187 protein-coding genes, 1 tRNA gene, 1 other RNA gene, 10 pseudogenes and 1 other annotated feature are annotated in these 230,686 nt (G+C 52.3%); of the genes and pseudogenes, 102 read left to right on the top strand and 97 right to left on the bottom strand.

The annotated features are described in order from the left end of the window. Nucleotides 1-41: 41 nt before the first annotated feature. Nucleotides 42-1,859: a maltodextrin glucosidase gene (gene malZ / locus C7B16_RS04110; RefSeq protein ID WP_000979379.1), complete on the top strand. Its 1,818-nt coding sequence runs from the start codon at nt 42-44 to the stop codon at nt 1,857-1,859. Nucleotides 1,860-1,863: 4 nt separating this feature from the next. Here malZ and acpH read toward each other — a convergent pair whose 3' ends face one another. Further along, nucleotides 1,864-2,445 carry an ACP phosphodiesterase gene (acpH, locus tag C7B16_RS04105; protein WP_001009874.1) on the bottom strand — a complete coding sequence of 194 codons (582 nt, stop codon included), beginning with the start codon at nt 2,443-2,445 and terminating at the stop codon, nt 1,864-1,866. A gap of 295 nt (nt 2,446-2,740) precedes the next feature. Between acpH and queA the strand changes: the two genes are divergently transcribed. From queA to yajD, 7 genes and pseudogenes are all read left to right on the top strand, one after another. Beyond that, nucleotides 2,741-3,811 (top strand): tRNA preQ1(34) S-adenosylmethionine ribosyltransferase-isomerase QueA, encoded by a 1,071-nt coding sequence (queA, locus tag C7B16_RS04100; protein ID WP_001266487.1) that lies wholly within the window; start codon nt 2,741-2,743, stop codon nt 3,809-3,811. A gap of 54 nt (nt 3,812-3,865) precedes the next feature. Further along, nucleotides 3,866-4,993: a tRNA guanosine(34) transglycosylase Tgt gene (gene tgt, locus C7B16_RS04095; protein ID WP_000667317.1), complete on the top strand. Its 1,128-nt coding sequence runs from the start codon at nt 3,866-3,868 to the stop codon at nt 4,991-4,993. Nucleotides 4,994-5,015: 22 nt separating this feature from the next. After that, entirely contained in the window at nt 5,016-5,348 is a 333-nt protein-coding gene (gene yajC, locus C7B16_RS04090; protein ID WP_000007629.1) for a preprotein translocase subunit YajC, read from the top strand. A gap of 27 nt (nt 5,349-5,375) precedes the next feature. After that, complete coding sequence (gene secD, locus C7B16_RS04085) at nt 5,376-7,223, top strand: protein translocase subunit SecD (protein WP_107179387.1); 1,848 nt, start codon at nt 5,376-5,378, stop codon at nt 7,221-7,223. A gap of 10 nt (nt 7,224-7,233) precedes the next feature. Continuing rightward, nucleotides 7,234-8,205, top strand: coding sequence for a protein translocase subunit SecF (gene secF, locus C7B16_RS04080; protein WP_000046634.1), 972 nt, complete (start codon nt 7,234-7,236; stop codon nt 8,203-8,205). Between the two features lie 192 nt (nt 8,206-8,397). Beyond that, nucleotides 8,398-8,550: pseudogene (locus C7B16_RS04075) on the top strand (type II toxin-antitoxin system RelE/ParE family toxin); the annotation flags it as partial. Nucleotides 8,551-8,637: 87 nt separating this feature from the next. Beyond that, nucleotides 8,638-8,985: an HNH nuclease YajD gene (gene yajD, locus C7B16_RS04070; RefSeq protein WP_001515882.1), complete on the top strand. Its 348-nt coding sequence runs from the start codon at nt 8,638-8,640 to the stop codon at nt 8,983-8,985. 38 nt (nt 8,986-9,023) lie between these two features. Here the strand turns inward: yajD and tsx are convergent, their stop codons facing one another. Together tsx and C7B16_RS04060 are read right to left on the bottom strand one after the other, a co-directional pair. Further along, complete coding sequence (gene tsx / locus C7B16_RS04065) at nt 9,024-9,908, bottom strand: nucleoside-specific channel-forming protein Tsx (protein ID WP_001515883.1); 885 nt, start codon at nt 9,906-9,908, stop codon at nt 9,024-9,026. A gap of 297 nt (nt 9,909-10,205) precedes the next feature. Then, a complete protein-coding gene (locus tag C7B16_RS04060) occupies nt 10,206-10,745 on the bottom strand; it encodes a DUF3251 domain-containing protein (RefSeq protein WP_107179386.1) in 540 nt (179 codons plus the stop codon). Nucleotides 10,746-10,894: 149 nt separating this feature from the next. Here C7B16_RS04060 and nrdR point away from each other — a divergent pair, with 149 nt between their 5' ends. The 6 genes from nrdR to pgpA all read left to right on the top strand — a co-directional run bounded on the left by nrdR (nt 10,895) and on the right by pgpA (nt 14,997). Beyond that, the gene (nrdR, locus tag C7B16_RS04055; protein WP_000543535.1) at nt 10,895-11,344 is read left to right on the top strand and encodes a transcriptional regulator NrdR; all 450 of its coding nucleotides are present in this window, start codon (nt 10,895-10,897) and stop codon (nt 11,342-11,344) included. Between the two features lie 3 nt (nt 11,345-11,347). Beyond that, nucleotides 11,348-12,451 (top strand): bifunctional diaminohydroxyphosphoribosylaminopyrimidine deaminase/5-amino-6-(5-phosphoribosylamino)uracil reductase RibD, encoded by a 1,104-nt coding sequence (ribD, locus tag C7B16_RS04050; protein ID WP_001150410.1) that lies wholly within the window; start codon nt 11,348-11,350, stop codon nt 12,449-12,451. Nucleotides 12,452-12,539: 88 nt separating this feature from the next. Beyond that, nucleotides 12,540-13,010, top strand: a complete 471-nt coding sequence (gene ribE / locus C7B16_RS04045; RefSeq protein ID WP_001021161.1) for a 6,7-dimethyl-8-ribityllumazine synthase — start codon at nt 12,540-12,542, stop codon at nt 13,008-13,010. A gap of 19 nt (nt 13,011-13,029) precedes the next feature. After that, on the top strand, nt 13,030-13,449 hold the full coding sequence (nusB, locus tag C7B16_RS04040; protein WP_000801121.1) for a transcription antitermination factor NusB: 420 nt from the start codon (nt 13,030-13,032) through the stop codon (nt 13,447-13,449). A 77-nt stretch (nt 13,450-13,526) separates the two neighbouring features. Next, nucleotides 13,527-14,504, top strand: a complete 978-nt coding sequence (gene thiL / locus C7B16_RS04035) for a thiamine-phosphate kinase (protein ID WP_001515885.1) — start codon at nt 13,527-13,529, stop codon at nt 14,502-14,504. Continuing rightward, complete coding sequence (pgpA, locus tag C7B16_RS04030; protein ID WP_001515886.1) at nt 14,482-14,997, top strand: phosphatidylglycerophosphatase A; 516 nt, start codon at nt 14,482-14,484, stop codon at nt 14,995-14,997. The genes thiL and pgpA overlap by 23 nt, the downstream gene beginning before the upstream one ends. A gap of 87 nt (nt 14,998-15,084) precedes the next feature. Here the strand turns inward: pgpA and yajO are convergent, their stop codons facing one another. The 4 genes from yajO to xseB all read right to left on the bottom strand — a co-directional run bounded on the left by yajO (nt 15,085) and on the right by xseB (nt 19,344). After that, nucleotides 15,085-16,059 (bottom strand): 1-deoxyxylulose-5-phosphate synthase YajO, encoded by a 975-nt coding sequence (gene yajO / locus C7B16_RS04025; RefSeq protein WP_107179385.1) that lies wholly within the window; start codon nt 16,057-16,059, stop codon nt 15,085-15,087. Between the two features lie 256 nt (nt 16,060-16,315). Next, nucleotides 16,316-18,178 carry a 1-deoxy-D-xylulose-5-phosphate synthase gene (gene dxs / locus C7B16_RS04020; RefSeq protein WP_107179384.1) on the bottom strand — a complete coding sequence of 621 codons (1,863 nt, stop codon included), beginning with the start codon at nt 18,176-18,178 and terminating at the stop codon, nt 16,316-16,318. Nucleotides 18,179-18,202: 24 nt separating this feature from the next. Then, complete coding sequence (gene ispA / locus C7B16_RS04015) at nt 18,203-19,102, bottom strand: (2E,6E)-farnesyl diphosphate synthase (RefSeq protein WP_000347244.1); 900 nt, start codon at nt 19,100-19,102, stop codon at nt 18,203-18,205. Then, a complete protein-coding gene (xseB, locus tag C7B16_RS04010) occupies nt 19,102-19,344 on the bottom strand; it encodes an exodeoxyribonuclease VII small subunit (RefSeq protein WP_001124936.1) in 243 nt (80 codons plus the stop codon). Before xseB ends, ispA begins: the two co-directional genes overlap by 1 nt. A 205-nt stretch (nt 19,345-19,549) precedes the next feature. Here xseB and thiI point away from each other — a divergent pair, with 205 nt between their 5' ends. Next, nucleotides 19,550-20,998, top strand: a complete 1,449-nt coding sequence (thiI, locus tag C7B16_RS04005) for a tRNA uracil 4-sulfurtransferase ThiI (protein WP_107179383.1) — start codon at nt 19,550-19,552, stop codon at nt 20,996-20,998. 52 nt (nt 20,999-21,050) lie between these two features. On the opposite strand, the gene yajL is transcribed toward thiI, so the two are convergent. Together yajL and panE are read right to left on the bottom strand one after the other, a co-directional pair. After that, nucleotides 21,051-21,641, bottom strand: coding sequence for a protein deglycase YajL (gene yajL, locus C7B16_RS04000; protein ID WP_001276331.1), 591 nt, complete (start codon nt 21,639-21,641; stop codon nt 21,051-21,053). Then, the gene (gene panE / locus C7B16_RS03995; protein WP_000705856.1) at nt 21,604-22,515 is read right to left on the bottom strand and encodes a 2-dehydropantoate 2-reductase; all 912 of its coding nucleotides are present in this window, start codon (nt 22,513-22,515) and stop codon (nt 21,604-21,606) included. Before panE ends, yajL begins: the two co-directional genes overlap by 38 nt. A gap of 167 nt (nt 22,516-22,682) precedes the next feature. Here panE and yajQ point away from each other — a divergent pair, with 167 nt between their 5' ends. Then, nucleotides 22,683-23,174 (top strand): nucleotide binding protein YajQ, encoded by a 492-nt coding sequence (yajQ, locus tag C7B16_RS03990; RefSeq protein ID WP_001138904.1) that lies wholly within the window; start codon nt 22,683-22,685, stop codon nt 23,172-23,174. 138 nt (nt 23,175-23,312) lie between these two features. On the opposite strand, the gene C7B16_RS03985 is transcribed toward yajQ, so the two are convergent. The 8 genes from C7B16_RS03985 to C7B16_RS03950 all read right to left on the bottom strand — a co-directional run bounded on the left by C7B16_RS03985 (nt 23,313) and on the right by C7B16_RS03950 (nt 32,178). Then, complete coding sequence (locus C7B16_RS03985; protein WP_016248417.1) at nt 23,313-24,677, bottom strand: MFS transporter; 1,365 nt, start codon at nt 24,675-24,677, stop codon at nt 23,313-23,315. Between the two features lie 149 nt (nt 24,678-24,826). Next, nucleotides 24,827-25,717 carry a heme o synthase gene (gene cyoE / locus C7B16_RS03980; protein ID WP_000971348.1) on the bottom strand — a complete coding sequence of 297 codons (891 nt, stop codon included), beginning with the start codon at nt 25,715-25,717 and terminating at the stop codon, nt 24,827-24,829. Between the two features lie 11 nt (nt 25,718-25,728). Beyond that, complete coding sequence (locus C7B16_RS03975) at nt 25,729-26,058, bottom strand: cytochrome o ubiquinol oxidase subunit IV (protein ID WP_000019804.1); 330 nt, start codon at nt 26,056-26,058, stop codon at nt 25,729-25,731. After that, the gene (locus C7B16_RS03970; protein ID WP_000179822.1) at nt 26,058-26,672 is read right to left on the bottom strand and encodes a cytochrome o ubiquinol oxidase subunit III; all 615 of its coding nucleotides are present in this window, start codon (nt 26,670-26,672) and stop codon (nt 26,058-26,060) included. Before C7B16_RS03970 ends, C7B16_RS03975 begins: the two co-directional genes overlap by 1 nt. Then, nucleotides 26,662-28,653 carry a cytochrome o ubiquinol oxidase subunit I gene (gene cyoB, locus C7B16_RS03965; protein WP_000467192.1) on the bottom strand — a complete coding sequence of 664 codons (1,992 nt, stop codon included), beginning with the start codon at nt 28,651-28,653 and terminating at the stop codon, nt 26,662-26,664. The genes C7B16_RS03970 and cyoB overlap by 11 nt, the downstream gene beginning before the upstream one ends. Nucleotides 28,654-28,674: 21 nt before the next feature. Continuing rightward, complete coding sequence (gene cyoA, locus C7B16_RS03960; RefSeq protein ID WP_001515888.1) at nt 28,675-29,622, bottom strand: cytochrome o ubiquinol oxidase subunit II; 948 nt, start codon at nt 29,620-29,622, stop codon at nt 28,675-28,677. 458 nt (nt 29,623-30,080) lie between these two features. Continuing rightward, nucleotides 30,081-31,556, bottom strand: coding sequence for a muropeptide MFS transporter AmpG (ampG, locus tag C7B16_RS03955; RefSeq protein ID WP_016248419.1), 1,476 nt, complete (start codon nt 31,554-31,556; stop codon nt 30,081-30,083). A gap of 43 nt (nt 31,557-31,599) precedes the next feature. Then, nucleotides 31,600-32,178, bottom strand: a complete 579-nt coding sequence (locus C7B16_RS03950) for a lipoprotein (RefSeq protein ID WP_107179382.1) — start codon at nt 32,176-32,178, stop codon at nt 31,600-31,602. 304 nt (nt 32,179-32,482) lie between these two features. Here C7B16_RS03950 and bolA point away from each other — a divergent pair, with 304 nt between their 5' ends. The 9 genes from bolA to fadM all read left to right on the top strand — a co-directional run bounded on the left by bolA (nt 32,483) and on the right by fadM (nt 42,823). Next, on the top strand, nt 32,483-32,800 hold the full coding sequence (bolA, locus tag C7B16_RS03940; RefSeq protein ID WP_032240659.1) for a transcriptional regulator BolA: 318 nt from the start codon (nt 32,483-32,485) through the stop codon (nt 32,798-32,800). Nucleotides 32,801-33,143: 343 nt separating this feature from the next. Continuing rightward, nucleotides 33,144-34,442, top strand: a complete 1,299-nt coding sequence (tig, locus tag C7B16_RS03930; RefSeq protein WP_001198397.1) for a trigger factor — start codon at nt 33,144-33,146, stop codon at nt 34,440-34,442. A 245-nt stretch (nt 34,443-34,687) separates the two neighbouring features. Continuing rightward, nucleotides 34,688-35,311: an ATP-dependent Clp endopeptidase proteolytic subunit ClpP gene (gene clpP / locus C7B16_RS03925; protein WP_000122253.1), complete on the top strand. Its 624-nt coding sequence runs from the start codon at nt 34,688-34,690 to the stop codon at nt 35,309-35,311. A gap of 125 nt (nt 35,312-35,436) precedes the next feature. Then, nucleotides 35,437-36,711 carry an ATP-dependent protease ATP-binding subunit ClpX gene (gene clpX, locus C7B16_RS03920; protein WP_000130317.1) on the top strand — a complete coding sequence of 425 codons (1,275 nt, stop codon included), beginning with the start codon at nt 35,437-35,439 and terminating at the stop codon, nt 36,709-36,711. 187 nt (nt 36,712-36,898) lie between these two features. Continuing rightward, nucleotides 36,899-39,253: an endopeptidase La gene (gene lon, locus C7B16_RS03915; protein WP_001295325.1), complete on the top strand. Its 2,355-nt coding sequence runs from the start codon at nt 36,899-36,901 to the stop codon at nt 39,251-39,253. 190 nt (nt 39,254-39,443) lie between these two features. After that, entirely contained in the window at nt 39,444-39,734 is a 291-nt protein-coding gene (hupB, locus tag C7B16_RS03910) for a nucleoid-associated protein HU-beta (RefSeq protein WP_254892905.1), read from the top strand. 191 nt (nt 39,735-39,925) lie between these two features. Next, on the top strand, nt 39,926-41,797 hold the full coding sequence (ppiD, locus tag C7B16_RS03905) for a peptidylprolyl isomerase (protein WP_107179381.1): 1,872 nt from the start codon (nt 39,926-39,928) through the stop codon (nt 41,795-41,797). A 150-nt stretch (nt 41,798-41,947) separates the two neighbouring features. Then, nucleotides 41,948-42,319: a helix-hairpin-helix domain-containing protein gene (locus C7B16_RS03900; RefSeq protein WP_000680305.1), complete on the top strand. Its 372-nt coding sequence runs from the start codon at nt 41,948-41,950 to the stop codon at nt 42,317-42,319. 105 nt (nt 42,320-42,424) lie between these two features. Further along, the gene (fadM, locus tag C7B16_RS03895; protein ID WP_001194535.1) at nt 42,425-42,823 is read left to right on the top strand and encodes a long-chain acyl-CoA thioesterase FadM; all 399 of its coding nucleotides are present in this window, start codon (nt 42,425-42,427) and stop codon (nt 42,821-42,823) included. Nucleotides 42,824-42,917: 94 nt separating this feature from the next. Here the strand turns inward: fadM and queC are convergent, their stop codons facing one another. Together queC and C7B16_RS03885 are read right to left on the bottom strand one after the other, a co-directional pair. Further along, nucleotides 42,918-43,613, bottom strand: a complete 696-nt coding sequence (queC, locus tag C7B16_RS03890; RefSeq protein ID WP_107179380.1) for a 7-cyano-7-deazaguanine synthase QueC — start codon at nt 43,611-43,613, stop codon at nt 42,918-42,920. 64 nt (nt 43,614-43,677) lie between these two features. Then, nucleotides 43,678-45,378 carry an SgrR family transcriptional regulator gene (locus C7B16_RS03885; protein ID WP_001238185.1) on the bottom strand — a complete coding sequence of 567 codons (1,701 nt, stop codon included), beginning with the start codon at nt 45,376-45,378 and terminating at the stop codon, nt 43,678-43,680. 99 nt (nt 45,379-45,477) lie between these two features. Here C7B16_RS03885 and cof point away from each other — a divergent pair, with 99 nt between their 5' ends. From cof to amtB, 6 genes are all read left to right on the top strand, one after another. Beyond that, nucleotides 45,478-46,296: an HMP-PP phosphatase gene (gene cof, locus C7B16_RS03880; RefSeq protein WP_001515892.1), complete on the top strand. Its 819-nt coding sequence runs from the start codon at nt 45,478-45,480 to the stop codon at nt 46,294-46,296. Nucleotides 46,297-46,449: 153 nt separating this feature from the next. Then, complete coding sequence (gene decR, locus C7B16_RS03875; protein ID WP_000884589.1) at nt 46,450-46,908, top strand: DNA-binding transcriptional regulator DecR; 459 nt, start codon at nt 46,450-46,452, stop codon at nt 46,906-46,908. Nucleotides 46,909-46,937: 29 nt separating this feature from the next. Then, a complete protein-coding gene (locus C7B16_RS03870) occupies nt 46,938-48,710 on the top strand; it encodes a SmdA family multidrug ABC transporter permease/ATP-binding protein (RefSeq protein ID WP_001515893.1) in 1,773 nt (590 codons plus the stop codon). Then, on the top strand, nt 48,703-50,484 hold the full coding sequence (locus C7B16_RS03865) for a SmdB family multidrug efflux ABC transporter permease/ATP-binding protein (RefSeq protein ID WP_107179379.1): 1,782 nt from the start codon (nt 48,703-48,705) through the stop codon (nt 50,482-50,484). Before C7B16_RS03870 ends, C7B16_RS03865 begins: the two co-directional genes overlap by 8 nt. 180 nt (nt 50,485-50,664) lie before the next feature. After that, nucleotides 50,665-51,003 (top strand): P-II family nitrogen regulator, encoded by a 339-nt coding sequence (glnK, locus tag C7B16_RS03860; protein ID WP_000780338.1) that lies wholly within the window; start codon nt 50,665-50,667, stop codon nt 51,001-51,003. Nucleotides 51,004-51,032: 29 nt separating this feature from the next. Beyond that, a complete protein-coding gene (gene amtB, locus C7B16_RS03855) occupies nt 51,033-52,319 on the top strand; it encodes an ammonium transporter AmtB (protein WP_000685045.1) in 1,287 nt (428 codons plus the stop codon). 181 nt (nt 52,320-52,500) lie between these two features. Here amtB and tesB read toward each other — a convergent pair whose 3' ends face one another. Further along, nucleotides 52,501-53,361, bottom strand: a complete 861-nt coding sequence (gene tesB / locus C7B16_RS03850) for an acyl-CoA thioesterase II (RefSeq protein WP_000075873.1) — start codon at nt 53,359-53,361, stop codon at nt 52,501-52,503. Nucleotides 53,362-53,579: 218 nt separating this feature from the next. On the opposite strand from tesB, the gene C7B16_RS03845 reads away from it, so the two are divergent. Continuing rightward, nucleotides 53,580-54,152 carry a YbaY family lipoprotein gene (locus C7B16_RS03845; protein WP_001515895.1) on the top strand — a complete coding sequence of 191 codons (573 nt, stop codon included), beginning with the start codon at nt 53,580-53,582 and terminating at the stop codon, nt 54,150-54,152. A 30-nt stretch (nt 54,153-54,182) separates the two neighbouring features. Here C7B16_RS03845 and C7B16_RS03840 read toward each other — a convergent pair whose 3' ends face one another. After that, on the bottom strand, nt 54,183-54,494 hold the full coding sequence (locus C7B16_RS03840; RefSeq protein ID WP_000409903.1) for an MGMT family protein: 312 nt from the start codon (nt 54,492-54,494) through the stop codon (nt 54,183-54,185). Nucleotides 54,495-54,656: 162 nt separating this feature from the next. Here C7B16_RS03840 and ffs point away from each other — a divergent pair. Together ffs and C7B16_RS03830 are read left to right on the top strand one after the other, a co-directional pair. Further along, nucleotides 54,657-54,753: signal recognition particle sRNA small type (gene ffs / locus C7B16_RS03835), an RNA gene on the top strand. Between the two features lie 120 nt (nt 54,754-54,873). Continuing rightward, nucleotides 54,874-55,227 (top strand): DUF1428 domain-containing protein, encoded by a 354-nt coding sequence (locus C7B16_RS03830; protein WP_000878149.1) that lies wholly within the window; start codon nt 54,874-54,876, stop codon nt 55,225-55,227. Nucleotides 55,228-55,263: 36 nt separating this feature from the next. On the opposite strand, the gene C7B16_RS03825 is transcribed toward C7B16_RS03830, so the two are convergent. The 7 genes and pseudogenes from C7B16_RS03825 to acrA form a co-directional block, all read right to left on the bottom strand. Beyond that, nucleotides 55,264-56,814, bottom strand: a complete 1,551-nt coding sequence (locus tag C7B16_RS03825; protein WP_107179396.1) for an EAL domain-containing protein — start codon at nt 56,812-56,814, stop codon at nt 55,264-55,266. 163 nt (nt 56,815-56,977) lie between these two features. Continuing rightward, nucleotides 56,978-57,448: a YlaC family protein gene (locus C7B16_RS03820; RefSeq protein WP_001515897.1), complete on the bottom strand. Its 471-nt coding sequence runs from the start codon at nt 57,446-57,448 to the stop codon at nt 56,978-56,980. A 114-nt stretch (nt 57,449-57,562) separates the two neighbouring features. Further along, nucleotides 57,563-58,114, bottom strand: a pseudogene (gene maa / locus C7B16_RS03815) (maltose O-acetyltransferase). 171 nt (nt 58,115-58,285) lie between these two features. Continuing rightward, the gene (locus tag C7B16_RS03810; protein WP_001280991.1) at nt 58,286-58,504 is read right to left on the bottom strand and encodes an HHA domain-containing protein; all 219 of its coding nucleotides are present in this window, start codon (nt 58,502-58,504) and stop codon (nt 58,286-58,288) included. A gap of 4 nt (nt 58,505-58,508) precedes the next feature. Further along, nucleotides 58,509-58,904: an Hha toxicity modulator TomB gene (gene tomB / locus C7B16_RS03805; protein WP_000344801.1), complete on the bottom strand. Its 396-nt coding sequence runs from the start codon at nt 58,902-58,904 to the stop codon at nt 58,509-58,511. 556 nt (nt 58,905-59,460) lie between these two features. Continuing rightward, entirely contained in the window at nt 59,461-62,610 is a 3,150-nt protein-coding gene (acrB, locus tag C7B16_RS03800) for an efflux RND transporter permease AcrB (RefSeq protein WP_001132495.1), read from the bottom strand. Between the two features lie 22 nt (nt 62,611-62,632). After that, the gene (gene acrA / locus C7B16_RS03795) at nt 62,633-63,826 is read right to left on the bottom strand and encodes a multidrug efflux RND transporter periplasmic adaptor subunit AcrA (RefSeq protein ID WP_001515899.1); all 1,194 of its coding nucleotides are present in this window, start codon (nt 63,824-63,826) and stop codon (nt 62,633-62,635) included. Between the two features lie 141 nt (nt 63,827-63,967). On the opposite strand from acrA, the gene acrR reads away from it, so the two are divergent. Together acrR and mscK are read left to right on the top strand one after the other, a co-directional pair. Further along, nucleotides 63,968-64,621: a multidrug efflux transporter transcriptional repressor AcrR gene (acrR, locus tag C7B16_RS03790; protein ID WP_000101742.1), complete on the top strand. Its 654-nt coding sequence runs from the start codon at nt 63,968-63,970 to the stop codon at nt 64,619-64,621. Between the two features lie 121 nt (nt 64,622-64,742). Continuing rightward, on the top strand, nt 64,743-68,105 hold the full coding sequence (gene mscK / locus C7B16_RS03780) for a mechanosensitive channel MscK (RefSeq protein WP_000177768.1): 3,363 nt from the start codon (nt 64,743-64,745) through the stop codon (nt 68,103-68,105). Between the two features lie 203 nt (nt 68,106-68,308). Here the strand turns inward: mscK and rsmS are convergent, their stop codons facing one another. Then, complete coding sequence (gene rsmS, locus C7B16_RS03775) at nt 68,309-68,476, bottom strand: pleiotropic regulatory protein RsmS (RefSeq protein ID WP_000051145.1); 168 nt, start codon at nt 68,474-68,476, stop codon at nt 68,309-68,311. 13 nt (nt 68,477-68,489) lie between these two features. Continuing rightward, nucleotides 68,490-69,017 carry a primosomal replication protein N'' gene (gene priC / locus C7B16_RS03770; RefSeq protein WP_000858960.1) on the bottom strand — a complete coding sequence of 176 codons (528 nt, stop codon included), beginning with the start codon at nt 69,015-69,017 and terminating at the stop codon, nt 68,490-68,492. 69 nt (nt 69,018-69,086) lie between these two features. On the opposite strand from priC, the gene C7B16_RS03765 reads away from it, so the two are divergent. From C7B16_RS03765 to hemH, 8 genes are all read left to right on the top strand, one after another. After that, a complete protein-coding gene (locus C7B16_RS03765) occupies nt 69,087-69,455 on the top strand; it encodes a DUF454 family protein (protein WP_001188908.1) in 369 nt (122 codons plus the stop codon). A gap of 161 nt (nt 69,456-69,616) precedes the next feature. Beyond that, nucleotides 69,617-70,168 carry an adenine phosphoribosyltransferase gene (gene apt / locus C7B16_RS03755; protein ID WP_001515901.1) on the top strand — a complete coding sequence of 184 codons (552 nt, stop codon included), beginning with the start codon at nt 69,617-69,619 and terminating at the stop codon, nt 70,166-70,168. A gap of 118 nt (nt 70,169-70,286) precedes the next feature. Next, nucleotides 70,287-72,200: a DNA polymerase III subunit gamma/tau gene (dnaX, locus tag C7B16_RS03750; RefSeq protein ID WP_107179378.1), complete on the top strand. Its 1,914-nt coding sequence runs from the start codon at nt 70,287-70,289 to the stop codon at nt 72,198-72,200. After that, nucleotides 71,533-71,597, top strand: a sequence feature (DnaX frameshifting element). Its footprint overlaps the gene before it by 65 nt. A gap of 52 nt (nt 72,201-72,252) precedes the next feature. After that, nucleotides 72,253-72,582, top strand: coding sequence for a YbaB/EbfC family nucleoid-associated protein (locus C7B16_RS03745; RefSeq protein WP_001515903.1), 330 nt, complete (start codon nt 72,253-72,255; stop codon nt 72,580-72,582). Then, on the top strand, nt 72,582-73,187 hold the full coding sequence (gene recR / locus C7B16_RS03740) for a recombination mediator RecR (RefSeq protein ID WP_001195021.1): 606 nt from the start codon (nt 72,582-72,584) through the stop codon (nt 73,185-73,187). The genes C7B16_RS03745 and recR overlap by 1 nt, the downstream gene beginning before the upstream one ends. A gap of 110 nt (nt 73,188-73,297) precedes the next feature. Continuing rightward, entirely contained in the window at nt 73,298-75,172 is a 1,875-nt protein-coding gene (gene htpG, locus C7B16_RS03735) for a molecular chaperone HtpG (protein ID WP_000678206.1), read from the top strand. Nucleotides 75,173-75,390: 218 nt separating this feature from the next. Next, nucleotides 75,391-76,035 carry an adenylate kinase gene (gene adk, locus C7B16_RS03725; RefSeq protein ID WP_001313630.1) on the top strand — a complete coding sequence of 215 codons (645 nt, stop codon included), beginning with the start codon at nt 75,391-75,393 and terminating at the stop codon, nt 76,033-76,035. 190 nt (nt 76,036-76,225) lie between these two features. After that, nucleotides 76,226-77,188, top strand: coding sequence for a ferrochelatase (gene hemH, locus C7B16_RS03720; protein WP_001250069.1), 963 nt, complete (start codon nt 76,226-76,228; stop codon nt 77,186-77,188). Here the strand turns inward: hemH and aes are convergent. Continuing rightward, complete coding sequence (aes, locus tag C7B16_RS03715; RefSeq protein WP_107179377.1) at nt 77,163-78,131, bottom strand: acetyl esterase; 969 nt, start codon at nt 78,129-78,131, stop codon at nt 77,163-77,165. The genes hemH and aes overlap by 26 nt on opposite strands. 151 nt (nt 78,132-78,282) lie before the next feature. Between aes and gsk the strand changes: the two genes are divergently transcribed. Further along, nucleotides 78,283-79,587: an inosine/guanosine kinase gene (gsk, locus tag C7B16_RS03710; protein WP_000671588.1), complete on the top strand. Its 1,305-nt coding sequence runs from the start codon at nt 78,283-78,285 to the stop codon at nt 79,585-79,587. Nucleotides 79,588-79,704: 117 nt separating this feature from the next. Here the strand turns inward: gsk and ybaL are convergent, their stop codons facing one another. Then, nucleotides 79,705-81,381: a YbaL family putative K(+) efflux transporter gene (ybaL, locus tag C7B16_RS03705; RefSeq protein WP_000546244.1), complete on the bottom strand. Its 1,677-nt coding sequence runs from the start codon at nt 81,379-81,381 to the stop codon at nt 79,705-79,707. A gap of 239 nt (nt 81,382-81,620) precedes the next feature. Beyond that, a complete protein-coding gene (gene fsr / locus C7B16_RS03700) occupies nt 81,621-82,841 on the bottom strand; it encodes a fosmidomycin MFS transporter (protein ID WP_107179376.1) in 1,221 nt (406 codons plus the stop codon). A gap of 220 nt (nt 82,842-83,061) precedes the next feature. Between fsr and ushA the strand changes: the two genes are divergently transcribed. Continuing rightward, nucleotides 83,062-84,714: a bifunctional UDP-sugar hydrolase/5'-nucleotidase gene (ushA, locus tag C7B16_RS03690; RefSeq protein ID WP_000670590.1), complete on the top strand. Its 1,653-nt coding sequence runs from the start codon at nt 83,062-83,064 to the stop codon at nt 84,712-84,714. A gap of 36 nt (nt 84,715-84,750) precedes the next feature. Here ushA and ybaK read toward each other — a convergent pair whose 3' ends face one another. The 3 genes from ybaK to copA all read right to left on the bottom strand — a co-directional run bounded on the left by ybaK (nt 84,751) and on the right by copA (nt 90,427). Continuing rightward, on the bottom strand, nt 84,751-85,230 hold the full coding sequence (ybaK, locus tag C7B16_RS03685; RefSeq protein ID WP_000186624.1) for a Cys-tRNA(Pro)/Cys-tRNA(Cys) deacylase YbaK: 480 nt from the start codon (nt 85,228-85,230) through the stop codon (nt 84,751-84,753). 202 nt (nt 85,231-85,432) lie between these two features. Next, nucleotides 85,433-86,227, bottom strand: coding sequence for a TraB/GumN family protein (locus C7B16_RS03675; protein ID WP_085448744.1), 795 nt, complete (start codon nt 86,225-86,227; stop codon nt 85,433-85,435). A 1,698-nt stretch (nt 86,228-87,925) separates the two neighbouring features. Further along, complete coding sequence (gene copA, locus C7B16_RS03670) at nt 87,926-90,427, bottom strand: copper-exporting P-type ATPase CopA (RefSeq protein ID WP_000083928.1); 2,502 nt, start codon at nt 90,425-90,427, stop codon at nt 87,926-87,928. 261 nt (nt 90,428-90,688) lie between these two features. Here copA and glsA point away from each other — a divergent pair, with 261 nt between their 5' ends. From glsA to cueR, 7 genes and pseudogenes are all read left to right on the top strand, one after another. Next, nucleotides 90,689-91,621, top strand: a complete 933-nt coding sequence (glsA, locus tag C7B16_RS03665; protein ID WP_107179375.1) for a glutaminase A — start codon at nt 90,689-90,691, stop codon at nt 91,619-91,621. 2 nt (nt 91,622-91,623) lie between these two features. Next, on the top strand, nt 91,624-92,916 hold the full coding sequence (locus C7B16_RS03660) for an APC family permease (RefSeq protein WP_000982141.1): 1,293 nt from the start codon (nt 91,624-91,626) through the stop codon (nt 92,914-92,916). A gap of 342 nt (nt 92,917-93,258) precedes the next feature. Continuing rightward, nucleotides 93,259-94,470: pseudogene (locus tag C7B16_RS03655) on the top strand (TolC family outer membrane protein); the annotation flags it as partial. Further along, nucleotides 94,466-115,227: pseudogene (gene siiEA, locus C7B16_RS03650) on the top strand (BapA-related adhesin SiiEA). The pseudogenes C7B16_RS03655 and siiEA, both read left to right, overlap by 5 nt. Nucleotides 115,228-115,230: 3 nt before the next feature. Continuing rightward, complete coding sequence (locus C7B16_RS03645; RefSeq protein WP_016248429.1) at nt 115,231-117,393, top strand: type I secretion system permease/ATPase; 2,163 nt, start codon at nt 115,231-115,233, stop codon at nt 117,391-117,393. Next, on the top strand, nt 117,390-118,565 hold the full coding sequence (locus tag C7B16_RS03640) for an HlyD family type I secretion periplasmic adaptor subunit (protein WP_001014334.1): 1,176 nt from the start codon (nt 117,390-117,392) through the stop codon (nt 118,563-118,565). Before C7B16_RS03645 ends, C7B16_RS03640 begins: the two co-directional genes overlap by 4 nt. Then, entirely contained in the window at nt 118,562-118,969 is a 408-nt protein-coding gene (cueR, locus tag C7B16_RS03635) for a Cu(I)-responsive transcriptional regulator (RefSeq protein WP_001026744.1), read from the top strand. The genes C7B16_RS03640 and cueR overlap by 4 nt, the downstream gene beginning before the upstream one ends. 4 nt (nt 118,970-118,973) lie before the next feature. Here cueR and C7B16_RS03630 read toward each other — a convergent pair whose 3' ends face one another. The 4 genes and pseudogenes from C7B16_RS03630 to C7B16_RS25195 form a co-directional block, all read right to left on the bottom strand. Next, nucleotides 118,974-119,177 carry a hypothetical protein gene (locus tag C7B16_RS03630; protein WP_000787079.1) on the bottom strand — a complete coding sequence of 68 codons (204 nt, stop codon included), beginning with the start codon at nt 119,175-119,177 and terminating at the stop codon, nt 118,974-118,976. Beyond that, on the bottom strand, nt 119,174-119,596 hold the full coding sequence (locus C7B16_RS03625) for a hypothetical protein (RefSeq protein WP_001515911.1): 423 nt from the start codon (nt 119,594-119,596) through the stop codon (nt 119,174-119,176). Before C7B16_RS03625 ends, C7B16_RS03630 begins: the two co-directional genes overlap by 4 nt. Nucleotides 119,597-119,648: 52 nt before the next feature. Continuing rightward, nucleotides 119,649-120,374, bottom strand: a pseudogene (locus C7B16_RS25200) (YadA-like family protein); the annotation flags it as partial. A gap of 58 nt (nt 120,375-120,432) precedes the next feature. After that, nucleotides 120,433-120,927, bottom strand: a complete 495-nt coding sequence (locus C7B16_RS25195; RefSeq protein WP_258182525.1) for a hypothetical protein — start codon at nt 120,925-120,927, stop codon at nt 120,433-120,435. 365 nt (nt 120,928-121,292) lie between these two features. Between C7B16_RS25195 and C7B16_RS03615 the strand changes: the two genes are divergently transcribed. Further along, on the top strand, nt 121,293-121,655 hold the full coding sequence (locus tag C7B16_RS03615) for a hypothetical protein (RefSeq protein ID WP_001001646.1): 363 nt from the start codon (nt 121,293-121,295) through the stop codon (nt 121,653-121,655). A gap of 204 nt (nt 121,656-121,859) precedes the next feature. Here the strand turns inward: C7B16_RS03615 and C7B16_RS03610 are convergent, their stop codons facing one another. Both C7B16_RS03610 and C7B16_RS03605 read right to left on the bottom strand, forming a co-directional pair. Then, entirely contained in the window at nt 121,860-122,318 is a 459-nt protein-coding gene (locus tag C7B16_RS03610; protein WP_016248431.1) for an NfeD family protein, read from the bottom strand. Further along, on the bottom strand, nt 122,315-123,232 hold the full coding sequence (locus tag C7B16_RS03605) for an SPFH domain-containing protein (RefSeq protein WP_107179374.1): 918 nt from the start codon (nt 123,230-123,232) through the stop codon (nt 122,315-122,317). The genes C7B16_RS03610 and C7B16_RS03605 overlap by 4 nt, the downstream gene beginning before the upstream one ends. Nucleotides 123,233-123,377: 145 nt before the next feature. On the opposite strand from C7B16_RS03605, the gene fetA reads away from it, so the two are divergent. Both fetA and fetB read left to right on the top strand, forming a co-directional pair. Beyond that, nucleotides 123,378-124,055 (top strand): iron efflux ABC transporter ATP-binding subunit FetA, encoded by a 678-nt coding sequence (gene fetA, locus C7B16_RS03600; protein WP_001114841.1) that lies wholly within the window; start codon nt 123,378-123,380, stop codon nt 124,053-124,055. Beyond that, the gene (gene fetB, locus C7B16_RS03595; RefSeq protein WP_107179373.1) at nt 124,042-124,815 is read left to right on the top strand and encodes an iron efflux ABC transporter permease subunit FetB; all 774 of its coding nucleotides are present in this window, start codon (nt 124,042-124,044) and stop codon (nt 124,813-124,815) included. Before fetA ends, fetB begins: the two co-directional genes overlap by 14 nt. A 75-nt stretch (nt 124,816-124,890) precedes the next feature. Here the strand turns inward: fetB and cnoX are convergent, their stop codons facing one another. The 3 genes from cnoX to tesA are packed head-to-tail and all read right to left on the bottom strand — an operon-like array spanning nt 124,891 to nt 127,228. After that, entirely contained in the window at nt 124,891-125,745 is an 855-nt protein-coding gene (gene cnoX / locus C7B16_RS03590) for a chaperedoxin (protein ID WP_001515914.1), read from the bottom strand. Nucleotides 125,746-125,805: 60 nt separating this feature from the next. Continuing rightward, a complete protein-coding gene (ybbO, locus tag C7B16_RS03585) occupies nt 125,806-126,615 on the bottom strand; it encodes an NADP(+)-dependent aldehyde reductase (RefSeq protein ID WP_072274887.1) in 810 nt (269 codons plus the stop codon). Further along, a complete protein-coding gene (gene tesA / locus C7B16_RS03580; RefSeq protein ID WP_024191847.1) occupies nt 126,605-127,228 on the bottom strand; it encodes a multifunctional acyl-CoA thioesterase I/protease I/lysophospholipase L1 in 624 nt (207 codons plus the stop codon). The genes ybbO and tesA overlap by 11 nt, the downstream gene beginning before the upstream one ends. On the opposite strand from tesA, the gene ybbA reads away from it, so the two are divergent. Both ybbA and ybbP read left to right on the top strand, forming a co-directional pair. Beyond that, on the top strand, nt 127,199-127,885 hold the full coding sequence (gene ybbA / locus C7B16_RS03575; RefSeq protein ID WP_001515917.1) for a putative ABC transporter ATP-binding protein YbbA: 687 nt from the start codon (nt 127,199-127,201) through the stop codon (nt 127,883-127,885). The two genes, tesA and ybbA, sit on opposite strands and share 30 nt — an antisense overlap. Then, complete coding sequence (ybbP, locus tag C7B16_RS03570; RefSeq protein ID WP_000561802.1) at nt 127,882-130,296, top strand: putative ABC transporter permease subunit YbbP; 2,415 nt, start codon at nt 127,882-127,884, stop codon at nt 130,294-130,296. The genes ybbA and ybbP overlap by 4 nt, the downstream gene beginning before the upstream one ends. A gap of 232 nt (nt 130,297-130,528) precedes the next feature. Here the strand turns inward: ybbP and mnmH are convergent, their stop codons facing one another. Next, a complete protein-coding gene (gene mnmH / locus C7B16_RS03560; protein WP_001158163.1) occupies nt 130,529-131,623 on the bottom strand; it encodes a tRNA 2-selenouridine(34) synthase MnmH in 1,095 nt (364 codons plus the stop codon). A gap of 68 nt (nt 131,624-131,691) precedes the next feature. After that, nucleotides 131,692-132,618 carry an HTH-type transcriptional activator AllS gene (allS, locus tag C7B16_RS03555; protein WP_107179372.1) on the bottom strand — a complete coding sequence of 309 codons (927 nt, stop codon included), beginning with the start codon at nt 132,616-132,618 and terminating at the stop codon, nt 131,692-131,694. A 229-nt stretch (nt 132,619-132,847) separates the two neighbouring features. On the opposite strand from allS, the gene allA reads away from it, so the two are divergent. The 9 genes from allA to glxK all read left to right on the top strand — a co-directional run bounded on the left by allA (nt 132,848) and on the right by glxK (nt 143,459). Further along, entirely contained in the window at nt 132,848-133,330 is a 483-nt protein-coding gene (allA, locus tag C7B16_RS03550) for an ureidoglycolate lyase (protein WP_000776381.1), read from the top strand. A gap of 77 nt (nt 133,331-133,407) precedes the next feature. Next, nucleotides 133,408-134,223 (top strand): HTH-type transcriptional repressor AllR, encoded by an 816-nt coding sequence (gene allR, locus C7B16_RS03545; protein ID WP_000141275.1) that lies wholly within the window; start codon nt 133,408-133,410, stop codon nt 134,221-134,223. A gap of 89 nt (nt 134,224-134,312) precedes the next feature. Continuing rightward, entirely contained in the window at nt 134,313-136,094 is a 1,782-nt protein-coding gene (gcl, locus tag C7B16_RS03540; RefSeq protein ID WP_001515920.1) for a glyoxylate carboligase, read from the top strand. Nucleotides 136,095-136,106: 12 nt separating this feature from the next. Further along, nucleotides 136,107-136,883: a hydroxypyruvate isomerase gene (hyi, locus tag C7B16_RS03535; RefSeq protein WP_107179371.1), complete on the top strand. Its 777-nt coding sequence runs from the start codon at nt 136,107-136,109 to the stop codon at nt 136,881-136,883. A gap of 99 nt (nt 136,884-136,982) precedes the next feature. Continuing rightward, the gene (gene glxR / locus C7B16_RS03530; RefSeq protein WP_016248432.1) at nt 136,983-137,861 is read left to right on the top strand and encodes a 2-hydroxy-3-oxopropionate reductase; all 879 of its coding nucleotides are present in this window, start codon (nt 136,983-136,985) and stop codon (nt 137,859-137,861) included. Between the two features lie 198 nt (nt 137,862-138,059). Continuing rightward, nucleotides 138,060-139,514, top strand: coding sequence for an allantoin transporter (locus C7B16_RS03525; RefSeq protein ID WP_000401079.1), 1,455 nt, complete (start codon nt 138,060-138,062; stop codon nt 139,512-139,514). Between the two features lie 60 nt (nt 139,515-139,574). After that, nucleotides 139,575-140,936, top strand: a complete 1,362-nt coding sequence (allB, locus tag C7B16_RS03520; protein ID WP_107179370.1) for an allantoinase AllB — start codon at nt 139,575-139,577, stop codon at nt 140,934-140,936. Between the two features lie 54 nt (nt 140,937-140,990). After that, nucleotides 140,991-142,292 carry a uracil/xanthine transporter gene (locus C7B16_RS03515; protein WP_105268134.1) on the top strand — a complete coding sequence of 434 codons (1,302 nt, stop codon included), beginning with the start codon at nt 140,991-140,993 and terminating at the stop codon, nt 142,290-142,292. Nucleotides 142,293-142,313: 21 nt separating this feature from the next. After that, the gene (gene glxK / locus C7B16_RS03510; protein WP_001515924.1) at nt 142,314-143,459 is read left to right on the top strand and encodes a glycerate 3-kinase; all 1,146 of its coding nucleotides are present in this window, start codon (nt 142,314-142,316) and stop codon (nt 143,457-143,459) included. Nucleotides 143,460-143,680: 221 nt separating this feature from the next. On the opposite strand, the gene allE is transcribed toward glxK, so the two are convergent. The 3 genes from allE to allD are packed head-to-tail and all read right to left on the bottom strand — an operon-like array spanning nt 143,681 to nt 146,783. Next, nucleotides 143,681-144,466, bottom strand: coding sequence for a (S)-ureidoglycine aminohydrolase (allE, locus tag C7B16_RS03505; RefSeq protein WP_107179369.1), 786 nt, complete (start codon nt 144,464-144,466; stop codon nt 143,681-143,683). 10 nt (nt 144,467-144,476) lie between these two features. Then, complete coding sequence (allC, locus tag C7B16_RS03500; protein WP_107179368.1) at nt 144,477-145,712, bottom strand: allantoate deiminase; 1,236 nt, start codon at nt 145,710-145,712, stop codon at nt 144,477-144,479. A gap of 21 nt (nt 145,713-145,733) precedes the next feature. Further along, entirely contained in the window at nt 145,734-146,783 is a 1,050-nt protein-coding gene (gene allD / locus C7B16_RS03495; protein ID WP_001515927.1) for an ureidoglycolate dehydrogenase, read from the bottom strand. Between the two features lie 316 nt (nt 146,784-147,099). Here allD and C7B16_RS03490 point away from each other — a divergent pair, with 316 nt between their 5' ends. Genes C7B16_RS03490 through C7B16_RS03475 form a run of 4 tightly spaced genes read left to right on the top strand, consistent with a single transcriptional unit; the run spans nt 147,100 to nt 151,758 of the window. Then, the gene (locus C7B16_RS03490) at nt 147,100-148,767 is read left to right on the top strand and encodes an acyl-CoA synthetase FdrA (protein ID WP_107179367.1); all 1,668 of its coding nucleotides are present in this window, start codon (nt 147,100-147,102) and stop codon (nt 148,765-148,767) included. A 9-nt stretch (nt 148,768-148,776) separates the two neighbouring features. Then, on the top strand, nt 148,777-150,036 hold the full coding sequence (locus C7B16_RS03485; RefSeq protein ID WP_107179366.1) for a DUF1116 domain-containing protein: 1,260 nt from the start codon (nt 148,777-148,779) through the stop codon (nt 150,034-150,036). Nucleotides 150,037-150,046: 10 nt separating this feature from the next. Beyond that, on the top strand, nt 150,047-150,862 hold the full coding sequence (locus tag C7B16_RS03480; protein ID WP_107179365.1) for a DUF2877 domain-containing protein: 816 nt from the start codon (nt 150,047-150,049) through the stop codon (nt 150,860-150,862). Then, the gene (locus C7B16_RS03475; RefSeq protein WP_000855393.1) at nt 150,859-151,758 is read left to right on the top strand and encodes a carbamate kinase; all 900 of its coding nucleotides are present in this window, start codon (nt 150,859-150,861) and stop codon (nt 151,756-151,758) included. The genes C7B16_RS03480 and C7B16_RS03475 overlap by 4 nt, the downstream gene beginning before the upstream one ends. Before the next feature lie 413 nt (nt 151,759-152,171). Here the strand turns inward: C7B16_RS03475 and purK are convergent, their stop codons facing one another. The 5 genes from purK to ppiB form a co-directional block, all read right to left on the bottom strand. After that, nucleotides 152,172-153,239: a 5-(carboxyamino)imidazole ribonucleotide synthase gene (purK, locus tag C7B16_RS03460; RefSeq protein WP_107179362.1), complete on the bottom strand. Its 1,068-nt coding sequence runs from the start codon at nt 153,237-153,239 to the stop codon at nt 152,172-152,174. Continuing rightward, nucleotides 153,236-153,745 carry a 5-(carboxyamino)imidazole ribonucleotide mutase gene (gene purE, locus C7B16_RS03455; protein WP_001295318.1) on the bottom strand — a complete coding sequence of 170 codons (510 nt, stop codon included), beginning with the start codon at nt 153,743-153,745 and terminating at the stop codon, nt 153,236-153,238. The genes purK and purE overlap by 4 nt, the downstream gene beginning before the upstream one ends. A gap of 95 nt (nt 153,746-153,840) precedes the next feature. Continuing rightward, on the bottom strand, nt 153,841-154,170 hold the full coding sequence (locus C7B16_RS03445) for a hypothetical protein (RefSeq protein ID WP_001250482.1): 330 nt from the start codon (nt 154,168-154,170) through the stop codon (nt 153,841-153,843). A 111-nt stretch (nt 154,171-154,281) separates the two neighbouring features. Further along, the gene (lpxH, locus tag C7B16_RS03440) at nt 154,282-155,004 is read right to left on the bottom strand and encodes a UDP-2,3-diacylglucosamine diphosphatase (protein ID WP_000212261.1); all 723 of its coding nucleotides are present in this window, start codon (nt 155,002-155,004) and stop codon (nt 154,282-154,284) included. Nucleotides 155,005-155,006: 2 nt separating this feature from the next. Continuing rightward, a complete protein-coding gene (ppiB, locus tag C7B16_RS03435) occupies nt 155,007-155,501 on the bottom strand; it encodes a peptidylprolyl isomerase B (protein ID WP_000256002.1) in 495 nt (164 codons plus the stop codon). A gap of 173 nt (nt 155,502-155,674) precedes the next feature. Here ppiB and cysS point away from each other — a divergent pair, with 173 nt between their 5' ends. Beyond that, entirely contained in the window at nt 155,675-157,060 is a 1,386-nt protein-coding gene (gene cysS / locus C7B16_RS03430; protein ID WP_000912352.1) for a cysteine--tRNA ligase, read from the top strand. A gap of 41 nt (nt 157,061-157,101) precedes the next feature. Here the strand turns inward: cysS and C7B16_RS03425 are convergent, their stop codons facing one another. The 4 genes from C7B16_RS03425 to C7B16_RS25190 form a co-directional block, all read right to left on the bottom strand. Continuing rightward, nucleotides 157,102-157,632: a metal-dependent hydrolase gene (locus C7B16_RS03425; protein WP_107179361.1), complete on the bottom strand. Its 531-nt coding sequence runs from the start codon at nt 157,630-157,632 to the stop codon at nt 157,102-157,104. 108 nt (nt 157,633-157,740) lie between these two features. After that, nucleotides 157,741-157,953, bottom strand: coding sequence for a ribosome-associated protein YbcJ (gene ybcJ / locus C7B16_RS03420; RefSeq protein ID WP_000190288.1), 213 nt, complete (start codon nt 157,951-157,953; stop codon nt 157,741-157,743). Nucleotide 157,954: 1 nt separating this feature from the next. Next, entirely contained in the window at nt 157,955-158,821 is an 867-nt protein-coding gene (folD, locus tag C7B16_RS03415) for a bifunctional methylenetetrahydrofolate dehydrogenase/methenyltetrahydrofolate cyclohydrolase FolD (RefSeq protein ID WP_000729173.1), read from the bottom strand. 52 nt (nt 158,822-158,873) lie between these two features. Next, nucleotides 158,874-158,996 (bottom strand): hypothetical protein, encoded by a 123-nt coding sequence (locus C7B16_RS25190; RefSeq protein ID WP_256734171.1) that lies wholly within the window; start codon nt 158,994-158,996, stop codon nt 158,874-158,876. 95 nt (nt 158,997-159,091) lie between these two features. On the opposite strand from C7B16_RS25190, the gene C7B16_RS03405 reads away from it, so the two are divergent. After that, a tRNA-Arg gene (locus tag C7B16_RS03405) sits at nt 159,092-159,168 on the top strand. Between the two features lie 15 nt (nt 159,169-159,183). Here C7B16_RS03405 and C7B16_RS03400 read toward each other — a convergent pair. Then, nucleotides 159,184-159,353, bottom strand: a pseudogene (locus C7B16_RS03400) (integrase); the annotation flags it as partial. 93 nt (nt 159,354-159,446) lie between these two features. Between C7B16_RS03400 and emrE the strand changes: the two are divergent. Further along, nucleotides 159,447-159,779 (top strand): multidrug efflux SMR transporter EmrE, encoded by a 333-nt coding sequence (emrE, locus tag C7B16_RS03395; RefSeq protein ID WP_001070455.1) that lies wholly within the window; start codon nt 159,447-159,449, stop codon nt 159,777-159,779. Nucleotides 159,780-160,132: 353 nt separating this feature from the next. Here emrE and C7B16_RS03390 read toward each other — a convergent pair whose 3' ends face one another. The 6 genes from C7B16_RS03390 to cusR form a co-directional block, all read right to left on the bottom strand. After that, nucleotides 160,133-160,810 (bottom strand): hypothetical protein, encoded by a 678-nt coding sequence (locus tag C7B16_RS03390; RefSeq protein ID WP_016248441.1) that lies wholly within the window; start codon nt 160,808-160,810, stop codon nt 160,133-160,135. 658 nt (nt 160,811-161,468) lie between these two features. Then, on the bottom strand, nt 161,469-162,359 hold the full coding sequence (locus C7B16_RS03385; protein ID WP_107179360.1) for a DUF4434 family protein: 891 nt from the start codon (nt 162,357-162,359) through the stop codon (nt 161,469-161,471). After that, entirely contained in the window at nt 162,360-165,332 is a 2,973-nt protein-coding gene (nfrA, locus tag C7B16_RS03380; RefSeq protein WP_001515934.1) for a bacteriophage adsorption protein NfrA, read from the bottom strand. It abuts the gene before it with no gap. Then, the gene (nrfB, locus tag C7B16_RS03375; RefSeq protein ID WP_000383933.1) at nt 165,319-167,556 is read right to left on the bottom strand and encodes a cyclic di-3',5'-guanylate-activated glycosyltransferase NrfB; all 2,238 of its coding nucleotides are present in this window, start codon (nt 167,554-167,556) and stop codon (nt 165,319-165,321) included. The genes nfrA and nrfB overlap by 14 nt, the downstream gene beginning before the upstream one ends. Nucleotides 167,557-167,705: 149 nt before the next feature. After that, nucleotides 167,706-169,148, bottom strand: a complete 1,443-nt coding sequence (gene cusS, locus C7B16_RS03370; protein WP_001284605.1) for a Cu(+)/Ag(+) sensor histidine kinase CusS — start codon at nt 169,146-169,148, stop codon at nt 167,706-167,708. Then, complete coding sequence (gene cusR, locus C7B16_RS03365; RefSeq protein ID WP_000770938.1) at nt 169,138-169,821, bottom strand: copper response regulator transcription factor CusR; 684 nt, start codon at nt 169,819-169,821, stop codon at nt 169,138-169,140. The genes cusS and cusR overlap by 11 nt, the downstream gene beginning before the upstream one ends. A gap of 156 nt (nt 169,822-169,977) precedes the next feature. On the opposite strand from cusR, the gene cusC reads away from it, so the two are divergent. The 5 genes from cusC (at nt 169,978) to pheP (ending at nt 177,732) form a co-directional block, all read left to right on the top strand. Further along, the gene (gene cusC, locus C7B16_RS03360; RefSeq protein ID WP_001515936.1) at nt 169,978-171,360 is read left to right on the top strand and encodes a Cu(+)/Ag(+) efflux RND transporter outer membrane channel CusC; all 1,383 of its coding nucleotides are present in this window, start codon (nt 169,978-169,980) and stop codon (nt 171,358-171,360) included. A 24-nt stretch (nt 171,361-171,384) separates the two neighbouring features. After that, nucleotides 171,385-171,717, top strand: a complete 333-nt coding sequence (cusF, locus tag C7B16_RS03355; RefSeq protein WP_000753226.1) for a Cu(+)/Ag(+) efflux RND transporter periplasmic metallochaperone CusF — start codon at nt 171,385-171,387, stop codon at nt 171,715-171,717. A 15-nt stretch (nt 171,718-171,732) separates the two neighbouring features. Then, entirely contained in the window at nt 171,733-172,956 is a 1,224-nt protein-coding gene (gene cusB, locus C7B16_RS03350) for a Cu(+)/Ag(+) efflux RND transporter periplasmic adaptor subunit CusB (RefSeq protein WP_016248445.1), read from the top strand. A gap of 11 nt (nt 172,957-172,967) precedes the next feature. Next, the gene (gene cusA, locus C7B16_RS03345) at nt 172,968-176,105 is read left to right on the top strand and encodes a Cu(+)/Ag(+) efflux RND transporter permease subunit CusA (protein WP_107179359.1); all 3,138 of its coding nucleotides are present in this window, start codon (nt 172,968-172,970) and stop codon (nt 176,103-176,105) included. Between the two features lie 244 nt (nt 176,106-176,349). After that, nucleotides 176,350-177,732: a phenylalanine transporter gene (gene pheP / locus C7B16_RS03340; protein ID WP_000786335.1), complete on the top strand. Its 1,383-nt coding sequence runs from the start codon at nt 176,350-176,352 to the stop codon at nt 177,730-177,732. A 96-nt stretch (nt 177,733-177,828) separates the two neighbouring features. Here the strand turns inward: pheP and ybdG are convergent, their stop codons facing one another. The 5 genes from ybdG to C7B16_RS03315 all read right to left on the bottom strand — a co-directional run bounded on the left by ybdG (nt 177,829) and on the right by C7B16_RS03315 (nt 181,795). After that, a complete protein-coding gene (gene ybdG, locus C7B16_RS03335) occupies nt 177,829-179,076 on the bottom strand; it encodes a mechanosensitive ion channel YbdG (RefSeq protein ID WP_001153127.1) in 1,248 nt (415 codons plus the stop codon). A 107-nt stretch (nt 179,077-179,183) separates the two neighbouring features. Continuing rightward, the gene (gene nfsB, locus C7B16_RS03330; RefSeq protein WP_001515940.1) at nt 179,184-179,837 is read right to left on the bottom strand and encodes an oxygen-insensitive NAD(P)H nitroreductase; all 654 of its coding nucleotides are present in this window, start codon (nt 179,835-179,837) and stop codon (nt 179,184-179,186) included. Between the two features lie 92 nt (nt 179,838-179,929). Next, nucleotides 179,930-180,298 (bottom strand): MmcQ/YjbR family DNA-binding protein, encoded by a 369-nt coding sequence (locus tag C7B16_RS03325; RefSeq protein ID WP_000360970.1) that lies wholly within the window; start codon nt 180,296-180,298, stop codon nt 179,930-179,932. Between the two features lie 64 nt (nt 180,299-180,362). Beyond that, on the bottom strand, nt 180,363-180,611 hold the full coding sequence (locus C7B16_RS03320; protein WP_000682506.1) for a DUF1158 domain-containing protein: 249 nt from the start codon (nt 180,609-180,611) through the stop codon (nt 180,363-180,365). Between the two features lie 65 nt (nt 180,612-180,676). Further along, the gene (locus C7B16_RS03315) at nt 180,677-181,795 is read right to left on the bottom strand and encodes a YbdK family carboxylate-amine ligase (RefSeq protein WP_000056358.1); all 1,119 of its coding nucleotides are present in this window, start codon (nt 181,793-181,795) and stop codon (nt 180,677-180,679) included. A 58-nt stretch (nt 181,796-181,853) separates the two neighbouring features. On the opposite strand from C7B16_RS03315, the gene C7B16_RS24765 reads away from it, so the two are divergent. Next, on the top strand, nt 181,854-182,015 hold the full coding sequence (locus C7B16_RS24765; protein ID WP_061090776.1) for a hypothetical protein: 162 nt from the start codon (nt 181,854-181,856) through the stop codon (nt 182,013-182,015). Here the strand turns inward: C7B16_RS24765 and C7B16_RS25590 are convergent. Further along, nucleotides 182,008-182,275: pseudogene (locus tag C7B16_RS25590) on the bottom strand (hypothetical protein). The gene C7B16_RS24765 and the pseudogene C7B16_RS25590 overlap by 8 nt on opposite strands. Between C7B16_RS25590 and C7B16_RS03305 the strand changes: the two are divergent. Continuing rightward, nucleotides 182,208-182,393 (top strand): annotated as a pseudogene (locus tag C7B16_RS03305) (Hok/Gef family protein); the annotation flags it as partial. The pseudogenes C7B16_RS25590 and C7B16_RS03305 overlap by 68 nt on opposite strands. A 125-nt stretch (nt 182,394-182,518) precedes the next feature. On the opposite strand, the gene entD reads toward C7B16_RS03305, so the two are convergent. Then, nucleotides 182,519-183,139, bottom strand: coding sequence for an enterobactin synthase subunit EntD (gene entD / locus C7B16_RS03300; protein ID WP_077633338.1), 621 nt, complete (start codon nt 183,137-183,139; stop codon nt 182,519-182,521). A gap of 174 nt (nt 183,140-183,313) precedes the next feature. Beyond that, nucleotides 183,314-185,554, bottom strand: a complete 2,241-nt coding sequence (gene fepA / locus C7B16_RS03295) for a siderophore enterobactin receptor FepA (protein ID WP_107179358.1) — start codon at nt 185,552-185,554, stop codon at nt 183,314-183,316. Between the two features lie 244 nt (nt 185,555-185,798). Here fepA and fes point away from each other — a divergent pair, with 244 nt between their 5' ends. The 4 genes from fes (at nt 185,799) to wzz(fepE) (ending at nt 192,449) form a co-directional block, all read left to right on the top strand. Continuing rightward, nucleotides 185,799-187,001 carry an enterochelin esterase gene (gene fes, locus C7B16_RS03290; RefSeq protein ID WP_107179357.1) on the top strand — a complete coding sequence of 401 codons (1,203 nt, stop codon included), beginning with the start codon at nt 185,799-185,801 and terminating at the stop codon, nt 186,999-187,001. A 2-nt stretch (nt 187,002-187,003) separates the two neighbouring features. Continuing rightward, complete coding sequence (locus C7B16_RS03285) at nt 187,004-187,222, top strand: MbtH family protein (RefSeq protein WP_000885802.1); 219 nt, start codon at nt 187,004-187,006, stop codon at nt 187,220-187,222. Next, a complete protein-coding gene (gene entF, locus C7B16_RS03280; RefSeq protein ID WP_107179356.1) occupies nt 187,219-191,100 on the top strand; it encodes an enterobactin non-ribosomal peptide synthetase EntF in 3,882 nt (1,293 codons plus the stop codon). The genes C7B16_RS03285 and entF overlap by 4 nt, the downstream gene beginning before the upstream one ends. Before the next feature lie 215 nt (nt 191,101-191,315). Then, the gene (gene wzz(fepE) / locus C7B16_RS03275) at nt 191,316-192,449 is read left to right on the top strand and encodes an LPS O-antigen length regulator Wzz(fepE) (protein ID WP_107179355.1); all 1,134 of its coding nucleotides are present in this window, start codon (nt 191,316-191,318) and stop codon (nt 192,447-192,449) included. Here the strand turns inward: wzz(fepE) and fepC are convergent. From fepC to fepD, 3 genes are read right to left on the bottom strand one after another with little or no spacing between them, the layout of a single operon-like run. Then, on the bottom strand, nt 192,446-193,261 hold the full coding sequence (fepC, locus tag C7B16_RS03270) for an iron-enterobactin ABC transporter ATP-binding protein (protein ID WP_000140656.1): 816 nt from the start codon (nt 193,259-193,261) through the stop codon (nt 192,446-192,448). The genes wzz(fepE) and fepC overlap by 4 nt on opposite strands. Continuing rightward, nucleotides 193,258-194,250, bottom strand: coding sequence for an iron-enterobactin ABC transporter permease (fepG, locus tag C7B16_RS03265; RefSeq protein WP_000640983.1), 993 nt, complete (start codon nt 194,248-194,250; stop codon nt 193,258-193,260). Before fepG ends, fepC begins: the two co-directional genes overlap by 4 nt. After that, on the bottom strand, nt 194,247-195,251 hold the full coding sequence (gene fepD, locus C7B16_RS03260; RefSeq protein ID WP_107179354.1) for a Fe(3+)-siderophore ABC transporter permease: 1,005 nt from the start codon (nt 195,249-195,251) through the stop codon (nt 194,247-194,249). Before fepD ends, fepG begins: the two co-directional genes overlap by 4 nt. Nucleotides 195,252-195,361: 110 nt before the next feature. Between fepD and entS the strand changes: the two genes are divergently transcribed. Next, the gene (gene entS / locus C7B16_RS03255) at nt 195,362-196,612 is read left to right on the top strand and encodes an enterobactin transporter EntS (RefSeq protein WP_107179353.1); all 1,251 of its coding nucleotides are present in this window, start codon (nt 195,362-195,364) and stop codon (nt 196,610-196,612) included. A 3-nt stretch (nt 196,613-196,615) separates the two neighbouring features. Here the strand turns inward: entS and fepB are convergent, their stop codons facing one another. Further along, the gene (gene fepB, locus C7B16_RS03250; RefSeq protein ID WP_061090780.1) at nt 196,616-197,572 is read right to left on the bottom strand and encodes a Fe2+-enterobactin ABC transporter substrate-binding protein; all 957 of its coding nucleotides are present in this window, start codon (nt 197,570-197,572) and stop codon (nt 196,616-196,618) included. Nucleotides 197,573-197,760: 188 nt separating this feature from the next. On the opposite strand from fepB, the gene entC reads away from it, so the two are divergent. The 7 genes from entC to C7B16_RS03215 all read left to right on the top strand — a co-directional run bounded on the left by entC (nt 197,761) and on the right by C7B16_RS03215 (nt 205,221). Then, nucleotides 197,761-198,936, top strand: coding sequence for an isochorismate synthase EntC (gene entC, locus C7B16_RS03245; RefSeq protein WP_016248453.1), 1,176 nt, complete (start codon nt 197,761-197,763; stop codon nt 198,934-198,936). Between the two features lie 9 nt (nt 198,937-198,945). After that, complete coding sequence (gene entE, locus C7B16_RS03240) at nt 198,946-200,556, top strand: (2,3-dihydroxybenzoyl)adenylate synthase EntE (RefSeq protein WP_061090781.1); 1,611 nt, start codon at nt 198,946-198,948, stop codon at nt 200,554-200,556. A 13-nt stretch (nt 200,557-200,569) separates the two neighbouring features. Then, nucleotides 200,570-201,427 carry an enterobactin biosynthesis bifunctional isochorismatase/aryl carrier protein EntB gene (entB, locus tag C7B16_RS03235; RefSeq protein ID WP_107179352.1) on the top strand — a complete coding sequence of 286 codons (858 nt, stop codon included), beginning with the start codon at nt 200,570-200,572 and terminating at the stop codon, nt 201,425-201,427. Continuing rightward, nucleotides 201,427-202,173: a 2,3-dihydro-2,3-dihydroxybenzoate dehydrogenase EntA gene (entA, locus tag C7B16_RS03230; protein ID WP_001011656.1), complete on the top strand. Its 747-nt coding sequence runs from the start codon at nt 201,427-201,429 to the stop codon at nt 202,171-202,173. Before entB ends, entA begins: the two co-directional genes overlap by 1 nt. Nucleotides 202,174-202,175: 2 nt before the next feature. Continuing rightward, nucleotides 202,176-202,589, top strand: a complete 414-nt coding sequence (entH, locus tag C7B16_RS03225; protein ID WP_000637956.1) for a proofreading thioesterase EntH — start codon at nt 202,176-202,178, stop codon at nt 202,587-202,589. Nucleotides 202,590-202,769: 180 nt separating this feature from the next. Continuing rightward, nucleotides 202,770-204,875 (top strand): pyruvate/proton symporter CstA, encoded by a 2,106-nt coding sequence (cstA, locus tag C7B16_RS03220; protein ID WP_001043117.1) that lies wholly within the window; start codon nt 202,770-202,772, stop codon nt 204,873-204,875. A 148-nt stretch (nt 204,876-205,023) separates the two neighbouring features. After that, complete coding sequence (locus tag C7B16_RS03215) at nt 205,024-205,221, top strand: YbdD/YjiX family protein (RefSeq protein ID WP_000460431.1); 198 nt, start codon at nt 205,024-205,026, stop codon at nt 205,219-205,221. A 9-nt stretch (nt 205,222-205,230) separates the two neighbouring features. Here C7B16_RS03215 and hcxA read toward each other — a convergent pair whose 3' ends face one another. Continuing rightward, entirely contained in the window at nt 205,231-206,319 is a 1,089-nt protein-coding gene (hcxA, locus tag C7B16_RS03210) for a hydroxycarboxylate dehydrogenase HcxA (RefSeq protein ID WP_107179351.1), read from the bottom strand. A 108-nt stretch (nt 206,320-206,427) separates the two neighbouring features. Here hcxA and ybdL point away from each other — a divergent pair, with 108 nt between their 5' ends. Next, nucleotides 206,428-207,588, top strand: a complete 1,161-nt coding sequence (gene ybdL / locus C7B16_RS03205; protein WP_000183958.1) for a methionine-oxo-acid transaminase — start codon at nt 206,428-206,430, stop codon at nt 207,586-207,588. On the opposite strand, the gene C7B16_RS03200 is transcribed toward ybdL, so the two are convergent. The 4 genes and pseudogenes from C7B16_RS03200 to dsbG all read right to left on the bottom strand — a co-directional run bounded on the left by C7B16_RS03200 (nt 207,589) and on the right by dsbG (nt 211,412). Further along, on the bottom strand, nt 207,589-208,218 hold the full coding sequence (locus C7B16_RS03200; RefSeq protein WP_000526876.1) for an IbrB-like domain-containing protein: 630 nt from the start codon (nt 208,216-208,218) through the stop codon (nt 207,589-207,591). Continuing rightward, nucleotides 208,191-209,411, bottom strand: a pseudogene (locus tag C7B16_RS03195) (phosphoadenosine phosphosulfate reductase). The gene C7B16_RS03200 and the pseudogene C7B16_RS03195 overlap by 28 nt, the downstream one beginning before the upstream one ends. A gap of 141 nt (nt 209,412-209,552) precedes the next feature. Beyond that, on the bottom strand, nt 209,553-210,458 hold the full coding sequence (gene citR / locus C7B16_RS03190) for a DNA-binding transcriptional repressor CitR (RefSeq protein WP_000002459.1): 906 nt from the start codon (nt 210,456-210,458) through the stop codon (nt 209,553-209,555). A gap of 207 nt (nt 210,459-210,665) precedes the next feature. Beyond that, nucleotides 210,666-211,412, bottom strand: coding sequence for a thiol:disulfide interchange protein DsbG (gene dsbG / locus C7B16_RS03185; RefSeq protein WP_000913734.1), 747 nt, complete (start codon nt 211,410-211,412; stop codon nt 210,666-210,668). Nucleotides 211,413-211,785: 373 nt separating this feature from the next. Between dsbG and ahpC the strand changes: the two genes are divergently transcribed. Next, a complete protein-coding gene (gene ahpC, locus C7B16_RS03180; protein ID WP_000052796.1) occupies nt 211,786-212,349 on the top strand; it encodes an alkyl hydroperoxide reductase subunit C in 564 nt (187 codons plus the stop codon). Between the two features lie 243 nt (nt 212,350-212,592). Next, nucleotides 212,593-214,158, top strand: coding sequence for an alkyl hydroperoxide reductase subunit F (gene ahpF / locus C7B16_RS03175; RefSeq protein WP_010380701.1), 1,566 nt, complete (start codon nt 212,593-212,595; stop codon nt 214,156-214,158). 120 nt (nt 214,159-214,278) lie between these two features. Here the strand turns inward: ahpF and uspG are convergent, their stop codons facing one another. From uspG to citC, 11 genes are all read right to left on the bottom strand, one after another. Then, complete coding sequence (gene uspG, locus C7B16_RS03170; RefSeq protein ID WP_001515959.1) at nt 214,279-214,707, bottom strand: universal stress protein UspG; 429 nt, start codon at nt 214,705-214,707, stop codon at nt 214,279-214,281. Between the two features lie 123 nt (nt 214,708-214,830). Next, nucleotides 214,831-214,920, bottom strand: coding sequence for a small membrane protein YldA (gene yldA, locus C7B16_RS25770; protein WP_353889723.1), 90 nt, complete (start codon nt 214,918-214,920; stop codon nt 214,831-214,833). A gap of 142 nt (nt 214,921-215,062) precedes the next feature. Beyond that, nucleotides 215,063-215,473, bottom strand: coding sequence for a nucleoside diphosphate kinase regulator (gene rnk, locus C7B16_RS03165; protein WP_000089740.1), 411 nt, complete (start codon nt 215,471-215,473; stop codon nt 215,063-215,065). Nucleotides 215,474-215,700: 227 nt separating this feature from the next. Continuing rightward, a complete protein-coding gene (rna, locus tag C7B16_RS03155; RefSeq protein ID WP_001515960.1) occupies nt 215,701-216,510 on the bottom strand; it encodes a ribonuclease I in 810 nt (269 codons plus the stop codon). 113 nt (nt 216,511-216,623) lie between these two features. Next, nucleotides 216,624-218,087: a citrate/succinate antiporter CitT gene (gene citT / locus C7B16_RS03150; RefSeq protein ID WP_000050312.1), complete on the bottom strand. Its 1,464-nt coding sequence runs from the start codon at nt 218,085-218,087 to the stop codon at nt 216,624-216,626. Between the two features lie 50 nt (nt 218,088-218,137). Then, nucleotides 218,138-219,016: a triphosphoribosyl-dephospho-CoA synthase CitG gene (citG, locus tag C7B16_RS03145; protein WP_000062439.1), complete on the bottom strand. Its 879-nt coding sequence runs from the start codon at nt 219,014-219,016 to the stop codon at nt 218,138-218,140. Continuing rightward, entirely contained in the window at nt 218,991-219,542 is a 552-nt protein-coding gene (gene citX, locus C7B16_RS03140) for a citrate lyase holo-[acyl-carrier protein] synthase (protein ID WP_107179350.1), read from the bottom strand. The genes citG and citX overlap by 26 nt, the downstream gene beginning before the upstream one ends. Nucleotides 219,543-219,545: 3 nt before the next feature. Beyond that, on the bottom strand, nt 219,546-221,078 hold the full coding sequence (citF, locus tag C7B16_RS03135) for a citrate lyase subunit alpha (RefSeq protein WP_000149038.1): 1,533 nt from the start codon (nt 221,076-221,078) through the stop codon (nt 219,546-219,548). Between the two features lie 10 nt (nt 221,079-221,088). Further along, complete coding sequence (gene citE, locus C7B16_RS03130) at nt 221,089-221,997, bottom strand: citrate (pro-3S)-lyase subunit beta (RefSeq protein WP_000622357.1); 909 nt, start codon at nt 221,995-221,997, stop codon at nt 221,089-221,091. Next, nucleotides 221,994-222,290 (bottom strand): citrate lyase acyl carrier protein, encoded by a 297-nt coding sequence (gene citD, locus C7B16_RS03125; protein WP_000700699.1) that lies wholly within the window; start codon nt 222,288-222,290, stop codon nt 221,994-221,996. The genes citE and citD overlap by 4 nt, the downstream gene beginning before the upstream one ends. A 14-nt stretch (nt 222,291-222,304) precedes the next feature. Beyond that, on the bottom strand, nt 222,305-223,363 hold the full coding sequence (citC, locus tag C7B16_RS03120; RefSeq protein WP_000467718.1) for a [citrate (pro-3S)-lyase] ligase: 1,059 nt from the start codon (nt 223,361-223,363) through the stop codon (nt 222,305-222,307). A gap of 367 nt (nt 223,364-223,730) precedes the next feature. Here citC and dpiB point away from each other — a divergent pair, with 367 nt between their 5' ends. Together dpiB and dpiA are read left to right on the top strand one after the other, a co-directional pair. Beyond that, nucleotides 223,731-225,389, top strand: a complete 1,659-nt coding sequence (gene dpiB, locus C7B16_RS03110) for a sensor histidine kinase DpiB (RefSeq protein ID WP_000938914.1) — start codon at nt 223,731-223,733, stop codon at nt 225,387-225,389. Next, entirely contained in the window at nt 225,358-226,038 is a 681-nt protein-coding gene (gene dpiA / locus C7B16_RS03105) for a two-component response regulator DpiA (RefSeq protein WP_000126491.1), read from the top strand. Before dpiB ends, dpiA begins: the two co-directional genes overlap by 32 nt. 37 nt (nt 226,039-226,075) lie before the next feature. On the opposite strand, the gene dcuC is transcribed toward dpiA, so the two are convergent. Further along, nucleotides 226,076-227,461, bottom strand: a complete 1,386-nt coding sequence (gene dcuC / locus C7B16_RS03100) for an anaerobic C4-dicarboxylate transporter DcuC (RefSeq protein ID WP_107179348.1) — start codon at nt 227,459-227,461, stop codon at nt 226,076-226,078. Between the two features lie 573 nt (nt 227,462-228,034). Between dcuC and pagP the strand changes: the two are divergent. Together pagP and cspE are read left to right on the top strand one after the other, a co-directional pair. Next, a pseudogene (gene pagP, locus C7B16_RS03090) lies at nt 228,035-228,465 on the top strand (lipid IV(A) palmitoyltransferase PagP). A 174-nt stretch (nt 228,466-228,639) separates the two neighbouring features. Beyond that, on the top strand, nt 228,640-228,849 hold the full coding sequence (cspE, locus tag C7B16_RS03085) for a transcription antiterminator/RNA stability regulator CspE (protein WP_000034825.1): 210 nt from the start codon (nt 228,640-228,642) through the stop codon (nt 228,847-228,849). A gap of 53 nt (nt 228,850-228,902) precedes the next feature. On the opposite strand, the gene crcB is transcribed toward cspE, so the two are convergent. Continuing rightward, complete coding sequence (gene crcB, locus C7B16_RS03080; protein ID WP_000939738.1) at nt 228,903-229,286, bottom strand: fluoride efflux transporter CrcB; 384 nt, start codon at nt 229,284-229,286, stop codon at nt 228,903-228,905. 92 nt (nt 229,287-229,378) lie between these two features. Here crcB and C7B16_RS03075 point away from each other — a divergent pair, with 92 nt between their 5' ends. Together C7B16_RS03075 and tatE are read left to right on the top strand one after the other, a co-directional pair. Next, nucleotides 229,379-230,167: a deaminated glutathione amidase gene (locus tag C7B16_RS03075; protein ID WP_000959110.1), complete on the top strand. Its 789-nt coding sequence runs from the start codon at nt 229,379-229,381 to the stop codon at nt 230,165-230,167. A gap of 128 nt (nt 230,168-230,295) precedes the next feature. Continuing rightward, nucleotides 230,296-230,499: a twin-arginine translocase subunit TatE gene (tatE, locus tag C7B16_RS03070; RefSeq protein WP_000503933.1), complete on the top strand. Its 204-nt coding sequence runs from the start codon at nt 230,296-230,298 to the stop codon at nt 230,497-230,499. Nucleotides 230,500-230,572: 73 nt separating this feature from the next. Here tatE and C7B16_RS25185 read toward each other — a convergent pair. After that, on the bottom strand, nt 230,573-230,686 hold a 114-nt coding region (locus C7B16_RS25185), incomplete at its 5' end, for a hypothetical protein (RefSeq protein WP_224481887.1).

Here is a 230,686-nt window from a genome sequence, read left to right as displayed (position 1 = left end):
AGGCTGTGGCAAGGTGATCATATTTTAATCACAGGGGAATTATGATGTTGAATGCATGGCACCTGCCGGTGTCCCCGTTTGTTAAGCAAAGCAAAGATCAACTGCTTATTACACTGTGGTTGACAGGCGAAGAGCCGCCACAGCGCATTATGCTGCGCATGGAAAACGATAACGAAGAAACATCAGTGCCGATGCATAAACAGCGCAGTCAGCCGCATCCAGGCGTAACAGCATGGCGGGCTGCGCTCTCTCTCTCCACCGGGCAGCCACGGCGGCGCTACAGTTTCAAATTGCTGTGGCACGATCGCCAGCGATGGTTTACGCCGCAAGGTTTTAGCCAAATACCGCCAGCACGGTTGGAGCAGTTTGCCGTCGATGTGCCGGATATCGGGCCACAATGGGCAGCGGATCAAATCTTTTATCAGATCTTCCCGGATCGTTTTGCCCGAAGTCAGTCACGTGAAGCAACGCAGGATCATGTCTATTATCATCACGCAGCCGGACGGGAGATCATACTGCGTGGCTGGGACGAACCCGTCACGGCACAAGCGGGCGGATCAACGTTCTATGGCGGTGATCTGGACGGGATAAGCGAAAAACTGCCGTACCTGAAAAAACTCGGCGTGACAGCGCTGTATCTCAATCCGGTATTCAAAGCTCCCAGCGTGCATAAGTACGATACCGAAGATTATCGCCACGTCGATCCGCAGTTTGGCGGCGACGGGGCGTTGCTGCGTTTGAGGCACAATACGCAGCAACAGGGAATGCGGCTGGTACTGGACGGTGTGTTTAACCACAGTGGTGACTCTCATGCCTGGTTTGACCGGCACAATCGTGGAACGGGCGGCGCTTGTCACAACCCCGAATCGCCCTGGCGTGACTGGTATTCATTTAGTGATGATGGCACGGCGCTCGACTGGCTGGGCTATGCCAGTTTGCCGAAACTGGACTATCAGTCGGAAAGTCTGGTGAATGAAATTTATCGCGGTGAAGACAGCATTGTCCGTCACTGGCTGAAAGCGCCGTGGAATATGGACGGCTGGCGGTTGGATGTGATGCATATGCTGGGAGAAGCGGGTGGTGCGCGCAATAATTTGCTGCATGTCGCCGGGATCACCAGGGCTGCGAAAGAAACCCAGCCGGAAGCGTACATTGTGGGTGAATATTTTGGTGATGCGCGGCAGTGGTTGCAGGCAGATGTGGAAGATGCCGCCATGAACTACCGTGGCTTTACATTCCCGTTGTGGGGATTTCTGGCCAACACCGATATCTCTTACGATCCCCAGCAGATTGACGCCCAAACCTGTATGACCTGGATGGATAATTATCGCGCCGGGCTTTCTCATCAACAGCAATTGCGTATGTTTAATCAGCTCGACAGCCACGATACTGCGCGATTTAAAACGCTGCTCGGACGAGACGTCGCGCGTCTGCCGTTGGCCGTTGTCTGGTTGTTTACCTGGCCAGGCGTGCCTTGTATTTATTACGGTGATGAAGTGGGGTTGGATGGTAACAATGATCCGTTTTGCCGTAAGCCATTTCCGTGGCAGGTGGAAAAACAAGATGCGGAGCTATTCTCGTTGTACCAGCGAATGATTGCGCTGCGTAAGAAGAGCCTGGCACTGCGTCGCGGTGGCTGTCAGGTGCTGTACGCGGAAGATAATGTGGTGGTGTTTGTGCGCTTGCTAAATCAGCAGCGTGTGCTGGTGGCGATTAACCGTGGCGAAGCGTGTGAAGTGGTGCTGCCCGCGTCACCGTTGCTCAATGTTACAGCGTGGCAACGCAAAGAAGGGCACGGGCAACTGGCGGACGGGATTCTGACATTGCCAGCGATATCGGCCACTGTGTGGATGAATTAACGCCTTACAACGCTTTGCGTGAAGCCTGCGCCATCATCCGCGGATAAAACTGCCAGAAGCGGCTTTCGAGCGCGTCGTAATGGGTGTCTAAATCGTACCAGGAGTCACGCAGGGCATCCAGGCGTGGGCGACGGCTTGCCATGCCGTTTAACACACTCTGGATGAAATCCATATCGCGATAACGTACCAGCCACTGCTCTGACCATAAGTAATTGTTCAAATTGATAAAGCGTGGTGGTGAATCCGGCAGAATAGTGATTACTTGCTCGCGGGCATAACAGACAAATTCCTCTAACGGAAAATCGGGCGATAGCTGCGACCAGTGGCGGGAAAGAAAGTGATCCCACATGACATCCAGCGTGATAGGCGCAACCCGGCGGGTTTCACGACGAAACCACTCACGTGCTTCGCGGACTTCCGGCAGATTGTCGGTCAAAACGTCGATACGCCGATGCATATGAATGCCAGCCACGACGTCGGGTGGAAAACTTTCTTCAGGGTTTCCACGAACAAAATCAGCCAGTAAGTTGCCAGAAAGTGAGCTTTCAGCGAGATGGGCTAAATGCAGGTGAGCTAAAAAATTCATATACACTTCATCCTTCAAACTGCCTCTTCGTTGGCTGCTAGTTACTCGGCTCATCCATGAGCCTCGCCCTTACGGGCCACCGTTACACGGTGTTCAAATCTGTTACGGACAGATTTGTCACTCACCCCAGTCACTTACTTAATGTAAGCTCCTGGGGACTCATTCAGTTGCCATCTCGATGCATCTTGAATGATTTTGTGTATAGATTATGTCATCCATCAAGGAGGGTAAAGGTTGCAGGGAGGACGCCCCGGCACTAGACTACCCGCCTCTTATTTTAGTCTGAGTCAGTGTCATGCGCGTTACCGATTTCTCTTTTGAATTGCCCGAATCCCTGATTGCCCACTATCCCATGCCTGAACGCAGTAGCTGTCGTTTACTGTCGCTGGACGGGCCGACGGGCGCGCTGACGCACGGTACTTTCACCGATTTACTCGATAAGCTCAACCCTGGCGATCTTCTGGTTTTTAATAATACCCGGGTGATCCCGGCGCGCCTGTTTGGTCGTAAAGCCAGCGGCGGCAAGATTGAAGTGCTGGTTGAGCGGATGCTCGATGACAAACGTATTCTCGCGCATATTCGTGCCTCAAAAGCACCAAAGCCGGGCGCTGAACTGCTGCTGGGTGATGACGAAAGCATTAAAGCAACGATGACTGCCCGCCACGGCGCGCTGTTTGAAGTCGAATTTAATGATCAACGTTCGGTGCTGGATATTCTCAACAGCATCGGTCATATGCCGCTGCCGCCGTACATCGACCGTCCGGATGAAGATGCAGACCGTGAACTTTATCAGACGGTATATAGCGAAAAACCGGGCGCAGTTGCGGCCCCGACCGCCGGACTGCATTTCGACGAACCGCTGTTGGAAAAATTACGCGCTAAAGGCGTTGAGATGGCGTTCGTGACTCTGCACGTTGGCGCGGGCACCTTCCAGCCGGTACGCGTCGACACGATTGAAGATCACATCATGCACTCGGAGTACGCCGAAGTGCCGCAGGATGTGGTAGACGCGGTGCTGGCAGCGAAAGCGCGCGGAAATCGGGTAATTGCGGTTGGCACCACCTCTGTGCGCTCGCTGGAAAGCGCGGCCCAGGCGGCGAAAAACGCTCTCATCGAACCGTTCTTTGACGATACCCAAATCTTTATCTATCCGGGCTTTCAGTACAAAGTGGTCGATGCGCTGGTGACTAACTTCCATTTGCCGGAGTCGACGCTGATTATGCTGGTTTCGGCATTTGCCGGTTATCAACACACCATGAACGCCTATAAAGCGGCGGTTGAAGAGAAATATCGCTTTTTTAGTTACGGTGATGCGATGTTTATCACGTACAATCCGCAGGCAATTAATGAGCGCGTCGGGGAGTAATTCCGCGGCGCTGGTTTAAACGTTGGACTGTTTTTCTGACGTAGTGGAGAAAAAATGAAATTTGAACTGGACACCACCGACGGTCGCGCACGCCGTGGCCGCCTGGTCTTTGATCGCGGCGTAGTGGAAACGCCTTGTTTTATGCCCGTGGGCACTTACGGCACCGTAAAAGGGATGACGCCGGAAGAAGTTGAAGCCACTGGCGCACAAATTATCCTCGGCAATACTTTCCACCTGTGGCTGCGCCCGGGCCAGGAAATCATGAAACTGCATGGCGATCTGCACGATTTTATGCAGTGGAAAGGCCCAATCCTCACCGATTCCGGTGGTTTCCAGGTCTTCAGCCTTGGCGATATCCGTAAAATCACCGAACAGGGCGTGCACTTCCGTAACCCTATCAACGGCGACCCGATTTTCCTCGATCCTGAAAAATCGATGGAGATTCAGTACGATCTTGGTTCAGATATTGTCATGATTTTTGACGAGTGTACGCCGTATCCCGCTGACTGGGATTACGCAAAACGTTCCATGGAGATGTCTCTGCGTTGGGCGAAGCGTAGCCGTGAGCGTTTTGACAGTCTCGGAAACAAAAATGCGCTGTTTGGCATCATTCAGGGCAGCGTTTACGAAGATTTACGTGATATCTCTGTTAAAGGTCTGGTAGATATCGGTTTTGATGGCTACGCTGTCGGCGGTCTGGCTGTGGGTGAGCCGAAAGCAGATATGCACCGTATTCTGGAGCATGTGTGCCCGCAAATTCCGGCAGACAAACCGCGTTACCTGATGGGCGTTGGTAAACCGGAAGACCTGGTTGAAGGCGTGCGCCGCGGTATCGATATGTTTGACTGCGTAATGCCAACACGTAATGCGCGTAACGGTCATCTGTTCGTGACCGATGGCGTGGTGAAAATTCGCAACGCGAAGTATAAGAGCGACACCGGGCCGCTCGATCCTGAGTGTGATTGCTACACCTGTCGCAATTATTCACGTGCCTACTTGCATCATCTCGACCGTTGCAACGAAATATTAGGCGCGCGACTCAACACCATTCATAACCTTCGTTACTACCAGCGTTTGATGGCGGGTTTACGCAAGGCTATTGAAGAGGGTAAATTAGAGAGCTTCGTAGCTGATTTTTACCAGCGTCAGGGGCGAGAAGTACCACCTTTGAACGTTGATTAATATTAATAATGAGGGAAATTTAATGAGCTTTTTTATTTCTGATGCGGTAGCGGCAACGGGTGCTCCGGCACAAGGTAGCCCGATGTCTTTGATTTTGATGCTGGTGGTATTCGGTCTGATTTTCTATTTCATGATCCTGCGCCCACAGCAGAAGCGCACCAAAGAACACAAAAAGCTGATGGACTCCATCGCCAAAGGTGATGAAGTGCTGACGAACGGTGGCCTGGTAGGTCGCGTAACCAAAGTAGCGGAAAACGGCTACATTGCTATCGCACTGAATGACACCACTGAAGTAGTTATTAAACGTGACTTCGTAGCCGCCGTTCTGCCGAAAGGCACCATGAAGGCGCTGTAATTAAAATTTTTCCCTAAGGGAATTGCCGTGTTAAACCGTTATCCTTTGTGGAAGTACGTCATGCTGATCGTGGTGATTGCCATCGGTCTGCTCTACGCGCTTCCCAACCTGTTTGGTGAGGATCCGGCTGTTCAGATCACTGGCGCGCGCGGAGTCGCCGCCAGTGAGCAAACGCTGATCCAGGTCCAGAAAACGTTACAAGAAGAAAAAATAACTGCTAAGTCTGTGGCACTGGAAGAGGGCGCTATTCTTGCGCGCTTCGACTCCACTGACACCCAACTGCGCGCTCGTGAAGCATTAATGGGCGTTATGGGTGACAAATACGTCGTGGCGCTTAACCTTGCCCCGGCAACGCCGCGCTGGCTGGCAGCTATTCACGCTGAGCCGATGAAGCTCGGTCTTGACCTGCGTGGTGGCGTTCACTTCCTGATGGAAGTGGATATGGACACTGCGCTGGGCAAACTCCAGGAACAAAATATCGACAGCCTGCGCAGCGACTTGCGCGAAAAAGGCATCCCGTATACCACTGTTCGTAAAGAAAATAATTACGGTCTGAGCATCACCTTCCGTGACTCTAATGCGCGTGATGAAGCCATTGCGTATCTGAGCAAACGCCATCCCGATCTGGTCATTAGCAGCCAGGGTAGCAACCAACTGCGTGCGGTGATGAGCGATGCGCGTCTCAGTGAAGCGCGTGAATATGCGGTGCAGCAGAATATCAACATCCTGCGTAACCGTGTAAACCAGCTTGGTGTCGCTGAGCCTGTGGTACAACGCCAGGGTGCAGATCGTATCGTTGTTGAATTGCCTGGTATTCAGGACACTGCGCGTGCGAAAGAGATTCTGGGGGCGACTGCAACGCTGGAATTCCGTCTGGTAAACACCAACGTTGACCAGGCTGCTGCCGCATCTGGCCGCGTACCGGGTGACTCTGAAGTGAAACAGACCCGCGAAGGTCAGCCGGTTGTGCTGTACAAACGCGTGATCCTGACCGGTGACCATATCACCGACTCCACTTCCAGCCAGGACGAATACAACCAGCCGCAGGTTAACATCTCGCTCGACAGCGCTGGTGGCAACATCATGTCTAACTTCACCAAGGACAACATCGGTAAACCGATGGCAACCCTGTTCGTGGAGTACAAAGACAGCGGTAAGAAAGATGCTAACGGTCGTGCGGTTCTGGTGAAACAGGAAGAGGTGATTAACATCGCGAATATCCAGTCTCGTCTGGGTAACAGCTTCCGTATCACCGGTATCAACAACCCGAACGAAGCGCGTCAGTTGTCGCTGCTGCTGCGTGCCGGTGCGTTGATTGCGCCGATTCAGATTGTTGAAGAACGTACCATTGGCCCGACTCTGGGTATGCAGAACATTGAGCAGGGGCTGGAAGCGTGTCTCGCCGGTCTGCTGGTTTCTATTCTGTTCATGATCCTCTTCTATAAGAAGTTTGGTCTGATTGCGACCAGTGCACTGATTGCCAACCTGATCTTGATCGTCGGCATTATGTCGCTGTTGCCAGGTGCAACGCTGAGTATGCCGGGTATTGCGGGTATCGTCTTAACCCTTGCGGTGGCGGTCGATGCGAACGTACTGATCAACGAACGTATTAAAGAAGAGTTGAGCAACGGACGTACCGTTCAGCAGGCGATTGACGAAGGTTATCGTGGCGCGTTCAGTTCTATCTTCGATGCGAACATCACCACGCTGATTAAAGTCATCATCCTGTATGCGGTTGGTACTGGGGCAATTAAAGGGTTCGCGATTACTACCGGTATCGGTGTGGCGACGTCGATGTTTACCGCGATTGTCGGTACGCGTGCCATCGTAAACCTGCTATATGGCGGCAAGCGCGTCAAGAAGCTGTCAATCTGAGGAGTGCGATGTGGCACAGGAATATACTGTTGAACAACTAAACCACGGTCGTAAAGTCTATGACTTTATGCGCTGGGACTACTGGGCCTTCGGCATCTCTGGTCTGCTGTTAATTGCTGCTATCGTCATTATGGGCGTGCGTGGCTTTAACTGGGGGCTGGATTTTACCGGTGGTACGGTTATCGAAATTACGCTCGAAAAACCGGCTGAAATTGACGTAATGCGTGATGCATTGCAGAAAGCGGGCTTTGAAGAGCCGATGCTGCAAAACTTCGGTAGCAGCCACGACATCATGGTCCGTATGCCGCCTGCTGAAGGCGAAATAGGCGGTCAGGTGCTGGGTAGTCAGGTTCTGAAAGTTATTAACGAATCTACCAACCAGAACGCGGCGGTGAAGCGTATTGAGTTCGTCGGCCCGAGCGTGGGGGCAGACCTTGCGCAAACCGGTGCGATGGCGTTGATGGCGGCGCTGCTGTCTATCCTTGTCTACGTGGGTTTCCGCTTTGAGTGGCGACTGGCGGCAGGGGTGGTTATCGCGCTGGCACACGACGTTATCATTACGCTGGGTATTTTGTCGTTATTCCATATCGAGATTGACCTGACCATTGTGGCATCGTTGATGTCGGTCATCGGTTACTCACTTAACGACAGTATCGTGGTATCGGACCGTATTCGTGAAAACTTCCGCAAAATCCGTCGCGGTACGCCTTACGAAATCTTTAACGTGTCCTTGACCCAGACGCTGCACCGTACTTTGATCACATCCGGTACTACTTTGATGGTTATCCTGATGCTGTATCTCTTCGGTGGCCCGGTGCTGGAAGGCTTCTCGCTGACCATGCTAATTGGTGTTTCCATCGGTACGGCATCTTCTATCTATGTAGCATCGGCACTGGCTCTGAAACTGGGCATGAAGCGTGAGCACATGCTGCAGCAGAAAGTGGAAAAAGAAGGGGCGGATCAACCGTCAATTCTGCCGTAAGGGTGTTTTAAAGCCGTTCAGTTAAAAAAAACCGTGGCGTTTTTGCGCTGCGGTTTTTTTTGGTTATTGCATATTGAACTGAATACAGCTTTGGTTGTAGAGATAGTTCTGACATATACTTTGTATTAATAGTTAATATGTGGAGATCGCTTATGCGCAAAATTACCTTAGTAAGCGTTGGCGAATAACTAGAAAATGCCCGGGATAGGGCAAGACTATGATGCGGTTCCAGAGGTAAAGAATATCGCATTTAGGTTTCATACTGTTTATTACGTTATAAGAGTAGATGACATTCTCATTGCGCGTATTCTTCATCAGCAGATGGAACCTCGCCGTCACTGGTAATGTGAGAATTTATTTACTCAGGATTGCGAAAATCCCTACATCTTGGGAAACTGCGCGTAACCCTACATTTCTTCCAGGTAATTTATTATGGCTGTCATCCCCAAAAACTATGCGCGGTTAGAAAGCGGTTATCGTGAAAAGGCGCTGAAACTCTATCCGTGGGTGTGTGGACGTTGTTCCCGCGAGTTTGTCTATTCCAACCTGCGTGAGCTAACTGTGCACCATATTGATCACGACCATACCAACAACCCGGAAGATGGTAGTAACTGGGAATTACTGTGTCTTTATTGCCACGATCATGAACATTCGAAATATACCGAGGCAGATCAGTATGGTACGACCGTTATTGCAGGGGAAGATGCGCAGAAAGATGTTGGCGAAGCGAAATACAATCCGTTCGCTGATTTAAAAGCGATGATGAACAAGAAGAAGTGATAAAAAAATGCCGGATACAAGATCCGGCATTTTCATAATCAGAAGTTGTAACCTACTACCAGGTAACCACCCCAACCGGTAGAGCGAACGTTGAAGTTGCCGTTACCGAAGTTCAGTTCTGCATCGTCGTTCCACTGACCACCGTCATGCCAGTAACGCGCGACGACAGAGTAGTGCCAGTGATCATAGTTCAGCGCCAGAATATGGCTGGAAGCGATAGAGTTATTGCTACGCGTTTTAATACCGTTGATTGCGTTACCGCTGTCATCACCCAGATCGGAACCCCAGTCGAAGTTGGTGAAACCGATGTAGCTCAACTGGCCGCCCCACAGATCGGTAATCGGTACAAAGTATTTCACTTTAAAACGGTAGCCGTCCCACTCGTTTTCGTTCGCTGCGCCGTAGTTCTGCCACTGGTATTTCGCATACACGTTCAGGGACAGGCTCATCGGCAGGCCAGTATCGATGTCCGTACCCAGACCCATATACCAGGTGCTCTGGCGACCATCTTTGTTACGGCCCATGTCGTAGATGTAGTTGTTCGCGAAGTACCACTCTTTGAACGGACCGAAGCTGAGATCGGTATTAGTCAGTTTGTCGATGGAGAAACGCGGTTCGATTTCCATAAACAGCGGAGAACCGTGGTTCCAGATACCTTTTGCATCGGAGTTACCGCCGAAGAATACCGGCGCATCCGCGTAACCATAGAAGTCGAACCAGTCTTTTTTAGCGAATGCTTCGTACTCCAGGTAGGTATCGTTGCGGATCTGCGGTCCGAAACGGGTGTGATAGCTTCCGACAACGTTAACGCTCTGGTGCCACCAGTCGGAAAGGTACTGCGGTTTGTCGTTTTCAGCTGCGTTGACAGTAAAAGACGAAGAGAGCGCCAGTACCGCACCGGCTGCCAGTAATGTTTTTTTCATATGTATGCCACTGTTTGAAAATCCCTTACGGGAGTGAAAAAGGCGCAAATTGCGTTTCTAAATATTTCGTATACAGAGGAGCCTATTATAAAAATCATTGCTCACAAAAATATGTTTCGTTTCACAGTTCTATCATTTACGTAATCGATTGCTTTCACGTTTACACACATTCGGGCGGGGATTGTACTGACTTTCACCTTTGTTGCAAACTTTTACTATCAATCCGGGTGATGTAAGCGGAATAACAAAATGATGGGGAAAGATGTTGCGGGACACACAAAATGCCCCGCGAAACGTTTACTGCATAACAGGTTGAATGTCGTGGATGCGTATAAAGCCTAACTGATCCACTGAAATGCCATTTAACTGTAACGGAATATCAACATCACTGAGCGCGAGGACACTGGCAGGGGCGTTAATCAATTGATTCTGCACATTGATCTCCTGAAAGTTGTCGATTGTTCCCTGAATTTTCCCATATTCAACGGTTCCGCTGAACGCGGGTAAGGGATCATTGGATTCGCCCTGAATACGCAGCGTCAGCGTAGTGCCATCTGCATTTGGCGTAATATTCACCAGCGACATACGTAAGGTGCCGATCTGGCTTTCCAGACGCGCTGGTGTCTTTGCTCCCGGCAGAAGGTAAACCCCACTGCTGGATTGTGCATTCAGCCTGTTTTGCTGAGTGATTTTGACGGTCTCTTTATTGAGTTGTGTCATCTCTTGATTCAGCGTGCTGACGCTTTGTTTCATCTGTCGTACTTCGCTTTGCTGTACACAGGCGCTTAAGCTGAACAGGCTTCCCAGCAAGAGCAGTCGAAAAACGTGAGTGTTCATGGTTGTCCCTTTCTCGTCGCAATTAGCCTAATGGTAGAGGGAAAAAGCAGCGAAAACATCGATCCTTTGTCTCAAAAGCGTTGCGCCTTTGTTGTATCGTCAGTTCAGGGTAAAATAGATTTCTGTTAACCACCTGGTCAGGATGCCGTATGCATTGCCCATTCTGTTTCGCCGTGGACACTAAGGTTATTGACTCTCGTCTCGTGGGCGAGGGTTCATCCGTACGCCGCCGTCGGCAGTGTCTGGTGTGTAATGAACGTTTCACCACGTTTGAAGTGGCGGAACTGGTTATGCCACGCGTTGTTAAAAGTAACGACGTGCGCGAACCGTTTAATGAAGAAAAATTGCGTAGCGGAATGCTGCGGGCGCTGGAAAAACGTCCGGTAAGTTCCGATGATGTCGAAATGGCGATTAACCATATAAAGTCACAGCTCCGCGCCACCGGTGAGCGCGAGGTGCCGAGCAAGATGATTGGCAATCTGGTGATGGAGCAATTGAAAAAACTCGATAAAGTCGCCTATATCCGTTTTGCCTCTGTCTATCGCAGTTTCGAAGATATCAAAGAATTTGGCGAAGAGATCGCGCGCCTGGAGGACTAAACCGTGCAGGATGAGTATTACATGGCGCGGGCGCTAAAGCTGGCGCAACGAGGACGTTTCACCACGCATCCCAATCCGAATGTCGGATGCGTCATTGTCAAAGATGGCGAAATTGTCGGTGAAGGTTATCATCACCGTGCGGGTGAACCACATGCCGAGGTACACGCGTTGCGCATGGCGGGTGAAAAAGCCAAAGGCGCAACTGCGTATGTGACACTCGAACCTTGTAGCCATCATGGTCGTACACCACCGTGCTGTGATGCGCTAATTGCTGCTGGCGTGGCGCGTGTGGTTGCCGCAATGCAGGATCCTAACCCGCAGGTCGCAGGGCGTGGACTTTATCGTCTGCAACAAGCAGGGATTGACGTCAGCCACGGCCTGATGATGAGCGAAGCCGAGCCGTTGAATAAAGGCTTTCTTAAGCGGATGCGCACTGGCTTTCCTTATATCCAACTGAAACTTGGCGCGTCGCTTGATGGCCGCACGGCGATGGCCAACGGCGAAAGCCAGTGGATCACTTCTCCCCAGGCGCGTCGCGATGTTCAGCGTTTGCGTGCGCAAAGTCATGCTATTTTAACCAGCAGCGCCACGGTGCTGGCGGACGATCCGGCTTTAACGGTGCGTTGGTCTGAACTGGATGAACAAACTCAGGCGCTTTATCCGCAACAAAATCTACGCCAGCCGGTACGCATTGTGATTGATAGCCAAAATCGCGTAACGCCGGAACATCGCATTGTGCAGCAGCCGGGTGAAACCTGGTTCGCGCGCACTCAGGATGATTCTCGTGAATGGCCGGAAACGGTGCGCACCTTGCTGATTCCAGAACATAAAGGTCATCTGGATCTGGTTGTGCTGATGATGCAACTGGGTAAACAGCAAATTAACAGCATCTGGGTGGAAGCGGGGCCAACGCTCGCTGGAGCACTGCTACAGGCGGGTTTAGTCGATGAACTGATTGTCTATATCGCACCTAAACTATTAGGCAGCGACGCCCGCGGATTATGTACGCTGCCGGGGCTTGAGAAATTAGCCGACGCGCCCCAATTTAAATTCAAAGAGATACGTCATGTAGGCCCGGATGTTTGCCTGCATTTAGTGGGCGCATGATCTCCCGGCTCGAAAGGGAAGCAGCGCACGAAATATTATGCTAAAATCCGCCCCCCTGCGGGGCCATACTCGAACCCGAAGGAAAAAAATGAACATTATTGAAGCTAACGTTGCTACCCCGGACGCTCGCGTCGCCATCACCATTGCGCGTTTCAACAACTTTATCAATGACAGCCTGCTGGAAGGTGCGATTGACGCACTGAAACGTATCGGTCAGGTAAAAGATGAAAACATTACCGTTGTTTGGGTGCCTGGTGCCTATGAGCTGCCGCTGGCGGCAGGCGCACTGGCAAAAACCGGTAAATACGACGCGGTGATTGCGTTGGGAACCGTTATTCGTGGTGGCACTGCCCACTTTGAATATGTCGCTGGCGGTGCAAGCAACGGCCTGGCGCATGTTGCCCAGGACAGCGAAATTCCGGTTGCTTTTGGTGTGTTGACCACCGAAAGCATTGAACAAGCGATCGAACGTGCTGGCACCAAAGCTGGTAACAAAGGTGCAGAAGCTGCACTGACCGCGCTTGAAATGATTAATGTATTGAAAGCCATCAAGGCCTGAAATTAGTAAGGGGAAATCCGTGAAACCTGCTGCTCGTCGCCGCGCTCGTGAGTGTGCCGTCCAGGCGCTCTACTCCTGGCAGTTGTCCCAGAACGACATCGCTGATGTTGAATACCAGTTCCTGGCTGAACAGGATGTAAAAGACGTTGACATCCTGTACTTCCGTGAGCTGCTGGCCGGGGTGGCGACTAACACCGCATACCTCGACGGACTGATGAAGCCATATCTGTCTCGCCTGCTGGAAGAGCTGGGCCAGGTAGAAAAAGCGGTACTGCGCATTGCACTGTACGAGCTGTCTAAACGTAGCGATGTGCCGTACAAAGTGGCTATTAACGAAGCGATCGAGCTGGCGAAATCGTTCGGCGCAGAAGACAGCCATAAGTTCGTCAACGGTGTACTCGATAAAGCAGCACCTGTGATTCGCCCTAACAAAAAGTGATATCCAGGCCGGTAGAGTAACGGAAAACAGTTCCGCACTCGCCGGCCTTTTCTTTTTTACCTGCTGAGGCGTAACGTATGGCATGTGGCGAGTTCTCCCTGATTGCCCGTTATTTTGACCGAGTAAGAAGCTCTCGTCTTGATGTCGAACTTGGCATCGGTGACGATTGTGCACTTCTCAATATCCCCGAGAAACAGACCCTGGCAATCAGCACTGATACGCTGGTGGCGGGTAACCATTTCCTCCCTGACATCGATCCTGCTGATCTGGCGTATAAAGCACTGGCGGTAAACTTAAGCGATCTGGCGGCGATGGGTGCCGATCCAGCCTGGCTGACGCTGGCATTGACTTTACCGAACGTGGACGAAGCGTGGCTTGAATCCTTCAGCGACAGTCTTTTCGAGCTCCTCAATTATTACGATATGCAGCTCATTGGCGGCGATACCACGCGTGGACCGCTATCAATGACGTTGGGTATCCACGGCTTTGTCCCGATGGGACGAGCTTTAACGCGCTCAGGTGCGAAACCGGGTGACTGGATCTATGTGACCGGTACGCCGGGCGATAGCGCCGCCGGGCTGGCGATTTTGCAAAACCGTTTGCAGGTTGCAGATGCTAAAGATGCGGAGTATTTAATAAAACGTCATCTCCGCCCATCGCCGCGTATTTTACAGGGGCAGGCACTGCGCGATCTGGCGAGTTCAGCCATCGATCTCTCTGACGGTCTGATCTCCGATCTCGGGCATATCGTGAAAGCCAGCGACTGCGGCGCACGAATTGATCTGACATTGTTGCCATTCTCTGACGCACTTTCACGTCATGTTGAACCGGAACAGGCGCTGCGTTGGGCGCTCTCTGGTGGCGAAGATTATGAGTTGTGCTTTACTGTGCCGGAGCTTAACCGTGGCGCGCTGGATGTTGCTCTGGGGCACCTGGGCGTACCGTTTACTTGTATCGGGCAAATGACCGCCGATATCGAAGGGCTTTGTTTTGTGCGTGACGGCGAACCTGTCACGGTTGACTGGAAAGGATATGACCATTTTGCCACGCCATAAAGATGTCGCGAAAAGTCGCCTGAAGATGAGTAACCCGTGGCACTTGTTGGCTACAGGGTTTGGGAGTGGGTTAAGCCCGATTGTTCCAGGTACGATGGGCTCGCTGGCGGCGATCCCCTTCTGGTATCTGATGACTTTTTTGCCCTGGCAACTCTACTCACTGGTGGTAATGCTGGGGATCTGCATCGGCGTCTATCTTTGCCACCAGACGGCGAAAGATATGGGTGTGCACGATCACGGCAGTATCGTCTGGGATGAGTTTATCGGCATGTGGATCACCCTGATGGCGCTGCCGACCAATGACTGGCAGTGGGTCGCTGCCGGGTTTGTCATTTTCCGGATTCTGGATATGTGGAAACCGTGGCCGATCCGCTGGTTTGATCGCAATGTGCATGGTGGCATGGGGATCATGATCGACGATATTGTCGCCGGAGTGATTTCCGCTGGAATACTCTATTTTATCGGCCATCACTGGCCGATGGGTATTCTGTAGCAGGCCGGGTAAGGCGTTCACGCTGCATCCGGCGGTTGTGCGCGATGTCTGATATGACGCTTGCCGCGTCTTATCAGACCTGCATACCTATTTAAATCCCACTATCGGATGCGGTTTATATGGCGTTTCCAGCTCGGCAATTTGTTCCGGCTTCAACGTGATATCCACCGCATTCAGTAACTCATCTAGCTGTTCTTCCCGCGAAGTTCCGATAATCGGTGCGGCAATGCCGGGTTTGCTCAATAGCCATGCCAGTGCAACTTGTGCCCGCGTAACGCCCAGTTCTTCACTTACACCGGCTAAACGGGCAGCTATTTGCGCGTCATTCTCATCGCTTTCTTTATAGAGATTTTTTCCCACTTCGTCAGAAACCAGTCGTGCAGTGGTTTCACCCCACGGACGCGTCAGACGGCCCCGTGCCAGCGGGCTCCACGGAATAACCGCCACGCCTTCCTGATAACACAGCGGCAGCATCTCGCGCTCTTCTTCACGATAAATCAGATTATAGTGATCCTGCATACTGACAAACTGCGCCCAGCCGTGCTGTTTTTGCAGTTCCAACGCCTGAGCAAACTGGGAGGCGTACATTGATGACGCGCCGATATAACGCGCTTTTCCGGCTTTTACGACGTCGTTCAGGGCTTCAAGCGTCTCTTCAATCGGCGTGTTGTAATCCCAGCGATGAATTTGCAGGATATCGACATAATCCATGCCGAGACGACGCAGGCTGTCGTCAATAGAGCGCAAAATTTGCGTGCGGGATAATCCTTCTGGTAAGTCACCGACACGATGGAAAACTTTTGTCGCGACGACCACGTCATCGCGACGGGCGAAATCCCGCAATGCGCGACCGACGATCTCTTCGCTGCTGCCATAGGAATAGCTATTCGCGGTATCAAAAAAGTTAATGCCGCCCTCAAGGGCGCGTTTGATTATTGGGCGACTGCTTTCTTCCGGCAGCGTCCATGCGTGATTACCGCGATCTGGCTCGCCAAAGGTCATACAGCCGAGGCAAAGTCGGGAAACGCGAAGGTCGGTTTTCCCTAAGAGGTTGTATTGCATGCTGCCACTCCCGTTATACTCGTCATACTTCAAGTTGCATGTGCTGCGGCTGCAAGTTATTCGGCCCATCCATGGCCTCACCCTTAACAGGGCCGCTGCAAACAGCGTTCAAATCCGCTCCATGCGGATTTGTCGTTCACCCCAGTCACTTACTTATGTAAGCTCCTGGGGCTTCACTCGTTTGCCGCCTTCCTGCAACTCGAATTATTTAGAGTCTATGAACAATCTTTTAAGCATAGCAGGAGTGGAGTAGGGATTATGCCAGCCAGGCTTTGATTTTGGCTTCCATTCCGGCGGCATCGAGGCCGAGTTCGGCGCGCATTTCTTCCTGCGTTCCTTGTGGAATAAAGAAGTCCGGTAGGCCAATATTCAGCACTGGCACCGGTTTACGATGTGCCATCAATACTTCGTTCACGCCGCTGCCTGCGCCGCCCATAATGGCGTTCTCTTCAACGGTGACCAGCGCCTCATGGCTGGCGGCCATTTCCAGAATTAACGCTTCATCAAGCGGCTTCACAAAACGCATATCGACCAGCGTAGCATTTAGCGATTCAGCGACTTTCACCGCTTCCTGCATCAAAGTACCAAAGTTGAGGATCGCCAGTTTTTCACCGCGACGCTTCACGATACCTTTACCAATCGGCATTTTTTCCAGCGGCGTCAGTTCCACGCCAACTGCATTGCCGCGCGGGTAACGCACCGCTGACGGGCCATCGTTGTAGTGGTAACCGGTGTAAAGCATTTGGCGACATTCGTTTTCATCGCTTGGGGTCATAATGACCATTTCCGGGATGCAGCGCAGGAAGGAGAGATCAAAAGCCCCCTGGTGGGTTTGACCATCAGCACCAACAATGCCCGCGCGGTCGATGGCGAACAGAACCGGTAGCTTTTGAATTGCGACGTCATGCAGCACCTGATCGTAGGCGCGTTGCAGGAAGGTGGAGTAAATAGCCACGATCGGTTTGTACCCGCCAATCGCCAGACCAGCGGCAAAAGTCACCGCGTGTTGCTCAGCGATTGCCACGTCAAAGTAGCGATCCGGGAATTTCCGTGAAAATTCGACCATGCCGGAACCTTCACGCATCGCCGGCGTAATCGCCATCAGCTTGTTGTCTTTCGCTGCCGTTTCGCACAACCAGTCGCCAAAGATTTTTGAATAGCTCGGCAGACCGCCGCTGCTTTTGGGCAGGCAACCGCTGGACGGGTCAAATTTAGGCACGGCGTGGAAAGTGATTGGGTCTTTTTCTGCTGGTTCATAACCACGACCTTTTTTGGTCATGATATGCAGGAACTGCGGGCCTTTCAGGTCGCGCATATTTTTTAGCGTGGTGATAAGCCCCAGCACGTCGTGACCGTCAACCGGGCCGATGTAGTTAAAGCCCAGCTCTTCAAACAGCGTGCCAGGCACTACCATGCCTTTAATATGTTCTTCAGTGCGTTTGAGCAGTTCTTTAATTGGCGGCACGCCAGAGAAGACTTTTTTACCGCCTTCGCGCAGTGATGAGTAAAGTTTACCGGAAAGTAGCTGTGCCAGATGGTTGTTGAGCGCGCCGACATTTTCGGAAATCGACATTTCGTTGTCGTTGAGGATCACCAGCATATCAGGACGAATATCGCCCGCATGGTTCATCGCTTCAAATGCCATGCCTGCGGTAATCGCGCCATCGCCAATTACGCAGACGGTGCGGCGATCCTTACCTTCTTTCTCGGCAGCCACCGCAATACCGATTCCGGCACTGATGGAGGTTGATGAATGCCCGACGCTTAACACGTCATATTCGCTTTCGCCGCGCCACGGGAACGGGTGTAGGCCGCCTTTCTGGCGGATAGTACCGATTTTGTCGCGGCGTCCGGTTAAAATTTTATGCGGATAAGCCTGATGCCCCACATCCCAGATTAACTGGTCAAATGGAGTGTTATAGACATAGTGCAGCGCCACGGTCAGTTCGACCGTGCCCAGCCCAGAGGCGAAGTGTCCGCTGGAACGGCTCACGCTGTCGAGTAAATAACGGCGCAGTTCGTCGCAGAGTTTCGGTAAACTCTCTTTTGGTAGCAGTCGCAACTCCTGGGTGGAGTCGACCAGTGCCAGGGTCGGGTATTTGGCAATATCAAAACTCATCAGAGGCCTATTAATACTTATTGTTTATTTATTACGCTGGATAATGTAGTCCGCTAGCGCTTCCAGTGCCGAGGTATCGAGCGACTGTTCAGCCAGTTGTTTCAGCGACTGGCGAGCATCGTCGATAAGATCTCTGGCTTTCTTCCGGGCTTGCTCAAGTCCCAGAAGTGCAGGGTAAGTACTTTTGCCAAGCTGCTGGTCGGCACCCTGACGTTTACCCAACGTTGCAGTATCTCCCACCACATCCAGGATGTCATCCTGAACCTGGAAGGCAAGACCGATGCTCTCTGCATACTTGTCGAGTATTGGCAGGGCATGACGTCCTTTATCTCCGGCGCTTAACGCACCAAGACGAACGGCGGCACGAATTAACGCACCTGTTTTATGACGATGAATACGTTCAAGTGCGTCCAGAGGTACGTGTTTGCCTTCCGCGTCTAAATCTAACGCCTGGCCGCCACACATTCCGGCAATACCGCTGGCATTTGCCAGTTCTGAAATCATCGCGATTCTGTCACGGTCTGAAACTTCTGGCATATCCGCATCGCTTAAAATCGAGAATGCTAACGTTTGTAAAGCATCCCCGGCGAGGATGGCGTTCGCTTCGCCAAACTTCACATGACAGGTGGGTAAACCACGACGTAAATCGTCATCATCCATTGCCGGTAGATCATCATGAATTAATGAGTAAGCGTGGATACACTCTACGGCTGCTGCTGGTGCGTCCAAAGTATTCAGACTTACGCCGAGCATTTGACCAGTAGCATAAACCAGGAAAGGTCGCAGGCGCTTACCACCTAATAATGCGCCATACTGCATGGTTTCTACCACGGGAGTGTTCTGAAAGGGCAGTGGGGCGATAAAACGGCTCAGCGCCTGGTTGGCCTGCTTAACGCAGGCTTCGAGTTGCTGCGGAAAGTCCATTACTCATTGTCCGGTGTAAAAGGTGTTGGAGAGGCGTCTTCGTTGTCAGACAGCAGGATCTGTACGCGCTGTTCGGCTTGTTGTAATTTGGCCTGCCCCTGACGTGCAAGCTGCACGCCACGTTCGAACTCATTCAGTGCCTCTTCCAGCGGCAGGTCGCCACTTTCCAGACGGGTCACAATCTGTTCCAGCTCGCTTAGCGCCTTTTCAAAGCTGGCGGGCGCCTCATTTTTCTTCGGCATAATGAATGTCTGACTCTCAATATTTTACGCCCCGTCATGGTAACGGACTCAGGGCAAATAGCAAATAACGCGCAATGGTAAGGTGATATGCGCAGCAAAGCGATGTTAGTGGTATACTTCCGCGCCTGGATGCAGCCGCAGGTGTGGGCTGCTGTATTTTTCCCCAAACAAGTCGCTTAAGACTTGCCAAAGAACCATTGCCGCCATGAAGTTTATCATTAAATTGTTCCCGGAAATCACCATCAAGAGCCAATCTGTGCGCTTGCGCTTTATAAAAATCCTTACCGGGAATATTCGTAACGTTTTAAAGCACTATGATGAGACGCTCGCAGTTGTCCGTCACTGGGATAACATCGAAGTTCGCGCGAAAGATGAAAACCAGCGTCTGGCAATTCGCGACGCTTTGACCCGCATTCCGGGTATCCACCATATTCTCGAAGTCGAAGACGTGCCGTTTACCGACATGCACGATATTTTCGAGAAAGCGTTGGTTCAGTACCGTGACCAACTGGAAGGTAAGACCTTCTGTGTACGCGTGAAGCGTCGCGGTAAGCACGATTTTAGCTCGATTGATGTGGAACGTTACGTCGGCGGTGGCTTGAATCAACATATTGAATCCGCTCGCGTGAAGCTGACTAACCCGGATGTGACTGTCCATCTGGAAGTGGAAGACGATCGTCTGCTGCTGATCAAAGGCCGCTACGAAGGTATTGGTGGTTTCCCGATAGGCACCCAGGAAGATGTGCTGTCGCTGATCTCTGGTGGTTTCGACTCTGGCGTTTCCAGTTATATGCTGATGCGCCGCGGTTGCCGTGTGCATTACTGCTTCTTTAACCTCGGCGGCGCGGCACACGAAATTGGTGTTCGTCAGGTGGCACATTATCTGTGGAATCGCTTTGGCAGCTCTCACCGCGTGCGTTTTGTCGCCATTAACTTCGAACCGGTAGTCGGTGAAATTCTTGAGAAAATCGACGACGGTCAGATGGGCGTCATTCTCAAACGTATGATGGTGCGAGCCGCATCTAAAGTGGCTGAGCGTTACGGCGTACAGGCGCTGGTGACCGGCGAGGCGTTGGGCCAGGTGTCCAGTCAGACGCTGACCAACCTGCGTCTGATTGATAACGTTTCTGACACGCTAATCCTGCGTCCGCTGATCTCTTACGACAAAGAGCACATCATTAACCTTGCTCGTCAGATTGGCACTGAAGACTTTGCCCGCACGATGCCGGAATATTGCGGCGTGATCTCCAAAAACCCGACGGTGAAAGCGGTTAAGTCGAAGATTGAAGCGGAAGAAGAGAAGTTCGACTTCAGCATTCTCGACAAAGTGGTTGAGGAAGCGAATAACGTTGATATTCGCGAAATCGCCCAGCAGACCGAGCAGGAAGTGGTGGAAGTGGAAACCGTCAATGGCTTCGGCCCGAATGACGTGATCCTCGATATTCGCTCTATCGATGAACAGGAAGATAAACCGCTGAAAGTCGAAGGGATCGATGTAGTGTCCCTGCCGTTCTACAAATTGAGCACTAAATTTGGCGATCTCGACCAGAGCAAAACCTGGCTGTTGTGGTGTGAGCGCGGGGTGATGAGCCGCTTGCAGGCGCTCTATCTGCGCGAGCAGGGCTTTAAGAATGTGAAAGTGTATCGCCCGTAATTATGGGTATTTACGTCGCATCTGGCCAGATGCGACGCTTACCGCATCGACATTACTCGTAATAATTATAAATCCCTGCCGCCATCACCAGTTGTGATGCGACTTCATGGGCTTTCTCGCGCCCAACCAGCAGGTCGATAATTTTCAGACCAAAATCAATAGCCGTGCCTGGCCCCTGGCTGGTCAGCAATTTTACGCGTGCGTCCCAGACGACGCGCTTGTCTTGCCATTGTTCTGCGGGAATTTTATCTTTCAGCGTCGGGAAGCCGGTCATATTGCCAATCGGGAAGATGTCGTGCGGCACCAACACCGTGGCTGGCACAGCACAAATCGCCGCAACGATACGCCCGGAACGGTGGAACTGTTTAACCGTTTCGACCAGTAGGGTGCTGTCACGAAAACACTCTGCACCTTTGATCCCACCAGGCAGTACAATCACGTCATATTCGCCATCGGCCACTTCGACCAGCGGCGCATCCGCCAGCAGTTTCACGCCGCGCGAGCAGGTAATTGCCAGGTTGCCATCGCTGGCGACGCTGGCAGTAGTGACATTAATGCCACCGCGAACCAACAGGTCGATAGTGGTGACCGCTTCAGTCTCTTCACTACCAGGGGCGAGGCAAACCAGTGCCGATGCGCTCATATTCACTCTCCTTTCTTTTTACCATTTCAAACAGGCGGGTGTTTTCCGGTACAGCAATCCCATGCGCGCGGGCACGACGTAGCAGAAAACCGTTGATATAGTCGATTTCTGTATGGCGCAACGCGCGAATATCCTGCAGCATTGACGAGATGTTTTCTGCCGTAGCATCAATCACCTGCATCACATAATCACGCAGATCTTCCGCAGAAGTATGATGCCCTTCGCGTTCAATCACCGCCGCAACTTCTTCGCATATCTGCATAATTTCTTGCGGATGATGACGTAATTCGCCATTCGGGCAATTCCAGATGGCAGTCAGCGGATTAATCACACAGTTAACCGCCAGTTTTCGCCACAGCTCGGCGCGAATATTGTTATGCCAGGCGACGTCAGGTAAAACGGTTTGCAAAATATCTGCCAGATAGCTGTAATCACCATCCTGTTGACGCGCCGGGCCTATATGAGTAATACCGCTTGCCACGTGAATGATGACGTTGCCGTCGCGGCGCGCTGCATGGGTGGTCGTGCCCATCAGTAAAGGTTGCTCAATGTTCTGTAACTCTTCAATGGTGCCCATGCCGTTGTGGATCAGCAAAATTGGCGTGGTTACAGGTAGTGTTGATGCCAGACTTTTGACGGCATCAGACACCTGCCAGGCTTTCAACGTCACCAGTAACAGATCGCTGGTGGCCAGAAAATCTGGATCATTGGCGGTCAGAGATTCGTTAAATATCGAACCGTCTGTTTCAACCAGATTCACGCTACAGTACGGTTGTGGCACCCGCAGCCAGCCCTGAACTTCGTGGCCCTGTTTGCAAAGTGCTGTAAGCCATAATTGCCCTAAGGCACCGCATCCCAATACGGTAATTTTCATTGTTCCTCCTCACCCGCAACCACACCGGGTGTTCAATAAGGCTATCCCTTAATTGTGCATGGTGTTGTGACCATGCACAATTAAGGGATGCGTCCTGGCGCAGGACTGTCTGTTATTTAACTTTGCAGGTATTATGCTTCGCATCAAAAATGAAGGGAGAGAAAAAGATGCCATCTTTCGATATTGTCTCTGAAGTTGATCTTCAGGAAGCGCGTAACGCGGTCGATAACGCGAGTCGCGAAGTAGAGTCTCGTTTTGACTTCCGTAACGTTGAAGCGTCGTTTGAGCTGAACGACGCCAGCAAAACCATTAAAGTGTTGAGCGAGTCCGATTTCCAGGTCAATCAGTTGCTGGACATTCTGCGTGCCAAATTGCTGAAACGCGGCATTGAAGGCAGCTCGCTGGATGTACCGGAAAATATCGTTCATAGCGGTAAGACCTGGTTTGTGGAAGCGAAACTGAAGCAGGGCATTGAGAGCGCGACCCAGAAGAAAATCGTCAAGATGATCAAAGACAGCAAACTGAAAGTGCAGGCGCAAATTCAGGGTGATGAGATCCGCGTAACGGGTAAATCTCGTGACGATTTGCAGGCAGTGATGGCGATGGTGCGTGGTGGCGATCTCGGCCAGCCATTCCAGTTCAAAAATTTCCGCGATTAATCGCGATAACATACGCTTTGTTCATGCCGGCTGCGGCATGAACGCCTTATTCGGCCTACAAAAGTTTGTGAATTCAAAAGATTGCTGCAACTTTGTAGGCCAGATAAGCATAGCGCATCAGGCAATTTCGCCTCGTTTTTATGCCTGACGAATTGCCTGTTCAACCTCAAAGCGATTCGTCACTTTGCTGTCGATTTTCACGTAAGCTGAATGTTCTTCTTCTGCAATCAACACTTCTTTGACGCCTGCAGTTTCCTGTAAACGCACTTTTAACGCCTCGTTTGCGGCAATATCCGCCGGGATTTCAATGCGCAAACTGCTGACATACGGCGGTTCTTTCATGGTACTGGCGACTGCCAGCCACACTGCTGCCAGCATTGCGCCCGCGAGAAATACGCCCTGGCCGTCAAACATGCCGTCAATCCAGCCGCCGAGCGAACCGCCAATCGCCACGCCAAGAAACTGGCTGGTGGAGTAAACGCCCATCGCCGTACCTTTGTAACCTGCTGGCGACTCTTTACTGATAAGCGAGGGCAGGAGGGCTTCCATCAGGTTAAACGCCACAAAGAAAAGCTGCACGCCGACCACCAGTTGCCAGAACTGCGTTTGCGCGTTCCACAGCACGATTTCCGCAACCACGATCAGCCCGACGCAGAAGACAAAGACTTGCTTCATCTTACGCTTAACTTCAGCGTAGATAATGAAAGGCACGACAGAGCCAAAGGCGATTAACATCGTTGCCAGATAGACTTTCCAATGTTCCGCTGCCGGAAAACCCGCGCCAGCAAGTTGCCCAGGAAGAGCGACAAACGTCGACATCAGTAGCATGTGCAGACACATAATGCCAATGTTGAGTTTCAGTAGTCGCGGTTCTGCCAGCACTTTGCTGAAACTGCCTTTCACCATCCCGGACTCACGATTAAGTACGTGCGTGCTGCTGTTGGGTACAACCCAAATGGTCAACGCAATGCCGGTCGTTGCCAGAATAGCGATCATCCAGAACAGCGCATGTAGCCCAAGTTTGTGAGTGATAATTGGGCCAAGCACCATCGCAATGGCGAAGGTAATGCCAAAGCTAACGCCGATAAACGCCATCGCTTTGGTACGGTTTTGTTCGCGGGTGAGATCGGACAGCAACGCCATAACGGCAGCAGCAATTGCACCGGAACCTTGTAACGCCCGGCCCAGAATAATTCCCCAGATGGAGTCAGAGAGCGCGGCGATAACGCTACCGGCGACAAATACGGCTAACCCGCCGACAATTAATGGCTTGCGACCAATGCGGTCAGAAAGCAGGCCAAACGGAATCTGAAAAACGGCCTGAGTCAGACCGTAAATGCCAATCGCAATACCGATCAACGCTTCGCTGGCGCCTTGCAGGGCCATACCATACGTGGTCAGAACCGGCAGAACCATAAACATGCCCAGCATGCGCAATGAAAATACGATCCCTAAACCCCAGGTCGCGCGCCGCTCACCTGGCGTCATTTTATAATCGTTCATTACCACCTCTATTTTAAATTCGCGACTAGTGTAAAGCGGTAAACGAATGGGGTAAACAAGCGGATTTTTTAGTAAATATTTCGTGGGGGATATGTTTCTAATGCTAAGAAAAAAGGTGCCGTAGCACCTTTTTTAACAGGGATGTTGCGTTACCAGACGGCAGCCAGCAGCGTATGTGAGTCCGGCACCATAAAATCAATGGACATCATTACCGAGAGAGCAGTGATGGCGATGATCGAGAAGCCGAACAGTTTACGCGCCCAGACTCTGTCATCAGCGACTTTATAACCGCGCAGGGCCATACCTAACCACCAGACGCTAACTGCCGCGGCGACCACCAGATATTTATACCCTGCGTAACCGCCGAGAGAGAGCATCAGTGTGGCAACGGCAAAGGCGATGATGTACAGCGTGATGTGATTCTTCGCCACGGAAATGCCTTTCACTACCGGCAGTACCGGAATGTTTGCCGCCTGATAATCTTTAAAGCGGAAAATGGCGATGGCATAAGAGTGAGGCATTTGCCACAGGCTGAAGATAGCCAGCAGAATCGCTGCGCCACTATCGAAATCACCGGTCACTGCACAATAGCCAATCACCGGCGGCGCAGCGCCGGAGAGAGAACCAATCAACGTGCCGTAGACCGAGTGGCGTTTCATGTACAGGCTATAAACGCCGACATAAACCACAAAGCCCATTACCCCCAGCCAGCAGGCCAGCGGATTCGCGCCAAACCACAGCAGCATAAAGCCAGCAATACCCAGCACGGTGGCGTACACCAGCGAGACAGCAGGAGAGATCAGGCCTTTAACCAGCACCCGGTTCTTCGTCCTTTCCATCTTTCTGTCGATATCCCTGTCGATGTAGTTGTTAAACACACAACCCGACGCCACAACCAGTGACACCCCAACCAACGTGTAGATAAACAGGGGATAATCAATGCTGCCCTTTGAGGCCAGCAGGAATCCCCCAATCACCGAGATCAGGTTGCCAAAGATGATGCCTGGTTTCGTTACTTGCAGGTATTGCTTAAACATCATAACCGCCGCTCTTAGTGCATCATCATGTTGTAGTTGAGGTTCCACATAATCCAGATGGAGCCTACAACCAGAATAGCGATGATTAGCACGGTGAAGACAAACGCCGTCATGTTCCAGCCTTCATCTGATTTGGTATTCATGTGCAGGAAGCACACCAGATGCACCAGAACCTGTACCACTGCCATTGCCAGGATCGTTCCCAGAATTACGGCCGGGGAGGCAGTTCCTGTCATTACCATCCAGAATGGGATCACCGTCAGGATTATCGACAGGATAAAGCCTGTCATGTAGGTTTTTACGCTGCCATGGGACGCGCCGCCGCTCACGTTAGAATGACTCATTACATCGCCCCCATCAGATAAACAACAGTGAACACACAGATCCACACCACATCGAGGAAGTGCCAGAACAGACTCAGACACATGATGCGGGTACGGTTAGTGCTGGTCAGGCCGCGACGCGCGATTTGCACCATCAGCACCGCCATCCAGATAAGACCGGAAGTGACGTGCAGACCGTGCGTACCCACTAGCGCAAAGAACGCTGACAGGAAGCCGCTGCGATCCGGGCCCATGTCGTTAACAATCAGGTGATGGAATTCATAGAGTTCCATCCCGATAAATCCAGCACCAAACAACCAGGTCAACGCCAGCCAGGAGATAACCTGGCTTTTGTTGTTTTTGTACATGGCGATAGCCGCCATGCCGTAGGTGATGGAGCTGAACAACAGCAAGAAAGTTTCAACCAGAACGAACGGCAGTTCGAAAATGTCCTTACCTGTCGGGCCGCCTGCGGTGCCGTTCACCAGAACGGCATAGGTAGCAAACAAGATAGAAAACAGAATGCAGTCGCTCATCAGGTAGATCCAAAATCCGAAGATTTTGGTTCCGCCTGCATCGTGGTGCCCGTGTTCGTGCGCGTGGGCAGTCGCGTGCGTCAAAGTATCAGTTGCCATTTTTCAGCCCTGCCTTAGTAATCTCATCGAAATGCTGATTTTCCAGTTTTTCGATTTCTGCCACCGGCACGTAGTAATCCACGTCCTCGTCGAAGCTTTTCACGATCCAGGTGATGATCATGCCTGCGAAGCCAACAATCGCCAGCCACCAGATATGCCAGATCATGGCGAAACCGAAGATGGTGGAGAAAGCAGCGATGACGATACCGGCGCCGCTGTTTTTCGGCATATGAATTTCTTCATAGTGGTCAGGCTTTTTGTACGCTTCGCCTTTCTCTTTCATTTCCCAGAATGCATCACGCTCGTGAACGTGCGGCACAACGGCAAAGTTATAGAACGGAGGCGGGGAAGAGGTTGCCCACTCCAGCGTGCGGCCACCCCACGGGTCGCCAGTCAGATCACGGTTCTGATCGCGGTCGCGAATAGAGACGTACATCTGAATCACGAGGCAGAGAATACCCAGCGCAATCAGTACCGCACCGCTGGCTGCAATCATCAGCATCGTGTGGAACTGCGGGTCAATCTGCTGGCTCAAACGACGGGTCATGCCCATGAAGCCCAGCGCGTACAGCGGCATAAAGGCAACGAAGAAGCCGATAATCCAGAACCAGAACGCGCGTTTACCCCAGGTCTCGTTCAGTTTGAAACCGAACGCTTTAGGCCACCAGTAGGTCATCCCTGCGAAGCAGCCGAAGACCACGCCGCCGATGATAACGTTATGGAAGTGTGCAATCAGGAACAGGCTGTTATGCAGAACGAAGTCTGCGCCCGGTACTGCCAGCAGCACGCCAGTCATACCGCCCACTGAGAAGGTGACGATAAAACCGATGGTCCACAGCATCGCAGAATGGAACACGATGCGACCCTGATACATGGTGAACAGCCAGTTGAAGATCTTCACCCCGGTCGGAATGGCGATAATCATCGTGGTGATACCGAAGAAGGCATTTACGTTCGCGCCCGCACCCATCGTAAAGAAGTGGTGCAGCCAGACGATGAACGACAGCACGGTAATACAGACAGTCGCCCATACCAGCGAGGTATAACCAAACAGACGTTTACGCGAGAAGGTCGCTGCAATTTCGGAGAACACACCGAAAACAGGCAGGATCAGGATGTAAACTTCCGGGTGTCCCCATGCCCAAATCAGGTTGATGTACATCATCATGTTGCCACCCATATCGTTGGTAAAGAAATGGGTGCCCAGATAGCGATCCAGGGTTAGCAACGCGACGGTAACCGTCAGAATTGGGAAGGAGGCGATAATCAGAATGTTTGCGCACAGTGATGCCCAGGTAAATACCGGCATCTTGAACATGGTCATGCCCGGTGCACGCATCTTCAGAATGGTAACGAAGAAGTTAATACCGGTTAGCGTCGTACCTATACCGGATAGCTGGAGACTCCATATCCAGTAATCGACACCGACTCCCGGACTGTACTCTATTCCCGATAGCGGTGGATAGGCCAGCCAGCCAGTCTGCGCGAATTCGCCCACGCCGAGAGAAACGTTAACCAGAATCACACCAACAACGGTAAACCAGAAGCTTAAGTTGTTGAGGAACGGGAACGCAACGTCACGCGCGCCAATTTGCAGCGGAACCACCAGGTTCATCAGACCGATAACGAAAGGCATCGCCACGAAGAAGATCATAATCACACCGTGAGCGGTGAAAACTTGATCATAGTGGTGTGGCGGCAGGAAGCCTGCTTCGCCAGCCGAGGCCAGTGCCTGTTGACTACGCATCATAATGGCATCTGCAAAACCACGCAGCAGCATCACAATCGCTACGATGATATACATGATACCAAGGCGTTTATGGTCGACAGAGGTCAGCCACTCTTTCCACAGGTAGGTCCACTTACCGAAGTAAGTGATCAGGCCAACGAGCGCCAGACCTCCCAAAATAATGCCAGCGATCGTAACCATGATGATAGGTTCATGGAACGGGACTGCATCAAGTGTTAATTTTCCGAACATCTTTATTCTTCCTCAACCCCTTTAATGGGCGGATTCCGCGTGGCTCATGTCCATGCCTTCCATACCTTCGTGTGCGCTGTGCTCACCTTCGGGCTGAGTCATGTCCATGCTCTTACCGTGAGCCATAAACTTGTTAATCACATCGGCAAACAAGTCGGGTTTCACGTTGGAGAAATATTCCACCTGGTTGTATTCGCTAGGCGCAGCCAGTTTTTCGAAGGTGGCCATGTCAGACATGGTTTTCGTCGACTGTTTTGCTTTTGCGACCCATTGGTCGAATGCGGCACGATCCGGTGTGGCGATAGCGTTGAACTTCATGCCGGAGAAGCCCTGACCGCTATAGCTGGCGGAAATACCGTCATAAGTACCGGGTTCGTTGGCGATCAGATGCAAGCGAGTCTGCATACCGGCCATGGCATAAATCTGGCTACCCAGACGCGGAATAAAGAAGGAGTTCATCACGGAGTTGGAGGTCACTTTGAAGTACACCGGAGTGTTCGCCGGGAAAGCGATTTCATTCACGGTAGCAATGCCCTGTTCCGGGTAGATGAAGAACCATTTCCAGTCCATGGAAACCACTTCGATGGTAATGGGCTTCTCGTCGTGTGCCAGCGGCTTGCTAGGCTCAAGAGCGTGAGTGGTTTTCCAGGTCAATACCGCAAGGAAGATGATGATTAAGATTGGCACCGTCCAGACCACAGCTTCCACTTTATTGGAGTGTGACCAGTTCGGGCTGTACTTAGCATCTTTATTGCTCGCACGGTACTTCCAGGCGAAACCAACAGCCATCAAGATTGCGGGAATAACGACAATCAACATCAGGCCAAATGCCGTCAGTATCAGCGAACGTTGCTCCAGACCAATCTGTCCTTTGGGATCTAACAGCGCAGAATTACAGCCACTGAGCAATACAGAGCCTGCAAATAATGACAACCATCCCAAACTTTTATTGTATTTCCTGAGTCTCATTTAACGACCTCAATTCCACGGGATCTGGTGGCGTTTAAAGTGTGTGGGCATTTTACGGGAAGGTTACATTACTGTAAACATGATTAAATTACTGTTACTTGAATTTGGCTTGCGGGTCACATATGTTGCAAAACATATCGGATTGATTTTAAGAAGCTGTTGCAAAAGGGCGTTATAACGAAAGGGGACTGAAGGAGGGGGTGGGGATGGCAATTGGTATAACCAATCTCAAAATAAAACAATTATTTAACAAATAATTATCATCAAGATGACAAAACGGGCGTGGGGAAATAAAGAGTCATTAGCTGAATCGTGTAAAAAATAAAATATATAGATGGGGTCAATAATTTCCGAAAGCTAAGCCGCACAAAAGAACAAATATTATTAAGCGCTGCTGATGTTTATTTAGCCGTAATAATTACGCCGGGTGATTACTACAGCTAAATAATATTCACTGATTACGTCAAATGCGTTTTTCGTAGTGCCAGATAGTCCAATAAACCACCAAGTATGACACCACCCAGAGCGACTAAAACGCCGATTTCCAGCAGTGCAGGCAGGAAAGAGAAGTGAGTCAAATCCAGCGCATTCATCGTTAACAGCAGTAACCACACGGCCAACAGACTGACGCCTGCTGCCAGTGTCCACATGGCAAAGGTATAACCAGATGGATACTCGGTACGTGGGATAAAGTTGTCGTTGACCCGCGTGTACTCCAGCGTCTGGCGGCAAACCAGCAGCAAAATAAGTCCAGGTACAGCGGCCGCAACAGAGAACAGATAGAATGTCGACCAGCCGTGAGCTTCAACAAACCAGCCCGCTACGGGGCCTACATAAACCCGTCCTACAGCAGAAAGCGCTGAGAGCAGGGCGAACTGAGTAGCGGAAAATGACTTATTACACAGGGTCATTAACAGCGCCACAAATGCCGATGTGCCCATCCCGCCACACAGGTTTTCGAAAAAGACTGCCGCGCCCATGCTGTAGAGATGCTTATCAGTCACAGAAAGCAGCCAGTAACCGGCGTTGGACGCACCTTGTAAAAGGCCGAAAATCAGCAGCGCACGGAACAGTGAAAGACGCTGCATCAAAATACCGCCGTACAATGCGCCGACGATGGTCGCCAGCAAGCCGAGCGTTTTGTTAACCACGCCCACTTCGCCGGCATCAAATCCGACACCGCGAATCAAAAAGGTGGTTGTCAGGCTCATGGCGAAAGCATCGCCCAGCTTATACAGCACAATTAAAAGCAGAATTAACCATGCGTTATTGCGACCAAAGAAATCACGTAGTGGCGCAACAACAGCTTGCTCCAGCGTTTTGGGTACAGGAATGGTGTCGGTTGGTTCTGGCGCAAGCAAAGTCGCAATGATGCACGGGATTAACAGAGCTGCCATTAGCCAGTACATGCCTTGCCAGCCCAACCATTTATCCGCCAGCCATAAGGCTAAACCGCCGGAAACCAGCATCCCTAAACGGTAACCCAGCACGCTGATTGCCGCACCTGCGCCGCGTTCTTCCGCGGGAAGCACATCCGTTTTCCACGCATCAAAGACGATATCCTGGGAGGCCGAGCAAAAAGCGATAACGACTGCCAGTGCCGCCATCCAGCGAAGTTGCGTACCAGGTTCGAGAAAACCCATCGCCGCAATCGCCAGCAACAATAACGCTTGCGTGGCGAGCAGCCAGCCGCGCCGTCGCCCGAGAAACGGCGGAGTATAGCGGTCCATCAGCGGCGACCAGAGAAATTTAAATACGTAAGCCTGACCCACCAACGAGAAGAAACCAATGGTTTTAAGATCGATATTCTCGACTGTCATCCACGCCTGTAACGTGCCGGATGTCAGGGCGAGCGGCAGCCCGGAAGCAAAACCCAGAATCAACAAAATAGCTGAACGAGGCTGTTGGAAAATACGTAAATATTGACTGGACATGGGCGTCTACAGGCCCGACTTGCACCGGGCCAGAGGGCAGAAATTAACGTGCGTTCTGCTTAATGAATTCGTGGATGCTGGTGTCCTGAGACATGTCAGCGATGGTGTCGGTCAGCACGCTGTTAACCGCGTCAGCGATGTTTTTGTTAGAGGCCTGAAAAGCGCCCTCAACGTTGTAGCTGGCACGATAGTTTTTGGTCATTTTGTTGCCATTCTGCGCGGTGGCGATGATGGCGATATCCGCTTTGGTAGCAATGTTGTAGCGCACATTGCCCTGGGACACGTTGGCATACAACTGGCTAACGATGATTTGCAGATTAACCGGGCCATTCGGGCCAACCATATAACCGCGAGCGGTCATTTGTTTTTCCAGCACTTCTTGCAGCAGGAAACGCAGATCGCGGGACGCGGTCAGGGTAACAATTTGGTTGTCACGGGTGACTTTTGCTAACGCCTGATCGGTACGCTGATCGGCACCATTAATGCTAACGGTGACGCCCATCAGACTTGGATCTTGCTGTGGCAGTGTCATCGTCGGAGAAACTTCAATGGTTGTTGGCGGTTTCGCGCATCCTGCAAGCATAAACAGAGCAACTAACGGGAAGAGGATTTTTTTGAACATGTTCTGGCTCTCAGAGACTTTTAAGCGTGTTTGGTAAAGATTCCCGCCATCATAACATCGCCAACGACGAGGGGAAGTGGGTAAGACATGTAAATTCATTATGTTGACGAAATAATCGCCTTAGGTAAAAGAAACACCGATGTGAAGCCGGTGAATCAATCTTTAAATCAGTAAACTTCATACGCTTGACAGAAAAAACAGGATGAAAGCTAATTATTTGTTGTTAAGCTGTAATGGAAACGGTTAAAGCGGCTAGTATTTAAAGGGATGGGTGACATCTCAGCGTTGTCGGAGGAGATATTTCATGATGATACGTGAGCGGATAGAAGAAAAATTAAGGACTGTGTTCCAACCCGTATTCCTCGAAGTTGTGGATGAAAGCTATCGTCACAATGTCCCAGCCGGCTCTGAAAGCCATTTTAAAGTTGTGCTGGTCAGCGATCGTTTTATGGGTGAACGTTTTCTGAATCGTCATCGAATGATTTACAGTACTTTAGCGGAGGAACTCTCTACTACCGTTCATGCGCTGGCTCTGCATACTTATACCATTAAGGAGTGGGAAGGATTGCAGGATACCATCTTTGCTTCTCCTCCTTGTCGTGGAGCGGGAAGCATCGCCTAAAAACGCATTTGCAACAGTTAGCGTTTTTCCAGTATGTTGCTAAAGATTTTATGAAAAACGGCCTGCGGGCCGTTTTGTTTTGTCTGGATTTTGCGCTTTTTGCCCAGCATTCAGACGAAAATTGCCCGGGAATTGTGAAAAAATACGCGGCAGCGCGCAATAACCGTTCTCGACTCATAAAAGTGATGCCGCTATAATGCCGCGTCCTATTTGAATGCTTTCGGGATGATTCTGGTAACAGGGAATGTGATTGATTATAAGAACATCCCGGTTCCGCGAAGCCAACAACCTGTGCTTGCGGGGTAAGAGTTGACCGAGCACTGTGATTTTTTGAGGTAACAAGATGCAAGTTTCAGTTGAAACCACTCAAGGCCTTGGCCGCCGTGTAACGATTACTATCGCTGCTGACAGCATCGAGACCGCTGTTAAAAGCGAGCTGGTCAACGTTGCGAAAAAAGTACGTATTGACGGCTTCCGCAAAGGCAAAGTGCCAATGAATATCGTTGCTCAGCGTTATGGCGCGTCTGTACGCCAGGACGTTCTGGGTGACCTGATGAGCCGTAACTTCATTGACGCCATCATTAAAGAAAAAATCAATCCGGCTGGCGCACCGACCTACGTTCCGGGCGAATACAAGCCGGGTGAAGACTTCACCTACTCTGTAGAGTTTGAAGTTTATCCGGAAGTTGAACTGCAGGGTCTGGAAGCGATCGAAGTTGAAAAACCGATCGTGGAAGTGACCGACGCTGACGTTGACGGCATGCTGGATACTCTGCGTAAACAGCAGGCGACCTGGAAAGAAAAAGACGGCGCTGTTGAAGCTGAAGACCGCGTGACCATCGACTTCACCGGTTCTGTAGACGGCGAAGAGTTCGAAGGTGGAAAAGCGTCTGATTTCGTACTGGCGATGGGCCAGGGTCGTATGATCCCGGGCTTTGAAGACGGTATCAAAGGCCACAAAGCAGGCGAAGAGTTCACCATCGACGTGACCTTCCCGGAAGAATACCACGCAGAAAACCTGAAAGGTAAAGCAGCGAAATTCGCTATCAACCTGAAGAAAGTTGAAGAGCGTGAACTGCCGGAACTGACTGCTGAATTCATCAAACGTTTCGGCGTTGAAGATGGTTCCGTAGAAGGTCTGCGCGCTGAAGTGCGTAAAAACATGGAGCGCGAGCTGAAGAGCGCCATTCGTAACCGCGTTAAGTCTCAGGCGATCGAAGGTCTGGTAAAAGCTAACGACATCGACGTTCCGGCTGCGCTGATCGACAGCGAAATCGACGTTCTGCGTCGCCAGGCTGCACAGCGTTTCGGTGGCAACGAAAAACAAGCTCTGGAACTGCCGCGTGAACTGTTCGAAGAACAGGCTAAACGCCGCGTAGTTGTTGGCCTGCTGCTGGGCGAAGTTATTCGCGCTAACGAGCTGAAAGCTGACGAAGAGCGTGTTAAAGGCCTGATCGAAGAGATGGCTTCTGCGTACGAAGATCCGAAAGAAGTTATCGAGTTCTACAGCAAAAACAAAGAGCTGATGGACAACATGCGTAACGTGGCTCTGGAAGAACAGGCTGTTGAAGCCGTTCTGGCGAAAGCGAAAGTGACTGAAAAAGAAACCACTTTCAACGAGCTGATGAACCAGCAGGCGTAATTTGCGCAGCCTAACGCGCTAAATTCGCACAAAGGCCCGTCACCGCCAGGTGGTGGGCTTTTTTTTGTCATGAATTTTGCATGGAACCGTGCGAAAACCCTCTTTCGGTGTTAGCGTAACAACAAAAGATTGTTATGCTTGAAATAGGATGATGCCGTACCCATAACACAGGGACTAGCTGATAATCCGTCCATAAGGTTACAATCGGTACAGCAGGTTTTTTCAATTTTATCCAGGAGACGGAAATGTCATACAGCGGCGAACGAGATAACTTTGCACCCCATATGGCGCTGGTGCCGATGGTCATTGAACAGACCTCACGCGGTGAGCGCTCTTTTGATATCTATTCTCGTCTACTTAAGGAACGCGTTATTTTTCTGACTGGCCAGGTTGAAGACCATATGGCTAACCTGATTGTGGCGCAGATGCTGTTCCTGGAAGCAGAAAACCCGGAAAAAGATATCTATCTGTACATTAACTCCCCAGGTGGGGTGATCACTGCCGGGATGTCTATCTATGACACCATGCAGTTTATCAAGCCTGATGTCAGCACCATTTGTATGGGCCAGGCGGCCTCAATGGGGGCATTCCTGCTGACCGCAGGGGCAAAAGGTAAACGTTTCTGCCTGCCGAATTCGCGCGTGATGATTCACCAGCCGTTGGGCGGCTATCAGGGCCAGGCGACTGATATCGAAATTCATGCCCGTGAAATTCTGAAAGTTAAAGGGCGGATGAATGAACTTATGGCGCTTCATACGGGTCAATCATTAGAACAGATTGAACGTGACACTGAGCGCGATCGCTTCCTTTCCGCGCCTGAAGCGGTGGAATACGGTCTGGTCGATTCGATTCTGACCCATCGTAATTGATGCCAGAGGCGCAACTGTGCCGCTATACTTATTCAGGTTGGCACAACGCTGTAAGCGGCTTGCGCCTGAGAATGGCATTTGCGTCGTCGTGTGCGGCACAAAGAACAAAGAAGAGGTTTTGACCCATGACAGATAAACGCAAAGATGGCTCAGGCAAGTTGCTGTATTGCTCTTTTTGCGGCAAAAGCCAGCATGAAGTGCGTAAGCTGATTGCCGGTCCATCCGTGTATATCTGCGACGAATGTGTTGATTTATGTAACGACATCATTCGCGAAGAGATTAAAGAAGTAGCACCGCATCGTGAACGCAGTTCGCTACCGACGCCGCATGAAATTCGCAACCACCTGGACGATTACGTCATCGGTCAGGAACAGGCGAAAAAAGTGCTGGCGGTCGCGGTGTACAACCACTACAAACGTCTGCGCAACGGCGATACCAGCAATGGCGTCGAGTTGGGCAAAAGTAACATTCTGCTGATTGGTCCGACTGGCTCTGGTAAAACGTTGCTGGCGGAAACGTTGGCGCGTCTGCTGGACGTTCCGTTCACTATGGCTGATGCCACCACCCTGACCGAAGCGGGTTATGTGGGTGAAGATGTTGAAAACATCATTCAGAAGCTGTTGCAGAAGTGCGACTACGACGTACAGAAAGCGCAGCGCGGGATTGTCTACATCGATGAAATCGACAAGATTTCGCGTAAGTCTGACAACCCGTCCATTACCCGTGACGTTTCCGGTGAAGGCGTACAGCAGGCACTGTTGAAACTGATCGAAGGTACGGTTGCCGCCGTTCCACCGCAGGGCGGACGTAAGCATCCGCAGCAGGAATTCTTGCAGGTTGATACCTCCAAGATCCTGTTTATCTGTGGCGGTGCATTTGCCGGTCTGGATAAAGTGATTTCCCATCGTGTCGAAACTGGCTCCGGCATTGGTTTTGGTGCGACGGTAAAAGCGAAATCTGACAAAGCAAGCGAAGGTGAGTTGCTGGCGCAGGTTGAACCGGAAGATTTGATCAAATTTGGTCTGATCCCTGAGTTCATCGGTCGTCTGCCAGTTGTGGCAACGCTGAATGAACTGAGCGAAGAAGCTTTGATTCAGATCCTCAAAGAGCCGAAAAACGCCCTGACCAAGCAGTATCAGGCGTTGTTTAACCTTGAGGGCGTGGATCTGGAATTCCGTGACGAAGCGCTGGATGCTATCGCCAAGAAAGCGATGGCGCGTAAAACCGGTGCCCGTGGTCTGCGTTCCATCGTAGAAGCTGCGCTGCTTGATACCATGTATGATCTGCCTTCTATGGAAGATGTGGAAAAAGTGGTTATTGACGAGTCGGTTATTGAAGGGCAAAGCAAGCCACTGCTGATTTATGGCAAGCCGGAAGCGCAACAGGCGTCTGGTGAATAATTAACCATTCCCATACAATTAGTTAACCAAAAAGGGGGGGTTTTATCTCCCCTTTCATTTTTCCTCTATTCCCGACGTTGAATGTGGGAGAAACATCCCCATATACTGACGTACATGTTAATAGATGGCGTGAAGCACAGTCATGTCATCTGATTACCTGGCGGACATTAAACTAAGAGAGAGCTCTATGAATCCTGAGCGTTCTGAACGCATTGAAATCCCCGTATTGCCGCTGCGCGATGTGGTGGTTTATCCGCACATGGTCATCCCCTTATTTGTCGGACGGGAAAAATCTATCCGTTGTCTGGAAGCGGCGATGGATCATGATAAAAAAATTATGCTGGTCGCGCAGAAAGAAGCTTCAACGGATGAGCCGGGTGTAAACGATCTTTTCACCGTCGGGACCGTGGCCTCTATATTGCAGATGCTGAAACTGCCTGACGGCACCGTCAAAGTGCTGGTCGAGGGGTTACAGCGCGCGCGTATTTCTGCGCTCTCTGACAATGGCGAACACTTTTCTGCGAAGGCGGAGTATCTGGAGTCCCCGACTATTGATGAGCGCGAACAGGAAGTGCTGGTGCGTACCGCAATCAGCCAGTTCGAAGGCTACATCAAGCTGAATAAGAAAATCCCACCAGAAGTGCTGACGTCGCTGAACAGCATCGACGATCCGGCGCGTCTGGCGGACACCATTGCCGCACATATGCCGCTAAAACTGGCTGACAAACAGTCCGTTCTTGAGATGTCCGACGTTAACGAACGTCTGGAATATCTGATGGCTATGATGGAGTCGGAAATCGATCTGCTGCAGGTTGAGAAACGTATTCGCAACCGCGTCAAAAAGCAGATGGAGAAATCCCAGCGTGAGTACTATCTGAACGAGCAAATGAAAGCTATTCAGAAAGAACTCGGTGAAATGGACGACGCGCCAGACGAAAATGAAGCGTTGAAGCGCAAAATCGACGCGGCGAAAATGCCAAAAGAGGCAAAAGAGAAAGCGGAAGCAGAATTGCAGAAGCTGAAAATGATGTCTCCAATGTCGGCAGAAGCGACCGTGGTGCGAGGTTATATCGACTGGATGGTGCAGGTGCCGTGGAATGCACGTAGCAAGGTCAAAAAAGACCTGCGTCAGGCGCAAGAAATCCTCGATACCGACCATTATGGTCTGGAACGTGTGAAAGATCGCATCCTTGAGTATCTCGCGGTTCAAAGCCGCGTAAATAAAATCAAGGGGCCGATCCTCTGCCTGGTTGGACCGCCGGGGGTAGGTAAAACTTCTCTGGGGCAGTCCATCGCTAAAGCTACCGGACGTAAATATGTCCGTATGGCGCTGGGCGGTGTGCGTGACGAAGCGGAAATCCGTGGTCACCGCCGTACTTACATCGGTTCTATGCCGGGTAAATTGATCCAGAAAATGGCGAAAGTGGGCGTGAAAAACCCGCTGTTCCTGCTCGATGAGATCGACAAAATGTCTTCTGACATGCGTGGCGATCCAGCTTCCGCACTGCTTGAAGTGCTGGATCCAGAGCAGAACGTGGCGTTCAGCGACCACTATCTGGAAGTGGATTACGACCTTAGCGACGTGATGTTTGTTGCGACGTCGAACTCCATGAATATTCCGGCGCCACTGCTGGATCGTATGGAAGTTATTCGTCTCTCTGGTTATACCGAAGATGAAAAACTGAACATCGCCAAACGTCACCTGCTGCCGAAGCAGATTGAACGTAATGCACTGAAAAAAGGTGAGCTGACCGTCGACGATAGCGCCATTATTGGCATTATTCGTTACTACACCCGTGAGGCGGGCGTGCGTGGTCTGGAGCGTGAAATCTCCAAACTATGCCGTAAAGCGGTTAAGCAGTTGTTGCTCGATAAGTCATTAAAACATATCGAAATTAACGGCGATAACCTGCATGACTACCTCGGTGTTCAGCGTTTCGACTATGGTCGCGCGGATAACGAAAACCGCGTTGGTCAGGTAACTGGTCTGGCGTGGACGGAAGTCGGCGGCGACTTGCTGACCATCGAGACAGCGTGTGTTCCAGGCAAAGGTAAACTCACTTACACTGGTTCGCTGGGCGAAGTGATGCAAGAGTCCATTCAGGCGGCGTTAACTGTGGTTCGCGCGCGTGCGGAAAAACTGGGGATCAATCCAGATTTTTACGAAAAACGCGACATCCACGTGCACGTACCGGAAGGTGCGACGCCGAAAGATGGTCCGAGCGCCGGTATTGCCATGTGCACCGCACTGGTTTCTTGCCTGACCGGTAACCCGGTTCGCGCCGATGTGGCGATGACTGGTGAGATTACTCTGCGTGGTCAGGTGTTGCCAATCGGCGGTTTGAAAGAAAAACTGCTGGCAGCGCACCGCGGCGGGATTAAAACAGTGTTAATTCCGTTTGAGAACAAACGCGACCTGGAAGAGATTCCGGACAACGTGATTGCCGATCTGGACATTCATCCTGTGAAGCGCATTGAGGAAGTTCTGACTCTGGCGCTGCAAAATGAACCGTCTGGAATGCAGGTTGTAACTGCAAAATAGTGACTTCGCGCAAATTGCACTAATAAAAAAAGGGCTGGTGGGTCAATTCGGGCTTGCCAGCCTTTTTTTGTCTCGTTAAGTTAGAGGGCGGATTAGGCTTGCCCTTATTAAGGGGTGTTGTAAGGGGATGGCTGGCCTGATATAACTGCTGCGCGTTCGCACCTTGAAGGATTCAAGTGCGGGATAAATTATAAAGAGGAAGAGAAGAGTGAATAAATCTCAATTGATTGACAAGATTGCTGCAGGGGCTGATATCTCTAAAGCTGCGGCTGGCCGTGCGTTAGATGCTATTATTGCTTCCGTAACTGAATCCCTGAAAGAAGGGGATGATGTAGCACTGGTTGGTTTTGGTACTTTTGCCGTTAAAGAGCGTGCTGCCCGTACTGGTCGCAACCCGCAGACCGGTAAAGAGATCACCATCGCTGCAGCTAAAGTACCGAGCTTCCGTGCAGGTAAAGCGCTGAAAGACGCGGTAAACTAAGTATTGTCCCCATTGGGGATGTGACGAAGTTCAAGGGCGCATCTACTGATGTGCCTTTTTTATTTGTATTCCGTGACTTTCTGCAAGTTGTGGGCTGACAATTGCCCCCGTTTCTTGTCACAATAGGCCTTTGCACGCAGCGATATGTTGCGTGAGGTATACAGTCACCTACAGCGGAGTGTTGTTACACCATGATGGACAGCTTACGCACGGCTGCAAACAGTCTCGTGCTCAAGATTATTTTCGGTATCATTATCGTGTCGTTCATATTGACCGGCGTGAGTGGTTACCTGATTGGCGGAGGCAATAACTACGCCGCAAAAGTGAATGACCTGGAAATCAGCCGCGGGCAGTTTGAGAACGCTTTCAACAGCGAGCGTAATCGGATGCAGCAACAGCTTGGCGATCAATACTCTGAGCTGGCTGCGAACGAAGGCTACATGAAAACCCTGCGTCAACAGGTGCTGAATCGTCTGATCGACGAGGCGCTGCTGGATCAGTACGCCCGCGAACTAAAACTGGGTGTCAGCGATGAGCAGGTTAAACAGGCTATTTTCGCAACCCCAGCCTTTCAGGTTGACGGCAAGTTTGATAACAGCCGCTATAACGGTATCCTCAACCAGATGGGGATGAGTGCCGATCAGTACGCACAGGCGCTGCGTAACCAGCTTATGACCCAACAACTGATTAACGGCGTTGCGGGCACTGACTTTATGCTAAAAGGTGAAACCGACGAGCTGGCAGCGCTGGTTGCTCAACAACGTGTAGTGCGTGAAGCGACTATCGACGTTAACGCTCTGGCGGCTAAGCAGGCAGTGACCGAACAGGAAATCGCCAGCTACTACGAGCAAAACAAAAACAGCTTCATGACTCCGGAACAATTCCGCGTGAGCTACATCAAACTGGATGCCGCAACGATGCAGCAACCGGTTAGTGATGCGGATATCCAGAGTTACTACGATCAGCATCAGGATCAATTCACCCAGCCGCAGCGTACCCGTTACAGCATCATCCAGACCAAAACTGAAGATGAAGCGAAAGCGGTACTTGATGAGCTGAACAAAGGTGGTGATTTTGCTGCGTTAGCAAAAGAAAAATCTGCCGATATTATCTCTGCCCGTAACGGCGGCGATATGGGTTGGTTAGAAGATGCCACTATCCCGGATGAACTGAAAAATGCTGGTCTGAAAGAAAAAGGCCAACTGTCCGGCGTCATCAAATCTTCTGTGGGTTTCTTGATCGTGCGTCTGGACGATATTCAGCCTGCGAAAGTGAAGTCGTTAGACGAAGTCCGTGACGACATCACGGCGAAAGTGAAACACGAAAAAGCCCTGGATGCGTACTACGCGCTGCAGCAGAAAGTGAGCGATGCGGCAAGCAACGACACCGAATCTCTGGCCGGTGCAGAGCAGGCTGCGGGTGTTAAAGCCACCCAGACTGGCTGGTTTAGTAAAGATAAACTGCCGGAAGAGTTAAACTTTAAGCCGGTTGCGGACGCTATCTTCAACGGCGGTCTGGTTGGTGAAAACGGTGCGCCGGGCATCAACTCTGACATCATCACCGTAGACGGCGATCGCGCATTCGTGCTGCGCATCAGCGAGCATAAACCAGAAGCGGTTAAACCATTGGCAGATGTTCAGGAACAGGTTAAAGCGCTGGTTCAGCACAACAAAGCTGAACAGCAGGCGAAAATCGATGCTGAAAAACTGCTGGTTGATCTGAAAGCGGGCAAGGGTGCGGAAGCTATGCAAGCTGCCGGTTTGAAATTTGGCGAGCCGAAAACCTTAAGTCGTTCCGGCCGTGACCCAATTAGCCAGGCCGCGTTTGCACTGCCTCTGCCAGCGAAAGACAAACCGAGCTACGGTATGGCGACCGATATGCAAGGTAATGTGGTTCTTCTGGCGCTGGACGAAGTGAAACAAGGCTCAATGCCGGAAGAACAGAAAAAAGCGATGGTGCAGGGTATCACCCAGAACAACGCACAAATCGTCTTTGAAGCGCTGATGAGTAACCTGCGTAAAGAGGCGAAAATCAAAATTGGCGACGCGCTGGAACAGCAATAATCCTGAAGCCGCTTCGCAAAAAAATGCTTTGTAGCTGTAACAAGAAAAGGTCGCTTTCGCGGCCTTTTCCATTTCTGAATATTGCCATTTGTTTACTGTTTTCACTGCCGTTAAGGTGATTCCACTGTTAACAAACAAGGAGAAAACAGTATGAAACACGGAATCAAAGCACTTCTCATTACTCTGTCTCTGGCTTGTGCCGGAATGTCTCATAGCGCGCTGGCGGCTGCCCCTACGGCGAAACCGGCAGCGGTAGAAACCAAAGCGGAGGCACCCGCAGCACAAAGCAAAGCGGCAATACCGGCGAAAGCCAGTGACGAAGAAGGCACCAGAGTCAGTATTAACAATGCCAGTGCGGAAGAGTTAGCCCGCGTTATGAATGGTGTTGGCCTGAAGAAAGCGCAGGCGATTGTCAGTTATCGGGAAGAGTACGGTCCGTTTAAAACGGTGGAAGATTTAAAACAGGTGCCGGGGATGGGCAATTCGCTGGTGGAACGTAACCTTGCGGTATTAAGTCTGTAATTAATTTGCATAGTGGCAATTTTTTGCCAGACTGAAGAGGTCATACCAGTTATGACCTCTGTGCTTATAACTGTTCTTATAACAACAACGTAAGGCTATTGCGCTATGCAAACACAAATCAAAGTTCGTGGATACCATCTCGATGTTTACCAGCACGTTAACAACGCCCGCTACCTTGAGTTTCTCGAAGAAGCCCGCTGGGATGGACTGGAAAATAGCGACAGCTTTCAATGGATGACCGCCCATAACATCGCTTTTGTGGTAGTCAATATCAATATTAACTATCGTCGCCCGGCGGTGTTGAGCGACCTGCTGACCATTACCAGTCAGTTGCAGCAATTAAACGGTAAAAGCGGCATTTTAAGTCAAGTAATCACCCTTGAGCCGGAAGGACAGGTGGTGGCGGATGCGCTCATCACCTTTGTTTGTATTGATCTCAAAACGCAGAAAGCATTAGCCCTGGAAGGGGAACTGCGCGAAAAGCTGGAGCAGATGGTTCAGTAAACGTTTTGTTGTGCCGGATGCGACGCGGGGTGCGTCTTATCCGGCCTCCAGGCGTGATACAATCGTAGATCGGATCAGGCGACACCCCGAATAATTACTTCAATCCGGTCTTCTGTTTCATCGCCGTCATCACCGCCGATTTATCGGCCAGATAATGATTCAACCCGTTGGCACGCAGATTACACGCAGCACAATGACCGCAACCGTCGCCTTTAATGCCGTTATAGCAGGTCAACGTTTCGTTACGGACTAAATCCAGCTTGCCGTAATAATCCGCCAGCGCCCAGGTTTCCGCTTTATCAATCCACATCAACGGTGTTTCAAAGCGAATATCTTTCGCCATGCCCAGACTGACGGCATGGTTCAGTGCTTTCACAAACTCATCGCGGCAATCCGGGTAACCGGAGAAATCCGTTTCGCAGACGCCGGTAATTACTGCTTCTGCTTTTACCTGATACGCATATATTGCCGCCAGCGTCAGGAACAAAATATTACGCCCTGGGACAAACGTATTCGGGATACCATCGGCTTCAGGTTCATAATCTGGCACTGGAATGCTGTCACGCGTCAGGCTGCTAACCGCTAGCTCGTTGAGCAGCGTCACATCCAGCACCTTATGCGCGCGTGCCCCTAGTTTTAGCGCCAGTTCGCGGGCCACGTCGATCTCTGCGCGATGGCGCTGGCCGTAATCAAATGTCACGCAATGGACTTCATCATATTGCTGCAATGCCTGTACCAGACAGGTGGTGGAATCCTGGTCTCCACTGAACACAACGACAGCACGTTTCATAAATCATCCTGCTAAATCGGTAAAAACCTTATGGTAACGCCTGTGGTTAACCCCGACCAGTGCTTCATTGCGACGGTGCGGGAAGCCAGGCTTCGGTAAATTCAAACCAGCCGCGCGGCGTCAGACGGACACCGTTAACACCGGGCGGCGCGCTAATGCGATAGTGATAGTTAAACAGTGGTGTCAGCGTGGCGTTATCCATTAATTGTGTGAAGACCGCTTTCAGGGCGTTATGTCGGTTTTCCTCATCAGGCATCAATTGCACGGCATCCAGTGTTGAGTGCAGATGTGCATATGTGCTGGCAGTGAAAACATGTGGCCAGAGCGGATCGCAACGCAGCCATTGCTCAAGGGTATATTCCGGTGCTTCGCCAATTAATCTATCGCCCATCATCAAATCTGCCTGAGCTAGTGGGGTTGTGTCATCCCAGTTTTTCGCATGATGAAAAATAATCTTTAATTCGCAACCTTCTGCTGCCAGCGTCGTCCGTAGCTGTTCTGCCATAGCATGAAGTTCCACTGGCAGGTGATAAGCCAGCGTCAATGTTTCCGGTAGTTTGACCTCATCTGGCACTTCCCATTGCGGAATAGTCCAGCCAGGCAGCAATGCATTACTGGCGGTGATCAGGTTTTCTCCGACTTCTAACGTTTGCAGTAAACCAGATTGATGAATAATGGTGATCACTTTTCGCGCCTGCCAGAGGGTTAGTCGGGAGCTTTTGCGCAACGTTAAATAGCAAAAACCTAAACTGATGCCGCTACTGACCTGGCTGACCAGAGGCAGATCCTCGGGTTTACCGATAGTGATTTGCACTGGATGCTGGCAACTGGTTCCCAAATCTTTTTCAAAAAGCGGTGGAGTTATCCAGTATTCAACCGCTTTTAGCAGTGGATGACGTAAATGGTAATAATCGTGACTTTCCAGACGCACCAGTTCCGCTGTGAATTGTGTTAAGCGAAAAGGACCGGTTCCCACCTGCGGGAATTGTGGATGCGCGAGATGACTGCAATAGCTTGCCAGCCGGTGGGCAAGCCAGTAATCGGGGCGATGTAAAAAGAAGGTCAGGCACTGCGGATGGGGGACTTCAATACGCTTCACGCTAATAAATAATTTACCCAATGCAGGTAGCTGGAGCAGCATCAACAACCGCTGATGCAGTTGCGTTGCTTTTACAGCATCGCCGTTATGCCAGTGCAGTGTTGAACGAAGATAAAAATCCCAGCGTAGCCCGTCAGTAGACGTTTCCCAGTGGTGCGCTAAATCGCCAATTGGGCGTTGCGTATTATTGTCGAAGCGGGTCAGGCCGGAAAAAACTTGCCCGGCGAGATGCTGCTCGGCACGGCCGGGCAAAAAGCCCGGTTGTAGCGGTTCGAGTGGGCGATAATAGGGGATACGCAACGTCGGTGTATCGTTATGCCATTGCCCGCCCATAAACGGTTGTAACAGGGTACGCAGCTCGCCAGGAGCCAGTTGCGCCAGCTCCAGCACATCCTGCTGTTTCCCGGTTTCCAGCGCCTGTTCCATCATCGTATTGCGCAGGAATTGCGGCGTCACCAGAAAGCGTAGTTGCCCGCGCTTTCCGCGTCCTGATTGCGCCTGCCACTCCAACCATCCAGCCTCCTGTGCCTGACGTAACAGTGTGCGCACATGCCGTTCGCTGCAAAAACAGCGTTCGGCCAGTTCGCTGACGGTCACGGACTGCGTCTCTCCCGCGGAAGGTTGCCACAGACGTTGATACTGGTTAAGACGGTTAAGCAGTCGCATATAAACCCGGAACAATATTATTTAACTATTCACTATTACTTCCGTATATATCAGGTGATACTCAATCACCATTAACCCTGTCACAGAGTGGAGAAAGAAATGGCTCGTCTGGCAGCATTTGATATGGACGGCACTTTATTGATGCCTGACCACCACTTAGGTGAGAAAACCCTCTCTACTCTGGCGCGCCTGCGTGAACGCGATATCACCCTTACTTTTGCTACGGGTCGCCATGCGTTGGAGATGCAGCACATTCTCGGGGCGCTATCGCTGGATGCGTATTTGATTACCGGCAACGGTACGCGCGTGCATTCTCTGGAAGGTGAATTGTTACATCGTGATGATTTACCTGCAGATGTGGCGGAACGGGTGCTCTATCAGAAGTGGGATACCCAGGCCAGCATGCATATCTTCAATGATGATGGCTGGTTTACCGAACGCGAAATTCCGGCGTTGTTGCAGGCATTTGTCTATAGCAAGTTTCGTTATCAGATTATCAATGTCAAAAAAATGCCTCTCGACCGCGTCACCAAGGTCTGTTTCTGTGGCGATCATGACGATCTTACGCGCTTGCAGATCCAACTACAGGAAGCATTAGGCGAGCGAGCACATTTGTGTTTTTCCGCGATTAATTGCCTGGAAGTACTGCCGGTGGGGTGCAATAAAGGCGCAGCGTTGGTGGTGCTGACCCAATATTTAGGTTTTTCGCTGCGCGACTGCATGGCCTTTGGCGATGCGATGAACGATCGTGAAATGTTAGGCAGCGTCGGCAGCGGCTTTATTATGGGCAATGCGATGCCGCAACTTCGCGCGGAACTCCCTCATTTACCGGTGATTGGACACTGCCGAAATCAGGCTGTCTCTCACTATTTGACGCACTGGCTGGACAATCCACATCTACCTTATTCCCCCGAATAACGAGATCCCTTCCAGCACCGGGCAATAGCCCGGTTTTTTTTTGCTTTGAATTTGTCATTTTGTGCAGTGGCGTTTAAACCGCACAGAATAAATTGTCGGTATTTGACCTTTAAAATAGAATGAAAAGAGAAAATAATTCTCTGTGGGTGGGCTATGTTAGATAAAATTGATCGTAAGCTGCTGGCCTTGCTACAGCAGGATTGTACCCTCTCTTTGCAGGCTCTGGCAGAAGCCGTTAATCTGACAACCACGCCTTGCTGGAAGCGTCTGAAACGGCTGGAGGATGACGGTATCCTTATCGGCAAAGTTGCCTTACTGGACCCGGAAAAAATTGGCCTCGGGCTGACCGCTTTTGTACTGATTAAAACGCAACATCACAGCAGCGAATGGTATTGCCGCTTTGTCACGGTGGTAACGGAAATGCCAGAAGTGCTGGGGTTCTGGCGCATGGCCGGTGAATACGATTATCTGATGCGTGTCCAGGTTGCCGACATGAAACGCTACGACGAGTTTTATAAGCGTCTGGTAAACAGCGTGCCAGGGCTGTCGGACGTTACTTCCAGTTTCGCGATGGAACAGATTAAATACACCACTTCTTTACCCATCGAATAAATATCCAAAATCAGGTCAGGACACAACGCGTGCGATTATTTGCTCAACTAAGCTGGTATTTCCGTCGGGAATGGCGTCGCTATCTCGGGGCTGTGGCCTTGCTTGTCATTATCGCGATGCTGCAACTGGTTCCGCCGAAAGTAGTCGGGATTGTGGTCGATGGCGTGACGGAACAACACTTTACGACCGGACAGATCCTGATGTGGATCGCCACTATGGTGCTGATTGCAGTCGTGGTTTATCTACTGCGTTATGTCTGGCGTGTACTGTTGTTCGGTGCGTCTTATCAACTGGCTGTTGAACTGCGTGAAGATTATTACCGCCAGTTAAGCCGCCAGCATCCAGAATTTTACCTGCGTCACCGGACGGGGGACTTAATGGCCCGCGCGACGAATGACGTTGATCGCGTGGTATTTGCCGCCGGGGAAGGGGTGCTGACGCTGGTGGATTCGCTGGTGATGGGCTGCGCGGTGCTGATTATGATGTCAACGCAAATTAGCTGGCAGTTGACCTTAATAGCGCTGCTGCCGATGCCGGTGATGGCGATCATGATCAAACGTAATGGCGACGCTTTACATGAGCGTTTTAAGCTGGCGCAGGCGGCGTTTTCCAGCCTCAACGACCGCACCCAGGAGAGCCTCACCAGTATCCGTATGATTAAAGCCTTTGGTCTGGAAGATCGCCAGTCGGCGCTATTTGCCGCAGATGCCGAGGACACTGGCAAGAAAAACATGCGTGTGGCACGTATTGATGCCCGTTTCGATCCGACCATCTATATCGCTATTGGGATGGCGAATTTACTGGCGATTGGTGGGGGAAGCTGGATGGTTGTGCAGGGCAGTTTAACGCTGGGACAGCTCACCAGTTTTATGATGTATCTTGGCCTGATGATCTGGCCGATGCTGGCGCTGGCATGGATGTTTAACATTGTGGAACGCGGCAGCGCGGCGTACAGCCGTATTCGAACGATGCTGGCGGAAGCGCCGGTCGTCAAAGATGGTAGCGAAAGTGTGCCGGAAGGACGCGGTAAACTGGATGTGAATATTCGCCAGTTTACCTATCCGCAAACTCACCATCCTGCGCTGGAAAACGTCAGTTTCGTATTGAAGCCCGGTCAGATGCTGGGCATTTGCGGGCCGACCGGTTCCGGCAAAAGTACCGTGCTGTCACTCATTCAGCGTCATTTCGACGTCAGCGAGGGGGATATTCGCTTTCATGATATTCCTCTGACGCAGCTACAACTCGACAGTTGGCGTAGCCGCCTGGCAGTCGTCAGTCAGACGCCGTTCCTTTTTTCCGACACCGTGGCGAATAACATTGCGCTGGGTTGCCCGAATGCTACCCAGCAAGAGATTGAGCACGTAGCGCGTTTGGCCAGTGTGCATGACGATATTCTTCGTCTGCCGCAAGGTTACGACACAGAAGTGGGCGAACGTGGCGTGATGCTTTCCGGTGGCCAAAAACAGCGTATCTCCATTGCCCGGGCGTTACTGGTGAATGCGGAAATCCTCATTCTGGATGATGCGCTTTCTGCGGTGGACGGACGCACAGAGCACCAGATCCTGCATAACCTGCGCCAGTGGGGACAGGGGCGAACGGTCATCATCAGCGCCCATCGTCTTTCTGCACTGACAGAAGCCAGTGAAATAATTGTGATGCAGCACGGGCATATCGCTCAACGCGGCGATCATGATGTGCTGGCGCAACAAAGCGGCTGGTATCGCGATATGTATCGCTATCAACAACTGGAGGCGGCGCTTGACGATGCCCCTGAAATTCACGAGGAGGCCGTTGATGCGTAGTTTTAGCCAACTGTGGCCGACTCTGAAGCGCCTGTTAGCATACGGTTCGCCGTGGCGTAAGCCGCTGGGTATTGCGGTTCTGATGATGTGGGTTGCAGCAGCGGCAGAAGTGAGTGGGCCGCTGCTCATCAGCTATTTTATCGACAATATGGTGGCGAAAAATAATCTGCCGTTGAAGATGGTTGTTGGTCTGGCGGTGGCGTATGTTGGGCTGCAACTGCTTGCCGCCGGACTGCACTACGCGCAGTCGTTGTTATTTAACCGGGCGGCGGTTGGCGTTGTACAACAGTTGCGTACCGACGTGATGGATGCTGCGCTACGCCAGCCATTAAGTGAGTTTGATACCCAGCCGGTCGGGCAGGTCATTTCCCGCGTCACCAATGACACAGAAGTGATCCGCGATCTCTACGTTACCGTGGTCGCAACCGTTTTGCGTAGCGCCGCACTTGTGGGTGCGATGCTGGTGGCGATGTTCAGTCTCGACTGGCGAATGGCGCTGGTGGCAATAATGATCTTCCCGGTCGTGCTGGTGGTGATGGTGATATACCAGCGTTACAGTACGCCGATTGTCCGCCGCGTGCGCGCCTATCTGGCGGATATCAACGACGGTTTTAACGAAATCATCAATGGCATGAGCGTTATCCAGCAGTTCCGTCAGCAGGCGCGATTTGGTGAACGTATGGGGGAGGCCAGCCGTTCGCACTATATGGCGCGAATGCAAACCCTGCGGCTCGACGGCTTTTTACTGCGACCACTGCTTAGTCTGTTTTCATCGCTCATTCTTTGCGGTTTGTTGATGCTGTTTGGTTTCTCTGCCAGTGGCACTATTGAAGTGGGCGTGTTGTATGCGTTTATCAGCTATCTGGGGCGACTTAACGAACCATTAATCGAACTGACCACGCAACAGGCAATGCTGCAACAGGCTGTTGTCGCAGGTGAGCGTGTATTTGAACTGATGGACGGGCCGCGCCAGCAATATGGCAATGATGATCGCCCGTTACAGAGCGGCACCATTGACGTCGATAATGTGTCGTTTGCCTATCGTGATGACAATCTGGTACTGAAAAACATTAATCTGTCTGTGCCTTCGCGCAACTTTGTGGCGCTGGTCGGGCATACCGGCAGTGGCAAAAGCACTTTGGCAAGTTTGCTGATGGGCTATTACCCGCTAACGGAAGGCGAGATTCGTCTCGACGGACGTCCGTTAAGTTCGCTAAGTCACAGCGCGCTGCGCCAGGGCGTGGCAATGGTGCAGCAAGATCCGGTTGTGCTGGCGGATTCCTTCCTGGCGAACGTTACGCTGGGGCGTGATATCTCCGAAGAACGCATCTGGCAAGCGCTGGAAACGGTGCAACTGGCAGAGCTGGCGCGCAGCATGAGCGACGGCATTTATACGCCGTTGGGCGAGCAGGGGAATAATCTCTCAGTCGGGCAAAAACAGTTGCTGGCGCTGGCGCGCGTGCTGGTAGAAACACCGCAAATCCTGATCCTTGATGAAGCAACCGCCAGTATTGATTCCGGTACTGAACAGGCGATTCAGCACGCCCTGGCGGCGGTGCGCGAACATACTACGCTGGTGGTGATCGCTCACCGCTTATCGACCATTGTTGATGCCGACACCATTCTGGTGCTTCATCGTGGACAAGCCGTGGAGCAGGGGACGCACCAGCAACTGCTTGCGGCTCAGGGACGTTACTGGCAGATGTACCAACTGCAACTTGCAGGAGAAGAACTGGCTGCCAGCGTACGTGAAGAGGAATCGTTGAGCGCCTGATTAGCGCAAAATTTCATCGTTGGTGCAAAAATGCAACGCACTGTGCACTGTCATAGTGCGTTTTTGTTTTCAATCACCTTTGCGTCCTGCTTTCCCTCTCGTTTTTCATTTCTGGCACACCGCTTGCAATACCTTCTTCGTGTAGCAGAACCATTACCGAATTCTGACCGGAGGGGATCTATGAAGCTGGTGACCGTGATAATCAAACCATTCAAGCTGGAAGACGTTCGTGAAGCGTTATCTTCCATTGGCATCCAGGGCCTGACCGTCACTGAAGTGAAAGGTTTCGGGCGTCAGAAAGGGCATGCTGAGCTGTACCGTGGCGCGGAATACAGCGTCAATTTCCTGCCAAAAGTAAAAATCGATGTGGCGATTGCCGATGATCAACTCGATGAAGTGATCGATATCGTCAGCAAGGCGGCTTACACCGGAAAAATTGGCGACGGCAAAATCTTTGTCGCTGAATTGCAACGCGTCATTCGTATCCGTACCGGCGAAGCCGACGAAGCGGCGCTGTAATCTCTGGCACACAGCAACAGGACTGAAAAATGAAGATAGCGACGATAAAAACTGGGCTTGCTTCACTGGCGATGCTGCCAGGACTGGTAATGGCTGCTCCTGCGGTGGCAGATAAAGCCGACAATGCGTTTATGATGATTTGTACTGCGCTGGTGCTGTTTATGACTGTTCCGGGTATCGCGCTGTTTTATGGTGGCCTGATTCGCGGTAAAAACGTGCTGTCGATGCTGACACAGGTGACCGTGACCTTTGCATTGGTTTGTATTCTCTGGGTGGTTTACGGCTACTCACTGGCGTTTGGCGAGGGCAACAACTTCTTTGGCAACATTAACTGGTTAATGTTGAAAAATATCGAATTGACCGCGGTAATGGGCAGTATCTATCAGTATATCCACGTGGCGTTTCAGGGATCGTTTGCCTGTATTACCGTTGGCTTGATCGTCGGGGCGCTGGCGGAGAGGATTCGCTTCTCGGCAGTGTTAATCTTCGTGGTGGTGTGGTTGACGCTCTCTTACATTCCGATTGCGCATATGGTCTGGGGAGGCGGTTTGCTGGCTTCCCACGGTGCGCTGGATTTTGCCGGTGGCACAGTGGTGCACATTAACGCCGCAATCGCCGGTCTGGTAGGCGCGTATCTGGTCGGTAAACGCGTGGGCTTTGGCAAAGAGGCGTTTAAACCGCACAACCTGCCGATGGTCTTTACCGGAACTGCCATTCTTTATATCGGGTGGTTTGGTTTTAACGCCGGGTCTGCGGGCACGGCAAACGAAATTGCGGCACTGGCGTTTGTTAACACCGTGGTAGCAACGGCGGCGGCAATTCTTGGCTGGATCTTCGGTGAATGGGCACTGCGCGGTAAACCTTCTCTGCTGGGGGCTTGCTCTGGTGCGATTGCCGGTCTGGTCGGCGTGACGCCTGCCTGTGGTTACATTGGTGTTGGCGGCGCGTTGATTATCGGCGTGGTAGCTGGTCTGGCAGGCTTGTGGGGCGTTACTATGTTGAAACGTCTGCTGCGGGTGGATGATCCCTGCGATGTCTTCGGTGTACACGGCGTTTGCGGTATTGTCGGCTGTATCATGACCGGAATTTTTGCCGCCAGTTCGCTGGGCGGTGTGGGCTTCGCGGAAGGTGTGACGATGGGCCATCAGGTGTTGGTACAACTGGAAAGTATCGCCATTACGATCGTCTGGTCTGGTGTGGTGGCGTTTATCGGCTACAAACTGGCGGATTTGACGGTTGGCCTGCGTGTACCGGAAGAACAGGAACGTGAAGGGCTGGACGTCAACAGCCACGGCGAAAATGCCTATAACGCGTAACCTGCAATCAAATACAAATTTGCCTGATGCGCTGTGCTTATCAGGCCGACAATAAAAATCACAATTTATTGAATTTACAAGAATTGGTAGGCCGGATAAGGCGTTTACGCCGCCACCGGCATCAACAAAAGCACGTTACCAACAATCTGACAGCCGGACGGTTTTCACCTCCGGCTGTTTTTTAATTGTGATTACGCATTACCCCTTCCTGAACGGTCGAGGCAATCAGCATGCCGTCCTGGGTATAAAACTCACCACGCACAAATCCGCGGGCACTGGACGCTGACGTGCTCTCCACGCTATACAGCAGCCATTCGTTTAAATTAAACGGTCGATGGAACCACATGGAATGGTCGATGGTAGCAATTTGAATCCCCGGTTCGAGAAAACCGATGCCGTGCGGCTGTAAAGCTACTGGCAAGAAATTGAGGTCAGAGGCATAACCGAGCAGGTATTGATGAACGCGCAGATCATCCGGCACGCTGCCGTTCGCGCGGATCCACACCTGACGATGGGGGGCTGCGACGTGGCCTTTCAGTGGGTTATGAAACTCCACCGGACGGACTTCCAGCGGACGATCACAGATAAATTTATCTTTCAGCACTGGCGGTAACAAGTGGGCCAGCGACTGGGCGATTTGCGTTTCCGAAGGCAGACCATCAGGCGCAGGGGCTGGAGGCATCTCTTTTTGGTGTTCGAAACCCGCTTCCGGTGCCTGGAAAGAGGCCGTCATATAAAAGATCGGTTTGCCGTTTTGAATAGCAGCCACACGACGGGCGCTGAAACTGTTGCCGTCGCGCAGCGTTTCGACATCGTAAATAATCGGCTTTTTACTGTCGCCAGGGCGAAGAAAGTAGCTGTGGAACGAATGCACCAGACGCTCTTCGGGAACAGTCTCTTTTGCAGCATACAGCGCCTGACCCACGACCTGGCCACCAAACACCTGGCGTAAACCTAAATCTTCACTCTGGCCGCGAAAGAGTCCTTCCTCAATTTTTTCCAGATTCAACAATGTCAGTAAATTTTTTAAGGCCTGACTCATATTAACTCTCCAGTAACAAAGCTGCCGCAGCAAGCCAAAGTGAGTTGAGTATAACGCAATTTTGTTACTGGTCCGATGGGTGCAATGGTCTGAATTACTGGCTAAATGCAGGCGTTAATACGTGACATGTGCCACACTTATTGACGTTACTATTTTGTTAACCACTCTTCCGGCGAGGAAAGTTAGCCCGCTGGTGCATTGATAATAAGGAGAAGTGAATGAAACTCGTGCACATGGCCAGTGGTTTAGCGGTTGCGATTGCGTTGGCGGCTTGCGCGGATAAAAGCGCGGATATCCAGACGCCAGCACCGGCTGCAAATACGTCTATTGCAGCGACACAGCAACCTGCTATACAACAACCGAATGTTTCCGGTACGGTCTGGATCCGTCAGAAAGTCGCACTGCCGCCTGACGCCGTGCTGACCGTGACACTTTCTGACGCGTCGTTAGCGGATGCGCCTTCTAAAGTTCTGGCGCAGAAAGCAGTACGTACCGAAGGTAAACAGTCACCGTTCAGTTTTGTTCTGCCATTTAACCCGGCAGACGTTCAGCCGAATGCGCGTATCCTGTTGAGTGCGGCGGTTACCGTCAACGACAAACTGGTGTTTATCACCGATACCGTTCAACCGGTGATCAATCAGGGCGGAACCAAAGCTGACCTGATATTAGTGCCGGTTCAGCAAACCGCCGTGCCGGTTCAGGCCAGCGGTGGCGCAACAACCACTGTACCGTCGACTTCCCCGACACAAGTGAATCCGTCTTCGGCAGTTCCAGCACCTACGCAATACTAAGCGCCATTAACCCTCTCCGTCCGGAGAGGGTTAATAAATCCAGCGATAACGCTGCAAGTCGATTTGCCCGCTTCCCGATACCATCACACCTTCTGCCAGCAACGCCTGCCGCTGACGCTGTAAATCTGGGCCGGTTAACGAAATTGTGCCATGGCGATTAACCACCCGGTGCCAGGGCAAGGTGCTGCCTTCGGGTAGGCGCTTTAACACAGCGCCTACCTGGCGCGCGGCGCGGGGTGATCCTGCCAGTTTTGCGACATCACCGTAGGTGGTGACATAGCCTTCGGGAATAGCGGCTACGATTTGCCAGACGCGTTGGGGAAATGAATCTTCTTTTTCCATCTTTTCTTCCTGAGGTAATTTTTCAGCATAATCTGGAAAAACGCCTGAGTGAAGCCGCATTGCGCAAGAAAGCAGCATCTGGCACGCAATGGGTTGCAATTAGCAGGGGCAGCAGTGATAATGCGCCTGCGCGTTGGTTCTCAACGCTCTCAATGGGGGCTCTGTTGGTTCTCCCGCAACGCTACTCTGTTTACCAGGTCAGGTCCGGAAGGAAGCAGCCAAGGCAGATGACGCGTGTGCCGGGATGTAGCTGGCAGAGCCCCCACCCATTTCTGTTTCCCCGCCGTTTCGTCAAAAAATCTCAATGTGGCTAAACTTTAATCACGACTGACGCTGCAGGAATTGCCTGACTGCGCAGTACGCTTCGGAGGAGTTTCTGATGAAGTATGTTGATGGGTTTGTTGTTGCTGTTCCTGCCGAAAATAAGGATGCCTACCGGGAAATGGCCGCAAAGGCCGCGCCACTGTTTAAAGAGTTTGGCGCGCTTCGCATTGTCGAATGTTGGGCCAGCGATGTGCCAAACGGCAAAGTGACCGATTTTCGCATGGCAGTGAAAGCGGAAGAGAATGAGGAAGTGGTGTTTAGCTGGATTGAATATCCTTCAAAAGAGGTCCGCGACGCTGCCAATCAAAAAATGATGTCTGACCCACGGATGAAAGAGTTCGGTGAATCAATGCCGTTTGATGGCAAACGGATGATTTACGGTGGGTTCGAGTCAATCATCGACGAGTAGCGTGACGGGCTGTGCGGCGTGCCGCCAGCCCCTAATTCAGAGATGCTGTTTTGCCCAGATAATGAAATCTTCTTTTGGCAAAGCTTTGCTGTACAACCAGCCCTGACCGTAGTGCACACCATGCTGGCGTAGCCACTCTTCCTGTTTGCTGGTTTCGATGCCTTCCGCCACCATTTTCAGCTTCAGCGTTTTTGCCATTTCGATGATATGCGGGGTGACATTTTTATATTCCAGTGCGTCAACGAAGGATTTATCTATTTTCAGAATATCGACATCCAGATCCTGCAAATAACTTAAGCTCGAATAACCAGTACCGAAATCATCCAGATAAATATCATGACCGGCTTCCCGGTAGCGAGAAATGATCGGAGCGCTGGTTTTCGGATCGGCAAACTCGCGCTCTGTGAGTTCAAGCGCGATCTGTTTAGGGTTAACCTGGTAGTGGTTGATCATTTTCCCCAGGAGTTGCGGAATTTTTTCCGATGTGAGCACAGTAGATTCCAGATTGATTGAAATATGCTGGTTCGGGTGTTGTCGCAGCCAGTCGCCCATATCTTCAAATACGTTTCTTATAATCAGCAGCGTCAGTGGTTCAGAAAGACCCGTTTGCTGTGCCAGCGGGATGAAACTATCCGGTGACAACCAGCTACCGTCCGTCTGTGGCCAACGTGCCAGTGCTTCGGCACCGACAATTTTGCCATTGGCTAAGGAGACAATCGGCTGATAATGTACGCAAATATCACGGTTTTCGATGGCATCTTGCAGTCGGTGATGCGGTGACTGGAGGCGGCGCAAAATACGAAGCACAAATATCGCTGCCAGCAGACCAATTAATAACCCAACAGGTAACCAAATAAAGACCTGCCGATACCAGCTTGTTTGCAACATTTTCGTTGGAGCCCAGGTGATGATGGAAATATTCATCTCCGGGAGGGGCTGGATGTCGTAAATAATTCCATTATTTTCGATATGCTCACCGGGCGTTTTTTGTAGTTGGGTAATAATGCCCCGGGCAATTTCATCGCTGCTGGTTATGACAGTATTATGGGCATTGCCAATAATGGCGGCATCAATTTGCCATGAGCTATAAGGAATTACGTCGATAAAGGAGGCAGGATCGATCATTACTACGTAATGTGCGGTTCCCATAGCAACCATGTAACGGGTGATACCTAAGTCGTTGTGCGAGGTTAACCAGACACGATAACCCTCTTTTGAAATCCTCCCCGGCTCCGGGAAGGTATCCGGTGGGCTTTCGTGTTCCAGAGAAGAGCACTGGGGAATGTTGTTATTGATATAGACCACTTCCTGAATATAGCGATAGCTGTATGAAACCCGGCGCATTTCCATGAGATGTTCTTCACTACAGGCTCCACCTTGCCATCTTTCCAGCTCTTGCAGCGCATCTTTTCCTTGCATCGCCACTTTATTGGCCCGAATAGCGACACGGGAAGAATAGGTATTCAACTCCTCAATAAATGACGCTTCTACCTGCTGATGGGCCAACCAGACGCTTAAGCCGACAGGCAGCAGTACTGAAAGTATAAGTACACCTGAAATCAGGCTGACCAGATGTCGTGTTCTCACCAGCATGTCCTTATTAACACAGTGTAGGGAAAGTATATCTGATCGTGAAAAAAGGCTGGCAAGAGATCAGTGGTTAGGACGGGGATTTCATGCAGTGACAGGTGGCAACGATCGTTGTCAATTGACCAGGCGTAGAGGTTTACACCTGGTGGGAAAACCTAACTTAAGATGTTACTTCGGTGCGGGTGAGGGTGAATATATCGTAAAAAGACAGTTCACCTTTACGGGCGATCATTTTTTGCAGTTGTTCTTTGTGGATATTCGCGACACGCGGCGAGTTCAGTATGGCTTCAACCAGCGCAGCAGGGACAAATCGCGTGTTATACCATTCGCCGTTATAGCAAACCCGAAAATCGAGCACGTCGATATCTTCATAGCGGTAGCGTGGGTAGACATCGAAAAAGAAGAAACCGTTAAGCAGGATGAATAACACAACCAGTAGCCAGACTGAATCTGACAGCGTTTGGGACTGCAACATTACCGCCAGTGTGGCAAAAAAAGCAACATACATGCCGATAAACAGCCCCGGATGTTTGCGGATAAAACTGATACTAAAGCGGGGTTTGTTGTCGCGTTTTTCGCGCGTATTCAGAGAATCAATCGTTTCGGTTAGCAGGCGTTGTATTTCAGTCATCTTTTGCCTTCGTGGTATCTGCAACTTTCCAGTGAACACCCTATTTTAACGTGGGAATGATATGAAGAAAGTAACAGATTTGCCACAATTTTGCATAACAGTTGCAAATTGTAGTTACAACTTTTTAATGATTCTGGCTGGGTTGCCGCCCACGACGACGTTGTCCGGGATATCTTTTGTGACGACCGCACCTGATGCCACTACGACGTTATCGCCAATGGTAACGCCCGGGTTAATGATGGCACGCCCCCCAATCCAGACGTTATTACCGATAGTCACCGGTTTCCCCAGTTCACCACCAGCATTACGTTCTACAGGATCGACAGGGTGTGTAGCGGTATAAATATGAACGCCCGGAGCCAGAATGCAATTATCGCCAATACGAATAGGGCAGACATCAAGCATTACGCAATCGAAATTTGCGTAAAACCCTTTACCGAGGAAAATGTTATAGCCATAGTCGCAACGAAAGGAAGGCTCAATATACGCATCCGCAACCTAGCCGAGTAAATCGGTGAGAATTTGTTGGCGTAGTGATTGATCTTCCGGCGCGGAATGGTTGTATTGGTGAATAAGCTGACGAGCGCGCAGGCGATCGCGAGATAAAGTCTCATCTGCCGAGCAATACAACTCACCAGCAATCATCTTTTCTTTTTCTGTGCTCATTACAAACATCCTGGTTGCTGAAAATGCGGCAACACAGTAATGCAAAAAGCCAATGAAGAGAACGTTCCCGTTACTTCTGTGTGATGGAGATCACATGAGGAATGTCTTCATGGAAAAAATAGAATATACTTAATAAACAGACTGTTATAGCCTGATTTTATACTAATTGAGTTATCGAATAAATTTCCACACCGAGGAAGGGATCTTGTCGTAAAGCTTATTCATGGTCAATTCTGCAAGGCGGTGATCTGCGGCTGAGTAAAATACCGCCAGTTCATTATCTGATAGTTCGTATTTATTTTTCTCGATAACACGTTCCAGCGTGTCAATTGTCTGACAACGACGCAAACGCATCAAATAATCGGTTTTTGTTAAAGGTTTATCGGACATACTTCTACCCATGGTTGTAATAATTCGAACAAGATAAACTTGCAGGATTCTCTTTCGTGGCATTCACGAAACAACGGAACAGTCGGTTACCTGACTTCCGCCATTTCTGGAGATCCTGCATATTAATACCATAACTACTGAACAACATAAAGGTGTCGTCCAGATATTCATCTATCTGCTCAATGAGCTTATTGTCTTCATTATACTTAATTTTGTAATTAAGCGCGAAGGTTGCAATATGCTCAATGAGTTCATTAAGTTGCAGATTGATAGCCGAGGTAGGGTCGTTAACCCAACCATGATTGCTTTCTTCAAGGTTTGCAAGACAGTCATGATACAGGGTTTCGCAAAGAAACTTAAGCTGTGCAATATCATGTCTTTTTGGTGAGTATTCATCCATAACGCGTCCCCTTCTTAGCGATTGAACTAACGGACACCTTTCGGGATGGGAAAACTTACTGACCTGGACTTGCCCTCACATTTGTTAGATTAACTATAATCCACTCTTTGAAGGTTTTCATCGCATTATTACGAAAAATTACAATTAGGAGGAGGAGAGGGAAAAGGCTTACTTCTTCATCCTGGCACCAACCACGTAAAGCCTAAAGCAGTTAGTTTGATGCTATTCATAACGTAATCAGGATTCTCGCATCGCGGCTGATAAAATGGTATGGGAATTTGTCACACTAATACCTAGGATTGCTCTGATTATGATGTAATTGACATGAATAAATAAAGAATTGCCGCAAATAATTAAGAATAGCCTCTAGATGTCTATGGGTTATTATACCTATTAGCGCGACTTAATATAAATTAACTAACAATAGGCATTTTTTATGAATTTTATGCCGCGTTAAAACTACCCTCCGTTTGAAACCTTAGCTGTAAACATTGTGACTTTAAGATTATACGTATTAAAAAGGCCGCTTGCGCGGCCTTAGTGATTACGAGTTTTATCAATGATGATCGACAGTATGGTTGTGTTCGATATCTTCATTCTTGCGGCTAAAGCGGCGGCGAACCACCACAAAGAACACCGGAACGAAGAAGATCGCCAGTACCGTTGCGGTCACCATGCCGCCCATTACACCAGTACCAACTGCGTTCTGTGCGCCGGAACCAGCACCAGTACTGATAACCAGCGGCATAACACCGAGGATAAACGCCAGTGAAGTCATCAGGATCGGACGTAAACGCATTCGCACCGCATCCAGAGTAGCTTCAATCAGACCTTTACCTTCTTTATCCATCAAGTCTTTGGCGAATTCGACGATAAGTATCGCGTTCTTCGCTGACAACCCAATGGTTGTGAGCAGGCCCACCTGGAAGTAAACGTCGTTGGTTAAGCCACGGAAGGTGGCTGCCAGCAATGCACCGATAACCCCCAGCGGAACAACCAGCATAACGGAGAACGGAATTGACCAGCTCTCATACAGTGCCGCCAGACACAGGAACACGACAATCAACGAAATCGCGTACAGCGAAGGTGCCTGGTTACCGGAGAGGCGTTCCTGATAGGACATCCCCGTCCAGTCGTAGCCAACCCCCGTAGGCAGCTTACTCGCCAGTTGTTCCATCAGCGCCATCGCTTCACCGGTACTCTTACCCGGTGCCGCCTGACCTAAGATCTCCATGGATGGCAGACCGTTGTAACGTTCCAGACGCGGCGAACCGTATTCCCAATGTGAAGAGGAGAACGCTGAGAATGGCACCATCTGACCATCAGCAGCACGAACATACCAGTTACCGATATCTTCCGGCAGCATGCGGTATTTCGCTTCTGACATTACGTAAACTTTCTTCACACGACCGCGGTCGATAAAGTCGTTCACGTAGCTGCCGCCCCATGCAGCCCCCAGGGTGGTGTTAATGTCGTTAATAGAAACACCCAGTGCCTGAGCTTTTTCCTGGTCGATATCAATCTTAAACTGCGGCGTATCTTCCAGGCCGTTCGGACGCACGCTGGTCAGCAGATCAGGGTGCTTCGCTGCTTCGCCCAGCAACTGGTTACGTGCCTGGGTCAGTTTTTCGTGGCCGAGGCCCGCCTGGTCAATCAGCTCAAAGTCAAAGCCGGTTGCCGTACCCAGTTCCACAATCGCTGGCAGGTTAAAGGCGAACACCATCGCATCTTTAATTTGCGAGAAGGCACGCGTTGCACGCGTGGTAATCGCTTCAACTTTGTTCTCATCACCCGGACGGTCAGCCCAGTCCTTCAACGAAACGAACGCAATACCCGTGTTCTGACCACGTCCCGCAAAGCCGAAGCCGTTAACGGCGAACACCGATTCAACGTTGTTCTTTTCTTTGGTCAGATAGTAATTCGTCACCTCGTTGAGCACTTTTTGCGTGCGTTCTTGTGTTGCACCTGCAGGCAGTTGGACCATGGTCATAAACACGCCCTGGTCTTCATCTGGCAAGAAGGAGCTTGGCAGACGCACGAACAGATAGGCCATGCCGACAACAATGATCAGATACAGCACCAGATAACGCCCCGTACTGCGCAGAATACCGCCTACGCTGTCGGTATAGTGGTGCGTGCTCTTTTCGAACATGCGGTTAAACCAGCCGAAGAAGCCTTTTTTACCTTCCCCATGATCGCCTTTAGCGATAGGTTTTAGCATGGTCGCACAAAGCGCCGGAGTCAGGATCAACGCCACCAGTACTGACAATGCCATTGCGGAAACAATGGTAATGGAGAACTGACGATAGATTGCACCAGTTGAGCCGCCAAAGAAGGCCATCGGTATAAATACAGCCGACAGCACCATCGCGATACCAACCAGTGCGCCCTGAATCTGCCCCATTGACTTACGAGTGGCTTCTTTCGGCGGCAGACCTTCTTCTGCCATCACACGTTCAACGTTTTCTACCACAACGATGGCGTCATCCACCAACAGGCCGATAGCGAGCACCATCCCGAACATTGTTAGCGTGTTTATCGAGAAACCAAAGGCAGCAAGGACGGCAAATGTTCCCAGCAATACCACCGGTACAGCAATGGTCGGAATCAACGTCGCGCGGAAGTTCTGCAAGAACAGATACATTACCAGGAACACGAGGATGATTGCTTCGACCAGGGTTTTCACTACTTCGTGAATGGAGATTTTCACGAACGGCGTAGTGTCGTATGGATAAACGATTTTCAGACCCGACGGGAAAAACGGCTCCATCTTCGCCAGTTCAGCCCGGATTGCTGAGGCGGTATCCAGCGCGTTTGCACCGGTCGCCAGCTTGATACCCAGACCAGAAGCCGGTTGTCCGTTAAATTCCGCGATGATGTCGTAGTTTTCACCACCCAGCTCAATTTTCGCCACATCACGCAGCAGTACGCGGGAACCATCCTGATTCACTTTCAGCAGAATTTTGCCGAACTCTTCAGTGGAGGTCAGACGCGTCTGAGCAATAATAGAGGCGTTAAGCTGCTGGCCTTTAACCGGCGGCGTACCACCGAGCTGACCGGCAGCTACCTGGGCGTTCTGTGCTTTGATTGCGGTAATAACATCAACCGGCGTTAACTGGTATTTGTTCAGTTCATTCGGGTTCATCCAGATACGCATCGCGTACTGGGAACCGAACAACTGAACGTCACCGACGCCCGATGTACGGCTGATGGCATCTTTCATATTTGCCGCTACGTAGTCAGAGATATCCTCCTGCGTCATGGTGCCGTCGGTGTTGATAACGCCGACAACCATCAGGAAGCTACTGGAAGATTTCTCAACACTCACCCCTTGCTGCTGTACTTCCTGCGGCAGTAACGGCATTGCCAGTTGCAGTTTGTTCTGCACCTGAACCTGCGCGATATCCGCATCAGTACCAGACTCAAAGGTCAGAGTGATCTGCACAGTACCCGTGGAGTCACTATTGGATGACATGTACATCAGGTTATCGATACCGTTCATATTCTGTTCGATAACCTGTGTAACAGTATCCTGCACTGTTTTTGCATCAGCGCCAGGATAGGAAGCGGAGATCGTTACTGCCGGCGGTGCAATCGTAGGATATTGCGCCACCGGCAGTTTGAGGATCGCCAGCCCCCCTGCCAACATGATGATGATGGCGATCACCCACGCAAAAATCGGGCGATCAATAAAGAAATTAGGCATGTCTTAACGGCTCCTGTTTAAGTTAAGACTTGGACTGTTCAGGCTGAGCACCGCTTGCGTCTTGCTGGTTGTTATCAGCGGTTATCTCTTGTGCTTTCACCTGGACACCAGGACGCACTTTCTGCAGCCCACTTACTACTACGCGTTCGCCTGCTTTCAGACCCTCAGTCACCAGCCACTTATCGCCAATGGCCTGGCTGGCGACGATCGGACGAGTTTCCACTTTGTCATCCGCGCCAACCACCAGTACGGTAGCTTCGCCGCGTGGTGTACGAGTTACCCCTTGTTGCGGAACTAAAATGGCGTTTGGATTAAGCCCTTCTTCCAGACGTGCACGCACGAACATACCCGGCAGCAGGGTGTGATCCGGGTTCGGGAAAATGGCGCGTAACGTGATAGATCCGGTGGTCTGATCGACGGTAACGTCAGAGAACTCCAGCGTACCATCCTGCGGGAACTTAATACCGTCACTGGTGATCAGCGACACTTTAGCTTTGCCGTTCTCTTGCTTCAGTGTGCCGTTAGCGAGTTCCTGTTTCAGACGCAGGAAGTCGTTACTGGACTGAGTCACATCAACGTAGATCGGATCAAGTTGTTGCACGGTTGCCAGCGCAGTCGCCTGACCGTTTTGCACCAATGCGCCTTCCGTCACGTTCGATTTACCAATACGGCCGGTAATCGGAGAGGTGACTTTGGTATAAGCCAGATTGATTCGTGCGGTTTCAACCGCCGCTTTCGCCGCAGTGACAGCAGCATTTGCCTGTTGTGCATCTGCCAGTGCCTGATCGTACTCCTGCTTACTGATGTACTGAGTACCCAGCAGCTTCTGGTAACGATTAACAGTCAACTGCGCGATATTGGCTGCTGCTTGCGCTTTAGCCAGATCGCCTTTTGCACTATCGTAAGCTGCCTGGTAGGTAGCAGGATCAATCTGATAGAGAGATACCCCCGCTTCGATGTCGCTACCTTCTTTGAAATTACGCTTCAGGATGATCCCGCTAACTTGAGGACGAACTTCTGCGATCCGGAAAGCACTGGTGCGGCCCGGAAGCTCGGTTGTGATCTGCAGAGGTTCAGTTTTGACTGTTACTACCCCAACGGCGGGCATCTGCTGGCCACCTTGTTGGGCCTGTTTGTCGTCACATCCTGTAAGCGCTAAGCTGCCTGAGAGCATCAGAACGATCGCCAGAGGCGTAAACCCTCTGTTTTTGTTCATATGTAAACCTCGAGTGTCCGATTTCAAATTGGTCAATGGTCAAAAGTCGATAAACCCATTGCTGCGTTTATATTATCGTCGTGCTATGGTACATACATTCATAAATGTATGTAAATCTAACGCCTGTAAATTCACTAACATATGGCACGAAAAACCAAACAAGAAGCGCAAGAAACACGCCAACACATCCTCGATGTGGCTCTACGTCTTTTCTCACAGCAGGGGGTATCATCCACCTCACTGGGAGAGATTGCAAAAGCAGCAGGCGTTACGCGTGGTGCAATCTACTGGCATTTTAAAGATAAGTCGGATTTATTCAGTGAGATCTGGGAGCTGTCAGAATCCAATATTGGTGAACTAGAGCTTGAGTATCAGGCAAAATTCCCTGGCGATCCACTCTCTGTGTTAAGAGAAATACTAATTCATGTTCTTGAATCGACGGTGACAGAAGAGCGGCGGCGCTTATTGATGGAGATTATATTCCATAAATGCGAATTTGTCGGAGAAATGGCAGTCGTTCAGCAGGCACAACGTAATCTCTGTCTTGAAAGTTATGACCGTATAGAACAAACGTTAAGACATTGTATTGAAGCGAAAATGCTGCCCGCGGATTTAATGACGCGTCGCGCAGCAATTATTATGCGCGGCTATATTTCCGGTTTAATGGAAAATTGGCTGTTTGCCCCGCAATCTTTTGATCTCAAAAAAGAAGCCCGCGATTACGTTGCTATATTGCTGGAAATGTATCTCCTTTGTCCCACGCTTCGTGCACCTGCCGCCAACGAAAAATCCTGAATCAGACTCCAGGATTTATCCTGGACATTTTCGCTGTTGCTATTCTGGTTCTCCACGCCGTGCTATTCTAGCCGCTTGACTATTTCAGGTCGTTCTTCAGGTTCAGAAACCTTCACTCATCATGACTATGTTCCAGTATTACAAACGATCACGACATTTTGTTTTTTCAGCATTTATTGCTTTTGTTTTGGTCTTGTTATGCCAGAACACGGCCTTTGCGCGGGCGTCATCGAATGGTGATCTACCGACGAAAGCGGATCTACAGGCACAACTTGACTCGCTTAATAAACAAAAAGATCTTTCTGCCCAGGATAAGCTGGTACAGCAAGATGTTACTGACACATTAGCCACTCTTGAGAAAATCGAGCGTGTAAAAGAAGAAACGGTGCAATTACGGCAAAAAGTTGCCGAAGCACCAGAGAAAATGCGCCAGGCGACTGCTGCGTTAACTGCGCTTGGCGATGTGGATAACGACGAAGAAACCCGTAAGACGTTGAGTACGCTGTCGTTACGTCAGTTGGAGTCTCGCGTTTCGCAGGCGCTGGACGAGTTGCAAAACGCACAAAACGATCTGGCTTCTTATAACAGCCAGTTGGTTTCATTACAGACGCAGCCCGAACGCGTGCAAAATGCGATGTATACCGCCTCGCAGCAGTTGCAACAAATTCGCAGCCGTCTGGATGGCACTGAGGTTGGTGAGGCGGCTTTACGTCCCAGCCAGAAAGTGTTGATGCAGGCGCAGCAGGTTTTGCTGAATGCCGAGATTGACCAGCAACGTAAAAGCCTGGAAGGGAACACCGTCTTACAGGATACCCTACAAAAGCAACGCGATTACGTGACGGCGAACAGCACGCGTCTGGAACATCAACTGCAACTGTTGCAGGAGGCGGTGAACAGCAAGCGCCTGACATTAACTGAAAAAACAGCGCAGGAAGCGGCAACGCCGGACGAAGCTGCGCGTATTCAGGCTAACCCGCTGGTGAAGCAGGAACTGGAAATTAACCAGCAATTAAGTCAGCGTCTGATTAGCGCCACAGAAAACGGCAATCAGTTGATGCAGCAAAACATCAAAGTTAAAAACTGGCTGGAGCGGGCGCTGCAATCGGAACGCAATATTAAAGAGCAGATTTCTGTCCTGAAGGGCAGCCTGCTGTTGTCCCGTATTCTTTACCAACAACAACAAACGCTGCCGTCGGCGGATGAACTGGAAAACATGACCAACCGCATCGCGGATTTGCGTCTCGAACAGTTCGAAGTCAACCAGCAACGTGATGCACTGTTCCAGAGCGATGCTTATGTGGCCAAACTGGAAGAGGGCCATGCTAACGAAGTCAACGATGAAGTCCGTGACGCACTGTTGCAAGTGGTAGATATGCGTCGTGAACTGCTGGATCAGCTAAACAAACAGTTGGGTAACCAACTGATGATGGCCATTAACCTGCAAATCAACCAGCAGCAGTTAATGAGCGTGTCGAAAAACCTGAAATCTATCCTGACCCAGCAAATTTTCTGGGTGAACAGTAACCGTCCGATGGACTGGGACTGGATTAAGGCGTTCCCGCAAACGCTGCAGGATGAATTCAAGTCGATGAAAATTACGGTGAACTGGGAAAAAGCCTGGCCCGCCGTATTTATCGCTTTCCTTGCCGGTTTACCGCTGCTGTTAATTGCCGGGCTGATCCACTGGCGTCTGGGTTGGCTGAAAGCGTATCAGCAAAAACTGGCTTCCGCCGTAGGTTCCCTGCGTAACGATAGCCAGCTCAACACACCAAAAGCGATTCTTATCGACCTGATTCGCGCGCTGCCGGTGTGTCTGATTATTCTCGCCGTTGGTCTGATTCTGCTGACCATGCAGCTCAACATCAGTGAATTACTGTGGGCGTTCAGCAAAAAACTGGCGATTTTCTGGCTGGTGTTTGGCCTGTGCTGGAAAGTGCTGGAGAAAAACGGCGTTGCGGTTCGTCACTTTGGTATGCCAGAGCAACAGACCAGCCACTGGCGTCGGCAGATTGTTCGCATCAGCCTCGCGTTGTTGCCAATCCATTTCTGGTCTGTGGTAGCAGAACTCTCCCCGCTGCATTTGATGGATGATGTGCTGGGGCAGGCGATGATTTTCTTTAACCTGCTGCTGATCGCCTTCCTGGTATGGCCAATGTGCCGTGAAAGCTGGCGTGATAAAGAATCCCACACCATGCGTCTGGTCACCATTACCGTGCTGTCGATCATCCCGATTGCGCTGATGGTGCTGACTGCAACAGGCTATTTCTACACTACGCTGCGCCTCTCCGGGCGTTGGATTGAAACGGTGTATCTGGTAATCGTCTGGAACTTGCTGTACCAGACAGTGCTGCGTGGGTTAAGCGTGGCGGCACGGCGTATCGCCTGGCGTCGTGCGCTGGCGCGTCGGCAGAATCTGGTGAAAGAAGGGGCCGAAGGTGCCGAGCCGCCGGAAGAGCCAACCATCGCGCTGGAGCAAGTCAACCAGCAGACGTTGCGTATTACGATGTTGCTGATGTTTGCGCTGTTTGGTTTGATGTTCTGGGCGATTTGGTCCGATTTAATCACCGTATTCAGCTATCTCGACAGCATCACCCTGTGGCATTACAACGGCACTGAAGCCGGGGCTGCGGTGGTGAAAAATGTGACGATGGGCAGCCTGCTGTTTGCGATTATCGCCTCAATGGTGGCCTGGGCGCTGATCCGCAACCTGCCAGGTTTGCTGGAAGTGCTGGTGCTGTCGCGGCTGAATATGCGTCAGGGCGCGTCGTATGCCATTACGACCATCCTTAACTACATCATCATAGCCGTTGGCGCGATGACCGTGTTTGGGTCGCTTGGCGTATCGTGGGATAAACTCCAGTGGCTGGCGGCGGCATTATCTGTAGGTCTGGGTTTTGGTTTACAAGAGATCTTCGGTAACTTTGTCTCGGGTTTGATCATCCTGTTCGAACGTCCGGTGCGCATTGGCGATACAGTAACCATCGGCACTTTCTCCGGGACGGTCAGTAAGATCCGTATTCGTGCTACCACCATTACAGATTTCGATCGCAAAGAAGTGATTATCCCGAACAAAGCGTTTGTTACCGAGCGTCTGATCAACTGGTCGTTAACCGACACCACCACCCGTCTGGTGATCCGCCTCGGTGTGGCTTACGGTTCTGATCTGGAAAAAGTACGCAGAGTACTGCTTCAGGCGGCGGCGGAGCATCCAAGGGTGATGCACGAACCCATGCCGGAAGTCTTCTTCACTGCGTTTGGTGCCAGCACGCTGGATCATGAGCTGCGTTTGTATGTTCGTGAACTGCGTGACCGCAGCCGCACTGTCGATGAACTGAACCGCACCATTGATCAGTTGTGCCGCGAAAACGACATCAACATTGCCTTTAACCAGCTTGAAGTGCATCTGCACAACGAGAAGGGCGATGAAGTGACTGAAGTGAAGCGCGACTACAAAGGCGATGATCCGACGCCTGCGGTAGGGTAATAACAAAAGGGGCAGCATTGAGTTGCCCCGAGATTACTGACAAAGTGCGCGTTGTTCATGCCGGATGCGGAGTGACCGCCTTATCCGGCCTACAAAACCGCGAAAATTCATTATATTGCAGGAGCGGTGTAGGCCTGATAAGCGTAGCGCATCAGGCAGTTTTGCGTTTACCAGCAATCTGCGGGGACATTTAGCGGCTCCATTTATTTATCACTTTTCGCCTCATCATCGTGCGTTAATTTCTTTTCATAATCGCGTTTTACAATATCCAGTGCGCGCAGCACGGTGCGGGCTGGGATCTGATTTTCTTCCAACAGCACAATCAAATCGACGGCCAGTTTCACATCGTCAGGGGCATTTTCCAGTGACATATTTTCTCCATTGTTAGCGAGTTAAACGCGCTAACCTGTTTTCGATTTTTTCCAGCGCATGGCGGCACCGAACCAGGCGTGCTTCATAGGCTTCAACCTCACGATGCAGCGTCTGCTGTTCGACTAAATCGGTCGCCTGTGCCAGACGTGCTTTACGCTCGGCAACCATCTCACGTAGCCGCCGCTCAAACTCCTGATGCTGAATGCGTTTACGCTGCCAGCGGGCGATTTTCGGCGGCGCGCTGTCCCATTCGCGCAGCGACCAGGACGCCGCTTCACGGGCAATTGCTTCCAGTTGAGCTGCCAGATGTTCCGCCAGCCAGGCCACTTGTGGCAGTTGTTGCCGTTCGACCGCGTGATGAAGCGCGGTCAGGTTGTCCCCAGCCTCAGCCAGACACGCCTGTAACGTCGTCGCGCGAGTCTGAAAAAGATGCCGGTCGAAACGGGCGCTTAGCGTGCCAAACTGCGCCACCGGGGCACAACGCTGGCGCAGCATGGCGAGCTGACCTTCCAGTTTTTCCAGCAGCAAGGTAGTTTTCACGATAAGACCTCAATGAAAATGATAATTGTTATGCTAAAGTAGCCACTCTGTAAGCTGACAACACTTAATATGCAACGAATCATTTTAATCATCATTGGCTGGCTGGCGGTAGTGCTGGGTACGCTGGGCGTGGTATTACCGGTATTACCGACGACGCCGTTTATCCTGCTGGCTGCCTGGTGTTTTGCTCGTTCTTCCCCGCGCTTTCACGCCTGGTTGCTGTACCGCTCATGGTTTGGTAGCTATTTACGCTTCTGGCAGAAATATCATGCAATGCCACGCGGTGCAAAGCCCAGAGCGATTTTACTGATCCTCGTAACCTTTGCGATTTCGTTGTGGTTTGTACATATGATGTGGGTACGCATCCTGCTATTGATCATCCTCGGTTGTTTGTTGATTTTTATGTGGCGAATCCCGGTGATTGATGAAAAGCAATAAAAACGGCGAAGCACAACAATCGCTGTTGCAATTATCGCCCACAGCCAGTACATTCTGGCGTTTTCGAGCACAGGCGCAGGCGGTCAAAGGTTAAACAAAAGTTACTTTTGATACGTTTAAAACGCGCCGTGAGTACCACCGTAACAAGCAGGCATACACTTATGACCGCGACTGCACAGCAGCTTGAGTATCTCAAAAATAGCATCAAAAGCATTCAGGACTACCCAAAACCCGGCATTCTGTTCCGTGATGTCACCAGCTTACTGGAAGACCCGAAAGCTTACGCTCTCAGCATCGACCTGCTGGTTGAGCGTTACAAAAATGCGGGTATTACCAAAGTTGTGGGCACCGAAGCACGTGGCTTCTTGTTTGGTGCTCCGGTAGCATTGGGCCTGGGCGTAGGTTTTGTACCGGTACGTAAACCGGGCAAATTGCCGCGCGAAACCATCAGTGAAACTTACGAACTGGAATATGGCACCGATAAACTGGAAATCCATGTTGATGCCATTAAACCAGGCGACAAAGTGTTGGTCGTAGACGATTTGCTGGCAACTGGCGGCACCATTGAGGCGACCGTGAAGCTGATCCGTCGTCTGGGTGGCGAAGTCACCGACGCAGCGTTCATCATTAATCTGTTCGATCTCGGCGGTGAACAGCGTCTCGAAAATCAAGGCATCACCTGTTATAGCCTTGTCCCGTTCCCGGGCCACTAATTTTTGCCAGCCCGCGTCGTGGGCAGTACAAGATGTACATTCAGCCTCGCCGTTCTGACGGGGCTGTGTTAGCATTACCCCTTCGTGAATCCACCTTCCAGCGTTTCAGAGCCTGCCAATGAGTTATCAGGTCTTAGCCCGAAAATGGCGCCCACAAACCTTTGCTGACGTCGTCGGCCAGGAACATGTGCTGACCGCACTGGCGAACGGCTTGTCGTTAGGGCGTATTCATCATGCTTATCTTTTTTCCGGCACCCGTGGCGTCGGAAAAACCTCTATCGCCCGACTGCTGGCGAAGGGGCTAAACTGTGAAACCGGCATTACCGCAACGCCGTGCGGCGTATGCGATAACTGCCGTGAAATCGAGCAGGGGCGCTTTGTCGATCTGATTGAGATCGATGCCGCCTCGCGCACCAAAGTCGAAGATACCCGCGACCTGCTGGATAACGTCCAGTACGCGCCAGCGCGTGGTCGTTTTAAAGTTTATCTGATCGACGAAGTGCATATGCTGTCGCGCCACAGCTTTAACGCACTGCTAAAAACCCTTGAAGAGCCACCGGAGCACGTCAAGTTCCTGCTGGCAACGACCGATCCGCAGAAATTGCCGGTGACGATTTTGTCACGCTGTCTGCAATTTCATCTCAAGGCGCTGGATGTCGAGCAAATTCGCCATCAGCTTGAGCACATCCTCAACGAAGAACATATCGCTTACGAGCCGCGGGCGTTGCAATTGCTGGCGCGCGCCGCTGAAGGCAGCTTGCGAGATGCCTTAAGTCTGACCGACCAGGCGATTGCCAGCGGTGACGGTCAGGTTTCAACCCAGGCGGTCAGTGCGATGCTGGGTACGCTTGACGACGATCAGGCGCTGTCGTTGGTTGAAGCGATGGTTGGGGCCAACGGCGAGCGTGTAATGACGCTGATTAACGATGCCGCAGCCCGTGGTATCGAGTGGGAAGCGTTGCTGGTGGAAATGCTCGGCCTGCTGCACCGCATTGCGATGGTCCAGCTTTCGCCTGCCGCGCTGGGTAACGACATGGCGGCCATCGAACTGCGGATGCGTGAACTGGCGCGCACCATACCGCCGACGGATATTCAGCTTTACTATCAGACGCTGTTGATTGGTCGCAAAGAATTACCGTATGCGCCGGACCGCCGCATGGGCGTTGAGATGACGTTGTTGCGCGCGCTGGCATTCCATCCGCGTATGCCGCTACCCGAACCGGAAGCGCCGCGCCAGTCCTTTGCGCCCGTCGCGCCAACGGCGGTAATGACGCCATCGCAAGTGCCGCCGCAGCAGGCACCGACCGTACCGCTCTCAGAAACCACCAGCCAGGTGCTGGCGGCGCGTCAGCAACTGCAGCGCGCACAGGGAGCGACCAAAGCAAAAAAGAGTGAACCGGCAGCCGCTACCCGCGCGCGGCCGGTGAATAACGCTGCGCTGGAAAGACTGGCTTCGGTCACCGATCGCGTTCAGGCGCGTCCGGTGCCATCGGCGCTGGAAAAAGCGCCAGTCAAAAAAGAAGCGTATCGCTGGAAGGCTACCACCCCGGTGATGCAGCAAAAAGAAGTGGTCGCCACACCGAAGGCGCTGAAAAAGGCGCTGGAGCATGAAAAAACGCCGGAACTGGCGGCAAAGCTGGCGGCAGAAGCCATTGAACGCGATCCGTGGGCCGCTCAGGTGAGCCAACTTTCGCTACCAAAACTGGTCGAACAGGTGGCATTAAATGCCTGGAAAGAGGAGAACGGCAACGCGGTATGTCTGCATTTGCGTTCCTCCCAGCGGCATCTGAATAACAACGGTGCACAGCAAAAACTGGCTGAAGCGTTGAGCACATTAAAGGGTTCAACGGTTGAACTGACTATCGTTGAAGATGATAATCCCGCGGTGCGCACGCCGCTGGAGTGGCGTCAGGCGATATACGAAGAAAAACTTGCGCAGGCGCGCGAGTCCATTATTGCGGATAATAATATTCAGACCCTGCGTCGATTCTTCGATGCGGAGCTGGATGAAGAAAGTATCCGCCCCATTTGATCGTAAGCACAGCTTATGATCGTCATCCTTAACGTGATTGAGAGAGAAACCTATGTTTGGTAAAGGCGGTCTGGGCAACCTGATGAAGCAGGCCCAGCAGATGCAAGAAAAAATGCAGCAGATGCAGGAAGAAATCGCGAAGCTGGAAGTGACCGGTGAATCCGGCGCAGGTCTGGTGAAAGTGACCATCAACGGCGCGCACAACTGCCGTCGTGTTGAGATCGATCCAAGCTTGCTGGAAGATGACAAAGAGATGTTGGAAGATCTGGTAGCTGCGGCATTCAACGACGCAGCACGTCGCATCGAAGAAACTCAGAAAGAAAAAATGGCCTCTGTTTCCTCCGGAATGCAGTTGCCACCAGGCTTTAAGATGCCGTTCTGATGCAAACCAGCCCGCTGTTAACACAGCTTATGGAAGCACTGCGCTGTCTGCCGGGCGTTGGCCCGAAGTCGGCGCAGCGTATGGCGTTCACGCTGCTTCAGCGCGATCGTAGCGGCGGGATGCGTCTGGCGCAGGCGCTCACCCGGGCGATGTCGGAAATCGGTCACTGCGCCGATTGTCGCACCTTTACCGAACAGGACGTGTGTAACATCTGTTCAAATCCGCGTCGTCAGGAAAATGGCCAAATCTGCGTGGTGGAGAGTCCGGCGGACATCTACGCCATTGAGCAGACCGGGCAGTTTTCAGGCCGCTATTTTGTGTTGATGGGGCACTTGTCACCGCTGGATGGCATTGGCCCGGACGATATCGGTCTCGATCGCCTGGAACAGCGTCTGGCAGAGGAAAAAATCACTGAAGTGATCCTCGCAACTAACCCGACGGTCGAAGGTGAAGCTACTGCTAACTATATTGCCGAGCTTTGCGCGCAATATGACGTTGAAGCCAGTCGAATTGCGCATGGCGTACCGGTTGGCGGCGAACTGGAAATGGTTGATGGCACCACGCTGTCACACTCCCTTGCCGGACGCCATAAGATTCGTTTTTAAGCAAACGAGAGCAGGATCACCTGCTCTCGCTTGAAATTATTCCCCCTTGTCCCCATCTCTCCCTCATCCCGTTTTTAACCTTAAAAATGGCATTATTGAGGTAGACCTACATGAAAGGACAAGAAACTCGTGGTTTTCAGTCAGAAGTGAAGCAGCTTCTGCATCTGATGATCCATTCTCTCTATTCCAATAAAGAAATTTTCCTGCGTGAGCTTATCTCTAACGCCTCCGATGCGGCGGACAAGTTGCGTTTCCGTGCGCTCTCTAATCCGGATCTGTACGAAGGTGATGGCGAACTGCGCGTTCGTGTCTCTTTCGATAAAGACAAGCGCACGCTGACCATCTCTGATAACGGCGTGGGGATGACCCGTGATGAAGTGATCGATCATCTGGGTACTATCGCTAAATCCGGCACCAAATCATTCCTCGAATCGCTGGGTTCCGACCAGGCAAAAGATAGCCAGTTGATCGGCCAGTTTGGTGTTGGTTTCTACTCTGCGTTTATCGTTGCCGATAAAGTGACCGTGCGCACCCGTGCGGCAGGCGAAAAACCAGAAAACGGCGTGTTCTGGGAATCTGCGGGCGAAGGTGAATACACCGTTGCCGACATCACCAAAGAAGATCGCGGTACTGAAATCACCCTGCATCTGCGTGAAGGTGAAGATGAGTTCCTTGATGACTGGCGCGTACGCTCCATTATCAGCAAATACTCTGACCATATCGCGCTGCCGGTAGAGATCGAAAAACGCGAAGAGAAAGACGGCGAAACCGTTATTTCCTGGGAGAAAATCAACAAAGCGCAGGCGCTGTGGACGCGTAACAAGTCGGAAATCACTGACGAAGAGTACAAAGAGTTCTACAAACATATCGCCCACGACTTTAACGATCCGCTGACCTGGAGCCACAACCGCGTCGAAGGTAAGCAGGAGTACACCAGCCTGCTGTACATCCCGTCGCAGGCACCGTGGGATATGTGGAACCGCGATCACAAACATGGCCTGAAACTGTACGTACAACGCGTGTTCATCATGGACGACGCAGAACAGTTTATGCCGAACTATCTGCGCTTCGTGCGTGGTCTGATTGACTCCAGCGATCTGCCGCTGAACGTTTCCCGTGAAATCCTTCAGGACAGCACGGTAACGCGTAACCTGCGCAATGCGCTGACCAAACGCGTTCTGCAAATGCTGGAAAAACTGGCGAAAGACGATGCGGAAAAATACCAGACCTTCTGGCAGCAGTTTGGCCTGGTGCTGAAAGAAGGTCCGGCAGAAGATTTCGCCAACCAGGAAGCGATTGCCAAACTGCTGCGTTTTGCTTCTACCCATACCGACTCTTCTGCGCAGACCGTGTCTCTGGAAGACTATGTTTCCCGCATGAAAGAAGGGCAGGAGAAAATCTACTACATCACCGCAGACAGCTATGCGGCAGCGAAAAGCAGCCCGCATCTGGAATTGCTGCGTAAGAAAGGCATCGAAGTCCTGCTGCTTTCCGACCGCATCGATGAGTGGATGATGAACTATCTGACTGAGTTCGACGGTAAACCGTTCCAGTCTGTGTCTAAAGTTGATGAGTCGCTGGAAAAATTGGCTGACGAAGTCGATGAAAGCACGAAAGAAGCAGAAAAAGCGCTGACGCCGTTTATCGATCGTGTGAAAGCACTGCTGGGCGATCGTGTGAAAGATGTGCGTCTGACTCACCGTCTGACCGATACGCCAGCGATCGTTTCGACCGACGCCGACGAAATGAGCACCCAGATGGCGAAACTGTTCGCCGCGGCGGGTCAGAAAGTGCCGGAGGTGAAATATATCTTCGAACTGAACCCGGATCACGTGCTGGTGAAACGTGCGGCAGATACTGAAGATGACGCGAAGTTCAGCGAATGGGTAGAACTGCTGCTGGATCAGGCGCTGCTGGCAGAACGTGGTACGCTGGAAGATCCGAACCTGTTTATTCGTCGTATGAACCAGCTTCTGGTTTCCTGATGTAATACCGGATGTAACGCGATTGCGTTTCTCCGGCCTGAACGTTGAATACGATGCCGGATGACCTTAGCGTCATCCGGCATTTTTTATCACCTTTCCTTAAATTATCCCCCCTTAACCGTTTCAGCCCAAGGTGCCTTTCTTGAGGCAATCGCCTGTTGGTGGTATCGTTTATCGCTTTTTCAAAAAATTCGACACATTTTAAGGGGATTTTCGCAATGCGTATCATTCTGCTTGGCGCTCCGGGCGCGGGGAAAGGGACTCAGGCTCAGTTCATCATGGAGAAATATGGTATTCCGCAAATCTCCACTGGCGATATGCTGCGTGCCGCGGTCAAATCTGGCTCCGAGCTGGGTAAACAAGCAAAAGACATTATGGACGCTGGCAAACTGGTCACCGACGAACTGGTGATCGCGCTGGTTAAAGAGCGCATTGCTCAGGAAGACTGCCGTAACGGTTTCCTGTTGGACGGCTTCCCGCGTACCATTCCGCAGGCAGATGCGATGAAAGAAGCGGGTATCAATGTTGATTACGTTCTGGAATTTGACGTACCGGACGAACTGATCGTTGATCGTATCGTAGGTCGCCGCGTTCACGCGCCGTCTGGCCGTGTTTATCACGTTAAATTCAATCCGCCGAAAGTAGAAGGCAAAGACGACGTTACCGGTGAAGAGCTGACCACCCGTAAAGACGATCAGGAAGAAACCGTGCGTAAACGTCTGGTTGAATACCATCAGATGACTGCACCGCTGATCGGCTACTACTCCAAAGAAGCAGAAGCGGGCAACACCAAATACGCGAAAGTTGACGGCACCAAACCGGTTGCTGAAGTTCGCGCGGCTCTGGAAAAAATCCTCGGCTAATCTAAGTCACCATTGATTTGCACTCTGCCTGATAAGGCGTTCACGCCGCATCAGGCATGGTACATGTCAGCAGATCTACTTTCGGGCAGGTCTGCTTATCCTCCTCAGGCAATACCTCTCACAGCAATTAGTTCTTATTCCTCACTTTTCCGCTACAATTATCAACAAGTTGAATCGATAAGAGGCGGTAATGCGTCAGACAAAAACCGGTATCCTGCTGGCAAACCTGGGGACACCCGATGCCCCCACTCCTGAAGCGGTAAAACGTTACCTGAAACAATTTTTAAGCGACAAACGCGTAGTTGATACCTCACGGCTGTTGTGGTGGCCATTGTTGCGCGGCGTGATATTACCGCTGCGTTCGCCGCGCGTGGCGAAACTGTACGCTTCTGTCTGGATGGAAGGTGGCTCGCCGCTAATGGTTTACAGCCGTCAGCAACAGCAGGCACTGGCACAACGCTTACCGGAAATACCGGTGGCACTGGGAATGAGCTATGGTTCGCCATCACTGGAAAGCGCGGTGGATGAACTGCTGGCGGAGCATGTCGATCATATCGTGGTGCTACCGCTCTACCCGCAATACTCCTGTTCTACGGTCGGCGCGGTATGGGATGAACTGGCGCGCATTCTGGCGCGTAAACGCAGTATTCCCGGCATTTCGTTTATTCGCGATTATGCCGACGACCCCTATTATATTAATGCTTTAGCGAATAGCGTTCGTGCATCATTCGCGCAACATGGCGAGCCGGATCTGCTATTGCTCTCCTATCACGGCATTCCGCAGCGTTATGCGGATGAAGGTGATGACTACCCGCAACGTTGCCGGACAACGACCCGTGAACTGGCTTCAGCACTGGGAATGGCACCGGAAAAAGTGATGATGACCTTTCAGTCACGCTTTGGTCGCGAACCCTGGCTAATGCCTTATACCGATGAAACGCTGAAAATGCTCGGAGAAAAAGGTGTAGGTCATATTCAGGTGATGTGTCCGGGCTTTGCTGCGGATTGTCTGGAGACGCTGGAAGAGATTGCTGAGCAAAACCGTGAAGTCTTCCTCGGTGCGGGCGGTAAAAAATATGAATATATTCCGGCGCTTAATGCTACACCGGAACATATCGAAATGATGGCTAATCTGGTTGCAACCTATTGCTAAAGAATCGAGCGCCGTCGCGTAGAGCATCGTCGGCGGTTTTCATCATCCGTGAATAATGCAAAAAGGCGTGTAGCGTACCGGAGTAGAGTTTGAACTCACAAGGTTGCTGGTGTGCCGCTAACGTCTGGTAAAGCAGGCGACTGTCATCCAGCAGCGGATCAAACTCTGCGCCCGCGATAAAGCAGGGCGGCATATCGCGAGTGAGATCATTATTAAACAGGCAGTAATATGGCGACTCGCGGTCTGCTTTGTTACCTAAATAGGCCTCTTCATACATCAGCAAATCCTGTTGCGTTAAACCATCCCAGTCACCGCCCAACAGGCGGCGAGTTACGGAATCTCGTAATCCGTAAAGCCCATACCACAGCAAAACCCCAACAACGTTACCGCAATCAATCTGCTTATCTCGTAGCCATAAAGCACTGGCGAGCGCCAGCATCGCGCCCGCGGAATCACCGGCAAAGCCTATGCGTGACATATTGATTTGATAATCGCTTGCCTGTCGGTGGAAGTGACAACAGGACGCCACGATTTCCTCTATTGCTTGCGGAAAACACGCTTCTGGTGAAAGGGTGTAATTGATACCAACCACCGTACACTGAGTGTAGTTCGCCAGCAGCCGCATAATGCGATCGTGGGTATCGAGATTGCCGAGAATAAAACCGCCGCCATGCAGATAAAACAGCGTCGCGGTGCTGTCTGCGTCCGGCGAGTAGAGCCGTGTTTCCACCTGGCCATAAGGCGTAGGGACTGCGTAAGCTCTGGTTGCCATTTCTGGAGCGTCAGCATTCCAGAATCGACGCTCAAGTGTGTAATGCTGCCGTTGCTCAGTAATCGTTCCCGCTGCGGGCCAGGGCGGTAAATCGGGCTGAAGAGTATTAACAACGGCCTTCATTTCAGGAGAAATAAGTTCCAGCACGGATAATTTGTTTTCCGTCTTCATTAAAAAACTCCTTTCAAATAACGCCATTGTAAGGAACCACTGCCATGAAAATGCGATCTCACCTGCTGATATTGAAACTGCCTGCGTCTCGCGCGTTCAGGCATGATTGTGTTAACATTCGCCGCTCAGTTAACCACCCGTAAAAACAACCATGAAATTTCCCGGTAAACGTAAATCCAAACATTACTTCCCTGTAAACGCACGCGATCCGCTGTTGCAGCAAATCCAACCAGAAAACGAAACCAGCGCCGCCTGGGTGGTGGGTATCGACCAGACGCTGGTGGATATTGAAGCGAAAGTGGATGATGAGTTCATTGAGCGTTATGGATTAAGCGCCGGGCATTCACTGGTGATTGAAGATGATGTTGCCGAAGTACTTTATCAGGAACTGAAACAGAACAACCTGATAACCCATCAGTTCGCGGGTGGCACCATTGGTAACACCATGCACAATTACTCCGTGCTGGCGGATGACCGTTCGGTGCTGCTGGGCGTAATGTGCAGCAATATTGAAATTGGCAGCTACGCCTACCGTTACTTGTGTAACACCTCCAGTCGAACCGATCTTAACTATCTGCAAGGGGTGGACGGCCCGATTGGTCGTTGCTTTACGCTGATTGGTGAGTCTGGCGAACGTACCTTTGCTATCAGCCCGGGTCATATGAACCAGCTACGTGCGGAAAGTATTCCGGAAGATGTCATTGCCGGAGCGTCGGCGCTGGTATTAACGTCCTATCTGGTGCGTTGCAAGCCGGGTGAACCGATGCCGGAAGCGACCATGAAAGCCATTGAATATGCCAAAAAATACAACGTGCCGGTGGTGCTGACGCTGGGAACCAAATTTGTTATTGCGGAGAACCCACAGTGGTGGCAGGCGTTCCTCAAAGAACACGTTTCTATTCTGGCGATGAACGAAGAGGAAGCGGAAGCGTTGACCGGAGAGAGCGATCCGCTGCTGGCATCTGATAAGGCACTGGACTGGGTAGATCTGGTGCTGTGCACCGCGGGGCCAATTGGTTTATATATGGCGGGCTTTACTGAAGACGAAGCGAAACGCAAAACCCAGCATCCGCTATTGCCGGGGGCCATACCCGAATTTAACCAGTATGAGTTTAGCCGCGCCATGCGGCACAAAGATTGCCAGAATCCGTTGCGTGTCTATTCGCACATTGCACCATATATGGGCGGGCCGGAAAAAATCATGAACACCAACGGAGCCGGAGATGGGGCGCTGGCAGCGTTGTTGCATGACATTACCGCCAATAGTTATCACCGCACCAACGTGCCAAATTCCAGTAAGCATAAATTCACCTGGTTAACCTATTCGTCGTTAGCGCAGGTGTGTAAATACGCTAACCGCGTCAGTTATCAGGTTTTGAACCAGCATTCACCACGCTTAACACGCGGGCTGCCGGAGCGTGAAGACAGTCTGGAAGAGTCTTACTGGGATCGTTAAACCAGCGAACTGATGACTGTCGGATGCGGCGTAAACGCCTTATCCAACCTACGGAAGATGGCACGCGTAGGCCGGATAAGATGCGTTAGCATCGCATCCGGCAATGATGTCAATATATTACCCCGTCACCACCTCACCAGCCGGTGGCGCTTCCAGCAGTTCCAGCATAGTACGGGCAATTTCGCGTTCACCCATCACCACCTGATTTGCTCCACGTTCGGAGATATACGCCACCTCATCGTCATAATGGGCACGGGCGATAATCTCAATATCCGGGTTTTGGGTGCGAGCAGAGGCCACAATCTCACCGGCTTCGTAACCGTTGGGAATGGTCAGAATCAGCCATTTCGCGCATTTCAGATGCGCCAGGTGCATTATCTCTTCGTTAGCAGCGTTGCCTAATACTGCGCGAACCCCGCGTTCACGCAACTCATCAACACGGGTTCGTGATGTTTCAATCACCACTAACGGAATATCAGACGCGAGCAATTTTTCCCCCAGCAGGCTGCCCACGCGACCATAGCCCACCAGTATCGCGTGGTTGCAAATATCCACCGGGATCTGTTTCTCTTCTTCGATAGCCTCTTCCAGCGTCTGCTCTTCCAGTGTTTCGGTCTTCGCCAGATATTTCTCCAGCAGCGCGAACAGCACCGGGTTGAGCATAATCGACAGGATCGCGCCTGCCAGCACCAGGTTTTGCCCTGCCTGCGGCAGCAGATTCAGCGCCATCCCCAGACCTGCCAGGATAAAGGCGAACTCACCAATCTGCGCCAGGCTGGCGGCAATGGTTAACGCTGTACGCTGGGAGTGACCAAACAGACGAACCAGGAAAAGCGCTGCCACTGATTTACCAAACAGAATAATCGCCAGCGTAGCCAGCACCGCCAGCGGTTGCTGAATCAGGATCAGTGGATCAAACAACATGCCTACAGAGACAAAGAACAGCACCGCAAACGCATCGCGCAACGGCAGCGTATCATGCGCTGCGCGGTGACTAAGTTCGGATTCGTTAAGCACCATTCCGGCAAAGAATGCGCCCAGCGCGAAGGAGACGTCAAACAGTTCTACTGCACCAAAAGCAATGCCTAATGCCAGCGCCAGCACCGATAAGGTAAACAATTCACGCGAACCGGTTGCAGCGCTCCGCGCCATAATCCACGGCACCAGACGGCGGCCCACCAGCATCATAATGGCGATAAATGCGACCACCTTGCCGATGGTGATCCCCATATCAACCGCCAGCGTGGCAAAGCCAACATCGCCTTGTTCCATCATCCCCGCTACCGCCGGCAACAATACCAGCGTAAGAACCATCACCAAATCTTCCACAATCAGCCAGCCAATGGCGATTTGCCCGCGCTGACTGTCTATCAATTGCCGTTCTTCAAGCGCGCGTAGCAGTACCACGGTACTGGCGGTGGAAAGGCACAGGCCGAACACGATGCCGGTCATCAACGACCAGCCGATCACGGCAGAGAGAGCCATGCCCAGCAACGTCGCCACGGCTATCTGGGCAATCGCGCCGGGAATGGCGATCGACTTTACCGCCATTAAATCCTTTAGCGAAAAATGCAGGCCGACGCCGAACATCAGCAGAATAACGCCCAGCTCCGCCAGTTCCGGTGCCAGTTTAGTATCAGCAACAAAACCTGGGGTAAAGGGGCCAGCCAGCACACCCGCTAACAGATATCCCACCAGAGGAGAAATACGCAGTTTATTGGCCAGCATGCCGAGGATAAAGGCAAGCACAAGGCCGCCAACAATTGTGGTGATAAGCGGGGTGGCGTGATGCATTCCGTCTCCTTTTCCTGGTGGTAGTTGTCCATATTTTGGCCGGGAAAACCAAAATTACAGGTAATAGTTTATGACAATTTCATTGATGATGTTTATGAATAATTGTTGAATTTTGCAGAAAAATGGAATTAGCCGCAAAAAAAAGCACGGATCGGAAAAGTAATGAGGTGTATGAAGAGGAAAGGCTTATGGCTACTGCAAAATGAAGCAGCCAAAGTTTACCTTTGGCTGCCGGGAATTCAGGATTTATGCCGATTATCAGGTAAGAATATGGTCAACATTCCCAGAAGCGGCAGGAAAGCACAGATTTTATAAACTAACTCGATGCTGGTATGGTCAGCGAGAAGCCCCAGAACCGCTGCGCCAAGGCCTCCCATCCCGAAAGCAAAACCGAAAAAGAGTCCAGAAACCATGCCGATACGCCCCGGAAGTAGCTCCTGGGCGTAGACCAGAATGGCGGAAAACGCCGAGGCGAGGATAAATCCAATAATCACCGTTAAAATACCCGTCCAGTACAGGCTGGCGTAAGGTAAAATCAAGGTAAACGGCGCAACGCCGAGGATAGAACCCCAAATTACATATTTTCTACCAATTCTGTCCCCCACAGGCCCGCCAATGACGGTTCCCGCCGCGACGGCAAACAGGAAGGCAAACAGATGAAGTTGGGCATTCTGGATAGATAAACCGAACTTTTGCATCAAATAAAAGGTGTAATAGCTGCTGATGCTCGCCATATAGAAATATTTCGAGAAAATCAGGATTAACAAGATGCTGACTGCCAGTACCACTTTGTCGCGTGGCAGCGGGTTAACAATCACTTCTTCCGGTTTGCTTTTACTCATTTGGTGTTGCGCGGCGTACCAGCGGCTGATTTGCGCCAGTACTACGATAGCCAGCAGTGCTGCCAGTACAAACCATGCGACGTTGCCTTTGCCGTAAGGTGCGATGATCACCGCCGCCAGCAATGGCCCCAACGAACTACCAAAGTTACCGCCTACCTGGAAGATAGATTGTGCCAGGCCATGACGCCCCCCAGACGCCATACGCGCCACGCGGGAAGATTCCGGGTGAAAGACCGATGAACCTGTACCGACCAGCGCCGCCGCCAGCAGAACCGCACCAAAACTGTCCGCCAGCGCCAGAAGCACCAGGCCGCTCAGGGTAAAGCACATGCCAATCGGCAGCGACCACGGCATCGGGTATTTATCGGTCCAGTAGCCGACCACCGGTTGCAGCAGGGAGGAAGCGAGCTGGAACGTCAGGGTAATCATGCCAATCTGCATAAATGTCAGAGAAAATTCAGACTGAAGCAGAGGATAAATCGCCAGAATTAGCGATTGGATCATGTCGTTCAGCAGATGCGAGAGGCTGATTGCGCCTAAAATACCAAACGATGTGCGTGCCTTAGTGGTTGACGCAGCCGCGCCCGCCACAGGCTGGGTTTGTTCACTCATTGCCATAGGAAAGTCACTTTTTCAGGGTTGCGATGTAAAGAATTATCTTATTTGTGATTATTACCTGACTAACATACCTGCATGCGCTGTCTTAAGGAAGTCTCAATGCTTAATACAGAATTTCCATTTTTGTATGTAGATTTACCATCACCACACACAGATTTGTCTATTATGTCGCGTCATACTAATTTTCAACACGTTGATATCTGGTCAGGGAGAGAGAAATATGAAGTTTTTGCAGCGGGGTGTGGCATTAGCATTATTAGCCGCATTTACACTGGCGAGTGAAACCGCCCAGGCTTATGAGCAGGATAAAACCTACAAAATTACGGTGCTTCATACCAACGATCACCACGGTCATTTCTGGCGTAATGAATATGGCGAATATGGTCTGGCGGCGCAAAAAACGCTGGTGGATGGTATCCGCAAAGAAGTCGCTGCTGAAGGTGGTAGCGTGCTGTTACTTTCTGGTGGCGACATTAACACCGGTGTACCGGAATCCGACTTACAGGATGCTGAACCTGATTTTCGCGGCATGAATCTGGTGGGTTATGACGCGATGGCGATCGGTAATCATGAATTTGATAACCCGCTCGCCGTATTACGTCAGCAGGAAAAGTGGGCTAAGTTCCCGTTGCTGTCCGCCAATATCTATCAAAAAAGTACCGGCGAGCGCCTGTTTAAACCCTGGGCGTTGTTTAAGCGTCAGGATCTGAAAATCGCGGTTATTGGTCTGACGACCGATGACACGGCGAAAATTGGTAACCCGGAATATTTCACTGACATTGAGTTTCGTAAACCTGCCGACGAAGCGAAGCTGGTGATTCAGGAACTGCAACAGACAGAGAAGCCGGACATTATTATCGCCGCCACGCATATGGGGCATTACGACAATGGTGAGCACGGTTCAAATGCTCCGGGCGATGTAGAGATGGCGCGCAGCCTGCCTGCCGGATCGCTGGCGATGATCGTCGGTGGTCACTCGCAAGATCCGGTCTGTATGGCGGCGGAAAATAAAAAACAGGTCGATTATGTTCCTGGTACGCCTTGTAAACCGGATCAACAAAACGGCATCTGGATTGTGCAGGCGCATGAGTGGGGGAAATACGTGGGGCGGGCTGATTTTGAGTTCCGCAATGGCGAAATGAAAATGGTCAACTACCAGTTGATTCCGGTGAATCTGAAGAAGAAAGTGACCTGGGAAGACGGGAAAAGTGAACGTGTGCTTTACACCCCGGAAATCGCTGAGAACCAGCAAATGATCTCGCTGTTATCGCCGTTCCAGAACAAAGGCAAAGCGCAACTGGAAGTGAAAATTGGCGAAACCAATGGTCGCCTGGAAGGTGACCGCAGCAAAGTCCGTTTTGTGCAGACCAATATGGGACGATTAATTCTGGCGGCACAAATGGATCGCACAGGCGCTGACTTCGCGGTGATGAGCGGCGGCGGGGTTCGCGACTCCATTGAGGCTGGTAATATCAGCTACAAAAACGTGCTGAAAGTGCAGCCGTTCGGCAATGTGGTGGTGTATGTGGATATGACGGGTAAAGAGGTGATTGATTACCTGACCGCCGTCGCGCAAATGAAGCCGGATTCCGGTGCCTATCCGCAATTTGCCAACGTCAGCTTTGTGGCGAAAGACGGCAAACTGAACGACCTGAAAATCAAAGGCGAAGCAATCGATCCGGCGAAAACTTACCGCATGGCGACATTAAACTTCAATGCCACCGGTGGTGATGGTTATCCGCGCCTTGATAACAAACCGGGTTATGTGAATACCGGCTTTATTGATGCTGAAGTGCTGAAAGGCTATATCCAGAAAAACTCGCCGCTGGATGCGAGCGCATATGAGCCGAAAGGTGAGGTAAGCTGGCAGTAATCTGAAAGTGCCGGATGTGCGCATCCGGCACAATGCTTAATCGCGGCGAGCAATATCGGCAAATTTCGCATCGAGGATCTTCGCCAGATCGCCTGCTGCCAGTTCGATATCTAACCCGCGTTTACCACCAGAAACATAAATGGTGGCAAATTCTTGCGCGGGGGCGTCGATGATCGTCGGCAGACGTTTTTTCTGCCCCAGTGGGCTAATTCCCCCAACCAGATACCCCGTGGTGCGTTGTGCCACCATCGGATCGGCCATCTCTACTTTCTTGGCACCCAGCGCCTTTGCCACCTTTTTAAGATCCAGTTGACCTGCGACTGGCGTAACGGCTACCGCCAGATGTTTCATATCGCCGTTCACTGCGACAAGCAGCGTTTTGTAGACCTGATCCGCATTCAAACCTAATTTTTTGACCACTTCATCGCCAAAATTAGTTTCAGCCGGATCGTGATCGTAGGTATGAATCTGGAAAGAAATCTTGTTTTTTTCGAGTAATTTAACTGCGGGTGTCATCGTAATTTTCCTGCCTCAAACAAAAAACGGAGAAAGCATACGCCTGATGGCGGCCCAAAAAAAAGAGTCATCTTGCCTAAGAGTATTGGCAGGATGGTGAGATTGAGCGACAATCGACTTACACCGTCGCTTAAAGTGACGGCATAATAATAAAAATATGAAATTCCTCTTTGACGGGCCAATAGCGATATTGGCCATTTTTTTAGCGCAGCATCTGCGGCAAATTCCCTTCTCCATATAAGTGCAGTGCGCCAACCGCGACCACATAGCGCCCCGGCGGCATAGCGCGTAATTTATCCCGCCAGGCAAGATTGCGCTGGTGCATCAGCACATCGTACAGCGACTGACTGAATGTATTGGGCAGCGTTATTTCATTATCTTGCGGTGGCGCATTCAGCCACCAGCTCATCATTTGTTGCAACAACCGGGCGTTGGTATGCCAGTGGGTCAGAGTATCGTCCAGCAGTGCCAGTCCGTTGTCGGAAAGCTGGAGCAACATGGCAATCTGATTTTCTGCCCCTTCCAGTTCAATCACGGGCTTATGTTGTTGCTTCGCTACCTGCAATAACTGGTAATCGATACCATATTCTGCCCGCAGCCCCAGTTTTTGCGCCTGTGTCGCCTGAAGAACCATCGCGATTTGCCACAGCGGTTGAGTAGAAAACAGCGAGGGAGAAATGCCCATCTCCTGGCTAATATGTTGCAGGTTTTGCATCTGTTCTTCGCTGATACGCTCTTCCAGCGCCTCGCAGGAAGGGAGATTGGCAAATGGGGTATCGCTGGTGGAAACATCCGCCTCGACGATAAGCGCATCGGCTTGTTTGAGTTTTTTGAGCAGCCGGGCGGGCAGGGGAGCCATATCGTGGCTACCCATATGAATACTGCCAATGAGATGAAAATGACGATTACCGGAAAGAGAGATATCGATGGCAGGCCAGGTGTAATGATTACCGCGCAGCGCAGCCCAAAGTGTTTTTACCCGGTACAACAGATCCATACGACCTCCCTTTGTGAAATATCATGCTAGCGCGCGGGGAGGAATGGCGCAAATGGAGTTGATTGTTGCACTTGTGCACAGTGCTTTGTCCAGTAAACCGGATAAGGCGTTCATGCCGCATCCGGCACCTGAGCGTCATTGCCTGATGCAACGCTGACGCGTCTTATCAGGCCTACAAACTTGTGCCGAACCGTAGGCCGGATAAGGCGTTCACGCCGCATCCGGCACCTGAGCACCATTGCCTGATGCGACGCTGTCGCGTCTTATCAGGCCTACAAACTTGTGCCCGAACCGTAGGCCGGATAAGGCGTTCATGCCGCATCCGGCACCTGAGCACTATTGCCTGATGCGACGCTGTCGCGTCTTATCAGGCCTACAGACTTGTACCCGAACCGTAGGCCGGATAAGGCGTTCACGCCGCATCCGGCACCTGAGCACTATTGCCTGATGCGACGCTGACGCGTCTTATCAGGCCTACAAACTTGTGCCCGAACCGTAGGCCGGATAAGGCGTTCACGCCGCATCCGGCACCTGAGCACTATTGCCTGATGCGACGCTGTCGCGTCTTATCAGGCCTACAAACTTGTGCCTGAACCGTAGGCCGGATAAGGCGTTCACGCCGCATCCGGCACCTGAGCGCCATTGCCTGATGCGACGCTGACGCGTCTTATCAGGCCTACAGACTTGTGCCCGAACCGTAGGCCGGATAAGGCGTTCATGCCGCATCCGGCACCTGAGCACTATTGCCTGATGCGACGCTGTCGCGTCTTATCAGGCCTACAAACTTGTGCCCGAACCGTAGGCCGGATAAGGCGTTCACGCCGCATCCGGCACCTGAGCACTATTGTCTGATGCGACGCTGACGCGTCTTATCAGGCCTACAAACTTGTGCCCGAACCGTAGGCCGGATAAGGCGTTCATGCCGCATCCGGCACCTGAGCGCCATTGCCTGATGCGACGCTGTCGCGTCTTATCAGGCCTACAGACTTGTGCCCGAACCGTAGGCCGGATAAGGCGTTCATGCCGCATCCGGCACCTGAGCGCCATTGCCTGATGCGACGCTGATGCGTCTTATCAGGCCTACAAACTTGTGCCCGAACCGTAGGCCGGACAAGGCATTCACGCCGCATCCGGCACCTGAGCACTATTGCCTGATGCGACGCTGTCGCGTCTTATCAGGCCTACAAACTTGTGCCCGAACCGTAGGCCGGATAAGGCGTTCATGCCGCATCCGGCACCTGAGCGTCATTGCCTGATGCGACGCTGTCGCGTCTTATCAGGCCTACAAACTTGTGCCCGAACCGTAGGCCGGATAAGGCGTTCATGCCGCATCCGGCACCTGAGCGCCATTGCCTGATGCGACGCTGACGCGTCTTATCAGGCCTACAAACTAGTGCCCGAACCGTAGGCCGGATAAGGCGTTCATGCCGCATCCGGCACCTGAGCACTATTGCCTGATGCGACGCTGACGCGTCTTATCAGGCCTACAGACTTGTGCCCGAACCGTAGGCCGGATAAGGCGTTCACGCCGCATCCGGCACCTGAGCACTATTGCCTGATGCGACGCTGTCGCGTCTTATCAGGCCTACAGACTTGTGCCCGAACCGTAGGCCGGATAAGGCGTTCACGCCGCATCCGGCAGTCGTGCGTTAATGCCAAATGCGCCGCCCTGAAGCAGCGCATCCGGCAATGACGTACTTACTCTTTCGGTTTAAACCGCAGCAACCGGTTGGCGTTGCTCACCACGGTAATCGACGAGAGTGCCATGGCTGCCCCGGCAACCACCGGGTTAAGCAAGGTTCCGGTGAACGGCCATAAAATACCGGCGGCGACGGGGATCCCAATGCTGTTATAGATAAACGCACCAAGCAGATTCTGCTTCATATTACGCAGCGTTGCGCGGGAGATGGCGAGCGCATCGGCAACGCCCATCAGACTATGGCGCATCAGAGTAATCGCTGCGGTTTCAATCGCAACATCACTCCCACCGCCCATTGCAATACCGACATCCGCCTGGGCCAGTGCTGGCGCGTCGTTAATACCGTCACCCACCATTGCGACCTGACGCCCCTCGCTTTGCAGACGTTTAATCGCTTCGGCTTTACCATCCGGCAATACACCCGCAATCACTTCATCAATCCCCGCTTCTTTGGCGATCGCATTGGCGGTCGTTGGGTTATCCCCGGTCAACATCACCAGACGATATCCCGCTTTATGCAGCCGTTGCAGCGCCGCCACGCTATCACTACGTAATGGATCGCGTACTGCCAGCAGGGCTACCGCTTTACCGTCAACCGCCAGCAGCACTGGCGTTGATCCTTGCGATGCCTGGGCGGTAATCTCCGCTTCGATAGCTTTCGTATCTACTTGCTGATCATTTAACAGCGCCTGATTCCCCAACAGCAGCGCATGGCCTTCTGCTTCACCGCTCACGCCCAGCCCGCGCAATGTGCGGAAGCCGTTGACTTGTGGCAGTTGCATATCGCCTGCTTTATCGAGGATTGCCCGCGCCAGTGGGTGGCTGGAACCTTGTTCCAGTGCCGCCGCCAGACGCAGCGCCTGCGCTTCGTCAACATCAGCAAAGGTTTTCACAGTGACAACCTGCGGCTTCCCTTCGGTCAGCGTCCCGGTTTTATCGAAAACTACGGTATCCAGCGTACTGGCACGTTGCAGTGCGTCGGCGTCACGCACCAGCACACCGAACTCTGCCGCGCGGCCGACACCAGAAATAATCGACATCGGCGTTGCCAGCCCCAGCGCACACGGGCAGGCGATAATCAGCACCGTGGTGGCAATCACCAGGGTATAAACAATTTGCGGTGCCGGACCAAAGAAATACCAGATTGCCGCACTGATCAGCGCAATCACCACCACTACCGGCACAAACACGGCAGAGATTTTATCCGCCAGTTGGCCGATTTCCGGCTTACTGCTCTGGGCCTGGCGCACCATGCGAATAATCCGCGACAAGGTAGTATGGCTGCCAACCGCACTGGCGCGAAACAGCACGCTGCCGTCCTGCACCACCGTCCCGGCATGGACACTATCGCCTTCGCCTTTTTGCTGCGGAATAGGTTCACCCGTCAGCATTGCTTCATCCAGCCACGCTTCGCCCTGGGTAATCTCACCATCTACCGGCACACGATCACCGGTCGTCAGGCGCAGCAACATACCTGGCTGCACTTCAGCCAGCGGCACACTTTTTTCACCATCTTCGGTGACCAGTCGTGCCGTGGGCGGGGTTAAATCGAGTAATTTCTCCAGCGCTTTAGAAGAGCGCTGACGTGCGCGCGCTTCCAGCATATGGCCGAGATTAATCAGACCGATAATCATCGCGCTGGCTTCGTAATAAAGATGTCGCGCTTCCATCGGGAACCACTGCGGCCACAGGTTGACGCTCATCGAATAGAGCCACGCCACGCCTGTACCCAGCGCTACCAGCGTATCCATCGTCGCCGCGCCGTTCAGCAGGCTTTTCCATGCGCTGCGGTAAAAATGCCCACCCGCGAAAACCATCACCGCCAGCGTAATCAGGCCGATAACCAACCACAGGTTGCGGTTGTCGGCAGTGACCATCATGTTCTCGCCAATCATCCCCCAGACCATCACCGGGATACCCACCGCCAGGGCGACAATCGCCTGCCAGCGGAAGCGTTTCATAGTCGCGACGGCGGTTTCCTGCTGGCGCTCGCGGCGTTTAGCATCATCTTCAATCGCCTCTGCGCCGTAGCCCGCTTTTTCCACCGCCTGCACTAAATCTTGTGGGGAGGCACTGCCCATCACCAGCGCAGTGCGCTCCGCCAGGTTTACCCGTGCCTGGGTGACGCCCGGTACGCTTTGCAGCGCGTTCTGCACCCGGGTGACACAACTGGCGCAGCTCATGCCGCTCAGCAGCAACTGCTGACTATCGTCTTCGGCGGTCGCTGCCGGAAGCTCATCAGGAACCGCTGTCAGTGCTTCCGACGGGATTGATGACTCCGCCAGCGGTTTAGCCTTTGGGTGGCTTACTGATGCGTCATAACCCGCTTGCTTGATAGTTTCGATAAGCTGTTCTGCGCTGGCAGTACCGGTAACGTGCGCTTCAGTGATAGACACGTCCGCCTGCTCAACGTCCGGGCGCTGCTCAAGACTCTCTTTTACGCGTTTAACGCAGTGACCGCAGGACAAGCCGTCCAGGGTCAGGTCGATTGTTTGAGACATAATTCACTCCTTTAAGACAGTGTTGACTGACTGAGATAAAGGGTAAACCTTCCAGCAAGGGGAAGGTCAAGAAATTAATTAATCACCAGGATAAAAGTCAGTGAAGATTAAAAAATTGGCTCAATTTCCATCAGAATCAGACAATTATCTCTTTGTTTTCCTGTAGTTAATTTGCGGGTGCTAAGTTAAATCAGGATGCCTGAAAATTGGCATCGGGGTGAGGAATAACCTCCCGCATCTATAAAAAGGAGTTAACAAAAGATGTCAGATGCAAAAAATTTACAGCAGGCAGTGGACCAGGCATATACCCAATATCATTCACTGAGCGGCGGACAAAATGCCGATTACATTCCCTTTCTGGCGAATGTCCCCAGCCAACTGGCGGCAGTGGCTATTGTGACTTGCGATGGTAGCGTCTATCGCGCGGGTGACAGTGATTACCGCTTTGCGCTGGAATCCATCTCGAAAGTCTGTACGTTAGCCCTCGCGCTGGAAGATGTCGGCTCGCAGGCGGTTCAGGACAAAATTGGCGCTGACCCGACCGGATTGCCTTTTAATTCAGTCATCGCCTTAGAACTTCATGGCGGCAAACCGTTGTCGCCACTGGTGAATGCAGGTGCTATCGCCACTACCAGTCTGATCAAAGCCGACAATGCCGAGCAACGCTGGCAGCGGATTTTACTCATCCAACAACAACTGGCTGGGGAGCAGGTGGCGCTCTCTGATGAAGTGAATCAGTCAGAGCAGACCACCAACTTCCACAATCGCGCAATTGCCTGGCTACTGTATTCCTCCGGATACCTCTATTGCGATGCGATGGAAGCCTGCGACGTGTACACCCGTCAGTGCTCCACGCTTATCAATACCGTTGAACTGGCGACGCTTGGCGCGACGCTGGCGGCGGGCGGTGTTAATCCGCTAAGCCAAAAACGTATTCTTCAGGCCGATAATGTACCGTACATCCTGGCCGAAATGATGATGGAAGGACTGTATGGTCGCTCCGGTGACTGGGCGTATCGCGTGGGGTTGCCCGGAAAAAGCGGCGTTGGCGGCGGTATTCTGGCGGTCGTACCTGGCGTGATGGGTATTGCCGCGTTCTCGCCACCGCTGGATGAAGAAGGCAACAGTGTTCGCGGACAAAAAATGGTGGCATCGGTCGCTAAACAACTCGGCTATAACGTGTTTAAGGGCTGATCATGATGAACACGGAAGGTGATAACGATAACAAACCCCTCGGGCTATGGAATGTCGTTTCCATCGGCATTGGGGCGATGGTGGGGGCGGGGATCTTTGCCCTGCTGGGGCAGGCCGCGTTGTTAATGGAAGCCTCGACCTGGGTCGCCTTTGCCTTTGGCGGTATTGTGGCGATGTTTTCCGGTTATGCCTACGCGCGGCTTGGGGCGAGTTACCCCAGTAACGGCGGGATTATTGACTTCTTTCGTCGGGGATTAGGTAATGGCGTCTTTTCGCTGGCTCTATCGTTACTGTACCTGATGACGCTGGCGGTGAGTATCGCGATGGTGGCTCGTGCCTTTGGCGCTTATGCCGTGCAGTTTTTGCATGAAGGCAGCCAGGATGAGCATCTTATTTTGCTGTACGCACTGGCGATCATTGCGCTGATGACACTATTTAACTCCTTAAGCAATCATGCGGTAGGGCGGCTGGAAGTGATCCTCGTCGGCATCAAAATGATGATCCTGTTGTTGTTGATCGTCGCAGGCGTCTGGTCGCTACAACCAGCGCACATTTCTGTCTCTGCACCACCCAGCTCCGGCGCGTTCTTCTCCTGTATTGGGATAACCTTCCTTGCTTATGCGGGCTTTGGCATGATGGCAAACGCAGCGGATAAAGTGAAAGATCCGGCGGTCATTATGCCACGGGCGTTTCTGGTGGCGATTGGCGTTACCACGCTACTCTACATTGCGCTGGCGCTGGTGCTACTTAGCGATGTTTCGGCATTAGAGTTAGAAAAATATGCCGATACCGCCGTAGCGCAAGCCGCTTCTCCGTTGCTCGGACATGTGGGTTATGTGATTGTGGTCATCGGCGCTTTACTGGCGACGGCCTCAGCCATCAACGCCAACCTGTTTGCCGTGTTTAACATCATGGACAATATGGGCAGCGAGCGCGAACTGCCGAAATTAATGAATAAATCCCTGTGGCGGCAGAGTACCTGGGGAAACATCATCGTAGTGGTGTTGATTATGCTGATGACGGCGGCGCTGAATTTAGGCTCGCTCGCCAGCGTCGCCAGTGCCACTTTTTTGATCTGCTACCTGGCGGTGTTTATGGTCGCTATCCGCCTGCGTCATGATATTCACGCCTCGTTACCGATCCTTGTTGTTGGCACGCTGGTTATGTTGTTGGTGATCATCGGGTTTATTTACAGTCTGTGGTCACAGGGCAGCAGTGCGCTGATGTGGATTATTGGCGCACTATTACTAAGCCTTATTGTGGCAATGGTAATGAAACGGAATAAAACGGTATAAACTTTTCTGTGCGCGGTGCTTTCTGTACTGCGCTTTTATTTTTATCCTTAAATTAATCTCCTTTCTTATGCCTTTAATAAATAATTCACAAAAAAAAGATATATAGACGATAAAACTGTGATTTCTATCACTTCCTGGTATGGATTATTCTTAACAAGGATGATGGTAATCTAAAAGTCGTAGTGTATTCTTAATAAATGACGTATAAGCTTTTCAACTGCATTTCTTTTAAAGGGGGAAGTAAAAACGAAAGAGATGCGCAAGTTATTACCCTTCTTAAATAAAATGATGCTGGTTATAAAGATCAGTTAAAATAACGACCTGGAAGGAAGTGACTTACCTATGGCGCGATTACAATTAAAAAACCGTAAAAATAAAGGTCTGATATTTTTAATAAGTTTTATTGTGATGGGAGGAGACGCGCTTGCTGCACCGTTACCACAATGGGCTAATGCCCCTGCGGTTACGCCGGTTGCCAGTTTATCCTTACAGGAAAGTATATTACGCGCATTTGCCCGCAACCCTGACGTCACCCAACAGGCGGCGCAGATAGGTATTGGCGAAGCGCAAATCGATGAAGCCAAAAGTGCCTGGTATCCGCACGTGGGTTTAACCGGCAACGCAGGCCCGTCGCGACAAACTGACTCCAGCGGCAGGCTGGATAACAACGTTTCTTATGGCATAACCCTGACGCAACTGGTGTATGACTTTGGTAAAACTAACAACAATATCAAACTGCAAACTGCCGCTCGTGATAGCTACCGCTTTAAATTAATGGCCACCCTGACCGATGTCGCAGAGAAAACGGCGACCGCCTATATGGAAGTTAGCCGTTATCAGGCTTTGTGTGACGCGGCGCAACGCAATATTCACTCGCTGGAAAATGTCTATAACATGGCGGCACTGCGCGCCAATGCCGGGCTGAACTCATCTTCTGATGAATTACAGGCCCAGACGCGTATTGCCGGAATGCGCTCGACGCTGGAGCAATATCAGGCACAGATGGCCAGCGCCAAAGCACAACTGGCGGTGCTGACCGGCGTACAGCCGGAGGCGATAGCCGCGCCGCCAGGCGAATTAGCCGAACAGCCAGTATCGCTAAAAAATATCGATTATCAGTCCATCCCACTGGTGCTGGCGGCAGAAAACTTACGCCAGTCGGCTCAGTACGGGGTAGAAAAAACCAAAGCGCAATACTGGCCCACGCTCAGTATTCAGGGGGGCAAAACGCGCTATCAGACCAGTGACCGTTCGTACTGGGACGACCAGTTACAGTTGAACGTCAATGCGCCGCTGTATCAGGGGGGCGCGGTTTCTGCTCAGGTGCAACAAGCCGAAGGGCAACAAAAAATCTCTGCCTCGCAGGTCGAACAGGCAAAACTGGATGTGCTGCAACGGGCGTCGGTGGCGTATGCCAACTGGACCGGTGCACGGGGTCGTGAAGAAGCAGGTTTAGCGCAATCCGAAAGCGCGCACAAAACGCGAGATGTGTACCAAAATGAATATAAATTAGGCAAACGCAGTCTGAATGATCTATTAACCGTCGAGCCTGATTATTGATGTTATTTCGCGTAAAACATCCGTCAAACAAACGCTGATTAATCCGGGCGACGTCACGGTTGTTATTTATGAGCCATCTGTGGTGCAGGTTCATGCTCAGGCATCTGCCGTCGCACGTTATGTTCGCGAAGGAAATGACCTGCTGATTTATATGCAGGATGGTACGGTTGTCCGTTGCAATGGCTATTTTTTGCAAGCGGCTAATTCAACTGAACAATCGGAGCTGGTCTTTGCCGATGGACAACAGCTTACACATGTCACTTTTGCTGATACTGCTGCGGGTGGTTTAGCCCCTGTGGAGCTGGTAGCCCATACTGCAGCCATTGAAAGTATTGCACCATTTCTTGATACCGTTGCTCAGACGAGCACCTTCCCGTGGGGATGGTTAGCGGGTGCAGCGGTAGGTGGCGGCGCGCTTGGCGCTTTGCTGGCAAGTGGTGGTGGTGATGATTCGAAAACTGAAGTGGTTAATAACCCACCGCCAGCCGAACCAGGCAATGCTACCCCGTCATTTTTAGTGACCGATAATCAGGGCGACCAGCGCGGCATTCTCGCTACCAATGACATCACCGATGACACCACGCCAACCTTTAGCGGCAGCGGACAGGCGGGGGCGACCATCCAGATCAAAGACAGCAACGGCAACACCATCGCCAGTACACAGGTAGACAGCAACGGGCACTGGAGCGTTTCTTTACCTACACAAAGTGCCGGTGAACATACCTGGTCAGTCGTGCAAATTGTCGGCAACACCATCACCGATGCCGGTTCGATAACGTTAACTATCGACAACAGTCAGGCCGCCGTACAGGTTGCCACCACCGCAGGCGATAACATTATTAACGCCAGCGAGCAGGCTGGCGGATTTACACTTTCTGGCAGCAGTAGCCATCTGGCACAGGGAACAGAACTCACCGTCACGCTTAACGGCAAAACTTACACGACTACCGTCGGGGCTAACGGCGCGTGGAGCGTGCAGGTGCCGACTGCCGATGCGCAGGCGTTAGCTGAAGGGAACCAGGCAGTACTGGTTAGTGGTAAAGATGCCACGGGCAATACGGTCACTGGTGCGCAACTATTAACAGTCGATACCCAGCCGCCGACGCTTGCCATCAATGCTATCGCTCAGGACAACATTGTCAGCGCCGCGGAACATAACGCCGCGCTGGTGTTAAGTGGTACATCGAATGCTGAAGCGGGACAAACCGTTACCCTGACAGTAAACGGTAAAAGCCATACAGCAATCGTCGGTAGCGACGGCACATGGCAGGTGACGCTGCCTGCCGCAGAAGTGCAGGCACTGACGGAGGGTAACTACGCCGTAAATGCCAGCGTCAGCGACCGGGCAGGAAACGCCACCAGCAACAGCGCAAATTTCACGGTAGACACCAGTGCGCCTGTGGTCAGCGTTAACACCGTTGCGGGTGACGATGTTCTTAACACCGCTGAACAGATTGTGGCACAGATTATTTCCGGGCGGGTCAGTGGGGCTTCACCTGGCGACACGGTCACCGTCAAATTAGGTGCCACGGTTCTGACCGGTGTGGTGCTGGCAGACGGCACTTGGAATGTCGCTCTGGATCCAGCGGTAACCCGCACGCTGGCGCGTGGGCCTAACGACCTTATTGTCACGGTTACCGATGCTGCCGGAAATACCGGTACAGCGACTCATAACATCATCCTGGCGGGCGTCGCGCCGCAGGTGGCGATAGATCCCATCAGCGGTGATAACGTACTGAATGCGCTGGAGTCTCAGCAGCCGCTAACGTTAAGCGGCACCAGCAATTTGCCCGATGGCGGCACGGTTAACGTGACGCTGAATAATGTCACTTATAGTGCGCAGGTTAACGGCGGCGTGTGGTCATTGAGCGTGCCAGTAAGCGATGTCCTGAACCTGGCAAACACCAACTATATTGTTACCGCCAGCGCCACGGATGTGACCGGCAATACGGGAACCGCGCAAAGCAACTTACTGGTCGATACGGTGCTGCCGCAGGTGATTATCAACACCTTTGCGGGCGACAACGTGGTGAACAATGCCGAAGCGGCGGCAGATCAAACCCTGAGCGGGCGCGTAGTGGGCGCAGTGCAGGGCGATACTGTAACCATTGAGCTGGGTGGCAATACGTACACGGCGACGGTGGGGAGCAACCTCACCTGGAGTGTGAACGTTCCGGCGGCTGATTTACAGGCGCTGGGCGATGGCGCATTAACAATCAACGCCTCTGTGACGAACGGACACGGCAACACCGGTAATGGTGAACGTGATATCACCATCAGCGCCACGCTGCCGGGTCTGCGTATTAATACTATTTCCGGCGATGACGTTATTAACGCCCTCGAACAGCAACAAGATCTGGTTATTTCTGGTAGCAGTAGCCATCTTCCCGCGGGCACCACCGTGACGGTAACGCTCGGCAACGAAACGTATCAAGGCGTGACCGACAGCAACGGCAACTGGCAGGTGGGCGTTCCGGCTGCGGACTTGCAGGCGCTCAGTGCAGGCACGGTCGTCGTGACGGCCAGTGCAACAGACCCGGCAGGTAACCCGGTCTCTATCGACCACAACGTGCTTGTTGATGCGGGTGAAGTGGCGATCGCTATCAACATCGTTTCCGGCGATGACATTATCAACGCCGCAGAAAAAGGCTCGCCGCTGACGCTGACTGGCACCACCCAGGGCGTCGAGGCCGGGCAAACTGTGGTGGTGAAATTCGCCGGGCAAACCCTGACGACCACAGTACAGAACGACGGTTCCTGGAGTCTGACCGTACCCGCCAGTACAGTCAGTAGCCTGTCAGATGGCGCAACGGAAATCACCGCAACTGTCACTAATACCAGCGGTAACACCGGCGACACCTCCCGCACGATTACCGTCGATAGCCAGGCTCCGGCCTTAAGCATCGATTCGCTGACCGCCGATAACATCATTAATGCCACTGAAAGCGGACAAGATTTGTCTATCACCGGCACCACCGACGCCCAGCCAGGGCAGACGGTAACGGTCACGCTGAATGGGCAGACCTATCAGGGCACCGTGCAGTCAGACGGCACCTGGAGTGTGACCGTTCCCGCCGCCAACGTTGACGCGCTGGCTGACGGCAACGCCACGGTCACTGCCAGCGTGAACGATGTCGCCGGTAACCCGACCAGCGTTTCACGCGTGGCACTGGTGGATGCCACGCCGCCGGTGGTGACCATTAATCCGGTGGTGACCGATAACGTCATCAACACGCCGGAACATGCTCAGGCGCAAATCATCAGCGGCACGGTCACTGGCGCACAGGCGGGCGATATCGTCACCGTGACGCTGAATAATGAGAATTACACCACGGTGGTGGATGCTTCCGGCAACTGGAGTCTGGGCGTTCCGGCCTCGGTGGTCAGTGGGCTGGCGGACGGCAGTTATCCTGTCAGCGTCTCGGTAACCGACAAAGCCGGAAACACGGGCAGCCAGTCACTGACCGTCACGGTCGATACCGCCGCGCCGGTGATTGGTATTAACACCATTGCTGGCGACGATGTGATTAACGCCAGCGAAAAAGGAGCCGATGTTCAAATTACCGGCACCAGCGATCAGCCTGTTAATACCGCCATCACCGTGACATTGAACGGGCAAAATTATACGGCGACGACCGACGCCTCCGGCAACTGGAGCGTGACGGTTCCGGCATCGGCGGTAACCGCATTAGGCCAGGCCAACTATACGGTGACAGCAGCGGTGACCAGCGGTATCGGCAATAGCGCCACCGCCAGCCATAACCTCCTGGTCGACAGCGCGCTGCCCGGCGTGACCATTAATCCGGTAGCAACCGACGATATCATTAACGCCGCCGAAGCGGGCGTAGCGCAAACCATCAGCGGGCAGGTGACTGGAGCCGCCGTTGGCGACACGGTAACCGTTACGCTGGGTGGCAATACCTACACCACCACCGTACAGCCTGGATTAAGCTGGAGCGTGAGCGTTCCGGCGGCGGATATCCAGGCGCTGGGTAATGGTGATTTGACGGTGAGCGCCTCAGTCACCAATGAAAACGGCAACACCGGCAGCGGTACGCGGGATATCACCGTTGACGCCAATCTGCCTGGTTTACGGGTCGATACGGTGGCGGGTGATGATGTGGTCAATATCATCGAACACGGGCAGGCGCTGGTCATCACCGGCAGCAGCTCGGGGCTGGCAGAAGGCACGCCGCTTACCGTCACGATTAATAATGTGGAATACACCACTGCGGTGCAGGCCGATGGTAGCTGGAGCGTGGGCGTCACGGCGGCGCAGGTTAGCGCCTGGCCTGCGGGGACGGTGACGGTTGCCGTGTCCGGGGAAAGTAGTGCCGGAAATCCGGTGAGCATCACTCATCCAGTGACGGTCGATCTCACTCCGGCGGCTATTTCTATCAACACCATCGCCACGGACGACGTGATTAATGCCGCAGAAAAAGGCGCTGATTTAACCCTTTCCGGCACCACCACTAACGTAGAAGCCGGACAAACGGTCACCGTGACCTTTGGCGGGAAAAATTACACTGCCAGCGTGGCGAGCGATGGTAGCTGGACTGCCACCGTACCCGCCGCTGATTTAGCGTCATTAACTGATGGTGCCGCCACCGCGCAGGCCAGCGTCAGCAACGTCAACGGCAATAGCGCCTCGGCGGTGCATAACTACAGCGTCGACAGCAGTGCGCCAACCATCATTATTAATACCGTTGCCAGCGACAATATCGTCAATGGCAGCGAAGCCGATGCGGGCGTGACGGTGAGCGGTAGCACCACCGCCGAAGCGGGGCAGATTGTTACGGTAACGCTCAATAGCCCAACCGTGCAGACGTATCAGGCAACGGTACAGGCCGATGGCACCTGGAGCATCAATATTCCGGCGGCAGATCTCGCAGCGTTGACGGATGGCAGCCATACCCTGACGGCGACGGTCAATGACAAAGCGGGCAACCCGGCGAGCACCACGCATAATCTGGCGGTGGATCTCACCGTTCCGGTACTCACCATCAACACCATTGCCGGCGATGACATTATTAACGCCGCCGAACACGGGCAGGCGCTGGTGATTTCTGGTTCCAGCACCGGTGGAGAAGCGGGGGATGTCGTCACCGTTACGCTAAACAGTAAAACCTACACCACGACGCTTGATGCCTCCGGCAACTGGAGCGTCGGCGTTCCGGCGGCGGACGTCACCGCGCTTGGCAGTGGCCCGCAGACCGTAACGGCGAGCGTTACCGATGCGGCAGGCAACAGCGACAGCGAGACGCACACGGTTACCGTTAACCTTACCGCGCCGACTATTGGCATTAACACCATCGCCACCGATGACGTCATTAACGCCAGCGAAAAAGGCGCGGATCTGCAAATATCTGGCACCAGTAATCAGCCCGCAGGCACCACAATTACGCTGACGCTTAACGGGCAAAATTACACCGCGACGACAGACGCCGCAGGCAACTGGAGTACCACAGTGCCAGCCTCTGCTGTCGGCGCGCTGGGCGAAGCCAGCTACACGGTGACGGCGAACGTCACCGACAGCGCGGGTAACAGCAATTCCGCCAGTCATAATGTGCAGGTCAATACCGCGCTGCCTGGCGTCACCCTTAATCCGGTGGCGACCGACGATATTATTAACGCGACGGAATCGGGTTCCGCCCAGACTATCAGCGGCCAGGTGACGGGCGCAGCGGCGGGCGATACCGTCACCGTAACGCTTGGCGGGAAAACCTATACCGCCACCGTGCAGGGCAATTTAAGCTGGAGCGTGGACGTTCCGGCAGCGGATATTCAGGCCATCGGTAATGGCGACCTGACGGTTAACGCCTCGGTGACCAACAGCGTGGGCAATACCGGCAGCGGTTCGCGAGATATTACTATCGACGCCAATTTGCCTGGTCTGCGCGTCGATACCGTGGCGGGCGATGATGTGGTCAATAGCATCGAGCACACTCAGGCGCTGGTGATAACCGGTAGCAGCAGCGGGCTGGCTGCGGGCGCGGCGCTGACGGTGGTGATTAACACGGTCACTTACGCTGCGACAGTATTAGCCGATGGCACGTGGAGCGTCGGTGTTCCGGCGGCAGATGTGGGCAACTGGCCTGCGGGGACGGTGAATATTACGGTTTCAGGCGCCAGTAGTGCCGGAAACCCGGTCACCATCACCCATCCGGTCACCGTCGATCTGGCGGCGGTGGCGATTTCCATTAACACCGTTTCCGGCGACGATGTGATTAACGCTGCTGAAAAAGGGGCAGATTTAACCCTTTCTGGCAGCACCTCCGGCGTGGAAGCGGGGCAAACCGTCACCGTCACCTTTGGCGGCAAAACTTATACCGCCACTGTAGCGGGCGATGGTAGCTGGACAACCAGCGTACCCGCCGCCGATCTCAACGCGTTACGCGACGGTGACGCTACGGTGCAGGCCAGCGTCAGCAACGTTAACGGCAACACGGCTTCGGCAACCCACGCCTACAGCGTCGATGCCACGGCACCCACGCTTTCCATCAATACCATTCCGACGATATTCTTAACGCCGCTGAGGCGGGCAATCCGTTAACCATCAACGGCACCAGTAGCGCCGAAGCGGGTCAGACGGTAACCGTCACGCTTAATGGCGTCAGCTATACCGGCACCGTTCAGGCGGACGGAAGCTGGAGCGTCAGCGTACCGACAACAGATCTCAGCAATCTGACCGCCAGCCCGTACACTGTCAGCGCCTCGGTAAACGACAAGGCGGGTAACCCGGCGACCGCAATTCACGGTCTGGCGGTGGATCTCACTGTTCCGGTATTAACGATCAACACCGTCTCCGGCGATGACATTATTAACGCCTCCGAACACGGACAGGCGCTGGTGATCTCCGGTTCCAGCACCGGCGGGGAAGCGGGCGATGTCATCACCGTCACGTTAAACAGTAAAACCTACACCACGACGCTGGACGCTTCCGGCAACTGGAGCGTCGGCGTTCCGGCGGCAGATGTCACTGCGCTGGGCAGCGGTGCGCAAACCATCACCGCGACCATTACCGACGCGGCAGGCAACATCGATGACGCCAGCCGCACGGTTACCGTGAATCTGACCTCGCCAACCATTGGCATCAACACCATTGCTACGGATGACGTGATTAACGCCACGGAAAAAGGCGCGGATCTGCAAATCACCGGCACCAGTAATCAGCCAGCGGGCACTACGGTTACAGTGACGCTGAACGGGCAAAATTACACCGCCACCACAGATGCTTCCGGCAACTGGAGCGCCACGGTGCCAGCTTCGGCGGTTAGCGCGCTGGGTGAAGCTAACTACACAGTAACCGCGAACGTCACAGACAGCGCGGGCAACAGCAACTCCGCCAGCCATAGCGTGCTGGTCAACAGCGCCTTGCCTGCTGTCACCATTAACGCGGTGGCGACCGACGATATTATTAACGCTGCTGAATCCGGTAACGCGCAAACCATCAGCGGTCAGGTGACGGGCGCAGCGGCGGGCAATACGGTCACCGTGACGCTGGGCGGCAACACCTACACCGCCACGGTGCAGGCTAACTTAAGCTGGAGCGTCAGCGTTCCGGCGGCGGATATTCAGGCCATCGGCAACGGCTCTCTCACCGTAAACGCCTCGGTGACTAACGGCGTCGGCAACACCGGCAGCGGTACGCGCGATATCACAATCGACGCCAATCTGCCTGGCTTACGGGTCGATACTGTGGCGGGCGACGATGTCATTAACAGCATTGAGCACAATCAGGCACTGGTGGTAACCGGTAGCAGCACCGGGTTAACGGCAGGAACGGCGTTAACGGTTGTTATCAACAACGTCACTTATGGCGCGACGGTGTTAGCCGACGGCACATGGAACCTCGGTGTTCCGGCGGCGGATGTCAGCAACTGGCCTGCGGGTACGGTGGATATTACGGTAAGCGGCACCAACAGCGCCGGAACAACCTCCACCATTACCCATCCGGTCACCGTCGATCTGGCGGCGGTTGCCATCACCATTAACACCCTTTCCGGCGATGATGTGATCAACGCCGTCGAGAAAGGCGAAACGCTGGTGGTGAGCGGCAGCACCAGCGGCGTGGAAGCCGGGCAAACGGTGACCGTCACCTTTGGCGGCAAAAATTACACCACTACCGTGGAAGCCAACGGTAGCTGGACGGTGAACGTGTTACCTGCCGATCTCGCTGCGTTGCCGGACGGCGCGGGCAACGTGCAGGTGAGCGTCAGCAACATTAACGGCAACAGCGCCCAGGCGGATCGCGCGTACAGCGTCGATGCCACCGCGCCGCTTGTGACCATCAACACCATCGCTGGCGACGATATTCTCAACGTAAGCGAAGCTGGCGCGGGGATAACCATCAGCGGCACCACCACGGCGCAGGCCGGACAGACGCTGACCGTTACGCTCAATAACAACACTTACCAGACCACCGTTCAGGCGGATGGCACCTGGAGCGTGAACGTTCCGGCAACGGATTTAAGCGGATTAACCGCCAGCAGCTATACCGTGACTGCGACGGTGAGCGACAAAGCGGGTAACCCGGCAAGTGCCGACCATGCGCTGGCGGTGGACGTTACCGCACCTGATCTCACCATTAACACCGTTGCGGGCGATGACATCATCAACGCTATCGAACACGGGCAGGCGCTGGTCGTCAGCGGAACCAGCACGGGCGCGGCGGCGGGCGATGTGGTCACGGTTAACCTGAACGGTAAAAACTACACCACCACGCTGAACGCCTCCGGTAACTGGAGCGTCGGCATTCCGGCGGCGGATGTTACGGCGCTGGCCACCGGCAGCCAGACTATCACCGCCAGCCTGAGCGATCGCGCGGGCAACAGCGACAGCACGACCCACGATGTGACCGTTGATCTCAGTGGCCCGACGCTGACCATCAACACCGTCTCCGGCGATGACATCATTAACAATACGGAGAAAACCCAGGATCTGACCATCAGCGGCGGCTCCAGCGGTCTGGCGACCGGCACCACGGTCACTGTGATGTTGAACGGCCTGGCGTACAGCGCCACCACCGATGGTTCCGGTAACTGGAGCGTTACCGTGCCAGCTTCGGCGGTCGGTGCGCTGGGCGAGGCGGTTTATTCGATTAGCGCCACCGCTACCGACAGCGCGGGCAACAGCGGCAGCACAACGCATACGGTGAATGTCGAATCGCTGCTGCCTGGGGTGATCATTAATACCGTAGCAGGCGATGACATTATCAACGCCGCTGAAATCGCCGTTAACCAGACCATCAGCGGGCAGGTAACGGGAACGGCAGAAGCGGGGAATACGGTGACGGTCACGCTTGGTGGCAACCAATACACTGCCACCGTGCAGCCAGATTTAAGCTGGAGCGTCAGCGTACCGACTGGCGATTTAGTTAACCTCACCGCTAATTCGTATACGGTCAGTGCATCGGTCAGCGACAAAGCAGGCAACCCGGCCTCGGCAACGCATAACCTGACGGTGGATCTTGCCGCTCCGGTTGTCACCATCAACACGGTGGCGGGCGATGACGTGATTAATGCCACAGAACACGCCCAGGCACAGGTTATCAGCGGCTCGGCAACGGGCGCGACCACCGGTAACACGGTTTCCGTTACCATTGGCACGACCACCTATACCACCGTGCTGGACGCCAACGGCAACTGGAGCATCGGCGTGCCTGCCAGCGTAATTTCCGCACTGGCGCAGGGCGATGTAACCATTACCGCCACGGTCACCGACTCCGCAGGCAACAGCGGCACGGCCTCGCACGTCGTTAGCGTGGCGCTCGGCACGCCGGTGCTCGGCATTAACACGATTGCCGTCGACGACATTATCAACGCCACGGAGAAAGGCGCGGATCTGGCGATTTCCGGCACCAGCAACCAGCCTGCGGGCACGCAGGTAACCGTCACGTTCAATGGGCAAAATTACACCACCACAGCCGATTCTTCCGGGAACTGGAGCGTGACCGTTCCGGCGTCTGCGGTGGGTTCGCTTGGTGAAGCGACTTATACGGTGACCGCCACCGCAACCGATGTTGATGGCAACAGCGGTTCCGCCAGCCATAACGTACAGGTCAATACCGCGCTGCCAGGCGTCACCATTAACGTTGTGGCAACGGACGATATTATTAACGCCGCCGAAGCCGGGGCAGATCAAACCATCAGCGGTCAGGTGACGGGCGCGGCGGCGGGCGACACGGTGACCGTCACGCTCGGCGGAGCGACTTACACCGCCACGGTGCAGGCGAATTTAAGCTGGAGTATTAATATTCCGGCAGCCGCTTTACAGGCATTGGGCAACGGCGAGCTGACCATTTCAGCCACGGTGACGAACAGCGTAGGCAATACCGGTAACGGCACGCGTGAAATCACCATAGATGCGAATCTCCCCGGTCTGCGGGTCGATACTGTCGCGGGCGATGATGTGGTTAATATCATCGAGCACGGGCAGGCGCTGGTGATTACCGGCAGCAGTTCCGGTCTGGCTGCGGGTGCGGTACTCACGGTTTCGATTAATAACCAGACCTATAGCGCAACGGTTTTAGCCGATGGTTCATGGAGCGTCGGTGTTCCGGCGGCGGATGTCAGCGCCTGGCCTGCGGGGACGGTCACGATTACGGCGAGCGGTAGCACCACTGCCGGAAATCCGGTCAGCGTCACGCATCCGGTCACCGTCGATCTCACGGCGATTGCCGTCAGCATCAACGCCATTACCGCCGATGATGTGATTAACGCCGCCGAAAAAGGCGCGGCGTTAACGCTCTCCGGCAGCACGTCCGGCGTGGAAGCCGGGCAAACGGTCACCGTCACCTTTGGCGGCAAAACCTACAGCGCCACGGTGGCTGCGAATGGTTCGTGGAGTACCACGGTTCCGGCGGCGGATATGGCCGCCCTGCGTGATGGCGATGCCAGCGCGCAGGCCAGCGTCAGCAACGTTAACGGCAACAGCGCCACCACGACCCACGCTTACAGCGTCGATGCCAGCGCGCCAACGGTGACCATCAACACTATTGCGGGCGACGATATTCTTAATGCCGTCGAAGCCGGTACGGCGCTGACCATCACCGGCAGCAGTACGGCGGAAGTGGGGCAAACGGTGACCGTCACGCTCAATGGCGCAAATTATACCGGCACGGTACAAACGGACGGTAGCTGGAGCGTCAGCGTGCCGCCAGCAGCGTTAAGCGCCCTGACCGCCAGTAACTACACCGTCAGCGCGGCGGTGAGCGACAAAGCCGGAAACCCGGCCTCCGTTAACCACAATCTGACCGTTGATACTTCCGTTCCGCTCGTCACCATCAACACGGTAGCGGGCGATGATGTCATCAATGCCACAGAACACGCCCAGGCGCAGATTATCAGCGGCTCCGCCACTGGCGCGGCAACCGGTAGCACCGTCACGGTGACTATCGGCACAAATACCTTTACCACCGTGCTGGATGCCAGCGGTAACTGGAGTGTCGGCGTACCGGCAAGCGTCGTCTCGGCGCTGGCGAACGGTACGGTCACCATTAACGCCAGTGTCACCGATGCCGCCGGAAACAGCGGCAGCGCCACCCATCAGGTGACGGTCAATACCGGTCTGCCATCAATTACCTTTAACGCCATCAGCGGCGATAACGTTTTGAACGCCGATGAAAAAGGCCAGCCGTTGACCATCAGCGGCAGCAGCTCCGGGCTGGCGACCGGCGCACAGGTGACCGTCACGCTTAACGGTCATAACTACAGTGCCACCACCGACGCAGCAGGCAACTGGACGTTAACCGTACCGGCGAGCGATCTGGCAGCCTTAGGTCAGGCCAACTATACCGTCAGCGCCAGCGCCACCAGTGCAGTGGGCAACACGGTCAGCAGCCAGGCAAATTTACTGGTCGACAGCGGCCTGCCGGGCGTCACCATCAACACCGTGGCGGGCGACGATATTATCAACGCCGCTGAAGCGGGCGCCGATCAAACCATCAGTGGGGCGGTGACCCGCGCCGCCGCAGGCGATACGGTTACTGTCACGCTGGGTGGCAATACTTATACTGCACAAGTTCAGGCCGATTTAAGCTGGAGCGTCAGCGTTCCGGCAGCCGATCTCCAGGCACTGGGCAATGGCGATTTGACCATTAACGCTTCGGTCACCAACGCCAGTGGCAACACCGGCAGCGGCACGCGGGATATCAACATTGATGCCAATCTGCCGGGGCTGCGCGTCGATACCGTGGCGGGCGATGATATCGTCAACAGCATCGAACACGGGCAGGCGCTGGTGATCACCGGCGGCAGTAGCGGCCTGAATACCGGCGCAGCGCTGACGGTCACCATCAACGGCGTGGCCTATGCCGCCACGGTACAGGCGGACGGTAGCTGGAGCGTAGGCATTCCGGCGGCGAACGTCAGCACCTGGCCTGCGGGGCCGTTAACCGTTGAAGTCGTCGGCCAGAGCAGCGCCGGAAATCCGGTCAACGTCAGCCATCCGTTCACCGTCGATTTAACGGCGGTAGCTATCAGCATCAACACCGTTGCCAGCGATGATGTGATTAACGCCGCCGAAAAAGGCACCGACCTGACCCTTTCCGGCAGCACCAGCGGGATTGCAAGCGGGCAAACCGTTACCGTCACCTTTGGCGGCAAAACTTACACCGCAAGCGTCGCCGCTAACGGGAGCTGGAGCGTAACTGTTCCGGCGGCGGATCTGGCAACTCTGCCAGACGGCGCGGCGAACGTGCAGGCCAGCGTGAGCAGCGCGAGCGGCAATAACGCCTCGGCAACCCATGCGTACAGTGTTGATGCCAGCGCGCCGACGCTCACCATTAACACCATCGCCAGCGACGATATCCTTAACGCCACGGAGGCGGGAAGCCCGCTCACCCTCAGCGGCACCAGCACCGCCGAAACCGGGCAGACGGTCACCGTCACCCTCAACGGCGCAACCTACACCGGGAATGTACAGGCGGACGGTAGCTGGAGCGTCAGCGTCCCTACTTCAGCCTTAGGCGCGCTGACCGCAAGCAATTACACCGTCAGCGTCACGGTCAACGACAAAGCGGGCAACCCCGGTAACGCCAGCCATAATCTGGCGGTAGACACCACCGCGCCGGTTCTCACCATTAACACCGTGGCGGGCGATGACATCATCAACGATGCTGAACACGCGCAGGCGCTGGTGATTTCCGGCACCAGCACTGGCGGAGAAGCGGGCGACGTGGTGAGCGTTGTGCTCAACGGCAAAACCTACACCACCACGCTGGACGCCTCCGGTAACTGGAGCGTCGGTGTACCGGCGGCGGATGTGACGGCGCTGGGTAGCGGTGCACAGACCATCACCGCCAGCGTCAGCGATCGGGCGGGTAACAGCGACGACGCCAGCCGCACCGTGACCGTCAGCCTCAGCGCGCCAGTGATTGGCATCAACACCATCGCGGGCGATGACGTGATCAACGCCACTGAAAAAGGATCGAATCTGGCGCTTTCCGGCACCAGCGATCAACCTGCGGGCACGGCGATCACCGTTACGCTGAATGGACAAAACTACAGCGCCACCACCGATGCCTCCGGCAATTGGAGCGTTACCGTGCCCGCCTCGGCGGTCAGTGCGCTGGGCGAAGCCACCTACAGCGTGACGGCGAGCGTCACCAACGCCCAGGGCAACAGCAGCACCGCCAGCCATAACGTGCAGGTCAATACCGCGCTGCCGGGCGTAACCATTAATCCGGTGGCAACGGACGACATTATCAACGTCGCTGAAGCAGGCAGTGCACAAACTATCAGCGGCCAGGTAACCGGTGCGGCGGCGGGCAGCACCGTCACCGTTACGCTGGGCGGCAAAACCTACAGCGTCACCGTCCAGCCAGATTTAAGCTGGAACGTGAGCGTGCCTGCCGCCGACTGGCAGGCGCTGGGTAACGGTGAGTTAACCGTTAACGCCTCGGTCACCAACGCTGTTGGCAACACCGGCAGCGGCACGCGCGATATCACCATTGACGCCAGTCTGCCAGGTCTGCGAGTCGACACCGTTGCAGGCGATGATGTGGTCAATATCATCGAACATGGTCAGGCGCAGGTGATTTCCGGCAGCAGCTCCGGCTTTGCCGCAGGCACGGCGCTGACGGTGGTGATTAATAATCAAACTTACGCTGCAACGGTGCTGGCGAACGGCAACTGGAGCGTCGGCGTTCCGGCGGCGGATGTCAGCAACTGGCCTGCGGGAGCGCTGAACATTAGCGTTAGCGGCGCGAACAGTGCCGGAACCCAGACCAGCATTACCCATCCGGTCACCGTTGATCTCACCGCCGTTGCCATCAGCATTAACGCCATCAGCAGCGATGATGTGATTAACGCCGCCGAAAAAGGCGCGGCGTTAACGCTCTCCGGCAGCACCTCCGGCGTCGAAGCGGGGCAAATCGTTACCGTTACCTTTGGCGGCAAAACTTACAGCGCCACGGTGGCGGCAAACGGTAGCTGGAGCACCACCGTTCCGGCCGCGGATATGGCGGCTCTGCGTGATGGCGATGCCAGCGCCCTGGTGCGGGTGACTAACGTCAACGGCAACAGCGCCACGGCAACGCATGAATACAGCGTCGATAGCGCCGTGCCAATGGTGACCATCAACACCATTGCCAGCGATAACATCATCAATGCCAGCGAAGCGGCGGCGGGCGTAACGGTTTCCGGCACCAGTACGGCGGAAGCGGGGCAAACGTTGACCGTCACGCTTAACGGCACTACCTACCAGACCACGGTGCAGGCGGATGGTAGCTGGAGCTTAACGCTGCCTGCCAGCGCCTTAACCACGCTTGCTAATAATGGTTACACCCTGACTGCCACGGTCAGCGATCTGGCGGGTAATCCTGGCAGCGCCAGCAAAGGCGTAACCGTCGATACCACCGCGCCGGTGATTAGCTTTAATACCGTGGCGGGCGATGATGTGATTAACAACGTCGAACACACTCAGGCGCAGATTATCAGCGGCACCGCCACGGGCGCAGTCGCGGGCGACCGCCTGGTGGTGACTATCGCCGGGCAGCAGTATGTCACCAGCACCGATGCCAGCGGCAACTGGAGCGTTGGCGTGCCAGCCAGTGTGATTTCCGGCCTTGCGGACGGTACGGTGACCATCAGCGCCACCATCACCGACAGCGCAGGCAACAGCAGCACCCAGACGCACAACGTGCAGGTGAATACGGCGGCGGTGTCACTTTCGGTCAGTACCATCAGCGGCGATAACCTCATTAACGCCGCCGAAGCAGGCAGTGCGCTGACCCTGAGTGGCACCGGAACGAACTTTGCCACTGGCACCGTAGTCACCGTGTTGCTTAACGGCAAAGGTTATAGCGCCACCATTCAAAGCAACGGGAGCTGGAGCGTGAATGTGCCTGCGGCAGACGTCGCCGCACTAGCCGATGGCACCAGCTACACGGTCAGTGCCTCCGCCCAGGACAGCGCCGGAAACAGCGCTACGGCTTCGCGCAGCGTGGCGGTAGATCTCACCGCGCCGGTGATCAGCATTAATACCGTTTCGACGGACGACCGACTCAACGCCGCTGAACAGCAGCAGCCGTTAACCCTTAACGGCTCGACCAGCGCGGAAGTGGGACAGACGGTCACCGTGACCTTTGGCGGTAAAACCTACACCGCCACGGTTGCCGCCAATGGTACCTGGGCGCTGAACGTGCCAGCGGCAGATCTGGCAACACTTGGGCAGGGCGCACAGACCATTACCGCCAGCGTGAACGACCACGCCGGTAACCCCGGACAGACCACGCACGCACTGACTGTCGACACCGTTGCGCCGACGATCACCATCGCCACGGTGGCGGGCGACGATATTATCAACAACGCCGAGCAGCTTGCAGGACAAACCATCAGCGGCACCACCACCGCCGAAGTCGGTCAGACGGTGACTGTCACTTTTAACGGGCAAACCTGGACTGCAACGGTTGGTAGCGGAGGAAGCTGGTCGGTATTTATTCCGGCTCAGCAGTTTGTCGGATTAAGCGACGGCAGCTACACCGTCAGCGCGACGGTCAGCGATCAGGCCGGAAACTCCGGCAGCGCCAGCCGTGGCGTCACGTTGAACGGCGACGTCCCCACGGTCACCATCAACACCTTCGCGGGTGATGATGTGGTGAATGCGGCGGAACACGGCTCATCGCTGGTGATCAGCGGCACCACCACCGCGCCGGTCGGTCAGACGCTGACCCTGACTTTAAACGGCAAAACCTACACCACCACGGTGCAGACCGGTGGTAGCTGGAGCTACACCCTCGGCAGCGCCGATGTCACCGCGCTGGCAGATGGCAACGCCTACGTGATTAACGCCTCGGTGAGCAACGCCATTGGCAACACTGGCAGCAACAATCACACCATTACCGTTGATCTCAGCGCTCCGGCGATGGCCATTAATATCGATTCCCTGCAAGCCGACACCGGCCTTAGCGCCAGCGACTTTATCACCAGCGTCAGCCCGGTGGTGGTCAACGGCTCGCTGACCGCTGCGCTTGCCAGTAACGAGACGGCGCAAATCAGTATCGACGGCGGGGTAACCTGGAGCACGCTCACTGTGACCGGCACGACCTGGCGCTACAACGACAGCCGCACGCTGACCGATGGTAACTATCTCTATCAGGTGCGGGTCATTGATGCGGCGGGCAATGTCGGCGCGACCGACAGCCAGAACGTGGTGATCGATACCATCGCCCCAGATCCAGCGGTGAAAACCATCGCCATTAGCGCGATCACCACCGATACCGGCTTGATCACTAACGATTTTGTCACCAGCGACACGACGCTTGCGGTGAGCGGCACGCTGGGGGCGACGCTTTCTGCCGGTGAGTTCGCACAAATCAGCATCGACGGCGGCACCACCTGGCAGAACCTGTCGGTAAGCGGTTTGACCTGGACGTACCTTGACGGGCGCACGCTGACCGACGGCAACTACAACTACCAGGTGCGGGTTATCGACACCGCCGGAAATATCGGCGCGACCGCCAGCCAGATAGTCACCGTGGACACCAGCGCGCCGCTGGCGAGCAAAACCATCACCATTGCGGGCATTAGCGATGACACCGGTTTAAGCAGCAGCGATTTTGTTACCCGCGACACCACACTGACCGTGCGTGGGACGCTCGGCGCAACGCTTGCCGCCGATGAACGGGCGCAAATCAGCCTCGACGGCGGCGTTACCTGGGCCACTTTAACCGTTATCGGCACCAACTGGAGCTATGCCGATGGTCGCACACTGACCGACGGCACCTGGAACTACACGGTGCGGGTGGTGGATCTGGCGGGGAACGTCGGGCAGACCGCGACGCAAAACGTGGTGGTTGACACCACCAGCCCGGAAGCGGCAAAAAGCATCACCATTACCGGCATCAGCGATGACACCGGAGCCAGCAGCAGCGATTTTATTACCAGCGACACCACGCTTACCGTGCGCGGCGTACTGGGCGCGGCGCTCGGTGCTAACGAGTTCGCGCAAATCAGTACCGACAACGGCGCAACCTGGGTGAACGTGACGCTGGCGGCAGACGGCCTGAACTGGACATACGCTGACGGGCGCACGTTGACTAACGGCACGACAACCTGGCAGGTGCGGGTGGTCGATCTGGCAGGCAACATTGGCGCAACGGGCAGCCAGTCGGCGCAGATCGACACCGTTAATCCGGCGCAGGTGTTGACCATCGCCAGCATCAGCACCGACACGGGGAGTTCGGCCACCGACTTTATCACCAGTGATACCACGCTCACGCTGACCGGTTCGCTGGGGGCGGGGCTTGCCAGCGGCGAAGTGGCGCAGATTAGCCTCGACGGCGGCGCGACCTGGACCACGCTCACCACCAACGGCACGCAGTGGACTTACACCGACAGCCGCACGCTGACCGATGGCAGCTACGTTTATCAGGTGCGGGTGCTGGATCTGGCGGGGAATACCGGCCCGGTGGTGTCGAAAACGGTGGTGGTCGATACGATTAACCCCACCGCCACGCCGACTATTGTGTCGTATACCGATGATGTCGGGCAGCGTCAGGGGACGTTAAGCAGTTCGCAGGCCACCGACGACACCACGCCGCTGCTGAACGGCGTGCTCTCCGGCCCGCTGGCCAGCGGCGAAGTGGTTTATCTCTACCGCAATGGCCTGCTGTTAGGCGCGGTGACGATGGTCGGCGCACTGAACTGGACTTACAGCGACAGCGGTCTGGTCAGTGGCGCGTACACCTACAGTGCGCGAGTGGTGGATCTGGCAGGGAATATCACCTCCTCCAGTGATTTTGTTCTGATGGTGGATACCTCTATTCCGACCACGCTGGCGCAAATCACCAACCAAACCACGCGTGACACCACGCCGATTATCAGCGGCGTAATCACCGCTGCGCTTGCCAGTGGGCAGTACGTCGAAGTGGTGATCAACGGCAAAACCTACACCTCGCAGCCGGGCGGCGCGGTGGTAGTCGACCCGGCACACAATACCTGGTATGTGCAACTGCCGGATACCGATGCACTGGCAGCGTCCGCAACCGCTTATAACGTCACCGCGCAGGTGAAAAGCTCGGCGGGCAACGGCAACACCGCTAACGTCAGCAACGGCACGGTGACGGTCAACGCGGCGATTGATTACACGCCTGCCTGGACGACCGCCAATAAAACGACCGCTTGGGGGCTGACCTACGGCCTCGACAACCACGGGATGTGGACGGTGCTGGCGAACCAGCAAATTATGCAATCAACCGATCCGCTCACTTGGTCGAAGACCGCACTGACGCTGGTGCAAAGCGGCAACAACTACGCCACCAGTTCCATTGCCGATTACGACCGCAACGGCACGGGCGATCTGTTTATTACCCGCGATGACTACGGTACGGGCTATATCAACGGCTTTACCAATAACGGCGACGGCACCTTTTCCAGCGCGATTCAGGTGAACGTTGGCACGCTGACGTGGTATGGCTCGATTGTGGCGTTTGATAAAGAGGGTGACGGCTATCTCGATTTCTGGATTGGCGACGCAGGCGGGCCGGACTCTAATACCTTCCTGTGGAATAACGCAGGCACTCTGGTAGGGAACTCCACCACCGCCAACAACGGCGGGAGCGCCACGGTCGGCGGGGTAGTAAACGGCTATCTTTCCCTTAACGAAGGTTCCGGCGTCGATCTTAATAATGACGGCAGGATTGACCTCGTTCAGCATACCTTCAACCTGAATAACTACTACACGTTGTCCTCACTCATCAGCCAGGGCAACGGCACGTTTGTCTGGGGGCAGAACACCATCAACACCTTCCTCAGCGTTGCAGGCAGCGGCGGCAACTCGACGTCTGTCTCCATGACCTGGGCAGATTTCGATGGTGACGGCGATATGGATCTCTTCCTGCCTGCCAGTCAGGGGAGGGCAAACTTCGGCTCGCTGTTATTCAACACCAACGGCGTACTGGGGAGTCCGGTTGCGGTGGGCGCAACGGGCACAACCTATGCCAGCCAGTTCAGCGTAGCGGTGGACTGGGATCATGACGGGTTAATGGATATCGCCCGTATTGCCCAGACCGGACAGTCGTATCTTTACACCAACGTTGGCGGTGCCAGCAACTGGACACAGTCGGTACTCGGCGGCAGCCAGAGTGGCACCACCAGCGGCGTGGCGGCAATGGACTACGACTGGGATGGCGCGGTGGATGTACTGGTGACCAAACAGTCGGGCAGCGTGTTCCTGATCCGTAACACCAACACGGTGAGCTACGGCACTTCGCTGCACCTGCGCATTACCGATCCCAACGGTATTAACGTCTATTACGGTAACACCGTGAAGCTGTACAACTCAGCGGGAGTGCTGGTCGCCACGCAAATCATCAACCCGCAGTCGGGGATGGGGGTTAACGACACCTCGGCGCTGGTCAATTTCTACGGGCTGAATGCCGGAGAAACCTACAACGCGGTGTTGATCAAATCCACCGGTGCCACCGCCAGCAATATCGACCAGACGGTAAACACCACCTGGGGCGGTTTACATGCCACTGATGCTACCCATGCTTACGATCTCAGCGCCGAAGCAGGCACCGCGAGCAACAACGGCAAATTTGTCGGCACCGGCTATAACGACACCTTCTTCGCCACCGCAGGCACCGACACTTACGACGGCTCCGGCGGCTGGGTGTACAGCTCCGGCACCGGAACCTGGCTGGCGAACGGCGGGATGGACGTGGTTGATTTCCGGCTTTCGACGGTGGGCGTGACCGCTAACTTAAGCAGCACCGCCGCGCAGGCCACCGGTTTTAACACCTCGACATTTACCAATATCGAAGGCATTTCCGGATCGAATTTTAACGACACCCTGACCGGCAGCACAGGCGATAACCAACTGGAAGGGCGCGGCGGTAACGACACGCTCAATATCGGCAACGGCGGTCACGACACCTTGCTCTATAAACTGCTCAACGCCAGCGACGCCACCGGCGGCAACGGTTCGGACGTGGTGAATGGCTTTACGGTAGGGACATGGGAAGGCACCGCCGACACCGATCGCATTGATATTCGTGAACTGTTACAGGGTAGCGGCTACACCGGAAACGGCAAAGCCAGCTACGTCAACGGTGTGGCGACGCTGGATGCACAGGCCGGAAACATCGGTGATTTTGTCAAAGTTACCCAGAGCGGCAGCGACACCATCGTGCAGATCGACCGCGACGGCACGGGCGGCGGCTTTGCGACAGCTAACGTGGTCACGCTGACGGGCGTGCATACCGACCTTGCCACTTTGCTGGCGAATCATCAATTGATGGTGGTGTAGATAATGAAAAAAAATGCCCAGTCCGTGGAAGCCTGGCTGGAGGCGATGATCGCCGTGGCGCGCTATTATCGACTTGATTTTTCTCAGGAGAACGTGCGCGCGACCGTCAACTGGGAGCGCGACAGTAAACGGGAGGAGTTACTCACCGACATGGCGCGGCAGTTGGGGATGGGGCTGCGGCTGGTCGAGTTTTCCGCCGATTCGCTTAACCCCTGGCGGCTGCCGTTGATTGCAGTGTTTGATAATCAGCAGGTCGGCGTGATCACCCGGCGCGACAACCACGACAATATCAGCATTCAGTTCAGCGGTGACGAAGGGCTGGAAACTACGCTTAACGTCGCGGATGTTGAAGACAAAATCGTCGAACTGGCGCTGCTGCGACCACTCAGCGCCATCCCTGATGCGCGGGTAGATGACTATATTCGCCCGTATCAGGCGAACTGGTTCTGGAATCTGTCGCTGAAAGACTGGCGGCGCTACGGCGATATTATGCTGGCGTCACTGGTGGCGAACGTGCTGGCGCTGGCGGCGATGATTTTCTCGATGCAGGTTTACGACCGCGTGGTTCCGGCGCAGTCGTACCCGACGCTATGGGTGCTGTTCGCCGGGGTGATGATGGCGATCCTGTTTGAGTTTTGTATGCGCATGGTGCGCACACATCTTTCCGATGTGATTGGCAAGCGGGCGGATCTGCGTATTTCGGATCGCGTTTTTGGCCACGCATTACGGCTGAAAAATAACGTGCGTTCGAAATCCACTGGATCGTTTATCTCGCAGATCCGTGAACTGGAATCGGTGCGGGAGCTTATTACTTCCACCACCATCGGCGCGGTGGCAGACCTGCCGTTCTTCCTGCTGTTTGTCTTTATTCTGTGGATGATTGGCGGCTGGCTGGTGCTGGTGGTTTTGTTGGCGCTGCCGTTGCTGGTGATCCCCGGCCTGCTGGTACAACGCCCGTTAGCGCGGCTGGCGAACGAAGGGATGCGCGAATCGGCGGTACGCAACGCGACGCTGGTGGAAGCCGTGCAGTCGATTGAAGACATTAAACTGTTGCGCGCCGAACAGCGTTTCCAGAATCAGTGGAACCACACCAACGACGTGGCCTCGTCCATCAGCATGAAGCAACGCTTTCTCACCGGGTTGCTGCTTACCTGGACTCAGGAAGTGCAGTCCATCGTTTACGTGGTGGTGCTGTTGGTGGGCTGCTTTATGGTGATGAACGGTGACATGACCACCGGCGCGCTGGTCGGGACGACGATCCTGGCTTCGCGCACCATCGCGCCGCTGTCGCAGATATCCGGCGTGCTCTCGCGCTGGCAGCAGGCGAAAGTGGCGCGTAATGGCCTCGATGAACTGATGAAGCGCCCGGTGGATCAGCCGGAACACGGCAAACTGGTGCATAAAGCGGTGCTGCACGGTAATTATCAGTTCAGCAACGCGGTGTTTTATTACGACGAAGAAGAGAAGATTGCCGATGTGGCAATCGGCAAACTCAACATTCAGGCCGGAGAGAAAATCGCCATTCTCGGGCGCAACGGCGCGGGTAAATCGACGCTGCTGCAAATGCTCGCCGGAATGCGTATCGCCCAGCAAGGGCAGGTGCTGCTGGATAACATCAGCATCGGGCAGCTTGATCCGGCGGATTTGCGTCGCGACATGGGGCTACTCAGCCAGACCGGGCGACTGTTCTTCGGCTCGCTGCGGGAAAACCTCACCATGGGGATGCCAGAGGCCAGCGATGAAGATATCGAACGCGCGTTAATCCTCAGCGGGGCGCTGCCTTTTGTGCAGAAGCAGAAAAACGGACTCAACTACATGATTCAGGAAGGGGGATTTGGCCTTTCTGGCGGTCAGCGGCAAACGCTGCTGCTGGCGCGGCTCCTCATCTCTCAACCCAATATTGTCCTGCTCGACGAACCCAGCGCCTCGCTGGATGAAATGGCGGAAGCGCACTTAATCGAACAACTGAAACAGTGGATTGGCCATCGCACGCTGGTCATCGCCACTCACCGCACGGCGATGCTGCAACTGGTGGACAGGATAATCGTGATGGATCAGGGGCGGATTGTCATGGACGGTGCGAAAGAGGCCATTTTGCGTGAGCAGGGCGAACCCACGGCGCGACGCGTGGTGTTACAGGAGAAGAATAAGGGGTCTGCCGCATGAACGGACAAATGCAATACAACCGTGGCCTTAATGAACCGCATCTGCCGCGATCGGCGCTGGCAGTTCGCGTTACCGCAGTGATGCTGCTCTGTTTTCTCGGCTGGGCGTGGTATTTCCAGCTTGATGAAGTGACTACCGGCAGCGGCACCGTAGAACCTTCCGGGCGCGAACAGGTGGTGCAGTCGCTGGAAGGCGGCATTTTGTATCATCTCGACGTGAAGGTGGGCGATATTGTCGAACAGGGTCAGCCACTGGCGCAGCTTAACCGCACCAAAACTGAATCCGACGTACAGGAAGCGATGTCGCGGCTGTACGCAGCGCTGGCAACCTCGGCGCGGTTGCGGGCGGAAGTCAGCAATAAACCGCTGGTGTTCCCTGACGAACTGAATAAATTTCCCGAACTTATCGAATCCGAAACGGCGTTATACAACACCCGCCGTGAAGGGTTAAGCAAAGCCACCACCGGACTGACGCAAGGGATTAGTCTGGTCAATCGTGAACTGGCAATGACCCAGCCGCTGGTGAAACAAGGGGCGGCGAGCAACGTGGAAGTGCTGCGTTTACAGCGCCAGGCTAATGAACTGGAAAACAAACTTAACGACGTGCGTACACAGTATTACGTTCAGGCGCGGGAAGAGTTAGCAAAAGCCAATGCGGAAGTGGAAACCCAGCGCTCGGTGATCCGTGGGCGGGAAGATTCTCTCACCAGGCTCAACTTTACCGCGCCGGTACGTGGCATTGTCCAGGACATTGACGTTACCACAGTTGGCGGCGTCATCGCCCCCGGTGGTAAACTGATGACTATCGTGCCGCTGGATGAGCAACTGCTGATTGAGGCAAAAATCTCCCCGCGCGATGTGGCATTTATCCATCCGGGGCAAAAATCGCTGGTGAAAATAACCGCTTACGATTACTCCATCTACGGCGGCTTGCCAGGAGAAGTGGCGGTGATCTCACCGGACACCATTCAGGATGAAGTGCGGCGCGATGTTTATTACTATCGGGTGTACATTCGCACCTTCAGCAACCATCTGGAAAATAAACATAAACAACAGTTTCCGATATTCCCAGGTATGGTCGCGACAGTAGATATCCGCACGGGCAAAAAGAGCGTGCTGGATTATCTGTTGAAACCCTTTAACAAAGCACAGGAGGCGTTGCGTGAACGATGAACATTAGCGATGTGGCAAAAATTACCGGCCTGACCAGCAAAGCCATCCGCTTCTATGAAGAGAAGGGATTGGTGACACCGCCAATGCGCAGCGAAAACGGCTATCGCACCTACACGCAGCAACATCTCAACGAACTGACGTTACTGCGCCAGGCGCGCCAGGTGGGCTTTAACCTGGAAGAGAGCGGAGAGCTGGTGAACCTGTTTAACGATCCGCAGCGACACAGCGCCGACGTAAAACGGCGCACGCTGGAGAAAGTGGCGGAGATCGAACGGCATATTGAGGAATTGCAAGCCATGCGCGACCAGTTGCTGGCGCTGGCAAACGCCTGCCCCGGCGATGACAGCGCCGACTGCCCGATTATCGAAAATCTCTCCGGCTGCTGCCATCATCGGGCGGGGTGAAAAATCAGTTAATCCCCGTTTGCACAGAAAGAATATGCTGCAAACTTTCTACCATAATGCGTCCCGACTGAAATAAACCTTCCTGGATTGCGTTGCTGGCATTAACAGCGTGAACCAGGGAGGCTAATAAAACAACTTGTAAGAACGCAAAGATAAATGCACCAATAATCATAATATGCATCAGAGTTGGTTTTTTTTCATTCTTCATTTTAAATAGCCCACAAACTGGCCTTCCTTCATTAATGCGACTTTCCCTGTATGGTGATAAACAATCACGTTATAAAGACCAGACTGGTATACGGTGGCATCTTTATTATCTTCATCAATCGCGCATAATGAATCATTGAGATAAGCAAAGTTTTTACTGCTCATTCTAAAGGTGAGACCAAAACCTTTATAAATGGATTTTTTAGCGGCCTGGGCGTGTTGTGCGGCTTCTGCGTTCTTATAAGCCTGCGCCTCGGATGCACTTAAAATAGCCGCCTGGCGCTGCTGTTCTGCAAGATAACAGGTGTCATGGCTGACGCCCTGCGCCTGGCAATCTGCGATACGGGAAGTGGGGGAGCTACAGCCAGCCAGTAAGATAATAGTCAGCAGGGAAAACGATTTAATGGTGCTATTCATCATTATTAACCTTAAAGAATTGAGAAATATTGCGAATAAGAAATCGCTATAAAATTTAGAAAGAATATCCCACGCCGACACCCGCGCCGAAATCAGATTGTGTGTCTGCAGAGACACCCGCTTTAATTACTGTATGAATTCCAGCGTTAAACGAAGCACCGACAGATACCGCAGATTCATTATTAAATGTACCCGCTCCGGCAGACACCATCATAAAATCACCTGTCTTAACCTGAGGCTGTGAAGCAATAGCGACGGCTGACGCGATACCTGCATTAGCTTCTTTACGGTTATCTTCCACCTCATGTTTCAACGAACTGAAATTGTTATTGAGTGAATTGATTTGTTGGCTGTTATCTGCGACACGTTTTTGGGTATTTGTTAACTGCTGATGCGTTTGGGTTACGTCTTGTGTCAGGCTGTCAATTTGTTCATGTGTTTGGGTTGAGTCTTGTGCCAGACGCTGAATTTGCTCCCCGTATTGCACGCTGTCGATATGCTGCTGCGTTGCCTGGTTGGTTGTGAGGGTATCTATTCTTTGTTTTTGTTCTGCTGTGGTACGTGTATTAGCGTCATTTTGTGCGGCCAGCCTGGCGTTAACCATCTCCTGATAATGTGCGCTGGTGCGGGCATCGCCAAGTGCGGAAACCGTTTTTTGTGTAGTGTCGAGTTGTTGCTGCTGTGCATCGGTAGCGGCTGTCTGTCTGGCGTCGATCATGCTCTGATAACGGGCGGCAGTCTGTACATCGCCAGTGGCGGCAACGGTTTTCTGGGTTTCGTCGAGTTGTTGCTGCTGAACGGCAATATCGTTACGGTTCTGCTCAATATTGTTTTTGTTTTCAGTCACGGCACCAGAAAGTTTGACGCCGTTCATCAGTGCGGGTGTCAGCAATGGCGACTTTATTAGCATCAATATCCGTCTGCGCCACCATAATGGCATGATGTGCGTCATCGGCTTTCAGCGATGTCCAGTTGGCTGTGTGCTGCGCGTTCTGAATGGCGGTATCCTGCCCGTTGTCGCGGTCGAGCTGCGCTTGATTGGTTATCGGGTTCAGCGTACTGGTGGGCTGTACGGGAGAGGCGGCTGTATCATCGGCTTTCTGAGGCGTTGTAGTTTTGTAATTATGTGCAATTAGATAATTTTGTGTAGCAGCACTGTTCCCTGTCCTTTCTAAAAATCGACCAATTTTCTGATCAATTTCCATTTGCGACATTCCTGGCTGGATTGCCGCTAATTCTGTCGCTGCTGCTTCAACAGTATCACCCGCAAACGCAGATGGACTTACCGCGGTAGCAACAACAACAGCCAGTAAAGACAACTTTACAGATTTCATGCATTTTTTCTCTATCAAAGTAAGTCACGTTTATTGTTCTAAAGAAAACAAATATTGTTTCTATAAGAAATAATATGCGTTGCAGTTTGAACGAAATCTACGCCGCCATTTGTATGATGTAAAGCGCATTTTTATGCGATGTAAGCGTAAACACTAGCCAAAAGAAACATTGGTTGTTTCTTATATAAATAATTATGAAGTTCATTTCGTGCTATTTCCTTGTAAAAAAGAGTAACGACTTGTTTTTATAAGCGAAATAAATTCCGTTTCTGGGCTAAACGTGAAGAGGTTCCTGATGTGTGCTAGAATGCGTTTCTTTGATAAATCTCAATTTTTAAGAGGTTTACGCCAGGCAGGGAAATTAAATGAATGAATTTGAGAAGATTTTTAATGAAATGAATCTGGACAGGGCGCTACTCCCCATCCTTTTTCGTTCGAATCGTTCCACGGTGTGGAAGTATTTAAGCGGCGATAGTACGGCTCCTGCCTCTGCTATGTCGCTGATCATGCTGTTGCAGTTGATCCAGAAGAGAAACCCCGATCTGTTAGCCGAATGGTTAACGCTTTCTGATTTTACCATTCCGCCAGAAGTGTACCTGGACCAGCCTGATTACTGGAAAGGGTGGGTGTATACCCAACATAAGGTCAATAAAAACGTCCTGGAATATCTAAAAAAACACTATCCGGATGAAGACCAAAAAAGTATGAGTAAAGGCCGGGAAGAGTAATTTTGCCTCTACTCGGCTATATGCCGGATGCGGCGTAAACGCCTTATCAGGCCTACGATTCGGGCATATTTTTGTAGGCCTGATAAGACGCGTCAGCGTCGCATCAGGCGTCGGTGCACGACTGCCGGATGCGGCGAAAGCGCCTTATCCGGCCTACGGTTCGGGCACAAGTTTGTAGGCCTGATAAGACGCGTCAGCGTCGCATCAGGCGATGACCGCACGGATGATCAATGTTATCCCTTCAATCGCAATCACCTCAACATGCGTGCCTGCACCTAAATCTTCGCTGGCGCTGACCGGCCATGAACTGTCGCCAACGCGCATATGGCCACGCCCGTTGACCAGCGGCGTTTCCAGCACAAAACGACGACCAATTAACTGTTGTCCGCGTTGGTTTAGATGACTATCGCTGTGCTTTTGTTCGCGTACCCGCTGCGACAGCCATTTCCACCACAGCCAGGCGGCGAGTAACGTCAGAACAGCAAACATCACCCCTTGCCATTCCCAACCCAGCGGCAGTAGCCAGACCACCAGACCAGTAATCACCGCCGCGACACCGCTCCACAGCAGATAACCATTGCCGCCCAGCATCTCGGCCGCCAGCAGCAAACCACCGAGACTCAGCCAGAAAATATGCGGGTGGACTACCAGCAACGCGATCATGATTTAGCCCGCTCGCTGGCGCTGTCTTTCACCAGTTCGGCAATCCCGGCAATCGACCCCATCAGACTACTGGCGTCTAATGGCATCATTACCACTTTGCTGTTACTGGACGACCCGATCTGCTGTAACGCTTCGGTGTATTTCTGCGCCACGAAGTAGTTCACCGCCTGAATATCGCCAGAGGCAATGGCTTCAGACACCATTTGGGTGGCGCGGGCTTCCGCTTCGGCGGAACGTTCACGCGCTTCGGCCTGTAAAAAAGCCGACTGACGTTCGCCTTCCGCTTTCAGGATTTGCGATTGTTTTTCACCTTCCGCTTTGAGAATTTCCGCCTGGCGTATCCCTTCCGCTTCAAGGATGTAAGCGCGTTTGGTACGTTCCGCTTTCATCTGCGCGTTCATCGAAGAGATCAGCTCTGCCGGTGGGCGTACATCACGAATTTCGATGCGGGTGACTTTTATCCCCCACGGGTTAGTGGCTTCATCGACAATATGCAGCAGGCGCGAGTTAATGCTATCGCGCTGGGAGAGCATTTCATCCAGTTCCATCGAACCCAGTACGGTACGGATGTTGGTCATGGTCAGGTTAATGATTGCCAGCTCCAGATTGCTGACCTCATAAGCTGCGCGTGGGGCATCAATCACCTGAATAAAACAGACTGCGTCGATAGTCACGTTGGCGTTATCTTTCGAGATAACTTCCTGGGAAGGAATGTCGAGCACTTGTTCCATCATATTGATCTTGCGACCAATGCGATCCATAAACGGCACCACCAGGCTTAGCCCCGGTTGCAATGTTTTGGTATAGCGGCCAAAACGTACCACCGTCCACTGATAGCCCTGCGGCACGATTTTGACGCCTGCGCCAACAATCACCAGCGCGACAAAAATAAGAATCGGGATAAAGATAAGCATCGGAAAAACCTCCTGTTGTACCGTCCATAATGAGCAAAGTTGCTGCTTGATTAAACAAATTATACCTGATTACTGAAAGGGAGTTCCCCCTTATTACTGTGGAGGATAAACTGTTTTTAGTAAAAATCAGAAAAAGGGATGGGTAATGCCGGAAAATAGTCTTTTGCTTCAGTTACACAACGTCGGATATCTGGCTGGTGATACGAAGATTCTTAATAACATTAATTTTTCGCTGCGAGCTGGCGAATTTAAGTTAATTACCGGCCCTTCCGGTTGCGGCAAAAGTACGCTGCTAAAAATAGTTGCTTCATTAATCAGTCCGACCAGCGGAACGTTACTGTTTGAAGGCGAGGATGTCAGCACACTAAAGCCGGAAATCTACCGCCAACAAGTTTCTTACTGTGCCCAGACGCCAACTCTGTTTGGCGACACAGTATACGATAACCTGATTTTTCCCTGGCAGATCCGTAACCAGCAGCCTGATCCGGCCATTTTTCTCGATTTTTTCGAACGCTTTGCTTTGCCGGATACCATCCTGACTAAAAATGTCTCCGAGCTTTCCGGTGGTGAAAAACAGCGCATCTCGTTGATTCGCAATCTGCAATTTATGCCGAAGGTATTATTACTCGACGAAATTACCAGCGCGCTGGACGAAAGCAACAAACGTAACGTCAATGAGATGATCCACCGTTATGTACGCGAGCAAAATATTGCTGTGCTGTGGGTGACACACGACAAAGATGAAATTAATCATGCGGATAAGGTAATTATGCTGCAACCGAATGCCGGAGAAATGCAGGAAGAACGCTATGAACACGCATAATATTACTAACGAGTCGTTGGCGCTGGCATTAATGCTGGTGGCAATCTTAATTAGCCATAAAGAAAAACTGGCGCTGGAGAAAGATATTCTCTGGAGTGTCGGGCGGGCGATAATCCAACTGTTCATCGTTGGCTATGTACTGAAATATATATTCAGTGTTGATGATGCCAGCCTGACATTATTGATGGTGTTATTTATCTGCTTTAATGCGGCGTGGAATGCGCAAAAACGGAGCAAATATATTACTAAAGCCTTTGTTTCGTCGTTTATTGCCATTACGGTGGGGGCGGGAATTACTCTGGCGGTGCTGATTTTATCGGGTTCGATTGAGTTTATCCCGATGCAGGTGATCCCTATCGCCGGGATGATTGCTGGTAATGCGATGGTTGCTGTGGGGCTGTGTTATAACAATCTCGGGCAGCGGTTTATCAGCGAACAGCAGCAAATCCAGGAAAAATTGAGTCTTGGTGCGACGCCGAAGCAGGCGTCTGCAATATTAATACGCGACAGTATTCGCGCGGCTTTAATTCCGACGGTCGATTCAGCAAAAACGGTTGGCTTAGTGAGTTTGCCGGGAATGATGTCCGGGTTGATATTTGCCGGGATTGATCCGGTGAAGGCGATTAAATATCAGATTATGGTGACTTTTATGTTGCTCTCGACCGCCAGTCTGTCGACCATTATTGCCTGCTATTTAACTTATCGTAAGTTTTATAATTCGCGCCACCAGTTGGTGGTGGCGCAATTGAAGAATAAATAATGCGATGCCTGATGCGACGCTGGCGCGTCTTATCGTGCCTACAAATCCGGGCAAGCGTCGCATCTCAACGAAATATCAATACAACAACGCATACAACTGACGGCGATATTTCGACGCCAGCGCATCACCTGTACCCAGTGCGGCGAGGATCTCCTGGAACGTCTTACGTGTCTGACCGTCTGCGGCGGTTAAATCTTTACGCAGATGCCCAAACAGTAACTCCAGCGCCTCTTCATTGCGCCCAACCTGATGCAGTTGCAGCGCCAGTTGCGTCGCCAGTGCAGCATCTTCTGGATTCTCTGCCACCTGTTGTTGCAACTGTTGAATTTCCGGCGTATCAGCCGCCTGCTTCAGCAGTTCGATTTGCGCCACCAGCCCCTGGTAGCGGGTGTCCTGATCCTGCAACGGGATGGTTTTCAGCACCGCTTCTGCATCTTCTGAACGGTTCAGTGCAATCAGCGTTTCTGCCAGTAGCAGACCGATTTCCCCGTTCTGATTCGACAACTGCCAGGCGTCTTTCAGCAGCGGCAGTGCGTCGGTGTAATTTCCTTCCTGCATCAGTTGCATCGCCTGCTGCGCTTTCAGTTCTTCTTCGCGCGGCAGCACTTTATCCAGCAGGGCGCGGATCGCTTCTTCCGGCTGCGGCCCCTGGAAGCCGTCTACCGGCTGACCGTTCTGGAACAGATACACGGTCGGAATAGCGCGCAGACCAAACTGGGAAGCAATCATCTGCTCCGCGTCACAATCCAGCTTCGCCAGAATAAATTGCCCGTTGTACTGCGCCGCGAGGCTTTCCAGAATCGGGGTTAACTGCAAACAGTGCTGGCTACGTTCAGACCAAAAATAGAACAGTACCGGCGTGGTCATCGACTGTTCAAGAACCTGTTGCAGGTTAGATTCGTTAATGTTGACAATATTTTGTACGGACATGGAGTCACTCTCTGTTGTCGATATTTTCTTTGACATGGGGGCTTAAGCGCGCGCTTCAACTCACCCCTGCAATATTTTGTCCATCACGCGCCCCGGCAGCAGGCGTTTAAGCACCATTACCGCCCAGGTAACCAGCGTCACCGGATAGCGCATTTTGGGCTTCTCGCTGATAAAAGCATGGCGCACTTTAGCCACAACTGCTTCCGGCCCCAATGTAAAACGGGCGGCAATGCCGGGGTTTTCGACCGGTTGATCGCTTTGCGTCTGGTTGACGTTGTCGGTGAAACGAGTACGAATAGGGCCTGGCTCAATCAGGCTGACCTTGATTCCGCTGTGGCGCAGTTCCATGCGCAGCGCGTCTGACCACGCCTCCAGCGCATATTTGCTGGCCGCATAAGCGCCGCGACCCGGCGTGGAGATTAATCCCATCACCGATGAGGTCATGACAATACGCCCTTCTCCATGCGGCAACATGGCGGGTAACAGACGCATGGTGAGCTGATGTGCGCCGAAAAAGTTGGCGGAAAACTGCTGTTCCATCTGCGTGCGGCTGATGGTGGAAAGGGGGCCATACACGCCGAATCCGGCATTGTTAAAGATCCCATACAGACAATTATCGGTCAGGGCGATCACTTCGTCGGCTGCGCGATCAACACTTTCCGGTGAATCCAGATCGATCAACACGCCGGTTAATCCCATATTGTTCATGCGCTCAACATCATCCGGTTTCCGGCAACCTGCCAGTACATGAAAACCCTGGCGTTTTAATTCGAGCGCGCTTTCCAGGCCAATTCCACTGGAACATCCGGTAATTAAGACCGATTTTTGCATAACTTTACCTGTCAGGATCTCCGTTGCGTTATGAGTCATGATTTACTAAAGGCTGCAACTGCTTCGCCATCCAGTCGGCAATAAACGGCTGGGCGTCGCGGTTGGGATGAATACCGTCATCCTGCATCCATTGTGGTTTGAGGTAGACCTCTTCCATAAAAAAGGGCAGCAGCGGGACATCGAACTCTTTGGCGAGTTTGGGATAAATGGCGCTAAAGGCTTCATTATAACGGCGACCATAGTTTGCAGGCAGACGTATTTGCATTAACAATGGTTCAGCGTTGGCGGTTTTGACATCCTGCAAAATCTGGCGCAGCGTCTGCTCCGTTTGCTGCGGCTGAAAACCACGCAAACCGTCATTGCCGCCCAGTTCAACCAGCACCCAGCGCGGCTGATGCTGTTTCAGCAGAGCCGGAAGGCGCGCCAGCCCTTGTTGCGAGGTGTCGCCGCTGATGCTGGCGTTGACTACCGACGTTTTACTCTGCCACTTATCATTCAACAAGGCAGGCCAGGCCGCGCTGGCAGACATTCGATACCCGGCGCTCAGGCTATCACCCAGAATTAATAACGTGTCCGCTGCGGCGGCACGGAAAGTTAACAGGACCAGGAACAGGAAGGGCAAATGCCAGCGGAAAACATTGTTGAAGTTCATCATCTTAAGAAGTCCGTCGGTCAGGGGGAGCATGAACTCTCCATCCTCACCGGAGTTGAGCTGGTTGTCAAACGCGGCGAAACCATCGCGCTGGTGGGCGAGTCAGGGTCGGGTAAGTCAACCTTACTGGCGATCCTCGCCGGGCTGGATGACGGTAGTAGTGGTGAAGTGAATCTGGTGGGGCAACCGCTACATACTATGGATGAAGAAGCGCGGGCAACGTTACGCGCGAAGCATGTCGGCTTTGTTTTTCAGTCATTTATGTTAATTCCTACCCTTAATGCACTGGAAAATGTCGAACTTCCGGCGCTGCTGCGCGGTGAGAGTAGCGCGGAAAGTCGTAACGGTGCGAAAGCGTTGCTCGAACAGTTGGGGCTGGGTAAACGTCTTGATCATCTTCCGGCACAGCTTTCCGGTGGAGAACAGCAACGAGTGGCGCTGGCGCGAGCTTTTAACGGTCGGCCTGATGTGCTGTTTGCCGATGAACCCACCGGCAACCTTGACCGCCAGACGGGCGATAAAATTGCCGACCTGCTGTTTTCCCTCAACCGTGAGCATGGCACCACCCTGATTATGGTGACCCACGACCTGCAACTGGCGGCACGCTGCGACCGCTGCTTACGGCTGGTGAACGGACAGTTGCAGGAGGAAGCATGATTGCACGTTGGTTCTGGCGCGAATGGCGCTCGCCGTCGCTGTTGATTGTCTGGCTGGCGTTAAGCCTGGCGGTGGCCTGCGTGCTGGCGTTGGGCAATATCAGCGATCGGATGGAGAAAGGTTTAAGCCAGCAAAGCCGTGAGTTTATGGCGGGCGATCGGGCGTTGCGCAGTTCGCGCGAAGTACCGCCAGCGTGGCTGGAAGAGGCGCAAAAGCGCGGCCTGAAAGTCGGCAAGCAGCTTACCTTTGCCACCATGACCTTTGCGGGCGACACGCCGCAACTGGCGAACGTCAAAGCGGTTGATGATATCTACCCGATGTATGGCGAGCTACAGACCAATCCTTCTGGACTAAAACCGCAACCGGGCAGCGTATTGCTGGCTCCACGGCTGATGGCGCTCCTGAATTTGAAAACGGGCGATACCATCGACGTGGGCGATGCCACGTTGCGCATTGCCGGAGAAGTGATTCAGGAGCCGGATTCCGGTTTTAATCCCTTCCAGATAGCCCCACGCCTGATGATGAATCTGGCAGATGTCGATAAAACAGGAGCCATACAGCCGGGAAGTCGGGTCACCTGGCGTTATAAATTCGGCGGCAACGAGAACCAGCTTGACGGCTATGAGAAATGGTTGTTACCACAGCTTAAACCCGAACAACGCTGGTACGGTCTGGAACAAGACGAAGGTGCGCTGGGGCGTTCGATGGAACGCTCGCAACAGTTCCTGCTGCTTTCGGCGTTGCTGACCTTGCTGCTGGCGGTGGCGGCGGTCGCGGTGGCGATGAATCATTATTGCCGCAGCCGCTACGATCTGGTGGCGATCCTCAAAACGCTGGGGGCTGGGCGGGCGCAACTGCGTAAGTTAATCGTCGGTCAGTGGCTGATGGTACTGATACTTTCAGCCGTTACCGGCGGAGCGATTGGCCTGTTGTTCGAAAGCGTGTTGATGGTTTTGCTCAAGCCTGTTCTGCCCGCCGCGCTGCCGCCTGCCAGCTTCTGGCCGTGGTTGTGGGCGCTCGGCACCATGACGGTTATCTCGTTGCTGGTGGGGCTGCGACCGTACCGACTGTTGCTGGCAACGCAGCCTTTACGCGTATTACGTAATGATGTGGTCGCCAACGTCTGGCCGCTGAAGTTTTATCTGCCGATTGTCAGTGTGGTGGTTGTGCTGCTGCTCGCCGGATTAATGGGTGGCAGTATGCTGCTGTGGGCGGTGCTGGCGGGCGCGATAGTGCTGGCTTTGCTGTGCGGTGTGCTGGGCTGGATGCTGCTCAATGTATTACGCAGTATGACGCTGAAATCGCTGCCTCTGCGCCTGGCGGTTAGCCGCCTGTTACGTCAGCCGTGGTCAACGTTAAGCCAGCTTTCGGCATTTTCGCTCTCCTTTATGCTGCTGGCACTGCTGCTGGTGTTGCGTGGCGATCTGCTTGACCGCTGGCAGCAGCAGTTGCCGCCAGAAAGCCCGAACTACTTTTTAATCAACATCGCCACGGAACAGGTAACGCCGCTAAAAGCGTTCCTCGCGGAATATCAGATAGTCCCGGAATCGTTTTATCCGGTGGTGCGGGCGCGGCTGACGGCAATCAATGGCAAAGCGACAGAAGGCAATGAGGATGAAGCGCTTAATCGCGAGCTGAATCTCACCTGGCAAAATACGCGGCCGGATCATAACCCGATTGTCGCCGGTAGCTGGCCGCCAAAAGCCGATGAAGTGTCGATGGAAGAGGGGCTGGCAAAACGCCTGAACGTTGGTCTGGGCGATACCGTCACCTTTATGGGTGACACCCAGGAGTTTCGCGCCAAAGTCACCAGCCTGCGCAAAGTGGACTGGGAAAGTCTGCGTCCGAATTTCTATTTTATTTTCCCTGAAGGGGCACTGGACGGGCAACCGCAGAGCTGGCTCACCAGTTTCCGTTGGGAGAACGGCAACGGCATGTTGACGCAACTCAACCGCCAGTTCCCGACCATTAGCCTGTTGGACATTGGTGCGATCTTAAAACAGGTCGGCCAGGTGCTGGAGCAGGTAAGTCGGGCGCTGGAAGTGATGGTGGTGCTGGTCACTGCCTGCGGTATGTTGCTGTTGCTGGCACAGGTGCAGGTGGGAATGCGTCAGCGGCATCAGGAATTGGTGGTGTGGCGCACACTCGGCGCGGGCAAAAAGCTGCTGCGCACAACATTGTGGTGTGAGTTTGCCATGCTCGGGTTTGTTTCCGGCCTGGTAGCCGCAATCGGCGCGGAAACGGCGCTGGCGGTGTTGCAGGCGAAAGTGTTTGATTTCCCGTGGGAGCCAGACTGGCGATTGTGGATTGTGCTGCCGTGCAGCGGTGCGTTGCTTCTTTCCCTGTGCGGCGGCTGGCTGGGTGCGCGACTGGTTAAGGGGAAGGCACTGTTCAGGCAGTTTACGGGGTGATGAGAGGCGTTAGATTGCCTGATGCGACGCTTTGCGCGTCTTATCAGCCCTACGGTCTACGGGCAAAATGTAGGCCGGGTGAGGCACTTGTGGCGCATCCGGTAGCCGTGCGCTGATGCCCGATGCGACGCTTTGCGCGTCTTATCAGGCCTACGGTCTACGGGCAAAATGTAGGCCGGATAAGGCGTTTACGCCGCATCCGGCATGAACAACGCGCACAGAATGCCGCCCATCACTGCGCCTTCACCCACTCCATCACTTCCGCCCACTCACCGCGAAAGACAACTTTTTCCGCTTTTTTCTCAAGCTGATAGCGATACATCGGGTCGTAATACTCTTCAAGCAGCGGCACCAGCCAGGCCATATGACCGTCGGTGCTGCCGGTTGCGAGTTGCGTTGTCAGCGCCGCATCCAGCCGTGCCGCCAGTTCGTTATAGCGCTGTAATCCCAGCCGACGCTTAATTGCTGAAAGCCCATGATGCAGGTACTCGCAATACTCTTGCCAGCCCTGTTCTTCACCATATGCATGGGTAAAATCATGATGCATACGCAGGAAATACTCTTCGTTCAGGCGTTCAAGACGGATCTCAAACGGGTCTTCCACCACCGCAATCGCCGCCTGGGTCATTCGCTCGCGCAGACATTCCGGAAGGTGATTTGAACCAATCATCCGGCTTTCATCTTCCAGCACCCACAGGTGCAGATCCTGACGGGCGTCGGTTTTTAGCATTTCGGCGGCCAGCAGGTTTTCAAAACTCGCCTGGCTAAGTTGTGGTTGTAACGTGCGACCAAAAGCAGAACCACGATGGCGCGCCAGCCCTTCCAGATCAACACCGTTCGGTTGCTGTTGCACTAACAGCGTTTTGCCGCTGCCGGTACAACCGCCAATCAGCACTATCGGTTTTTTTGACAGTTCAATGGTCGCCTGAATCGCGGTCTGGCGCAGTGCCTTATAACCGCCTTCCACCAGCGGATAATCAATCCCTGCGTCATGCAGCCAGCGTTGCACAATATGTGAACGTTGACCGCCGCGGGCACAGCAGAGAATACCTTGTGGATTTTGCAGGCACGCTGCCCGCCAGGCGTCCATGCGATGCTGACGAATTTCACCCGCCACCAGTTTATGCCCCAACGCCAGCGCCGCCTCTGATCCTTGCTGTTTATAGCAGGTGCCAACGGCGGCGCGTTCATCGTTATTCATTAACGGCAGGTTGATAGCGGCGGGCATTGCGCCTTGCTCAAACTCGATGGGGGCACGAACATCAATAATGGGCGTATCAGCAATCAGCAGGGCACGATAGTCCTGTTCCGTGTATCTCTCTTGCATAGTAAAAAGTGAACCTCAAATCAGCTTGCGCGCTATTTTACGCGCCAACGCGCAAGGAAACTTGATTTTTAACTACGAGGGTTGCCGAAAATTTCTAAAAAACCGCTGATTTCCGGCCTGCGCTGGGTAAACAAGGTCACAATATCTTCCACCGCTTTGCCGCTGCCAAACTTGCGCCATGCCAGACTTAATGGCGAAGGAGGGCGCATCGTCGGGATGACCCGGCTGACCAGTTGTTGATTATCAATCATCGACTGGCAAAGTGATTTTGGCAAAAAACCAATGCCAACGCCCGCCAGATGGGCGGCGATTTTCGTTTCCATATCAGGAACAATAATTTCCTTTTGTCCCGGCAAACGCCAGGCGACGCGTTTGGTTAAGGTTCGGGCGCTGTCTTCAATATTGACCGCCGGAAAGCGCCGTAACTGCGCTTCTGTTAGCGGCTCTTCAACGTTCGCCAGCGGATGATCCGCCGCGATAATAAAGCGCCATTGCACCGAACCTAAAGGATCAAGGCTAAAAGTATTTGCCAGTGCTTCGGTCCCCGTGACGCCGATAGCCAGGGAAAAGCCTTCGTACAATAGCGAATCCCAGACACCCATATAGATTTGTCGGGAGATGTGAAACTGGGTAAAGGGATAACGTTCATTCAGCCACGCCAGCAGTTGGGCGACGGCCTGGGGGTTGTAGAGCAGGTTGTTGATGACGATATTCACCTGGCGTTCCACGCCATCATTCACCTGTTGCAGCTCGCTGGGCATACTTTCCAGCCAGCTCAGCCAGTCTCTGGCCTGACAAAGCAGATGCTCGCCTGCCGCTGTCAACGTCACGCTGCGAGTCGTGCGGAAAAACAACGCCACCCCGGTATTCTCTTCCAGAAGTTTAATGCGATAACTGATAGTCGCCGTGGTTTTACATAATCGTTCAGCCGCTTTTGAAAAACTTCCTGTTTCAGCAACAGCAATAAAAGTTCGCAAGGTTTCTGGATCAAACATCTTCAGGTATCCCATTTTAAATCAGCAAGTTGCATGATTTTCTTGTCCTTTGATTTACCTGTATTTTCACATGATAACCCTGCATGATTTGTGGACTAAATCTGGTTTTGGAAAAATATTCCAACTTTTGTATTGATGTTGTTCTCTTAAGGTTTTAGATTGCCTGTTATTGAAACCTGGCTGACCGGTCGGCGGTGGTTGAACGGAATTATGTTACAAGGACAAAAAGATGAAACTTCAGGTATTACCGTTAAGTCAGGAAGCCTTCAGTGCTTATGGCGACGTTATCGAAACGCAGCAACGGGATTTTTTCCATATAAACAATGGACTGGTGGAGCGTTATCACGATTTGGCGCTCGTTGAGATTCTTGAGCAAGACCGGACGCTTATCAGCATTAACCGCGCGCAACCGGCGAATCTGCCGCTGACCATCCACGAACTCGAACGCCATCCGTTGGGCACCCAGGCATTTATTCCGTTGAAAGGGGAAGCGTTTGTGGTGGTCGTGGCGTCAGGTGATGAAACCCCAGATCTGTCAACGCTGCGGGCGTTTATCACCAACGGTGAGCAGGGGGTGAATTACCATCGTAATGTCTGGCACCATCCGCTTTTCGCCTGGCAGCAGGTTACCGATTTTCTGACCATCGATCGCGGCGGCAGTGACAACTGTGATGTCGAAAGTATTCCTGAACAGGAACTCTGTTTTGCGTGACGCCTGGAACCGACTTGCATAAGATAAACTAATTGTTCATTGTTTATGCTCACTTGTAGGTCGGAGTTAACGTAGGTATGACGGAAGTTAGACGGCGCGGCAGGCCAGGACAGGCAGAGCCTGTGGCACAGAAGGGCGCACAGGCGTTAGAACGGGGAATTGCGATCCTGCAATATCTGGAAAAAAGTGGGGGAAGTTCATCGGTTAGCGATATTTCTCTCAATCTGGATTTGCCGCTCTCAACGACCTTTCGCTTGCTGAAGGTTTTACAGGCAGCGGATTTTGTCTATCAGGACAGTCAGTTAGGCTGGTGGCATATAGGATTAGGTGTCTTTAACGTCGGCGCGGCGTATATCCATAACCGCGATGTCCTCTCCGTTGCCGGGCCGTTTATGCGCCGCCTGATGTTGCTTTCCGGCGAGACGGTCAATGTCGCAATTCGTAACGGCAATGAAGCGGTTTTAATTGGTCAGTTAGAGTGTAAATCGATGGTCAGGATGTGCGCGCCGCTGGGCAGTCGTCTGCCGTTACATGCTTCCGGCGCAGGCAAGGCGCTGCTTTATCCGCTGGCGGAAGAGGAGCTGATGAGCATCATCCTGCAAACCGGTTTGCAGCAGTTTACGCCAACGACGCTTGTGGATATGCCCACCTTGCTGAAGGACCTGGAACAAGCGCGTGAACTGGGCTATACCGTAGATAAAGAAGAGCATGTTGTAGGCCTGAATTGCATAGCTTCAGCAATTTACGACGATGTAGGTAGTGTTGTTGCCGCTATCTCTATCTCCGGGCCTTCATCACGACTGACAGAAGATCGTTTTGTCAGCCAGGGTGAGCTGGTCAGAGACACCGCCCGCGATATTAGTACGGCGTTGGGACTGAAAGCACATCCATAGTGTCTGTCGCATCCCGCTCTGCGGAGCGGGTTTTTTTGACAAAAAATGAAAGTTGGAAAATTTTTCCAATTAATAGAGGTAGGAATAAAATGGCAAAAATGAGAGCCGTTGACGCGGCAATGTATGTGCTGGAGAAAGAAGGTATCACCACCGCCTTCGGCGTTCCGGGAGCAGCAATCAACCCTTTCTATTCAGCGATGCGTAAGCACGGCGGTATTCGTCACATCCTGGCGCGTCACGTAGAAGGTGCGTCGCACATGGCGGAAGGCTATACCCGCGCAACGGCAGGGAATATCGGCGTTTGTTTGGGGACTTCCGGGCCTGCGGGCACTGATATGATCACCGCGCTCTATTCTGCTTCTGCTGATTCCATTCCTATTTTGTGCATTACCGGTCAGGCTCCGCGCGCTCGTCTGCATAAAGAAGATTTCCAGGCGGTGGATATCGAAGCTATCGCCAAACCGGTCAGTAAAATGGCGGTTACTGTACGTGAAGCGGCGCTGGTGCCTCGTGTGCTGCAACAGGCATTTCACCTGATGCGTTCTGGTCGTCCGGGGCCGGTACTGGTGGATTTACCGTTCGACGTTCAGGTTGCGGAAATCGAGTTTGATCCTGACATGTACGAACCGCTGCCGGCCTACAAACCTGCTGCCAGCCGTATGCAGATCGAAAAAGCGGTAGAAATGTTAATTCAGGCCGAACGTCCGGTGATTGTTGCCGGGGGCGGGGTAATCAACGCCGATGCCGCGGCGCTGTTACAACAGTTTGCTGAACTGACCAGTGTTCCGGTGATCCCAACGCTGATGGGCTGGGGCTGTATTCCGGACGATCACGAACTGATGGCCGGGATGGTGGGGCTGCAAACCGCGCATCGCTACGGTAACGCAACGTTGCTGGCGTCCGACATGGTGTTTGGTATTGGTAACCGTTTTGCCAACCGTCATACCGGTTCGGTAGAGAAATACACCGAAGGGCGCAAAATCGTCCACATCGATATTGAGCCGACACAAATTGGCCGCGTGCTGTGTCCGGATCTGGGTATTGTCTCTGACGCTAAAGCGGCGCTGATGCTGCTGGTTGAAGTGGCGCAGGAGATGCAAAAAGCCGGGCGTCTGCCTTGTCGTAAAGAGTGGGTTGCAGAGTGCCAGCAGCGCAAACGCACTCTGCTGCGCAAAACCCACTTCGACAACGTGCCGGTGAAACCGCAGCGCGTGTATGAAGAGATGAACAAAGCCTTTGGACGCGATGTTTGCTATGTCACCACTATTGGTCTGTCGCAAATTGCCGCTGCACAAATGCTGCATGTCTTTAAAGACCGTCACTGGATCAACTGTGGTCAGGCAGGCCCGCTGGGCTGGACCATTCCGGCGGCGCTGGGCGTGTGTGCGGCTGATCCAGAGCGTAATGTGGTGGCGATTTCCGGTGACTTCGACTTCCAGTTCCTGATTGAAGAGTTAGCCGTTGGCGCGCAGTTCAACATTCCGTACATCCATGTGCTGGTCAATAACGCCTATCTCGGCCTGATTCGCCAGTCGCAGCGTGCATTTGATATGGATTACTGCGTACAACTCGCGTTCGAAAATATTAACTCCAGTGATGTGAACGGTTACGGCGTTGACCACGTAAAAGTGGCGGAAGGTTTGGGTTGTAAAGCCATTCGCGTCTTCAAACCGGAAGATATTGCTCCGGCCTTTGAACAGGCGAAAGCTTTAATGAATCAGTACCGTGTTCCGGTGGTAGTGGAAATTATGCTGGAGCGTGTGACTAATATTTCGATGGGCAGTGAACTGGATAACGTCATGGAATTTGAAGATATTGCGGATAACGCAGTGGACGCGCCGACGGAAACCTGTTTCATGCACTATGAATAAGGGAGATAAATAATGTTACGTTTCTCTGCTAATTTATCGATGTTATTTGGCGAATATGATTTTCTCAGCCGTTTTGAGAAAGCCGCTCAGTGTGGTTTTCGCGGTGTTGAATTTATGTTTCCTTATGACTACGACATTGAAGAATTAAAACAGGTACTGGCGAGTAATAAACTTGAACATACGCTGCATAATTTACCGGCGGGTGACTGGGCGGCAGGCGAGCGGGGTATTGCCTGTATTCCAGGGCGTGAAGAAGAGTTTCGTGATGGCGTAGCAGCAGCGATTCGTTATGCCCTTGCGCTGGGTAATAAAAAAGTTAACTGTCTGGTCGGGAAAACACCAGCAGACTTCAGCAGTGAACAGATTCACGCAACGCTTGTGGAAAATCTGCGTTATGCCGCGAATATGCTGATGAAAGAAGATATTTTATTATTGATTGAGCCAATCAACCATTTCGATATTCCTGGTTTTCATCTCACCGGAACTCAGCAGGCACTGAAACTGATTGAAGATGTTGGCTGCTGCAATGTAAAAATCCAGTATGACATTTATCATATGCAACGGATGGAAGGTGAATTAACCAATACCATAACCCAATGGGCCGATAAAATTGGTCATCTGCAAATCGCTGATAATCCACATCGCGGCGAACCAGGAACCGGAGAAATTAATTACGATTATCTCTTTACGGTAATTGAAAATTCTGACTACAACGGTTGGGTTGGGTGTGAATATAAACCCCAAACCACTACGGAAGCCGGTTTACGCTGGATGGAACCGTACCGTTAAAACGTAACGCTGTTCAGACAATGCTTTTTTAGGCCGCAACATCGGCAGGGGATCGTGTTGTCTGAATTCAGGAATGGCGACATTTAAAAGAGGTTAATTATGAAACTGGGATTTATTGGCTTAGGCATTATGGGCACCCCGATGGCCATTAATCTGGCGCGTGCCGGTCATCAATTACATGTCACAACCATTGGACCGGTTGCTGATGAATTACTGTCACTCGGTGCCGTTAATGTCGAAACCGCGCGCCAGGTAACGGACGCTGCCGACATCATTTTTATTATGGTGCCGGATACGCCGCACGTTGAAGAGGTTCTGTTTGGTGACAATGGCTGTACTAAAGCTGCGCTGAAGGGCAAAACCATTGTTGATATGAGTTCTATTTCACCGATTGAAACTAAACGTTTTGCTCGTCAGGTAAATGAACTGGGTGGTGATTATCTCGATGCGCCCGTTTCCGGCGGTGAAATTGGCGCGCGTGAAGGGACGTTGTCGATTATGGTTGGCGGTGACGAAGCGGTATTTGAACGCGTGAAACCGCTGTTTGAACTGCTCGGTAAAAATATCACCCTCGTGGGCGGTAACGGCGACGGTCAAACCTGCAAAGTGGCGAACCAGATTATCGTGGCGCTCAATATTGAAGCGGTTTCTGAAGCCCTGTTGTTTGCTTCGAAAGCCGGTGCTGATCCTGTGCGTGTGCGTCAGGCGTTGATGGGCGGCTTTGCCTCCTCGCGCATTCTGGAAGTTCACGGAGAGCGTATGATTAAACGCACCTTTAATCCGGGCTTCAAAATCGCTCTGCACCAGAAAGATCTCAACCTGGCGCTACAAAGTGCGAAAGCGCTGGCGCTGAATCTGCCAAACACCGCGACCTGCCAGGAATTATTTAATACCTGTGCAGCAAACGGCGGCAGCCAGTTGGATCACTCTGCGTTAGTGCAGGCGCTGGAATTAATGGCGAATCATAAACTGGCCTGATAAATGAGCATCATGGCTGATGAAGCTACGATGCCCGCAATAAATAATGGCCGATATCAAATAATTGATTCGGCCTGCAGTAAAAAAGAAAGCAGCCAACGATGTTGCTTCAGTATTAAATCTATTTTTTTTATTTTATTAGTTCCTCATAGCTAGATTAAAACAGCGTTATTCAATACGTGAAATTAAGAGGGATTTATGGAACATCAGAGAAAACTATTCCAGCAACGTGGCTATAGCGAAGATCTATTACCGAAAACGCAAAACCAGCGGACCTGGAAAACATTTAACTATTTTACCTTATGGATGGGGTCGGTACATAACGTTCCCAACTACGTAATGGTAGGTGGCTTTTTTATTCTCGGCTTGTCTACCTTTAGTATTATGCTGGCAATTATCCTTAGTGCCTTTTTTATTGCAGCGGTAATGGTATTAAACGGTGCGGCGGGCAGTAAATACGGCGTACCATTTGCCATGATCCTGCGTGCTTCTTACGGTGTACGTGGCGCACTGTTTCCCGGATTATTAAGAGGTGGTATTGCCGCTATCATGTGGTTTGGCCTGCAATGCTACGCGGGGTCACTGGCCTGCTTGATCCTGATTGGCAAAATCTGGCCGGGGTTTTTAACTCTCGGTGGTGATTTCACTCTGTTAGGACTTTCTCTACCCGGCCTGATTACCTTCTTGTTTTTTTGGCTGGTTAACGTTGGAATTGGCTTCGGTGGCGGCAAAGTTTTAAATAAATTCACCGCCATTCTTAACCCGTGCATCTATATCGTTTTCGGTGGCATGGCGATTTGGGCGATTTCGTTGGTTGGGATCGGTCCAATCCTCGACTACATCCCCAGTGGTGTACAGAAAGCAGAAAACAGTGGTTTCCTGTTCCTGGTGGTGATAAACGCGGTGGTTGCGGTCTGGGCAGCACCGGCGGTAAGCGCATCTGACTTTACGCAAAACGCCCACTCGTTTCGTGAGCAGGCGCTGGGGCAAACGCTGGGTCTGGTCGTGGCCTATATTCTGTTTGCGGTTGCTGGGGTAAGTATTATTGCCGGAGCCAGTATTCATTACGGCGCTGATACCTGGAACGTGCTGGATATTGTTCAACGTTGGGACAGCCTGTTCGCCTCATTCTTTGCGGTACTGGTTATTCTGATGACGACCATTTCGACTAACGCCACCGGTAATATTATTCCGGCCGGTTATCAGATTGCTGCTATTGCACCGACGAAACTGACCTATAAAAACGGCGTACTGATTGCCAGTATTATCAGCCTGCTGATCTGCCCGTGGAAATTAATGGAAAATCAGGACAGTATTTATCTGTTCCTCGATATTATCGGTGGAATGCTGGGGCCGGTAATTGGTGTGATGATGGCTCACTATTTCGTGGTCATGCGTGGGCAAATTAATCTTGATGAATTGTATACCGCATCCGGTGATTTTAAATACTACGATAACGGCTTTAACCTTACCGCGTTCTCAGTAACTCTGGTGGCGGTTATTTTATCTCTCGGCGGTAAATTTATTCCGCTCATGGAACCATTATCTCGAATTTCATGGTTTGTCGGCGTTATCGTCGCCTTTGCGGCTTACGCTTTATTAAAAAAACGCACAGCAATAGAAAAAACAGGAGAACAAAAAGTCACAGGTTAATTAATCCCGATATTGAACATTGAGTTAAAAAACCAATCTGTATTTTACAAGGAGTTTGTTATGTCTTTTGATTTCATTATTAAAAACGGCACTGTCATTTTAGAAAATGAAGCTCGCGTTGTAGATATCGCCGTTAAAGGCGGAAAAATTGCCGCTATCGGTCAGGAGCTGGGCGATGCAAAAGAAATTATGGATGCGTCTGGTCTGGTGGTCTCTCCGGGCATGGTTGATGCGCACACCCATATTTCTGAGCCAGGTCGCAGCCACTGGGAAGGTTATGAAACCGGCACTCGCGCAGCGGCAAAAGGCGGTATTACCACCATGATCGAAATGCCGCTCAACCAGTTGCCAGCTACCGTTGACCGCGCTTCTATTGAACTGAAGTTTGATGCCGCTAAAGGCAAGCTGACTATCGATGCGGCACAACTCGGTGGCCTGGTGTCTTACAACATCGACCGTCTGCATGAGCTGGATGAAGTGGGCGTTGTCGGCTTCAAATGCTTCGTCGCAACCTGTGGCGATCGCGGTATCGACAATGACTTCCGTGACGTCAATGACTGGCAGTTCTTCAAAGGCGCGCAGAAGCTGGGCGAGCTGGGTCAGCCGGTGCTGGTGCACTGCGAAAACGCGCTGATCTGTGACGAACTGGGCGAAGAAGCGAAGCGTGAAGGCCGCGTAACCGCGCATGACTATGTCGCTTCGCGCCCGGTATTTACGGAAGTGGAAGCGATTCGCCGCGTACTGTATCTGGCAAAAGTTGCCGGTTGCCGTCTGCACGTTTGCCACATCAGCAGCCCGGAAGGTGTTGAAGAAGTGACTCGTGCGCGTCAGGAAGGTCAGGACGTTACCTGTGAATCCTGCCCGCATTACTTTGTGCTGGATACCGATCAGTTTGAAGAAATAGGCACTCTGGCGAAGTGTTCACCGCCGATCCGCGATTTGGAAAACCAGAACGGCATGTGGGAAAAACTGTTCAACGGTGAAATCGACTGCCTGGTTTCTGACCACTCTCCATGCCCTCCTGAAATGAAAGCCGGTAACATCATGAAAGCATGGGGCGGTATCGCTGGTCTGCAAAGCTGCATGGACGTGATGTTCGATGAAGCGGTACAGAAACGTGGTATGTCTCTGGCCATGTTCGGCAAATTAATGGCCACCAATGCGGCGGATATTTTCGGTTTGCAGCAAAAAGGTCGTATCGCCCCAGGAAAAGATGCCGACTTCGTCTTCATTCAGCCGAATAGCAGCTATGTTCTTACCAATGACGATTTGGAATATCGCCACAAAGTCAGCCCGTATGTTGGCCGTACCATTGGCGCGCGTATCACGAAAACTATCTTACGTGGTGATGTGATTTACGACATCGAACAGGGCTTCCCTGTTGCGCCTAAAGGTCAATTTATCCTTAAACATCAGCAGTAATCTGGCCCCTGCAATGCCCGCCGCGTGCGGGCATTCTCCGGTTAAGGTGTGTTTATGTTCAATTTTGTAGTCAGCCGCGAAAGCCTGTTATCAGGGTTTCAGTGGTTTTTCTTTATTTTTTGCAACACCGTTGTGGTTCCTCCTACGTTGCTTTCGGCTTTTCAGTTGCCGCAAAGTAGCCTGCTTACGCTCACCCAATATGCTTTTCTCTCTACCGCGCTGGCCTGTTTTGCTCAGGCATTCTGCGGTCATCGTCGCGCAATTATGGAAGGGCCGGGGGGCCTGTGGTGGGGAACCATCCTCACCATCACCCTCGGAGAAGCGTCGCGCGGTACACCGATCAACGATATCGCCACCAGTCTGGCGGTGGGAATTGCGCTCTCCGGCGTACTGACAATAATGATTGGTGTTAGTGGCTTAGGTCATCGCCTGGCGCGGTTATTTACCCCGACGGTGATGGTGCTGTTTATGCTGATGCTTGGCGCACAACTGACCAGCATCTTTTTTAAAGGTATGCTCGGGCTGCCGTTTGGCATAGCCGATCCTGATTTTAAAATTCAGTTACCGCCGTTCGCGCTCTCGGTGGCGGTAATGTGCCTGGTGCTGGCGATGATTATCTTTCTGCCGCAACGTTTTGCCCGTTACGGCTTGCTGGTCGGCACGATAACCGGGTGGTTGTTATGGCATTTTTGCTTTTCGTCCTCGCATTCGCTTTCCGGTGAGTTGCACTGGCAGTGGTTCCCGCTCGGCAGTGGTGGCACGTTGTCACCGGGAATTATTCTGACGGCGGTGATTACCGGTCTGGTTAATATCAGTAATACCTACGGTGCGATTCGCGGTACAGATGTTTTTTATCCGCAACAGGGCGCGGGGAATGCGCGTTATCGTCGCAGCTTTGTGGTGACCGGATTTATGACCTTGATAACCGTACCGTTGTCGGTAATTCCATTCTCGCCGTTTGTTTCATCAATTGGTTTATTAACCCAGACCGGCGATTACTCGCGACGCTCGTTTATTTATGGCAGCGTTATTTGTTTGCTGGTGGCGCTGATTCCTGCACTTACACGACTGTTCTGTAGTATTCCATTACCGGTGAGTAGCGCGGTTATGCTGGTTTCTTATCTACCGCTGCTCTTTTCTGCTCTGGTATTTAGCCAGCAAATAACTTTTACCGCTCGCAATATTTATCGCCTCGCATTGCCGTTATTTATCGGCATATTTTTAATGGCATTACCGCCTGTGTATCTGCAAGATCTTCCATTAACGCTTCGTCCTCTACTCAGTAACGGCCTACTGGTCGGAATTTTACTGGCTGTTCTTATGGATAATCTAATTCCGTGGGAACGCATCGAATAATTTGTTGAAAAAGGATTAATAATGAAAATTGTCATTGCGCCAGACTCTTTTAAAGAGAGCTTAAGTGCAGAAAAATGTTGTCAGGCAATTAAAGCTGGATTTTCGACCCTCTTTCCCGATGCGCACTATATCTGTTTGCCGATAGCGGATGGTGGAGAGGGGACGGTTGATGCGATGGTTGCTGCGACGGGCGGCAAAATCGTGACGCATGAAGTCTGTGGACCGATGGGCGAAAAAGTGAATGCTTTTTATGGCATTACTGGGGATGGGAAAACGGCGGTGATCGAGATGGCGGCGGCAAGTGGCCTGATGCTGGTCGCACCTGAAAAGCGTAATCCGCTACTGGCGTCAAGTTATGGCACCGGTGAGTTAATTCGCCATGCGCTTGATAACAGCATTCGTCATATTATTCTCGGCATTGGCGGCAGCGCGACGGTAGACGGCGGCATGGGCATGGCGCAGGCACTCGGTGTGCGTTTTCTCGATGCTGATGGTCTGGTGCTGGCGGCAAATGGCGGTAATTTAGCCCGTGTGGCAAGCATTGAGATAGAGGAGCGCGATCCGCGTCTGGTGAGCTGCCATATCGAAGTCGCGTGCGATGTCGATAACCCGCTGGTAGGGGCACGCGGTGCGGCTACGGTGTTTGGCCCACAAAAGGGGGCAACGCCGGAAATGGTCGAAGAGCTGGAGCAGGGGCTGCAAAATTACGCCCGTGTTTTACAACAGCAAACTGAAATTAACGTCTGCCAGATGGCAGGTGGCGGCGCAGCGGGCGGAATGGGCATTGCGGCGGCAGTGTTTCTCAATGCGGATATCAAACCGGGTATTGATATTGTGTTAAATGCGGTCAATCTTGCGCAGGCGGTGCAAGGTGCGGCGCTGGTGATCACCGGTGAGGGGCGCATTGACTCACAAACGGCAGGCGGTAAAGCGCCGCTGGGTGTGGCGTCAGTGGCGAAGAAATTAAATGTCCCGGTGATTGGGATTGCTGGCGTATTGGGTGATGGCGTGGAAGTGGTGCATCAATATGGTATCGACGCTGTTTTCAGTATACTGCCGCGGCTGGCACCTTTAGCCGAAGTGCTTGCCAGTGGTGAAACCAATCTCTTTAACAGCGCGCGGAATATTGCCTGTGCCATTAAAATAGGTCAGGGAATTAAACTCTGATTCTTACCTTAATAAAGTGGATGCGGTTCATATCGCATCCGTTCAGATTACTGACAACGTGCGTGTTGTGTATGCCGGTTCCGTCCTGGAAATCGCGAAAATTATCATGTAGGCCTGATAAGTGAAGCGCATCAGGTAATGTTGCGAAAAAAAAGCCACGGTATAAACCGTGGCGAAATCCAACATAGCTAAAATAAAAATCTCAGCGAGAGTGGTATTAATTAAATCTCAACGTCGCGGTTGCAATCTTTCGAATAAATATAACTAAACGCTTCACCGCGCCCTACGCTATAACCGGCTTGCAAGGAATATGCGCCCATAAAGATGTAATCGCCTTTTTTCACTGGGATCCAGTTATTGTCGAGGTTATAAACCCCCTGACCGGAAAGAATATAGGCACCGTGTTCCTGAACGTGGGTTTCGATATAACCGTGGCTGGCACCTGGCGCAAAAGAGAGGATATGCATGTTCATATCAAAGCCTAACTCTTTTGGCAGGAAGTCCAGCAGGATCACATCGTCCATACCTTCATAGTGAATACGTTCCAGTTCATTTGCATTGCCAGAAACCAGCCACGGCGCATGGCCTTCTACCGGAATATAACGGCGCTTATATAAGAAGATTTGGCTGTCTTCGGTCTGGGAATTAACAAACGTCATTAAGGAACCTGGCGGGCAATACAGATACCCACCTTCGCTTAAGTCAAATTTTTTCCCTTCAGCTTCGGCAGTGATATTTCCAGAAATCACATACAGGAAAGTTTCTATCCCATCGCCGCCGAAACCCTGCTGATTACCGCCGTTTTGATGCAGCGTGACCAGATAATCGACAAACGTAGCGCCCAGCTTTGGTGTAGACAGGATCGTCGAGTCACAATTTTCAAAGCCCGGAATAATATTTTTCACCAGGCCGTCTGGGGTTAACAGTGCGAAATTACCGTGTTTCACAATCGCGCGGTTAGCCAGTAAATCATCGCGGTAACCCGTGACGTTATTTAAATATCCCATTTATGACTCCTTATTTCTGCCAGGCAAGTTGATAAAGCATGAGTGCCAACGTTTTGACCCCTTCGGCAAGGTCGTTAATATTGGTGCGTTCCGCCGGGTTATGGCTGATCCCGTTAATGCTGGGAATGAAAATCATGCAGGTCGGCACGCGAGGCGCGAAAATTTGCGCGTCGTGTCCGGCACCGCTGTGCATTACCCGATAGTTCAGGGCTTCCTTCTTGCACAGCTCCGTCAGGGTGGCGACCAGTTCTTTGTTCATTGGCACGGGTTCTTCATCCATCCATAAATCGATATCAATACCGATATCCATTTCATCGCAAATCGCCCGCATGTCGTTTTCTAACCGTTGGGTGAAATCACGCAACACGGCGGCGTCAGTATGGCGACAATCAATAGTGAAAGTGGTTTTCCCCGGCACCACATTCACTGTATTCGGGCGCGGCTCCACCTTGCCAAAGGTGAGCACCAGCGGATCGCCCATCTTTTTCGCTTTTTCAACCGCTTGATTGCAAATGCGACTGAACGCGTAGACCGTATCACGACGATAGCCCATCGGCGTGGTGCCTGCATGGTTTGATTCGCCGTTCAGCGTCATCGTGTAGCGACGTTGCCCGACAATTGCATTCACGATGCCAATTGATTGACCATTACTTTCCAGCACACAGCCTTGTTCAATATGCAGTTCGACAAAGGCTTTGATGTCCTCGCGTGGTGGTAGCGGCGCGTTCGGCAGGACAAATCCGCAGGCGAGCATCGCATCAAGGAAGCTGTTGCCTTTGGCATCACAGATATTCCGCACATCGTCAGGATTCGCCAGACCGAAAATGTTTTTACTGCCCCAGAAGACATATGGGAAGCGGCTGCCTTCTTCTTCTGCCATCGCCACCACTTCGACTGTACGCAGCGGCGCGCCGTATTGCGTTTTCAGCCAGTCAATTGCCAGCCACGCCGCCAGTGCGCCGAATTGCCCGTCAAGGTTACCGCCGTTAACAACGGTATCGATATGCGAACCGCTCAGAACCACTTCCTGTGGGTATTCGGTGCCGCTCAGGCGGCCGTATAAATTCCCCACTTTGTCGAAATGTGTTTCCAGCCCGCTGACGGCCATTCTTTTTTTGAATTGTTGCTGGGTTTCCAGCCATTCCGGCGAATAAAGTAAACGGGTCATTCCACCCGTTGGGTCTGCGCCAAAAGAGGAAAGCCAGGGCAGCGTTTCTTCTATGGCCTGGCGAAAATGTGTGATCATAGGAAAGTCCTGTCTCAATTATTATTGTGCAAAGGGATTTTTCGTTTCATATGACGTGTTATAAAGCGCGTCGGAAATTAAATACTGGTAAATATCATCAACAATCTCGATACCTTCGACGGCGGCTTTGCGTTGTTTAATATCTTGATCCTGTCCGGGATAATAAACCTGGCTAAAACCGGGCGCGGGGGTAATGGCATTTAATTCGCACATGGTCTGGCTAAGATGTTGTCGGAATAATTCGCTGGAGGAGAAAAAGTCAGGATTAATTACCAGATGTAATTGCCCCAAATTACGTCCGGCGTGTAAATCGTCATACATTGAACTGACCTGACGCCCGAACGGTAAACCGAGTAACACGCCTGAAAGCAGATCAATCATCATCATCAGGCCATAACCTTTCGGTCCGGCAGCGGGCAGCAGGGCGTTAACCGAGAATGGATCGGCTGTTGGTGCTCCGTTTTTATCGACCGCCCAGGTCTCCGGAATAGACATATTGCGCGAGCGCGCGTCGAGTACTTTCCCCCATGCTTGTACGGTAGTCGCCATATCAAAGGTAAGGATCTCGTCACTTTCTCCCGGCGCGGCAAAGGCCAGCGGGTTAGTACCGTAGTAAATTTCCGCCCCGCCAAATGGCACCACCATGGGATCGGACTGACACATCGAAATGCCAATTAATCCGGCGTGAGCTGCCTGCTGCACAAAATAAGAGATTGCACCGCTGTGCCCCATCCGGCTAATGCCGACCACGGCAACGCCATTTTGTTGGGCGGTTTTGATGGCATGTTCCATAGCCATTTTTGCGGCAACCTGCCCGGCGGCATTGTCGGCATGTAAAATTGCCGAGCACGGCCCTGTCTCCTCAAGACGGAATGCCGGTTCGCGGTTAGTGCCGCCTTTTGAAATGCGTTCTGCGTAGTATTCCACGCGTACCGCGCCATGAGAGTGGATCCCTCTGGCATCGGCGTAAACCAATACTTCAGCAACGGTTGCAGCGTGCTCACGTTTTAACCCAGCCAGGCAGAGTTTATTCTCAATTAGCTGGTGGAGTGTTTCCCGACTGATTTTCATCTGTCTTCCTTTTTAACGACGGTGTGAAGCATGACTGCAATTAACATACAGGGAAAATATCTGGATTATGTGATCCAGACAGGCAAAAAAATATAGTTAGAATTTATTTGATAATCCGCCTGTTTTTAATCTGATTTTTAAAATTACGTCGCTTGTTAAAAAATAACACGTAATGCTCTGGCGGTTATTTGATTTATTTTACTAATAATCTCTGTGTGATGTTTATCACCTTATTTACCATCGACCGACGATACCGTAATTGACACATTAATACTGCTCGTGCAATTGCCATGGGTGCAATTTTTAAGGAGTTGTTATGATCCACGCCTTTATTAAAAAAGGGTGTTTTCAGGATTCGGTCAGTTTAATGATTATTTCACGAAAACTCAGCGAATCAGAAAATGTTGATGATGTTTCCGTAATGATGGGTACGCCCGCTAATAAAGCGTTATTAGAGACTACAGGTTTCTGGCATGACGATTTTAATAACGCTACGCCGAACGATATTTGCGTGGCAATTCGTAGCGAAGCGGCGGATGCGGGGATCGCGCAGGCGATTATGCAGCAGCTTGAAGAGGCGTTAAAGCAACTGGCGCAGGGGACGGTCAGCAGCCAGGCGTTAACGCAGGTGCGCCGCTGGGATAGCGCCTGTCAGAAATTACCCGACGCTAATCTGGCGCTGATTTCAGTGGCGGGTGAGTACGCGGCGGAACTGGCTAATCAGGCGCTGGATCGCAACCTCAACGTGATGATGTTCTCCGATAACGTCACGCTGGAAGACGAAATCCAACTCAAAACTCATGCGCGGGAAAAAGGCTTGCTGGTGATGGGACCGGATTGCGGTACGTCGATGATTGCCTCTACGCCGCTGGCTTTCGCTAATGTGATGCCGGAAGGCAATATTGGTGTCATTGGCGCTTCTGGTACAGGGATCCAGGAATTGTGCTCGCAGATTGCGCTGGCAGGGGAGGGGATCTCCCACGCAATTGGTCTGGGCGGGCGCGATCTCAGCCGTGAAGTGGGCGGCATCAGTGCGCTGACGGCGCTGGAAATGCTCAGTGCAGACGAGAAAAGCGAAGTGCTGGCGTTTGTCTCAAAACCGCCAGCCGAAGCCGTGCGCCTGAAAATTGTTAATGCCATGAAAGTAACCGGCAAACCGACGGTGGCGCTGTTTTTAGGTTATACCCCGACGGCGACTCGTGACGAGAATGTGTGGTTTGCCTCCTCGCTGGATGATGCCGCGCGTCTGGCTTGCCTGCTTTCACGCGTTACAGCGCGACGTAACGCGATAGCTCCGGCCAGCAGTGGATTTATTTGCGGCTTGTATACCGGCGGTACGCTGGCAGCCGAAGCGGCGGGATTACTCGCCGGACATCTGGGCGTGCCAGCCGACGATGCCCATCATCACGGCATGATGCTGGACGCTGATGGTCACCAGATCCTCGATCTGGGCGATGATTTCTACACCGTCGGGCGTCCCCATCCGATGATCGACCCGACGTTACGTAATCTGTTGATTGCCGATCTCGGTGCTAAACCACAAGTGCGTGTATTGCTACTCGATGTGGTGATTGGTTTTGGTGCGACTGCCGATCCTGCCGCATCGCTGGTAAGCGCATGGCAACAAGCCTGTGACGCCCGTCCAGATAGTCAACCTCTGTATGCCATTGCCACGGTGACGGGTACTGAACGTGACCCGCAATGCCGTTCGCAACAAATTGCCACACTGGAAGATGCGGGGATCGCGGTGGTCAGTTCACTGCCTGAAGCCGCGTTGCTGGCGGCGGCGCTGATTCATCCGCTTTCGCCAGCCACGCATAAATACACTCCATCATTACTGAAAAACGTCGCTGTGATTAACGCCGGGTTACGCAGTTTTGCGCTGGATCTTCAAAGTGCCAGCAAACCGGTAGTGCATTACCAATGGGTGCCAGTCGCTGGCGGCAATAAAAAACTGGCTCGTTTATTAGAACGTTTGCAATAAGGGGTTCCCATGTTTACATCAGTGGCGCAAGCCAATACTGCGGTTATCGAACAAATTCGTCGCGCTCGTCCACACTGGCTGGATGTGCAACCGGCTTCTTCACTCATTAGCGCGTTAAATCAGGGTAAAACACTGCTTCACGCCGGGCCACCGATGCGCTGGCAGGAGATGACCGGGCCAATGAAAGGAGCGTGCGTGGGCGCATGTCTGTTTGAAGGCTGGGCAAAAGATGAAGCGCAGGCTTTGGCGATGCTGGAGCAGGGGGAAGTGAACTTCATTCCTTGCCACCATGTGAATGCTGTCGGGCCAATGGGCGGTATTACCTCTGCCAGTATGCCGATGCTGGTGGTTGAGAATGTGACCGACGGTAACCGGGCGTATTGCAACCTCAACGAAGGTATCGGCAAAGTGATGCGTTTCGGTGCCTATGGCGAAGATGTTCTGACTCGCCATCGCTGGATGCGCGATGTGTTGATGCCAGTATTAAGCGCCGCGCTGGGGCGCATGGAGCATGGTATCGATCTCACCGCGATGATGGCGCAGGGCATTACGATGGGCGATGAGTTCCATCAACGCAACATTGCTTCCTCAGCACAGTTGATGCGTGCGCTGGCACCGCAAATCGCCCGTCTCGATCACGATAAACAGCAAATCGCGGAGGTGATGGACTTCCTTAGCGTGACCGATCAGTTCTTCCTCAATCTCGCGATGGCCTATTGCAAGGCGGCGATGGATGCAGGTGCGATGATCCGCGCGGGCAGCATCGTTACGGCAATGACCCGCAACGGCAATATGTTTGGGATTCGGGTAAGCGGTCTGGGCGATCGCTGGTTTACTGCGCCAGTTAACACTCCACAAGGTCTGTTTTTCTCCGGCTTCTCGCAGGAGCAGGCGAATCCGGATATGGGCGATAGCGCGATTACCGAAACCTTTGGTATCGGTGGAGCGGCAATGATCGCCGCCCCAGGCGTAACGCGCTTTGTCGGTGCGGGTGGCGTGGAGGCTGCAAGAACGGTATCTGAAGAGATGGCGGAAATCTTCCTTGAACGCAATATGCAGTTGCCGATCCCCGGCTGGGATTTCCAGGGCGCATGTCTGGGGCTGGATATTCGTCGCGTTGTGGAAACCGGCATTACGCCGCTCATCAATACTGGTATCGCCCATAAAGAAGCGGGGATCGGGCAGATTGGGGCAGGCACTGTACGGGCACCGCTGGCCTGCTTTGAACAGGCGCTGGAAGCCCTGGCTGAAAGTATGGGTATTGGTTGAGGAACGCGCGATGACGATCATCCATCCTCTGCTTGCCAGTCGTAGCGCACCAGACTATCGCCAGTCCTGGCGGTTAGCGGGCGTCTGGCGGCGGGCGATTAATCTGCTGACGGAAAGCGGCGAACTGTTAACGCTGCATCGTCAGGGAAGTGGTTTCGGCCCCGGAGGATGGGTGCTTCGCCGCGCGCAATTCGATGCGTTATGCGGTGGATTACGTGGCAATGAACGACCGCAAGTTGTGGCTCAAGGGATTTGCCTCGGGCGTTTTACGGTTAAACAGCCACAGCGTTATTGTTTGCTACGTATTACGCCGCCTGCGCATCCTCAACCGCTTGCCGCTGCATGGATGCAACGCGCGGAGGAAACCGGGCTTTTTGGGCCACTGGTGTTGGCGCTAAGCGATCCGCTACCCGCTGAATTGCGCCAGTTTCGTCACTGTTTTCAGACCGCACTCAATGGCGTTAAGACCGACTGGCGGCACTGGCTGGGCAAAGGTCCGGGATTAACGCCAAGTCATGATGACATGCTGAGCGGAATGCTGCTGGCGGCCTGGTATTATGGCGCTTTAGATGCGCGCTCCGGTCGCCCGTTTTTTGCCTGTTCCGACAATCTTCAACACGTTACCACGGCGGTGAGCGTTAGTTATTTGCGTTACGCCGCCCAAGGCTATTTCGCCTCGCCACTCTTGCACTTTGTTCATGCTCTGAGTTGCCCGAAACGTATCGAAGCAGCGATTGATTCGCTGTTGGCGCTGGGGCATACGTCAGGGGCAGATACGCTGCTGGGGTTCTGGCTTGGTCAACAATTATTACAAGGAACACCATGAAAACACTGGTTGTAGCTCTTGGGGGCAACGCCTTACTCCAGCGCGGTGAGGCGCTGACGGCAGAAAATCAATATCGCAATATTGCCAGTGCTGTACCCGCGCTGGCACGTCTGGCGCGTTCTTATCGGCTGGCGATTGTTCACGGCAACGGGCCGCAGGTGGGGCTGCTGGCGTTACAGAATCTGGCGTGGAAAGAGGTGGAACCGTATCCGCTGGATGTGCTGGTGGCGGAAAGCCAGGGGATGATTGGCTATATGCTGGCGCAGAGTTTGAGCGCACAGCCGCAGATGCCACCGGTGACGACGGTGCTGACGCGCATTGAAGTTTCACCTGATGATCCGGCATTTTCGCAGCCAGAGAAGTTTATCGGTCCGGTTTATCAGCCGGAAGAGCAAGAGTCGCTGGAAACGGCATATGGCTGGCAGATGAAACGCGACGGTAAATACTTGCGCCGGGTGGTGGCATCTCCACAACCGCGTAAAATTCTCGACAGCGAAGCCATTGAGTTGTTGCTCAAAGAGGGGCATGTGGTGATTTGTAGTGGCGGCGGCGGTGTTCCGGTGACGGATGACGGAGCTGGGAGTGAAGCGGTGATTGATAAAGATCTCGCCGCTGCGTTGCTCGCCAGGCAGATTAATGCCGATGGGCTGGTGATCCTCACCGATGCTGATGCGGTATATGAAAACTGGGGAACGCCACAGCAACGCGCCATTCGCCATGCCACACCGGATGAGTTAGCGCCATTTGCCAAAGCCGATGGTTCGATGGGGCCGAAGGTGACGGCGGTGAGTGGTTATGTCAGAAGCCGTGGTAAACCCGCGTGGATTGGTGCGTTATCGCGAATTGAAGAGACGCTGGCGGGCGAGGCGGGAACCTGTATTTCGTTGTCGTCGTAGGCATTTGTGCCTGATGCGATGCTTGACGCATCTTATCAGGCCTACAATTGGTGCCGGATCGGTAGGCCGGATAAGGCGTTCCCGCCGCATCCGGCAATTGGCGCACGATACCTGCTGCGATGCCGGCGCATCTTATCAGGCCTACAATTGGTGCCGGATCGGTAGGCCGGATAAGGCGTTCCCGCCGCATCCGGCAATTGGCGCACGATGCCTGATGCGATGCCGGCGCATCTTATCAGGCCTACAATTGGTGCCGGATCGGTAGGCCGGATAAGGCGTTCCCGCCGCATCCGGCAATTGGCGCACGATACCTGATGCGATGCCGGCGCATCTTATCAGGCCTACAATTGGTGCCGGATCGGTAGGCCGGATAAGGCGTTCACGCCGCATCCGGCAAGAATATGAGCACCAGGTTAACTGAACTTACTCTGCGCCCAAATCACGCCGCTGGCATACTCCGGCGGCAGCAGTGGGATTAATGCTTCCAGCGTCGCGGTCAGACGCGATGTGTCGCTGTCGGTCAAATTCAGATGCCCCACTTTACGACCTGGGCGTACTTCTTTGTCGTACCAGTGCAGATGCACCAGCGGCAGTTTCAGCCAGTCATAGTTCACATCGCTACCAATCAGGTTGATCATCACCGACGGGCTATTAACCACCGGTTGCGGTAACGGCAGATCGGTAATCGCCCGCAGGTGCAGCTCAAACTGGCTGATGCTGGCACCGTTTTGCGTCCAGTGACCGCTGTTATGCACACGCGGAGCCAGTTCGTTGATCAACAGACCTTGCGGGGTGACAAAACACTCCATCGCCATCACACCGACATAACCCAGTTCCTGCATAATCGCTGACAGCATTTCTTCGGCCTGCGCCTGCTGCGGTGCATTGGCCTGCGGGAAAGCCACGCTGGTGCGTAAAATACCGTCCTGATGCAGGTTGTGCGTCAGCGGATAAAACACTGTGCTGCCATCAAAGCCGCGCGCGCCAACCAGTGACACTTCGCCAGAGAAGTTAATGCCCTGCTCGACAATACATTCGCCGTAGCATTCAGCCGGTAACTGTTCGGTTTCATCGGCGCGTAAACACCATTGACCGCGACCGTCATAGCCACCAATACGACGCTTAACAATCGCCAGCTCACCTAAACGATCAAACACCGCAGGCCACTCGCTGCGATCGGCAAGTAACTGCCACGGCGCGGTCGGTAGGTGAAGTTTGTCGAAAAGCTGCTTCTGAGTCAGGCGATCGGCAATAATCGGGAATACATCGCGGTTCACAAAGGCCGGATGGCGCGCCAGCTCGCGAGTTAATGCGGTTTCTGGCCAGCGTTCGATCTCAGCGGTAATCACGCTTTGTTGAAAAGGCACCGCCGCCGGTTCAGCGTCCAGCCCGACCGGCCAGACAGCAATGCCTAACGGTTCGCCTGCCTGGCGCAACATACGGCCTAACTGCCCGTTACCGAGGACGCAAACCTGTTTCATGCCGCACCTCGCGGGTCCGGGTTTTCCAGTACTTCGTCGGTCTGGGCTTTGCGCCAGTCATTCAGACGCTGGTGCAGTTCTTTATCATGAGTAGCAAGAATTTGTGCTGCCAGTAACGCCGCGTTTGCCGCGCCCGCTTTACCAATCGCCAGCGTACCCACCGGAATGCCGCGCGGCATTTGCACGATGGAGTAGAGGCTATCGACACCGCTCAGTGCGGCGCTCTGTACTGGTACGCCCAGCACCGGCACCAGCGTTTTTGCGGCAATCATGCCTGGCAGGTGCGCTGCGCCGCCAGCGCCCGCAATAATCACCTGATAACCGTTCTCTTCGGCGCTTTCAGCGAAGCTGAACAGTTTATCAGGGGTGCGGTGAGCAGATACCACTTCTACGTGGTGCGGGACATTCAGGATTTCGAAGATTTCGGCGGCGAACTGCATGGTAGCCCAGTCGCTTTTGGACCCCATCACGATGGCGACACGCGCCGGATTATTGCGGGAAGACATGCGTCTTAAAACTCCTGTGGTGCACAACTCTCGGCTTTAGAGGGCACAGAGAATAGCACGGAAAGAGAGCAAGGAAAACGGTTGCGTAGGCGGGATTAACCGTCATTTGTTGAGTTTTTAATCTGATCTGCGTGTTGATTATGCGCTCTGGATGAACTGGCAAAGAATGCCCATATCAGCACAATGCTCCACGGAAAAAAGCAAATACCGACAATCAATACAAATCTTTCGACAAAACGTTGGTTATGGGGGCGGGTGAGTACTAAGTAAATGAGCCAGAAATAGACTATCCACGAAATGACCGCTGCAACTACCAGTGACAATACGCCAAAATAGAAGCCGACAAGGCCAAACCAGCTAATACACAGAGGCGCTCCTGCCGTAAGGGCGATGCCAGAAATCAAAAATCCGTTGCAGCGTCGCATAATAATATTCCCTGTTGTTATTTCACTCAGGGACTTATTACCTTGCTGACTCAGAAAAAGATATACAGGTTGCGGTAGTCTGGCGCTTTTTCAGAATCTGTTCATTCGCGGTCAGAAAGGAAAATGGATTAGCTCAACGTCATCTGCCGTGACTTTCACCATCGAACCTTCGGTATGCCAGGCTCCCAGCACGACGCGGAAAGCAGGTTGCGCATTGGCGATGAGTTCATGCACCGCCGGGCGATGCGTATGCCCGTGGATCAGCCATTGCACCTGATGCTTTTCCATCGCACTGACCACCGCGTTTTGGTTAACGTCCATGATCGCCAGCGATTTACTGCTGTTGGCTTCTTTACTGTTTGCGCGCATTCGCGCAGCAATACGTTTACGTAAAAACAGCGGCAGGGCGAGGAATAGCGTTTGCAACCAGGGCTTGTGGACTTTGGCGCGAAAAGCCTGATAACCGACGTCATCGGTGCACAGCGTGTCGCCATGCATAATCAGCACCCGACGGCCATAAAGTTCGAGCACTTTTTCTTCTGGCAATAACGTCATGCCGCTTTCACGGGCAAAGCGTTTGCCGAGCAGAAAATCACGGTTGCCATGAATGAAATAACAGGGAACGCCGGAGTCGGATACCGCTTTGATCGCCGCCGCCATCTGGCGATGAAACGGGCTGGGATCATCGTCGCCAATCCATGCTTCAAACAGATCGCCAAGAATATACAGCGCGTCGGCCTTGCGGGCTTCTCCCGCTAAAAAACGCAGAAAACCGGCGGTGATCGCCGGTTCTTCCACGCAGAGATGAAGATCTGCAATAAAGAGTGTCGCCACGATTACTCGCTAACGGTCACGCTTTCAATGATAACGTCTTCTTTTGGCACGTCCTGGTGCATACCGCTACGACCGGTTGCGACACCTTTGATTTTGTCGACTACGTCCATGCCTTCAACCACTTCGGCAAATACGCAGTAACCCCAACCTTGCAGGCTCTCGCCGGAGAAGTTCAGGAAGTCGTTATCAACCACGTTGATGAAGAACTGGGCAGTTGCAGAGTGCGGAGCCTGAGTACGAGCCATTGCCAGCGTACCACGGGTGTTTTTCAGACCGTTGTTGGCTTCGTTTTTGATTGGCTCTTTGGTGGCTTTTTGCTTCATGCCCGGTTCAAAACCGCCGCCCTGAATCATAAAGCCGTTGATAACACGGTGGAAAATGGTGTTGTTGTAAAAACCTTCGCGGCAGTAGTCCAGGAAGTTTTTAACTGTTTCAGGTGCTTTATCGTCAAAAGTTTTGATGACAATATCGCCGTGATTGGTGTGGAAAGTAACCATTTTTGCATCCTGTTCCGTTTGATTGGTGCTTCAACCCGGTTCGGGTCATATATAGGGTGGTGTTATAGCATAACCGCACGATCGGATCATCTCGCAATGTATGCTGATTCGCGCGGGAAATATGGGTATTATACGCAACTCAATTACCCACACATGTCTAAACGGAATCTTCGATGCTAAAAATCTTCAATACTCTGACACGCCAAAAAGAGGAATTTAAGCCTATTCACGCCGGGGAAGTCGGCATGTACGTGTGTGGAATCACCGTTTACGATCTCTGTCATATTGGTCATGGGCGTACTTTTGTCGCCTTTGACGTGGTTGCGCGTTACCTGCGTTTCCTCGGCTATAAGCTGAAGTATGTGCGCAACATTACCGATATCGACGACAAAATCATCAAACGCGCCAATGAAAACGGCGAAAGCTTTGTGGCACTGGTGGATCGCATGATCGCTGAAATGCACAAAGATTTCGATGCTTTGAATATCCTGCGCCCGGACATGGAGCCGCGTGCAACGCACCATATCGCAGAAATTATTGAACTCACTGAACAACTGATTGCTAAAGGTCACGCCTATGTGGCGGACAACGGCGACGTGATGTTCGACGTACCGACCGATCCAACTTACGGCGTGCTCTCGCGTCAGGATCTCGACCAGTTGCAGGCAGGCGCGCGCGTTGACGTGGTCGATGACAAACGCAACCCGATGGACTTCGTGCTGTGGAAGATGTCGAAAGAGGGCGAACCGAGCTGGCCTTCTCCGTGGGGCGCGGGTCGTCCTGGCTGGCACATTGAATGTTCGGCAATGAACTGCAAACAGTTGGGTAATCACTTTGATATCCACGGCGGCGGTTCTGACCTGATGTTCCCGCACCACGAGAACGAAATTGCCCAGTCCACCTGTGCGCACGATGGTCAATACGTCAACTACTGGATGCACTCCGGCATGGTGATGGTTGACCGCGAGAAGATGTCCAAATCGCTGGGTAACTTCTTCACCGTGCGCGATGTGCTGAAATACTACGACGCCGAAACCGTGCGTTACTTCCTGATGTCGGGTCACTATCGCAGCCAGTTGAACTACAGTGAAGAGAACCTGAAACAGGCGCGTGCGGCGCTGGAACGTCTCTACACTGCGCTGCGTGGCACAGACAAAACCGTTGCTCCTGCGGGTGGCGAAGCGTTTGAAGCGCGCTTTATCGAGGCGATGAATGACGACTTCAACACGCCGGAAGCCTATTCCGTGTTGTTTGATATGGCGCGTGAAGTGAACCGTCTGAAAGCAGAAGATATGGCAGCGGCGAACGCAATGGCGTCTCACCTGCGTAAACTCTCTGCCGTGCTGGGTCTGCTGGAGCAAGAACCGGAGGCGTTCCTGCAAAGCGGCGCACAGGCAGACGACAGCGAAGTGGCTGAGATTGAAGCGTTAATTCAACAGCGTCTGGATGCTCGTAAAGCCAAAGACTGGGCGGCAGCGGATGCGGCGCGTGATCGTCTTAACGAGATGGGGATCGTGCTGGAAGATGGTCCGCAAGGAACCACCTGGCGTCGTAAGTAACACCCTCACTCTTATCCTCTCCCGCAAGGGAGAGGATACGCTCAGCGCAATTTACGCCTGCTCCACCACAATATTCCCATCACTATTATTCCTGGTAGCCATACCCACATTAGCTCTGAAATAATCACCTGATGCCCATATGGCGTGGTGTAACGTGATAACGCAAACGGCGCGACTTTAATCACCTGCCAGGGGGCGAAAAATCGTTCCTCTGACCACGGCCACAACCAGCCAACACCTTTGCCGCCAGTGGTTACCGAATCCAGCAAGCTGTGTGATAGCAGCGATACGGTTAAAAATAGCCAGCAGCGAATCAGCCCCGTCCTGAACCATCGATGCCCAATAAGCACGCATAACAGCGGGACAACAAACGCAAATACCAGCGAATGAGTAAAACCGCGATGGCCAAAAACATTGCCGTAGGCAACGCCAAATTTAGACGACAATACGTCGGCGTCTGGCAGCATCGCCAGGACGATTCCGGCAAATAACAGACGCGGCGGGATGATTTTCGACCCCAACCCTAAACCAATACAAAGGGGGACGGCGGCGTGGGTAATAACGGTTGGCATGATGATTGCTTCGGCAAAATGTTGATGCTAACAGCATGAATGAAAGCAACGAAGAGGGCAAAGGTCTGAAAAGAGAATCGGCCTGCATACAGGCAGGCCGGAATGGGGTCAGGCAACAACCTGTACGCTGTGACCTGCAAAACTCACTGTCTGACCGGCGACGATTTTGCAACGTTTGCGCGTTTCAACTGCGCCGTCGACTTTCACCTGGCCTTCAGCAATCGCGATTTTCGCCTGCGCGCCGCTTTCGCTCCAGCCTTCCAGTTTCAGCAAGTCGCACAGCTCAACGTGCGGATGTTTACCTAAAGAAAATGTCGCCATGTTACTCACCCTGTGGATCATGATATTCAACGCACGCCTGTAGCGTGTTTTCAATCAGCGTGGCAACCGTCATTGGGCCAACGCCGCCGGGAACAGGCGTAATGTATGAGGCGCGCTTAGCCGCTTCTTCAAACACGACGTCGCCCACAACTTTGCCATTTTCCAGACGGTTGATACCGACATCAATCACAATTGCGCCTTCTTTGATCCAGTCACCGGGAATAAAGCCTGGCTTGCCGACGGCGACGATCAACAAATCGGCGTTTTCCACATGATGACGCAGATTTTTGGTGAAGCGGTGAGTCACGGTGGTGGTGCAACCTGCCAGTAGCAGTTCCATGCTCATCGGGCGACCGACGATATTCGATGCACCAATCACCACAGCATTAAGGCCAAAGGTATCAATGTTGTAACGCTCAAGCAGCGTGACGATACCGCGCGGGGTGCAAGGACGCAGGCGCGGCGCACGCTGGCACAGACGACCAACGTTATAAGGATGGAAACCGTCTACGTCTTTGTCCGGGTGAATACGTTCCAGTACTTTGACGTAGTCAATTCCCGCCGGAAGCGGCAACTGCACCAGAATACCATCGATGGTATTGTCGGCATTCAGCGCATCGATAAGCTCAAGCAGTTCTGCTTCGCTGGTGGTTTCAGGAAGGTCATAGGAGCGGGAGACGAACCCGACTTCTTCGCAAGCTTTGCGTTTGCTTGCGACATAAATTTGCGATGCAGGGTTGCTGCCGACCAGCACAACGGCCAGTCCTGGCGCCCGCAGTCCGGCCGCAACGCGTGCCTGAACTTTTTGAGCAACTTCAGAGCGCACCTGCTGCGCAATCGTTTTACCGTCAATAATCTTTGCTGCCATCAGAGAGAGGATTCCATCTGTTACGTAGGTCGAAGGGGATGCGTCTATTTTGTCAGAAGCGTAGCGCGCTGTCAGTTTTCGTTTTCTGAAAAGTAAAACCTTCTGTACCAGGCAGATTAACGCCGATAATGATAACCGCCGTTGGTTTGCCGTCGTAGTGAGATAAATCAGACACGACCGTACACTTGTTCAGCAACCAGTTCAAAAGCCATTGACTCAGCAAGGGTTGACCGTATAATTCACGCGATTACAGCACATCGTGGTATCAATGCGCCCTTAGCTCAGTTGGATAGAGCAACGACCTTCTAAGTCGTGGGCCGCAGGTTCGAATCCTGCAGGGCGCGCCATTACAATTCAACCAGTTACACCTTCTTTACCTCCTTCATAATTTCAGAGTGGACGTATTTGGGGCATCATTACCAAAAATATCGTCTATTTTCCTCGCGTGCTCTGTCAAATGATTAGACGTAAGGTGAGCATATCTACGCACCATTTCTATGGATCCCCATCCGCCCATTCCCTGAAGCACTGATGAAGAGCATCAATGAATGCACCAGGGGGAACCAGTGAGTTAAGTTCGAACTGTAGTACAATTCTCTCCGGTATTAACAGGAATGAATATGCTATGAACCCTTATATTTATCTTGGTGGTGCAATACTTGCAGAGGTTATTGGTACAACCTTAATGAAGTTTTCAGAGGGTTTTACACGGTTATGGCCCTCTGTTGGTACAATTATTTGTTACTGTACATCATTCTGGTTATTAGCTCAGACGCTGGCTTATATTCCTACAGGGATTGCTTATGCTATCTGGTCAGGAGTCGGTATCGTCCTGATTAGTTTACTGTCCTGGGGATTTTTCGGCCAACGGCTGGATCTTCCAGCCATTATAGGCATGATGTTGATTTGTGCCGGAGTGTTGGTAATTAACTTATTGTCACGAAGCGCACCACATTAAAAATAGTTTCGTTCGAGTTTAATGAAATACGTCAGCTCGTATGTTTATACGGGCTGCTTTTTTATACTGCGGGTAAATGTTTTTTGGCAAGTGGAGCAGGGGATTACCATATTTGTGTTCTGAATAGCAATAACAAAGTTGTAGGCAAGAAATACTGTCGGCATTTTGTGATTAAATGGTTTATAGCAATATAACAAGAAACTCTTAAGTCTGTTTGTTTTTTAAACTTCATCCACATCGTGGATAAATATGAGAACCACCCGCTGAACAGGTGGTTTTACGTAAGTTAAATTTTATAATTTCAGTGAATGTTTACGCTACAATAATACAAATGATAGTGGACAAAAACACAATCAGGCGATGGATTCACCGTAGGATGCAACTGCCTGAGCGGTGAAACCCACGCTCAATTCCTGTCTGACCCCATCATTTTTAAGCCAATAATAAATATTATCTTCTTTATTAAAAGCGTAAATTCTACAAATGCCCGCACATTCACTATTTGTTTTCCATCCACTATTAGCTACATCGCCCCATTCCTGGTAAAGTCCTGCGTTAACTTCTCGCTTAATAATATGCCCTGAATCATGATCATTATAATCGTAACTATCGATATCCTGCGCTTCGGGAAATTCTCCGTTCATTTTTTTAACCCACGGTAAAATATCTTTAACTGAATCATAAGCTTCAATGCTGTATTTGAAAAAACGCTTCACGGTAAAAATATAAATACCGGCAGATTTGTTCGTTGATTTATCAGTAGCGAAAATGGCAAAAATATTCCCGATGCACTTTTCGTCAACGTCAGGAAAAGTTACTGTGCCATCCTGACTGATCGCCAGAACATTATTGTCTGCATCAGTGCTACAGCTCCATTTTACCTTGCCATTATTAACCGGGTCATTATCAATGACCATCTTAAAGGTGGCACCTGGAAACAAGCAGTTAGGGAAATGGTAACCATTCGTCATATCATTTTTAATATCATAGATATGGTTGTCAACTAAAACGCCTGTAATTTTACTCATCATTGACTCTCTTTGTTTATTAAATAAAAGGTTTTATTCCTGTGTAAAGGAATATGCTGATATTAATGCGCTTGATGAATAATTGTTCTTATTTAAAAGTTATATAGCGGTATAAATATGATTATATAATCCCTCTGAGTAGTGGTTACGCCGCTTATTTGTGTTATGTACGGGAATATCTGGAAAGTGCTAAATCGTCGCAAGCGTAATCCTGAGCCGAAGCATTGCAAGATCTGATGGCAACTATCATGTGGTGACAAATGGTAAAGCGGGTAATGATGTTTATTGTGAATATAATGGTGTAACCGCTGATAAGAATATTTGATTGGAGGGCAGATAATTAAAAGATAACGTATGAAAGAATGAGCTTTGAAGTTTCATGACAAACAGCAGTTTAAAACCTTCCGGTTATCTATTGACCGGTAGGAGAATGAAGACCTCCAGAACAAACAGTTAGTCGATGAAATTAGTTTCACCTATATTCTTCCTTTAACGCCTCCTCTTTCGCAAATTACACTATCACTTTTTGATCGCGGTTTGGTTAAATAATTGAAAAACGTCAGACGCATAAAATGCGTTGAAAACTGAGAATTAATACAGACAGGATTCTGATCAGGCAAGTGAAAAGGAAGGGAGCAAGCAAAGTTGCTCCCTTAAACAATTAATACTCGAGGATGCCACGCGCGACGGGCAAATAGCGCAGAGAGAAATAGAGTGCGTCTTTGCCACAGGCGGAACGTTTTGCTAGTAGCGAGGCGATCTCCGCATTCGGTTTTGGTTTAGCTGCAAACGTTTTACCTTTGCCCGCGACAAACAACTCATAAACAATGCCGCTGGCGGGTGAGGCAGTTTGGCAATCTGCGCTGGCTTGCAGATAACGGTCACGCTGTTCGGCGGTGAGTTTATCAACGCCGCCGCCATCCTGTACCCAGACATTAACGCCTGTCGTTCTAACTTGTTCCAGCAGTTGCCGATAGCCATCGGGCGACATATTGCCAGCGAAAAAGCTACTGATATAAACCGGTTTTGCTGAAACATCGCTAATCAGTCGCTGCGTATTGTTTAACCATTTTAGTAAAGGTTGTCGGGCGGCTTCACTGCGCCAGTTCAGATCGTCAATTTCCGCACTGATGTACCAGCCATCCGGCGTTACGCCAGGCGCGGCACGCCATAATCTGGCTTGCTGGAGATCGGCGGCCAGCAGGCGATTAAGGTAGCTTTCCAGCGCTGCAGATGACTGCTTCTGATGCAGAAAAAATTCCGGATCGGCGTTCAGACCAACAATCAGCTTCAGACCAGCCTGTTGCGCTGCTGCGGCACGCTTAAACAATAACGCGCGCTGTTCTGGCTGGGTGAATGCATCGCCATAACGAGTCCATTGCAGAATCAGGGTGTCGAAGCCCTGGAGACGCAACTGACTCATCAGTCCCTGCCACTGGGCGTCGGTGACCTGACTGTCACGGTTTTGCGGTTGCCAGATAATACCTTTCATTGCAAAGGAAAAAGGGCTGACCAGGAGCAGTGTCAGCAATACGAAAATGAACTTACGCATTTACCAGTGCACTCCAATGGTGAGAAACGCGTTGTTGCGCTCCCCGCTACGTTGATTAATCACCTTAAAGGTATGCTGATATTCGACGCCGAGACTGACTTTGTGCGGCCAGGCATCGTAATGCGTCTCGCCGGTCCAGATATTCCAGCGCACGCCGACGCCACCAAGCTGTGCGCCCTGAGTGCCTTTATCACGATAGCCGTTATCCTGTATGTGAGCGTAAGGTTCGATTGTCTGCCCGTTCGCGACTTTCTGATGCCAGCTCACACGGTAATCAGCCGTCCACGCCTGAATATCCTGGCGGACATATTGCGCCGCATCGAGATACAGGTTTTGGGCAAACCAGCCTGAACCGTTCGGGTGCCACTCATCGCTGTATTTACCGCCGTTAAAGAACGAGGCGCTGGCACGCAGCATGGTGTCGGAGGTGCCATTTTGCCCATTCAGCGGGAACTGCTGTTCAACGGCAAGGAAAAAGATCTGATCGCGCAGCGGCTTCCAGCGCAGGCCGGTGCCGGACATCGGATTTTTCACCGGCATCACTACACCGTTTTCTCCGGTATCGGCAAACACACGGCTGTAAACCGAAAGCAGGTCGCCTTCCAGCAGTATATTGCGCCCGATGCGGTATTCGGCTTCCAGTTGTCCGTAGCTACGATAGCTTTTACCTGGCGCAGCGCCACCGACGTTATTGCTAGCTGAACTCATCGCGCCGGAACGCAAGCCGATGGAGGAATCGAAACTGAACGTCCAGCGGCGACCGACGTCCTCATGCAGACGACGGAAATTGAAGCGTTGCTGATTTTGTTCCGGTGTCAGCGGTGTAATCAGCGCCTGGTTATCAATGTCATCAATCACCAGCCGGGCGTAGTGTTGCGTCGCAGGCATATCATCCAGACGCTGATTCACGTAAGCCAGTTGTCTGATGAGTGCCGGATCGTCCGGTAGCCCTTTATGCGCCTGTTCCAGCATCTCCCGCGACTGCGCGATATCGCCGCTATCCCACAAGGCGTAACCGAGCGCCGCCTGGGTATTGCTGTTATTCGGTTCCAGTTCCAGAGCGGCGCGCAAATCGCTCACTGCCGCTGAGACATTATGACGTTGCCGATAAATCGTCGCCCGCGCAACGTAAGCGTTAGCTGAAGGCGCAATGTTAATTGAGCGAGTGAGATCGTTCAGTGCAAGTTCTGGCTGAGCAGGAATATAACGTTGTGCATGTAGCCACCAATACTGAGCATTGTTGCCCAGCCCGCGTTGTTCTGCCTGCTGAAGCCAGCGATCGCGAGCCGTGCCATTTCCAGCCGCCTGGGCGGTATTGGCGGCAGCGAGCAGATCTTCATTGCTCATGTCGTGAAGACTGATTTTCTGCCAGGCCGCCAGTGCGGTGGCGTAGTCTTCAACCTGATACGCCTGATAGGCCACCGCGCGATGTTGCCACGCGTTCGGTTGCCGTTTTTCTGCCTGAAGCCATGCATACAACGCCACACCAGGTAGCGTCTCCCGATAACACTTCGCCAGACGGTTCCAGGCGGCTGCATCGTAAGTCGGTGACATATCGCCCAGTAAACGGACGATTGCCGGGCAATTGTCAGCAATACCCGGCAACTGGCTTTGCCACTGGCGTTGCGCCGCCAGCGGCAACGGTTTCGATAAAATCGCCACTTTCGCTGGCGTTGCCAGGTAAGGATGACTTTCCAACAGAGACGCCAGCCGCGTCATTAACGTATGGCTGGCGCTTGCATCGCCCTGGAAAGGGTAGCGTTGCAGTAACAAATCGGCAGCTTCACGTGACTGTCCGTTCTGCATCAGTTGCCAGGTCAGTTGATCCAGGCGCGTAAGATTTGCTGGTTCTCGCTGATACAGCAACCGCGCCAGACGTAGTGCTTCAACTCTGTTGTGGGTTGCCACACTGACGGCATAACGCTCTTCAAGCATTTCATTGGCGGGGAGGGTGGCGAGCAGTTTTTGCGCCGCGTCGTACTGACCCTCTTTTAACAGCTCCGGAAGCGTTGCGCCAATAACGTACTGGCGGTTATCGGCAAACTGTACCGTGTAATTCGCCAACGCTTGCACCGGAGTGTCACTGTATTTTGATAACAGATAGAGCCAGCTTTTCTCTTGTAAGTCAGTAGTGAACAGAGGTTTGTTTTCAGCGAGATAACGCTGGAGGCGTGCTTTTTCACCACGATAAGCCAGTGCGGTCGCGTAAGTAATATACGACTGTGGATCGGTGAAGATCCCCACTGATTGCAGCGCCAGGATCCGATCATCCAGATGCCCGGCAAGAAGCACGTCAAACCACTGACGGCGCTCTGCTGCGCTTAATGTATTCTGCTGGCGTGCTTCATTGTATAGCGTATCCGCCTGGGACCATTGTTTCAGGTAGATTGCGCGTTGCAGCAGATCGGTACGTAACGTTTTTCCTTCCGGCGATGCGGCAAACGTCGCATCGTTCAGTTGCGCTTTGGCAACAGATAACTGTGCCAGCCGCAGCGCATTCTGCCCAACTTCACTGCGGCAACGCAGAGTCGGCGCAGCATCGCACGCTTTTTGCTGTGCCAACAGCTCCTCGACGGTATTCACTGTTTTGACTTCCACAGGAATTGCCGCAAGGCTACGTTGAAGCCGGGCATCGCCGGGAGTTCGTTTAAGCTGATCCTCAAGCAACAGCCGCGCGCGGTCATCATGACCAAAATGGCGATAGGCTTCTGCCAGATATAAAGTCAGCGGAATATTATCCGGCACCTGCTGATGAATATATTCAAATTCACGGATGGCGGTTGCTTCGTCGTTATTTTTCTGTGCTTTCAGCGCCTTATCGAGGCGGGGATAAATAACAAAATGGCGATAGTCGCTAAGCCCCAGCTCTTTGGCGCTGGTGCCAATATTGTCTGCGAGTGCGCCAGTACTCAATAAAGACGTCAGCAGTAAACCAGACCATCCGATGATGCGATTAAGGTTATTTTCCTTCATTTTCGGACTCCAGTTGCGCAACCTGTTCTGTGGTTAAACCTGCTTTGAGTAATAGAGATTGCATCGAAACTTGTAATTCGCGTTGAATTGTCAGTACGCGATCCAGCGTTTCCTGGCTGATGACACCTTCAGTAACCAAAAATTTGCCGAGCGGCAGAGAGCTGCGTTCATGACGCAGTAGCAGCACATTAATCGCTGAACGATTAATATGGCCGAGTGTGGTCAGTATTTCGGCAAACAGGAACTGATGCGGCACATATTGCTGCCAAATATCGCTGGCCTGTTGTTCTGTGAGCCACTGATGCTGAACCGCATTGTACAACATTGCCCGCGGATCGTGACCGCGGCGGCGTGCATACCAGTGGCGTAATCCGGTGACAATTTGCCCGCGCAGAACAATGACGTAGCGCACTTTACGTCCAACCTTGCGCGTCAGTGCCGCCAGTGACACCGGATCAATGCCGTCTTCACTACCGACAATTAACTCATCATTTTCCAGACGCAGCGGCAGCACCGCATAATGCAGTGCTACGGAAGCCGGCATTTCGGCAATCAGCGAGGAAGGGATCTGCCAGGCATCGATCGATTCCCACGCCACACCGTTTTGCTCCGCCAGTGCCTGCGCCAGTTGCTCTGCGCTGATCAACCCCTGCATCAGCATCGAACCGCCGAGACGCAGACCTTCGACGCGATTACGCAGTGCTGTATCGAGTTGTTCTTCGGTGATGACCTGATTTTCCAACAAAATTTGACCTAACGGGCGCAACGAACGGGTATCGCCAGTCACGCTGGGGAAATCGTGCGTCGTTTTATCCCACGCTACGCGACGCGGATCGCCATGTTGAAGCACCTGTTTCAACGCGCGCCAGTTAGCCATAAAGTTAATCAGGTTGCCCCAGAATAGCCGCAGGACGGATAGCAGGCCCTGCGTCAGGCCGTAGTAACCGGTGACAAAAATCACCCGCTGCACAATACGGTTAACCATCAAGCCAAAGTTTAGCCATAGCAGGGTCATTAACCATGCGCTGCCGCTGAAAATAGAAAGAAAATGCCAGGCATCAGGCCATAAACTTTCATATGCCAGTAACAGCAAAAGTTGGATCATCACCAGCATCGCGAGGAAACTAACAAAGTTGCTGATTGCCCCTTTGCGGTCACGCCAGAGAAAGTAGTTGAGTGTCAGGCTGGAAGTCCATTTATGGGTTTTAAATCCCTGGAAAACAATGCCGATGATCCAGCGAGACTTTTGCCGTACTGCGGTGGAAAAGGTATCGGGGAAATATTCGCGCACGCAGATCATGTTTGACGTCCGCGCGTGCTGTAAAAATTTACGCTGCTCGCGTTCTTTAGCTTCGTCCACCACCGGAAAACGGACAAAAATCTCCGTCATTCCTTTCTCTTTCAGGCGGAAACCAATGTCGTAATCTTCGGTGAGACTTTGCACGTCAAAAGCAATGCCGTCACCGTCAGCCAACAGCGCGGTCACGGCGCGGCGACTGAAACAGGTGCCAACACCTGCGCTGGGCACCTGTCCGGCTAGGGCTTCACGCACCGGAACATCTTTGCCATGCAGTTCGGAAAACTCATCGATATAGGTCATGCTGGTGAAGTGCGTCCATTCGCGTTCGAACGGATACACCGGGATCTGAATCAGATCCTTACGCTCGACAAGGTAGTTGAACAGACGCAGTTCCATTGGCGAAATCACATCTTCGGCGTCATGCAGAATAAAACCCGCAAAGGCGAAATTGGCGCTTCGCTCAAACTGGGTGATGGCGTCCAGCACATTGTTCAGACAATCTGCTTTGCTGGTGGGGCCAGGACGTGCGCAGACCACCTTATGCACGTTCGGGAAGCGAGCACACACTTCGTCAACATCACGCTGAGTATCGGGGTCGTTCGGGTAAGTGCCGACAAAGATATGATAGTTTTCATAGTCGAGCGTGGTTGCCGCCAGCTCGGCCATATTGCCGATGACGCCAGTTTCATTCCACGCCGGAACCATAATCGCTAACGGTTTTTCATCTGGTTTGTACAGTTCGCGGTAACTCATTCGTGGGTAGCGCCGATAAACACTCAACTTGCGCTTAATGCGACGAACCCAGTAGACGACATCAATGAAAAAATCGTCCAGTCCGCTGATGAACATTATGACCGCTAACGTTATCGCGATTACTTTTAAGCCATAAAGCCAGGTAGCAAAAACATCAAGAAGCCAGTCCACGCCAAAACCTTACATTAACGCTGCTTATGTTTAGGGTGGCGTATATTAAGGTTTTTTATGAATTGTGACAGCTTTTTACCATTAATAGGTATGACTATTGCGGCACGTTATTTTTACACTGGTGATAAAAGTTGCTGTTTGCTGAATGATTAAGCGGGTAATGAGATCACAAACCTTGTCCCACGCGCATCTGACGTTACCGCAACCGTGCCTTTATGCGCGACAACAATCGATTTCACAATCGCCAGGCCAATGCCGCTACCTTCACCTTTTCGTTGGCGGGAGGGGTCAACGCGGTAGAAGCGGTCGAACAATCGCGGTAAGTGTTCGGGCGGAATGGGCGTACCGGGGTTTTCGACGGTAACCTGTACCTGGCGATCGGTAGTCTGGCAACGCACTACAATTGCCTCTCCGGGCGGCGTATAACGCAGGGCGTTAGAAAGCAGGTTGCTTAACGCCCGACGCAACATCAACGGATCGCCCGCGACCTGACACTTGTCGCCAACAAATCGCAGTTCCACGCCGCGATCTTCCGCTAACGCCTCGAAAAAATCGAAAACTTTGCTGACTTCATCTGCCAGGTTGAGCATTTTCTTTTCCGGGATTAGCTGGTTGTTATCGGCCTGGGCGAGAAACAGCATATCGCTGACCATTTTCGCCATTCGCGTCAACTCTTCCAGATTAGAGTAGAGCACATCTTCCAGTTCCTTCTGGCTGCGCGACTGACTCAGGGCAATTTCCGTTTGCGTCACCAGATTCGTAATTGGCGTGCGAATTTCGTGGGCGATATCTGCCGAGAAGTTGGACTGGCGGGTAAAGACATCTTCAATACGTTCAATCATATGATTAAACGACAGCACCAGTTGCTCCAGCTCAATCGGCACGGTCTGCGGGTCCAGGCGAACGTCGAGATCTTTCGAAGTGATATTCTGGATCTGGCGGCTGACGCTGCGGATCGGCGCGTGACCTTTATGTACCGCCAGCAGCACGATAAAGACGATCAGGATGCTGATGATCGATGCAGTCATTACAAGTTTATTCATCAAATCATTTATGTAATGAAGATGAAAATCGATCGACAGCGCAATGTAGAGCGTATAAGCCGGTTTGCCGTCCACCAGCGGGCCAACCGACAAGTTAATCATCCGCCAGTTGCTGTGTTCCCTATGCCCGTGACCGTGGCCCGGCATCATAATCGTCGGGCCGGAGAGGAGATACACCTCACCACCACGTGCGTCTTTATCGGGTATGGCATCGCGTGCAAACTCGCGGATATCCGGCGCGCCTGGGGAGTGATATACCGTTTTACCGTGGCTATCTGCCAGGGAAATCAAGACGTTGGAATAACCACTGACGATATCTTCCAGCGTCATTAAGCGTCGGGCTTGTGTCTCGTCAGGGTGATTAAGTACCCGTTCAAGGGTGGTGCTAATCTCTTTTAAATCATTAATATCCTGCTCAGCAAAATGGACTTTTACCGAGTGGATCATGATCCATGCAAAGGCGAAAAATGCCGCGATGGTGGCAAGGCTGATAAAAAAGGTCAGGCGGGTTGCCAGCGAAAACGGGCGCTGAAATGGCTTATTGGCCATCCGGCACCTCAAGCATGTAACCCACGCCACGCACGGTTTGAATCAGCTTTGGCTCAAAATCATTGTCGATTTTGCCGCGCAGTCGCTTCACCGCCACATCAATGGCGTTGGTGTCGCTGTCAAAATTCATGTCCCATACCTGTGAAGCGATAAGCGAGCGGGGCAGTACTTCGCCCTGATGACGGAGGAAAAACTCCAGCAGGGTAAATTCTTTACTGGTCAAAGTGATACGCGTGCCGCTACGGGTGACTTTGCGGCTGACAAGATCGACCATCAGGTCGGCAACCTGAAACTGGCTTTCGATAATCACCGCCGCTCCGCGCCGCAGTAAGGTGCGCACCCGCGCCAGTAGTTCAGCAAAAGCGAATGGCTTCACCAGATAATCATCCGCTCCCAGCTCCAGCCCCTTGACGCGATGTTCAATCGTACCCAGCGCGCTGAGCAGCAGAATCGGCATCCCTTTGTTGGCAGAACGCAACATGCGCACGATATCCCAGCCGTTCACGTCTGGCAGCATAATATCGAGGATTATCAGGTCGTAATCTCCAGTCATCGCCAGATGGTAGCCGTTAAGTCCGTTATCGGCCAAATCGACCACAAAACCGGCTTCGGTTAACCCTTTGGTCAGATATTCGCCGGTTTTCTTTTCATCTTCGACAATCAACAGTTTCATGTTTCCTCCGCATACTGCCCGGCCAATTCTAGAGGAGCGCGATCAGATGGCAATCGCTTATTGGCAAAATGACAATTTTGTCATTTTCCTGTCACCGGAAAATCAGAGCCTGGCGGGTAAAGTTGGCGGCATAAAATCACCAGAAATTATGCGCCTATGTCTCATTGTAAACTCCTGACACTTTGTGTGGCCCTCGCGCTAAGTGGTTGCTCACTGGCACCGGATTATCAGCGCCCGGCAATGCCCGTGCCGCAGCAGTTTTCGTTAAGTCAGAACAGCCTGATCAACCCGGTCGATAATTATCAGAGTGCGGGCTGGCGCACCTTTTTTGTTGATAATCAGGTGAAGACGCTGATTAGCGAGGCGCTGGCGAATAACCGGGATTTGCGTATGGCGGCGCTAAAAGTGCAGGAGGCGCGGGCGCAATATCGACTGACCGATGCCGATCGCTACCCGCAACTCAACGGCGAGGGTAGCGGCAACTGGAGCGGTAATCTTAAAGGCAATACCGCCACGACACGGGAGTTCTCGACTGGCCTTAACGCCAGTTTTGACCTCGATTTTTTCGGTCGCTTAAAGAACATGAGCGAAGCCGAGCGACAAAATTATTTAGCTACTGAGGAAGCCCGGCGCGCGGTGCATATTCTGCTGGTTTCGAATGTCGCGCAAAGCTATTACAACCAGCAACTGGCTTATGCGCAATTGCAAATAGCCGAAGAAACGCTGCGTAATTATCAACAGTCATATGCGTTTGTCGAAAAACAACTGTTAACCGGTAGCAGCAATGTTCTGGCGCTGGAACAGGCTCGCGGGGTGATTGAAAGTACCCGTAGCGATATTGCTAAACGTCAGGGGGAACTGGCGCAGGCGAATAATGCGTTGCAACTGTTATTGGGACGCTACGGCAAGCTGCCGCAAGCGCAGGCAGCAAACAGCGACAGCTTGCAAAGCGTTAAATTACCGGCGGGTTTGTCATCGCAAATCTTATTGCAACGCCCGGATATTATGGAAGCCGAACATGCATTAATGGCGGCCAATGCCAATATTGGCGCTGCACGCGCGGCATTTTTTCCGTCTATAAGCCTGACCAGCGGAATATCAACCGCCAGCAGCGATCTGTCGTCATTATTTAACGCCAGCAGCGGGATGTGGAATTTTATCCCCAAAATTGAGATCCCCATTTTTAATGCCGGACGTAACCAGGCCAATCTGGATATCGCTGAAATTCGCCAGCAGCAGTCGGTGGTGAATTATGAACAGAAAATCCAGAACGCCTTTAAAGAAGTGGCCGATGCGCTGGCGTTACGCCAAAGCCTGAATGATCAAATCAGCGCTCAGCAGCGTTATCTGGCGTCGTTGCAAATTACCCTGCAACGGGCGCGGACGTTATATCAGCACGGCGCGGTAAGTTATCTGGAAGTGCTGGATGCCGAACGTTCTTTATTTGCTACCCGACAAACCTTACTCGACCTGAATTATGCCCGTCAGGTTAACGAAGTTTCCTTATATACCGCTCTGGGTGGCGGTTGGCAGCAATAATTTTTTAACTCCAGGAGATATAAAATGAAAAAGACACTGCAAGTCGCAATGTTCAGTCTGTTTACTGTTATTGGCTTTAATGCGCAGGCTAACGAACATCATCATGAAACGATGAGCGAAGCACAACCGCAGGTAATTAGCGCCACCGGTGTGGTAAAAGGTGTTGATCTGGAAAGCAAAAAAATCACTATCCATCACGATCCGATTGCTGCCGTGAACTGGCCGGAGATGACCATGCGTTTTACCATCACCCCGCAGACGAAAATGAGCGAAATTAAAACCGGCGACAAAGTGGCGTTTAATTTTGTCCAGCAGGGCAACCTTTCTTTATTACAGGATATTAAAGTCAGCCAGTAACCCAGGTTTAATGAAATGAAAAAAATCGCGCTTATTATCGGCAGCATGATCGCGGGCGGTATTATTTCCGCGGCAGGTTTTACCTGGTTTTCCCAGGCGGAACAGCCAGCAGAAAAAACACCAACCGCAGAACGTAAAATTTTATTCTGGTATGACCCGATGTATCCCAATACGCGGTTCGATAAACCGGGTAAATCGCCGTTTATGGATATGGATCTGGTGCCGAAATATGCCGATGAAGAGAATTCTGCGTCTGGTGTGCGTATTGACCCGACCCAGACGCAGAATCTGGGGGTGAAAACGGCCACCGTCACGCGCGGGTCGTTGACGTTTGCCCAGAGTTTCCCGGCAAACGTCAGTTACAACGAGTATCAGTTTGCTATTGTGCAGGCCCGCGCCGCCGGGTTTATCGACAAGGTTTATCCGCTTACCGTGGGCGATAAAGTGAAAAAGGGCGCGCCGCTTCTCGAGCTGACTATTCCCGACTGGGTGGAAGCGCAGAGTGAGTATTTACTGCTACGTGAAACCGGCGGTACGGCGACCCAGATCGAAGGCATTCTTGAGCGGCTGCGACTGGCGGGAATGCCGGAGGCCGATATTCGCCGCTTGATCGCCACGCAAAAAATCCAGACTCGCTTTACGCTCAAAGCGCCCATTGATGGCGTGATCACCGCGTTTGATCTGCGCGCGGGAATGAATATCGCCAAAGATAACGTGGTAGCGAAAATTCAGGGTATGAACCCGGTGTGGGTCACTGCCGCGATCCCGGAGTCCATCGCCTGGCTGGTGAAAGATGCCTCGCAGTTTACGCTCACCGTTCCGGCGCGACCCGATAAAACGCTCACCATTCGCAAATGGACGCTGCTACCCGGCGTGGATGCCGCGACCCGCACGCTGCAACTGCGTCTGGAAGTCGACAACGCCGAAGAGGCGCTAAAACCGGGAATGAACGCCTGGTTGCAACTCAATACCGCCAGCGAACCGATGCTGCTGATTCCGTCACAGGCGCTGATCGACACCGGCAGCGAACAGCGGGTGATTACCGTTGATGCCGACGGGCGTTTTGTTCCGAAACGCGTTTCCGTTTTCCAGGCATCACAAGGTATCACCGCGCTACGCTCTGGTCTGGCGGAAGGTGAAAAGGTGGTTTCCAGCGGGCTGTTTCTGATTGATTCCGAAGCCAATATTTCTGGTGCGCTGGAGCGGATGCGCTCTGAAAGCGCTACCCATGCGCATTGAGGGAATAACCAATGATTGAATGGATTATTCGTCGCTCGGTGGCGAACCGTTTTCTGGTGCTGATGGGCGCATTGTTTCTGAGTATCTGGGGCACCTGGACCATTATTAACACGCCAGTGGATGCACTGCCGGATCTCTCCGATGTGCAGGTGATTATTAAAACCAGTTACCCCGGTCAGGCACCACAAATCGTTGAAAATCAGGTCACTTATCCGCTAACCACTACCATGCTGTCGGTGCCGGGCGCGAAGACAGTGCGCGGTTTCTCGCAGTTTGGCGACTCTTATGTGTATGTCATTTTCGAAGATGGCACCGATCCGTACTGGGCGCGCTCGCGGGTGCTGGAGTACCTCAACCAGGTGCAGGGTAAGCTGCCTGCGGGTGTCAGTGCCGAGTTGGGGCCAGATGCCACGGGCGTTGGCTGGATTTATGAATACGCGCTGGTGGATCGCAGCGGGAAGCACGATCTGGCTGATTTACGCTCATTGCAGGACTGGTTTCTTAAATATGAGCTAAAAACCATCCCCAATGTTGCGGAAGTGGCATCGGTGGGCGGTGTGGTAAAAGAGTATCAGGTAGTTATCGATCCTCAGCGCCTGGCGCAATATGGCATCAGTCTCGCAGAAGTGAAAAGTGCGCTGGATGCCTCAAACCAGGAAGCAGGCGGTTCGTCGATTGAACTGGCGGAAGCAGAGTATATGGTACGTGCCAGTGGCTATCTGCAAACGCTCGACGACTTTAATCACATCGTTTTAAAAGCCAGTGAAAATGGTGTTCCCGTTTATCTGCGTGATGTAGCGAAGGTTCAGGTTGGGCCGGAAATGCGCCGGGGTATTGCGGAGCTGAACGGCGAAGGCGAAGTGGCGGGTGGGGTCGTTATCCTGCGCTCCGGCAAAAACGCCCGTGAAGTTATTGCCGCCGTGAAGGACAAACTGGAAACGCTGAAAAGCAGCCTGCCGGAAGGCGTGGAGATAGTTACAACATACGATCGCAGCCAGCTTATTGACCGCGCTATCGACAATCTCAGCGGCAAGCTGCTGGAAGAGTTTATTGTGGTGGCGGTAGTCTGTGCGCTGTTCCTCTGGCATGTGCGCTCGGCGCTGGTGGCGATTATTTCGTTGCCGCTGGGGTTGTGTATTGCTTTTATTGTCATGCACTTTCAGGGGCTGAACGCCAATATTATGTCGCTGGGCGGTATTGCGATTGCCGTCGGGGCGATGGTCGATGCCGCTATCGTCATGATCGAGAATGCCCATAAACGGTTGGAAGAGTGGCAGCATCAGCATCCTGACGCCCCGCTGGATAATAAAACACGCTGGCAGGTGATCACCGATGCTTCTGTTGAAGTAGGGCCAGCGCTGTTTATCAGTTTGCTGATTATTACGTTGTCGTTTATCCCGATCTTCACCCTTGAAGGACAGGAAGGGCGTTTGTTTGGTCCACTGGCGTTCACTAAAACCTATGCGATGGCGGGGGCTGCGCTGCTGGCGATCGTGGTGATCCCGATCCTGATGGGTTACTGGATCCGTGGCAAAATTCCGCCAGAAAGCAGTAATCCGCTCAACCGTTTTTTGATTCGGATTTACCATCCGCTGTTGCTGAAAGTATTGCACTGGCCAAAAACCACACTGCTGGTGGCGGCGCTTTCGGTGCTGACGGTAATCTGGCCGCTCAATAAAGTTGGCGGCGAATTTTTACCGCAGATCAATGAAGGGGACTTGCTGTATATGCCTTCGACGCTACCGGGGATTTCCGCGGCGGAAGCGGCGAGTATGCTGCAAAAAACTGACAAGCTGATCATGAGCGTGCCGGAAGTGGCGCGGGTATTTGGCAAGACCGGGAAAGCGGAAACGGCAACTGATTCTGCTCCGCTGGAGATGGTAGAAACGACCATTCAACTTAAGCCGCAGGATCAGTGGCGGCCAGGTATGACGATGGACAAAATCATCGAAGAGCTGGATAACACAGTGCGGCTGCCGGGGCTGGCAAATCTGTGGGTGCCGCCAATCCGTAACCGTATCGATATGCTCTCGACCGGTATTAAAAGTCCCATCGGGATTAAGGTTTCCGGCAACGTGCTGGCGGATATCGACGCGATGGCGGAACAAATCGAAGAAGTGGCACGAACGGTGCCAGGCGTGGCTTCTGCGCTTGCCGAACGCCTGGAAGGTGGGCGCTATATCAACGTTGAGATTAACCGCGAAAAAGCCGCGCGTTACGGTATGACGGTGGCGGATGTGCAGTTGTTTGTGACATCCGCAGTGGGCGGAGCGATGGTTGGCGAAACGGTGGAAGGGATTGCTCGTTACCCGATTAATCTGCGTTATCCACAAAGCTGGCGCGACAGCCCGCAGGCGCTGCGACAGCTACCGATTCTGACGCCGATGAAACAGCAAATCACCCTTGCTGACGTTGCTGACGTCAAAGTCTCTGGCGGACCGTCAATGCTGAAAACCGAGAATGCGCGACCGACGAGCTGGATTTATATCGACGCTCGCGACCGTGACATGGTGTCGGTGGTTCACGATCTGCAAAAAACGATTGCCGAGAAAGTGCAGTTGAAACCGGGCACTAGTGTGGCGTTCTCCGGGCAGTTCGAGTTACTGGAGCGCGCGAACCATAAGCTGAAACTCATGGTGCCGATGACGTTGATGATCATTTTCGTGCTGTTATATCTGGCGTTCCGTCGCGTAGGCGAAGCGTTGTTGATTATCAGTAGTGTACCGTTTGCGCTGGTGGGCGGTATCTGGTTCCTGTGGTGGATGGGCTTTCATCTTTCCGTGGCAACGGGCACCGGTTTTATCGCTCTCGCCGGAGTCGCTGCCGAGTTTGGTGTGGTGATGTTGATGTATTTACGTCACGCCATAGAGGCAGAGCCGTCGCTGGATAATCCGCAAACCTTTAGTGAACAGAAGCTGGATGAGGCGTTGTATCACGGCGCGGTACTGCGCGTGCGCCCGAAAGCGATGACGGTGGCGGTGATTATCGCTGGTCTGCTGCCGATTCTGTGGGGAACAGGGGCGGGTTCCGAAGTGATGAGTCGCATCGCTGCGCCGATGATTGGTGGTATGATCACCGCACCGTTGCTGTCGCTGTTTATTATCCCGGCGGCGTATAAGTTGATGTGGCTGCACCGTCATCGGGTTTAGGCAAAATTGCCTGATGCGCTATGCCTTATCAGGCCTACAGCGTGAATTATAATTTATTGAATTTGCACGTTTCTGTAGGCCAAATAAGGCGTTAACACCTTATTTGGCAATAACAGAGTACTTTTTGTCGGCAATTTGCATAAGAAAAGGATACCCGGTTTAACTGTGTGGATTGTGTCTTGCGACGACCAGCACTAAATGTTAAAAGATGCCCCTCATTAAAAAAGACACACAGGGGAAAGGCGTGAAAAACGCGTCAACCGTATCGGAAGATACCGCGTCGAATCAAGAGCCGACGCTTCATCGGGGATTACATAACCGTCATATTCAACTGATTGCGCTGGGCGGTGCAATTGGTACTGGTCTGTTTCTTGGCATTGGCCCGGCGATTCAGATGGCGGGGCCGGCCGTGTTGCTGGGCTACGGCGTCGCCGGGATCATCGCTTTCCTGATTATGCGCCAGCTTGGCGAGATGGTGGTTGAGGAGCCGGTTTCCGGTTCGTTTGCCCACTTTGCTTATAAATACTGGGGACCGTTTGCAGGCTTCCTTTCCGGCTGGAACTATTGGGTAATGTTCGTGCTGGTGGGAATGGCAGAGCTGACCGCTGCGGGCATCTATATGCAGTACTGGTTCCCGGATGTTCCTACGTGGGTCTGGGCCGCCGCCTTCTTTATTATCATCAACGCCGTTAACCTGGTGAACGTGCGCTTGTATGGCGAAACCGAGTTCTGGTTTGCGCTGATTAAAGTGCTGGCGATTATCGGCATGATCGGTTTTGGTCTGTGGCTGCTGTTTTCTGGTCACGGTGGCGAGAAAGCCAGTATCGATAACCTCTGGCGCTTTGGTGGTTTCTTTGCCACTGGCTGGAACGGGCTGATTTTGTCGCTGGCGGTGATCATGTTCTCCTTCGGCGGCCTGGAGCTGATTGGGATCACTGCCGCTGAAGCGCGCGATCCGGAAAAAAGCATCCCGAAGGCGGTAAATCAGGTGGTTTATCGTATCTTGCTGTTTTATATCGGTTCGCTGGTGGTATTACTGGCGCTCTACCCGTGGGTGGAAGTGAAATCTAACAGTAGCCCGTTTGTGATGATTTTCCATAACCTCGACAGCAACGTGGTGGCTTCTGCGCTGAACTTCGTCATTCTGGTGGCATCGCTGTCAGTGTATAACAGCGGGGTTTACTCTAACAGCCGGATGCTGTTTGGCCTTTCCGTCCAGGGTAACGCACCGAAGTTCCTTACCCGTGTTAGCCGTCGCGGCGTGCCGATCAACTCGCTGATGCTTTCCGGGGCGATCACCTCACTGGTGGTGTTGATCAACTATCTGTTGCCGCAAAAAGCGTTTGGTTTGCTGATGGCACTGGTGGTGGCAACCTTGCTGTTGAACTGGATTATGATCTGCCTGGCGCATCTGCGTTTTCGTGCAGCGATGCGACGTCAGGGACGTGAAACACAGTTTAAGGCGCTGCTCTATCCGTTTGGCAACTATCTTTGCATTGCCTTCCTCGGCATGATTTTGCTGTTGATGTGCACGATGGATGATATGCGCTTGTCGGCAATTTTGCTGCCGGTGTGGATTGTGTTCCTGTTTGTGGCGTTTAAAACACTGCGCCGGAAAGCGAAATAATAGTGTAGGTCGGATAAGGCGTTCACGCCGCATCCGACAAAATGATGTCAACAATTTGAAGCCGCTCTCATCCATTCGATGAGAGCGGTTTTTTAATTACTGCTTAAATGCTTCTGCCAGGGAGCGAATATCATTGCTGGTTGGTGACTGATGAAGTCGCAGACCAAACTCTTCGACGATGGCAAATATGTGGTCGAATATATCAGCCTGAATGCTTTCATATTCCAGCCACACCACAGTATTAGTAAACGCATAGATCTCAAGCGGTAAACCATTATCGCCGGGAGCTAACTGGCGCACCATTAAGGTCATATCTTTACGAATCCGCGGATGATTGCGTAGATATTCGTTCAGATAGGCGCGAAACGTTCCAATATTGGTCATTCGGCGCAGGTTTAATACTGACTCCGTAGAACCTTGCTGGCGATTCCACTCGTTAATTTCCTGATGGCGGCTGGTTAAATAGGGTTTCAACAAATGCGCTTTATTCAGCCGCTGCATTTCGGTTTCATCAAGAAAACGAATACTGGTGACATCAATACTGATGCTGCGTTTAATACGTCGACCGCCAGAGGCTGACATCCCGCTCCAGTTTTTAAAGGAGTCGGATACTAACGACCAGGTGGGAATAGTGGTAATGGTATTATCCCAGTTACGCACTTTGACGGTAGTTAAGCCGATATCGATCACTGAGCCATCCGCGCCGTATTTTGGCATCTCCAGCCAGTCGCCCAGTTTCAACATATCGTTCGCGGAAAGCTGAATCCCTGCAACCAGACCAAGAATCGGATCTTTAAACACCAACATCAGTACGGCAGCCATCGCGCCAAGACCACTGATCAGAATTGCCGGTGACTGACCAATCAGCAGTGAGATCATTAATATGCCGACCAGAATCGCGCCGATCAGTTTGATCCCCTGAAATATCCCTTTTAACGGCAACTGTTTTGCCGCCGGGAATTTCTGAGCCAGATTTAAAATAACATCCAGCAGGGAGAAGACTGAAAGCAGCGCATACATCATGATCCACAACTGCGCACAGGTGGTCAGGATATCAGCCGCTTCGGTGCCTTTTTGCAGCCAGAATACCGCCTGAATATTGACGATAATCCCCTGCAGGGTAAAAGCTAAACGGTGGAAGAGTTTATTCTGGGTAATGATTTGCAACCACAGCCGTGAGCTGGCGATGGCGCGTTTTTCGAAGGTACGCAGTACCACCCAGTGCAAAATAATATGCACTATTACGGCGGTCAGAAAAATAATACCGAAAATCATCACCATTGAAGTGGTGTGATCGATCTCAATACCCGCTAAATCTTCAACCTGGGATATTAAATCCTGCATAACGTCTCCTTTATACAACAGCGGCCTATGATGACGGGTGAAAGGAGGTTATGCAAATAAGTAAAATCTGAGGATAAATAGCCGGGCGGATGCCCGGCAAGGGAGAATTACACTTCGGTTAAAGTGATACTTTGTGGCAGACGAGATTTCGGCAGGGTAGCGTTAAAATCTTCGACGCTATGATGACCCACCGGAACGATCACCAGACTGGTGTAGCCTTTCTCTTTCAGACCAAATTCTTCATCGAGGATCGCGGCGTCAAAACCTTCGATTGGCACCGCGTCCAGACCCAGTGCCGCAACGCCCAGCAGGAAATTACCGACGTTGAGATATACCTGTTTTGCCATCCACTCTGCATCATCTTGCAGATCTTTACGGTGCATATCCGCGAAGAATTTGCGGCCTTTATCGTTCGCGGCTTTCGCTTCCGGCGTGGCAAAGCGGCCATCAGCATCTTCCTGGTCAACAACCAGCTTCAGCCAGGCATCGTCCATTGCGGTTTTCGCGCAGAACACCACGACGTGCGAGGCATCAAGTATTTTACGTTCGTTGAACACGTAATTATCGGCAGCGGATTTGGCGACACGCGCTTTGCCTTCTTCAGTGCTGGCAACGATAAAATGCCACGGCTGGGAGTTGGTGCTGGAAGGGCTGTATTGCAGCAGGGTTTTGATCTGCTCCGCCTGTTCTGGGGTAAGTTTTTTGTTGGCATCGAATGCCTTAGTGGAATGACGCTTTAAGGCGACAGAAATAATATCCATAAAGACTCCTTGTGAAAGACATTTGTGTGCCAGCAGATTACAAGGATCGAAGTAAAATGGTAAGCGAGAAAAATTCTCTATAGATTTACGTTTTAGCCTGGGCGCAGTCTTTTTTGATCGCGTTTGGCTAAGCCATCAACCACTAAATTCCATGAATCGTTGATCAGATCGCGAAGTAACGCTTCGGAGATTTCCTTGCCGGGATACACCGAAATCCAGTGCTTTTTATTCATGTGATATCCAGGCTTAATGTTCGGATATATCTGCTGATTTAACAGGGATTTTTGTGGATCGGACTTCAGATTTATGAAGGGGACGCCGCGCAGTTCTGACGACAGCATAAAAATCTTGCCGCCAATTTTAAAAACATCAAACTCCGGGCCAAACGGCCAGCAAAGCTCGACGAAAGGCAGCTCAAGCGCCAGGCGTTTCGCCGTTTCAAGCAGTGATTGCTTATCCATAAACTTTCCTTAAGGCGAAGGAGAATAAGCAAAGTATGCCGCGAACCGCGGCGATAATCGATGTTTAATCCGCCAGCGAGAACCAGCGTCGCCAGATAAATCTAAGAATAAAATATTCAATAGCGCCCAGCACTAAAAACCACAGACAAAATAACAAAGTGTAAAGCTGACTCAGATCCATCAGATGGAACGTGGCCATCAGTTTCTGTGCCAGCGTCAGCCCCAGCGCGGGGGCGGGCAGCAGCAGGCAAGAGAGGAAAGCCATCAACAAAATGCCTGCTGCGGCGGTCAAGGTTTCTAAAGGATGTTTCATAACATTGTTAAATGTAAGTTAAAACACCATTGTCAGGGATATTCTTCTGTAAGGCAATTCCCGACTTAGTCTCCGGCCCAAATCTCACAATGCTTTTTCACCAGCCCAATCAGCGAGCCGCCATCGGCAACGAAATCACGCATCAACTGTGCTTCATTCAGACCGCTGGCGACCTGGCGATGTAGGGCCTCAACCGCACTCGACGCACCAATTTTATGCGCAGAAGGGGCGATTTTTTCCAGCAATCGTAAGGTGTCTTCTGTTAGTGGCCGACGATCGCCGGTGTGTGGATCGGTAACAACGCCTTCTAGACCATAGCGGCAGGCCTGGAAACGGTTGAACTTATACAGCAGATAATCCTTTTCCTGATGCTTAAAAGGGCGTTCCGTCAGCAGCCAGTGAGCGGTGGACTGAATCAATCCCGCCATATTTATCGCATGGCTAAGGGTTAACGGAGTATCCATCACCCGAACTTCTACTGTGCCAAAATGAGGGCTGGGGCGAATATCCCAGTGCAAATCTTTAATGCTGTCGATCATCGTGGTGTAACTCAGGCAGCGAAACAGGGCTTCGAATTGCTGCCAGTTACTGACCCACGGCATCGGGCCATTATCGGGAAAGGCGGAAAAGATATTTGGCCGTGAGGAGACAAAATGGGTATCTGTTCCCTGCATATACGGCGACGCGGCAGAAAGGGCGATAAAGTGCGGCACAAAGCGCGATAAGCCGTGTAGCAAATAAATGGCGTCATCGCCACTGGCGCAGCCAACGTGAACATGCTGACCAAAAACAGTCGCCTGCTGAATGAGATAACCAAAGTGTTCCAGCGTCCGCTGATAGCGTGCGTTATCGCACACCTCCTGACGCTGCCATTTCTGAAATGGGTGCGTACCGCCACCGCAAATTTCCAGATGATTCTCCGCCGCAGCTTGCAGAACGACTTTCTGCATCGCTGAAAATTGCCCGGCAGCCTGGTTGATATCACGGCAAACACCAGTTGCCAGTTCCAGCATACTTTCGGTGATATCGTGCTTCACTTCCCCGGCGCTAATCTCACTTTTTACCGCATCAATTAGCGTTGAAGAGTCCTGACTAAGATCGTAGCCCGGCGGATTAACCACCTGCATTTCCAGCTCAATACCGAGGGTAAAAGGTTCAGAAATATGAAAATCGGGTAATGACATAGGTTTCTCTTATGTGGGCGTTTTCGTTTCAGTATAGAAGTGGGCGCGGCTGGGCGAGATGCGGAAGTTCTGGAATGTTTCTTTTTTTGGTGATGATGAACCGATTGCTACTGAAGCAATTTGGCTACTTTTGCAATGTGACAAGTTATGGCTGAGCTGGCTGGTGGCGAAGAATTTTGACGATTGGGGCGTACAGAAAAACTGGCTCAGCTTCAGTTGATCTGATGAATTGTGGAAAGCCCGAAACAGGATTGGCTGTATAAACAAACAGTTATTTTGCTAAGGAAGGGTAAGATAACCGCGGGTGCCTGAAGCTTTCCGGTTTCAGGTTTACTCTGAGGTCTGGAAAGATGAAGCCCAGGAGATATTTCTATCAACCCTGGGGCTACCTACCCAAACCTGAACAATTTGGATGCTAGTCCCTTCTTCGCATGGAGGCAATATAAACACGCTGACGAAATATGCCCTTGTGGCAGTCATAGTACTGTGTTTGACGGTACTGGGATTTACGCTTCTGGTCGGAGACTCGCTGTGTGAGTTCACCGTAAAGGAACGTAATATTGAGTTTAAGGCTGTTCTCGCTTACGAACCGAAGAAATCGCCGCTGTGCGGGGAGAAATCCCTGCATATCCGGTTGTCAGGTCAGGAATGGTAGGGCACCTGCTTTACACTTTCGTCCGCGCTCAGTGATGGCTGCGGGCGAGCCACAGCAAGAGTTATCCATTAATCGTGTTGGCACAGCGTTATGATGTGTTTTCCTCTTATCTGCCAGTGCACAGCAAACATCTCGTCCTCCCAACGAATAATGATTCGCTGTTTATTCCAGTTAACCACCTGATAATTTAGAAATCCTGCGTCGGTCTGTATCTTGCTTGCCTTAAATGCACTCTCTTTTGCTGAAAATGCCAGTGTAAGTGCCACAGGGAAAGGTAAATTGCAGCCTGTAATAAACTCGCGTTCAGTGGGGGTAATGATGTTATCTGTCAATTCTCTGGCTGTGTGTGCAGAAAAAATTTCTTCGATATCCACACCAATCGGTTGGTGAGAGACGATTGCTATAGCCGTATCCCCGCAGTGACTAATACTGCCGTATAAGCCCGTAGGCCAAAGTGGTTGGCGATGTTCACCGATTGCGGGCACACATTTATAGCCATATCCCCGCAACGCATGAACAGCAGCAATCCGTCCAGCTAAATGTTCGGCTTTGCGTTTACGTCCGGCATGTTGCAGTTGTGCGTAATGCGGCAGCCAGAACAAATCCTGCTCGTGAAAACTTGCAGGATCGAACTCAACAATGTGCAGCGTATGTCCGGCAAAGGGAAGGGAGGTATGCGTGGTTTTCATTTCGCCCATATTAGAGACTGATGACAAACGCAAAACTGCTTGATGCGCTACGCTTATCAGGCCTACGTGGTTCTGCAATATATTTGAATTGGCAAGATTTTGTAGGCCGGATAAGTCGTTCACGCCGCATCCGGCATGAACGACACGCCCTTTGTCAACAATCTGACGTTAGTATCAGAAGTGAGTATTAATGCTCATATACCATGTCCGTCCTGGTTCGTTATAGGTATACGCGCCAGCACCTGCGATATAGTTCGCACCGGCAAGATCACCCGTGGTCTGGGCATTCCCTTCACGCCACAAACGCTTGTCGAACAGGTTATCCACGCCGCCAGTCAGACTGACGTTCTTCGTCACGTCCCAGGTCGCACTCAGGCCAACAATACTGTACGGGCTAATCTCTTTGGTTTCCGGGCCAACCGCTGGCTGGCCTTTGTAGTTATATTTCTTCGGCTGCTGTTTGCCATACCAGGTGAAGGTGGTTTGCATCGACAAATCTTCCCGCGCCTGCCAGCTCAGCGTTGAGTTCAACGTATATTCCGGGATGATCGACAAACGGTCTCCCGTGGTTTTGTTTTCACTCTTCAGCATATAAGTGATGTTGTTGGTCCACATCACCGTCTCGCTAACCGGCACGTTTAACGATCCTTCCAGACCTTCAACCACCGCTTTCGGCACGTTATCCCACTGATAGAGATCGGTGCCTGCCGTATTTTTCCCTACAGCCACATAGCCCGCTTCAATCTTGTTGCGATAGTCGTTACGGAACCAGGTCACGCCCGCCAGCCAGCCGTCGCGTTTGAATTCCAGACCAATCTCTTTGTTGATGCTGGTTTCTGCTTTCAGGTCATCGTTACCTTGTAGATAGCAGCCGCCTGCGCTGGCATAGCAGCCCTGACCTTTACTGTAGAGAATGTAGTTCGGGTTAGTCTGATACAGGCTCGGCGCTTTATAGGCGCGTGCGATACCCATTTTCAGCGTGAAGTCATCGCCTAAGCCTTGCGATACGTTTAACGCCGGGCTCCAGTTATTACCGACAATGCTGTGATGATCGAAACGCAGCCCCGGCGTTACGATGGTGCTGTCGGTCAGTTCTATATTGTCTTCTGCAAACAGCGAGAAAATTTCTGCTTTTGAATATGGGCTACGGTCGGTGGCACTCACACCATCAATAGCACCGCCGGTATTCGTTCCGGTCAGCGCCTGGGTGTTGGAACTCAAGTCCTTCATCCGCTGCTGATTCCACTCCGTACCCAGCGTCAGCGTCTGGTTAACGAAGAAATCAATCGGCAGGTTAACTTCGCTATGCAGCATCACGTCATCGAGATCGATATCGACGAAATCCTGCGTCGCTTTTTCGTTAAATTTTCCTTCGGTGCCGCCCGCCAGACCTTCCGGGATACGCGAGTTACGGGTGTGTTCATACTGCACCCAGTTGCTGGTGGTCACGCCGTTATCCCAGCCGCCGTTCCAGGTCAGCGAGTAGTTCTGGCGATAGAGACGGTTGGTTTCATCGCCGTATTTAGAGCGAGTGTAAGCGTCAGAGTTGGTGTTCTGGGTATCGCCCGCATACAGGTTGCCCTGGCGGCTGTAACCTGCTTCCAGTTCCAGCGATTGCAGCGGTGCGAAGTCCCAGCGAACTACGCCGTTAATGTCTTTGTTGATCACCCCTTCGCGCCCGGCTGGTAGGGTAGTTGCATAGGTTCCTGCACGTGCGGACTGATGACCTTTGTTAATATCCCACGCGTCGGCCTGCGTTTTGTCGAGGTTGCCGTACAAACGGAAGCTGAACGCGTCGCCCAGTGGACCGGTGAGGCTGAAGTTGGTGCGTTTGGTGGCACCTTCCTCTTTATGTTCAGGGGCATTGAAATAAGCATCCCAGGAACCGTGCCACTCGCCACTGCCTTTTTTGGTGATGATGTTAACCACGCCACCTGCCGCACCGTTACCGTAACGGGCCGCCGCCGGACCACGCAAAACTTCAATACGTTCGATCATCTCAGGTGGCACCCAGGAGGTATCGCCACGGGTATCACGCTCACCGCGCCAGCCCTGACGCACCGAGTTGCGGCTGCTGACCGGTTTACCGTCAATCAAAATAAGGGTGTTTTCCGGACCCATGCCGCGAATATCAATCTGGCGGTTATTACCGCGCTGACCGCTGGTGGAGTTACCCGTCAGGTTTACGCCTGGCATGGTACGGATGATTTCCGATACATCGCGGGCCACCGGGTTTTTGCGGATTTCATCTGCGGTGATGGTCGAAACGCCGGGAGCCTGCAAGTTCTGTTCGGCGGCGGTCACGACAATGGTATCGTCCTGTGAAACAGGGGTATCGGTTGGCTCTTGTGCCTGCGCTACTCCATAAATCCCCAGATTGACCAACAAGGCCAGGGAATGAATCTTCTTGTTCATTGTTTTTTTTCCTGCATTTTTGCCACGAATTCCAACGGTCTAAAGAGACGTAAGCTGGATTGATGTCGCCCGTCACTGCGAAAACCTTTGATTCCTGAAAGACACGCAGTGCAGTTGGTTAATTAATGCCCGCGCTTGACATAGCGCGCCAATACGCTATTGCAAATGCAAATAGTTATCAATAATATTATCAATATATTTCTGTAATCAATGAAAAAATTCACAATAAACATAAGGTTATGATGTGACGGCGTTAAAGGTGGGAAGTGATAGCTGGTGGCAGTCGAAACATGGCCCGCAATGGCAGCGTCTTAATGACGAAATGTATCAGGTCACTTTCTGGTGGCGTGACCCACAAGGTTCTGAAGAACGCTCAGCGATAAAGCGCGTATGGGTCTATATCACTGGTGTTACCGATCATCATCAGAACAGCCAGCCCCAGTCGATGCAACGCATAGCAGGCACCGATGTCTGGCAGTGGACGACACAACTTAATGCCAACTGGCGCGGCAGCTACTGTTTTATTCCCACCGAACGTGCTGACATTTTTTCTACACCATCACCAGATCGCCTCGAATTACGCGAGGGATGGCAAAAATTACTCCCTCAGGCGATAGCCGATCCGCTGAATCCGCAAAGCTGGAAAGGAGGGCGAGGGCACGCTGTTTCCGCACTCGAAATGCCGCAAGCGCCCCTGCAACCTGGTTGGGATTGCCGGAAAACGCCAGAAAATTCAGCCAGGGAAATTACCTGGAGAAGTGAACGGCTGGGAAATTCACGCCGTGTATGGGTTTTTACCACCGGCGATGTACCAGCCGAAGAGCGTCCGTTAGCCATTCTGCTCGATGGTGAATTTTGGGCGCAAAGCATGCCCGTCTGGTCGCCGCTGACTTCGTTGACCCGCCGTCAGCAACTTCCACCTGCTGTGTATGTGTTGATCGATGCCATCGACACCGCGCACCGTGCACGCGAACTTCCGTGTAATGCTGATTTCTGGCTGGCAGTACAGCAAGAGTTATTACCCCTGGTGAAAGCCATTACCCCTTTCAGCGATCGTGCTGATCGTACCGTGGTCGCCGGGCAAAGTTTTGGCGGCCTTTCAGCACTGTATGCCGGACTGCACTGGCCTGAACGTTTTGGCTGTGTATTAAGCCAGTCGGGATCGTACTGGTGGCCGCATCGGAGTGGGCAGCCGGAGGGGCAACTGATCGAACAGCTTAAATCAGGCGATGTTAGTGCTGAAGGCTTGCGCATAGTGCTGGAGGCCGGGATTCGCGAACCGGTGATTATGCGAGCTAACCAGGCGCTGTATGCACAATTACAGACCACACAACAATCCATTTTCTGGCGTCAGGTTGACGGCGGACATGATGCGCTTTGTTGGCGCGGCGGTTTGATGCAGGGGCTAATCGACCTCTGGCAACCGCTTTTCCATGACAGGAGTTGAATATGGCATTCAGTAATCCCTTCGATGATCCACAGGGAGCGTTTTACGTTTTGCGCAATGCGCAGGGGCAATTTAGTCTGTGGCCGCAACCGTGCGCGTTACCGGCGGGTTGGGACGTTGTTTGTGAACCGCAGTCGCAGCAAGCTTGCCAGCAGTGGCTGGAAGCTAACTGGCATACTCTGACACCCGCGAATTTCACCCAGCCGCAGGAGGCGCAATGAGTCAGCATTTACCTTTGGTTGCAGCGCAATCTGGCATCTGGATGGTAGAAAAACTGTCTGATTTACCTTCCGCCTGGAGCGTGGCGCATTACGTTGAATTAACCGGAGATATTGATGCGCCATTACTGGCCCGCGCGGTGGTTGCCGGGGTAGCACAGGCTGATACGCTGCGGATGCGTTTTACGGAAGATAACGGCGAAGTCTGGCAATGGGTCGATGACGCGATGACGTTCGAACAGCCAGAAATTATCGACCTGCGTACCAACATTGATCCTCACGGCACTGCGCTGGCATTGATGCAGGCTGATTTACACCAAAACCTGCGCGTCGATAGCGGTAAACCGCTGGTGTTTCATCAGCTCATTCAGATTGCGGATAACCGCTGGTACTGGTATCAACGTTATCACCATTTGCTGGTTGATGGCTTCAGTTTCCCGGCGATTACCCGCCAAATTGCCAACATTTACTGCACATGGCTGCGGGGCGAACCAACGCCTGTTTCGCCGTTTACTCCTTTTGCTGAAGTGGTGGAAGAGTACCAGCAGTACCGCGAAAGCGACGCCTGGCAGCGTGATGCAGCATTCTGGGCAGAACAGCGCTGTCAGTTGCCGCCGCCAGCTTCACTCTCTTCCGCACCTTTGCCTGGGCGTAACGCTTCGGCGGATATTCTGCGCCTGAAACTGGAATTTACTGACGGTGAATTCCGCCAACTGGCTACGCAATTACCAGATGTACAACGTACCGATCTGGCTCTTGCACTGGCAGCCTTGTGGCTGGGGCGATTATGCAACCGCATGGACTATGCCGCCGGATTTATTTTTATGCGTCGCCTGGGATCGGCGGCGTTGACGGCAACCGGACCTGTGCTCAACGTTTTGCCATTGGGTATTCACATTGCAGCGCAAGAAACGCTGCCGCAACTGGCAATCCGGCTGGCAGGGCAGTTGAAAAAGATGCGCCGCCATCAACGTTATGATGCGGAACAAATTGTGCGTGACAGCGGACGTGCGGCGGGAGAGGAACCGCTTTTCGGCCCGGTACTCAATATCAAGGTATTTGATTATCAACTGGATATTCCTGGCGTGCAGTCGCAAACTCACACCCTGGCAACCGGTCCGGTTAATGACCTTGAACTGGCGCTGTTCCCGGATGAGCACGGTGATTTGAGTATTGAAATCCTCGCCAATAAACAACGTTACGATGAGTCAACGTTAATCCAGCACGCTGAACGCCTGAAAATGCTGATTGCGCAATTTGCCGCGGATCCGACGCTGTTGTGTGGCGATGTCGATATTATGCTGCCAGACGAATATGCTCAGTTGGCGCAGATCAACGCCACCCAGGTCGATATTCCTGAAACCACACTGAGCGCGCTGGTGGCAGAACAGGCAGCGAAAACGCCGGATGCTCCGGCTCTGGCAGATGCACATTACCAGTTCAGCTATCGGGAAATGCGCGAGCAGGTGGTAGCTCTGGCTAATCTGCTGCGTGAGCGCGGCGTTAAACCCGGCGACAGCGTAGCGGTGGCATTGCCGCGCTCGGTCTTTTTGACCCTGGCATTACATGCGATTGTTGAAGCAGGCGCGGCCTGGTTACCGTTGGATACGGGCTATCCGGACGATCGTCTGAAGATGATGCTGGAAGATGCACGCCCGTCGTTGTTAGTCACCAGCGACGATCAACTGCCGCGCTTTAGCGATGTAGCAAATTTAACCCGCCTTTGCTATAACGCCCCACTTACCCCTCACGACAGTGCGCCACTGCAACTTTCGCAGCCGCACCACACCGCTTATATCATCTTTACTTCCGGTTCTACCGGCAGGCCGAAAGGGGTGATGGTCGGGCAGAAGGCTATCGTTAATCGCCTGTTATGGATGCAAAACCATTACCCACTGACAGGTGAAGATGTCGTTGCTCAAAAAACGCCGTGCAGTTTTGATGTCTCAGTATGGGAATTTTTCTGGCCGTTTATCGCTGGGGCAAAACTGGTAATGGCAGAGCCGGAAGCGCACCGCGATCCGCTCGCTATGCAACGGTTTTTTGCCGAATACGGCGTGACGACCACACACTTTGTACCGTCGATGCTGGCGGCGTTTGTTGCTTCGCTGACAGCGGAAACCGCTCGCCAAAGTTGCGCGACGTTGAAACAGGTGTTCTGTAGTGGCGAAGCATTACCGACCGATTTATGCCGTGAGTGGCAGCAATTAACCGGCACGCCGTTACATAATCTCTACGGCCCTACAGAAGCGGCGGTGGATGTGAGCTGGTATCCGGCCTTTGGCGATGAACTGGCGGCGGTGAGTGGTAGCAGCGTACCGATTGGCTATCCGGTCTGGAACACGGGGCTGCGCATTCTTGATGCAATGATGCATCCAGTACCGCCGGGTGTTGCGGGAGATCTCTATCTCACCGGCATCCAACTGGCGCAGGGTTATCTTGGACGACCCGATCTCACAGCCAGCCGTTTTATTGCCGATCCGTTCGCTCCTGGTGAACGCATGTATCGTACTGGCGATGTGGCTCGCTGGCTGGAAAATGGCGCGGTGGAGTATCTCGGGCGCAGTGATGATCAGCTAAAAATCCGTGGTCAGCGTATTGAACTGGGTGAAATCGATCGCGTGATGCAGGCGCTGCCAGATGTCGAGCAGGCCGTTACCCACGCTTGTGTCATTAACCAGGCGGCAGCAACCGGCGGTGATGCGCGTCAGTTGGTGGGGTATCTGGTGTCGCAATCAGGTTTGCCGCTGGATACCACTGCACTGCAGGCGCAATTGCGCGAAACATTGCCGCCGCATATGGTGCCTGTAGTTCTGCTGCAACTTGCGCAGTTGCCGCTCAGCGCCAATGGCAAGCTGGATCGCAAAGCTCTGCCGTTGCCGGAACTAAAAGCCCATACGTCGGGACGTGCGCTGAAAACGGGCAGTGAATCGATTATTGCTGAAGCGTTTTCGTCATTACTGGGTTGTGACGTGCAGGATGCCGACGCTGATTTCTTCGCTCTTGGCGGTCATTCGCTACTGGCGATGAAACTGGCAGCGCAGTTAAGTCGACAGTTTGCTCGCCAGGTCACACCGGGGCAGGTGATGGTGGCATCAACCGTCGCTAAACTGGCAATGATTATTGATGGCGGAGCAGAAAACGCCCAGCGTCTGGGATTTGAAACCGTTCTTCCACTGCGTGAAAGCAATGGCCCGACGCTGTTCTGTTTCCATCCGGCGTCCGGTTTTGCCTGGCAGTTTAGCGTGCTCTCGCGTTATCTCGACCCACAATGGTCGATTATCGGTATTCAGTCACCGCGCCCCAATGGCCCCATGCAGACGGCGACAAACCTGGATGAAGTATGCGAAGCGCATCTGGCAACATTACTGGCACAACAACCTCGTGGCCCTTATTACTTGCTGGGTTATTCGCTGGGCGGTACGCTGGCGCAGGGTATCGCGGCGCGACTGCGTGCTCGTGGCGAACAGGTAGCATTTCTTGGTTTGCTGGATACCTGGCCACCAGAAACGCAAAACTGGCAGGAAAAAGAAGCCAACGGTCTGGATCCGGAAGTGCTGGCGGAGATTAACCGCGAGCGCGAGGCGTTCCTGGCGGCACAGCAGGGAAGTACTTCAACGGAGCTGTTTACCTCCATTGAAGGCAACTATGCTGATGCGGTGCGATTGTTGACCACTGCTCATAGTGTGCCATTTGATGGTAAAGCCACGCTGTTTGTTGCTGAGCGTACATTACCGGAAGGTGTCAGCCCGGAGCGTGCCTGGTCACCGTGGATTGCAGATCTGGATATTTATCGCCATGATTGCGCGCACGTGGATATTATATCGCCAATGACGTTTGAAAAAATCGGGCCAATAATTCATACGATACTAAATAAATAACTTTATCTTAAATACAAATCCATAATTATGATAAATAATTATGGATTTTATTATTTATCATATTAATACCCCTTGAGTGGATTGACTGAAAATGCTCCAAATATTGCGTTCGTGCGTGTAATTTACAAACTTCAGCTTCGGATAATTCTCACCAACTGGTAAAGTGAGCGCTATGGAGATTTACTCATATTGGACTCATTTTCAGGTTATACCGCATGTCATCACTGAATATTAAGCAGGGAAGTGACTCTCATTTTCCCGATTATCACCTGGCGTCGCCCAGTAATAATGAAATTGATTTACTTAATCTAATCGACGTTTTATGGCGGGCAAAAAAAACGATCATGGCAGTCGTTTTTGCGTTTGCCTGCGCAGGTTTACTTATCTCTTTCATCCTGCCGCAAAAATGGACCAGTTCGGCTGTCATCACCCCTGCAGAGGCTGTTCAGTGGCAAGACCTGGAGAAAACTTTCACTAAACTCCGCGTGCTGGATCTCGATGTCAATATCGACCGCGGCGGTGTTTTCAATCTTTTTATTAAAAAGTTTCAGTCGGTTAGCTTACTGGAAGAGTATCTGCGTTCATCACCTTATGTTATGGACCAACTAAAAGAGGCGAAAATCGACGAACTGGATTTGCATCGCGCTATTGTCGCATTGAGCGAAAAAATGAAAGCGGTTGATGACAATGCCAGTAAGAAAAAAGATGAGCCGACACTTTATACTTCCTGGACGCTAAGTTTTACCGCGCCCACCAGTGAAGAAGCCCAGACCGTTCTGGCAGGGTATATCGATTATATCTCTACGTTGGTGGTGAAAGAGTCGCTAGAAAATGTGCGTAATAAACTGGAAATTAAAACCCAGTTCGAAAAAGAAAAACTGGCCCAGGATCGGATTAAAACCAGAAACCATCTTGATGCAAACATTCAGCGCCTCAATTACTCACTCGATATTGCTAATGCGGCAGGAATTAAAAAACCCGTTTACAGTAATGGTCAGGCAGTAAAAGACGACCCTGAGTTCTCTATTTCTCTCGGCGCAGACGGTATTGAGCGTAAACTGGAAATTGAAAAAGCGGTCACCGATGTTGCCGAACTGAACGGTGATTTACGTAATCGCCAGTATCTTGTTGAGCAATTAACAAAAGCAAATGTCAGCGATGTCAATTTTACGCCGTTTAAATATCAGTTGCGTCCGAGTTTGCCGGTGAAAAAAGACGGTCCTGGCAAAGCGATTATTGTGATCCTTGCCGCGTTGGTCGGCGGTATGGTTGCGTGTGGCAGCGTGCTTTTGCGCTATGCAATGGCATCCAGAAAACAGGATGCCATGATGGAAGGCCACTTAGTTTAAATCTTCGCGGTTGAAGGTGCCGTTCGTCCGAGCGGCACCACCAATGGTGTTCCTGCCACGGGATCATCAATAATCATGCAGCGCAAACCATAGATACGCTCAATTAATTCGGCAGTGACAATCTCCTTAGGCGCACCCTGGGCGATAATTTTTCCTTCTCGCAGCGCAATCAAATGGCTGGCGTAACGACAGGCCTGGTTGAGATCGTGCAGCACCGCAGCCAGCGTATAGCCTTTCTCGCGGTTTAGTTCACTGAGCAACTCCAGCAAATCAATCTGATGACTGATATCCAGCCAGGTCGTTGGCTCATCGAGCAACATAATCGCCGTTTCCTGGGCCAGCACCATCGCGATCCACGCTCGCTGTCGTTGCCCGCCGGAGAGGGTATCCACGCTTTGATTCGCCAGATGAGTAATTCCCGTGGCCTGCATCGCTTTTGTAACCGCCTCTTCATCTTCTTTCCGCCAGCGGGTAAACAACGGCTGATGCGGATAGCGCCCACGCGCTACCAGCTCCTGAACGGTGATGTCGCCCGGCGTGGTAGCGTTTTGCGCCAGCAGACCAATCCGGCGTGCGACCTCTTTACTGGCGAAACGCTGAATCTGTTCGCCATCCAGCCAGACATGCCCGTGAGCGGGTGTCATCAGACGGCTTAACGTGCGCAGCAACGTGGATTTACCGCAGCCGTTTGGCCCGATAATCGCCGTGAAATGACCGTCAGGGATCTCTACGGTCAGATTTTCTGCAACGGTATATTTGCCATATCCCAGGGTTAACTGCTCGCCGCGCAAACGGGCTACTGATTCGGTCATTTTTTGCGAGACTCCTGAATTAACAAGACGATAAGGTAAATACCGCCGAGGCTGACGGTGACGACGCCAACCGGAAGTTGATACGGCATAAACAGTTGCTGAGCGCAGAGGTCTGCTGCCAGCAGTAACAGCGCGCCACATAGCGCCGCCTGGGTCAGCCCCCAGCGAGCGGTGCCGCTAATGCGTCGGGCAATATGCGGCGCGACCAGCGCAATAAAGGAGATCGGCCCCGCCAGTGCAGTTGCAGCAGCGGTAAGCACCACCGCCACCAGCATCATTAACAGACGCGAGCGTTCGACGCTGACGCCCAACGCGCAGGCGGTATCATCGCCCATCTCCAGCAAGCGCATCCGCCTTACCAGCAAGGCTGCGGCAATTAACATCAAAATAATGATTGGTGCGGAAGGCCAGGTTTTCGCCCATGTCAGGCCGTTGAGCGAGCCGGCATTCCACAAACCCGCCGTTAGCGCCGTCTCTAATGAGGCTTTAAGCAATAGCCAGGTATTAAAGGCCACCAGCATGGCGCGAACGCCGATACCGATAATAATCAGGCGAAAGGTGTCGATACCGTTACGCCAGGCGAGCAGCCAGACCAGTAGTGAAGTGACAATGCCACCCGCCATTGCTGCCAGGGCGATAGCCGTCAGGTCCTGACCAAACAGTACCATCGCCACCAGCACGCCGCTCCACGCCCCGGTGTTAAAGCCCATCACGTCAGGGCTGCCGAGTGGGTTACGCATCAGCGACTGAAAAATAGCGCCGCTGACGCCCAGCGCCGCGCCAATTAACAGCGCCATCAGCACGCGCGGTAAGCGCCATTCGGTGACGACCATTGTCATACTGCGGGGAGCATCATCCATCAGCGCGGCGAATACCTGCGATGTTTCCAGTGTCACAGCACCACTGCGTAATCCCCAGATGCCCGCCACGATACAGGCGGTAATCAGCAACAAACAGGTTATGAGTAATCTGCGAGAGACGTAAATCATGCGCCACCTCGCGTTTTACGTCGGACGAGGAAGATTAATACCGGTGCGCCAATAAAGGCGCTGACCACGGAAACGCGCAGCTCGCCGGGCACAATCACACGCCCGATGATATCGGCAAACAGCAGCAGGACAGGCGTGGCGAGTAGTGTAACGGGGACTGACCAGCGATGATCTGCTCCTACCAACCAGCGCGCCATATGCGGCATCATCAGGCCAATAAAGGCAATCGGACCCACCACTGCCGTCGCACTACCGCAAAGCACGGTAATCGCCAGCAGACCAATCAACTGTGTGCGCGCTACGCGGCTACCCAGCGCCGTCGCGGTGTCGTTTCCCAGACTTAAACTATTCAACGCACGACTCAGTAAGAGTGCGGTTGCTCCGGCGATCAGCACCGGGAGCAGCACCACTTTTAAGGTATGGAGGTTGCGAATATCCAGTGAACCGGCTTGCCAGAAACGCAACTGATCGTAGACGTCAGGATTAAGCAGGGCGATGCCGCTGGTCAGCCCTTCCAGCACCGCCGCCAGCGCCACGCCCGCCAGGGTTAAACGCACCGGACTTAACTGCCCGCCGCCCTGGCTGCCGGTAAAGGCAACAATTAACGAGGCCACCAGCGCGCCAGCGAAAGCCATCGCCAGTTGTTCCTGGGCGGAAGAGTAACCAAACAGCGCTGCGCCGAGCACAATGGCAAAGCTGGCTCCGGCGTTCACGCCAAGCAAACCGGGATCGGCAAGCGGGTTTCGGGTGAGGGTTTGCATTAACGCCCCGGCAAGGCCAAGCGCTCCGCCCGCCAGCAATCCGGCAAGGGTGCGCGGTAGTCTGGCGTCGAGCACGATGGTGCAGTCGGCGCTCTGGCAGGTGCCGGAGAGTGCCTCCAGGACCACGGAGGCGGGGAGTGATTTTGCCCCAATGAGCAGGCTTAATGCCGTCGCGATAATCAGTAATAACAGCAATCCGGGCACGGCAATGGCGCGTGTCACGGCAACAGAACCAGACATACGAACTTCCATGATAATGAAATTAATTATCGTTATCGATCTTATTTGGATATGTTAGCATGTGCAGCCTAAGAATAGGTATTTAAAATATTTGATGGCAAGGCATTGTAATGAATAAACAATCCTGGCTGCTTAACCTCAGCCTGTTGAAAACGCACCCGGCGTTTCGCGCAGTATTCCTCGCTCGTTTTATCTCAATTGTTTCTCTGGGGTTGCTCGGCGTCGCGGTGCCGGTGCAGATCCAGATGATGACGAATTCCACCTGGCAGGTTGGGCTTTCAGTGATGCTGACCGGAGGCGCGATGTTTGTCGGTCTGATGGTCGGTGGTGTGCTGGCGGATCGTTATGAGCGCAAAAAAGTGATTTTGCTGGCGCGCGGCACCTGTGGCATTGGCTTTATTGGTCTGTGCCTGAACGCGCTGTTGCCGGAGTCATCACTATTGGCAATCTATTTACTCGGTTTATGGGATGGTTTTTTTGCCTCGCTGGGCGTTACGGCGCTGCTGGCGGCAACGCCTGCGCTAGTTGGGCGGGAAAACTTAATGCAGGCCGGGGCGATTACCATGTTGACCGTGCGCCTGGGATCGGTAATTTCGCCCATGATGGGTGGCTTACTGCTGGCGACTGGCGGCGTCGCCTGGAACTACGGGCTGGCGGCGGCAGGAACGTTCATCACTTTACTGCCTCTGTTAAGCCTTCCGGCACTGCCGCCGCCACCGCAGCCGCGTGAGCATCCGCTGAAATCGCTTCTGGCAGCCTTTCGTTTTCTGCTCGCCAGCCCGCTGGTGGGCGGCATTGCGCTGTTGGGTGGGTTGTTGACGATGGCGAGTGCGGTGCGGGTACTGTATCCGGCGCTGGCAATCAACTGGCAGATGTCGGCGGCGCAGATTGGCTTTCTCTATGCGGCAATTCCGCTCGGTGCGGCAATCGGGGCGTTGACTAGCGGGAAACTGACGCATAGCGTGCGGCCAGGATTGTTAATGCTGCTTTCCACATTAGGTTCATTTCTCGCCATTGGTTTGTTTGGCCTGATGCCAATGTGGATTCCGGGCGTGGTTTGTCTGGCGCTGTTCGGCTGGCTGAGCGCGGTCAGTTCGTTGCTGCAATATACAATGCTGCAAACGCAAACTCCGGAAGCGATGTTAGGGCGGATTAACGGTTTGTGGACGGCGCAGAACGTGACGGGCGATGCGATTGGTGCGGCGTTGCTGGGCGGTCTGGGGGCGATGATGACACCGGTTACATCCGCCAGTGTCAGTGGCTTTGGCTTGTTGATTATCGGTGTATTGTTGTTGCTGGTGCTGGTGGAGTTGCGCCGTTTTCGCCAGACGCCACCACAAGCGGCAGCGTCCGACAGTTAATGCTTAGAACAGCGCCTTAAGTCGTTCCAGCACTTGCATGGCGCTGTAGTAATCCAGACGGAACGTCTCGGTTCCCAGTGCATAAACCTGCTTGTTCTGTACTGCAGGCAGGTGCGCGAGCAGCGGATTAGCATAAATTGCATCGGCATCTTTCTGATCGCCGGCGAACAGGAACAGCGACTCACCGTTTAACCCGGCAGCCAGATTTTCTCCACCAAGCTGAATGATGTCATGGCGTTTGCCCTGACTTTGACTGGCGTTTAAGCCCGCTGGCAGTTTCGCCAGCGTAAAGCCGAGTTGTTCCAGCATCTGCCCTTGTGCTGATTCCGGCGTCCAGAGATTGGCACTGTGTGCAGCGGCGGTATAGACAATGGCAGTGACCGGCTGCGGCGGTAATTTGATTTGCTCTTTCGCTGCCGTCAGTTGTTTATCAAACTGCGCAATTCTTTCTGCCGCCTGTTTCTCATGCCCGGTAATTTCGCCAAGTTGCGTTAACAGCGACTGCCAGCTTTTGTCGTCGTAATTGATAATTAACGTCGGCGCGATGGTGGAAAGCTGATCGTACAGTGGCATTGCAGAATCGCCGCCGGTTGCGCTAATCAAAATCAGATCCGGCATTTGTGCGGCTACCGCTTCGGCGTTCGGTTCTCCGATATAGAGGCGCTGCAGTTTGCGTTCCTTCGCAACATCGCTCCACTGGCGCAAGAATCCCTGGTCGTCCGCGACGCGGTTATTCGGTGTAGTTGCACCACTGGCAATCACCGGAGCGTCTATCGCCAGCAGCGACCCCGTCAGCGTGACGCTGGTTGAGACGATGCGCTGTGGCTGGCTTTCCAGCGTATGGCTGCCGCGGCTGTCAGTCACCTGACGCGGCCAGTCGGCGGCCTGCACTGCGGATATTCCTGAAAGCAAAAGTCCTGCTAAGAAAAGGGTCTTACGGTAGAGCGGGGCGAGTCTCACGAATCAGCGTCCTGTTATTAGTGAAGTTAATGCTTCTCATTTTCATTGTAACGACAAGCAGATGCAAGCCCGAGTCGTAGATTGTGTTGCGGCAAGAGTTGACATAGTGGCTGTTTGCTTTTAGGTTAGCGACCGAAAATATAAATGATAATCATTATTAAAGCCTTTATCATTTTGTGGAGGATGATATGGATACGTCACTGGCTGAGGAAGTACAGCAGACCATGGCAACACTTGCGCCCAATCGCTTTTTCTTTATGTCGCCGTACCGCAGTTTTACGACGTCAGGATGTTTCGCCCGCTTTGATGAACCGGCTGTGAACGGGGATTCGCCAGACAGTCCCTTCCAGCAAAGACTCACCGCCCTGTTTGCTAATGCCAAATCGCAGGGCATTAAAAATCCAGTGATGGTTGGGGCAATCCCCTTCGATCCACGTCAACCTTCATCGCTGTATATTCCCGAATCCTGGCAGCCATTCTCCCGCCAGGAAAAACAAGCTTCTGCGCGCCGTTTTACCCGCAGCCAGTCGCTGAATGTGGTTGAACGGCAGGCAATTCCGGAACAAGCCACGTTTGAACAGATGGTTGCCCGTGCTGCCGCACTTACCGCCACACCGCAAGTCGACAAAGTGGTGTTGTCACGGTTGATTGATATCACCACCGATGCCGCCATCGACAGCGGCGTACTGCTGGAACGGTTGATCGCGCAAAACCCGGTTAGTTACAACTTCCATGTGCCGCTGGCCGATGGTGGCGTCCTGCTCGGAGCCAGCCCGGAACTGCTGTTGCGTAAAGATGGCGAGCGTTTTAGCTCGATTCCGTTAGCCGGTTCCGCGCGTCGTCAGCCGGATGAAGTGCTCGATCGCGAAGCGGGTAATCGTCTGCTGGCGTCGGAAAAAGATCGCCATGAACATGAACTGGTGACCCAGGCGATGAAAGAGGTACTGCGCGAGCGCAGCAGTGAGTTACACGTTCCCTCCTCTCCACAATTGATCACCACGCCGACGCTGTGGCATCTCGCAACGCCCTTTGAAGGTAAAGCGAATTCGCAAGAAAACGCACTGACGCTGGCCTGTCTGCTGCATCCGACCCCCGCGCTGAGCGGTTTCCCGCATCAGGCCGCGACCCAGGTTATTGCTGAACTGGAGCCGTTCGACCGCGAACTGTTTGGCGGCATTGTTGGCTGGTGCGACAGCGAAGGTAACGGCGAGTGGGTGGTGACCATCCGCTGCGCGAAGCTGCGGGAAAATCAGGTGCGTCTGTTTGCCGGTGCGGGGATTGTGCCTGCGTCGTCACCGCTGGGGGAGTGGCGCGAAACGGGCGTCAAACTTTCTACCATGTTGAATGTTTTTGGATTGCATTAAGGAGTGAGGATGAGCATTCCATTCACCCGCTGGCCGGAAGAATTTGCCCGTCGCTATCGGGAAAAAGGCTACTGGCAGGATTTGCCACTAACTGACATTCTGACGCGACATGCTGAGAGTGACAGCGTCGCGGTTATCGACGGCGAGCGGCAGTTGAGTTATCGCCAGTTGAATCAAGCGGCTGATAACCTCGCGTGTAGTTTGCGCCGTCAGGGCATTAAACCTGGTGAAACCGCGCTGGTACACTTAGGTAACGTCGCTGAACTTTACATTACCTTTTTCGCGTTGCTGAAACTGGGCGTTGCGCCGGTGCTGGCGCTGTTCAGCCATCAGCGTAGCGAACTGAACGCCTATGCCAGCCAGATTGAACCGGCATTACTGATTGCCGATCGCCAACATGCGCTGTTTAGCGGGGATGATTTCCTCAATACATTTGTTGCAGAGCATTCCTCCATTCGCGTGGTGCAACTGCTGAACGACAGCGGCGAGCACAATTTGCAGGATGCGATTAACCACCCGGCAGACGGTTTTACTGCCACGCCGTCGCCTGCCGATGAAGTGGCGTATTTCCAGCTTTCCGGCGGCACGACCGGCACGCCGAAGTTGATCCCGCGTACCCATAATGACTATTACTACAGTGTGCGCCGTAGCGTCGAGATTTGTCAGTTCACGCAACAGACACGCTACCTGTGCGCGATTCCGGCGGCTCACAATTACGCCATGAGTTCGCCTGGAGCGCTGGGGGTTTTTCTCGCAGGCGGCACTGTGGTTCTGGCGGACGATCCCAGCGCCACGCTCTGTTTCCCATTGATTGCCAAACATCAGGTTAACGTTACCGCACTGGTGCCACCGGCAGTCAGCCTGTGGTTACAGGCATTGAGCGAGGGCGAAAGCCGGGCGCAACTCGCCTCGTTAAAACTGTTACAGGTCGGCGGCGCGCGTCTTTCTGCCACGTTGGCGGCGCGTATTCCCGCAGAGATTGGCTGCCAGTTGCAGCAGGTGTTTGGCATGGCGGAAGGGCTGGTGAACTACACCCGTCTTGATGATAGCGCGGAGAAAATTATCCATACCCAGGGCTACCCAATGTGTCCGGACGATGAAGTGTGGGTTGCCGATGCCGACGGAAATCCATTGCCACAAGGGGAAGTCGGGCGTCTGATGACGCGTGGGCCGTATACCTTCCGCGGTTATTACAAAAGCCCGCAGCACAATGCCAGTGCCTTTGACGCCAACGGTTTTTACTGTTCCGGTGATCTGATCTCCATAGATCCAGACGGTTACATCACTGTGCAGGGGCGCGAGAAAGATCAGATCAACCGTGGCGGTGAGAAGATCGCTGCCGAAGAGATCGAAAACCTGTTACTGCGCCATCCGGCGGTGATCTATGCCGCGCTGGTGAGCATGGAAGATGAGCTGATGGGCGAAAAAAGCTGCGCTTATCTGGTGGTAAAAGAGCCGCTGCGTGCGGTGCAGGTGCGTCGTTTCCTGCGTGAACAGGGTATTGCCGAATTTAAATTACCGGATCGCGTGGAGTGTGTGGATTCACTTCCGCTGACGGCGGTCGGGAAAGTCGATAAAAAACAATTACGTCAGTGGCTGGCATCACGCGCATCAGCCTGAAGGAGAGAACACGATGGCTATTCCAAAATTACAGGCTTACGCACTGCCGGAGTCTCACGATATTCCGCAAAATAAAGTCGACTGGGCCTTTGAACCGCAACGTGCTGCGCTATTAATCCATGATATGCAAGACTATTTTGTCAGCTTCTGGGGCGATAACTGCCCGATGATGGAGCAGGTGATCACTAATATTGCCGCCCTGCGTGACTACTGTAAGCAACACAATATTCCGGTTTATTACACTGCCCAGCCAAAAGAGCAGAGCGATGAAGATCGGGCGCTGCTGAATGATATGTGGGGGCCGGGCCTGACGCGTTCGCCGGAACAACAAAAGGTGGTGGATCGCCTGACGCCAGATGCTGACGATACAGTGCTGGTGAAGTGGCGCTACAGCGCGTTTCATCGTTCCCCGCTGGAACAAATGCTTAAAGAGAGCGGACGTAACCAACTGATTATTACCGGAGTGTATGCGCACATCGGTTGTATGACCACTGCGACCGACGCGTTTATGCGCGATATTAAACCGTTTATGGTGGCTGATGCGTTGGCCGATTTCAGCCGTGACGAGCATTTGATGTCGCTGAAATATGTTGCCGGGCGTTCCGGTCGGGTGGTGATGACTGAAGAGTTACTGCCAGCACCGATCCCTGCCAGTAAAGCGGAGCTGCGCGAGGTGATTCTGCCGTTGCTGGATGAATCCGATGAACCGTTTGATGACGACAACCTGATCGACTACGGTCTGGATTCGGTGCGCATGATGGCGCTGGCGGCGCGCTGGCGCAAAGTGCATGGCGATATCGATTTTGTCATGCTGGCGAAAAATCCGACCATCGACGCCTGGTGGAAGCTACTCTCTCGCGAGGTGAAATAATGAATTTCAGCGGCAAAAATGTCTGGGTAACCGGCGCGGGGAAAGGCATCGGCTATGCCACGGCGCTGGCGTTTGTTGAAGCGGGAGCAAAAGTCACAGGCTTTGATCGGGCATTCACGCTGGAGCATTATCCCTTTGCGACTGAAGTGCTGGATGTTGCTGATGCCGGGCAGGTGGCGCAAGTCTGCCAGCGGCTGTTAGGCGAAACGCAGCGCCTGGACGTGCTGGTCAATGCGGCAGGAATTTTGCGCATGGGCGCGACAGACCAACTGAGTAAAGAGGACTGGCAGCAGACTTTTGCGGTCAACGTCGGCGGTGCGTTTAACCTGTTTCAACAGACCATGAATCAGTTTCGCCGTCAGCGGGGTGGAGCGATTGTTACGGTAGCGTCCGATGCCGCACACACGCCGCGTATTGGTATGAGTGCTTATGGCGCGTCGAAAGCGGCGCTGAAAAGTCTGGCGTTGAGCGTCGGGCTGGAACTGGCAGGTAGTGGAGTACGTTGCAACGTGGTTTCGCCGGGTTCCACCGACACCGACATGCAACGCACGCTGTGGGTGAGCGATGACGCGGAAGAGCAGCGTATTCGCGGCTTTGGTGAGCAGTTTAAGCTTGGCATTCCACTGGGGAAAATCGCCCGTCCGCAGGAGATAGCCAACACGATTTTGTTCCTCGCCTCCGATCTCGCCAGCCATATCACGCTACAGGATATCGTGGTGGATGGCGGCTCAACGCTGGGAGCATAACTGTGATCTGGAAACGTCATTTGACCCTGGATGAACTGAACGCTACCAGCGATAACACGATGGTGGCGCATCTGGGAATTGTTTACACCCGTCTGGGTGATGATGTGCTGGAAGCCGAAATGCCGGTCGATACCCGTACTCATCAGCCGTTTGGTCTGCTGCACGGCGGCGCGTCGGCGGCGCTGGCAGAAACGTTGGGATCGATGGCTGGATTTATGATGACTCGCGACGGGCAGTGCGTGGTGGGGACGGAACTTAATGCCACCCATCATCGCCCTGTCTCGCAGGGAAAGGTGCGTGGCGTCTGTCAGCCGCTGTATCTTGGGCGACAAAATCAGAGCTGGGAGATTGTCGTTTTCGATGAACAGGGACGGCGTTGCTGCACCTGTCGGCTGGGTACGGCGGTTTTGGGATGAACCCGACAGAATAAAATGAGATTGCAGGAAAACTCGGTTAATGGAGTGATCGAGTTAACATTGTGAAGTTAATTATTGGTTTTAACTCTTATTTGTTTGGTTATCGCGTTGTTAAATTTTGCAAAGATGTTATAGAAACAAAATGTAACATCTCTATGGATACGTACACGGATAACAATTATGAACAAGTCAGGGAAATACCTCGTCTGGACAGTGCTCTCTGTGATGGGAGCATTCGCTCTGGGATACATTGCTTTAAATCGTGGGGAACAGATTAACGCGCTGTGGATTGTGGTGGCGTCGGTCTGTATCTATCTCATCGCTTATCGTTTTTACGGTCTGTTTATCGCCAAAAAAGTGCTGGCGGTTGACCCGACTCGTATGACGCCAGCCGTGCGCCATAACGACGGTCTGGACTATGTGCCGACGGACAAAAAAGTGCTGTTCGGTCACCATTTTGCGGCCATTGCCGGCGCAGGCCCACTGGTCGGGCCGGTGCTGGCGGCGCAGATGGGCTACCTGCCGGGGATGATCTGGCTGCTTGCCGGGGTGGTTCTCGCCGGTGCGGTGCAGGACTTCATGGTGCTGTTTGTTTCCACGCGCCGCGATGGTCGCTCGTTGGGTGAACTGGTCAAAGAAGAAATGGGACCAACCGCCGGGGTGATTGCGCTGGTGGCCTGCTTTATGATCATGGTGATCATTCTGGCGGTGCTGGCGATGATCGTGGTGAAAGCCCTGACCCATAGTCCGTGGGGAACGTACACCGTTGCGTTCACTATTCCGCTGGCGCTTTTTATGGGGATCTACCTGCGCTACCTGCGTCCAGGTCGCATTGGTGAAGTGTCGATCATCGGTCTGGTGTTCCTGATTTTCGCCATCATTTCTGGCGGCTGGGTGGCAGAAAGTCCGACCTGGGCACCGTACTTTGACTTTACGGGCGTGCAGTTGACCTGGATGCTGGTGGGCTACGGTTTTGTGGCGGCAGTGCTGCCGGTATGGCTGCTGTTGGCTCCGCGTGACTACCTCTCTACCTTCCTGAAAATCGGGACTATCGTTGGTCTGGCGGTGGGAATTCTAATTATGCGCCCCACGCTGACCATGCCGGCGCTGACCAAATTTATCGATGGTACTGGCCCGGTATGGACCGGTAACCTGTTCCCGTTCCTGTTTATCACCATCGCCTGTGGTGCAGTGTCTGGCTTCCATGCGCTGATCTCTTCCGGCACCACGCCAAAGATGCTGGCGAACGAAGGTCAGGCGTGCTTTATCGGTTACGGCGGGATGTTGATGGAATCCTTCGTGGCGATTATGGCGCTGGTTTCCGCCTGTATCATCGATCCGGGCGTGTACTTCGCCATGAACAGCCCGATGGCGGTGCTGGCTCCGGCAGGTACGGCAGATGTGGTGGCTTCTGCAGCGCAAGTGGTGAGTAGCTGGGGCTTTGCAATTACCCCGGATACGTTAAACCAGATTGCCAGTGAAGTCGGTGAACAGTCGATCATTTCTCGTGCGGGCGGTGCGCCAACGCTGGCGGTAGGGATGGCCTACATCCTGCACGGCGCGCTGGGCGGCATGATGGATGTGGCGTTCTGGTATCATTTTGCCATTCTGTTTGAAGCGCTGTTTATTCTGACGGCGGTAGATGCGGGTACGCGTGCTGCGCGCTTTATGTTGCAGGATCTGCTGGGTGTGGTTTCTCCTGGTCTGAAACGGACGGATTCACTGCCTGCTAACCTGCTGGCGACGGCGCTGTGCGTACTGGCCTGGGGTTACTTCCTGCATCAGGGCGTGGTCGATCCGCTGGGCGGCATTAATACCCTGTGGCCGCTGTTTGGTATTGCTAACCAGATGCTGGCGGGGATGGCGCTGATGCTTTGTGCCGTGGTGCTGTTCAAGATGAAACGTCAACGTTATGCCTGGGTGGCACTGGTGCCAACGGCCTGGTTGCTGATTTGTACCCTGACCGCAGGCTGGCAGAAAGCGTTTAGCCCGGATGCGAAGGTCGGCTTCCTGGCAATTGCGAACAAGTTCCAGGCAATGATCGACAGCGGTAATATTCCGTCGCAGTATACCGAGTCACAACTGGCGCAACTGGTGTTCAACAACCGTCTGGATGCCGGACTGACCATCTTCTTTATGGTGGTTGTGGTGGTTCTGGCGCTGTTCTCGATTAAGACGGCACTGGCGGCATTGAAAGAGTCGAAGCCGACGGCGAAAGAAACGCCGTATGAGCCGATGCCGGAAAATGTTGAGGAGATCGTGGCGCAGGCGAAAGGCGCGCACTAAATTATCACTATTACGCTCTCTCTTTTGGGAGAGCGTAAGGCTGATGACAAACGCAAAATTGCCTGATGCGCTGCAACATTTGTAGACAGGATAAGGTGTTCACGCCGCATCCGGCAATATCTCAGCAATCTGATTACCGGAGGTATTGATGTTTGATTCACTGGCAAAAGCCGGAAAATATTTAGGTCAGGCGGCGAAGCTGATGATTGGCATGCCCGATTACGATAACTATGTCGAACATATGCGGGTCAATCATCCTGATCAGACGCCGATGACTTATGAAGAGTTTTTCCGCGAGCGGCAGGACGCGCGCTATGGTGGCAAAGGCGGCGCGCGCTGTTGCTAAATCTGCATGTCAGACGGTAAATGATTCCACTTTTTCGAACGCTGCACGCAACGTATCAGGTGTCAGCGTGACCGGCAGATAATGAATGGACTCCACCGGACGCAAAGTATGGGCAATCACTTTGTCGATTTCCGCCTGATTATTGATATCCACTTCCAGTTCCGCCAGCGTGGTCGGTAGATGAAAACGCTTATATGCCCCGGTTAATTGCGCCAGCACGTCATCCTGTCCCAGCAAGGCGCTTTGTACCAGAATGCCGTAAGCAACTTTGGTGCCGTGGAGAAATTTCTCGGTTTGCTGCAGCACGGTCAGACCGTTATGCACGGCATGAGCTGCCGCCACACGCGTAAAACGATCGCCCAGACCTCCTACCATACCTCCACCGGCGATAATCGCATCCACCACATCGCAAAATGACTGCGTTAACTGCTTGTTTTGCTGATCGGCAAGAGCCTGTTCGCTACTGCTTAACAATACGTCGCGGATGGCCTGTGCGCTATTGAGCCCCAGACGCACAGTCAGCGGCAATGTTTCCGGTTGCGGTGCCAGCACCACCGCTTCATACCATTTCGCCAGCGTGTCACCGATACCCGCCAGCAGATATTCTTGCGGTGCATTGAGGATAATCTCTGGTTCCACCAGCACCATAAAATTGGTGTCGTCGAAAATCTCATAATGTAGCGCCTGTCCGGCGTCGTTATACCAGACGGAGAGCGGTGTCCAGGCAGCGCAGGTAGCGGCGATCGTCGGAACGGCAACAAACGGCAGACCCAGACGGCGGGCGAGGGCTTTCGCGGTGTCGAGCAGTGCGCCGCCGCCGACGCCAATCACGACGCTGCGATTGTCACCAGACTCAGCCGCCAGTTGTTGCACATCGTTTTCGCTGCAATGACCACGAAACAAAATATGTTTTGCGCCGGGCAGCTCAAACGCTGGTGGAAGTTTTGTTTCTGCCGCAGCAATGGCACGTTCGCCATAAATCCACACGGCACGAGCAAGCTGTTCGTTGGTGAAAAAATCATGCAGGTGATTCAGGCTTCCGGGATGAGAAAAGTAGTTAGCAGGGCCGACGACGACGCGGATAGGATTGTGAGGCATGTTGTGTTGTCCTTATTGTTTTATTTAGACATCTAAACGTCTTGATTGCCAAATACTAACATCGTGTTATAGTGCCTTCAACACGCAACTTCGTCAGGCATGATAAAAATGACAAATAACCCTCTGATTCCACAAAGCAAACTTCCACAACTAGGCACGACTATTTTTACCCGGATGAGCGCGTTGGCGCAGCAGCACCAGGCGATTAATCTGTCGCAAGGTTTTCCTGATTTTGATGGCCCGCGCTATTTGCAGGAGCGGCTGGCGTATCACGTTGCTCAGGGCGCAAATCAATACGCGCCAATGACCGGCGTGCAGGCATTGCGCGAGGCGATTGCTGAGAAAACCGCACGGCTGTATGGCTATCAACCGGATGCTGAACATGACATCACCGTAACAGCAGGAGCGACGGAGGCGTTATATGCGGCGATTACCGCGTTGGTACGTAGTGGCGATGAGGTTATCTGTTTTGATCCCAGCTATGACAGTTACGCACCCGCCATCGCGCTAGCGGGTGGGGTAGTGAAACGCATCGCGCTGCAACCGCCGTATTTTCGCGTTGACTGGCAAGAGTTTGCTGCGTTACTGAGCGAGCGTACCCGGTTGGTGATCCTCAATACGCCGCATAATCCCAGCGCCACTGTCTGGCAGCAGGCTGATTTTGCAGCCTTGTGGCAGGCGATTGCCGAGCGCGAGATTTTTGTCATTAGCGATGAGGTCTACGAGCACATCAATTTTTCACAGCAGGGCCATGCCAGTGTACTGGCGCATCCGCAACTGCGTGAGCGGGCGGTGGCGGTGTCATCGTTTGGCAAGACCTATCATATGACTGGCTGGAAAGTGGGGTATTGCGTTGCGCCAGCGCCCATCAGCGCCGAGATCCGCAAGGTGCATCAGTATTTGACTTTTTCGGTCAATACTCCCACACAACTGGCGCTTGCCGATATGCTGCGGGAGGAACCTGAACATTATCTTGCGTTACCGGACTTTTATCGCCAGAAGCGCGATATTCTTGTGAATGCATTACGAGAGAGCAGACTGGAGATCTTACCCTGTGAAGGCACTTACTTTTTGCTGGTGGATTACAGCGCCGTTTCTACGTTGAATGATGTCGAGTTCTGTCAGTGGTTAACACAGGAGCATGGTGTAGCGGCGATCCCTCTGTCGGTGTTTTGTGCCGATCCCTTCCCGCATAAACTGATTCGTCTCTGTTTTGCCAAGAAGGAATCGACGCTGCTGGCGGCGGCTGAACGCCTGCGCCAGTTGTAATTATTTCACCGTCCAGGCACGGGAATATCTACGGTCGGCAAACAACTCTTGCAGGCCGTTTATTTGCTTGAGGCGTAGCACTTCGTCGCTGTCCATACCCAGTTCTATACTGATTTTATTATCGTCCCATCCCAACTGGCTGAGTTCACGAACGATTTCTGACATTGCTGTGATTTGGTGGCGGCCACGCGCGCGGTTGTGGCGAATCGTTGCAGCGATGCGTTCGTTACGATCCCTTTCCAGACAGGTAACCGGTAAATACCCTTTTAAGCGCGTTTTTAACGTGTTAGAGCCTTTACCAATTTCATGGCGGTGGAAACCATCAACAATTTCAAGCGTATTAGCTCTGGTGTTGGTTACTACAATCGGTTGGGTAAAACCATCAATTTCAATGGATTTTTTTAATAGCTTCTTCTCTGGCGGTGCCACATTATTGGGATTGTAATCGTTTGGCACGAGTTGGCTATTTTTAACCCATAACACACAATCCACCGGCTCGTCGCGAAATGGACTCACTTGATGTATCGCCATCCGGATCTCATTGATCGCCTTAATGCGATCTTCTTCCGCTAAACTGGCGAGAAATTGCGTTAAATCCTGAGTTAATCGCTGTTGCATAATATTCCCCACTCCTGACGTTTTTCTTTCATCCGTTCGTTATAACGTTGATAATTTTTAGCTTTTGTAGGGCTGAATGATAACGCCCGGCACCAATAATCATTGTTGAGTAATACCTTGCAGATACGTCGCCAGGAGGGGACGTCTTTTGAGCCAATATCTCCTTGTTGAGTCTGAGGAATTTCGATTCCTTTTTTTTGATACCAGTGCAAATAAACAGCAATTTTATTGCGATAATGATCAGCCGTTTTTTCTGGCATGCTGTTAAGCAGTAATAAGGCATATTCCTGCCAGTCTAAATGGTCAGGTTTTAGGATCTTCCTGTGGCCATAGAATTGATTATTGTGACCAGCGTAAATTCCACCGCTTTTTACGCCACTGACCCGGGCGCACATTGCGGCTCATCGATCAGGTTCAAGAACATGATATAGCCACAAACCTTGCCGTTGCTCTGGACCAAAAGGTTCGCAAATTCGCATTTGACGCAGAGGGACGCCAGCCTGGTACATCAGGTTATACAGCGGATTACAGAGGTTTTGGCCTTTAGCGTACCAGGTCCAGATATCAGCGACTTTCCAGTCGTAAATGGGGTAAATGTACCAACAATGACCGCCTGGCGCGGCGGTGGTCCACGGCTTATCGTCAGCAAAACGCTGTTTATTTAAACTGGCAATGGCGACGAAACGATTATAAGACTCGTCGGCACGGATCCCGACCATCATTGCGGCTGGTCGTTGTTGTGAAAACCATTCGGCAAATTCACGCACGAAATGTTCAAACGTCATACCCGATTGATAAAACGAGAAAAATGCCGGGTCGGTTATCGCATCTTCTGGTGGCTGTCGAACCCATTCAGTATCAGGTTGCCAGCACTGCCATTCAGGTTGATATTGGGATAATGAATTTTGTGTTGTTAACGGTAGAGCCACCCAATAAAACGTTTCGATGACATCCGCATATTGTTCCCGTAGCGATTGAACATAGTCAATAGTACAAGAAAACTGTGCTTCCCAGTCGATAAACAGGACGTGTATTTTTTTTCCTATTTTCCTGGCCAGACCTGCGGTCAAATGAAGCATTAAGCCAGAATCTTTACCACCAGAAAAAGAGACGCATACGCGGGGCAGTGTATTAAGTGTCCAGGTGATACGGTCTTGTGCTGCTTCCAGAATATTGAGAGGAAGCGGAATTTTATAAATGGACATCTGTAAACGCTCTCTTAACATGACCGGGAGAAAGTGCAATAGTTTGCTGATTATAATATTAATAAACTTAAATGAAATATCTTATTTTATATTCACTAGGTGAATTTTTTTATGATGAATATTGTTCTTATTGATAGGTTTTCAGGATAAGCTGTCATTTAAGCGATCAATAAATCGAGAGAACGCCAGATTGTTTAATGATGATTTATTATAGGAAATATAAAGTGTATTAGAGGGGAGGTTATGTTTTAGTTTTATTTGTTTTAATTGCAGGTTTTTCTGATGACAACGATATAGTTCAAAGGGAACAATACCCAGTAAATCGGTTACCGCAATAGTATTGATAATAGTAAACAGAGAAGAACTACGGAATGCTATTTTTCGGTTTGCCAGAATCGCTTCTATTTCCATCTGAAAATCTTCAAGGCCAGATGCTTTTGATGTCAGAAAAGTAAACTCTTCATCAAGAATGTCTTCGCGGCTACTGTATTCCGTTATTCTCGGATGAGATGCACTACAGATAAGCGTGTTGCGTATCGATTGAAAAGGTACACAGCTCACCGAGCGACTGATGACTGGTATTAATGTAATAACCAGATCTGCTTTGCGATAAGCCAATAAATTTTCGGCGCTTTCTGCTGACATCATAATGTCATGATGTTCAATTTCTACCGATGTGTCTTGTCGTAGGCATCCGATCAAAAGACTACTGTTGGTTGACGAGATAAGTTGCGGACCATAAATAATAAATTTTTTCTTCAGCTCGGATTTATTGACAATGTTGATGGTTTGCTCAAGGTTTTTGAGATTTTTCTCAAGATGATGATGCAGATTTAATCCTGTCGTTGTTGGTGCAATTCCTTTACCGGAGCGAATAAATAAGGGGTCATTAAATTGCGCCCGTAGACGTTGTAAAGACTGGCTTACCGCAGAAGGCGTTATATATAATGATTCTGCGGCCTTGCTAATACTAAGATGTTGGTAGATGCACTCAAAAATGACAAGCAAGTTTAAATCAAATTTTTTTAAGTCGTAAAGATTAGCCATGATGCACTCCATTCATATGCTTGTTCTCATAATATTCATCAAGTCAATGATATGGCTTTATGTATTTTTATATATTATGTTATTTTACTTAATTCACGATTAAGTTTTTCTAAAATAGCATAGCTGATATTAGATGGGTGAACAATACTTGCGATTTTTTGGATAACTGAAAAGAGATAAATATTCCAGTTATCCATAGAATGAAGGTTATTTATTTCCCATAATGATATTAAATGTTTTTTGATCTGGTAATCCGACAGCCTGCTGTAATGTGTTTTCTGGGCTCATGTAATAAATAGCAGGGGTAACATTTGCGCCCAGTTCGTCCATCAACGTCTCGTTGGCACTGAGAATCTTCATCTGTTCAGGTGTGATGCTCCCTGAGAGGTTCAGCTTTAACTTGCCGCCAGATGCCTCATACTCTTGCCACGTTTTTGCCGGATCTTTAGACGCGAGGATTGCCGCCGCGGTGGCCGGGCTTTCTGGTTTTATCACGCCAACCAGCAGAGTACGAATCTGAACTTTACCGGCATCAACCCATGGGCGTGCTTGTTGCCAGAATTGTTTGCAATACGGGCAGAAAGGATCGGCAAAAACATAAACCACGACCGGCGCGTCTTTTTTACCGTCAAGTAACCAGTTTGATTGTTCCATACGCTGCCACATTTCGCGTCCGGCAGGTGCGTAAATCTCTTTTTCAATAAGAGCGTTACTGAGGTTTTCTCCCTTTTCGTTGTACATATAGCCAGAGATGGCATGCTTACCGTCTGGCGTAAGGTAGATAGTGACCCCCATATCCTGATATTTCCCCAGATAACCTTTCATACCGCCTGGCGCATCGAACGATTTAATAATCGTAATTCCCTGTTTTTCAATCGCTTTAACGGGCGCAGGAAGCTCTTCGGCGTAAGCAATTCCTGGGAGCAGGGTAAAAAAAATTATCTTTTTTAACATTGTCTTGTCCTTTTCGTTCAGTGCAAATACACAATAAAAGGCTTAACCTATCACTGTCATAGTTAAGACCTTATCTCAGGTGATTGCCCTTTGTTTATGAGGGTGTTGTAATCCCTCTCGTCGTTGCGATTATCATCGCAACACCGTAGCCTGTTGAACAGGCGCTGAAGATACCAAAGGGTAGTTCAGGTTATGCGGTCACCTGGAAAGGGGACCCATTTTACTTTTTATCGCCACTGGCGATGCAAAGTTCACAAAGTTGTCTTACGAAGGTTGTAAGGTAAAACTTATCGATTTGATAATGGAAACGCATTAGCCGAATCGGCAAAAATTGGTTACCTTACATCTCATCGAAAACACGGAGGAAGTATAGATGTCCTTGATTAACACCAAAATTAAACCTTTTAAAAACCAGGCATTCAAAAACGGCGAATTCATCGAAATCACCGAGAAAGACACCGAAGGCCGCTGGAGCGTCTTCTTCTTCTACCCGGCTGACTTTACTTTCGTATGCCCGACCGAACTGGGCGACGTTGCTGACCACTACGAAGAACTGCAGAAACTGGGTGTAGATGTATACGCAGTATCTACCGATACTCACTTCACCCACAAAGCATGGCACAGCAGCTCTGAAACCATCGCTAAAATTAAATATGCAATGATCGGTGACCCGACTGGCGCCCTGACCCGTAACTTCGACAACATGCGTGAAGATGAAGGTCTGGCTGACCGTGCTACCTTCGTTGTTGACCCGCAGGGTATCATCCAGGCTATCGAAGTTACCGCTGAAGGCATTGGCCGTGACGCATCTGACCTGCTGCGTAAAATCAAAGCAGCACAGTACGTGGCTTCTCACCCAGGTGAAGTTTGCCCGGCTAAATGGAAAGAAGGTGAAGCAACTCTGGCTCCATCCCTGGACCTGGTTGGTAAAATCTAAATTTTCTTCGTCTTTCACGCCATAGCAGTGTTGGCGTCGCCCGCTCACCCCGGTCACTTACTTGTGTAAGCTCCGGGGGTTCACAGGCTAGCCGCCTTGCTCTGACGCGAAATACTTCGGAAATTCACCTAATTAATCGGGTGCTGCGGCACCCGATTTTCTTCCCCGCACCATGATGCAAGCTGCATCCAGGTAGCCGCAGAGGCCGCTTGCATGATGATGTTTAAAGCCCAGGAGATAAACATGCTCGACACAAATATGAAAACTCAACTCAAGGCTTACCTTGAGAAATTGACCAAGCCTGTTGAGTTAATTGCCACGCTGGATGACAGCGCTAAATCGGCAGAAATCAAGGAACTGTTGGCTGAGATCGCAGAACTGTCAGACAAAGTCACCTTTAAAGAAGATAACAGCTTGCCGGTGCGTAAGCCGTCTTTCCTGATCACCAACCCAGGTTCTAACCAGGGGCCGCGTTTTGCAGGCTCTCCGCTGGGCCATGAATTTACCTCGCTGGTACTGGCTCTGCTGTGGACCGGTGGTCATCCGTCGAAAGAAGCGCAGTCTCTGCTGGAGCAGATCCGCGACATTGACGGTGATTTTGAATTTGAAACTTATTATTCGCTTTCCTGCCATAACTGTCCGGACGTGGTGCAGGCGCTGAACCTGATGAGCGTACTGAACCCGCGCATTAAACACACGGCGATTGACGGTGGTACGTTCCAGAACGAAATCACCGATCGTAACGTGATGGGCGTTCCGGCCGTATTCGTGAATGGTAAAGAGTTTGGTCAGGGGCGTATGACGCTGACTGAAATCGTTGCGAAGATTGATACTGGCGCTGAAAAACGTGCGGCAGAAGAGCTGAACAAGCGTGACGCTTATGATGTGCTGATCGTTGGTTCTGGCCCGGCGGGTGCTGCGGCGGCAATTTACTCCGCACGTAAGGGTATCCGTACTGGTCTGATGGGCGAACGTTTCGGTGGTCAGATCCTCGATACCGTTGACATTGAAAACTACATCTCCGTGCCGAAAACCGAAGGCCAGAAACTGGCTGGTGCGCTGAAAGTTCACGTTGATGAATACGATGTTGATGTGATCGACAGCCAGAGCGCGAGCAAGCTGATCCCGGCCGCGGTTGAAGGCGGTCTGCATCAGATTGAAACAGCTTCCGGCGCGGTACTGAAAGCCCGCAGCATTATCGTGGCGACCGGCGCAAAATGGCGCAACATGAACGTTCCGGGTGAAGATCAGTATCGCACCAAAGGCGTAACCTACTGCCCGCACTGCGACGGCCCGCTGTTTAAAGGCAAACGTGTAGCGGTGATTGGCGGCGGCAACTCCGGCGTGGAAGCCGCGATTGATCTGGCGGGTATTGTTGAACACGTTACCCTGCTTGAGTTTGCGCCAGAAATGAAAGCCGACCAGGTTCTGCAGGACAAACTGCGCAGTCTGAAAAACGTCGACATCATTCTGAATGCGCAAACCACTGAAGTAAAAGGCGACGGTAGCAAAGTTGTTGGTCTGGAATACCGTGATCGCGTGAGCGGCGATATTCACAATATCGAACTGGCCGGTATTTTCGTTCAGATTGGTCTGCTGCCGAACACCAACTGGCTGGAAGGCGCAGTAGAACGTAACCGCATGGGTGAAATCATCATCGATGCGAAATGCGAAACCAACGTCAAAGGCGTGTTTGCAGCCGGTGACTGTACAACGGTTCCGTACAAACAGATCATCATCGCCACTGGCGAAGGTGCCAAAGCCTCTCTGAGTGCCTTTGACTACCTGATTCGCACCAAAACTGCATAAGAAGAAGTAAGATTCACCTGCAATTGTTTAGCCGCCGGGGTCAAACCTGGCGGCTTTTTTTCGTTATAGAAAACCCTGCCGGGATGGCTCCGGGCAGGGCACCATAAATACGTTAATTTGTTAACGAACGACTAATACAGGCAGATGGGCGTGGCGGATCACGCTGGAAGCGTTAGAACCTAACAGATGGGTTGAAATTGATGGATTACGCGAACCGATAACCACAACATCCGCATTCAGTTCTTTGGCTAATTCATTCACCTCATCTCTCACGCTACCAAAACGGACATGTGGTTTGATACGGGAGGGATCAATAGTGAAATGACCCACCATTGTCTGCAGGCGCTCTTCCGCCTCATGTTGCAAATGCTCTTCGAAACGACGCACATCGGCAGCAAAACGGTGCAGACTAAGGCTTGCAGCGCCTGGTAATACATGGAGTAAATGAATTACACCATCATCCTGGGCGAGAAATTCAGCGTGACGAACGGCTTTGTCGCTTAATTCCATTTCAAATACGTCTACTGGCATAATGATTGTTTTGTACATAAGCATTCTCTCCTTGCTGTTGCATGCATACATAACATCATATTATTGATTTTAGATCTGTGATTTGCGACGTTGATTTTATATCTATTAAATATTGATGCTTAAAATGTATTCGTGTTGGCACTACCAGTGTTGCTCAAGGTATAGCACCGCTACAACAATTATTGCTGCGATGAAAATATAAAACGCTGTAATACCAAGAGCTTCACTCATAATGGAGTCCGCAGGTTGATAACCTGTTCAGATTAGAACGTAGCGGGGAAGAGCAAAATGATAAATCTGGTTGATATTTGAGCGGAAAGAGGATGCGGACGCATCCTCTGAGCAAAGCGATTTAACGCTTGTGCAGATGGGATTAAAGCAGGTATTCGCCAGCGGCTTCTGGCTGGTATTCGAGTTCCAGCACTTCAAGGTGGGTGGTAACGCCGCCCGGAAGTTCCCAGTGAATGGTGTCGCCAACGCGCAGCCCCAGCAGTGCGGCACCAACCGGAGCCATAACGGAAAGCTGAGTATTGCTGTCGGTCATTTTGGCCGGATACACCAGCGTGCGCACACGCACTTCGCCATCGCTAAGATTGCGGAATTTAACCCGGCTGTTCATCGTCACCACATCGTGTGGCATATCTTCTGGCGAACACATTTGGGCGCGATCCAACTCTGCGTTTAACGCGTCAGCGACTGGCAAACCGGCGTAGGCGGGTTGCTCCAGCAGAATATCGATGCGTTCGGCATCCAGGTCGTTAATGATGATAGTTGGTCTGGACATTTTTACTCCATGTCGTCGGTACTGCGAGTGTCGCAGATAAACATACCCAAAAGAAAACCCTCACCGTCAGGCGGCGAGGGTTTAACTCATATGATGATACTGGCTGTTGCTCACACTTTGAAGTGATTTACGTCACATTCAGGGAATTCCTCAATGCAGCGCATTATTGTAGAAATCTTAATCGCCATGTTTCATGAAAAACGCACCACAGCGTTTTGCCTGTCAGATTATTGATAGCCCGCTTTATCAATCACAAAGGCTTTGCCACAGTTACCGGGATGTGGTTGTGGCAAGAATGAGTTTGCAGAAAGCGGTGCGTTGATGGCGTCAGCTTTGAGTGAAATCTGGATTTCAGTCAAATATGCCGGATTACCCTGACACGTTAACTTGACCGCTTTGACGTTCTCTTTCCCCCAGCTTTTGGCGAAGGCGGCGTCAAAGTCATTTCGACTCACGGTTTTACCATAGTTTTCAGCGAGAAATTTTCCAGCGTCGCTTTCTTTGATTTCTTGATTCAGACGCACCATCGTGCCGAAGTAAGCGTCCGGATCAAAACCAAAACAGGCGCCGTGTTTCGCATATTCGTAACGTTCCAGGCAGGAACGCCCACCCGCGCCGGGCATCACTTCACTTAGTTTAGCTGCCGTTTCCAGCGACAACCCCGTTTCCGGTGACGAACACATTCGGCTGGCGCGTGCCTCTGGCAAGTTTGGGATTGGGCGGGTGGCGCAGCCAAAGCGCATCCAGCGGCGTTCATCAACACCGCGTGCCGCAACCGACTTTGGCAACCCAGGCCACAGGCCGTGTACGGTCAAGAAATCAGCTTTGTTGGTCGTTTCGGTTTGCAGACGACATTCATCGCGTTCGTTACGATTGCGATCGTGCTGGCTTTGGCAAAATCCGGTTTGCCAGGAAAGAGCCAGCACATAGCGATCAAAATCGCCGTACTGTTTTGCCTGTAACGCCACGGCGTTAGCTGAAGATAAGGGGAGCAGAGAAGCCGTCAGTAAAGCGGCGTTACGCCAGAATGCTTTCATAATGGGTGTGGGACTCATACATACACTGAATACTATCTATTAAATCATAAAAAAGCCCGCCGGGTGGGCTTACCTGGCGGGCGTGATGATTTATTCAGCGTTTGGCGAACGTATTAGTTCCACATTGCCAGAATTGGCCAGCCAACCAACAGCAACATGGCGATGTAAATGACCCCGAAGATGGCACCCAGACGCCAGTAATCTTTCGATTTCACATAGCCGCAGCCGTAAATAATAACTCCTGGGCCAGTTGCATATGGAGTCAGGCAGCCCATGATACCGATAGACAGAACCAGCAGGATACACAGTTGTTCCATCGGTACGCCCGGAATACCTTTACCGACGGCCAGAATCACCGGCAGCATGGTTGCGGTATGCGCAGACAGGCTGGCAAACAGGTAGTGCGCAAAGTAGAACACCAGAACCAGTACAATCACTGTCGCGTTTGGTGAGAAACCTTCCAGGTGCGTACTCATGGTGTTGGCAAACCAGTCGATAAAGCCAGAACGGGTCAGGCCATTAGCCATGACAACCAGTGTTGCCAGGTTAACCAGCGTGTTCCATGCGCTGTTATAGCGGGTAATGTCTTTCCACGGCACAACGTGCAGCGCCAGCATCAGCGAAACCGCCAGCAGGCCAACAGCAGTGGCGTTAATGACTTCACTACCAAATACCCATAAACCCAAACTAAGCAGAACAAGACCAATCAGCGTCCACTCTCTGCGAGTCAGGCGACCCATTGTTTTCAGTTCGTCACCCGCCCAGGTTGCCACTTCTTCACTATGAGTGACTTCCGGTTTGTACAGTACATAGGAAAGCCACGGCGCAATGATAAGTAAGATAACGCCAACTGGCAGGAAGCAGAGGAACCACTGCAACCAGCTAATCTGGATACCGGCAATTTTGCTGACAAACTCCAGACCCAGCACGTTCGGTGCAGCACCGGTGACAAACATGGAGGAACTCAGACTGGTACTGATGACCATCATCCACATTAAATAACCGCCAATACGACGTGCAGACGGATCGTTCGGGAATGATTTAAACAGTGGCGGCAGGTTTTTAATGACCGGGAAAACGGTCCCACCTGTACGTGCGGTGTTAGACGGTGTAAATGGTGCCAGCAGAATATCGATGATGACAATCGCATAACCCAACGTCAGTGTGCGTTTCCCCATGAATTTCACCAGGAAAAGGGCGATACGACGACCTAATCCGGAAACTTCATACCCTAATGCAAAGATAAATGCGCCAAATACCAACCAGACAGTGGTACTGGAAAAACCAGCCAGTCCCCATTTCAGCGCCTGTTTTTGGGCATTAAAAGCGGGGTTAGCTAATTCTTTGGCGTCAAAGAGCAGATAATTACTGCCAATAACGCAAATAGTTACTGCAATAAAACTGATTGCTGTTGCCGGAATTGGCTCGAGGATCATACCGACAATCATTGCCACAAACACGGCGAAGTAATGCCATGCCTGCGGCGGCATACCGTCGGGTACAGGGATAAGAAACATGACGCCCATCACCACCAGTGGGGCCAATAATTTCCATATCTTATCTTTTGCTAAAGACATACGGGTTCTCCGAAAATTAATATTTCCAAATTTATCAAGTGCTTAAATTTTTAAATCTGTGCTAAAAACCAGGTAAGAATCAGCAGGTCGGCGCTGCCGCCTGGGCTGAGATTTCGTTCGATACACTCCCTGTCGAACTGCCGGAGATAATCGAGATCGGCGGGGGTTCGGATGCCCCCTTTTTGCAATAGTGTTTGCGCCTGGCGTTGTAGCCAGCGCAGCCCCCCTTCGCCACCGCGTGATGCAACGTTGGTATCGCCGTTCATCGCCATCAGCAGCAGTAAGGTATCGAGCAATGCCAGTTCAGGATCTAACCCCTGATCCAGCAGAGTGAGGTAGTGCGGCAGGGCGTGGTTGATCACCAGCGGATAACCCGCTTCGGCTTCGCCGCGCGCGCCGGTTAGGCCAAGTTGTTGATACAACCGTTGACCTGCCGTCAGTTGTTGATTATTGGTACGTAGTTCGCGATCGGTCAGACCGCGGCAGAAACTTGCCGCCGTCGCACAAACGGTTTTGGGCGTTACCGGCTGGTTGAGCTGATGCAAACGACCAATCGCCGCACACAGTAGCCCTAAAGAAAAAATGCTGCCTTTATGGGTGTTTACGCCCGCAGTGGCGCGGAACATATCGCCTTCGCAGGCCATACCAATTGGGCGTAATCCGTTGAGTACCGCTTCCGGTGCCATTTCTGCGCTACAGGCACCAAATTCAATGAAACGCGGTAACCAGCCCTGAATTGCCAGTGCGCTACGGTGGAAATCTTCCAGCGCCATATCTTTGTGCGCACCGCAGTTAATGCGATCCACCAGGCCAGGTTTTGGTGACAGATTGACTTCAGTCAGCATGGCGCGCCAGCCCAGCAGGGCGTAGTCATCGATTAATGACGCAGCAAGCTTTGTGGTTTTAGTTGACGTTGCAGGCATCGACATCGTTCAGCAGCGCCTCCATGCGGTTGAGTAAATCGGTCAGTTGATGGGTTTTCCCACGCGCGCAAACAGCCGCGCTTTGTTCGCACAACAGGCAGCGGCGAGGCGGTAGTGAATAATTGCGGCGGGAGAGAATTTCGCCTTCGGGCGTCAGCACATCGATATCCCACAAACGCCCGAGAGGATGACTATGCTCAAGCTCAATGGTCACGAGCTTGAGGTCGCGAGCCGGGGCGGCAATGCTCAACATGCCCTCCGGCCCGCTGGCAGAAACCAGTGCAGCCTGCTCCTGAATTTGCCAGCCCTGTTTTGTGGCTAAGGCATGCAGGGCAGTTACGCCATGATTAAAAATACGGCGTGTGACCTCGCTGTCTTTAATCGGCCCAGGCGCAACCACGGTAAAGGAGACCAGTGGAACAGGATGGCGCTTGAGCCAGGCGTGTTGCCGTGCTTGCCTTTCATCCCGGCTGATGAGCAACTCGGGAATCGAAACCGCATGGTGGCTGGCGAGTTCAGGGAGCAGGTGCATGGCTTATTCCTTCACCTGATGTACAACATCAATCACCGAGCCATCGCGGTAACGCACGACGGCAACGACGCGGTCGGTGAATTCAATCGGCTGTGGTTCACCGGTCAGCAGACGCGCACGTTCACGCAGCCACTCAATGGAAACCACTTTAATTCCCGCTTCCTGCAGACGTTCTGCCAGTTCCGGACGTGCCGGGTTAACAGCGATACCGTGGTCGGTGACCAGAATATCGACGCTGGAGCCAGGGGTAATGCAGGTCAGCACGTTATCCACCAGAGTTGGAATACGACCGCGAACCAGTGGCGCGACGATGATGGAAAGCGCAGAGGCAATTGCGGTATCGCAGTGACCGCCGGAAGCACCGCGCAGTACGCCGTCAGAACCAGTCAGCACGTTAACGTTGAACTGGGTGTCAATTTCCAGCGCGCTCAGTACCACTACATCGAGACGATCAACTGATGCACCTTTAGAACCCCAGTTGGCATACTGGTTGGCGCTGATTTCGATGTGATTCGGGTTACGGGCCAGGGATTGTGCGGCGTGGCTGTCAAAGCTCTGTACGTCCAACAGTTTGCGGATCAGACCTTTTTCATGCAGATCAACCATCGTGGCGGTGATGCCGCCGAGGGCGAAATCGGCGCGAATGTCACGGCTACGCATTTTGTCTTCCAGGAAACGCGTTACCGCCAGCGATGCGCCGCCAGTGCCGGTTTGCATGGAGAAACCTTCTTTGAAGTAGCCGGAGTTGACAATCACGTCCGCGGCGCTGCGGGCAATCAGCAGTTCGCGCGGGTTCGTGGTCATACGGGTCGCGCCAGCGCCGATTTTCGCGGCATCACCAACACGATCAACTTTGACGATCAGATCAACCTGATCCTGTTCAATGCTTGCCGGGTTATGCGGATAAGGCAGCAGCTCTTCGGTGAGCATCACGACCTGTTTTGCATTGTCGGCATCGACCATCGCATAGCCGAGGGAGCCGCAGCAGGCTTTGCCAGTGTAGCCGTTGGCATTACCGAACTCATCACAGGATGGGACGCCGAGGAAGGCCACATCGATGTTCAGTTCACCGCTCTGCACCAAATGCACACGACCGCCGTGGGAGTGGATTTGCACTGGTTCAGCCAGCAGACCACGGGAGATTTCTTCTGCCAGTGGGCCGCGCAGACCGGAAGTATAAATACGGGTTACCACGCCCTGACGAATATGTTCTACCAGTGGCGCGTGGCAATCACTCAGGGAACTGGATGCCAGGGTCAGGTTTTTAAAGCCCATTTTCGCGATGACGTCCATCACCATGTTGACGGTCAGGTCACCACCGCGGAAAGCGTGGTGGAAAGAGACGGTCATGCCATCTTGCAAACCAGAACGACGAATCGCTTCTTCCAGGTTGGCGCACAGTTTGCGATCGCGCGCTTTTTCTGCCTGATAAGTTTGTTTCGGTGAGTTCTGGAAAGCGGCAAGATCGCATTCAGCGTGACGATTCCAGGCCGCTACCCGTTCTTGTCGTTGAGATTGTTCAATTTTATGCGTCATTTTGATTGCCTTATTCTTCGCGGATGCCGGAAAGTTCTGCGCGGGAGAGCACCAGACGGGCGCGATCGATAACCGGACCGTCAACCATCTTGCCGTTCAGAGAAACCACACCGAGGCCTTCGCGAGCAGCGGCTTCAGCGGCTTCTACGACGCGGCGTGCGTGATCCACTTCTTTCTGGGTTGGTGCGTAGAGGTTGTGCAGCAGATCAATCTGACGCGGGTTGATCAGCGATTTGCCATCAAAGCCCAGTTGCTTGATGTGGGCAGCTTCTTGCAGGAATCCGGCTTCGTTGTTGGCGTCGGAATAGACGGTGTCAAACGCCTGAATACCGGCAGAGCGCGCGGCCTGCAAAATGGAGCAGCGAGCAAACAACAGCTCAGTTCCTTCCGGGGAGCGTTCTGTACGCAGGTTGCGCACATAGTCCTCTGCGCCCAGCGCGATACCGATTAAGCGCTCGGAAGCGTGAGCGATTTCTACCGCGCGGGTAATGCCCAGCGGAGATTCAATCGCTGCCAGCAGACCGGTACTACCCGGTTCACGACCGCAGGCTTTTTCAATGCGCAGGATTTCTTTCTCGATATCCAGAACGTCCTGAGCGGTATCGGTTTTCGGCAGACGTACAACGTCTGCGCCGCCGCGGACGACAGCTTCCAGGTCGTTAACGCCCCATTCAGAATCCAGCGCGTTAACACGCACGATGGTTTCGATATCGCGATACAGTGGGTGTTGCAGCGCGTGGTAGACCATGCGGCGAGCGGTGTCTTTTTCGCGCAGTGCCACGGAGTCTTCGAGATCGAACATCAGGGCATCAGCCGGGTAGATGAAAGAGTTGCTGACCATCGCGGCATTAGCGCCAGGTACGAACAACATGCTGCGGCGGGTGCGGGTTTTACGTTGTTGCAACGAAGCGGAAATCATTGGCAATCCTCCCATGGCAGAGCCGGGATACCGCTGGCGCGCGCCAGCAGAGCTTCCAGTCGTGCACGTAAAATGCAGTCCAGTGCGCCTTTGTCATCGACATTTAGCTGTACGCCGCGCACGTTATAGCGGGCAAGAACGTCCAGAATGGTGCTACGAATTGCATCGCCAAACTGTTTCTCAACGCTGCTGTTGATTTGCAGGTCGATATCCTGCGTATCGAGTGGGGCGATGCGTATCATCACATCCCCAGACTCTAGGGTGCCTGCAACGGCGGGCTGGTTTATTTTCATTTTTCACCTGTTTTTTATGCGGGGGTCTTTTGACGAACTGCCGCGTCGTGGCGGGAGTGTTCAAGCAGATTCTGCAAGTAATGCAGCGTGGCTGCCGGGACCAGCGGCGCGATAGCCGTGAGATCGTTTTTCACCAGTAGTTGGCGCACCCGTGAAGCGGATATCGGCATCTCCTGGTAACGCAGTCGCTCAATTTCAACCAGTTCGATGGGCGGTGCTGAGATAGTCGGTGTTTCCAGCCAGTAGCGCATATCCTGGTTGTACTGGGCGGTCACGCGACAATACGGTTCAGTACCGACAAAGCGGTGGGTTACGCCAAGCGCAGGAGCGAGGTACTGACGGAAAATCTTCAGATCAATTTCGGTGTAACAATGGTTAATGACGCTCTGTTCTTTAATGAAGTAGCAAGGGAACGTGGCGCGGGAAATGATGTACTCGGAACCGCGATGCACTGTCAGGCGCGGAATATCAGCGGTGCCTTTCAACACCAAATCCAGCCGGTCTTCATAGGGAAAGCGCGAAGAATCTTCTTTGACTAAAAATAGATGCAGCCAGTCGCACTGTGCTGCGGCTTGTTGAATCAGATAACGGTGGCCGTTGGTAAAGGGATTGGCGTTCATCACTATGCAGCCAATCTTCTTCCCTTCATGACGAAATTTTTTCAGCGATTCAGCATAGCGTTTCAGCCGCGTGGCACTGTTTTCCATCAGTACCATCACGCCTGGTACGCTGGTCAGCGTGGAGAAACCGCACTGGCGGAACAGCGCTTCGTATTCGGTTTTGGTATAAATAAACAGATGTGTGCAGTGCCGTTCATAGGCGAGGTTTATTAGTTCGGTGGCTAATGTCAGCGCCAGTCCTTCACCGCGAACAGATTCACTGATAGCCACGCACTTAATAATATTTCCGGCAATTCCACCGCAAGCGATAAGTTTTTCATTGCGGGTTACGGTAATAAATACTTCGACTGTTGTGTCAACGCTCAAATCATTTTCATGTAGAAATTGCGCGATTTCCGCCATTTTTTTATTTTCTGAACGTTTTACCCGGGTGAAAATATCATTGCCGAACATAATAAGTCGTATCCTGAAGGTATGTGTTGTTATCAATTTGCAATGAATGTTGCAAGTTGGTAATCATTTATTTTCAGTTGGGAGAAAGGGCTGCGAGTGAGGTATATCTGTTTCTCCTTTTGCTATACATCCTAAGGAGTATTGCAGTGAGAAATTTTGATTTATTTCACATAGAGTTAGTGGTTTTTTATTTATTTAATGGTTTTAAGTTTTTTAATTAATGTAATTGCGAATTGGCGCGTGGTTTTAAGTTGTTTAATTGATTTAATGAATGAATTTTGCCACGATTATATTTTATTTTCATCTGTCAAGATTCAACATTTTAATTACATTCACCAAAAACAGGGTTTACCCCGCAAGGAAAACAATGTTGCAGTTTAATGAGAATAAACAGTTTGCTTTTTTCCAACGACTGGCATTTCCGCTGCGTATCTTCCTGCTGATTCTGGTGTTCTCAATATTTGTCATCGCAGCACTGGCGCAATATTTTACGGCCAGTTTCGAGGACTATTTAACGCTCCATGTGCGTGACATGGCAATGAATCAGGCAAAAATTATTGCCTCCAATGACAGCATCATCACGGCGGTTAAAACGCGTGACTACAAACGACTGGCGACCATTGCCAACAAATTACAAAGAGATACTGATTTCGATTATGTGGTGATTGGCGACCGCGACTCGATCCGCCTTTACCATCCTAATCCGGAGAAAATTGGTCATCCTATGCAATTCACCAAACCCGGCGCACTGGAGAAAGGAGAGAGTTACTTCATTACGGGTAAAGGGTCGATAGGTATGGCGATGCGCGCCAAAACACCGATCTTTGATGATGATGACAACGTCATCGGCGTGGTGTCGGTGGGTTATCTGGTCAGTAAAATCGATAGCTGGCGCGCCGAATTTTTATTACCGATGGCAGGCGTGTTTGTCGTGCTGTTGGGCATTCTGATGCTGTTGTCGTGGTTCTTAGCCGCGCATATTCGCCGCCAGATGATGGGGATGGAACCGAAGCAAATTGCGCGCGTGGTTCGTCAGCAAGAGGCGCTATTTAGTTCTGTTTATGAAGGGCTGATTGCGGTGGATCCACATGGTTACATTACCGCCATCAACCGTAACGCAAGAAAGATGCTGGGGCTGAGTTCCCCCGGACGGCAGTGGCTGGGCAGACCCATTGCTGAAGTGGTCAGGCCCGCCGATTTCTTCATCGAGCAGATTGATGAAAAACGCCAGGATGTGGTGACAAATTTTAACGGCCTGAGCGTCATTGCTAATCGGGAAGCTATTCGTTCTGGTGATGATTTGCTGGGGGCAATAATCAGCTTTCGTAGTAAAGACGAAATATCCACCCTTAATGCGCAACTGACGCAAATTAAACAATACGTCGAAAGCCTGCGCACATTGCGTCATGAACATCTCAATTGGATGTCTACGCTCAATGGTCTGTTGCAAATGAAAGAGTATGATCGCGTGCTGGCGATGGTTCAGGGAGAGTCTCAGGCCCAGCAACAGCTTATTGACAGCCTGCGCGAGGCATTTGTCGATCGCCAGGTGGCGGGGTTGCTGTTTGGTAAAGTGCAGCGCGCTCGTGAACTGGGGCTAAAAATGACAATCGTCCCCGGCAGCCAGCTTTCCCAACTGCCGCCAGGGCTGGACAGCACTGAGTTTGCGGCGATTGTGGGCAACTTACTCGACAATGCCTTCGAAGCCAGTCTGCGCAACGATAAAGGGAATAAGATCGTCGAATTATATCTGAGCGACGAAGGCGATGATGTGGTGATTGAAGTGGCCGATCAGGGTTGCGGCGTCCCAGAGTCTCTGCGCGACAAAATATTTGAGCAGGGCGTCAGTACGCGTGCTGATGAACCCGGTGAGCATGGCATTGGGTTGTATCTTATTGCCAGCTATGTAACGCGCTGCGGGGGAGTTATCACTCTCGAAGATAATGATCCCTGCGGTACTTTATTTTCAATCTATATTCCGAAAGTGAAACCTAATGACAGCTCCATTAACTCTATTGATCGTTGAGGACGAGACGCCGCTGGCAGAGATGCATGCGGAATATATTCGTCACATCCCTGGATTCAGTCAGATATTGCTGGCGGGAAACCTGGCGCAGGCCCGAATGATGATCGAGCGTTTTAAGCCGGGGCTTATCTTGCTGGATAACTATCTCCCTGACGGTAGAGGTATTAATTTGCTGCATGAGCTGGTGCAGGCGCATTATCCCGGCGATGTGGTGTTTACTACTGCTGCCAGCGATATGGAAACGGTGTCTGAAGCAGTACGCTGCGGTGTGTTTGATTATCTGATCAAGCCAATTGCTTATGAGCGTCTGGGGCAGACATTGACCCGCTTTCGCCAGCGTAAACATATGCTGGAAAGTATTGATAGTGCCAGTCAAAAGCAAATTGATGAGATGTTTAATGCTTATGCTCGCGGGGAACCGAAGGACGATCTTCCGACCGGTATTGATGCGTTGACACTGAATGCAGTGCGGAAACTTTTCAAAGAGCCGGATGTGCAACATACGGCGGAGACGGTAGCACAGGCATTGACCATCAGCCGCACTACCGCCAGACGTTATCTCGAATATTGTGCCAGCCGCCATCTGGTTATTGCCGAGATTGTTCACGGCAAAGTCGGCAGACCGCAGCGTATTTACCACAGTGGGTGAAGAGAGTGCCGGAGGAAGCACGCCTCCGGCCAGAGAATTACTTACCAGTAACGGCGGCGGTTGTACCGGGGACCATCAACTCCGTGGCCACGATGACAATTACCAGCCCAACAAGCACCGGCACCGAGGTGCGTTTTACCACTTCAAAAGGTGAAATTTTCGCCATTCCGGCAACCGCAACCACCACGCCAGAGACTGGCGAAAGTGTACGACCCAGGTTTGATGCTTGTAGCATCGGAATTGTCAGGTATGCCGGGTTAATTCCGGAAGAGTGCGCCAGTTTCGGGATCATCTCAACGAATGCATAGAACGGCGCATTGCCGGAACCAGTAGTCACCGCCGCCAGCATCGTCAGGATAACCAGCACCAGCATGAGGATAATGCTCGCTGAACCGAATGAGGTAGCGATTGAGATCAGGCTCTGGATAAAGCCAATGGTGCTAAGGCCCTGGGCAAAAACACCGGCGGCAACTAATAGCATTACCACGTTAGCGAAGGCATCAGCCATGCCACGATAAGCCACTTCCAGGCCAGAAAAGACTTTTTGCGTATTAAAGCTGCGAATAAATTCCAGAATGGAGGCAATTAGCATACATATCACCAGAATGGTGATGATGTGCAATTGCGGCTCCCATTTGCCGTCAAAAAACAGCACGCCAATGATTGGGGTGAACGGCAGAATGGCGTAAAACGCAGGAGCGGTGGTCGTGATTTCGCTGACATCTAACATTTCATGGGAAATATGCTCTTTGTTGTCCAGATAGCGCTGCCAGAAAAAGTGGGCAATCGCCATGCCGATAATTGCAGCAATTGAGATTGGCAGTGTCGTTTTGAAGGCGAAGTCAATTAACGGCATTTCGGAAGCCTGCGCCGCCAGTACCACATCACCTGAAGTCGGCGCGAGAATAATCGCCGCAGGTGAGGCACAAATGGCAGCCGCCGCGCCGCGACTGATACCAACGTTCACCATGACCGGGAACAGCGTTGCCATCAGTAAAACGCCCAGGCCGGTTGCGGAGGAAACTGCCAGTGACATCAGACAGGCAACAAAATAGGCGGCAATCATCAGCAGGTAAGGGGAGTTAATGTACTGCAATGGTTTTGACGCCAGTTTGACGACCATATCGTTTGCGCCGATATGGGTCATGTAAGCGGCAAAGCCACACAGCATCATGATCATCATGCCGAGGTCGCCACCGCGACTCATCAGTAATATTTTAATGTATTCAACGATATCCGTGGCGCTGTAGCCCGTTGAAGTCTGGCTGGATGGTAAAACTTTGTGCCCCATAATGGCACTGATTATCAGTAATAACAGACCGCCTGCAAATAACACCCCGGTGGCGGAATACCCTTTAATGATGTAGCGAGCTACACCCACAATAACTACAACTCCAATAAGGAGCTCAATAACTGTCAGCATAATTTTTCCTGTTTCCAGACTCCAAGATAAATAATAACAAATTCCTAAAACTAGTGAAAAATATGCCGAACAAATGGGTGGTGAATGCTGATTAAAATCAAGAAAAGCGACCATTAATACATTGATGTTGTTGTTTTTTATACATGAATAACAAAATGAATTTTTATAGTTGGTAATTACCAGTGTGATAATGTGTATTAATTGATAAGTTAATGATGTGATTTTGTTAAATTGCGCGATAGTGGTTTCTTTACTTGTTTAAAAAATATGCGCTCATGTGTGCGCGCTGGTAGTGTTAGTGATATTTATTTGTTAGCTTGTCATTGCATCTGATTAAAAAGCAAGAGATTTTTTCTTTTGTTTATTGCTGTCTATGTCGGGGAAGATTTTTTTTGCTTAAGTTGTCATTTGGAAGGAAATATTGCTTAAGTCTCCAGAATAATTTGGTGATATTTATTTGTGTAAGCCTATAAAATATTAATAGTATTCTTTATGTAGGTGTTAATACGGTTATGTTCATTTTAGTCCAGCTATGCTGGAAGTGAATTTTTGATAAATATTTTATAGTCACTAATGGATATAAGTGAATGTATTACCGTAATTCCCTTTGTTTTTATTAAGTTAATCAGCGTGATGAAATTTCTGCCTGTACAGAACAATGGATTACGACATTTAGAGAGAATGTCGCAGCAACCTGACGGCAGCCAGAACATATGATTTGTATATTCCTGCCATCACCAGGCATGCACGTTTCGCTTACGATAAAGAAAAAGCTGATCGCTATAACTAAAAACGTGGGGCGGCGGTTTCGGTTAGTCGCGTTGGGATGAGAAAGGCAACTGGCACGGTTTGTACGTGATGACATTTGAGGATTCGTGGAATAAATGGGAGCCTGTTGCTGGATAGGGCCGTGAAAGCCGCTGGCTATCTTTCAGATGACTTACATCCCTGGTATCTACAACAATGGCAATGTTTACTTTGCCTGGATGCGGTTTCAGTTTTAGACAAGTTGCGGTTTTATAAAAGCCTTAAAAAACATAATGTAAGGCAAGGAGCATCAAAAATAACGCGACTTTTATCACTTTTTAGCAAAGTTGCACTGGACAAAGCGTACCACAATTGGTGTACTGGTAACCGACACAGCATTTGTGTCTATTTTTCATGTAAAGGTAATTTTGATGTCTAAGATTAAAGGTAACGTTAAGTGGTTTAATGAGTCCAAAGGATTCGGTTTCATTACTCCGGAAGACGGCAGCAAAGACGTGTTTGTACACTTCTCTGCAATCCAGACTAATGGTTTTAAAACTCTTGCTGAAGGTCAGCGCGTAGAGTTCGAAATCACTAACGGTGCCAAAGGCCCTTCTGCTGCAAACGTAATCGCTCTGTAAGATACGTCAGCAAGAATTCAAAACCCGCTTAATCAGCGGGTTTTTTTTTGCCTTTAATGTGCTGTTGACGCCGAAAAAAGCCAGAAAGCCAGCGCGGTCATGGCAAATGAACCTAACAGGTTAACGAAGACGTTCAGTAACGCCCAGCCAAAGCGTCCTTCTTGCAACAAAAATACCACTTCTGCTGAAAATGTAGAGAAAGTCGTCAGCCCGCCACAAAACCCGGTAGTGATTAGCACTTTCCACACGGGATCAATGTTCGTCATCCGGCTAAACCAGGCAAATCCCATTCCAATGATGAATGCCCCAATCAGGTTTGCTGCCAGCGTCCCCAACGGAATAGCCTGATGCAGCGGGTTAAACCGCATACTTAACAGCCATCTCGCCACGCTTCCCGTACCACCGCCAATAAAAACTGCTAAAAGGAGTTGTAACACTGCAAAATCCTGCTATTTGATTTGTATGAGTGATAAGTGTAACGCCGAATAATCGTCGTTGGCGAATTTTACGACTCTGACAGGAGGTAGTAATGCTGGTTGCCGCAGGACAGTTTGCTGTTACATCTGTATGGGAAAAGAACGCTGAAATTTGCGCCTCGTTGATGGCGCAGGCGGCGGAAAGCGATGTCTCTTTGTTTGTCCTGCCGGAAGCCCTGCTGGCACGAGACGATCATGATCCCGATCTGTCTGTTAAATCAGCACAGTTGCTGGAAGGTGAATTTCTCGGACGTTTACTGCGAGAAAGTAAACGTAACATGATGACGACGATTCTGACGATTCATGTTCCTTCAACGCCGGGGCGCGCGTGGAATATGCTGGTGGCCCTCCAGGCGGGAAAAATCATCGCACGTTATGCCAAACTGCATCTTTATGATGCGTTCTCCATTCAGGAATCGCGTCACGTGGATGCCGGGGATATGGTTGCTCCACTGCTGGACGTGGAGGGGATGAAAGTCGGTCTGATGACTTGCTATGATTTGCGTTTCCCGGAGCTGGCGTTGGCACAGGCTTTACAGGGAGCAGAAATCCTTGTACTTCCCGCTGCCTGGGTTCGCGGACCGCTGAAAGAGCATCACTGGTCAACCTTACTCACCGCTCGTGCTCTGGATACCACCTGTTATATGGTGGCGGCGGGGGAGTGTGGTAACAAAAACATCGGGCAAAGCCGTATCATTGATCCTTTTGGTGTCACTATTGCCGCAGCGGCTGAAATGCCTGCACTCATTATGGCGGAAGTGACGCCCGAACGTGTGCGTCAGGTGCGCGCGCAACTCCCCGTCTTAAACAACCGACGGTTTGCGCCGCCGCAATTATTATGATGTTTTTTTACTCGGTGCTTGATTCACCTTGTTACAGATTGCTATTGTGTGCGCGCGTCGAATGACCGTTAATATTCTCTGGTTTTTAAGGCGCGTTCTGCTGCCTGTTTTATGTCAAGAAGGTATCTATGGGTGAGATTAGTATTACCAAACTGCTGGTAGTTGCGGCACTGGTCGTTCTGCTGTTTGGGACTAAGAAGTTACGTACGCTGGGCGGAGACCTTGGAGCGGCCATTAAGGGATTCAAGAAAGCGATGAATGACGACGATGCTGCGGCGAAGAAAAGCGCAGATGTTGATCTTCAGGCTGAAAAGCTCTCTCATAAAGAGTGACGTGGCGAGCAGGACGCTCCCTCAATATCTTGTTCGATAAAAAAACCCGCTTCAGATAGCTAATGCCAGTCAGTTAAGCAACTGACTGGCTCTTTTTCGGGGCTGTGGGGTATTTCCAGGGCCTCTCCTTTACCACTCTCGGGAAGGCCCTTTCCCTTCTTGTCGGTAATTTCACAAGTTGTCCCAT

The sequence above is a fragment of the Escherichia sp. 20412-1 genome (genome assembly GCF_003027595.1).
Lineage (GTDB): Bacteria > Pseudomonadota > Gammaproteobacteria > Enterobacterales > Enterobacteriaceae > Escherichia > Escherichia marmotae.
This window is presented reverse-complemented; position numbering and strand designations above follow the sequence as displayed.

Coding starts and splice junctions, on each gene's coding strand:
- malZ (WP_000979379.1), top strand. CDS start 42: ATGATGTTGAATGCATGGCACCTGCCGGTGTCCCCGTTTGTTAAGCAA.
- acpH (WP_001009874.1), bottom strand. CDS start 2,445: ATGAATTTTTTAGCTCACCTGCATTTAGCCCATCTCGCTGAAAGCTCA.
- queA (WP_001266487.1), top strand. CDS start 2,741: ATGCGCGTTACCGATTTCTCTTTTGAATTGCCCGAATCCCTGATTGCC.
- tgt (WP_000667317.1), top strand. CDS start 3,866: ATGAAATTTGAACTGGACACCACCGACGGTCGCGCACGCCGTGGCCGC.
- yajC (WP_000007629.1), top strand. CDS start 5,016: ATGAGCTTTTTTATTTCTGATGCGGTAGCGGCAACGGGTGCTCCGGCA.
- yajD (WP_001515882.1), top strand. CDS start 8,638: ATGGCTGTCATCCCCAAAAACTATGCGCGGTTAGAAAGCGGTTATCGT.
- tsx (WP_001515883.1), bottom strand. CDS start 9,908: ATGAAAAAAACATTACTGGCAGCCGGTGCGGTACTGGCGCTCTCTTCG.
- C7B16_RS04060 (WP_107179386.1), bottom strand. CDS start 10,745: ATGAACACTCACGTTTTTCGACTGCTCTTGCTGGGAAGCCTGTTCAGC.
- nrdR (WP_000543535.1), top strand. CDS start 10,895: ATGCATTGCCCATTCTGTTTCGCCGTGGACACTAAGGTTATTGACTCT.
- ribE (WP_001021161.1), top strand. CDS start 12,540: ATGAACATTATTGAAGCTAACGTTGCTACCCCGGACGCTCGCGTCGCC.
- thiL (WP_001515885.1), top strand. CDS start 13,527: ATGGCATGTGGCGAGTTCTCCCTGATTGCCCGTTATTTTGACCGAGTA.
- pgpA (WP_001515886.1), top strand. CDS start 14,482: ATGACCATTTTGCCACGCCATAAAGATGTCGCGAAAAGTCGCCTGAAG.
- yajO (WP_107179385.1), bottom strand. CDS start 16,059: ATGCAATACAACCTCTTAGGGAAAACCGACCTTCGCGTTTCCCGACTT.
- dxs (WP_107179384.1), bottom strand. CDS start 18,178: ATGAGTTTTGATATTGCCAAATACCCGACCCTGGCACTGGTCGACTCC.
- ispA (WP_000347244.1), bottom strand. CDS start 19,102: ATGGACTTTCCGCAGCAACTCGAAGCCTGCGTTAAGCAGGCCAACCAG.
- xseB (WP_001124936.1), bottom strand. CDS start 19,344: ATGCCGAAGAAAAATGAGGCGCCCGCCAGCTTTGAAAAGGCGCTAAGC.
- thiI (WP_107179383.1), top strand. CDS start 19,550: ATGAAGTTTATCATTAAATTGTTCCCGGAAATCACCATCAAGAGCCAA.
- yajL (WP_001276331.1), bottom strand. CDS start 21,641: ATGAGCGCATCGGCACTGGTTTGCCTCGCCCCTGGTAGTGAAGAGACT.
- panE (WP_000705856.1), bottom strand. CDS start 22,515: ATGAAAATTACCGTATTGGGATGCGGTGCCTTAGGGCAATTATGGCTT.
- yajQ (WP_001138904.1), top strand. CDS start 22,683: ATGCCATCTTTCGATATTGTCTCTGAAGTTGATCTTCAGGAAGCGCGT.
- C7B16_RS03985 (WP_016248417.1), bottom strand. CDS start 24,677: ATGAACGATTATAAAATGACGCCAGGTGAGCGGCGCGCGACCTGGGGT.
- cyoE (WP_000971348.1), bottom strand. CDS start 25,717: ATGATGTTTAAGCAATACCTGCAAGTAACGAAACCAGGCATCATCTTT.
- C7B16_RS03975 (WP_000019804.1), bottom strand. CDS start 26,058: ATGAGTCATTCTAACGTGAGCGGCGGCGCGTCCCATGGCAGCGTAAAA.
- C7B16_RS03970 (WP_000179822.1), bottom strand. CDS start 26,672: ATGGCAACTGATACTTTGACGCACGCGACTGCCCACGCGCACGAACAC.
- cyoB (WP_000467192.1), bottom strand. CDS start 28,653: ATGTTCGGAAAATTAACACTTGATGCAGTCCCGTTCCATGAACCTATC.
- cyoA (WP_001515888.1), bottom strand. CDS start 29,622: ATGAGACTCAGGAAATACAATAAAAGTTTGGGATGGTTGTCATTATTT.
- ampG (WP_016248419.1), bottom strand. CDS start 31,556: ATGTCCAGTCAATATTTACGTATTTTCCAACAGCCTCGTTCAGCTATT.
- C7B16_RS03950 (WP_107179382.1), bottom strand. CDS start 32,178: ATGTTCAAAAAAATCCTCTTCCCGTTAGTTGCTCTGTTTATGCTTGCA.
- bolA (WP_032240659.1), top strand. CDS start 32,483: ATGATGATACGTGAGCGGATAGAAGAAAAATTAAGGACTGTGTTCCAA.
- tig (WP_001198397.1), top strand. CDS start 33,144: ATGCAAGTTTCAGTTGAAACCACTCAAGGCCTTGGCCGCCGTGTAACG.
- clpP (WP_000122253.1), top strand. CDS start 34,688: ATGTCATACAGCGGCGAACGAGATAACTTTGCACCCCATATGGCGCTG.
- clpX (WP_000130317.1), top strand. CDS start 35,437: ATGACAGATAAACGCAAAGATGGCTCAGGCAAGTTGCTGTATTGCTCT.
- lon (WP_001295325.1), top strand. CDS start 36,899: ATGAATCCTGAGCGTTCTGAACGCATTGAAATCCCCGTATTGCCGCTG.
- ppiD (WP_107179381.1), top strand. CDS start 39,926: ATGATGGACAGCTTACGCACGGCTGCAAACAGTCTCGTGCTCAAGATT.
- C7B16_RS03900 (WP_000680305.1), top strand. CDS start 41,948: ATGAAACACGGAATCAAAGCACTTCTCATTACTCTGTCTCTGGCTTGT.
- fadM (WP_001194535.1), top strand. CDS start 42,425: ATGCAAACACAAATCAAAGTTCGTGGATACCATCTCGATGTTTACCAG.
- queC (WP_107179380.1), bottom strand. CDS start 43,613: ATGAAACGTGCTGTCGTTGTGTTCAGTGGAGACCAGGATTCCACCACC.
- C7B16_RS03885 (WP_001238185.1), bottom strand. CDS start 45,378: ATGCGACTGCTTAACCGTCTTAACCAGTATCAACGTCTGTGGCAACCT.
- cof (WP_001515892.1), top strand. CDS start 45,478: ATGGCTCGTCTGGCAGCATTTGATATGGACGGCACTTTATTGATGCCT.
- decR (WP_000884589.1), top strand. CDS start 46,450: ATGTTAGATAAAATTGATCGTAAGCTGCTGGCCTTGCTACAGCAGGAT.
- C7B16_RS03865 (WP_107179379.1), top strand. CDS start 48,703: ATGCGTAGTTTTAGCCAACTGTGGCCGACTCTGAAGCGCCTGTTAGCA.
- glnK (WP_000780338.1), top strand. CDS start 50,665: ATGAAGCTGGTGACCGTGATAATCAAACCATTCAAGCTGGAAGACGTT.
- amtB (WP_000685045.1), top strand. CDS start 51,033: ATGAAGATAGCGACGATAAAAACTGGGCTTGCTTCACTGGCGATGCTG.
- tesB (WP_000075873.1), bottom strand. CDS start 53,361: ATGAGTCAGGCCTTAAAAAATTTACTGACATTGTTGAATCTGGAAAAA.
- C7B16_RS03845 (WP_001515895.1), top strand. CDS start 53,580: ATGAAACTCGTGCACATGGCCAGTGGTTTAGCGGTTGCGATTGCGTTG.
- C7B16_RS03840 (WP_000409903.1), bottom strand. CDS start 54,494: ATGGAAAAAGAAGATTCATTTCCCCAACGCGTCTGGCAAATCGTAGCC.
- C7B16_RS03830 (WP_000878149.1), top strand. CDS start 54,874: ATGAAGTATGTTGATGGGTTTGTTGTTGCTGTTCCTGCCGAAAATAAG.
- C7B16_RS03820 (WP_001515897.1), bottom strand. CDS start 57,448: ATGACTGAAATACAACGCCTGCTAACCGAAACGATTGATTCTCTGAAT.
- C7B16_RS03810 (WP_001280991.1), bottom strand. CDS start 58,504: ATGTCCGATAAACCTTTAACAAAAACCGATTATTTGATGCGTTTGCGT.
- tomB (WP_000344801.1), bottom strand. CDS start 58,904: ATGGATGAATACTCACCAAAAAGACATGATATTGCACAGCTTAAGTTT.
- acrB (WP_001132495.1), bottom strand. CDS start 62,610: ATGCCTAATTTCTTTATTGATCGCCCGATTTTTGCGTGGGTGATCGCC.
- acrA (WP_001515899.1), bottom strand. CDS start 63,826: ATGAACAAAAACAGAGGGTTTACGCCTCTGGCGATCGTTCTGATGCTC.
- acrR (WP_000101742.1), top strand. CDS start 63,968: ATGGCACGAAAAACCAAACAAGAAGCGCAAGAAACACGCCAACACATC.
- mscK (WP_000177768.1), top strand. CDS start 64,743: ATGACTATGTTCCAGTATTACAAACGATCACGACATTTTGTTTTTTCA.
- rsmS (WP_000051145.1), bottom strand. CDS start 68,476: ATGTCACTGGAAAATGCCCCTGACGATGTGAAACTGGCCGTCGATTTG.
- C7B16_RS03765 (WP_001188908.1), top strand. CDS start 69,087: ATGCAACGAATCATTTTAATCATCATTGGCTGGCTGGCGGTAGTGCTG.
- apt (WP_001515901.1), top strand. CDS start 69,617: ATGACCGCGACTGCACAGCAGCTTGAGTATCTCAAAAATAGCATCAAA.
- dnaX (WP_107179378.1), top strand. CDS start 70,287: ATGAGTTATCAGGTCTTAGCCCGAAAATGGCGCCCACAAACCTTTGCT.
- C7B16_RS03745 (WP_001515903.1), top strand. CDS start 72,253: ATGTTTGGTAAAGGCGGTCTGGGCAACCTGATGAAGCAGGCCCAGCAG.
- recR (WP_001195021.1), top strand. CDS start 72,582: ATGCAAACCAGCCCGCTGTTAACACAGCTTATGGAAGCACTGCGCTGT.
- htpG (WP_000678206.1), top strand. CDS start 73,298: ATGAAAGGACAAGAAACTCGTGGTTTTCAGTCAGAAGTGAAGCAGCTT.
- adk (WP_001313630.1), top strand. CDS start 75,391: ATGCGTATCATTCTGCTTGGCGCTCCGGGCGCGGGGAAAGGGACTCAG.
- hemH (WP_001250069.1), top strand. CDS start 76,226: ATGCGTCAGACAAAAACCGGTATCCTGCTGGCAAACCTGGGGACACCC.
- aes (WP_107179377.1), bottom strand. CDS start 78,131: ATGAAGACGGAAAACAAATTATCCGTGCTGGAACTTATTTCTCCTGAA.
- gsk (WP_000671588.1), top strand. CDS start 78,283: ATGAAATTTCCCGGTAAACGTAAATCCAAACATTACTTCCCTGTAAAC.
- ybaL (WP_000546244.1), bottom strand. CDS start 81,381: ATGCATCACGCCACCCCGCTTATCACCACAATTGTTGGCGGCCTTGTG.
- fsr (WP_107179376.1), bottom strand. CDS start 82,841: ATGGCAATGAGTGAACAAACCCAGCCTGTGGCGGGCGCGGCTGCGTCA.
- ushA (WP_000670590.1), top strand. CDS start 83,062: ATGAAGTTTTTGCAGCGGGGTGTGGCATTAGCATTATTAGCCGCATTT.
- ybaK (WP_000186624.1), bottom strand. CDS start 85,230: ATGACACCCGCAGTTAAATTACTCGAAAAAAACAAGATTTCTTTCCAG.
- C7B16_RS03675 (WP_085448744.1), bottom strand. CDS start 86,227: ATGGATCTGTTGTACCGGGTAAAAACACTTTGGGCTGCGCTGCGCGGT.
- copA (WP_000083928.1), bottom strand. CDS start 90,427: ATGTCTCAAACAATCGACCTGACCCTGGACGGCTTGTCCTGCGGTCAC.
- glsA (WP_107179375.1), top strand. CDS start 90,689: ATGTCAGATGCAAAAAATTTACAGCAGGCAGTGGACCAGGCATATACC.
- C7B16_RS03660 (WP_000982141.1), top strand. CDS start 91,624: ATGATGAACACGGAAGGTGATAACGATAACAAACCCCTCGGGCTATGG.
- C7B16_RS03645 (WP_016248429.1), top strand. CDS start 115,231: ATGAAAAAAAATGCCCAGTCCGTGGAAGCCTGGCTGGAGGCGATGATC.
- C7B16_RS03640 (WP_001014334.1), top strand. CDS start 117,390: ATGAACGGACAAATGCAATACAACCGTGGCCTTAATGAACCGCATCTG.
- cueR (WP_001026744.1), top strand. CDS start 118,562: ATGAACATTAGCGATGTGGCAAAAATTACCGGCCTGACCAGCAAAGCC.
- C7B16_RS03630 (WP_000787079.1), bottom strand. CDS start 119,177: ATGAAGAATGAAAAAAAACCAACTCTGATGCATATTATGATTATTGGT.
- C7B16_RS03625 (WP_001515911.1), bottom strand. CDS start 119,596: ATGATGAATAGCACCATTAAATCGTTTTCCCTGCTGACTATTATCTTA.
- C7B16_RS25195 (WP_258182525.1), bottom strand. CDS start 120,927: ATGAAATCTGTAAAGTTGTCTTTACTGGCTGTTGTTGTTGCTACCGCG.
- C7B16_RS03615 (WP_001001646.1), top strand. CDS start 121,293: ATGAATGAATTTGAGAAGATTTTTAATGAAATGAATCTGGACAGGGCG.
- C7B16_RS03610 (WP_016248431.1), bottom strand. CDS start 122,318: ATGATCGCGTTGCTGGTAGTCCACCCGCATATTTTCTGGCTGAGTCTC.
- C7B16_RS03605 (WP_107179374.1), bottom strand. CDS start 123,232: ATGCTTATCTTTATCCCGATTCTTATTTTTGTCGCGCTGGTGATTGTT.
- fetA (WP_001114841.1), top strand. CDS start 123,378: ATGCCGGAAAATAGTCTTTTGCTTCAGTTACACAACGTCGGATATCTG.
- fetB (WP_107179373.1), top strand. CDS start 124,042: ATGAACACGCATAATATTACTAACGAGTCGTTGGCGCTGGCATTAATG.
- cnoX (WP_001515914.1), bottom strand. CDS start 125,745: ATGTCCGTACAAAATATTGTCAACATTAACGAATCTAACCTGCAACAG.
- ybbO (WP_072274887.1), bottom strand. CDS start 126,615: ATGACTCATAACGCAACGGAGATCCTGACAGGTAAAGTTATGCAAAAA.
- ybbA (WP_001515917.1), top strand. CDS start 127,199: ATGCCAGCGGAAAACATTGTTGAAGTTCATCATCTTAAGAAGTCCGTC.
- tesA (WP_024191847.1), bottom strand. CDS start 127,228: ATGAACTTCAACAATGTTTTCCGCTGGCATTTGCCCTTCCTGTTCCTG.
- ybbP (WP_000561802.1), top strand. CDS start 127,882: ATGATTGCACGTTGGTTCTGGCGCGAATGGCGCTCGCCGTCGCTGTTG.
- mnmH (WP_001158163.1), bottom strand. CDS start 131,623: ATGCAAGAGAGATACACGGAACAGGACTATCGTGCCCTGCTGATTGCT.
- allS (WP_107179372.1), bottom strand. CDS start 132,618: ATGTTTGATCCAGAAACCTTGCGAACTTTTATTGCTGTTGCTGAAACA.
- allA (WP_000776381.1), top strand. CDS start 132,848: ATGAAACTTCAGGTATTACCGTTAAGTCAGGAAGCCTTCAGTGCTTAT.
- allR (WP_000141275.1), top strand. CDS start 133,408: ATGACGGAAGTTAGACGGCGCGGCAGGCCAGGACAGGCAGAGCCTGTG.
- gcl (WP_001515920.1), top strand. CDS start 134,313: ATGGCAAAAATGAGAGCCGTTGACGCGGCAATGTATGTGCTGGAGAAA.
- hyi (WP_107179371.1), top strand. CDS start 136,107: ATGTTACGTTTCTCTGCTAATTTATCGATGTTATTTGGCGAATATGAT.
- glxR (WP_016248432.1), top strand. CDS start 136,983: ATGAAACTGGGATTTATTGGCTTAGGCATTATGGGCACCCCGATGGCC.
- C7B16_RS03525 (WP_000401079.1), top strand. CDS start 138,060: ATGGAACATCAGAGAAAACTATTCCAGCAACGTGGCTATAGCGAAGAT.
- allB (WP_107179370.1), top strand. CDS start 139,575: ATGTCTTTTGATTTCATTATTAAAAACGGCACTGTCATTTTAGAAAAT.
- C7B16_RS03515 (WP_105268134.1), top strand. CDS start 140,991: ATGTTCAATTTTGTAGTCAGCCGCGAAAGCCTGTTATCAGGGTTTCAG.
- glxK (WP_001515924.1), top strand. CDS start 142,314: ATGAAAATTGTCATTGCGCCAGACTCTTTTAAAGAGAGCTTAAGTGCA.
- allE (WP_107179369.1), bottom strand. CDS start 144,466: ATGGGATATTTAAATAACGTCACGGGTTACCGCGATGATTTACTGGCT.
- allC (WP_107179368.1), bottom strand. CDS start 145,712: ATGATCACACATTTTCGCCAGGCCATAGAAGAAACGCTGCCCTGGCTT.
- allD (WP_001515927.1), bottom strand. CDS start 146,783: ATGAAAATCAGTCGGGAAACACTCCACCAGCTAATTGAGAATAAACTC.
- C7B16_RS03490 (WP_107179367.1), top strand. CDS start 147,100: ATGATCCACGCCTTTATTAAAAAAGGGTGTTTTCAGGATTCGGTCAGT.
- C7B16_RS03485 (WP_107179366.1), top strand. CDS start 148,777: ATGTTTACATCAGTGGCGCAAGCCAATACTGCGGTTATCGAACAAATT.
- C7B16_RS03480 (WP_107179365.1), top strand. CDS start 150,047: ATGACGATCATCCATCCTCTGCTTGCCAGTCGTAGCGCACCAGACTAT.
- C7B16_RS03475 (WP_000855393.1), top strand. CDS start 150,859: ATGAAAACACTGGTTGTAGCTCTTGGGGGCAACGCCTTACTCCAGCGC.
- purK (WP_107179362.1), bottom strand. CDS start 153,239: ATGAAACAGGTTTGCGTCCTCGGTAACGGGCAGTTAGGCCGTATGTTG.
- purE (WP_001295318.1), bottom strand. CDS start 153,745: ATGTCTTCCCGCAATAATCCGGCGCGTGTCGCCATCGTGATGGGGTCC.
- C7B16_RS03445 (WP_001250482.1), bottom strand. CDS start 154,170: ATGCGACGCTGCAACGGATTTTTGATTTCTGGCATCGCCCTTACGGCA.
- ppiB (WP_000256002.1), bottom strand. CDS start 155,501: ATGGTTACTTTCCACACCAATCACGGCGATATTGTCATCAAAACTTTT.
- cysS (WP_000912352.1), top strand. CDS start 155,675: ATGCTAAAAATCTTCAATACTCTGACACGCCAAAAAGAGGAATTTAAG.
- C7B16_RS03425 (WP_107179361.1), bottom strand. CDS start 157,632: ATGCCAACCGTTATTACCCACGCCGCCGTCCCCCTTTGTATTGGTTTA.
- ybcJ (WP_000190288.1), bottom strand. CDS start 157,953: ATGGCGACATTTTCTTTAGGTAAACATCCGCACGTTGAGCTGTGCGAC.
- folD (WP_000729173.1), bottom strand. CDS start 158,821: ATGGCAGCAAAGATTATTGACGGTAAAACGATTGCGCAGCAGGTGCGC.
- emrE (WP_001070455.1), top strand. CDS start 159,447: ATGAACCCTTATATTTATCTTGGTGGTGCAATACTTGCAGAGGTTATT.
- C7B16_RS03390 (WP_016248441.1), bottom strand. CDS start 160,810: ATGATGAGTAAAATTACAGGCGTTTTAGTTGACAACCATATCTATGAT.
- C7B16_RS03385 (WP_107179360.1), bottom strand. CDS start 162,359: ATGCGTAAGTTCATTTTCGTATTGCTGACACTGCTCCTGGTCAGCCCT.
- nfrA (WP_001515934.1), bottom strand. CDS start 165,332: ATGAAGGAAAATAACCTTAATCGCATCATCGGATGGTCTGGTTTACTG.
- cusS (WP_001284605.1), bottom strand. CDS start 169,148: ATGGCCAATAAGCCATTTCAGCGCCCGTTTTCGCTGGCAACCCGCCTG.
- cusR (WP_000770938.1), bottom strand. CDS start 169,821: ATGAAACTGTTGATTGTCGAAGATGAAAAGAAAACCGGCGAATATCTG.
- cusC (WP_001515936.1), top strand. CDS start 169,978: ATGTCTCATTGTAAACTCCTGACACTTTGTGTGGCCCTCGCGCTAAGT.
- cusF (WP_000753226.1), top strand. CDS start 171,385: ATGAAAAAGACACTGCAAGTCGCAATGTTCAGTCTGTTTACTGTTATT.
- cusB (WP_016248445.1), top strand. CDS start 171,733: ATGAAAAAAATCGCGCTTATTATCGGCAGCATGATCGCGGGCGGTATT.
- cusA (WP_107179359.1), top strand. CDS start 172,968: ATGATTGAATGGATTATTCGTCGCTCGGTGGCGAACCGTTTTCTGGTG.
- ybdG (WP_001153127.1), bottom strand. CDS start 179,076: ATGCAGGATTTAATATCCCAGGTTGAAGATTTAGCGGGTATTGAGATC.
- nfsB (WP_001515940.1), bottom strand. CDS start 179,837: ATGGATATTATTTCTGTCGCCTTAAAGCGTCATTCCACTAAGGCATTC.
- C7B16_RS03325 (WP_000360970.1), bottom strand. CDS start 180,298: ATGGATAAGCAATCACTGCTTGAAACGGCGAAACGCCTGGCGCTTGAG.
- C7B16_RS03320 (WP_000682506.1), bottom strand. CDS start 180,611: ATGAAACATCCTTTAGAAACCTTGACCGCCGCAGCAGGCATTTTGTTG.
- C7B16_RS03315 (WP_000056358.1), bottom strand. CDS start 181,795: ATGTCATTACCCGATTTTCATATTTCTGAACCTTTTACCCTCGGTATT.
- C7B16_RS24765 (WP_061090776.1), top strand. CDS start 181,854: ATGCGGAAGTTCTGGAATGTTTCTTTTTTTGGTGATGATGAACCGATT.
- entD (WP_077633338.1), bottom strand. CDS start 183,139: ATGAAAACCACGCATACCTCCCTTCCCTTTGCCGGACATACGCTGCAC.
- fepA (WP_107179358.1), bottom strand. CDS start 185,554: ATGAACAAGAAGATTCATTCCCTGGCCTTGTTGGTCAATCTGGGGATT.
- C7B16_RS03285 (WP_000885802.1), top strand. CDS start 187,004: ATGGCATTCAGTAATCCCTTCGATGATCCACAGGGAGCGTTTTACGTT.
- entF (WP_107179356.1), top strand. CDS start 187,219: ATGAGTCAGCATTTACCTTTGGTTGCAGCGCAATCTGGCATCTGGATG.
- fepC (WP_000140656.1), bottom strand. CDS start 193,261: ATGACCGAATCAGTAGCCCGTTTGCGCGGCGAGCAGTTAACCCTGGGA.
- fepG (WP_000640983.1), bottom strand. CDS start 194,250: ATGATTTACGTCTCTCGCAGATTACTCATAACCTGTTTGTTGCTGATT.
- fepD (WP_107179354.1), bottom strand. CDS start 195,251: ATGTCTGGTTCTGTTGCCGTGACACGCGCCATTGCCGTGCCCGGATTG.
- entS (WP_107179353.1), top strand. CDS start 195,362: ATGAATAAACAATCCTGGCTGCTTAACCTCAGCCTGTTGAAAACGCAC.
- entC (WP_016248453.1), top strand. CDS start 197,761: ATGGATACGTCACTGGCTGAGGAAGTACAGCAGACCATGGCAACACTT.
- entE (WP_061090781.1), top strand. CDS start 198,946: ATGAGCATTCCATTCACCCGCTGGCCGGAAGAATTTGCCCGTCGCTAT.
- entB (WP_107179352.1), top strand. CDS start 200,570: ATGGCTATTCCAAAATTACAGGCTTACGCACTGCCGGAGTCTCACGAT.
- entA (WP_001011656.1), top strand. CDS start 201,427: ATGAATTTCAGCGGCAAAAATGTCTGGGTAACCGGCGCGGGGAAAGGC.
- cstA (WP_001043117.1), top strand. CDS start 202,770: ATGAACAAGTCAGGGAAATACCTCGTCTGGACAGTGCTCTCTGTGATG.
- C7B16_RS03215 (WP_000460431.1), top strand. CDS start 205,024: ATGTTTGATTCACTGGCAAAAGCCGGAAAATATTTAGGTCAGGCGGCG.
- hcxA (WP_107179351.1), bottom strand. CDS start 206,319: ATGCCTCACAATCCTATCCGCGTCGTCGTCGGCCCTGCTAACTACTTT.
- ybdL (WP_000183958.1), top strand. CDS start 206,428: ATGACAAATAACCCTCTGATTCCACAAAGCAAACTTCCACAACTAGGC.
- citR (WP_000002459.1), bottom strand. CDS start 210,458: ATGGCTAATCTTTACGACTTAAAAAAATTTGATTTAAACTTGCTTGTC.
- dsbG (WP_000913734.1), bottom strand. CDS start 211,412: ATGTTAAAAAAGATAATTTTTTTTACCCTGCTCCCAGGAATTGCTTAC.
- ahpC (WP_000052796.1), top strand. CDS start 211,786: ATGTCCTTGATTAACACCAAAATTAAACCTTTTAAAAACCAGGCATTC.
- ahpF (WP_010380701.1), top strand. CDS start 212,593: ATGCTCGACACAAATATGAAAACTCAACTCAAGGCTTACCTTGAGAAA.
- uspG (WP_001515959.1), bottom strand. CDS start 214,707: ATGTACAAAACAATCATTATGCCAGTAGACGTATTTGAAATGGAATTA.
- yldA (WP_353889723.1), bottom strand. CDS start 214,920: ATGAGTGAAGCTCTTGGTATTACAGCGTTTTATATTTTCATCGCAGCA.
- rnk (WP_000089740.1), bottom strand. CDS start 215,473: ATGTCCAGACCAACTATCATCATTAACGACCTGGATGCCGAACGCATC.
- rna (WP_001515960.1), bottom strand. CDS start 216,510: ATGAAAGCATTCTGGCGTAACGCCGCTTTACTGACGGCTTCTCTGCTC.
- citT (WP_000050312.1), bottom strand. CDS start 218,087: ATGTCTTTAGCAAAAGATAAGATATGGAAATTATTGGCCCCACTGGTG.
- citG (WP_000062439.1), bottom strand. CDS start 219,016: ATGTCGATGCCTGCAACGTCAACTAAAACCACAAAGCTTGCTGCGTCA.
- citX (WP_107179350.1), bottom strand. CDS start 219,542: ATGCACCTGCTCCCTGAACTCGCCAGCCACCATGCGGTTTCGATTCCC.
- citF (WP_000149038.1), bottom strand. CDS start 221,078: ATGACGCATAAAATTGAACAATCTCAACGACAAGAACGGGTAGCGGCC.
- citE (WP_000622357.1), bottom strand. CDS start 221,997: ATGATTTCCGCTTCGTTGCAACAACGTAAAACCCGCACCCGCCGCAGC.
- citD (WP_000700699.1), bottom strand. CDS start 222,290: ATGAAAATAAACCAGCCCGCCGTTGCAGGCACCCTAGAGTCTGGGGAT.
- citC (WP_000467718.1), bottom strand. CDS start 223,363: ATGTTCGGCAATGATATTTTCACCCGGGTAAAACGTTCAGAAAATAAA.
- dpiB (WP_000938914.1), top strand. CDS start 223,731: ATGTTGCAGTTTAATGAGAATAAACAGTTTGCTTTTTTCCAACGACTG.
- dpiA (WP_000126491.1), top strand. CDS start 225,358: ATGACAGCTCCATTAACTCTATTGATCGTTGAGGACGAGACGCCGCTG.
- dcuC (WP_107179348.1), bottom strand. CDS start 227,461: ATGCTGACAGTTATTGAGCTCCTTATTGGAGTTGTAGTTATTGTGGGT.
- cspE (WP_000034825.1), top strand. CDS start 228,640: ATGTCTAAGATTAAAGGTAACGTTAAGTGGTTTAATGAGTCCAAAGGA.
- C7B16_RS03075 (WP_000959110.1), top strand. CDS start 229,379: ATGCTGGTTGCCGCAGGACAGTTTGCTGTTACATCTGTATGGGAAAAG.
- tatE (WP_000503933.1), top strand. CDS start 230,296: ATGGGTGAGATTAGTATTACCAAACTGCTGGTAGTTGCGGCACTGGTC.